191 protein-coding genes, 2 tRNA genes and 2 pseudogenes (1 of these 195 cut by a window edge) are annotated in these 230,686 nt (G+C 59.5%); 92 read left to right on the top strand and 103 right to left on the bottom strand.

The annotated features are described in order from the left end of the window. Positions 1 to 311 carry the final stretch of a quinone oxidoreductase family protein gene (locus D0Y96_RS00975; RefSeq protein WP_117297361.1) on the top strand. The gene continues 652 nt to the left of window position 1, outside the view, so 311 of the gene's 963 nt are visible here — the last part of the coding sequence; its start codon lies beyond the left edge, outside the window; it ends in the stop codon at positions 309 to 311. 13 nt (positions 312 to 324) lie between these two features. Here the strand turns inward: D0Y96_RS00975 and D0Y96_RS00970 are convergent, their stop codons facing one another. Further along, positions 325 to 1,632, bottom strand: a complete 1,308-nt coding sequence (locus D0Y96_RS00970; RefSeq protein WP_117297359.1) for a M48 family metallopeptidase — start codon at positions 1,630 to 1,632, stop codon at positions 325 to 327. Positions 1,633 to 1,765: 133 nt separating this feature from the next. After that, on the bottom strand, positions 1,766 to 2,389 hold the full coding sequence (locus D0Y96_RS00965) for a hypothetical protein (RefSeq protein ID WP_117297983.1): 624 nt from the start codon (positions 2,387 to 2,389) through the stop codon (positions 1,766 to 1,768). Between the two features lie 209 nt (positions 2,390 to 2,598). Between D0Y96_RS00965 and D0Y96_RS00960 the strand changes: the two genes are divergently transcribed. Both D0Y96_RS00960 and D0Y96_RS00955 read left to right on the top strand, forming a co-directional pair. Then, positions 2,599 to 4,251: a S10 family peptidase gene (locus D0Y96_RS00960; protein ID WP_117297357.1), complete on the top strand. Its 1,653-nt coding sequence runs from the start codon at positions 2,599 to 2,601 to the stop codon at positions 4,249 to 4,251. 54 nt (positions 4,252 to 4,305) lie between these two features. After that, positions 4,306 to 4,653 (top strand): DUF488 domain-containing protein, encoded by a 348-nt coding sequence (locus tag D0Y96_RS00955; RefSeq protein WP_199480144.1) that lies wholly within the window; start codon positions 4,306 to 4,308, stop codon positions 4,651 to 4,653. Between the two features lie 75 nt (positions 4,654 to 4,728). Here D0Y96_RS00955 and D0Y96_RS00950 read toward each other — a convergent pair whose 3' ends face one another. Next, positions 4,729 to 6,627 (bottom strand): Ig-like domain-containing protein, encoded by a 1,899-nt coding sequence (locus D0Y96_RS00950; RefSeq protein ID WP_117297353.1) that lies wholly within the window; start codon positions 6,625 to 6,627, stop codon positions 4,729 to 4,731. Positions 6,628 to 6,985: 358 nt separating this feature from the next. On the opposite strand from D0Y96_RS00950, the gene D0Y96_RS00945 reads away from it, so the two are divergent. After that, a complete protein-coding gene (locus D0Y96_RS00945) occupies positions 6,986 to 8,281 on the top strand; it encodes a choice-of-anchor Z repeating domain-containing protein (RefSeq protein WP_117297351.1) in 1,296 nt (431 codons plus the stop codon). Positions 8,282 to 8,291: 10 nt separating this feature from the next. On the opposite strand, the gene D0Y96_RS00940 is transcribed toward D0Y96_RS00945, so the two are convergent. Further along, on the bottom strand, positions 8,292 to 8,612 hold the full coding sequence (locus tag D0Y96_RS00940; protein WP_117297349.1) for a PilZ domain-containing protein: 321 nt from the start codon (positions 8,610 to 8,612) through the stop codon (positions 8,292 to 8,294). An 80-nt stretch (positions 8,613 to 8,692) separates the two neighbouring features. After that, on the bottom strand, positions 8,693 to 9,220 hold the full coding sequence (locus D0Y96_RS00935; protein WP_117297347.1) for a helix-turn-helix transcriptional regulator: 528 nt from the start codon (positions 9,218 to 9,220) through the stop codon (positions 8,693 to 8,695). 912 nt (positions 9,221 to 10,132) lie between these two features. On the opposite strand from D0Y96_RS00935, the gene D0Y96_RS00930 reads away from it, so the two are divergent. The 7 genes from D0Y96_RS00930 (at position 10,133) to D0Y96_RS00900 (ending at position 24,280) form a co-directional block, all read left to right on the top strand. After that, positions 10,133 to 10,687 (top strand): hypothetical protein, encoded by a 555-nt coding sequence (locus D0Y96_RS00930; protein ID WP_147324880.1) that lies wholly within the window; start codon positions 10,133 to 10,135, stop codon positions 10,685 to 10,687. A gap of 321 nt (positions 10,688 to 11,008) precedes the next feature. Further along, on the top strand, positions 11,009 to 11,590 hold the full coding sequence (locus D0Y96_RS00925; RefSeq protein ID WP_147324879.1) for a hypothetical protein: 582 nt from the start codon (positions 11,009 to 11,011) through the stop codon (positions 11,588 to 11,590). Positions 11,591 to 11,732: 142 nt separating this feature from the next. Beyond that, entirely contained in the window at positions 11,733 to 12,773 is a 1,041-nt protein-coding gene (locus tag D0Y96_RS00920) for a thioredoxin domain-containing protein (protein ID WP_117297339.1), read from the top strand. Between the two features lie 76 nt (positions 12,774 to 12,849). Then, positions 12,850 to 16,233 carry a beta strand repeat-containing protein gene (locus D0Y96_RS00915; RefSeq protein WP_147324878.1) on the top strand — a complete coding sequence of 1,128 codons (3,384 nt, stop codon included), beginning with the start codon at positions 12,850 to 12,852 and terminating at the stop codon, positions 16,231 to 16,233. A gap of 77 nt (positions 16,234 to 16,310) precedes the next feature. After that, positions 16,311 to 16,994, top strand: a complete 684-nt coding sequence (locus tag D0Y96_RS00910; protein WP_158562116.1) for a tetratricopeptide repeat protein — start codon at positions 16,311 to 16,313, stop codon at positions 16,992 to 16,994. Positions 16,995 to 17,151: 157 nt separating this feature from the next. Next, positions 17,152 to 21,591, top strand: a complete 4,440-nt coding sequence (locus tag D0Y96_RS00905) for a beta strand repeat-containing protein (RefSeq protein ID WP_147324877.1) — start codon at positions 17,152 to 17,154, stop codon at positions 21,589 to 21,591. 226 nt (positions 21,592 to 21,817) lie between these two features. Then, positions 21,818 to 24,280, top strand: coding sequence for an ADOP family duplicated permease (locus tag D0Y96_RS00900; protein WP_117297330.1), 2,463 nt, complete (start codon positions 21,818 to 21,820; stop codon positions 24,278 to 24,280). 60 nt (positions 24,281 to 24,340) lie between these two features. Here D0Y96_RS00900 and D0Y96_RS00895 read toward each other — a convergent pair whose 3' ends face one another. Next, positions 24,341 to 28,144 (bottom strand): beta-sandwich domain-containing protein, encoded by a 3,804-nt coding sequence (locus D0Y96_RS00895; protein ID WP_252263365.1) that lies wholly within the window; start codon positions 28,142 to 28,144, stop codon positions 24,341 to 24,343. Between the two features lie 71 nt (positions 28,145 to 28,215). Next, positions 28,216 to 28,512 carry a hypothetical protein gene (locus tag D0Y96_RS00890; RefSeq protein ID WP_147324876.1) on the bottom strand — a complete coding sequence of 99 codons (297 nt, stop codon included), beginning with the start codon at positions 28,510 to 28,512 and terminating at the stop codon, positions 28,216 to 28,218. Between D0Y96_RS00890 and fumC the strand changes: the two genes are divergently transcribed. Beyond that, positions 28,495 to 29,928: a class II fumarate hydratase gene (fumC, locus tag D0Y96_RS00885; RefSeq protein ID WP_117297328.1), complete on the top strand. Its 1,434-nt coding sequence runs from the start codon at positions 28,495 to 28,497 to the stop codon at positions 29,926 to 29,928. The two genes, D0Y96_RS00890 and fumC, sit on opposite strands and share 18 nt — an antisense overlap. A gap of 14 nt (positions 29,929 to 29,942) precedes the next feature. Here fumC and D0Y96_RS00880 read toward each other — a convergent pair whose 3' ends face one another. Together D0Y96_RS00880 and D0Y96_RS00875 are read right to left on the bottom strand one after the other, a co-directional pair. Next, the gene (locus D0Y96_RS00880) at positions 29,943 to 31,244 is read right to left on the bottom strand and encodes a histidine-type phosphatase (protein ID WP_158562115.1); all 1,302 of its coding nucleotides are present in this window, start codon (positions 31,242 to 31,244) and stop codon (positions 29,943 to 29,945) included. Between the two features lie 126 nt (positions 31,245 to 31,370). Beyond that, a complete protein-coding gene (locus tag D0Y96_RS00875) occupies positions 31,371 to 34,310 on the bottom strand; it encodes a TonB-dependent receptor (protein WP_117297324.1) in 2,940 nt (979 codons plus the stop codon). 162 nt (positions 34,311 to 34,472) lie between these two features. Here D0Y96_RS00875 and D0Y96_RS00870 point away from each other — a divergent pair, with 162 nt between their 5' ends. Then, positions 34,473 to 35,153, top strand: a complete 681-nt coding sequence (locus D0Y96_RS00870) for a response regulator transcription factor (RefSeq protein ID WP_158562114.1) — start codon at positions 34,473 to 34,475, stop codon at positions 35,151 to 35,153. Next, positions 35,144 to 36,553: a sensor histidine kinase gene (locus D0Y96_RS00865; RefSeq protein ID WP_117297320.1), complete on the top strand. Its 1,410-nt coding sequence runs from the start codon at positions 35,144 to 35,146 to the stop codon at positions 36,551 to 36,553. Before D0Y96_RS00870 ends, D0Y96_RS00865 begins: the two co-directional genes overlap by 10 nt. A gap of 27 nt (positions 36,554 to 36,580) precedes the next feature. Here D0Y96_RS00865 and D0Y96_RS00860 read toward each other — a convergent pair whose 3' ends face one another. The 6 genes from D0Y96_RS00860 to D0Y96_RS20640 are packed head-to-tail and all read right to left on the bottom strand — an operon-like array spanning position 36,581 to position 42,490. Then, on the bottom strand, positions 36,581 to 38,065 hold the full coding sequence (locus D0Y96_RS00860) for a hybrid sensor histidine kinase/response regulator (protein WP_117297318.1): 1,485 nt from the start codon (positions 38,063 to 38,065) through the stop codon (positions 36,581 to 36,583). Further along, a complete protein-coding gene (locus D0Y96_RS00855) occupies positions 38,062 to 39,843 on the bottom strand; it encodes an ATP-binding response regulator (RefSeq protein WP_117297317.1) in 1,782 nt (593 codons plus the stop codon). The genes D0Y96_RS00860 and D0Y96_RS00855 overlap by 4 nt, the downstream gene beginning before the upstream one ends. After that, positions 39,836 to 40,816 (bottom strand): ATP-binding SpoIIE family protein phosphatase, encoded by a 981-nt coding sequence (locus tag D0Y96_RS00850; RefSeq protein ID WP_117297314.1) that lies wholly within the window; start codon positions 40,814 to 40,816, stop codon positions 39,836 to 39,838. Before D0Y96_RS00850 ends, D0Y96_RS00855 begins: the two co-directional genes overlap by 8 nt. Continuing rightward, on the bottom strand, positions 40,804 to 41,211 hold the full coding sequence (locus D0Y96_RS00845; protein ID WP_117297312.1) for an anti-sigma regulatory factor: 408 nt from the start codon (positions 41,209 to 41,211) through the stop codon (positions 40,804 to 40,806). The genes D0Y96_RS00850 and D0Y96_RS00845 overlap by 13 nt, the downstream gene beginning before the upstream one ends. Next, on the bottom strand, positions 41,192 to 41,611 hold the full coding sequence (locus tag D0Y96_RS00840; RefSeq protein ID WP_117297306.1) for an STAS domain-containing protein: 420 nt from the start codon (positions 41,609 to 41,611) through the stop codon (positions 41,192 to 41,194). Before D0Y96_RS00840 ends, D0Y96_RS00845 begins: the two co-directional genes overlap by 20 nt. An 18-nt stretch (positions 41,612 to 41,629) precedes the next feature. Further along, complete coding sequence (locus tag D0Y96_RS20640) at positions 41,630 to 42,490, bottom strand: STAS domain-containing protein (RefSeq protein ID WP_117297304.1); 861 nt, start codon at positions 42,488 to 42,490, stop codon at positions 41,630 to 41,632. A gap of 183 nt (positions 42,491 to 42,673) precedes the next feature. Between D0Y96_RS20640 and D0Y96_RS00830 the strand changes: the two genes are divergently transcribed. Beyond that, a complete protein-coding gene (locus tag D0Y96_RS00830) occupies positions 42,674 to 43,108 on the top strand; it encodes a response regulator (RefSeq protein ID WP_117297302.1) in 435 nt (144 codons plus the stop codon). A gap of 272 nt (positions 43,109 to 43,380) precedes the next feature. On the opposite strand, the gene D0Y96_RS00825 is transcribed toward D0Y96_RS00830, so the two are convergent. Beyond that, positions 43,381 to 45,582, bottom strand: a complete 2,202-nt coding sequence (locus tag D0Y96_RS00825) for an outer membrane protein assembly factor BamB family protein (protein WP_158562113.1) — start codon at positions 45,580 to 45,582, stop codon at positions 43,381 to 43,383. A 245-nt stretch (positions 45,583 to 45,827) separates the two neighbouring features. Between D0Y96_RS00825 and D0Y96_RS00820 the strand changes: the two genes are divergently transcribed. Beyond that, on the top strand, positions 45,828 to 46,073 hold the full coding sequence (locus D0Y96_RS00820) for a CHY zinc finger protein (protein ID WP_252263420.1): 246 nt from the start codon (positions 45,828 to 45,830) through the stop codon (positions 46,071 to 46,073). Here D0Y96_RS00820 and D0Y96_RS00815 read toward each other — a convergent pair. The 3 genes from D0Y96_RS00815 to D0Y96_RS00805 all read right to left on the bottom strand — a co-directional run bounded on the left by D0Y96_RS00815 (position 46,046) and on the right by D0Y96_RS00805 (position 48,085). After that, positions 46,046 to 46,507: a GAF domain-containing protein gene (locus tag D0Y96_RS00815; RefSeq protein ID WP_350448935.1), complete on the bottom strand. Its 462-nt coding sequence runs from the start codon at positions 46,505 to 46,507 to the stop codon at positions 46,046 to 46,048. The two genes, D0Y96_RS00820 and D0Y96_RS00815, sit on opposite strands and share 28 nt — an antisense overlap. 62 nt (positions 46,508 to 46,569) lie before the next feature. Beyond that, positions 46,570 to 47,187, bottom strand: coding sequence for a peptide-methionine (R)-S-oxide reductase MsrB (msrB, locus tag D0Y96_RS00810; RefSeq protein ID WP_252263364.1), 618 nt, complete (start codon positions 47,185 to 47,187; stop codon positions 46,570 to 46,572). Continuing rightward, on the bottom strand, positions 47,180 to 48,085 hold the full coding sequence (locus tag D0Y96_RS00805; RefSeq protein ID WP_252263363.1) for a redoxin family protein: 906 nt from the start codon (positions 48,083 to 48,085) through the stop codon (positions 47,180 to 47,182). The genes msrB and D0Y96_RS00805 overlap by 8 nt, the downstream gene beginning before the upstream one ends. 231 nt (positions 48,086 to 48,316) lie before the next feature. Between D0Y96_RS00805 and D0Y96_RS00800 the strand changes: the two genes are divergently transcribed. Beyond that, positions 48,317 to 49,030 carry a M24 family metallopeptidase gene (locus D0Y96_RS00800; protein WP_117297291.1) on the top strand — a complete coding sequence of 238 codons (714 nt, stop codon included), beginning with the start codon at positions 48,317 to 48,319 and terminating at the stop codon, positions 49,028 to 49,030. 360 nt (positions 49,031 to 49,390) lie between these two features. On the opposite strand, the gene D0Y96_RS00795 is transcribed toward D0Y96_RS00800, so the two are convergent. Next, positions 49,391 to 49,467: transfer RNA gene (locus D0Y96_RS00795), tRNA-Asp, on the bottom strand. A gap of 450 nt (positions 49,468 to 49,917) precedes the next feature. Between D0Y96_RS00795 and D0Y96_RS00790 the strand changes: the two genes are divergently transcribed. Beyond that, entirely contained in the window at positions 49,918 to 50,166 is a 249-nt protein-coding gene (locus D0Y96_RS00790; protein ID WP_252263362.1) for a hypothetical protein, read from the top strand. A gap of 6 nt (positions 50,167 to 50,172) precedes the next feature. Here D0Y96_RS00790 and D0Y96_RS00785 read toward each other — a convergent pair whose 3' ends face one another. The 5 genes from D0Y96_RS00785 to D0Y96_RS00765 form a co-directional block, all read right to left on the bottom strand. Then, complete coding sequence (locus D0Y96_RS00785) at positions 50,173 to 50,451, bottom strand: LysR family transcriptional regulator (RefSeq protein ID WP_117297289.1); 279 nt, start codon at positions 50,449 to 50,451, stop codon at positions 50,173 to 50,175. 188 nt (positions 50,452 to 50,639) lie between these two features. Next, positions 50,640 to 52,514 (bottom strand): TolC family protein, encoded by a 1,875-nt coding sequence (locus tag D0Y96_RS00780; RefSeq protein WP_252263361.1) that lies wholly within the window; start codon positions 52,512 to 52,514, stop codon positions 50,640 to 50,642. 67 nt (positions 52,515 to 52,581) lie between these two features. Beyond that, the gene (locus tag D0Y96_RS00775) at positions 52,582 to 53,304 is read right to left on the bottom strand and encodes an ABC transporter ATP-binding protein (protein ID WP_117297979.1); all 723 of its coding nucleotides are present in this window, start codon (positions 53,302 to 53,304) and stop codon (positions 52,582 to 52,584) included. A 14-nt stretch (positions 53,305 to 53,318) separates the two neighbouring features. Further along, complete coding sequence (locus tag D0Y96_RS00770; protein ID WP_117297285.1) at positions 53,319 to 54,578, bottom strand: efflux RND transporter periplasmic adaptor subunit; 1,260 nt, start codon at positions 54,576 to 54,578, stop codon at positions 53,319 to 53,321. A gap of 54 nt (positions 54,579 to 54,632) precedes the next feature. Next, the gene (locus D0Y96_RS00765; RefSeq protein WP_117297283.1) at positions 54,633 to 55,610 is read right to left on the bottom strand and encodes a tetratricopeptide repeat protein; all 978 of its coding nucleotides are present in this window, start codon (positions 55,608 to 55,610) and stop codon (positions 54,633 to 54,635) included. A gap of 185 nt (positions 55,611 to 55,795) precedes the next feature. On the opposite strand from D0Y96_RS00765, the gene D0Y96_RS00760 reads away from it, so the two are divergent. From D0Y96_RS00760 to D0Y96_RS00740, 5 genes are read left to right on the top strand one after another with little or no spacing between them, the layout of a single operon-like run. After that, the gene (locus tag D0Y96_RS00760) at positions 55,796 to 56,122 is read left to right on the top strand and encodes a PadR family transcriptional regulator (protein WP_117297281.1); all 327 of its coding nucleotides are present in this window, start codon (positions 55,796 to 55,798) and stop codon (positions 56,120 to 56,122) included. A gap of 9 nt (positions 56,123 to 56,131) precedes the next feature. Next, the gene (locus tag D0Y96_RS00755; RefSeq protein ID WP_117297279.1) at positions 56,132 to 58,831 is read left to right on the top strand and encodes an ABC transporter permease; all 2,700 of its coding nucleotides are present in this window, start codon (positions 56,132 to 56,134) and stop codon (positions 58,829 to 58,831) included. Positions 58,832 to 58,842: 11 nt separating this feature from the next. Further along, positions 58,843 to 61,479 (top strand): ABC transporter permease, encoded by a 2,637-nt coding sequence (locus D0Y96_RS00750; protein ID WP_252263360.1) that lies wholly within the window; start codon positions 58,843 to 58,845, stop codon positions 61,477 to 61,479. 22 nt (positions 61,480 to 61,501) lie between these two features. Next, complete coding sequence (locus tag D0Y96_RS00745) at positions 61,502 to 64,186, top strand: ABC transporter permease (RefSeq protein ID WP_117297277.1); 2,685 nt, start codon at positions 61,502 to 61,504, stop codon at positions 64,184 to 64,186. Positions 64,187 to 64,206: 20 nt separating this feature from the next. Further along, positions 64,207 to 65,346: a S41 family peptidase gene (locus tag D0Y96_RS00740; RefSeq protein ID WP_117297275.1), complete on the top strand. Its 1,140-nt coding sequence runs from the start codon at positions 64,207 to 64,209 to the stop codon at positions 65,344 to 65,346. 203 nt (positions 65,347 to 65,549) lie between these two features. On the opposite strand, the gene D0Y96_RS00735 is transcribed toward D0Y96_RS00740, so the two are convergent. The 3 genes from D0Y96_RS00735 to D0Y96_RS00725 form a co-directional block, all read right to left on the bottom strand. Beyond that, entirely contained in the window at positions 65,550 to 67,145 is a 1,596-nt protein-coding gene (locus D0Y96_RS00735; RefSeq protein WP_117297273.1) for a ParB/RepB/Spo0J family partition protein, read from the bottom strand. Positions 67,146 to 67,225: 80 nt separating this feature from the next. Beyond that, complete coding sequence (locus D0Y96_RS00730) at positions 67,226 to 67,639, bottom strand: DUF6908 domain-containing protein (RefSeq protein ID WP_117297271.1); 414 nt, start codon at positions 67,637 to 67,639, stop codon at positions 67,226 to 67,228. Then, complete coding sequence (locus D0Y96_RS00725; RefSeq protein ID WP_117297269.1) at positions 67,636 to 68,544, bottom strand: ArdC family protein; 909 nt, start codon at positions 68,542 to 68,544, stop codon at positions 67,636 to 67,638. Before D0Y96_RS00725 ends, D0Y96_RS00730 begins: the two co-directional genes overlap by 4 nt. A gap of 1,063 nt (positions 68,545 to 69,607) precedes the next feature. On the opposite strand from D0Y96_RS00725, the gene D0Y96_RS00720 reads away from it, so the two are divergent. The 5 genes from D0Y96_RS00720 to D0Y96_RS00700 all read left to right on the top strand — a co-directional run bounded on the left by D0Y96_RS00720 (position 69,608) and on the right by D0Y96_RS00700 (position 73,110). Continuing rightward, positions 69,608 to 70,252 carry an HD-GYP domain-containing protein gene (locus tag D0Y96_RS00720; protein ID WP_350448934.1) on the top strand — a complete coding sequence of 215 codons (645 nt, stop codon included), beginning with the start codon at positions 69,608 to 69,610 and terminating at the stop codon, positions 70,250 to 70,252. A 3-nt stretch (positions 70,253 to 70,255) separates the two neighbouring features. Then, on the top strand, positions 70,256 to 70,546 hold the full coding sequence (locus tag D0Y96_RS00715) for a KH domain-containing protein (protein ID WP_199480143.1): 291 nt from the start codon (positions 70,256 to 70,258) through the stop codon (positions 70,544 to 70,546). Between the two features lie 296 nt (positions 70,547 to 70,842). Then, positions 70,843 to 71,910 carry a hypothetical protein gene (locus tag D0Y96_RS00710; RefSeq protein ID WP_147324875.1) on the top strand — a complete coding sequence of 356 codons (1,068 nt, stop codon included), beginning with the start codon at positions 70,843 to 70,845 and terminating at the stop codon, positions 71,908 to 71,910. Positions 71,911 to 71,920: 10 nt separating this feature from the next. Next, positions 71,921 to 72,577, top strand: coding sequence for a hypothetical protein (locus D0Y96_RS00705; RefSeq protein ID WP_117297262.1), 657 nt, complete (start codon positions 71,921 to 71,923; stop codon positions 72,575 to 72,577). A 35-nt stretch (positions 72,578 to 72,612) separates the two neighbouring features. Beyond that, positions 72,613 to 73,110, top strand: a complete 498-nt coding sequence (locus D0Y96_RS00700; RefSeq protein WP_117297260.1) for a DinB family protein — start codon at positions 72,613 to 72,615, stop codon at positions 73,108 to 73,110. Between the two features lie 46 nt (positions 73,111 to 73,156). Here D0Y96_RS00700 and D0Y96_RS00695 read toward each other — a convergent pair whose 3' ends face one another. Together D0Y96_RS00695 and D0Y96_RS00690 are read right to left on the bottom strand one after the other, a co-directional pair. Beyond that, the gene (locus tag D0Y96_RS00695) at positions 73,157 to 73,900 is read right to left on the bottom strand and encodes an AAA family ATPase (RefSeq protein ID WP_117297258.1); all 744 of its coding nucleotides are present in this window, start codon (positions 73,898 to 73,900) and stop codon (positions 73,157 to 73,159) included. A gap of 728 nt (positions 73,901 to 74,628) precedes the next feature. Then, on the bottom strand, positions 74,629 to 75,012 hold the full coding sequence (locus D0Y96_RS00690; RefSeq protein ID WP_117297254.1) for a hypothetical protein: 384 nt from the start codon (positions 75,010 to 75,012) through the stop codon (positions 74,629 to 74,631). A 261-nt stretch (positions 75,013 to 75,273) separates the two neighbouring features. Here D0Y96_RS00690 and D0Y96_RS00685 point away from each other — a divergent pair, with 261 nt between their 5' ends. Next, positions 75,274 to 75,864: a DUF5710 domain-containing protein gene (locus tag D0Y96_RS00685; protein ID WP_147324874.1), complete on the top strand. Its 591-nt coding sequence runs from the start codon at positions 75,274 to 75,276 to the stop codon at positions 75,862 to 75,864. 39 nt (positions 75,865 to 75,903) lie between these two features. Here the strand turns inward: D0Y96_RS00685 and mobF are convergent, their stop codons facing one another. The 7 genes from mobF to D0Y96_RS00650 all read right to left on the bottom strand — a co-directional run bounded on the left by mobF (position 75,904) and on the right by D0Y96_RS00650 (position 84,442). Beyond that, on the bottom strand, positions 75,904 to 78,651 hold the full coding sequence (gene mobF / locus D0Y96_RS00680) for a MobF family relaxase (protein WP_117297252.1): 2,748 nt from the start codon (positions 78,649 to 78,651) through the stop codon (positions 75,904 to 75,906). Between the two features lie 9 nt (positions 78,652 to 78,660). After that, positions 78,661 to 80,664, bottom strand: coding sequence for a type IV secretion system DNA-binding domain-containing protein (locus D0Y96_RS00675; protein WP_117297250.1), 2,004 nt, complete (start codon positions 80,662 to 80,664; stop codon positions 78,661 to 78,663). A 4-nt stretch (positions 80,665 to 80,668) separates the two neighbouring features. After that, positions 80,669 to 81,046 (bottom strand): hypothetical protein, encoded by a 378-nt coding sequence (locus D0Y96_RS00670; RefSeq protein ID WP_117297248.1) that lies wholly within the window; start codon positions 81,044 to 81,046, stop codon positions 80,669 to 80,671. A gap of 200 nt (positions 81,047 to 81,246) precedes the next feature. Then, entirely contained in the window at positions 81,247 to 81,573 is a 327-nt protein-coding gene (locus D0Y96_RS00665; RefSeq protein ID WP_117297246.1) for a hypothetical protein, read from the bottom strand. A gap of 23 nt (positions 81,574 to 81,596) precedes the next feature. Further along, positions 81,597 to 82,547 carry a RepB family DNA primase gene (locus tag D0Y96_RS00660; RefSeq protein ID WP_117297244.1) on the bottom strand — a complete coding sequence of 317 codons (951 nt, stop codon included), beginning with the start codon at positions 82,545 to 82,547 and terminating at the stop codon, positions 81,597 to 81,599. 86 nt (positions 82,548 to 82,633) lie between these two features. After that, a complete protein-coding gene (locus tag D0Y96_RS00655) occupies positions 82,634 to 83,008 on the bottom strand; it encodes a single-stranded DNA-binding protein (protein ID WP_117297242.1) in 375 nt (124 codons plus the stop codon). Between the two features lie 453 nt (positions 83,009 to 83,461). Then, the gene (locus D0Y96_RS00650; protein WP_117297240.1) at positions 83,462 to 84,442 is read right to left on the bottom strand and encodes a TadA family conjugal transfer-associated ATPase; all 981 of its coding nucleotides are present in this window, start codon (positions 84,440 to 84,442) and stop codon (positions 83,462 to 83,464) included. A gap of 26 nt (positions 84,443 to 84,468) precedes the next feature. Between D0Y96_RS00650 and D0Y96_RS00645 the strand changes: the two genes are divergently transcribed. Beyond that, positions 84,469 to 84,636: a hypothetical protein gene (locus D0Y96_RS00645; protein WP_158562111.1), complete on the top strand. Its 168-nt coding sequence runs from the start codon at positions 84,469 to 84,471 to the stop codon at positions 84,634 to 84,636. 71 nt (positions 84,637 to 84,707) lie between these two features. Here D0Y96_RS00645 and D0Y96_RS00640 read toward each other — a convergent pair whose 3' ends face one another. Then, positions 84,708 to 85,487 carry a VirB8/TrbF family protein gene (locus D0Y96_RS00640; RefSeq protein WP_117297238.1) on the bottom strand — a complete coding sequence of 260 codons (780 nt, stop codon included), beginning with the start codon at positions 85,485 to 85,487 and terminating at the stop codon, positions 84,708 to 84,710. On the opposite strand from D0Y96_RS00640, the gene D0Y96_RS00635 reads away from it, so the two are divergent. Next, positions 85,486 to 86,670, top strand: a complete 1,185-nt coding sequence (locus D0Y96_RS00635) for a PDDEXK nuclease domain-containing protein (RefSeq protein ID WP_117297236.1) — start codon at positions 85,486 to 85,488, stop codon at positions 86,668 to 86,670. The genes D0Y96_RS00640 and D0Y96_RS00635 overlap by 2 nt on opposite strands. A gap of 240 nt (positions 86,671 to 86,910) precedes the next feature. Here the strand turns inward: D0Y96_RS00635 and D0Y96_RS00630 are convergent, their stop codons facing one another. From D0Y96_RS00630 to D0Y96_RS00585, 10 genes are all read right to left on the bottom strand, one after another. Next, entirely contained in the window at positions 86,911 to 87,837 is a 927-nt protein-coding gene (locus D0Y96_RS00630) for a hypothetical protein (protein ID WP_117297234.1), read from the bottom strand. A gap of 24 nt (positions 87,838 to 87,861) precedes the next feature. Further along, complete coding sequence (locus D0Y96_RS00625; protein WP_117297232.1) at positions 87,862 to 88,131, bottom strand: hypothetical protein; 270 nt, start codon at positions 88,129 to 88,131, stop codon at positions 87,862 to 87,864. 12 nt (positions 88,132 to 88,143) lie between these two features. Then, a complete protein-coding gene (locus D0Y96_RS00620; RefSeq protein ID WP_117297230.1) occupies positions 88,144 to 88,932 on the bottom strand; it encodes a hypothetical protein in 789 nt (262 codons plus the stop codon). Positions 88,933 to 89,170: 238 nt separating this feature from the next. Beyond that, on the bottom strand, positions 89,171 to 89,404 hold the full coding sequence (locus D0Y96_RS00615; RefSeq protein WP_117297226.1) for a hypothetical protein: 234 nt from the start codon (positions 89,402 to 89,404) through the stop codon (positions 89,171 to 89,173). Between the two features lie 13 nt (positions 89,405 to 89,417). Continuing rightward, positions 89,418 to 90,683, bottom strand: a complete 1,266-nt coding sequence (locus D0Y96_RS00610; protein WP_117297224.1) for a TrbI/VirB10 family protein — start codon at positions 90,681 to 90,683, stop codon at positions 89,418 to 89,420. Between the two features lie 2 nt (positions 90,684 to 90,685). Beyond that, a complete protein-coding gene (locus D0Y96_RS00605; RefSeq protein WP_117297222.1) occupies positions 90,686 to 91,534 on the bottom strand; it encodes a TrbG/VirB9 family P-type conjugative transfer protein in 849 nt (282 codons plus the stop codon). Between the two features lie 22 nt (positions 91,535 to 91,556). Further along, positions 91,557 to 93,926 (bottom strand): VirB4 family type IV secretion system protein, encoded by a 2,370-nt coding sequence (locus tag D0Y96_RS00600; protein ID WP_117297220.1) that lies wholly within the window; start codon positions 93,924 to 93,926, stop codon positions 91,557 to 91,559. Then, complete coding sequence (locus D0Y96_RS00595) at positions 93,907 to 94,170, bottom strand: VirB3 family type IV secretion system protein (protein WP_117297218.1); 264 nt, start codon at positions 94,168 to 94,170, stop codon at positions 93,907 to 93,909. Before D0Y96_RS00595 ends, D0Y96_RS00600 begins: the two co-directional genes overlap by 20 nt. Before the next feature lie 12 nt (positions 94,171 to 94,182). Beyond that, complete coding sequence (locus D0Y96_RS00590) at positions 94,183 to 94,584, bottom strand: hypothetical protein (protein ID WP_117297977.1); 402 nt, start codon at positions 94,582 to 94,584, stop codon at positions 94,183 to 94,185. Positions 94,585 to 94,702: 118 nt separating this feature from the next. Further along, positions 94,703 to 95,719 (bottom strand): LysR family transcriptional regulator, encoded by a 1,017-nt coding sequence (locus D0Y96_RS00585; protein WP_117297216.1) that lies wholly within the window; start codon positions 95,717 to 95,719, stop codon positions 94,703 to 94,705. A gap of 249 nt (positions 95,720 to 95,968) precedes the next feature. Here D0Y96_RS00585 and D0Y96_RS00580 point away from each other — a divergent pair, with 249 nt between their 5' ends. Next, positions 95,969 to 96,232 (top strand): helix-turn-helix domain-containing protein, encoded by a 264-nt coding sequence (locus D0Y96_RS00580; protein ID WP_199480142.1) that lies wholly within the window; start codon positions 95,969 to 95,971, stop codon positions 96,230 to 96,232. Between the two features lie 39 nt (positions 96,233 to 96,271). Here D0Y96_RS00580 and D0Y96_RS00575 read toward each other — a convergent pair whose 3' ends face one another. From D0Y96_RS00575 to D0Y96_RS20635, 4 genes are all read right to left on the bottom strand, one after another. Beyond that, positions 96,272 to 96,526, bottom strand: a complete 255-nt coding sequence (locus D0Y96_RS00575) for a hypothetical protein (RefSeq protein WP_199480141.1) — start codon at positions 96,524 to 96,526, stop codon at positions 96,272 to 96,274. Between the two features lies 1 nt (position 96,527). After that, a complete protein-coding gene (locus D0Y96_RS00570) occupies positions 96,528 to 96,842 on the bottom strand; it encodes a helix-turn-helix domain-containing protein (protein WP_117297214.1) in 315 nt (104 codons plus the stop codon). Next, on the bottom strand, positions 96,839 to 97,165 hold the full coding sequence (locus tag D0Y96_RS00565) for a type II toxin-antitoxin system RelE/ParE family toxin (RefSeq protein ID WP_117297975.1): 327 nt from the start codon (positions 97,163 to 97,165) through the stop codon (positions 96,839 to 96,841). Before D0Y96_RS00565 ends, D0Y96_RS00570 begins: the two co-directional genes overlap by 4 nt. Before the next feature lie 84 nt (positions 97,166 to 97,249). Then, positions 97,250 to 98,518, bottom strand: a complete 1,269-nt coding sequence (locus tag D0Y96_RS20635; RefSeq protein ID WP_117297212.1) for a tyrosine-type recombinase/integrase — start codon at positions 98,516 to 98,518, stop codon at positions 97,250 to 97,252. A 593-nt stretch (positions 98,519 to 99,111) separates the two neighbouring features. Here D0Y96_RS20635 and D0Y96_RS00555 point away from each other — a divergent pair. Beyond that, entirely contained in the window at positions 99,112 to 100,203 is a 1,092-nt protein-coding gene (locus D0Y96_RS00555) for a LacI family DNA-binding transcriptional regulator (protein ID WP_117297208.1), read from the top strand. 35 nt (positions 100,204 to 100,238) lie between these two features. On the opposite strand, the gene D0Y96_RS00550 is transcribed toward D0Y96_RS00555, so the two are convergent. From D0Y96_RS00550 to D0Y96_RS00525, 6 genes are all read right to left on the bottom strand, one after another. Continuing rightward, positions 100,239 to 100,460, bottom strand: a complete 222-nt coding sequence (locus D0Y96_RS00550; RefSeq protein WP_252263417.1) for a glycoside hydrolase family 97 C-terminal domain-containing protein — start codon at positions 100,458 to 100,460, stop codon at positions 100,239 to 100,241. Positions 100,461 to 100,464: 4 nt separating this feature from the next. Next, a complete protein-coding gene (locus D0Y96_RS00545; protein ID WP_117297204.1) occupies positions 100,465 to 101,898 on the bottom strand; it encodes a sugar porter family MFS transporter in 1,434 nt (477 codons plus the stop codon). A gap of 3 nt (positions 101,899 to 101,901) precedes the next feature. Continuing rightward, positions 101,902 to 105,303: a DUF5107 domain-containing protein gene (locus tag D0Y96_RS00540; protein WP_117297202.1), complete on the bottom strand. Its 3,402-nt coding sequence runs from the start codon at positions 105,301 to 105,303 to the stop codon at positions 101,902 to 101,904. Positions 105,304 to 105,831: 528 nt separating this feature from the next. Further along, entirely contained in the window at positions 105,832 to 107,283 is a 1,452-nt protein-coding gene (locus D0Y96_RS00535) for an efflux transporter outer membrane subunit (RefSeq protein WP_117297200.1), read from the bottom strand. Next, entirely contained in the window at positions 107,280 to 108,578 is a 1,299-nt protein-coding gene (locus D0Y96_RS00530; RefSeq protein ID WP_252263358.1) for an efflux RND transporter periplasmic adaptor subunit, read from the bottom strand. The genes D0Y96_RS00535 and D0Y96_RS00530 overlap by 4 nt, the downstream gene beginning before the upstream one ends. Further along, complete coding sequence (locus D0Y96_RS00525; RefSeq protein WP_117297196.1) at positions 108,575 to 111,757, bottom strand: efflux RND transporter permease subunit; 3,183 nt, start codon at positions 111,755 to 111,757, stop codon at positions 108,575 to 108,577. The genes D0Y96_RS00530 and D0Y96_RS00525 overlap by 4 nt, the downstream gene beginning before the upstream one ends. A gap of 279 nt (positions 111,758 to 112,036) precedes the next feature. Here D0Y96_RS00525 and D0Y96_RS00520 point away from each other — a divergent pair, with 279 nt between their 5' ends. Further along, positions 112,037 to 112,981, top strand: a complete 945-nt coding sequence (locus D0Y96_RS00520) for a LysR substrate-binding domain-containing protein (protein WP_117297194.1) — start codon at positions 112,037 to 112,039, stop codon at positions 112,979 to 112,981. Between the two features lie 24 nt (positions 112,982 to 113,005). On the opposite strand, the gene D0Y96_RS00515 is transcribed toward D0Y96_RS00520, so the two are convergent. After that, a complete protein-coding gene (locus tag D0Y96_RS00515) occupies positions 113,006 to 114,241 on the bottom strand; it encodes an FAD-dependent oxidoreductase (RefSeq protein WP_117297192.1) in 1,236 nt (411 codons plus the stop codon). 154 nt (positions 114,242 to 114,395) lie between these two features. Between D0Y96_RS00515 and D0Y96_RS00510 the strand changes: the two genes are divergently transcribed. From D0Y96_RS00510 to D0Y96_RS00470, 9 genes are all read left to right on the top strand, one after another. After that, complete coding sequence (locus tag D0Y96_RS00510) at positions 114,396 to 115,355, top strand: aldo/keto reductase (protein ID WP_117297190.1); 960 nt, start codon at positions 114,396 to 114,398, stop codon at positions 115,353 to 115,355. Between the two features lie 104 nt (positions 115,356 to 115,459). After that, positions 115,460 to 116,659 (top strand): radical SAM family heme chaperone HemW, encoded by a 1,200-nt coding sequence (gene hemW / locus D0Y96_RS00505; protein WP_117297188.1) that lies wholly within the window; start codon positions 115,460 to 115,462, stop codon positions 116,657 to 116,659. 60 nt (positions 116,660 to 116,719) lie between these two features. Next, complete coding sequence (locus tag D0Y96_RS00500; protein ID WP_117297974.1) at positions 116,720 to 117,802, top strand: threonine aldolase family protein; 1,083 nt, start codon at positions 116,720 to 116,722, stop codon at positions 117,800 to 117,802. A 94-nt stretch (positions 117,803 to 117,896) separates the two neighbouring features. Continuing rightward, positions 117,897 to 118,883: a glycosyltransferase family 2 protein gene (locus D0Y96_RS00495; protein WP_117297186.1), complete on the top strand. Its 987-nt coding sequence runs from the start codon at positions 117,897 to 117,899 to the stop codon at positions 118,881 to 118,883. A gap of 132 nt (positions 118,884 to 119,015) precedes the next feature. Beyond that, on the top strand, positions 119,016 to 119,984 hold the full coding sequence (locus D0Y96_RS00490; protein WP_117297184.1) for a quinone oxidoreductase family protein: 969 nt from the start codon (positions 119,016 to 119,018) through the stop codon (positions 119,982 to 119,984). Between the two features lie 131 nt (positions 119,985 to 120,115). Then, entirely contained in the window at positions 120,116 to 122,113 is a 1,998-nt protein-coding gene (locus tag D0Y96_RS00485; protein ID WP_350448933.1) for an alpha-1,4-glucan--maltose-1-phosphate maltosyltransferase, read from the top strand. Between the two features lie 29 nt (positions 122,114 to 122,142). Further along, entirely contained in the window at positions 122,143 to 125,457 is a 3,315-nt protein-coding gene (gene treS, locus D0Y96_RS00480; RefSeq protein ID WP_117297182.1) for a maltose alpha-D-glucosyltransferase, read from the top strand. A gap of 18 nt (positions 125,458 to 125,475) precedes the next feature. After that, entirely contained in the window at positions 125,476 to 126,714 is a 1,239-nt protein-coding gene (locus tag D0Y96_RS00475) for a hypothetical protein (protein WP_117297180.1), read from the top strand. A gap of 21 nt (positions 126,715 to 126,735) precedes the next feature. Then, positions 126,736 to 127,440 (top strand): mechanosensitive ion channel family protein, encoded by a 705-nt coding sequence (locus tag D0Y96_RS00470; RefSeq protein ID WP_117297178.1) that lies wholly within the window; start codon positions 126,736 to 126,738, stop codon positions 127,438 to 127,440. A gap of 11 nt (positions 127,441 to 127,451) precedes the next feature. On the opposite strand, the gene D0Y96_RS00465 is transcribed toward D0Y96_RS00470, so the two are convergent. The 5 genes from D0Y96_RS00465 to D0Y96_RS00445 all read right to left on the bottom strand — a co-directional run bounded on the left by D0Y96_RS00465 (position 127,452) and on the right by D0Y96_RS00445 (position 134,467). Beyond that, positions 127,452 to 128,180 (bottom strand): MIP/aquaporin family protein, encoded by a 729-nt coding sequence (locus D0Y96_RS00465; protein WP_117297176.1) that lies wholly within the window; start codon positions 128,178 to 128,180, stop codon positions 127,452 to 127,454. 67 nt (positions 128,181 to 128,247) lie between these two features. Then, positions 128,248 to 129,810 carry a glycerol-3-phosphate dehydrogenase/oxidase gene (locus D0Y96_RS00460; RefSeq protein ID WP_117297174.1) on the bottom strand — a complete coding sequence of 521 codons (1,563 nt, stop codon included), beginning with the start codon at positions 129,808 to 129,810 and terminating at the stop codon, positions 128,248 to 128,250. Beyond that, positions 129,810 to 131,297 (bottom strand): glycerol kinase GlpK, encoded by a 1,488-nt coding sequence (gene glpK, locus D0Y96_RS00455; protein ID WP_117297172.1) that lies wholly within the window; start codon positions 131,295 to 131,297, stop codon positions 129,810 to 129,812. The genes D0Y96_RS00460 and glpK overlap by 1 nt, the downstream gene beginning before the upstream one ends. An 83-nt stretch (positions 131,298 to 131,380) precedes the next feature. Further along, positions 131,381 to 132,793 carry a phytoene desaturase family protein gene (locus tag D0Y96_RS00450; protein ID WP_117297170.1) on the bottom strand — a complete coding sequence of 471 codons (1,413 nt, stop codon included), beginning with the start codon at positions 132,791 to 132,793 and terminating at the stop codon, positions 131,381 to 131,383. Positions 132,794 to 132,796: 3 nt separating this feature from the next. Beyond that, positions 132,797 to 134,467, bottom strand: coding sequence for a lipase maturation factor family protein (locus tag D0Y96_RS00445; protein WP_117297168.1), 1,671 nt, complete (start codon positions 134,465 to 134,467; stop codon positions 132,797 to 132,799). A gap of 166 nt (positions 134,468 to 134,633) precedes the next feature. Here D0Y96_RS00445 and D0Y96_RS00440 point away from each other — a divergent pair, with 166 nt between their 5' ends. The 3 genes from D0Y96_RS00440 to D0Y96_RS00430 are packed head-to-tail and all read left to right on the top strand — an operon-like array spanning position 134,634 to position 136,905. Next, a complete protein-coding gene (locus D0Y96_RS00440) occupies positions 134,634 to 135,680 on the top strand; it encodes a glycosyltransferase family 2 protein (protein WP_158562110.1) in 1,047 nt (348 codons plus the stop codon). Beyond that, the gene (locus D0Y96_RS00435) at positions 135,677 to 136,279 is read left to right on the top strand and encodes a phosphoheptose isomerase family protein (RefSeq protein ID WP_117297164.1); all 603 of its coding nucleotides are present in this window, start codon (positions 135,677 to 135,679) and stop codon (positions 136,277 to 136,279) included. The genes D0Y96_RS00440 and D0Y96_RS00435 overlap by 4 nt, the downstream gene beginning before the upstream one ends. Beyond that, complete coding sequence (locus D0Y96_RS00430) at positions 136,261 to 136,905, top strand: D-glycero-alpha-D-manno-heptose-1,7-bisphosphate 7-phosphatase (RefSeq protein WP_117297162.1); 645 nt, start codon at positions 136,261 to 136,263, stop codon at positions 136,903 to 136,905. The genes D0Y96_RS00435 and D0Y96_RS00430 overlap by 19 nt, the downstream gene beginning before the upstream one ends. Here the strand turns inward: D0Y96_RS00430 and D0Y96_RS00425 are convergent. Genes D0Y96_RS00425 through D0Y96_RS00415 form a run of 3 tightly spaced genes read right to left on the bottom strand, consistent with a single transcriptional unit; the run spans position 136,882 to position 139,524 of the window. Then, positions 136,882 to 137,622 (bottom strand): transaldolase, encoded by a 741-nt coding sequence (locus tag D0Y96_RS00425; protein ID WP_117297160.1) that lies wholly within the window; start codon positions 137,620 to 137,622, stop codon positions 136,882 to 136,884. The two genes, D0Y96_RS00430 and D0Y96_RS00425, sit on opposite strands and share 24 nt — an antisense overlap. 52 nt (positions 137,623 to 137,674) lie before the next feature. After that, a complete protein-coding gene (locus tag D0Y96_RS00420; protein ID WP_158562109.1) occupies positions 137,675 to 138,523 on the bottom strand; it encodes a WecB/TagA/CpsF family glycosyltransferase in 849 nt (282 codons plus the stop codon). Between the two features lie 23 nt (positions 138,524 to 138,546). Next, positions 138,547 to 139,524 carry a glycosyltransferase family 2 protein gene (locus D0Y96_RS00415; protein WP_117297156.1) on the bottom strand — a complete coding sequence of 326 codons (978 nt, stop codon included), beginning with the start codon at positions 139,522 to 139,524 and terminating at the stop codon, positions 138,547 to 138,549. 291 nt (positions 139,525 to 139,815) lie between these two features. On the opposite strand from D0Y96_RS00415, the gene D0Y96_RS00410 reads away from it, so the two are divergent. From D0Y96_RS00410 to D0Y96_RS00375, 8 genes are all read left to right on the top strand, one after another. After that, positions 139,816 to 140,811 (top strand): NAD-dependent epimerase/dehydratase family protein, encoded by a 996-nt coding sequence (locus D0Y96_RS00410; protein WP_117297154.1) that lies wholly within the window; start codon positions 139,816 to 139,818, stop codon positions 140,809 to 140,811. Beyond that, positions 140,789 to 141,574 carry a nucleotidyltransferase family protein gene (locus tag D0Y96_RS00405; protein ID WP_117297152.1) on the top strand — a complete coding sequence of 262 codons (786 nt, stop codon included), beginning with the start codon at positions 140,789 to 140,791 and terminating at the stop codon, positions 141,572 to 141,574. Before D0Y96_RS00410 ends, D0Y96_RS00405 begins: the two co-directional genes overlap by 23 nt. 2 nt (positions 141,575 to 141,576) lie before the next feature. Beyond that, positions 141,577 to 142,557, top strand: a complete 981-nt coding sequence (locus tag D0Y96_RS00400) for a GHMP family kinase ATP-binding protein (RefSeq protein ID WP_252263357.1) — start codon at positions 141,577 to 141,579, stop codon at positions 142,555 to 142,557. A 72-nt stretch (positions 142,558 to 142,629) separates the two neighbouring features. Beyond that, complete coding sequence (locus D0Y96_RS00395) at positions 142,630 to 144,927, top strand: GumC family protein (RefSeq protein ID WP_117297148.1); 2,298 nt, start codon at positions 142,630 to 142,632, stop codon at positions 144,925 to 144,927. Continuing rightward, positions 144,908 to 145,813, top strand: coding sequence for a polysaccharide biosynthesis/export family protein (locus tag D0Y96_RS00390; RefSeq protein WP_117297146.1), 906 nt, complete (start codon positions 144,908 to 144,910; stop codon positions 145,811 to 145,813). Before D0Y96_RS00395 ends, D0Y96_RS00390 begins: the two co-directional genes overlap by 20 nt. After that, positions 145,800 to 147,164, top strand: a complete 1,365-nt coding sequence (locus D0Y96_RS00385) for an O-antigen ligase family protein (protein WP_117297144.1) — start codon at positions 145,800 to 145,802, stop codon at positions 147,162 to 147,164. Before D0Y96_RS00390 ends, D0Y96_RS00385 begins: the two co-directional genes overlap by 14 nt. After that, positions 147,136 to 148,278, top strand: a complete 1,143-nt coding sequence (locus D0Y96_RS00380) for a glycosyltransferase (RefSeq protein WP_158562108.1) — start codon at positions 147,136 to 147,138, stop codon at positions 148,276 to 148,278. Before D0Y96_RS00385 ends, D0Y96_RS00380 begins: the two co-directional genes overlap by 29 nt. Beyond that, positions 148,275 to 149,555, top strand: a complete 1,281-nt coding sequence (locus tag D0Y96_RS00375; RefSeq protein WP_117297140.1) for a lipopolysaccharide biosynthesis protein — start codon at positions 148,275 to 148,277, stop codon at positions 149,553 to 149,555. The genes D0Y96_RS00380 and D0Y96_RS00375 overlap by 4 nt, the downstream gene beginning before the upstream one ends. A 72-nt stretch (positions 149,556 to 149,627) precedes the next feature. On the opposite strand, the gene D0Y96_RS00370 is transcribed toward D0Y96_RS00375, so the two are convergent. The 5 genes from D0Y96_RS00370 to D0Y96_RS00350 all read right to left on the bottom strand — a co-directional run bounded on the left by D0Y96_RS00370 (position 149,628) and on the right by D0Y96_RS00350 (position 156,734). Further along, entirely contained in the window at positions 149,628 to 150,164 is a 537-nt protein-coding gene (locus D0Y96_RS00370) for a hypothetical protein (protein ID WP_117297138.1), read from the bottom strand. Positions 150,165 to 150,308: 144 nt separating this feature from the next. Continuing rightward, the gene (locus tag D0Y96_RS00365) at positions 150,309 to 151,364 is read right to left on the bottom strand and encodes a Gfo/Idh/MocA family oxidoreductase (RefSeq protein WP_117297136.1); all 1,056 of its coding nucleotides are present in this window, start codon (positions 151,362 to 151,364) and stop codon (positions 150,309 to 150,311) included. Between the two features lie 57 nt (positions 151,365 to 151,421). Beyond that, entirely contained in the window at positions 151,422 to 153,563 is a 2,142-nt protein-coding gene (gene glgX / locus D0Y96_RS00360; RefSeq protein WP_117297134.1) for a glycogen debranching protein GlgX, read from the bottom strand. Positions 153,564 to 153,648: 85 nt separating this feature from the next. After that, the gene (locus D0Y96_RS00355; RefSeq protein WP_117297132.1) at positions 153,649 to 155,394 is read right to left on the bottom strand and encodes an ABC transporter permease; all 1,746 of its coding nucleotides are present in this window, start codon (positions 155,392 to 155,394) and stop codon (positions 153,649 to 153,651) included. Beyond that, complete coding sequence (locus D0Y96_RS00350; RefSeq protein ID WP_117297130.1) at positions 155,391 to 156,734, bottom strand: ABC transporter ATP-binding protein; 1,344 nt, start codon at positions 156,732 to 156,734, stop codon at positions 155,391 to 155,393. Before D0Y96_RS00350 ends, D0Y96_RS00355 begins: the two co-directional genes overlap by 4 nt. 255 nt (positions 156,735 to 156,989) lie before the next feature. On the opposite strand from D0Y96_RS00350, the gene D0Y96_RS00345 reads away from it, so the two are divergent. Together D0Y96_RS00345 and D0Y96_RS00340 are read left to right on the top strand one after the other, a co-directional pair. Then, complete coding sequence (locus D0Y96_RS00345) at positions 156,990 to 157,361, top strand: response regulator transcription factor (protein WP_117297128.1); 372 nt, start codon at positions 156,990 to 156,992, stop codon at positions 157,359 to 157,361. A 185-nt stretch (positions 157,362 to 157,546) separates the two neighbouring features. Beyond that, positions 157,547 to 159,043, top strand: a complete 1,497-nt coding sequence (locus tag D0Y96_RS00340; RefSeq protein ID WP_117297126.1) for a multicopper oxidase domain-containing protein — start codon at positions 157,547 to 157,549, stop codon at positions 159,041 to 159,043. A gap of 15 nt (positions 159,044 to 159,058) precedes the next feature. Here D0Y96_RS00340 and D0Y96_RS00335 read toward each other — a convergent pair whose 3' ends face one another. From D0Y96_RS00335 to D0Y96_RS00320, 4 genes are all read right to left on the bottom strand, one after another. Beyond that, positions 159,059 to 160,036: an MBL fold metallo-hydrolase gene (locus tag D0Y96_RS00335; RefSeq protein ID WP_117297972.1), complete on the bottom strand. Its 978-nt coding sequence runs from the start codon at positions 160,034 to 160,036 to the stop codon at positions 159,059 to 159,061. A gap of 77 nt (positions 160,037 to 160,113) precedes the next feature. Then, positions 160,114 to 160,440 carry a YbaB/EbfC family nucleoid-associated protein gene (locus D0Y96_RS00330; protein WP_117297971.1) on the bottom strand — a complete coding sequence of 109 codons (327 nt, stop codon included), beginning with the start codon at positions 160,438 to 160,440 and terminating at the stop codon, positions 160,114 to 160,116. 33 nt (positions 160,441 to 160,473) lie between these two features. Continuing rightward, positions 160,474 to 162,492, bottom strand: a complete 2,019-nt coding sequence (gene dnaX / locus D0Y96_RS00325; protein ID WP_117297124.1) for a DNA polymerase III subunit gamma/tau — start codon at positions 162,490 to 162,492, stop codon at positions 160,474 to 160,476. A gap of 134 nt (positions 162,493 to 162,626) precedes the next feature. After that, entirely contained in the window at positions 162,627 to 163,109 is a 483-nt protein-coding gene (locus D0Y96_RS00320) for an SET domain-containing protein (protein WP_117297122.1), read from the bottom strand. A 99-nt stretch (positions 163,110 to 163,208) separates the two neighbouring features. Between D0Y96_RS00320 and D0Y96_RS00315 the strand changes: the two genes are divergently transcribed. Continuing rightward, on the top strand, positions 163,209 to 163,880 hold the full coding sequence (locus D0Y96_RS00315) for a tetratricopeptide repeat protein (protein ID WP_147324873.1): 672 nt from the start codon (positions 163,209 to 163,211) through the stop codon (positions 163,878 to 163,880). A gap of 21 nt (positions 163,881 to 163,901) precedes the next feature. Here the strand turns inward: D0Y96_RS00315 and D0Y96_RS00310 are convergent, their stop codons facing one another. Then, positions 163,902 to 164,471 carry a hypothetical protein gene (locus tag D0Y96_RS00310; protein ID WP_117297118.1) on the bottom strand — a complete coding sequence of 190 codons (570 nt, stop codon included), beginning with the start codon at positions 164,469 to 164,471 and terminating at the stop codon, positions 163,902 to 163,904. 164 nt (positions 164,472 to 164,635) lie between these two features. Between D0Y96_RS00310 and D0Y96_RS00305 the strand changes: the two genes are divergently transcribed. Beyond that, on the top strand, positions 164,636 to 165,193 hold the full coding sequence (locus D0Y96_RS00305; protein ID WP_158562107.1) for a DinB family protein: 558 nt from the start codon (positions 164,636 to 164,638) through the stop codon (positions 165,191 to 165,193). Positions 165,194 to 165,200: 7 nt separating this feature from the next. On the opposite strand, the gene D0Y96_RS00300 is transcribed toward D0Y96_RS00305, so the two are convergent. Continuing rightward, entirely contained in the window at positions 165,201 to 166,010 is an 810-nt protein-coding gene (locus D0Y96_RS00300) for a prepilin peptidase (RefSeq protein ID WP_117297115.1), read from the bottom strand. 101 nt (positions 166,011 to 166,111) lie between these two features. On the opposite strand from D0Y96_RS00300, the gene mazG reads away from it, so the two are divergent. From mazG to menC, 3 genes are read left to right on the top strand one after another with little or no spacing between them, the layout of a single operon-like run. After that, positions 166,112 to 166,957 carry a nucleoside triphosphate pyrophosphohydrolase gene (mazG, locus tag D0Y96_RS00295; protein WP_117297113.1) on the top strand — a complete coding sequence of 282 codons (846 nt, stop codon included), beginning with the start codon at positions 166,112 to 166,114 and terminating at the stop codon, positions 166,955 to 166,957. Further along, positions 166,954 to 167,790 carry a GNAT family N-acetyltransferase gene (locus tag D0Y96_RS00290; RefSeq protein WP_117297111.1) on the top strand — a complete coding sequence of 279 codons (837 nt, stop codon included), beginning with the start codon at positions 166,954 to 166,956 and terminating at the stop codon, positions 167,788 to 167,790. Before mazG ends, D0Y96_RS00290 begins: the two co-directional genes overlap by 4 nt. A gap of 13 nt (positions 167,791 to 167,803) precedes the next feature. Beyond that, positions 167,804 to 168,925 (top strand): o-succinylbenzoate synthase, encoded by a 1,122-nt coding sequence (gene menC / locus D0Y96_RS00285; protein WP_117297109.1) that lies wholly within the window; start codon positions 167,804 to 167,806, stop codon positions 168,923 to 168,925. Positions 168,926 to 169,045: 120 nt separating this feature from the next. Here the strand turns inward: menC and D0Y96_RS00280 are convergent, their stop codons facing one another. Further along, on the bottom strand, positions 169,046 to 171,667 hold the full coding sequence (locus tag D0Y96_RS00280) for a PBP1A family penicillin-binding protein (RefSeq protein ID WP_117297107.1): 2,622 nt from the start codon (positions 171,665 to 171,667) through the stop codon (positions 169,046 to 169,048). Positions 171,668 to 171,802: 135 nt separating this feature from the next. Beyond that, positions 171,803 to 173,566 (bottom strand): proline--tRNA ligase, encoded by a 1,764-nt coding sequence (locus D0Y96_RS00275; protein ID WP_117297104.1) that lies wholly within the window; start codon positions 173,564 to 173,566, stop codon positions 171,803 to 171,805. A 167-nt stretch (positions 173,567 to 173,733) separates the two neighbouring features. Here D0Y96_RS00275 and D0Y96_RS00270 point away from each other — a divergent pair, with 167 nt between their 5' ends. Both D0Y96_RS00270 and D0Y96_RS00265 read left to right on the top strand, forming a co-directional pair. Further along, complete coding sequence (locus D0Y96_RS00270) at positions 173,734 to 173,982, top strand: hypothetical protein (RefSeq protein WP_117297102.1); 249 nt, start codon at positions 173,734 to 173,736, stop codon at positions 173,980 to 173,982. Next, a complete protein-coding gene (locus tag D0Y96_RS00265) occupies positions 173,963 to 174,577 on the top strand; it encodes a hypothetical protein (RefSeq protein WP_147324872.1) in 615 nt (204 codons plus the stop codon). Before D0Y96_RS00270 ends, D0Y96_RS00265 begins: the two co-directional genes overlap by 20 nt. Before the next feature lie 5 nt (positions 174,578 to 174,582). Here D0Y96_RS00265 and D0Y96_RS00260 read toward each other — a convergent pair whose 3' ends face one another. Continuing rightward, positions 174,583 to 175,149, bottom strand: coding sequence for a P-loop nucleotide/nucleoside kinase family protein (locus D0Y96_RS00260; RefSeq protein WP_117297970.1), 567 nt, complete (start codon positions 175,147 to 175,149; stop codon positions 174,583 to 174,585). A gap of 49 nt (positions 175,150 to 175,198) precedes the next feature. Between D0Y96_RS00260 and D0Y96_RS00255 the strand changes: the two genes are divergently transcribed. Next, positions 175,199 to 175,687 (top strand): acyl-CoA thioesterase, encoded by a 489-nt coding sequence (locus D0Y96_RS00255; protein WP_117297098.1) that lies wholly within the window; start codon positions 175,199 to 175,201, stop codon positions 175,685 to 175,687. Between the two features lie 125 nt (positions 175,688 to 175,812). Next, positions 175,813 to 176,133 carry a hypothetical protein gene (locus D0Y96_RS00250; protein WP_117297096.1) on the top strand — a complete coding sequence of 107 codons (321 nt, stop codon included), beginning with the start codon at positions 175,813 to 175,815 and terminating at the stop codon, positions 176,131 to 176,133. A gap of 88 nt (positions 176,134 to 176,221) precedes the next feature. Here the strand turns inward: D0Y96_RS00250 and D0Y96_RS00245 are convergent, their stop codons facing one another. The 6 genes from D0Y96_RS00245 to D0Y96_RS00220 all read right to left on the bottom strand — a co-directional run bounded on the left by D0Y96_RS00245 (position 176,222) and on the right by D0Y96_RS00220 (position 182,310). Continuing rightward, positions 176,222 to 176,653, bottom strand: coding sequence for a cobalamin B12-binding domain-containing protein (locus D0Y96_RS00245; RefSeq protein WP_117297094.1), 432 nt, complete (start codon positions 176,651 to 176,653; stop codon positions 176,222 to 176,224). A 150-nt stretch (positions 176,654 to 176,803) separates the two neighbouring features. Continuing rightward, positions 176,804 to 177,796, bottom strand: a complete 993-nt coding sequence (locus D0Y96_RS00240) for a polyprenyl synthetase family protein (RefSeq protein ID WP_117297092.1) — start codon at positions 177,794 to 177,796, stop codon at positions 176,804 to 176,806. Between the two features lie 28 nt (positions 177,797 to 177,824). Further along, positions 177,825 to 178,325 carry a YajQ family cyclic di-GMP-binding protein gene (locus D0Y96_RS00235; RefSeq protein WP_117297090.1) on the bottom strand — a complete coding sequence of 167 codons (501 nt, stop codon included), beginning with the start codon at positions 178,323 to 178,325 and terminating at the stop codon, positions 177,825 to 177,827. 60 nt (positions 178,326 to 178,385) lie between these two features. Continuing rightward, entirely contained in the window at positions 178,386 to 179,204 is an 819-nt protein-coding gene (locus tag D0Y96_RS00230; protein WP_117297088.1) for a TatD family hydrolase, read from the bottom strand. Between the two features lie 217 nt (positions 179,205 to 179,421). Next, positions 179,422 to 181,626, bottom strand: a complete 2,205-nt coding sequence (gene metG / locus D0Y96_RS00225) for a methionine--tRNA ligase (protein WP_117297086.1) — start codon at positions 181,624 to 181,626, stop codon at positions 179,422 to 179,424. A gap of 168 nt (positions 181,627 to 181,794) precedes the next feature. Continuing rightward, the gene (locus D0Y96_RS00220; protein ID WP_117297084.1) at positions 181,795 to 182,310 is read right to left on the bottom strand and encodes a Uma2 family endonuclease; all 516 of its coding nucleotides are present in this window, start codon (positions 182,308 to 182,310) and stop codon (positions 181,795 to 181,797) included. A 119-nt stretch (positions 182,311 to 182,429) separates the two neighbouring features. Here D0Y96_RS00220 and D0Y96_RS00215 point away from each other — a divergent pair, with 119 nt between their 5' ends. After that, a complete protein-coding gene (locus tag D0Y96_RS00215; RefSeq protein WP_117297082.1) occupies positions 182,430 to 184,466 on the top strand; it encodes an arginine--tRNA ligase in 2,037 nt (678 codons plus the stop codon). A 104-nt stretch (positions 184,467 to 184,570) separates the two neighbouring features. Here D0Y96_RS00215 and D0Y96_RS00210 read toward each other — a convergent pair whose 3' ends face one another. Beyond that, positions 184,571 to 185,335: a Bax inhibitor-1/YccA family protein gene (locus D0Y96_RS00210; RefSeq protein WP_350448931.1), complete on the bottom strand. Its 765-nt coding sequence runs from the start codon at positions 185,333 to 185,335 to the stop codon at positions 184,571 to 184,573. Between the two features lie 194 nt (positions 185,336 to 185,529). Here D0Y96_RS00210 and D0Y96_RS00205 point away from each other — a divergent pair, with 194 nt between their 5' ends. Continuing rightward, positions 185,530 to 186,093 (top strand): type 1 glutamine amidotransferase domain-containing protein, encoded by a 564-nt coding sequence (locus tag D0Y96_RS00205; RefSeq protein ID WP_117297078.1) that lies wholly within the window; start codon positions 185,530 to 185,532, stop codon positions 186,091 to 186,093. A 173-nt stretch (positions 186,094 to 186,266) separates the two neighbouring features. Here the strand turns inward: D0Y96_RS00205 and D0Y96_RS00200 are convergent, their stop codons facing one another. Genes D0Y96_RS00200 through smpB form a run of 4 tightly spaced genes read right to left on the bottom strand, consistent with a single transcriptional unit; the run spans position 186,267 to position 189,043 of the window. Further along, the gene (locus D0Y96_RS00200) at positions 186,267 to 187,778 is read right to left on the bottom strand and encodes a leucyl aminopeptidase (protein WP_117297076.1); all 1,512 of its coding nucleotides are present in this window, start codon (positions 187,776 to 187,778) and stop codon (positions 186,267 to 186,269) included. Positions 187,779 to 187,820: 42 nt separating this feature from the next. Next, positions 187,821 to 188,207 carry a type II toxin-antitoxin system VapC family toxin gene (locus D0Y96_RS00195; RefSeq protein WP_117297074.1) on the bottom strand — a complete coding sequence of 129 codons (387 nt, stop codon included), beginning with the start codon at positions 188,205 to 188,207 and terminating at the stop codon, positions 187,821 to 187,823. Continuing rightward, complete coding sequence (locus tag D0Y96_RS00190; RefSeq protein WP_117297073.1) at positions 188,207 to 188,464, bottom strand: type II toxin-antitoxin system Phd/YefM family antitoxin; 258 nt, start codon at positions 188,462 to 188,464, stop codon at positions 188,207 to 188,209. Before D0Y96_RS00190 ends, D0Y96_RS00195 begins: the two co-directional genes overlap by 1 nt. A 51-nt stretch (positions 188,465 to 188,515) precedes the next feature. Continuing rightward, positions 188,516 to 189,043: an SsrA-binding protein SmpB gene (smpB, locus tag D0Y96_RS00185; protein WP_117297071.1), complete on the bottom strand. Its 528-nt coding sequence runs from the start codon at positions 189,041 to 189,043 to the stop codon at positions 188,516 to 188,518. 288 nt (positions 189,044 to 189,331) lie between these two features. Between smpB and D0Y96_RS00180 the strand changes: the two genes are divergently transcribed. Genes D0Y96_RS00180 through D0Y96_RS00170 form a run of 3 tightly spaced genes read left to right on the top strand, consistent with a single transcriptional unit; the run spans position 189,332 to position 192,629 of the window. Further along, positions 189,332 to 191,659 carry a secretin GspD/PilQ domain-containing protein gene (locus D0Y96_RS00180; protein WP_117297069.1) on the top strand — a complete coding sequence of 776 codons (2,328 nt, stop codon included), beginning with the start codon at positions 189,332 to 189,334 and terminating at the stop codon, positions 191,657 to 191,659. A gap of 20 nt (positions 191,660 to 191,679) precedes the next feature. Then, complete coding sequence (locus D0Y96_RS00175; RefSeq protein WP_117297067.1) at positions 191,680 to 192,186, top strand: type II secretion system protein; 507 nt, start codon at positions 191,680 to 191,682, stop codon at positions 192,184 to 192,186. Continuing rightward, positions 192,186 to 192,629, top strand: coding sequence for a type II secretion system protein (locus tag D0Y96_RS00170; RefSeq protein WP_117297065.1), 444 nt, complete (start codon positions 192,186 to 192,188; stop codon positions 192,627 to 192,629). Before D0Y96_RS00175 ends, D0Y96_RS00170 begins: the two co-directional genes overlap by 1 nt. Positions 192,630 to 192,655: 26 nt before the next feature. Here D0Y96_RS00170 and yihA read toward each other — a convergent pair whose 3' ends face one another. Further along, positions 192,656 to 193,267, bottom strand: coding sequence for a ribosome biogenesis GTP-binding protein YihA/YsxC (yihA, locus tag D0Y96_RS00165; protein WP_117297063.1), 612 nt, complete (start codon positions 193,265 to 193,267; stop codon positions 192,656 to 192,658). A 189-nt stretch (positions 193,268 to 193,456) separates the two neighbouring features. On the opposite strand from yihA, the gene D0Y96_RS00160 reads away from it, so the two are divergent. Both D0Y96_RS00160 and D0Y96_RS00155 read left to right on the top strand, forming a co-directional pair. Next, positions 193,457 to 194,080, top strand: a complete 624-nt coding sequence (locus tag D0Y96_RS00160) for a YdeI/OmpD-associated family protein (RefSeq protein ID WP_117297061.1) — start codon at positions 193,457 to 193,459, stop codon at positions 194,078 to 194,080. A 218-nt stretch (positions 194,081 to 194,298) separates the two neighbouring features. Next, positions 194,299 to 195,504, top strand: a complete 1,206-nt coding sequence (locus D0Y96_RS00155; RefSeq protein ID WP_117297059.1) for an acyl-CoA dehydrogenase — start codon at positions 194,299 to 194,301, stop codon at positions 195,502 to 195,504. Between the two features lie 112 nt (positions 195,505 to 195,616). Here the strand turns inward: D0Y96_RS00155 and D0Y96_RS00150 are convergent, their stop codons facing one another. After that, positions 195,617 to 196,171, bottom strand: a complete 555-nt coding sequence (locus D0Y96_RS00150) for a hypothetical protein (protein ID WP_117297057.1) — start codon at positions 196,169 to 196,171, stop codon at positions 195,617 to 195,619. 489 nt (positions 196,172 to 196,660) lie between these two features. Here D0Y96_RS00150 and meaB point away from each other — a divergent pair, with 489 nt between their 5' ends. From meaB to D0Y96_RS00110, 7 genes are all read left to right on the top strand, one after another. Further along, the gene (gene meaB, locus D0Y96_RS00145; RefSeq protein WP_252263354.1) at positions 196,661 to 198,094 is read left to right on the top strand and encodes a methylmalonyl Co-A mutase-associated GTPase MeaB; all 1,434 of its coding nucleotides are present in this window, start codon (positions 196,661 to 196,663) and stop codon (positions 198,092 to 198,094) included. Next, the gene (tsaB, locus tag D0Y96_RS00135) at positions 198,095 to 198,739 is read left to right on the top strand and encodes a tRNA (adenosine(37)-N6)-threonylcarbamoyltransferase complex dimerization subunit type 1 TsaB (RefSeq protein WP_117297055.1); all 645 of its coding nucleotides are present in this window, start codon (positions 198,095 to 198,097) and stop codon (positions 198,737 to 198,739) included. Between the two features lie 8 nt (positions 198,740 to 198,747). After that, positions 198,748 to 199,317 (top strand): GNAT family N-acetyltransferase, encoded by a 570-nt coding sequence (locus D0Y96_RS00130; RefSeq protein WP_117297053.1) that lies wholly within the window; start codon positions 198,748 to 198,750, stop codon positions 199,315 to 199,317. A 40-nt stretch (positions 199,318 to 199,357) separates the two neighbouring features. Further along, entirely contained in the window at positions 199,358 to 199,573 is a 216-nt protein-coding gene (locus D0Y96_RS00125; RefSeq protein WP_117297051.1) for a DUF465 domain-containing protein, read from the top strand. A 242-nt stretch (positions 199,574 to 199,815) separates the two neighbouring features. After that, complete coding sequence (locus D0Y96_RS00120) at positions 199,816 to 200,484, top strand: phosphatidylserine decarboxylase family protein (protein ID WP_117297049.1); 669 nt, start codon at positions 199,816 to 199,818, stop codon at positions 200,482 to 200,484. A gap of 68 nt (positions 200,485 to 200,552) precedes the next feature. Further along, on the top strand, positions 200,553 to 201,368 hold the full coding sequence (locus D0Y96_RS00115) for a CDP-alcohol phosphatidyltransferase family protein (RefSeq protein ID WP_117297047.1): 816 nt from the start codon (positions 200,553 to 200,555) through the stop codon (positions 201,366 to 201,368). Next, positions 201,368 to 202,414, top strand: a complete 1,047-nt coding sequence (locus tag D0Y96_RS00110; RefSeq protein ID WP_117297045.1) for an Asd/ArgC dimerization domain-containing protein — start codon at positions 201,368 to 201,370, stop codon at positions 202,412 to 202,414. The genes D0Y96_RS00115 and D0Y96_RS00110 overlap by 1 nt, the downstream gene beginning before the upstream one ends. 76 nt (positions 202,415 to 202,490) lie before the next feature. On the opposite strand, the gene manD is transcribed toward D0Y96_RS00110, so the two are convergent. After that, on the bottom strand, positions 202,491 to 203,699 hold the full coding sequence (gene manD / locus D0Y96_RS00105; protein WP_117297969.1) for a D-mannonate dehydratase ManD: 1,209 nt from the start codon (positions 203,697 to 203,699) through the stop codon (positions 202,491 to 202,493). Between the two features lie 247 nt (positions 203,700 to 203,946). Here manD and D0Y96_RS00100 point away from each other — a divergent pair, with 247 nt between their 5' ends. After that, positions 203,947 to 205,134, top strand: coding sequence for a Gfo/Idh/MocA family protein (locus D0Y96_RS00100; RefSeq protein WP_117297043.1), 1,188 nt, complete (start codon positions 203,947 to 203,949; stop codon positions 205,132 to 205,134). Positions 205,135 to 205,204: 70 nt separating this feature from the next. Here the strand turns inward: D0Y96_RS00100 and D0Y96_RS00095 are convergent, their stop codons facing one another. From D0Y96_RS00095 to D0Y96_RS00075, 5 genes are all read right to left on the bottom strand, one after another. After that, positions 205,205 to 206,542, bottom strand: coding sequence for an MFS transporter (locus D0Y96_RS00095; RefSeq protein ID WP_147324871.1), 1,338 nt, complete (start codon positions 206,540 to 206,542; stop codon positions 205,205 to 205,207). Between the two features lie 25 nt (positions 206,543 to 206,567). Further along, the gene (locus D0Y96_RS00090) at positions 206,568 to 207,560 is read right to left on the bottom strand and encodes a ThuA domain-containing protein (protein WP_252263353.1); all 993 of its coding nucleotides are present in this window, start codon (positions 207,558 to 207,560) and stop codon (positions 206,568 to 206,570) included. Between the two features lie 26 nt (positions 207,561 to 207,586). Next, complete coding sequence (locus D0Y96_RS00085) at positions 207,587 to 208,522, bottom strand: VOC family protein (protein ID WP_252263352.1); 936 nt, start codon at positions 208,520 to 208,522, stop codon at positions 207,587 to 207,589. A gap of 77 nt (positions 208,523 to 208,599) precedes the next feature. Further along, positions 208,600 to 210,129: a TolB family protein gene (locus tag D0Y96_RS00080; protein ID WP_158562106.1), complete on the bottom strand. Its 1,530-nt coding sequence runs from the start codon at positions 210,127 to 210,129 to the stop codon at positions 208,600 to 208,602. Between the two features lie 182 nt (positions 210,130 to 210,311). Then, on the bottom strand, positions 210,312 to 211,571 hold the full coding sequence (locus D0Y96_RS00075; protein WP_117297034.1) for an ROK family transcriptional regulator: 1,260 nt from the start codon (positions 211,569 to 211,571) through the stop codon (positions 210,312 to 210,314). Positions 211,572 to 212,228: 657 nt separating this feature from the next. On the opposite strand from D0Y96_RS00075, the gene D0Y96_RS00070 reads away from it, so the two are divergent. Continuing rightward, the gene (locus D0Y96_RS00070; RefSeq protein WP_117297030.1) at positions 212,229 to 213,035 is read left to right on the top strand and encodes an SDR family NAD(P)-dependent oxidoreductase; all 807 of its coding nucleotides are present in this window, start codon (positions 212,229 to 212,231) and stop codon (positions 213,033 to 213,035) included. Between the two features lie 55 nt (positions 213,036 to 213,090). On the opposite strand, the gene D0Y96_RS00065 is transcribed toward D0Y96_RS00070, so the two are convergent. Next, positions 213,091 to 214,314 (bottom strand): multidrug effflux MFS transporter, encoded by a 1,224-nt coding sequence (locus D0Y96_RS00065; protein ID WP_117297967.1) that lies wholly within the window; start codon positions 214,312 to 214,314, stop codon positions 213,091 to 213,093. Between the two features lie 300 nt (positions 214,315 to 214,614). On the opposite strand from D0Y96_RS00065, the gene D0Y96_RS00060 reads away from it, so the two are divergent. The 5 genes from D0Y96_RS00060 to D0Y96_RS00040 all read left to right on the top strand — a co-directional run bounded on the left by D0Y96_RS00060 (position 214,615) and on the right by D0Y96_RS00040 (position 220,147). Next, complete coding sequence (locus tag D0Y96_RS00060; RefSeq protein WP_117297028.1) at positions 214,615 to 215,778, top strand: acetate/propionate family kinase; 1,164 nt, start codon at positions 214,615 to 214,617, stop codon at positions 215,776 to 215,778. A gap of 87 nt (positions 215,779 to 215,865) precedes the next feature. Further along, the gene (locus tag D0Y96_RS00055) at positions 215,866 to 218,367 is read left to right on the top strand and encodes a phosphoketolase family protein (protein ID WP_117297026.1); all 2,502 of its coding nucleotides are present in this window, start codon (positions 215,866 to 215,868) and stop codon (positions 218,365 to 218,367) included. 200 nt (positions 218,368 to 218,567) lie between these two features. Next, positions 218,568 to 218,999, top strand: a complete 432-nt coding sequence (locus D0Y96_RS00050) for a BrxA/BrxB family bacilliredoxin (RefSeq protein WP_117297024.1) — start codon at positions 218,568 to 218,570, stop codon at positions 218,997 to 218,999. A 152-nt stretch (positions 219,000 to 219,151) separates the two neighbouring features. Further along, positions 219,152 to 219,925, top strand: a complete 774-nt coding sequence (locus D0Y96_RS00045) for a CAP domain-containing protein (protein WP_117297022.1) — start codon at positions 219,152 to 219,154, stop codon at positions 219,923 to 219,925. A gap of 147 nt (positions 219,926 to 220,072) precedes the next feature. After that, a tRNA-Asn gene (locus D0Y96_RS00040) sits at positions 220,073 to 220,147 on the top strand. Positions 220,148 to 220,524: 377 nt separating this feature from the next. Here the strand turns inward: D0Y96_RS00040 and D0Y96_RS20630 are convergent. Further along, a pseudogene (locus D0Y96_RS20630) lies at positions 220,525 to 220,962 on the bottom strand (tyrosine-type recombinase/integrase); the annotation flags it as partial. Positions 220,963 to 221,505: 543 nt separating this feature from the next. On the opposite strand from D0Y96_RS20630, the gene D0Y96_RS20625 reads away from it, so the two are divergent. Beyond that, entirely contained in the window at positions 221,506 to 222,195 is a 690-nt protein-coding gene (locus D0Y96_RS20625; RefSeq protein WP_117297020.1) for a LysR family transcriptional regulator substrate-binding protein, read from the top strand. Between the two features lie 164 nt (positions 222,196 to 222,359). Here the strand turns inward: D0Y96_RS20625 and D0Y96_RS00025 are convergent. Then, a pseudogene (locus tag D0Y96_RS00025) lies at positions 222,360 to 222,977 on the bottom strand (FRG domain-containing protein); the annotation flags it as partial. Between the two features lie 312 nt (positions 222,978 to 223,289). Here D0Y96_RS00025 and D0Y96_RS00020 point away from each other — a divergent pair. The 5 genes from D0Y96_RS00020 to D0Y96_RS00005 form a co-directional block, all read left to right on the top strand. After that, the gene (locus D0Y96_RS00020) at positions 223,290 to 224,108 is read left to right on the top strand and encodes a DUF4238 domain-containing protein (RefSeq protein WP_117297016.1); all 819 of its coding nucleotides are present in this window, start codon (positions 223,290 to 223,292) and stop codon (positions 224,106 to 224,108) included. Positions 224,109 to 224,462: 354 nt separating this feature from the next. Further along, positions 224,463 to 224,882, top strand: coding sequence for a hypothetical protein (locus D0Y96_RS20310; protein WP_252263350.1), 420 nt, complete (start codon positions 224,463 to 224,465; stop codon positions 224,880 to 224,882). Beyond that, complete coding sequence (locus D0Y96_RS00015; RefSeq protein WP_252263349.1) at positions 224,794 to 226,086, top strand: ParB/RepB/Spo0J family partition protein; 1,293 nt, start codon at positions 224,794 to 224,796, stop codon at positions 226,084 to 226,086. The genes D0Y96_RS20310 and D0Y96_RS00015 overlap by 89 nt, the downstream gene beginning before the upstream one ends. 463 nt (positions 226,087 to 226,549) lie before the next feature. Beyond that, positions 226,550 to 229,645, top strand: coding sequence for a BPTD_3080 family restriction endonuclease (locus tag D0Y96_RS00010; protein ID WP_252263348.1), 3,096 nt, complete (start codon positions 226,550 to 226,552; stop codon positions 229,643 to 229,645). Positions 229,646 to 229,654: 9 nt separating this feature from the next. Then, on the top strand, positions 229,655 to 230,686 hold a 1,032-nt coding region (locus tag D0Y96_RS00005; RefSeq protein WP_147324869.1), incomplete at its 3' end, for a DNA methyltransferase.

Here is a 230,686-nt window from a genome sequence, read left to right as displayed (position 1 = left end):
CGTTTATCCGGGCGATCTCACAGCGCGGGCTCGACCATAAGGCGGGACGGGTGCGGCTGGTGGAGGTAGGGCAGAGCGCGGGTGCCACGATTACGCTTCCTGCCGATGTGCTGCGCAGCTCCGGGCTGGAGATTAACGGGAGCGGCTTTGGGAGCGCGTCGATCGAGCAGATCGTGAAGGCGATTCCGGAGTTCTTTGCGCTGGCCGCGCAGGGCAAACTGCATATCGAGCTGGAGACGCTGCCTCTGGCGCAGATTGAGCAGGCATGGACGCGGAAGGGCGACGGCAAACGAGTCGTCGTCACCTTGTGACAGGAAGCAAAGGCTAATTGCTGTTGGTGTCGTCGCGGCGGTGCAGCGTCGGGCGGTCGTCTCCGCCGCTCGAATCCGTGGATGAAGTGCTGGCCCGCCGCAGCGTGGGCTTGCTGCCGTTCTTCAGATCCTTGAGCTTGCGCTTGTTCTCGATCCGCGCCAGACGCGCCTTCACATCGCTGAACTCCGAGGTGGTGACGAGGTACTCGTCGCGCGGCGGCAGGATGCGGGCGATCTCCTCCTGCGAGTGGCCGATGCGGTCGGGCGTCTGCGGATGGTCAGCGAAGGCGCGAGCCACAGCGCCGGGCTTCTGCTTCTCGAGGTTCTCGATCTTTTCGAAGAAGCTGATCATGGCATCGGGATCGTAGCCGGCCTTGTACATGTACTGCACGCCGAGGTAGTCGGCCTGCGCTTCGAATTCGCGCGAAAACTGCAGGAAGGTCAGCGGAATGCCGATGTTGGCCGCTTCGTAGATGCCGTAGCCGGTCCAGCCGCCGATGAAGATGAGCGGAATGGTTCCGAGCTGCGCGTAGTTGGCGCGGGTCATCTCGCGCGCCGCGTGGTGGGCGCAGACGTGCGCCGTCTCATGCGCCATGACGCCGGCCAGCTCGGCCTCTTCGTCCGCGGCAAGAATCAGCCCGGAGTTGACGAAGAAGAAGCCGCCGGGGAGGGCGAAGGCGTTGATCTCGTCCGAGTCGATGACCTTGATGGTGAAGGGCACCTTGCAGTCGGAGTTCTTCACGATGTTCTGGCCGATGCGGTTGACGTACTCGGTGATCATGGGATCGGTGATGAACTTCGTGCTGCGCTCCACTTCCATGGCGTACTGCTTGCCCATCTTGATCTCGGAGTCGGTGGAGTACCAGTTGCCCATGCCGCGGGCGCCGATATCGCGGGTGCCGATGGAGCTGACGTCATCGATGCTGCCGGGTTTAACGCCAGGCATCATGCCGTTCTGGTCCGGCTGCGCCTGCGGGAAGGCCGACTGTGGAACCTCGGCGCTCTGCTGATCCTTCTTTTTGTCCTTCTTATCTTTGTCCTGGTCTTTATTGGCGCTGTCCTGCGCGGGGGCCTTGCTGTCCTTCGCGGAGGCGTCAGACGGCGCCGAGGTGGTCTGCGCGGTGCCGCCGGCGGAGGCCGGAGACGAAGCTGGGGTACTGGTTCCGGACTGGCCGGACGATGAGGATGGCGAACTCTGCGATCCACCGGACTGGTCCGGTGCAGCCGCAGGCGCTGCCGATGCAACGGCGGGCGCAAGGGCCAGAGTTGCTGCGATCAGCAGATGCAGCGAGACCCGGGAAGAAAGTTTTTCGATCGCCATAGGAACTCCGGCAGAGGGCAGATACACTCTGCCCCTGTTAGACGTAGTATGCACCCTTTAGGGAGGCACTTTCGCCCTTATTTTCAGCGCATAACAACCGGTTTGCCCGGGAGCGGAAGAGTGGCTGAACGCCTCAGTTGACGTGCTGCAGCCGGGCGATCAGCTTTTGTGCGAGGCTTTCTCCGGATTCGGACCAGAGCAGCCGCGTCGCGATGCCGCCGTGCTTCTGTACCGCGTTGGTGAAGTCGACCAGAAGCTGCACATTCTGCTTCACATGCAGGGCGCTATCAGGATCGAGATGAACCTCTTCGTACAGAAACGGGGTATCGGTGCCGAAATCCACGCGGATCTGGCCGTTCTGCTCAAAGGAGCCTTCGTCGAACTCGGGCCCGAAGCCGACGACGCGCACCACGCGGGGTTCCCGCTTCCAGATGGGGTCCATGCCGCTGGCCTCTTCAGGAACCCACAGCTCCCAGGTGAGCTCGAACTCGTAGGCGAAGTCTTCGTGCAGCATCTCGGTCGCTGCCTGGATGGCCTGGCGCGGGCTGGCCGCCTCATCGTCTTCTTCGCGGGCATCGTCGTAGACGCGCTGGTAGACCGGCGACTCATTCCAGGAGATGGGATACGCCGCCGCCGCCCGGACCCGGGCCGAGCCGCCCACGGCAGTAAACTGCTCCATTACTTTTTCCAGCGCAGCAGGCAGGGCAATCAGCCGGAAGTTGGGGTACCACAGGCTGAGATAAATTTGATCGGCCATCTTCATATCTTAAATTGACCGCCTGCCCATGGCGCGATGCATGTGCGGGAGCCGGATATTGCCGCGATTTTTGCCCGCACCGGGGCCATCCGTCCCATAAACTGCGCCATTGGTCCCGAAGATACAATTCATGCTGCGCGGCGGCTTATACTGCAGGTCGTTTCGACAACATGTACTGCAGGTCGCTTATTCGCTCGAGGAGAATTCGAATGCGCCGATCGTTTCTGCCGGGAGCTGTTCTGCCGGGGGCCGTTTTGCTGGCCGCCGCCCTGAGTGTTGCTCCTTTGTCTGCCCTGGCTGCTCAGAATGCGGCCCCCGCCAATGCTGCAAAACCGGCTCCTGCGGAGAAGACTCCGCCCCAGGAGGTGACCACGCAGGGATCGGTCGACGTGGGCGGGCAGCACATTGTGTATGACGCGGTCGCGGGAACCCTGACCGTTGGATCGACGGACGAGCAGGATGCCCAGCTTGGAGACGACGGCAAGCCCCTGCCGGATACCGATCTGGCGGCGGAGACGGAGAAAGACCCGAAGAATGCGCCGGCGGTGGCGCGCATCTTCTACGTTGCTTACTTCAAAAAGGATGCGAACCCCGGCGAGCGTCCTGTTACGTTTCTCTATAACGGAGGGCCCGGCAGCTCGACGGTATGGCTGCACATGGGCTGCTTCGGTCCCAAACATGTGGCAACGGCCGGCGACGCGCATCTGCCGGCAGCGCCGTACCGGCTGGTGAATAACGACTACAGCCTGCTCGATACCAGCGACCTGGTCTTCATCGACATGCCGGGCACGGGCTATGGCCGTATGGTGGGCAAGGATAAGGAAAAGGCCTTCTGGGGAGTGGATGAAGATGCCCACGCCTTTGCGCGCTTTATCGTGCGCTTTCTGACGAAGTACAACCGCTGGAATTCGCCGAAGTATCTTTTCGGCGAAAGCTACGGCACGACTCGCTCCGCCGTTCTCTCGAATATTCTGACCAACGAGAAGAGCATCGATCTGAACGGAGTGATTCTGCTTTCGCAGATATTCAACTTCAACTCCGATATCGATCAGGCGCGCGCCAATCCTGGAATCGACCTGCCCTTCGAGCTGGCTCTGCCCACCTATGCCGCGACCGCCTGGTATCATCACAGGCTGCCGCAGCAGCCTCCGGCGCTGGAGCCCTTTTTAAAAGAGGTTGAGAACTTTGCGATGAGCGATTATGCGCATGCGCTCGCCGAGGGCACCGATCTCTCCGACGCCGACAAGCGAGCCATTGCCGAAAAGCTGCACGACTATACCGGCCTTTCCACCGACTATCTGATTCGGGCGGATCTGCGCGTGAGCGGCGGCGGCTTTGAGAAGAACCTGCAAAGCGCGGACGACCTGACGACCGGACGGCTGGATACGCGCTTCTCCGGTCCGTCGGTGAACCCGCTGAGCGAAGAGGCGCAGTATGATCCGCAGAGCTCGGCGATCTCGTCGGCCTATGTCGCGCTGTTTAACGACTATGCTCACAACATATTGAAGTACGGAGAAGGGCAGACCTATCTGCCGGAGGCGCAGTTTGGCGGCTTTCAGTGGGACCTGAAGCATGACGGCAACCCGATCGAGCTGAATGTCGGTCCGGACCTTGCCACCGCGATGAAGACCGATCCTAAGCTGAAGGTGATGGTCAATGGCGGCTACTATGATCTGGCTACGCCGTTCTATGCCGCGGAGTATGAAGAGAAGCATCTGCCAATACCGTCGAGCCTCGCATCCAATATTCAGTACAACTGGTATTCTTCGGGGCACATGGTCTACGTCAACGATGCAAGCCTGAAGCAGCTGCATGAAAATGTGGCGGCGTTTATTCGCGGCACAGAGGCCGGCAATCGATAGCACGATTGCGGGATGCGGCATGGCGAAGAGCATGGCGCGGAAAGGAGCAGGGCGGTGATTCAGCTGAAGCGTGTTTACGACCCTGAGAGCTCCGATGACGGCACACGCTTTCTGGTAGAGCGGTTGTGGCCGCGCGGGATCAAAAAAGAAGCGCTGCACTTTGAAGCGTGGCTTAAAGACGTGGCTCCCAGCACAGAATTACGGCAGTGGTTCAGCCATGATCCGGCGAAGTGGGTGGAGTTTCAGCGGAAGTATTACGCGGAGCTGGATAAAGAGCATGACGCGCTTGAGCCGATTCGAAAGGCGATGCACCATGGGCGCGTGACGCTTCTTTACAGCTCGCATGATAGGGAGCATAACAATGCCGTCGCGCTCAAATCCTATCTGATGAAACATACATGACAGGAACAGCCCGGCGAAGACATACGGGCTAATCCTTCGATCAATCGATCCCTTCTGCGATGGAGCACGATCGGGTTAGTCTCCTGTTCCGCAGCTGCAGATGCCGTGCCCGGAGCCGAGCTGCTGGATAAAGCTGCACTGAGCCTGCAAAGCGGATGTCAGCGCCGGGTCGAGGGGCGTGAGCGAAAGCGGAGTCTCGGTCGCGGTGGCCGGACTCGCCGGAGTAGTCTGCAGATGAGTAGCCCATGCAACTGTTAGTCCGGAGGGAGTAAGCGTCGCGGCGTTGCAGGACGTATTAGTGGCGTAGTCGGAAGGGACGAGCATCACTGAGCCCGCGACCGGAGATACTCCGGTAAGTGGATTGCTGAGAAGGTCATTCTTCAGAGACAGCGTGCGCAGGCCATCGGGCGAGATGACGCAGCCGCAGCATTCCGCCATCTGCTGATCCTGATCGAAGACGTACACCATAGAACACAGATTTGCACCGGTCGTGCCGGGGTTTGTCATGCGCACGTTTGCATCCGGATCGGATGCGGCGTGCGTGAAGTATCCGACCGCAGAGAGCGGCTGCACTGTCAGCGTGATCGATCCGGTCGCTCCTCCGGAGCTTGATTCCACATTGGTGGCGCCGACCTTCAGTGCGGTTGCGGTTCCGGTTGAATCGATGCCGGCGACGGTGGGATCGTCCACGGTCCAGGTAACGGACTGTGTGATGTCATGACTGCTGCCGTCGGTATAAATCCCGGTTGCGGAGAGCTGATGACTGCCTGCAAGCGGCATCGTCAGACTGGCGGGCGTGATGCTGATGGAAGAGAGCGTCGCCTGCGAAACCGTCAGATCGATATTGCCGCTGATGGCCGCAGATACAGCGGAGATGGTTGCGCTGCCGAGTGAGTTTGCGGAGACCAGCCCGCCACCGCTGCTGGTCACGACGTCGGCGGATGTACTGGACCATGCGGCCGATGTCGTAAGGTCGTGCGTGCTGCCGTCGGTATATGTGCCGGTAGCGGTGAGCTGCTGCCGGGTGCCGAGCGGCATCGCAGGATTCGATGAGACTACGCTGATGGATGTAAGCGCCGCCGCAGTTACAGTCAGCGCGCCGCTGCCGCTGATGGGTCCGGAGGCGGCAGTGATGGTGGCGGCTCCGGTCGTCTTTGTTGTCGCGAGACCGGTGGAAGCCATATTGAGAACCCCTGCAGGCAGGCTGCTCCAGCGAACAGAGCTGGTAAGGTCCTGTGTGCTGCCGTCGGTATAGGTGCCCTTCGCGGTGAACTGTGCCGTGGTTCCGAGCGGAATCGCCGTATGATTCTGAGCGACTGCGATGGACACCAGTCCTGCCGCGGAAACGGTGAGCGGCGTGGAGGCGTCGATCGATCCGAGAGCTGCTGCGACCGTGGATGTGCCGATGGAGCGCGAGACGGCGAGACCGGAAGAACTCATCACGGCAACATCGGGTTGTGAGCTTGTCCAGGTCACAAGACTGCTCAGGTCCTGCGTGGTTTTATCGGTATAGGTTCCGGTTGCTGTCAGCTGGATGGTGTTGCCGAGAGCGACGGATGAGGCTTCAGGACTGAGCGCGATCGATACCAGCGCAGCTTTGGAGATGGAGAGAACCGCGCTGCTGCGAAAGTCCTCTATCGCCGCGGTTACGTTCGCAGCGCCAGGAGAAAGCGATGTGACGAGTCCCGATGCATCGACGCCTGCAAGCGCGGGTGTACTGCTTGTCCATGCGGCAGACTGCGTCAGATCTTTGATGGTGCCATCGCTGAAGACTCCGGTGGCTTTGAGCTGCTGGACCTGTCCCAGTGCAATGCTCGAAGCCGATGGAGTAACGACCAGAGAAATCAGGTGCATGGTTGTGGTGGTCGTCATGGGCGGGGCTCCGCATGCGAGTAAGAACAGCATCAGAAAGGCAGCGGCGGTGGCGACGGCTGTTTGCGACGCCGCAGAGAACGCCTCGGCAGGATTCTTCATGATGGCAGTGATCCCCCTTGCTTTGACTAATTCCGATGGGCTAACCGCGTTCTTCAGCAGACTTCATTGGCCGGGGGAATGGCAATTCTCTATCATGCCTAGGCGAATGTCAGTAAGGGAGATGTATTAGTTTAAAAGATATAGCCATTACGAACTAACCCATTCGGACTAATCACAAAGAATCATCAAAGCCAGTTGGTAGACTGATCGAGTACACGGAAACAAGCCATACACAGTGGGAATGAAGTAGTCTTCGATCCTGCTGATTTTCAGCTCTTCTATTCTTCCTGATTCTTGTTTCAGCAGTACAATCTGCGCACTTCTGTCTGAAGTGTTCCAAGGATCGAGGGTAGTATTCATGTCGCATCCCCCGCGCATCGTTCTGCTGGCGTGTCTTTTCGCCAGCCTGCTTTTCTCCGGCATTGCAGCCGGCCAGACAATCACAGGTCTTATGCCATCGAGTGTGCAGGCCGGCAGTGGAGGCTTTGTGCTGACGATTGCCGGCTCCGGCTTTAACTCCGGATCGGTTGTGCGGCTCCATACCGCGAATGGCATTCAGCCGCTTCAGACTTACTTCATCAATACAGGCATGCTTATGGCCGGCGTGTATGCCGATGATGTGGCTCAGTCCGGTTCGGTAGAAGTGGATGTCGCCGACTACGCGGCGGAGACGGCATCTCAGCCCCTCGTGCTCACTGTTTCGGGTACGAGCGCCGGCAGCGGCTCCGGATCATCCGGGTCTGCGGGCTCATCGGGCGATACAGGCTCCGGCTCCGCTTCAGGTTCAGGCGCGGGCAGCAGTTCAGGCACCGGCTCCGGATCGGGCTCGTCGAGCGCTGGTTCCGGCTCAGGAAGCTCTTCTTCGGGAGGCAGCTCTGCGGGCTGCTATGGGTGTTATTCGCCTTCATCGGGCAGCACTTCATCCTCCGGCAGCGGCTCGTCCGGCTCGAGCTCCGGTTCGGGATCGACGGGCGACGGCGCAGGGACAGGAGCCGGTTCAGGAACCGGCAGCAGCGCGGGTACAGGCTCTTCCGGTGCATCGCCGACCAGTCCTGCGGGCTCCAGTCTGCTCGTGACCGTTTCGTCTCCATCGCCGCATCAATCGGTGAACGGCTCGGTGACCATTACGGCGACAGCGGCGCAGACGAGTCATACAGACGGGAGCGTTGCTTTCTGGGGCATCTTCGATGCGGGGAAGCTGTTGTGGACCGATGTCAATCCCGATCCTTCCATCGGCGTGAATCTCGCCTTGTCTGCCGGCCTGCACACTCTTCAGGTAGTAGCGTATGACGATTCCTACACTGCATCGACCGCTGCTGTGCCGGTCGTCTCTGCTTCATCGGGTATCACGGTGACATGGAATGCCTGCATCTACACGAGCCAGGGGCAACAGTACCAGGCGATGAGAGTCTCACCCAGTCAGCCGATCACGGGCGTGATTCAGTCGGAGATGTTCTGGAATGAGAACTGCGATCCTGTGCAGTGGACCGATCAGCTGAACGACGTAGGCACACCGGTGACGCTCGGCTCCGCGTTCAGCGAGATCTACTACTTCATTCACCGCGCGAACAACCCATACGTATCTGCTGTCTGGACGATCGGCAACCAGACTTCAGGATGCGTGAACTACAACACAGCTCCTGCCTGTAACTGAGGCGCGAAGCTTAAAGAAGAAACTCAAGGCCGGAGAGGTAACTCTCCGGCTGCATGTTCTGTTTTCGTGTCCAGCGAACCTGCATCAGCGTGGAGATGTGCAACGGTACGTCGCCGATGGCGATTTCGCAGCGCAGCAGGGAGAACTTTTCAATGGGGCGCGAGGTAATAAGGCAGATGCCACCTTCACTGACGTTTTGAATCCGGCCGGTGATGGCGCCTGCTCGCAGGGTGCGGCTGGAGCCGAGCTGGGGAAGCGGCTGAATCTTTATCTCCAGACTCTGCGGGAAGCGCGCGGCCTGCCGGCGGTCGGTTTGGATTGCATGTTTCACGTACCGCGATGATTACGCAACTGTCAACGGCACGTAAATTCTTCAGATGGATTAGTCCGGCGTTAGAGCCGTTGTGTGTTTCAGGGCAGAGGGCCGACAATCTTTCCTACGATTCCGGAGCGGGTGGAGACATCCATCTTCACCATCACGAGACGCAGAAAAGCCTTCACCGTATTGGGGCTGATGTTCATCCGGTTGGCGATCTCTTTGCTGGTGAGTCCTTCGAGCAGCAATGAGACGGTCTCGCTCTCGCGGCCGGTAAGGTCGAACTGCTGCGCCAGCTCTTCGAGAGATTCAGAGCCGGACATGTGCCGCTCAAGCAGCACCGCTATGGCCAGTCCTGTGCGCGCGGACAGATTGCAGTTGAGGCGGAAGGCGCGGCAAAGATATCGTCTGCTGCCGGAACGGTATTCGCGCACAAATTCCGGATCGCTTTTCCCGTGATGATTCAGAAGACTGGAGCGAATTTTGTCTGAAAGGAAGACATTTACAGGCTTAATTCGTTCGGGCTTGTTCGGAAAAGCAAGGATCTGTATTGCAGCTGGGTTAAATGCGATGGGATGAAGGGTCTCATCCAGAAGAATAAACCCCGGCTCGCCCATGACCATAGACACGGTTGTTCTCCTCTCCACATAAACAATTTCCTGCCTCGGTCTTCTGAGGGGAAATTCGGATATAGATAGAGCGAAGTGGTGTGCCGTAAGCCTGAACTATCACTTCCTGCTCGCGGGGGGATAACCAAGGAACAAGAATAAGAACTTCAATAGCACATGGCAGTCTTTCCCTGAATACCCCGAACTGTCAAGGGGAATGGATGTATCTTTTTGGGTATATCCATCTGAACTAGTCACTCGTTAGCTATGCAGACTAGTCAACCCCTCAGACTAAGCCAAATGTACGATTGCGGTTCCTATAACAGAGTGATGGAATTGGCGGGTTGGAGGGTGCTTATGCTGTGCCGCCACACACCATCGTCTCTTCATAGTGCATTTGCAACCGTTCCTGTAACAATCAGATTTGCCTGCCGTCATCCTTTTCTGTTTTCAGAACGATTTCTGCTGCTTGCTGCTCTGGGAGCACTGCTTGCACCGGCCGCCGGAGCATATGGACAGCAGGAAAAACAGCAAAGCGCAGCTCCTGCTGCGACGTCGCATGAAGAAGTGTGCGATCTGAGCGCAGGAGGGAAGAGCCTGAGCACCAAATCCGGGGATTCGTCCGCCGACGGTGAAGGACAAAGCAGCTCTGCTTCCGATTCCGCATCGGCGAAGCGATCGCTTCATCTTTCGAATGCGGATGATCCGGCCGATGTATCCGCCCTGGAAGGCGCGGCATGCCGAAGGAAACGCGATGAACCAGCTCAGCATACGCAGCCTGCGCAGCCGAAGAGTACAGCCGGAACAGATGCCCCACCGGTGCTTCCGCAGGAGTCTCCTGCAGATACTGCGCAGGAGAAGAGCACGCCGGCGGCAGCAGCCGATGCTGCGCCCGTTATGCCGCAGCCAGATCCGGCGTCCCCGGTCGTGTCTTATATCGGCGGCGAGCTGACCGTATCCGGACATGGAGCCAGGCTCGGGCAGATTCTTGATTCAATCAAAGGACTTACAGGGATCGCGATCGACGCGCCGCCGCAGAGTGCGGATAACCGAATATTCGATGACATAGGGCCGGCTTCGGCGCGCAGAGTACTCGAGATCCTGCTTGATGGGTCCAATGTGAACTATGTGTTAGTGAGTTCGCCGCAGGATTCGCAACATGTACAGCAGCTTATTCTTACCGCCCGCACGAACGAGCCGCCTCCGGTTCCGGCGGGAGCTGCAGCAGGAGCGATGGCTGAACAGGCCGGCGGCCCGACGCTTTATGGCGCGGGCTTTGGCGGCGGCGAAGTTCCCGTGGTGCAGCCAGCGGCAGTAGAAGCTGTGGCCGATCCTGGTGGGAACGGTATACCCACCAACGTCAATATTCAGCAGGCAGCCACAGCTTCGGGAAAGACGCCTGGGCAGATTCTGGACGAGCTGCAGAAGAAGCAGCTGCAGGAACTGGATGCTCAGGAGGCAGCGCAGGCGGCCCAGCAATAAGCACACAGAACGAATCGGGTTTTTATGGCGAAGAACTTTCGAGGGAGCTGCAGCCAGGCAGGAAGGCATGCGCAGAAAAGCAGGAGCAGGGCCCTCGGCAGGATTAACTAAAAAGGGTTAGCGGGAAGTAACTGATACAGCGCAGAAAGAGCAGTAAAAGCAGGCGTAACTAATCCGTAAGCAGTAGATTCAGCGGTATAACGCAGCGGATTAGGTCAACTGGGTAATTGTAATGTCGATATGAACGGCTAGAGTGGGGCACGAGCGCTGGGAAGCTGTTTCCACCCTACAGCAGAGAAGGCGCCCAGGAGGAGCATTACAATGAGACTTACACTCTGTAAGACCCTGAACCTGGCTTTGGTAATCGTTGGCCTGATTACATTAGGCGCCAGCGTTGCCTCTGCTCAGGACGTTTTCAAAGTCAACTATTTCTCCAACAACGCGGGCGCGGCTCCCGATGCGACAGTCCGGATCGACAATCCCGGCCTGACGTATGGGAACCTTTGCGCCATGGTCTACGTCTTTGACGCAGATCAGCAGCTCACCGAATGCTGCGGCTGCGTGGAGACTCACAATGGCCTGCGTACTCTTTCAGTCCGTCGCGACCTTACGTCGAATCCACTGACCGGTGTGATTTCGAGCAATGGCGTGATCAAGATCGTTTCGGCCGCGGTCAATAACTCTCCGTGTGATCCGACTTCGAATGTCAAGCCGACCGCGAATCTGCGGGCATGGGTGACACATATTCAGAATCCGGTAGGCACTGCCTATCCTATTACCGAAACCGAATCTTCAGACTCGACCCTCGGCGCCTCCGAGCTGGCGAATCTGCAGGCGCAGTGCAGTTTCGTGAATATTCTGGGCAGCGGGCATGGTATCTGCTCGTGCGGTACCGGTGACTGATGCAGTATTTGCCATGGCATAGCCGATAAAGAGTCGGCGATGCCTGGGCACGCAAGGCAAGTGAAGTGCCAGGGACGGCAGTCCCCACCTACCCTGGCACTCTTTATCCAGATCAAATCTGACGGTAGAGAAGGAACAGGCAATGAATACTGTGCGAATCGCGAGCTCGCTCCTCCTGGCGGCGTCTCTGACTGCAACCATTACCTGCCATGGACAGACGAGGCCGGAGGCCTCACAAGTGGTTGCCAGAGTTGGCGGCAGCAACCTTACCGTTGCGGATCTGCAGCAGCAGGAAGGCGGAAAGCTTCTGCAGGCCGGATATCAGTACTACCTGAACGAGAGGAAGGCCCTCGAAGAGCTCATCGATAACAGGCTGCTGGAGGATGAAGCGCGCAAAAGAAACATCTCGCTGGACGAGCTTATGAATACGGTTGTGTACAAGGATGTGAAGGACCCCACAGAAGACCAGCTTGAGGTGTACTACGAAGGCCTGGAGACGCAGGACCCCTATCAGGCGGTACGCGAGGAGGTGCTGCAGCATCTTCGCGAGCTGCGCCGCACCAAAGCCCGCGCCGCCTTTATCGAGAACCTCCGCAAAGAAGCGAAGATCAACGTTCTGCTGATGCCCCCTTCCGCCGATGTGGATACGGCGAAGGCATACGCGCGCGGCGCGCAGAATGCTCCGGTGGTTCTGGTGGAGTTCGCGGATTATGAGTGCCCATACTGCCAGAAGGTGAATCCGCAGATTCAGCAGCTGAAGAAGGAGTATGGCGACAACCTGACGCTGATCTTCAAGGATTTTCCGCTGCCGATGCATCACAGCGCCGAAAAGGCAGCCGAGGCTTCGCGCTGCGCCGGTGAGCAGGGCAAGTTCTGGGAGTATCATGACGTTCTTTTCTACAGCCACCTGCTGGACGTGGATGCGCTGAAGGAACATGCTCGGGTGCTGAAGCTGGATGGAGACCGCTTTGACACCTGTCTGGACAGTGGAAAAGAAGCGCCCGAGATAAAGAAGGATCTGGATGAGGCAAAGAGCCTCGGGCTGACCGGCACGCCCAGCTTCTTCGTCAACGGACATTTCTTCAGTGGCGTGATTGACTATGCGGCGCTGAAGGACATTGTGAATCAGCAGATGAATGCGGCCGCCGTCATGCACCGGGAGCCGCAGATCTCACAGAAATAAAAACAGCGCTGTCTGCCCTGCGTTCGCGGACAGAGGAGAACGGGAACGCAGGGAGAGCGATCTCAAGAGGTGACCTATGACGCGTATTCAAAGAATGGCATGGATGGTGTTTCTGGTCACCCTGCTTGAGAGCACACTCCTGGCTTCGGCCGCTGTGGTGGTGTCGCCCGCCGCTGTGCAGGTGAAGCCCGGCGCGCAGGTGCAGTTCAGCGCAACCGGTTCTGCAGACAACATTGTTATCTGGAGCCTGTCGGGCGCGGGCTGCGTCGGCATTACCTGTGGAGAGATTACCGCCGATGGACTTTACACGGCACCGGCTGCTGCGCCGAATCCGTCTGCGGTCACGGTTGTTGCCACGTCGCTTGCAGACGTGACGCAGAGCGGGACCGCAATGGTTACAGTCGGAGCTGCGGCCAGTGTCGGCGTCACGCTCTCGCCAACGTCGGTCACGATTGGTCAGAACGGGCAGCAGCAGTTTTCAGCCGGCGTTACAGGAACATCGAATACCGCGGTGAGCTGGAGCGTCTCCGGCGTGGGATGCGTTGCCGGGTCGTGCGGCACAATCACGGCCGCGGGGCTTTACACGGCGCCCGCTGTCGTTCCAAACCCGTCGCTGGCCACGGTGACGGCGACTTCAGCAGCCGACACATCGAAGTCTGCATCGGCGACGGTCGTCATTGAGCTGGCGACCACTGTTTCTGTTTCCGTATCTCCGCTGACGGCTCAGGTCGGCGCTGGGAAGCAGCAGCAGTTTTCCGCCACGGTAAAGGGAAGCACGAATGCGGCGGTCCGATGGAGCCTTGCCGGAGCGGGGTGCAGCGGGTCAGCCTGCGGCACGATCTCGTCATCGGGCCTGTATACGGCGCCGGCAGCGATTCCCGCTTCGCCTGCGGTGAGTATCATTGCGACGGCTGTTGCTGCGCCTTCTCAATCCGGCAAAGCAACGGTGACGATTGTCGCAGCTTCATCAGGGCTGGTGATCTCGCCTCTGTCTCCGCAGGTAAAGCCGGGGGGCCAGGTACAGTTTGCAGCGAGCGGTTCAGGCAGCGGCGTTGTGATCTGGAGCGACTCCGGGAGCGGCTGCACGGGAATTGCCTGCGGCTCGATCAATGCGAGCGGCCTCTACACGGCACCGGCTACTGCGCCGAATCCGGCAACGATTGTGGTCACTGCGACCTCCTTGTCGAATCCGGCGATGTCGGCTTCCACCACAGTGACGATTCTTACTTCGTCGACGCAGGTGAGCGTGTCGGTTACGCCGGGAAGCATTCAACTGAATACAGGAGCGCAGCAGCTGTTCAAAGCGGCAGTCACCGGAAACAGCAACACAAGTGTGACGTGGAGCGTCTCCGGCTTTGGGTGTGTGGGATCGGCCTGCGGCACGATCACGACGGGCGGTCTTTACACCGCGCCTTCGACTTTGCCGAATCCGTCGCTGGTGAATGTGACCGCGACCTCGGTTGCCGATCCGACAAAGTCGAGCACAGCAACCGTGGTCCTGGAGCAGCAGGTTGCCGTGACGATTTCGCCGACTTCAGCACAGCTCGGTATTGGAGCTGCGCAGCAGTTCAGTGCAAAGGTGACCGGCACATCGGTTTCCGGTGTGACGTGGAGTGTTTCCGGTTCCGGCTGCGCGGGAGCAGCCTGCGGCACGATCAACCCGGGTGGTCTCTATACCGCTCCGGATACGGTACCGAATCCGGCGCAGGTGACGGTGACGGCGACTGCCATTGCGGATGGCGTGACTTCGGCCTCCGCGCTGGTGACGATCATCGTGCCTATTCAGGTAACGATCTCGCCCGCCGATGCGATTGTTACGGTGAGCACCCAGCAGCAGTTCCGCGCGACGGTTTCAGGAACAAAGAATACGGCTGTGACCTGGAGCGTCAGCGGGCCGGGATGCTCGGGAGCCGCCTGCGGCACGGTCACCGCTGCCGGTCTGTACACGGCACCGGCCAGTGTTCCGAACCCGGCGAGCGTAACGGTGAAGGCGGCATCGCAGGCGAATACGTCGTCGTTTGCTGCTGCTGCCGTTACCATTACGCCTACGAACAACTCGAAGCTGAACGGCCAGTATGCGTTCCTGTTCACCGGCTTCGACAGCAACGGCGTCTATCAGTCCGCGGGTTCGTTCACGGCCGACGGTCAGGGAAAGATCACATCGGGTCTTGAAGACGTAAACAACTCCGCCGGTTCCAGCACAGACCTGTCGATTGCGGGTACCTATCAGTTAGGTGGCGATAACCGCGGCATGATGACGATCAGCAGTCCGGCGGGCACGCATACGTACCGGTTCTCGCTGAATCTGCTGGGTACGAAGGGGCGCTTTATCTCTTTCGACAGTACCGGTGTTCGCGGCTCAGGTGTGATCGAGCTGCAGACGCCTGCGGCCTTCGATGCTTCGGTGCTTTCCGGAGGCTATGCGTTCAGCCTTACCGGCATGGACGTGAGCGGATCGAGGATCGGCGCTCTGGGGCTGATCTTCCCGAGCGGAAGCGGCTTTATTTCAGGGAGCAGTCTGGATGTAAACGATGGAGGCATTGTCTCTCCCACCTTCGCGACCTTCGATGGAATCTACGATGTCGATGACGCGACGGGGCGCGGCACCGCAACGCTGAGCATTCCAGGATTCGACGGAGGCACGTTTAACTTCGCCTTCTATATCGTCTCCGCGAATGAATTTCTGATGATCTCCACCGATCCGCTCAGCTTTGATAATCCGATCTTCAGCGGGCCGGCAGAGTTCCAGAACGGAGCTCCATTTACCTCCGCATCGCTGAATGGCGGATCTGTCTTCAACCTGAGCGGTACGAATGGCAGCGCTCCGCAGGATACGGTGGGACGTCTCCAGTTTGACGGCAGCCAGGGTGTGACGATGATCTTCGATCAGAACAGCGGAGGCAATGTCACCGTGGCCGGCGTGCTGAACGGCGCGTATGACATGGAGCTCAATGGACGCGGCACGATCAATCTCGCAGATCCGTCTACAGGAACGACCACAATCTGGTACCTGTATGCCTTCGGGCAGAACAGTGCATTCCTGATGGATGCCTCGACGGGCGCTGTGGCGATTGGCGAGATGAAGCAGCAGCAGATCATTCCGCCGTTCTCCAACGCCGATATTCTCGGCACGTACATCTTCGGATCGGGAGAGCCGATTGAGGCAGCGACACCGCTCTTTTCAGGAATCGCCAATTTTGATGGCGGAAACAGCATTCAGGGACAGGGAAGCGTGACCGGTACGGAGGATCTCAGCCAGAGCTCGTCGCTGACGTTGAATCTTGGGCTGGGAGGAACGTACTCCGTATCGAGCGTTTCGAATAATGGGCGGGGCGCGATTTTGCTGACCTCACCCAGCGGCAGGACGATCGCGGTCTGGGTAGCCAGCACCTCGGAGTGTTTCGGACTGGATGTGGATGCGGCGGTGACTGAGCCAACCATTCTGCACTTCGAGCAATAAAGGAGCGCGAAGTTTTTCTGCGGGATAACTTCAGTCCGGCTGACGGCGCCGGTTGGCCGGCGGGAATGAGGATGAGTATGAAGCGACTTGTATTACTGTTTGCCGTGATCGTGGCGGTGATGCCGCTTGTTTCCGCCCGCGCGCAGGACGACCACGCCGCGCTGAAAGCGAAGGCAGCTTCCGGTGATGCGGCGGCTCAGGTGAAGCTTGGCATGACCTACGCTCTGGGGGTGCCACGCGATTCGCGCGAGGCGATGAAGTGGTTCAAAATGGCCGCCGAGCAGGGTTACGCGGACGGACAGTACAAGCTGGGCGGCATGTACGATGCAGGGATTCGCCCGCCTGATCCGGCCGAGGCTGCGAAGTGGTACACGCTCGCGGCAAAACAGGGATACAAAGACGCGCAGTACCGGCTGGCCGTGCTTTATGACCAGGGACGGGGAGTAAGCCGCGACTACGCCGAAGCGGCGAAGTGGTATGAGAAGGCGGCTGAACAGGGGCGCCCTGAAGCGCAGTACCGTCTGGGCGAGATGTATGAAAAAGGACAGGGGCCGCAGCAGAGTTATACAGACGCGATGAAGTGGTATCTGATGGCGGCGCAGCAGGGGCGCCCGGAAGCGCAGTACAAGGTCGGCTATCTGTATGAGCGCGGACTCGGCGTGCAGAAGAGCAAAACCGCGGCGATTGCCTGGTATCAGAAGTCAAGCCAGCAGGGCTTTCCCGATGCGCAGGATGCGCTGAAGGCACTTGAAGAGGAGTAATGCAAAAGCGCTGCTGCGCGGATGCAGGACTAAGCCAATTGCACAATTGCGGCCATTGCACCTCCGTGGTGGAATGAACTTCCGAACAGACGGGATAGCTTACATCCAGTGCGCTGATAAGCCGTGGTAAGCGGGAAGTAAGTGGAAGCAGGAAACCATGAATCGTCTGGTGAAGATCGCGCGGCTTTTACTCCTTCTTCTCGTTTGTCAAAGTGCTTTTGCTGTTTCCGTGTCGCTGTCGCCGAATCCTGGAGGCGTGCTGCCCGGAGGCCAGCTGCAGTTTACAGCCACAGTCAGCGGCACCAGCAACAGCGTCGTGATCTGGAGCCTCTCAGGAGCGGGTTGCAGTGGAATCGCCTGCGGACAGATCAATGGGCTGGGCGTGTATACGGCGCCTTCTGTAGCTCCCAATCCTCCTGTTGTGAACGTGACGGCAACATCGCTTCAGGACCTCTCGCAGTCCGCGACCGCCAGCGTGTTTGTGGGAACCGCGCTGAATGCCGCTGTTTCCGTGTCGCCGGCCAGTGTGGGTGTAGTGGTGAGCCACCAGCAGTTGTTTACCGCGCTGGTTACGGGAGCATCGAATACAGCCGTTACATGGAGTGTTGCCGGCAGCGGCTGCTCGGAAGCAGGGTGCGGGGCGATCTCATCGACCGGAGTGTATTCGGCGCCGGCAACGGTACCCAGTCCGGCCACGGTCACCATTACCGCAACATCGGTGGCGAATCCGCTGAAGTCAGACACGGCTGTAGTGACCATTCTTCCTCCTGTTGCGGTGAGTATTGCTCCGACTACGGCGCAGGTGGTTGCCGGGAAGTCGCAGCAGTTTACCGCGACGGTCATCAATACGACGAATACGACGGTGATCTGGAGCCTTGCCGGCAGCGGCTGTTCGGGCAGCGCCTGCGGCACACTTTCCTCCAGCGGACTTTATACAGCGCCGGCTACTTTGCCGAGTCCGGCACAGGTTACGGTGAAGGCGACCTCGGTGGCCGACAGCACAAAGTCGGCGTCCGCGACGGTCACCCTGCTGCCGCCTGTAGCCATTAGCCTCGCGCCCACCACGGCGCAGGTCGTTGCCACCAGGACGCAGCAGTTCACCGCAACCGTGACGAATACGACGAACACCGCGGTGAGCTGGAGCGTGAGCGGCAGCGGTTGTTCCGGCAGCAGCTGCGGCATCATCTCGTCGAGCGGTTTATATACCGCTCCTGCGGCTGTGCCCAGCCCGGCCCAGGTTATGGTGACCGCGACCTCCACAGCAGACAATACAAAATCGGCTGCCGCGACAGTCACGGTTCTTCCGCTGGTGACGATTTCGATTGCTCCCGCGACGGCGCAGGTCGTTACCGGAAAGACGCAGCAGTTCACGGTAACAGTGGGCGGTACATCCAATACCGCGGTTACCTGGAGCGTGAGCGGCGCAGGATGCTCCGGCGCGGCGTGCGGCACTGTTTCCACAACAGGTCTTTATACCGCTCCAGCAGATGTGCCCAGCCCGGCGCAGGTTTCTGTTAGTGCAACTTCTGTTGCCGATACGACGAAGTCGGCGACCGCCATCGTAACGGTTCTGCATTCTATTGTTGTAAGCGTTGCGCCAGGCAGCGCTCAGGTCGCTGTCGGGAGCTCACAGCAGTTCACCGCGACGGTCGGTGGAAGCTCCAATACCGCGGTGACGTGGAGCGTGAGCGGCAGCGGCTGCACGGGCGCCGCATGTGGAACGATCTCGACGGCCGGTTTGTATTCCGCGCCGGCCGCGGTGCCGAGCCCGGCGCAGTTGACGGTCACTGCAACCTCTGTTGCCGATACATCGAAGTCAGGCACGGCCATCGTGACCATTACGCTTCCGATACAGGTCACTCTTTCTCCGCAAAATACCCAGGTGGTTGCCGGGAAGACCCAACAGTTCACCGCGACGGTTACAAATACGCCGAATACCGTGGTGACGTGGAGCGTGAGCGGCAGCGGCTGCACGGGCGCCGCGTGTGGAACGATTTCAGCAGCGGGACTGTATACGGCGCCGCTGACTGTGCCTGCTCCGGCTTTGGTCACGGTGACGGCGGCGTCGTCGGCAGACAGCACGAAGAAGGCAACGGCATCGGTGACCATCCTGAAGCCGGTGGCGATTACCATTTCGCCCACGGCAGCGCAGGTGATGGCGGGAAAGACGCAGTCGTTTACGGCAGCTGTGACCGGAACCACGAATACGGCAGTGACATGGAGCCTGAGCGGAGCCGGTTGCACGGGCGCCACCTGTGGAACCATCTCGTCGAGTGGTCTCTATACGGCGCCGCCGGCGGTGCCGAGCCCAGCGCAGGTGACCGTGACGGCTACTTCAAATGCCGATATTACGAAGTCAGCTTCCGTCACGGTAACGATTCTGCCGCCGGTGGTGGTGCACATCTCTCCGGCGACGGCGCAGATTGTTACGGGGAACACGCAGCAGTTTACTGCGACGGTGACCGGTGCGACGAACACGGCGGTGACGTGGAGTGTGAGCGGCAGCGGATGTTCCGGTGCGGCCTGCGGCACGGTGACATCCGGCGGTCTTTACACCGCGCCTGCCGCGGTGCCGAACCCTGCTCAGGTCACGGTAACGGCGACCTCCGTGGCCGATACCACGAAGACGAGCAGCGCGGTGGTAAGCATTCTGCCGGAGATCATGGTCAGCATCTCGCCCAGCGCGACACAGGTGGCGACAGAGACGCAGCGGCAGTTCACGGCCTCAGTAAACGGCACGCTGAATACCGCTGTGACGTGGAGTGTGACGGGCGCGGGATGCTCGGGCAGCGCCTGCGGCACTATCTCGTCGAGTGGCGTGTTCACCGCGCCGGCGACTGTTCCGAAGCCTGCGCTGGTGACCGTGACGGCAACCTCGAATGCGGACAGAACCAGATCTGCTTCGGCATCCGTCACGATCACGCTGCCGCTTATTATCCGGGTTGCACCGGCAAGCACTCTGGTTGCCGTGGGCGGAAGCCAGCAGTTCCAGTCCGCGGTCTTCGGCACGGCGAATACAGCCGTTACGTGGCATGCGGCGGGAGCCGGCTGTTCCGGTGCGGAGTGCGGGACCATCAGCACCAGCGGTTTGTACACAGCGCCCGCAACGCTGCCCAGTCCGGCAACGATTACGATTACGGCTGCATCCCAGGGTGATCCATCGCAGACAGGGACGGCCATTCTTACTCTTGTTGCCGGCAATAACAGGAAGCTGATGGGGCAGTATGCCTTTTTGTTCAAAGGCATGAACGGCAGCGGCATTTATCAGGCGGCAGGAACAATGACTGCAGATGGCAACGGCAATCTGATGTCGGGCCTGGAGGATGTGAACAGCGCGTCCGGTCCGGCGACCAGCGTTGCATTTACCGGAAGCTATCAGACAGGCAACGATGGCCGCGGAACGATGACCCTCTCCGGCCCGTTCGGCTCGCGGACCTTCGCATTTGTTCTGGATGCGCTCGGGACAAGAGGACAGTTTATTGAGTTCGATGCATCCGGAACGCAGGGATCGGGCACGCTGATGCGCCAGGACCCGACTGCGTTTAACGCTGCAGCATTGTCCGGCGCGTATGTGATGAACCTGACGGGAAGCGATGCGAGCGGCAACCGTATCGGCGCACTGGGAGAGATCTACTGCAAAGCGGGCGTGATCTCGATTGGAAGCCTTGACGTGAATGACGGGGGCGTCGCGCTGCCGACCTTTGCGCCGTTCAATGGAGATATCAGAGTGCAGAGCAGCGGCCGCGGCACTGTGGATCTGAGCATCCCCGGCTTTGAGGGCGGCTCGTTCCGGTTCGCAATCTATGTCATCTCGGCGAATGAGTACTATATGGTGTCGATCGACGCGCTCAGCTCGAAAAATCCGGTATTCAGCGGACCTGCGGAACTGCAGACGGGCGGAGCCTTCTCGAGCGCATCCTTTAATGGGCCGGCGATATTCAGCCTGAGCGGTAACAACGGCAACACCACACAGGACACGGTCGGTCAGATCGTCTTCGACGGCAATTCAGGGGTTGTCGTCACCTTCGATCAGAACAGCGGCGGCGCCGTTACGACAGGAGCGGTGTTTACCGGAGCCTATGATATGCAGATCAACGGCCGCGGCACGCTGAACCTGGACAATAATAATGGTTCGAGCTCCACGTGGTACCTCTACGCCATCGCGCCGAACCGTGCTTTTGTGCTGGATGCTTCGACAGCTTTTGTCGGAGACGGAGAACTGAACGGGCAATCCGTGAAGCAGCCTTTCGTGAACTCCGATGCCTTTGGCACATATTTCTTTGCATCGGGTGAGTCGTTTTCCGATGCGGCCTCTCTTCTGTCGGGGACGCTCAGCTTTGATGGAAAGAATGTGCAGGGACAGGGAAGCGTTACCGGCGCAGCGAATATCGCTCAGGGAGCAAGTCTGAATGCCAATCAGGCTCTTACAGGGAGCTACAGCATCTCTTCTTCTCTGAACGATGGGAGGGGAACGCTGCTGCTTCGATCGCCAAATGCATCCACGTATGCGCTGTGGGTGGTCAGCCCGTCGGAGATGGTGGGGATGAGCATCACGCCGCAGGATGCGCAGCCGGCCATCCTGCACATGGAGCAGTAGCTCGTGTTGACGGAGGTTCTCTGCAGACGCGATGTTTCAGCCATCCGTCATGATTGCGGCGCTGAAACTCGCCGATTCGGAGCGCCAAAGGTAAAGAGCGAATATCTTGACACCAGTCCTTGTATGTTGATATCAACATATATCGCCGAGCGCTCCTTAGCAGACCCGAGGTAAATGCGGCTGAAGTCTGAAGAGGCAAAGTGTGCGGCGATACGTGAGGCCCACCATGCTGTTCTTTCATGATCTGAGAATCGCAATGCGGTCGCTGTGGCGCGTTCGTGCGTTATGGATCACCGTTGCTCTGACACTGGCTCTGGGCATCGGCGCCAACGCGGCCATTTTCAGTGTGGTGCGCGCGGTGCTGCTGCGCCCGCTTGTGAATCGTGATGAGAACCGTCTGCTCTACCTTCGGCAAAGCGCGCCGGGGCTGGGGGAGGAAAACGCGACCTTCTCGATTCCTGAGATCGACGACCTCGGTCAGGGCCTGAAGACAATTCAGCAGCTTGGAACCTTTTCGGCGATTGATTTCACCCTTGTGGGACTTGGCACGCCGCGTGAGATTCCTGCCGGCGTGGTCGATGGTCATTACTTCGAGGTGATGGGGCTGCGTCCGGTGCTGGGGCGGCTGCTGACCCCGGCAGACGATGGGCCCAATGCAACGGGAGCCGTTGTGCTGACATATCGGTTCTGGAACGCGTCCCTGCACGCCGATCCGAGTGTTATCGGCAGGAGGGTGCGGCTGGAGAGCTTCAGTGGAGCGCGTTCCGCCACGATCGTGGGTGTTCTGGAGCCGTCGATGCCGTATCCGGTGGCTACTGAAATTATTGCCAATGTTGTGACGAGCCCGCACCACCTCTCGGCCACTATGGTTACCGGCCGGGAGCATCGTATGACCGAGGTCTTCGCGCGGCTTGCTCCGGGAGCGACCCTCGAGCAGGCGCGATCTGAGCTGCGGACGCGCTATGCGGCGATCATGGCTGCTCATCCTGAGATCTATAAATCCGAAGACCACTACAGAATTGATGTGACGCGTATGCACGATCAGATCAACTCGCGCGCCAACACCATTCTGTGGGTTCTATTCGCAGCTTCAGGGCTGTTGTTTGTGATTGCGTGCTCCAATGTCGCGAACCTCGTGCTGGCCCGTACGGTGCGCCGCGAATCGGAGCTGGCCGTGCGCTCTGCGCTGGGAGCGAGCACCGCTGCTCTGCGCCGCGCGCTGCTGGCGGAAAGCCTGGTGCTTTGCGGCAGCGGAGTGATTGCTGCGCTGCTGCTTGCATGGCCCATGGTCGTCGTACTGGGACACTATGCGGCGCGCTTTTCTGTGCGTGCGGATGGGCTGACGCTGGATTTTACGCTGGTGTGGTTTGGCGTGGCGCTGGCTCTGGTGGCGGCGGTGTTTCTGGCGCTTGTACCGCGGCTTCCTTCGGCCAGCGCAGGGCAGGGAGTCAGCCTTGCGAGTGGCGGAACCCGGGTTACGGGAAGCAGCAATGGGCGGCTGCGTATGTTTGCCGTGATGCAGATTACGGCCTCGTTCTTACTGCTTACCGGCGCGGCCGTACTGATGCGGACACTCTATACGCTTGAGATGACGCGGCCGCCATTCGATACCTCGCGTGTACTGGCCGTGAATCTGCCGGTCATGTCTTATGGACGCACGCCGGAGCAGGTGCGGGAGTTTTACCGCGAGGTGCAGCGCCGGGTGAGCGCACTGCCCGGGGTGGCTCATGTCGCAAACGGCTTCAGCGTTCCGTGGCGTGACGACCAGGCGCTCGATATCAGCTTTGCCTTTGCCGCGCAGGGAGCTGTGCCGAAGAACGGGCTCGAAGACTGGCGCGCAAAGTTCCGGTCGGTCTCATCGGGCTACTTCGACACGCTTGGCGTGCCGCTTACGGAAGGGCGCGACTTCAGAGATTCAGACAGGAGCGGCTCCGAGCGCGTCGTTATCGTGAGTCAAAGCCTTGCACAAAAGCTGTTCCCGGGGCAGGATGCGCTCAATCATGAGCTGCGGTGGACCGATGGCGTGATGAAGTTTATCGGCATCAGCATGGAGCCGCGGCGGATTGTGGGAGTGGTGCCCGATCTGGATGATGAAAACATCATCCCCTCACCGGAGATGATGGTCTATCAGCCTGCGGATCAGGAGGGATGGGAGGGGCGTCTGTTTGTGCGCACGAAGCAGGACCCGTATACCGTGGCTCCGCTGATTACGCGCACCATTCATGAGATCTCGTCGGAGCAGCCGGTTGAGCATGCAAGCACGCTCCAGGATATTCGCGCTGAAGTGATGACGCCCGACAAGCTGAATGCGCTGGTGTTTGGCGGATTTGCCGCGGTAGCGCTGCTGATCTCCGTGGTAGGCGTGGCAGGAGTGCTTGCGTTTTCCGTAAGCGGACGTATCCGTGAGTTTGGCATTCGCATGGCGCTGGGAGCGCAGCCGAGAAATATTCTGACGGATGTGCTGTTGCAGGGGCTGACGATTGCTGCGATTGGAGTCTGCGCCGGCGCGGTGTTCGGCATTGTCTTCGCACGCGGAGTCGACAGGTTTGTGGCAGGAGTACATCGGCCCGGAATGCTGTCTTTCCTTGTGTCGGCGCTGGTTATCCTGGCTGCTGCGGTGATTGCATCGGCAGTGCCGGCGGCGCGGGCAGCCCGCGTGAACGCAGCCGAAGCACTGCGCTCCGAATAACTTTCTGATCAGAGGACAGGCCGCAGAGGGGACGCAGGATGCGTCCCCTTATTCTGAGGTCTAGAAGAGTACGTGCAGCGACATGGAGATCAGCCGCGGGCTTCCGATCGTCTGCTGTACGACGCCAAGGCCCTGTCCGCTGGCCAGGGTGTTGTCATTATTGATCGAAAAAATACTCTGTCTGTTTGCAGCAAAGGAGAGAGTCGGGTCATAGGCGGGCGTGTTGTTGTAATTGGAATTGGCAGTGACCGAATTATTCGGGATGTCGAAGCTGGCTGTGTTCGTAACGTTGAAGACGTCGAAGGTGTATTTAAAGGACACTCGTTCGGTTGCCGCGAAGAGCTTGACGAGTGAGATGTCGGCTCGCTTCTGTGCAGACTCGCGGAAGATATTACGCTGTCCGGGGCCTGCGAAGGTGGTTTCGAAGACATCGCAGACCGGATTGCCTGCTGTCGAGACTCCGCACGGCGGCGCACCATTCTGTCCTGGGGCGACGAAAGGAACCTGGAACGCGCCCGAATTCAGGGCAGGAATGGCATTGCCGCTGGAGTCTTTGAAGGCGCCTGCATGTCCGGTGAGCGCCTGATGAGGAGACACGCCTGGAGCCAGCGGAACGATGGGGTTGGTGATGCCGTCATTCGTGCTGTAGTACTGCCCGGCGATTGTGCCTGAATAGTCTTCCACGCTGTAAGGCTGGCCGCTCTGCAGTACGGTAATGCCTTCGAGCCCCCAGCCGTTTGCCACCTTCGCCAGCCAGTTGTGGCCTTTGATCACATTCGGCAGCTGGTAGACATAGCTGAACGTCACATTGTTCGTCAGATCGAAATCCGAAGAGCCGTATCCGCTGTGGAGATCGAGCGGATTGCTGCCGTTGTAGAACAGACCCAGGCCGCTCTGCTCGTCGAGCGAGTGAGACCAGGTGTAGGAGGCGCTGAACTGAAGGCCGTGCAGCATACGCTTCGTCCACTGCACCTGAAGAGCGTCATACGCTGATACGCCAACCGCCTTGTAGGTAACGGAGTTCACGCTGTAACCGATGAAGGGCACGCGAAGATCGGTATTGCCGCCGTCATACGTGTAATAAGGCTCTGTCGTAAGAGGGTTTCCCTCCGTATCCGTCGCCTGATAACCGTAAGAGTACGTCTGTCCGTGGATGGGGCCTGACGGTGTGGCGATGCCGGGCTGATTGAACGGCACAGGAACAACACCGTGCCGGCCGCGGTTGCCGACATACGCGATATCGAGGGACATGTCGTTGCGGAGCTGCCACTGCATGTCAAGGGTGTAATTCATCGTGTACGGCAGCTTGTTGTTCATGTCATACGAGCCGAATGGATAGGTGGCCGCGCCTGTTTCCAGCGATGCCATGTTCGGCAGGTACTGATAAAAGGTCTGCGGATCTCCCGTTGGCGGCGCAGGCAGAGTTGAGCCGAAGGGGTTCGACAACGTCGCTCCTGAAGGAGAGGGGAACGGCACCACGAAGGGAGGCTCCTGCGTGACGCCGAAGGGGCCGCTGATGCCGCTGCCCGCGCCCGGTGAGAGGTAGGTGAAGTACTCTCCGCGATTGAAGTACATGCCGAAGCCGCTGCGAAATACGACCCTTCCATTGTTCCAGCCCGGAGACCACGCAAGGCCAAGACGCGGGGAGATGCCCCACTGCGCGTTTCTCAGCGTGGAATTGCTCACGCCCGGCGTATGGAACTGCTTGTTGTTGCCCGCAACGACGAATCCATCGTTGGTGATGGTGTCTGTCGAAGAGTCGTAGCTGTAGAGGTTCGGATCGAAGTTGAAGAAGTTTCCGTATTTCTCAGTCATGGCGCCGTCATTGTCATAGCGAATGCCGGCAGTAAGACTGAGGCGCGGATTGATCTGATACTTATCCTGAACGAAGGCGCCGATGTAATTTGCGCGGTAGTAGCGGCTCGATGCGCCCTGCAGAAAGCTGGACCGGTTGGTATCGACGTTGCCCTCTGCCAGATCGGCAAAGGAGTCAAATGTGATCTGGCCGGTGTTCTGCCGCCGGTTGACGATGTTCAGCTGGGTGTAGCTGTAGCGTGCTCCGTAGGTGAGGGTGTGTTTGCCCAGAGTGGAGATCACCGTTGTTGAAGGGGCCCACAGGTTCTGGAACATGCCGTCACGGAAGAAGTCGCTGGTTGGGCCGATGTTCAGGCTGGAGCGATAGGTGGGGTTCGTGGAGCGAAGTGTGATTCCCGGGAAGGTATCGAAGCCAAAGAGATTGATGCCGAGGCTTTGTGGCGTAAAGGGCTGGTCGTTGGTGCTGTAGGCCTTTTCGCGTGAGAAGCCGAAGACCTGTTGCCAGCTCAGGTGCGACGACGGCGTATACGAGTTGCTGATGGCGGCTACCTGGCTGCCCGCGTCGAGGCGCTGCGTAAAGCCTTCTACCTGGCTGTCGGTAAATGGATTGGTTGAGGGATCGTGCTGATAGTAGTACTTCAGCGAGAGCACATCGGATTTCGAAGCGTTGTAATCGAGGTTTGCCGTGGCCTGGTCGGCTGTGAAGATCGGGCTGCCGATGAGAACCGCATCCGGCGTGCCAGCCGTCAGCAGATTGGCCGCATTCGAGCCAACGGATGGGATGAGAAATTGCCCGCCGGGAAGTTTGGCCTGCAGCAATGCGACAGCGGCCTTGTCGAAGTTGCCGCTGAAAGGCGTGCCCGGCTTCTCACTGGATTGCACGGCCGTTGTAAGTCCGGCGATGCTACGATCGTCAGAGAGGCCTGCGGGCAGATACAGATCCGAAGTTCCGTTGAACTGATCGGTGACGCGGATGTGATTGTAGCCAAGAAAAAAGAAGAGCTTATCGCGCAGGATCGGACCGCCGAAGGTGCCTCCACCGTTATAACGGTGCAGCTCGGGGTTCACCTCATTTTCGGGGATCGGTCCGCCGTACTGTGCGCTCTGCTGTCTGAAGAAGAAGGGCGCTGCATTCAGCCAGTTGGTCTGATGTGAAAAGAAGCCCTGCCCGTGCCAGGCGTTTGATCCGCCCATGGTGCTGAGCTCGATCTGTGCACCGCTTGTCTGGCCCTGTTGCGAGTCGTACATCGAGGTGTTGACGCTCAACTCCTGAATCATTTCAGGGACAGGGGTCGGCATGGCATTGCCGATCGCGTCGTAGACCGAAGTATTGGTCTGGATCTGGCCGCCGCTGACAAAGTTCTCGCCGGTGTTGGGAACCACTCGCCCCGAAGGCTCCTGGCTGTTGCTGTTGCCATTGAAGAGATTGCTGACATCGATTCCATTTACGGTAAAAGTATTGTCTGTCGCACGCTGTCCGTTGACCCACAGCGACTGATTGCCAAGCCCCTCATTCGTGCCGGTGCCGTTGATAAACTGCGAATTCGCGCCAGGGGCAAGAATCGCAAGCTGCGTGAAGCTTCCGGTCGCCAGTGGAATCTGCTGCATCTGCGCGTTATCGAGAACATATCCATTGGTCGTGTCGACAGAGTTCAGCAGCGGCGAGCCCTGCACGATGACCGACTCCGATACCTGGCCAGGCTGAAGCTGCACATTCAGCGTCGTCGTGCGGTTTTCCTGCACGCGAATGTTCGGATAAGCGGCCTTCTCGAAGCCCGAGTGCTCTACAGAAAGAAGATAGGTTCCGATGGGAAGATTCTGAAAAGCGTATGATCCGTCTTTTGCTGTTGTCGCGGTGCGCGTAAGAGAGGTTGCGTTGTTTACTGCAATAACGACGGCATCGTTCAGAACAGCGCCGGAAGGGTCGCTGACAGAGCCGTGAATGGTTCCCAGTGTTTGCTGTGCCTGCAGATGCGGAAGCAGAACAAGCGCGAAGACAACAAGCATGCATACCTGCACCATGCGCAGGCGAAGGAACGTATTCATCATGTCGGCCTCAAAAGATACAGATCAGGGATGTTCTGACTGCGGCTCGCGTTCGTGCTGTCGAACGGTCAGAATCAACTACTGGCAGAATAGTCGCGGCCCGGCGGAACGTTATTAAGCACCAGTAAATTCGGTATCGTATGCCACATGCTGTTGATGAGAGTGAATGGAATGCCGAATAAAATTGCAGGAAACACATGCCGGCTTAAGGCTGTCTTAAGGATCGGGAAGTACTGAGAGCGGCGTTTATATACGAATGTGTTCAGCCGCATCTTAAATTGAGTAAGCAGGTCTGCTGCTTCTGCAATGGAGCGAACAGCGTTCTGTTTTGCGGGAGCAAACGGGGAGCATTGATGAATGACAATCGCCATCGGGCAGGAGATGTTATCGAGGGAGGGCGTCGCGTCGAGTCTGATTCCATGGGGCAGATCGAGGTCCCGTCGGACCGGCTGTGGGGCGCGCAGACGCAGCGTTCGCTGATCCACTTCTCCATCGGTAAAGATCGCATGCCGGCAGAGCTGTATCACGCATACGGCGTTGTGAAGAAGGCTGCGGCGATCGCTAATGCCGAGTCTGGTCACCTGCCGCGGGAAAAAGCAGACCTTATTATCCAGGCCGCGGAAGAAGTGATTGCAGGCACACTCGACGATCACTTCCCATTGTTTGTCTGGCAGACGGGCAGCGGGACGCAGAGCAATATGAATGTGAACGAGGTGATCTCGAATCGTGCGATTCAGATCGCCAATGGTGTGCTCGGCACGCAAAGCCCGATCCATCCCAATGATGACGTGAATATGTCACAGTCATCGAACGATACTTTTCCCACTGCGATGCATATTGCCGCAGTGAAGTATCTTCGTGAGATTCTTCTGCCGAGAGTCGATGCGCTGGCCGCCACGATTGAACGCAAAGCGGATGAGTGGGGGCAGATCGTCAAGATCGGGCGCACCCATCTGCAGGATGCGGTTCCTCTGACTGTGGGCCAGGAGTGGTCCGGTTATGCGGCGCAGCTGCGTTATGCTATGGCACGCATCGATGCGTCTTTCGATGGCTTATATGAGCTTGCGGCTGGAGGCACGGCTGTCGGGACGGGTCTCAACGCGCCTCCGGGCTTCGACGTCCGCATTGCGAAGAAGATCGCGGAGCTTACCGGCTATCCATTCCGTACCGCAGCCAACAAGTTTGAGGCGCAGGCATCGCTCGATTCGATGGTCGCGGCGCATGCGGCTCTGCGCGGCCTTGCGGTCGCTCTGATGAAGATAGCCAATGACATGCGCTGGCTTGCTTCAGGGCCGCGCTGCGGCATCGGCGAGCTGATTCTGCCGGACAACGAACCTGGATCGTCGATCATGCCGGGCAAGGTGAATCCGACGCAGTGCGAGGCGATCGTGATGATCTGCATTCAGGTCATCGGCAACGATACGGCCGTCGCCTTTGCCGGTTCACAGGGGAATTTCGAGCTGAATGCTATGCGGCCGGTGATCATCAACAACTTTCTTCACTCGGCGCGTATTCTCGCTGACGGCTGCAACAGCTTTCTGCATTACTCGGTTGAAGGAACCGAAGTTCAGAGAAAACGAATCGAAGGATATGTGCGAAATTCTCTGATGCTGGTCACGGCTTTGAGCCCGGTCATCGGTTACGACAAAGCTTCGGAGATCGCACATATCGCGCAGCGCGATGACCTGACTCTCAAAGAGGCTGCCCTGAAGAGCGGATACATAGACGAGAAGACCTTTGACAGGGTTGTCGATCCGAAAAAGATGATCGGGAACCAGACAGCCTGATTCCCGGGCAGGGCTCACTTTACAAAATGCGGGTCGATGGCTGCTTTCAGCGCCTCTTCGAATCCGCTCCAGGTGCAGCTTCCGTCGGCCTGGCCGCATGCGGGCAGGAAGACAGGCGCTCGCTCGGGCGGGGAGCTGAGTGTGAGCGGGGTGCTGTTGCGCATCTGATCGAGAGTCTGCGCCGTGTACCAGGTGCGCACGGCATATTGTCCGGTGCGGTTGCTCTTCCATAGCTCGAAGACCAGCGCGCCGCCCGGCGGCGTGTCATCGCGACGGCCATCGATCAGCCAGTTGATGTTCAGATTGCCGGCGATGTTGGCGAGATTGTTGTCATGGCCCACCAGAATCAGAAGACGGTCGTCCGTCCTGCTGAGCGCGCCTGCGACCGGTTGTCCGTTTGCCGCCTGCTGCATGGAGCGAAGCAGATGATCGAGCAGATTCGATGACTGCGCACGCGCGATATAAGTGGTCCGCTGCGCGATGTCTTCGCTGGCGACGTGCAGCTGGAGCAGCTCGCGCAGTTTATCGAGATCGATGCGTCCCCATCCGACGTTTTCTTTGTCCATGCCCTCGGTGTATTCGAGCAGAAAGTTTTCGGTCATGGTGGAGGCGAGGGAGAGTGGGGAATTCAGATCGGCGGCGTGGTCTCCTCTGCCGGGCGCGACAGAGGAGGGGGTAGAGAGCAGAGAACGAGGCTCGGTTGTGCTTTTGCCGCTGCCGCTAAGCAGCACCTCTTCCAACGCGCTGAATTGTGCCCGGTAAGCCTCGGTCAGGTCCTGCGGATTACCGCCGATGCGTCCTGAAATGGCAGCGGCTGCGGTCGCTTTGTCGGTATCTCCGACCCCGGCCGCGAGCGGATGAAAGAGCGGATCTTCGGTTCCTTCGGGCAGTGCGGTCACGTCGATGGTGCATCCTGGAGCGAGTCCGGCGGCGAGTGCCCTGCCGGTTTCGCGCGTCCGCTGGTCGGAGTCGGCGATGATGCGGATATGCGTGGCATCAGCACAACCGGCGGGTGCAAGCAGTCCCTGTGAGGCAAGAAGTTCGCGGTCGTACTTACCGAAGAGAGTCATCAGCTGCGCGCCGTGCGGGGTGAGATAGCCCGCAGGCACGCTCCACTGCGGCCAGCTCTGCCGCGAATATTTATTCAGCTGATCGATTTTTCCGGTGGGCGAGCGCACTCCGTGGCGAGTGACGATCACGACAAACTTCAGAGATGTCTTTGCATCCACGGTGCTTTCGGCTGGAGCTGCACTTTGCGCCTGCGCTGCAGCAGTTGCCAAGGCGGCCAGAAGAAGGGCCGCAATTGTCGTTCTCATCGGATTTTGTACCCGCATACGGTTTTTATGGGAATCGAGGCTGGAAATTAACTTATTTTCAACTTCAGAAAGTGAGAGTGGCGGCGGAAGGTGGATAGATACAAGTCCACACTCCGCCGCTGCGCGTTATTTTTCGTGGTTCGAATCCCAGCGCAGGCTGAAGCTGTATGTCGGCTTGTAGTATTCGCGCTGGGTTAGATATTGCGGTTGCCCATTGTAGTAGCCAAAGACCTCATTATTGAGGTTCAGGCCATTGACGATCACGTGCAGTCCGCGCCACACGCGTGCTCCTGCCTGGGCGTCCACCTGCAGGTGCGGATAGGCGAAGTTGTCGCCTAGTGGGCCGTTGGCGGGGCCGGCGGTGTTGTTGGAGGGATTGGGTTGGTCGTTGAACCACTGGTAGGCATAGTTGTAAGCGCCGTTGTAGCTGATGCCCATGTGAACGTCATAGCGTCCCAGCGTGTAGGCGGGCTCAATGTTGAAGGAGTGGTGCGCGGTGCCGATCAGAGACGGCGAATCCGTGCGCCCCGGAATGCCGTTGGTATGCGAATTGGTATAAGCGTAGTTGGCCATCATGGTAAGGCCGCGCAGGGCGCCGGGCAGTGTGCTCAACCGCTGCTTCCATGAAAACTCAAGCCCCGAGACGCTGGCGTTGTTGGCGTTGATATCCTGCTGTGCCTCGTCCCCAGGATCGCTACCTGGGATGTTGCAGAGAGATCCCGTGATTGAGCAGGAAGTGTAAGTCTGGACGATGGGGTCGTAGAGCTGCTTATAGAAGTACCCGGCCTGGATCACGCCGAAGGGGCGAAGCTCCTGCTCCACCAGCAGGTCGTAGTTGTTGGCGTGGGTGGGCTGCTCGCTGGGGTTGCCGATGCTGTAGCGGGGTTGGCTGGTGCCCGCTCCGTTGTCCAGGATGTACGGCACCAGATCATAAGGATTCGGCCGCGAGATTCCGCGCGAGTAGACGGCGCGGATGGCAGTCATCGAAGAGACCATCCAGCGCGCCTGCACACTGGGTAAAGGAACGACATAAGACTGGGTGGTGGTCTCCGGGGTGGTTCCAACCCAATTGCCCCAACTGCCATTGTCGATGGGGGTGGGAGCATCAGTGCCGTTGCCGTAGGGTCCAGCCGAGGGGTTCACGTAATAGCCGTGCACATGCACTTGTGTGGCTTCAAAGCGCAGGCCCGTCTGCAGGCTGAACCTGGGCCAGTTGATGGTGTTCATTACGTAGCCCGCGGTGGTGCGGTTAATCAGGTCGAAGTTGGCGGAATCCGAGCCTTCCCGTGTGGTTGGCACATCCAGTTGGAAGTCTCCCGGATTCGCCTTCCAGTAAGCGGTCAGCTTGTTCCAGTCGGTGACAGGCCCCATGTAATAGGTGCCGCCGTAATAGTGATCGTAGGTAAATCCGGTCTGGAACGGCACGAGGCTCGCGGCGCCGCTGCCTGTGGTCGGTCCGAAGTAGTTGTACTGCGGGGTCTCCGCGTACTCGAAGGAGTGGTTGTTGCGGAATTGGCCGCCGAATTCGAAGGTCGCCGAGTGCGAGCCGAGGTGGTAATTCATGCCCATACCCGCCCACTCCTGCAGGTTCAGCGAGACCGCCTGCCCGGAGGTGGTGCGATAGGTGCTCAGGATGTAGTTCTCCGGGTTGAAATTATCATGATCCGAGTCGGAATTGGGGAACGAGCATCCCGCCGACCACGTGGGCCGGTAGATGCTCGTGGGCGTCCCGGTGTAAACGCAGTTGGCCGCATCGTAGGCCTTCAGGAGTTTTGACGGACTCCACTCCGCCCTCGGGTCGCCGCCAGCGTTCTCGAAGCGGGAGCGGGAGACGGCCGAACCCCAGTGAATCCAGGAGTTCCTGAGAATGTGGCTGCCATCGAGAATCAGAGTGCCGATTGCCGGGTTTCTCGTTTGATTCGACTGGTAGTACTGCGCCTTGGGGCCGATTTCGTAGTAATACTTGTCGAGAAAGTCCTTGAAATCGGAGAGCAGGAAGTGCGCCGCAAAGGTGGTTTGAGGACTCATCTTGTAATCCACGGTGCTGGTGAGACCCCAGCGATCCTCATTCATGCGATACACGCGCTGCGTGTTCTTGTCGTAATAGGGAGTTGTCGAGCCATCGGGGTTGAGATCCGGACTGGGCTGGATGTTATCAATGCCGCCGCCGTTGTAATCGGCCTCGAAGCCGCCGATCAGGCCCCAGCGCTGACTCGCGCCGAAGCGCATCCCCGCGGTCGTGTCCACCTTGCCGATGTAGCGGGTATTCTGGATCGGCGTAAAGCCCATCGTGGACTCGGCGCTGAAATAGGGCCGCGCTCCCGCCGTTTTGGTCACCAGATCCACGGAGCCGGCGATGCCGTCGGCATCCTGATTGGCGGAGAGGGTCTTGTTGACCACGATAGACTCGACCATGTTGTCGGGAATCGTCGTCAGGTCGACCTGGTTGATGGTGACCTCCGGCGAGGCCAGAGTCACGCCATCGACCGTGACATTGGTCAGCCGCGGATCCAGCCCGCGCACCTGGACGTACTCGCCCTGGCCTTCGTTGCGTTGCAGCGTCACGCCGGGCAACCGCCCGGTCGCGTCCGCAATGTTCTCATTTGGCAGCGCAACGATTTCCGAGGAAGGCATAACATTCACGATATTCGCCGACGAGATTTCCTGATCGGCCGCCTGCATAAGATCCTGCGCGCCGCCGCCGAAAACAAGTACCTGCTCGCTGCCTGGATTCACGCGCAGCGTCACATCGAGCGTCGCGGTCTGCCCTGCGGACACATCCATTTCCTTGCGGAATGGTTGAAAGCCGGCAAACTCAACAGTGAACGCATAATGCCCGGGCGCTACACCAGTCAGCGAATATTCGCCCCGCTCGTTGGTAAGGGTTGACTTGCCCAGAGGCTCGAGGTTGATGCGAGCGCCTTTGAGCACCGCGCCTGAGGCATCGGTGATGGTACCGGTCACCATGCCTTTACTGGTCTGCGCAAAGACCGTGGAAGCAAATAAAGTCAGACAGAACAATATGCCCGCGGTGCAGGCGGCCCACTTTCTTCGAATGGTTGGCATCGTCCTCTTTCTCTCCTGAATGGTTCCTGCAAAGCGCAGGCGGGGATAGCGAGGAGTATGTCGGGGCTGTCTAAGCTCAATCTGAGGAAGGCCCCTGGCTCGATCTGTTTTCACTGATAATTCACAATGTACGGTTACGATCCCTCTCACAGGATCAGGCAAATGCAGGTTTTGATTGTGGAGGACAAGCGCAGCCTAGCAGGCCATCTGGGCCGTGCGCTTGAAGGCGAAGGTTATTCTGTCACGCTGGCGTATGACGGCGAAGAAGCGCTGCGGCTGGGCCGAACCAATGAGTTTGATGTGATGCTTCTCGACGTGATGCTGCCGCGTATGGATGGCGTTACGGTCATTCGCAAGCTGCGTGAGGCGCGGCTGCGCACGCAGGCCATCATTGTTTCCGCGCGCGATTCGATGGACGATATTGTATGCGGCCTCGATGCGGGAGCCGATGATTATCTGACCAAGCCCTTCGCGCTCGATGTGCTGCTGGCCAGAATTCGCGCCGCTGCGCGCCGTGTTCCCGCTCCTGAGCCCAGAGCCCTGGAATTCGAGGATCTGATTCTTCGTCCGCGGGAGCATGAGCTGCAGCGGGGTCAGCGCGTCGCCTCGCTTACCCGCACGGAGTGCGCATTGCTGGCTGTGCTGATGCGCCGCGCCAACTCCATCGTGCCGCATGGAGTGCTTATTGACGAAGGCTGGAGCAGCGATGCCGATGTAAGCTTCGATTCGCTGTATGTCTTCATTCGCGCTCTGCGGTCGAAGATCACGCACCCTGGCGAGCCTGAGCTGCTGCATACAGTGCGCGGCATAGGCTACTCGCTGCGGAGTGCCGCATGCGCGTGAACCGCGCCTCCATTTCACTCCGTCTTACCTTCTGGTTCGGGTGCATTTTTTTCTCCGGGTGGGTGCTCTTCGGAGCGGCCATGTGGTTCAACCTGAAGAGCACGCTGACCGGAGAGCGCTACACGACACTGAGCCGCCGCCTTGACCGTCTGCAGAATCTTCTGCAGGCCACGCAGAAGGAAGTGCCGGCGGACAAGGTGCAGGACTACACAGATTTTGCTCACGCAACGGGCAATGGTCTTGCCGAGGTCTTTCGCGCAGACGGCTCGCGCGCCTATCCTTCACCCTCTCCTGCCGCAGCCGATTTTCCCTGGCCGGCAGTGCCGGCAAAGCCCGGTGAGCAGTTTGTTCATGCACAGGCGGAGGATCAGCCTTACTGGGTGCTGGTGCGCCCGTTTACTCTCGGCACCGAACAGCTCTATCTCTTTGTCGCCGCGCCCGAGGCAGGGAACCTGATCGTGCTTGAGCAGTTCTGGAAAGGGCTGCTTGCTTCGGCACCTTTGCTGCTGCTGATCTCTTCCGTAGGCGGCTACTGGCTGAGCCGCCGCGCGCTCAAGCCGGTGGACCGGATCACGGCCACGGCGCGTTCCATCAGCATTCGCAATCTCTCTGAGCGAGTGCCCGAAGTGAAAACGGGGGATGAGCTGCAGCGGCTGGTCGAGACCTGTAATGCCATGCTGGCGCGTCTGGAATCGGCGGTAAATCAGATCAGGCAATTCACGGCCGATGCCTCGCATGAGCTGCGCGGCCCTCTCTCCTTTGTTCGCACTGTGGCGGAGGTAGCGCTGCGCAACCCTCACGCGGATCAGCAAAGCCGGCAGTCGTTTGAAGAGATTGTGGCAGAGATGGCCAAGGCCGCTGTGCTGCTTGAAGAGATGCTGACGCTGGCGCGCGCCGATGCGGGCAGCAGCGATGCGGTGCTCGAGCAGCAAAATCTTGCAGAAGTGATTCAGGCGGCGTGCGAGATTGCGCGTCCCATTGCCATCGAGCGCAGTCTGACTCTTTCGGTGGCGGTGGAAGAAGAGAAGCCGGTCATCGTGCTGGGAGATTTCTCGGCGCTGCGCCGCCTTCTCTGGATTCTGCTCGACAATGCGCTCAAATTTACGCAGCCGCATGGAGAGATCGAAGTGGCGCTGCACACTACGGGAGAGCGAGCGACAGTCGTGGTGCGCGACAATGGCGCAGGCATTCCCGAAGAGGCGCTGCCGCATATCTTCGATCGCTTCTATCGCGCCGATCCGTCACGCAGCCAGGTGGAGGGAACCGGACTGGGCCTGGCCATCGCGCGCTGGATCGCCGATCTGCACCATGCCGACCTCACTATAGCAAGCCAGGTGCAGAAGGGGACTGTGGTACGGCTGGCGCTTCCTGTTTACGCAGGGAAGAGCACGGTTGCGTGACTCCGCGCTAAGAATTCAGACATCAGCTTATCGTTGTTCGACGGCAGGGAAGTCAATCTCGAATTTGCTGCCGTGATTGCGGTCATTGCGCGAGGTGAGAAGTATTTTCCCGTCGTGCTTTTCGACGATCGACTTCGTAATCCATAACCCAAGCCCTGTTCCTGTGCCCTGCTTGGTGGTGAAAAACGGCTCGAAGACGCGGGACTGAATTTCTCTTCCGATGCCGGGGCCGTTGTCGCTGATAGAGAGCATTGCCCGGTCGTTACGCCTGAACGTGGCGATGGCAATTTCTCCGCCGTTCTCCATCGACTCCAGTGCATTGACCAGCAGGTTTGAGATGACCTGCCGAATCTCTCCCCGGATACCCTGGATCAGAACCGATTCCCCGAGGTTCAGTGTGACTTCGATCCCTCTGGCGGACAAGCGCTTGTTATAAAACTCAAGGGCATCCAGGACGCTTTGCGAAAGATCCAGCGTGGAAGGAGTCCGCAGCTCGCGATAGAAGCCGAGAGACTGGCGGGCAATGTGGGCCAAACGCGTCACCTCCGTCAGTGCAGAGCCGGCGGTCTCGCGAATCAGAGGAGTCGCTTCCTGCGATTGCTCAATGATAAAGAGCAGATTCGTCACAGCTTCAAGAGGGTTATTGATCTCATGCGCGATAGCGGCAGACATGCGGCCCGCGGTTGCCAGCTTCTCAGCCTGAATCAGCGCGGATCGAATGGATTGCTCCGAAGAAAGAAGGATACAGTTCTGCAGCGACAGGCCGGCGCGGCTGGCCAGGTCGGCTGCCAGAACCAGATCTGCTGCCGAGTATTCGCGGTCCTTGTTTAATTCGAAGGCGATGGCTCCGAACCCGGGATTTGTAACCGATAGCGGACTGATCAGCAGTCTGCTGCTGATCATATGAACCGGTTTCGCCTCCGGATCGTCCTTCATCGCCTCGCGATACTCCGCATCGAGCTCCACCGTCCAGCCGGAAGAAGAGTGCTCGGGCGTGCTGTTCAGATGGATGGCACAGCGATCTGCAAAATAGGGAGTGACTGCGCTGCAGATACTCTTTGCCGTGTCTTCGAGAGACGTGCTGAAGGTTATCTTTGAGCCGATGGTCGCAAGAAAGCGGAGCAGATCCTCCGTTTCCGAAGTGCGCAGTATTCTGCGCACAAGTGCGATCAGCTCTGCCGGGTGGACCGGCTGAGCGATGTAGGCGTCGGCGCCTCCTGAAAATCCGGAAGCTCTAAGGTCCGGATCACTGAAGCTGGCGGAGACCTGGAGGATAGGCAGATGAGGCTCTTTCGCCTTGATTCTGCGCGAGAGATCATAGCCGCTCATATCGGGGAGCTTTACATCGACGACCGCGAGAGCGAGTGGCTGCTGCATCAGAGCGAGCGCCTCTTTTCCGCTTCCCGCCTCCAGAACCGCGAAGCCTTCCGTTTCGAGGATGCGCCGCATGGCGTAGCGCTGTTCTATGGTGTCGTCGACGTAAAGAACAGGACGCTTCCTGTGGTGAATCAATGCGCGCCTCCTCTCTCATGCAGGTCGCTTAGCCCCAGATTGAGCAGCACGCGCTCCAGCGCCGCATGCTGATCCTGTGCGTCACCTCGATCTTTATTGATGTAGGTCAGATTATGACGCTCGACGAGGGCCTGTTCTTCGGCGGAGAGGATTTTCGAGCTCAAAAGCACAATGGGGAGATCTGCCATATCAGGCAGCATGCGGAGCTGTTCGGCAAAGGCCAGGCCGTTCTCTTCCGGCATGACGATATCAAGGAAGATAAGCGATGGTGTGCATGTTGCGAGAAGACGTCTCGCTTCCACAAGAGAAGGAGCCTCAAGAAGACGGGCCGAGGTGAGAGTGACCAGGTTGCGGCGCAGAATATAGCGAGCCACCTCGTCATCGTCGACCATCAGAATCGTCTGCTCGCTTTCTGACAGCGGCGCCGGCTCTGAAGAAGCCGCGACCGCGGTGGGGATCTCCACATAGAAGGTCGAGCCTTCTCCCAGTGTGGACTCGAGCCAGGTGGAGCCTCCCAGAAGGGTTGCGAGCTGTCTCGCAAGAGGAAGACCAAGGCCGCTGCCCTTATGCCGGGAGCGCTGATCGGCCTCAATCTGACCCCACTCCTGCCACACCAGCTCTTTGTTCTCATCGGCGATGCCGATCCCGGTATCGCGAACCGAAAAACGAACGCCGCCATTGGGGACCAGCGCGGCGCTGACGTGCACCTTGCCCCGCTCGGTAAACTTCAGCGCATTCGAAATGAAGTTGCGCAGGATTTGCGCCAGCTTGCCCTCGTCGGTATAGAGGCGTGTGCCGACCACCGGACTCTCTTCGATGATGAGCTGCACATTCTCGTTCGTAGCCAGCGGACGGAACATACCGCGCAGCGCGGCGAAAAACTCTGCAATGGTGAACTCGCTCAGCCGGGTGGTCACTTTGCCGGCTTCGATTTTTGCGAGGTCCAGAAGATCGTTCACCATGTCGGTAAGGTTCTGCGCGGAGCGCTGAATAAAGAGAACCTGCTTCTCCTGCTCGGCGGTCAGCTCTCCATCGATACGGCGAATCAAAAGACCAGCAAGGGAAACGATCGAATTCAGCGGCGTGCGCAGCTCGTGCGTGACTCCTGAAATGAAGCGGGTCTTCATCTCCGAGGCCTGCTGCAGCTCCTGCGCGCGGTCTTCCAGCTCGGAGTAGAGAACCATGACGCCGCGGTTGGTCTCCTTCAGCTCCTGATTCAGCTGCGAAAGCTCGCGCTCCTTCTCGCGAAGGTCGTTCAGAAGCCGGACCATCTCGCGGTTCTGGGTGTGAGCCGCCGTACCGAGATCCTGCGGAGCAATCGAGCCGAGACGCTCCCCGACCGCCTTCAGCGTGGGAACTGCGACGCCCCGCGGAAGAAATTTGCGCAGAATCACTGTCGTGCCGCTTGCGGAGCTGGCAATGTGCATGTCGTCCATAAGACGACGGGAACCGCCAATGCCGATGCCCATGCCCGAAGCGGAGATATAGTTCCCGTCCAGAATCTCATCGAGCCGGGGAATGCCCTTTCCCTTGTCTTTGACGACGATTCTGAATGCGGCCTGATCCTCACGCTCCAGATAAAATTCGACCACGCCGCTGGTTGCGTATTCATACGCGTTGCGGGCTATCTCAGAGACGGCAGTGGCGATGCGTGTCTGATCCTGCGTTTCAAAGCCAAGAACCTCGGCGATTTGCTTGGCGCGCTGCCGCGCGAGCAGGAAATCCGTTTCCGTGGAGAGGTTCACGGAGAGCAGGCGGGATGGAGTGGATTTAGGCAAGGCGGGTCACCAGAATCGTTGCATCGTCGCGCCCGCGCACCTGCTCGGAGAACAGCAGCGGAGCAACGACAGAGGGAGACTGCAACAGAAGAGAAGGCGGAATGCCGAGCCGCGACTGCGTGGTGAGCCCGTCGGACTGCATGAGCAGCAGATCGGAAGGCTGACAGGGATACTGGAACTGCTGTACACGGCGCATCTGGTGCCCCAGGGTGCCGTTGTGAGAGACCAGGCTTTGACTGCGCTCCGGCCCCATCAGGACGCAGCTGATGTTTCCAATTCCGGCAAAGTCGAGGGTCGAGGTCCCGGGGTTCACTCGGGCGACAGCGGCTGCGGCACCTCGCGTGGATCGCAGAGCCGCATGCGCCATTTCGAGAATGACCTGTGGAGAAGAGTTCTGGTACTTCTGAAAGATGCTGATCGCGGCTTTGGCGGCATCGGCGGCGAACATACCGTGTCCAAGGCCATCCACTACAAGGAAGGCTCGTCCATCTTCTGAAACGGACCATCCATCTCCGCTCAGCGTTTCGCCCTGAATCGCGGTGCTGATCACCGAGAAATCGGGTGCAGCCTTCCGCTCCGCCAGGCGGGCTGCGATTACAGTGGAGCGCCCAGGAAGCGAATATCCGGAAAACCGAAGCGCAAATCGGCGAACGGCGCCCAGCCCAAGGCCGGGAGTAGAGGCCGTGCTGAAGCCGTCTTCGAGGCAGCGCTCGATATTGTGCATGCCTTTGCCGTGATCGACCGAGGCGATCTCCAGCGCGCCGACCGGCTCCAGGTAACGCAGGTAGAGATTGCCGCCGCCGGCATGCTGCAGAAGATTGTTCGCCAGCTCAACAACAACAATGTTTACAGCGGATATGCGCTGCTCATCCAGCCCGGCGATCTTCGCAAACTCGGTGGCGGCGCGCCGCGCCACGGCAACCTGGGAGGAATCCTGGACGGCGACGATCGAGGTTTGGCTTAGCGGCTCCATTTGGTGATGGTTACGGTTGTCCCTTCGTTCACTTTGGATGCAATCTCAAACTCATCCATCAGACGGCGCGTGCCGCCCAGGCCAAGCCCCATACCATTCCCGCTTGTGAATCCATCGGTCAGTGCCCGTTCGATATCGCGGATTCCCGGCCCGCGATCGGTGAAGATAAGCCGCAGCCCTCTCTTCGTTCCGTTGCTGAGAGCTTCCATGCGGAGATCTCCGCCGCGGCCATAGTCGAGGGTATTGCGGGCAATTTCGCTGGCAGCGGTGACGATCTTGGTCTGATCGACGATGCCGAAGCGGAGCTCGGTTGCGAACTTTCGCACGGAGGTGCGCACGCTCACCATATCCTCCGAGGTTCGGATGGGCAAAGAGTCAGACTTCAGAACTTCCATCTGCGGCCCTCTCCGGCTCTTCCGCCTCCAGCTCCTGCATGGAATTCTCCACGTCTCCACGAAGGATTTCCATACCGCGCTCCACCGTCAGGGCAGTGCGAATTCCGGGCAGAGACATGCCCAGCTCCACAAGCGTGATGGCCACGGCCGGACGCATGCCGACCACTACAGTCTGTGCATCGAGCACGCGCGACATGGAGGCGATATTGCCCAGCATGCGGCCGATAAACGAGTCGACAACTTCAAGCGCCGAGATGTCGATCAGCACGCCGTGAGAACCGTGCTGCACGATCCTCTCGGTGAGATCGTCCTGCAGCTGCAGCGCCAGACGATCATGCATATCGACCTGCACCGTGATCAGGAGAAAACTACCCATGCGCAGAATAGGAATATGTTCCACGTTTCGTTCTCCTCCTGATTAAAGCCTGCTCGTAGCGGCTTTGCGGACCACGACATGTCCCGTGCGCTGCATGGCGATGCGGAAGGCATCGGCAAGACTTGCTTTCGTAATGATGTCGCCGAGCTCCACTCCAAGGTGAACGATGGTCTGCGCAATCTGCGGCCGGATGCCGCTGATGATGCACTCCGCACCCATAAGCCGCGCCGCCGTCACCGTCTTCAGCAGATGCTGCGCCGTCAGAGTGTCGACGGTGGGAACGCCCGTGATATCGATGATGGCCAGCTCCGAGCCGGTCTCGACGATCTTCTCCAGCAGGTTTTCCATGATGGTCTGCGTGCGGCTCGAATCCAGAGTTCCGATGATGGGCAGAGCCAGTACCCCGTCCCAGAGTTTTACGACCGGCGTCGAAAGCTCCAGCATCTCCTCCTGCTGCCGGGCGATGATCGACTCGCGCGTCTTTTGATAGGTTTCCATCGTGTAGAGGCCGAGCTTGTCGAGCAGCAGGGTCGCGGTCCAGATTTCAGCAAGCTGGTCCTCAGCACTGGGCAGGGAAGCGCGGATCTGGTTGAAGAGCGGCTGCTTGAAGGAAAAAACAAAGGTTGCGGTCTCGCTGGGGCTGAATCCGAGCGCTGCCCGGCTGGCGGAAACCTCTTCCAGAAACCTGCGAACCTCCCGGAAAGCCTCTGTGTCGGTATCGGCAGCGTCCCCTCTCGTTGCTGCCTCCTGAAGAAGCTGCAGAAAACGCCGGGACTGCGCGCGGAGATCCGCCTCTGACAGGCGGTGGCTGATGTCGCCGAGCTGATTTTGTTCGCGGGTCCAGTCATCTAACAGAGCCGCTTCATGCTTTCGGAGAATTTCGGGAATCCTGGATGTGCTCACCGGGACCTCTCAGTGGGAATGATTTGACGCTTCAGTATAGCGGACCGGTTTCCTCGCGGAGAGTTCTCCGAGGAAATATCTTTTGTTGAATCAGGGGATTAGAGAATGGCGCTTTTTGGTGCTTTCTAAAGATTGACCCGGCTGGAGTCTACCCCTACAATAAAGCGAATTTACTCTGAAGTTATGAATACCAGAACTATGGAGACTCCAGGTTTGCAGTCTTTGCATCGAAGCCTTGTTCTTCTCGTGGATGACAATCACACCCATCAGTACTCGCTGGGCAGGCATCTTCACGAATCGGGTTTCGACGTGATTCATGCCCATACCGGCGCGGAAACGCTGAGCCTGGTATCGGTTCGCCAGCCCGACGTTATTCTTCTGGACATTCATCTCCCCGACACTACGGGATTCGATATATGTCAGCGTCTCAAGGAAAATCCCGAGACGGAATCGATCCCTGTCGTCTTCCATTCGGCCACGTACGATACGCAGGCGGCTAAATCACAGGCTACCGATCTTGGCGCGGTCTCATTTCTGAGTTATCCGATCGATATCGAACACCTCGTCAGCGTTCTGCGAGGCGCCACCGTCCGGGCGCAGGCAAACCGCAAGGCTTAATAGCCGGTTCCGGTGTCTCGCGAGTTAATTATCCGCAGAGCCTTCACTGCTCAGATTCGCGTAAAGCCTGCCCGGTTGCAGGGAAGAGCCATACTTTTGAGCGCAGGCTCTCGGGGATTGTGCCACTGAAAGTATCAGCAGCGCTGTTCCTCTGCGAAGGAACAGGCCGGGAGCCAAGCTGACGCAGCCAGCCAGTGCGACAGAAGATGGTGGCAGGCAACGAGCAGCAGAAGAAAGCGTGTCAGGCTCCTTCTGCGCTCAAGGTGGACGGGTTACTTCTTTTCAGGAAGAGCGAAGACAACAAACTGGTTGTGGACCTCAGGCGCTGTCCCACCCTTTGCGGTTCTGGGAGTAACTCCGCTGGCTGCGGGAACTGCGATGTATTCGCGGCCATCGACGGAATACGCCGCCGGAATACCAACAGCCTTCTCTGGCAGATTCCCCTCCCAGACAGTTTTACCGGTATCGGGATCGACTGCCATCAGCTTCTGCAGGCGAGGTTCAGGAACGAAGAGCAGATTGCCGCCGGTAATGACGATGCCGAACTTGGTGAGATCGCCGGTTCCGGTCTTGATGCTCTTGTCCGGATAATTGGGGTCACTATCGACAGGCACCTGCCAGATTTGCCGGCCGGTATTCATGTCGTAGGCAGTGAGCACGGTCCACGGTGGGCGCATGACGCCATCACCGGTGGATTTGGAGTACCAGTAGCCGTAATCAGTACGCCAGCGAGGCTCGCCTTCTGCAAGGCCTTTCATGACTTTGCGCGGTGGCGCGTCGCTTGGCATGAAACCATTGTTCACATAGGTGAGCAGGTCGGTCATGGACTGGCCGGTGATGTTGGGGAAGCCCGGCATGGGCGCCCTGCCATTGTGGATAAAGTCGGTCAGCTCTTCCTGGTTCATGCGGGCGCCAACGCCGACGAGTGACGGGTAGTTGGGCGAGTGTCCCATCCGGTCAGGTCCGTGACACATGGAGCAGTTCTGCTGATAGAGCGAGCGGCCGCGCTCCATAGGGTTGTTGCCTGCGCCGAACTTCGGTACGGATTTTTTGAGCTCGATGACGTCGGGGATGTTGAAGCCGATGACGTAGACGCGGCCTCGGACAGGATCGGCCGCAGTCATGCCGAAATTGGCTCCTCCGTTGGAGCTGGCGGTCTGAAGTGTAGGTCTTGTGGACGGTGGCGTGAACATGCCATCCCAACGGACGGTGTTGAAGCGCCTGATGATCTCCGACCGTTCAGGCTCGGGAATAGCAGGGTCGATATCAGCCGCGGTGTAGTTCTGGCGGATGAAGGGCTTGAGTACGGCAGGAAACGGCTGAGTGGGCGAAAGCTTTTCGCCCTCCATGTGCTCGCCCTGTGGAACGGGACGTTCCTCGATCGGAAAGAGTGGTTTGCCGGTCACGCGATCGAAGGCGAAGAGAAAGCCGGTCTTGCCGGCGATCGCGACTGCATCCACTGCCTTGCCATGACTCTTCGCGGTAAAAAGAACGGGCGTGGAGGCAAGGTCATAATCCCAGAGGTCGTGATGAACATCCTGGAAGGTCCAGAGGAGTTTGCCTGTCGGAATGTCGATGGCAAGGAGGCTGTCGGCATAGCGGTTATCTCCGGGGCGATCGACTCCCCAGAAATCATAGGTAGGTGCTCCGGTGCCGGCATATAAAATGCCTCGCTTTTCGTCGACAGAAGCCTCAGACCAGTTGTTGGTTCCTCCATGGAAAGCTCGCGGGTTGGGACCCCATTCATCAGCATGCGGCTCGCCCGGCATGGGAATTGTGTGAAACTGCCAGATGAGGCTGCCCGTGTTGAGGTCATAGGCGCGGATATCCCCAACAGGTGAGCCGTACTCTTCACCCGGGCTGGAGCCGACGAGCAGCGTATCGTGCCAGACACGCGGCGGAGAAGAGTTCTGCACGTTGAAGATGGTTTCGGGATCGCGCTCGAGTCCCTGCTTCAGGTCGACGTTATAGCCGGGGTCAAGTTTGCCGGTGTTGGCGTCGATCTGGCGAATGCGATTGGCAAGAAAGAAAACGATGCGCTTTTTGGTGTGGTCCGTGCTCTCCCAATAGGCAAGACCGCGCTGACGGGGGCTCACCATTTTGGGCTCGGAAACCCAGATCTCCCTGCCGCTGGCGGCATCGAGCGCGGCGATAGAACCGTTTCTGCCGATGACATACATGACGTCCTTGACGACGAGCGGATTGCCGGTGGAGATAGAAGCTCCGATGTCATAGGTCCATGCCACTTTTAACTGGTCAACATTGGACTGATTGATCTGCGAGAGCGGAGTGTAGTGATTACCGTCCGCATTGCCTTCATAGGCAGCCCAGTCGGCATTCGCAGTATCAGAGGACTTTTTGGGAGCGGCGGCATGCACGGCAAGGACGCATCCGGCTGCGATGGCTATGCCGGGGATAGCTATATGCAGAAAACTGCGGCGTGACGCAGAAGTAAAAGAGAAAAATGCTTTCATCCAGGGCTGCCTCGTGTCGCTGCTTTGGGATAGGTGGAAAGGCCCGCGAGCGAAGCATACATGATGCAAGGTGTAATGCACCATACGCAACATAAGGAATCAGCAATTTCTTTAAAACTGGTCTTCTCGTACTGTGTTCTGATAGGCGTGTGACGCTGAGGAGGCCGGAGGTCCGGGGAGTTGCTGTGGATGCGGAGACGAGGTGTGTCCACTACCACTCACCGCTGGACATCATCGCAATCAGGATGGCCTGCTGCGGCGTTTACTATGCCTGCAAAGAATGTCATGAATTGCTCGCTGGTCATGACATCAAAGTCTGGCCGCGTGCAGAATGGGATGCTCTGGCAATTCTTTGCGGAGCCTGCGGGAATGAACTGACGATTCGCGAATACATGAACAGCAGCCACCTGTGCCCGCACTGCGGAGCCGGCTTCAACCCAGGCTGCAGAAATCATTACCGCTTTTATTTTGAATCTGACGAGACGGTCTGAGTCCGTTCTATAAAGCCGCCCACAATCACGGCGCATAGTTCGAGGAACTCTTTATCCTGCGGCGTGAAGGCCGCAGGGTTATGGCTGTCGATGTCGATTTCACCCACTACCGCACCACCGGCTCGAATGGGCACGACAATCTCAGACTTCGTTTCCAGAGAGCAGGCGAGATAACGCGGATCGGAATTGACGTCGTCCACGATCACGGTGTCATTCTGCGCGACAGCGGCTCCGCAGATTCCCTGGCTTACGGGAATGCGTACGTGCTCGGTCGGCGCGCCGTGAAATGGTCCGAGGATCAGCATCTCCGGATTCTCGGGATCGAGCATGTAAAAGCCTGTCCAGTGATACCAGGAAAGGCGCTGTGAAATGATCCTGACGATGAAGTTCTGCAGCGCCGCGAGATCGGATGCGGATTCTGCAAACGCACTCACTTCGGCAAGGATCTGCGTATAGGCATTCCCGGGCACGCTTCTGTTTTGCACCCCATAAAGCATCAGGCAAACTTCACGAATTTAAGTGCCACCGAGTTCATGCAGTAGCGAAGGCCGGTCGGCCTTGGTCCATCATTGAAGACATGCCCAAGATGGGCGTCGCACCGCCGGCACGACACTGCCGTACGCTCTATCCCCAGAGACAGATCGAGGATTTCACGAATATTTTCTTTGGCGATCGGCTGCCAGAAGCTTGGCCATCCTGTACCTGACTCAAACTTTGTATCGGAGCTGAAGAGCGTGGTATCGCAGCAGATGCAGTGATAAAGACCCTTGTCATGCAGATCCCAGTACTCTCCGGAGTAAGGTCTTTCCGTGCCGTCCTGCCGTGTTATGTAAAACGCAGCGGATGACAGCTGTTGCTTCCACTCCGCATCGGTCCTGGTGATGACCGGTAAAGATACGGTATCTCCCCGTTGTCCGGCGGCGGAAAATTCAACGATCCTGACCTCTTTCAGCGCACCTGTCTTCGCTTCGACGCGCTCAGTCCCATATCGAAGATTGAGGAACATCGCGGTCACGGCAGAGCTTCCGGCGATCACAAAGAACCGACGAGTCATTTGCTTCGCAGCATTATTTGCTTTCTGTTTCATGAGCACCTCCACAGGTTTGTCATCCAAAGGTGAAAGAAAACGCCTGCACGCCCGGGTCCTGAAATTCAATGGTGAAGACATGGTCTCTGATGGCGTCTTTTTGTCTCACCAGCTGATAGAGGCGGTGATCTGTTACGACTCCGTTGCCCTGTGCGTCCGTGTCCACTCCATGATTCTCTCCGGGAGCCTGCCCGTCAATCGTCACCCGAAAGCGAATCGGTGTGCCATCGGCGGATGAACCAAGTACGAGATGCAGATCGCGGGCGTGAAAACGGAAGATAATCTTCCCGCCGGCCGACCTCAGAACGGCGACCTGCGCGTAGTCAACCCATTTGCCGGCAAGCCCCCATTCATTCAGCCTCAGGTTTTCCGGAGCTGCGTAAAGCTGCTCCTGACCCTGTCTGATCCCACCCGGCGACCCAAAGTGATCAGCGCGCGCATAACCGATATAGGTTTCAGGGGAGAGAATCTGGCCCATGTCGGCGGCAGCCTGAACCCCCTGCCCATTCACATGAACGATGCTGGGCGGCATTCGTTTTGCATTCGCCTCTTTCAGCAGATCCTGTATCCATCGTTCGGACTGGTCGTAATCTCCTTCACCGAAGTGCTCATAGCGTACCTTGCCATTCGCGTCGATAAAGTAATGGGCCGGCCAGAATTCATTGTGGAAGGCATTCCAGATGGCATGATTGCTGTCCAGGGCAATCGGATAGGTAATGCCGAACTTTTGAACTGCTTTCTGTACATTGGGCAGTTGTTTCTCAAAGTCGAACTCCGGCGTGTGTACTCCGATCACGACCAGACCGCTGTCTTTATATTTGTCCGCCCACGCGCGAATATAAGGCAGAGCACGCAGGCAGTTGATACAGGAATAGGTCCAGAAGTCGACGAGAACAACCTTCCCCCTGAGCTGTTTTGCTGTCAAAGGTTTGGAATTGATCCACCCCGTTGCCCCTGAAAGTCCATACAGCGGCGAACTTCCGACGATGCTTGGCGGATCCTGCGCGGCTGCGGGCTGACAGGCAGATGAGCATACGACGATGATCGCCGCTATGATGGACAGTTTTACTTTTCGGCAACAGGAAACCACGGACATCGGATTCAACCCCTTCTGTCGGGCACTATACGGGCACTATAAAGGTTAGCGAGGTACAGCATGTCAGATGAGACCACTTCGGTAGACGCTCTGGAAGAGAAAAAGGTTACAGAACTCCGCGAGGCGCAGAGTAAGGCAGAACAACTCTTTCATGAGGTCGAAGCTCGCGGATTGATCCGTCCCGGCATCACGGAGAGCCGGCTCAATCAGGAGATCTACGATCTGGCAAAGGAGATGTTCGGCATTTCTACCTACTGGCATAAACGGATCGTCCGTGCCGGAGCCAATACACTGCTGCCGTATGCCGAAAATCCACCGGATCATATCATTGGCGAAGACGACATTCTGTTTCTCGATCTTGGACCTGTATTTGAAGACTACGAAGCTGATTTCGGCCGCACGTTCGTCATCGGGCCGGATCCGGCAAAACTGAAGATGCGCGATGACGTGGCGAAAGCATTCGCTGAAGGGAAGCGTCACTTTAAGGAAAATCAGGATATTACGGCGAACCAGCTTTTCGCCTATGCTGTTTCTCTTGCCGAGAGATATGGCTGGGAGTTCGGCGGTCCGATCGCCGGACATCTGATCGGCCACTTTCCGCACGAGCGAATTGCAGACGACAAAGTGACGCTTTATGTCCACCCGGGTAGCAATTTGCGGATGCGCTCTGCCGATGAGAAGGGTCAGAAACGCCACTGGATTTTGGAAATTCACTTCGTGGACCGTAAACGTCAGATCGGCGGCTTTTTTGAAGAATTACTGACTACAGACTGACCACGGGCGAGCATTCATTTCATCAGTCTGCCGCAGAATCAGTCTGCCCTCGATCTGTGCTGGCTTCAAAAGCAGAACGCCGGATCAGCCATTGCCGGATTTGCGGTGCGCGGTGGCCATCGCTGGAGCGGCCTGGGAAAGTGTTCGCGATGCTTCGGCGGAATGAAGAGAATCGCGGCTGATCTCGCTCGTGGGTAGACGAGAGTGTGATCTCCGCGACGAAGCGCGAGGCCAACAATCGAGTGATGGAGATGGTGTTCGAGACAGGAAGAAAGAAGCTTACGGCACCCTCGTCAGCACCCTCAGAGGAGGTTCTTGATTTTGCCACTTGCCATAAAACCTTCGTTTTCTTAGGTTTTATGGCGGGGACGACGGGGCTCGAACCCGCGACCTCTGCCGTGACAGGGCAGCGCTCTGACCAACTGAGCTACGTCCCCAGATTGTTTTTCAACAACTTGGCTATATGTCACATAGAATCAAGCGTTTCGCAGATTTCGCTATTTTCGCTCTCTTCTACCTTATCGCTGCTGTGGACTCGGTTTTTAGGCTTCGGTGGACACCACGTGGACACCAAATAGGACTCCAAACCGCAACGGCAACTACAAGATTAAGTCTACCAGATGAATCCGTTTTTTGGTGTCCGCATCGCCCTCTAACCGGAGGAAAAAATCGTTCGTCCAACCAGGCCAATTGGTCGGAGAGTTGTCGCCCTGACGAAACGCAGTGCCATCGAACTGATTTGACCCAATAGCAAAGAGAGAATGACATCCCTTGGAATCATTGTCTATGCTGGCCTAGTACGAGGGAGGGTGGCTGAGGACGAATCAGACGATGCACAGCCAATCTCCACATCGACCTTGGGAGGCCGGTACTACATGCAGGTGAGGATGGTTATCTTCCCCGGCGAAGATGGGCTCGATGTGGTTGTCTGGGGCAAGTGGTCCAAAGGGACAATGCGCCATCGCCATTTCGAGTGCCGCACCAGCATGATTGCCGTGCTCCAAGAGTTGCGCTTGCTCAACTCTGAAGATGCGCAAAAGCTGGAAGAGTTTGTTTTCTTGGACTACTGTCCACTTTACTCAGCCGAAATCGAGGAAGACGTGCTCGCGGCGCATGGCTTCCAGCCTGCCGGATAGGCAGGGTTATGAGTCCGGCCTTCTCGAATTGTCGTGCTGGATCTTGTCGTGTTTCGCAACGGCCTCTCGGAAAACCCTGACGAGGAACCGTCCTTCCTCGGTCAGCTCGACTTTGTTCTGTCTAGGCTTGAAGATATGCAAGTAAAGCTGCGATTCGAGCGCAGAGATTTTCTCTTTCAAGACGCCAGTTGGAATATTCAGCTTCTCTGCGGCCTGTAAGTAGTCCAGCTCGTCCGCAAGGACAACTGCAACCCGCTTCAACGTTATGTCAATCGATTCAGGCACTCTTGATACTCCTCGACTTGAGTGGTTGACCTGGGGAAAGTAGTCTTTCAGTCGGCCCGACTGTTCTCCTGCGACAGTCTTTGCCCATATGTGTCTTGCTCGCCACGCAACCGATGCGGGAAGTTCATGAGACCTTTCTCGAAGAAATCAAAATAGTGACTTCACTTTCGCAAGAGGCTTCGCGTGGTTCAACGAGTTTTCGCTACTGCACCTTGTTTTGCATCATCAATTGCAATTCCGTGGTTTTCGAGTGTCGATCCGACTGCACGCTCAAGCTCAATACGACTCTTTTCATAGAGCGTTTCCGCTTCCGCCAGTGATGATTCCGCAACGGCGAGATCACGCTGTGCAAGAAGAGTCTGGGCGTTTGAGCCTGCTCCCAACTGCTGCTCCTGCTTTGAAATATCGAAGGTCTTCTGAGCCAAGTCGCATCCCCTACGAGCAGAGGCAACGCGGGCTTGACTCTGTTGCAAGGCATATAGAGCGTTGCGGACTTCGATCCGAATCTGTTTCTTTTGCTGCTGAATGAGCAGCTCCGACTGGCGATATTCCAGCTCCGACCGATATTGGTCGGATTTCAGGACGCGATTCCTCAGAGGGATTCGCACGGACAGACCTACGAGATAATCAGGTGAGCTATTGTTGAAGGCTCTGCGTATAGCAGCGGAATTCTCAGTTGGCACCGACGAATCGTAGCCGGATGCCGGGTTATCAACTCCGGCAAGGCCGGAGCCTCCGTAGTAGCCTTGCAGGCTCACAGTCGGAAGCAAAGCATTGCGCGCCGCAGATCTGCTGATGTTTCGGCTCTCTAGGTCGATGGTTGATTCTTGCAGTTCCGGTCGATCACGCAGAGCCTCGTTTGTGAGGCTCTCTAGCGTCGAACCTGCCGCCGCGTCCGTATCTAAATTCATTCTTTCGGTTGGCACGACGGGAATCTCTTCTAGTGTGAGATCGTCAAGGTTCTTCGTCAAAGCATTCTTTATCAATGACTCCTGAAGCACCAAAGTTGTCTTGGCAGAAGTTAGGTCTTGCTCCCTGTTCTCCATCTCCGCGCCAGCTTTGGTGACATCCATTGCAGGAATTGCGCGCAGTTCCAATTGTCTTTGATCCCTGTCCAGAGTCTCCTTGGCGAACTGGAAGGAGCGCTCCTTGACCTGCACGTCCTGATAAGCGTCCGCCAAATCCCAATACATATTGGCGATCTGCGTTACCGTCGCAATCACCTGGTCTTTGAAGGCGATATCTGAAATCTTGCGATTGTTCTTTGCGATCCGCAGATATCGAAGGTTCGGCCCTAAGCCGAACCCCGCCAGGAGTTGTTGCTGAAAGGTGATCCGGTAGTAGACGTTGAGCGCTGGATTCAAGTAGTTGTAAATACTGTTGCCAGTCTGCCGAGTGTCCTCAAAGTTGAAACTGAACGCCGTCCCCGTTGGGAAAGCCTGACTATATGTGAGGTTCGCGCCAGTGGTATTCAACTGTAAAGAAGGAACACCGTATATCTGAAGATTGGATAGCGGTTGAGTGTAATGTTCGATGCTTGCTGTTCCTGTGATCGTGGGATCGTAGGAGGAAACCGCGGTGCCTGCGCCCAATGTGGACTGAACGATACCAGAGGCTCCACTTCCGGCACCTCCCGCTCCACCTGTCGTTCCTCCTGCGCCAGCGCCAGGAGCGCCAGACCCCAATCCGCCAACGCCGCCTCCCGGCGTGTTCTGAACGATGCCAGCGTTGACACCACGAAAGGCACCACCCGCCCGTGTCCGTTCGATGTCGGCTTCAGCGATGGGAAGGTTATAGCGAGAGATGGCGATGTCGAGATTATTTTCGAGGGCGAGGCGGATGGCATCATCGAGCGATAGATACAACTTCCCATCACGGATGAGCTGGTCGATCCGAGGTGAATTTGCGAGACTCGCTGCGGGAACGAGACTCGGGATGTAAGGTCCAAACGGATTCTTCGACCTCGGAAGATTCAAGTTCAAGGCCGGTGTCTGTGCCACAGTCCGCTGCCAGGAGCCGATCACTGAACAAATCACGAGAGTCGAAGTAAAAAGTCTCTTCATAAGCATCCATCTTCACCAGCTAGGGTCTAGGCACGTCGGTATCAAGCACACCGAGATTGAAGCGTCCCTACGCCTCAATCTCGGTCAGCTTCCGCTTTAGCTCTTCTTCGGAGACAACCTGTCCGTCAAAGAGGTGTACTTGACGGTCTGCATGGGCCGCGAACCGAGGATCGTGGGTCACCATGCAGATCGTTGCTCCTTCCTTATGTAGCTCTGCCATGAGCTGCATCACGGCCTCGCCATTCCTAGAGTCAAGGTTTCCGGTCGGCTCATCGGCAAGAAGGATGGAAGGAGAACCAGCAAGTGCCCTCGCCACAGCTACACGCTGTTGTTGACCACCGGAAAGCTGCGACGGATAGTGCTTCATGCGGTGGGCCATCGCAACTCTTTCCAACGACTCCTGAACCCGACGCTTGCGTTCGGCTGCGGGCATTCCGGCACGATATGTCAAAGGCAACTCGACGTTCTCAGCTACAGTCAGATCCCCAATCAGATTGAAGCTCTGAAAGATGAAGCCAATCTCCTGATTTCGTATCCGCGACCGCTCCGAGAAGCTCAGATTGTCTACAGCTCGTCCATTAAGCTGATAGCGTCCGCTGGTTGGAGTATCCAGCAATCCCAGAATCGAAAGCAGAGTAGACTTCCCACAACCTGACGGGCCGGACATGGCAATGTATTCGCCGCGCTTGATAGAGAGTGCAACGCCTGAGAGTGCGTGCGTCTCAACCTCGTCCGTGTAGAAGACCTTTGTGAGTTGGTCTATCTGAATCAATGGCTCGTTCGCTTCCATCATTTGCATCACCTCTATTGGAGCTGTACCCGATCTGCTTTATCCCACCGCGACATATCTGAAAGGATGACTGTATCTCCCTCCTTCAAGCCGGACACGATCTGAATAGTGTTCACTGAAGCCCGGCCTACCTTCACCGGCACGCGAGTAGCGGTGTCGCCCTTACCGTCGATCCTGAAGAGACTGATTGTGCTGTCTTCGTTTCCGAAGGCTGGCCTGCCCACATACAGCGCGTTCTGCAAACGATCCAGGTCGATGGTCCCATCGACGCTCAAATCCGGTCGGGCACCCTGGGGCAACGAGCCTGTGAGAGCTACATCCACGGTTACTGTTCCGTTTTGGACGGCAGGGTCGATGCGTGAAACGTTCCCCGAGATGAGGCCATTGTGTGTGTCGATTTCGGCAGGTTGGCCGATTTGAATATCGCGGGCCTGGGTCTCAGCAATTTTGAGCGATGCTTTTAGTTGATCGGGCTGAACGACCTTAGCGAGCGTTGTCCCCGGCGTCACATGCTCACCTACCTGATGCGGAAGGTCTACCAAGACACCGTGTATCCCGGCGCGCACCTGTAAAGCATCGATCTGCTTCTGTTTCAGAGCCAGCAGCGTTTTCGCCTGCTCGACCTTGGTCTGTTGCACTTCAAGTTGAGTGGCAATGGCGTTCTTGTTGACATCCAGACGTTCTTTTTCGATGCTTGTCCGCGTTGTATATTCATCAGCCTTGCCCTGCGAGGCGTCATACGTCAATCCGCTGATGACTCCTAGCTGGTAAAGAGCCTTATCCGTTTGCGCCTGTTTCTGTGCTTGCTGATTGTCCGCATTTACGGTGGCCTGCGCTGACCGCTCGGTCATGAGATCGCTCTGAAGCTTCGCTTGCAGATTGCGATACTCAACGGAAGCCGCCTTCAGCTCCAGTTGTGCATCAACAAGCTCCTGCTGCAACTGCGGGTCGGTCAATTCCATCAACACAGAGTCGGGCTCGACCTTCGCACCGGGCAAAATATCGATACGGACAACCGTCCCGTCCGTTTCGGCTGGTATCAGCCGAAGCCGGTCCTCGCGTGGTACTAATGTGCCGATGCCCCGCACTTGGCGGACCATCGGGCCACGCTTCACCGTATCTGTCCAGACAGAGCTTCGCTCGACGGTCGGGAGAGCAGGCCGCAACCGGGACACTCCGTACACCGACGCAGCCAACAACACTACTAGCGAAAGACCAATGAGCAGGACTTTCTTCCGTTGCTTTCGTTTGAGGTCTGGACGCTGAATATCCATATCGTTGTAAATCTCTTTCGCGGACGAGAAATCCGAAATATAGAAGTTGGCTGCCTAGAGACGCGGATACGGTTCGTACGATCCACAGCGTGTACAGGAACCGATCCCAAACTTACCGTGAAGTGACTGTTCGACTGTTGCCTGCATTTGAGCGGCTTGGTCATGTTGCCCTTCCATATCGAGCAATCGGGAATAGGGCACCAGTGCGGAGAGTGTTATTGGGTCGTTATCACCGAGAGCTTGCTTCAGAATCCCCATTCCTCTGCGGATATTCGAGTCGGCATCAACAACGTCGTTGCGTTGCAGATAGACCTTCCCGATCTGGATATAGGTCTCACCGACTTTGTAGTCATGTGGGCCATATGCACTAGTCCACGACTGCAATGCCTTCTTGTATGCCTCAAAGGCCGCGTCTGATTTGCTTTCCGTGTAGGCCAGCCAACCGACGTTGCTGTAAAAAGTGGCCATGTCGCCTGTGGCGAATTTGCTAGCGAAAGGCATTTGCTCGAATGCTTTGTCCATCAGCTCATGAGCCTGCCGAAGCTTCATTGTTTTGATCGCCAAATTGGCCTGGCTATTTCTCTCTTCGAAGATGCCTTCGTGATCTCCCAACTGTTCGTACAGATTGAGAGCCTGATCGCGCGCCTTGGATTCACGACTGCTGTCGTCAAGTTTCATGTAGACCAATCCAAGTTGATCGAGAACAGCAGCTTCCTCTTTCAGATTTTCCGGGTTGGTAGCTTTGACAAGCCGGAGGGCTTTTTCACTGCACTTCCTGGCTTCGGAATAATTGCCAGCACCCAGATATGCTGATCCGAGCGCACTCAACGCTTCCTCCGTCTCAGCCGGAGACATGGAAGCGGATGGAGTATTTACGATCCGTTTGAGTACCGTGACGGCTTCCTTGAAAGCACCTTGATTGCGCAGGGCGATGGCATGATTCAGGTCATCTCGGACGGTCGCTTGCGATTGGCAAGTCAAGAATGCGAAGCCTAGAAAGATAACGCCTAGTCGTGCAAATCGGTTTGTCATGATGATCCTCCGCTATGGCCGATACCCAAGCCTACCCCTAGACGGCTAGGGCTACGATTAAGAGCTATAAGCCGTTGCACACCTAGATGTCAAGGCATCCAGGCGACGAAAGAGCGCGAATACCATGCTCATTTGACACCCCTAGCGCTCTATGGATAGCATCTGCTCCAACGAGGTTTGCGCGAATGGCTAAGACCGACCTTCAAGGTACTGTGGATCTTCTTGTCCTCAAGACACTTGCCCAGACCGGGGAGCTGCACGGCTACGGAATTGTGCTGCACATTCAGACTGCTTCCGATGAATTGTTGCGGGTCGAGGAAGGCTCCTTGTATCCAGCCCTGCATCGCATGGAACAAAACGGCTGGATCAGCGCGTCATGGGCACTCACGGAAACAAATAGGCGGGCGAAGTATTACAAGCTCACCGCTGCCGGACGCAAGCACTTACAGGAAGTCGAGAAGAACTTCGAACAGCTTGTGAAGGGTGTACGTGCCATGCTGCGTTATGCATGAAGGTGGTCAATGTCTTTTCTCCGTCGCATGGTCAATTTAGCTTCGCGTTTGCAGTTGGACCGAGAGATCAGAGATGAGCTTCGGTCGCACATTGAAATGCGGACAGACGACAACATCGCAGCCGGAATGTCTCCCGAAGTTGCAAGGCGAGATGCGCTGCTGCGATTCGGTAATCCCACGGCCATCAGAGAAAGGATTGTGGCCGTCGATGCTGGATTGGGGGTTGAGATGTTCTTACGTGATCTTCGATATGCGCTTCGACAGTTCCAGAAAAATCCCACCTTCGCTCTAACGGTCATCGGAACCATCGCTCTTGGCATCGGCGCGACCGTTGCGGTATTTAGCGTCGTCCATTCGGTCTTGTTACGCCCGCTCCCTTATCGACAGCCGGACAGGCTCGTTGTTGCAACCGGGGAAATGCGTAATCGAAATACCTCCGATCTTCCTTTCTCTAGCCCTGATTTCGTTGATCTTGAGAATGGGGCCAAGCGAATGTTTGACGGATTCGCCGGTGTGAGGACGGGCAAGATGCTCTTAGCGCATCGGGACGGCACGATGGAGCAAGTTCGTACCGCGTCGATCACGACGAACTTTTTCAGCGTACTAGGCGGAAAGGTGCTGCTGGGACGCGATTTCAACCAGGCGGATGCACCCTCGCAAGGTGGAACGCTCGACGCAGCAACGCCAACACAAGCCGGGCAGAACGCCGCACCACCGGCCATTCTGAGCTATGAGTATTGGCAGCGGCGCTACGGAGGCAATCCCGCTGTAATCGGGCAGCGCTTGTCGAGCGATGCTAATAACGGCTCCGAAATTGTTGGCGTTCTTGCGCCTGGGTTTGAGCTGCTGTTTCCACCGAAGGCGGATGTCGAGCGCCTGCCGGACGTCTGGATTGCCACGCGCCTGACCTACAACAACGCGGATAGGAAGACTTTGATATACCGCGTCATTGGGAGATTGAAAGACAGCGTTAGCGTAGCCAATGCGCAATCGGAAGTGGACGGCGTTGCCTCCCAGCTAAGAAGAGATTTTTCTCTTTGGCAAACATCGGATTGCCACATCCAGTTGCACCCGATGCATCAGTATCTAGTGGCAGAGTTGACGCCTTCCGTTATCGCCTTGATGGGGGCTGCCGCGTTCCTGCTGCTCATTGCCTGCGCCAATGTGGCAAATCTTCTGTTAGTACGGATGTCACTCAGGGAGCGCGAGCTTGCAGTTCGCAATGCTTTGGGAGGCGGACGGTGGGATCTGATTCGCCAAGTGCTAGCAGAGGCGATGCTGCTTGCCGGGGCCGGTACGCTCTTTGGTTTAGGGATCGCTTGGACAGCCGTTCACGAACTAGCGAACTTCGCGCTGCCCAATCAACCTCTCCTGGCATCGGTGCATTTAGATGCGACCGTCATTACATTTGCCGCGCTCTTCGGCATTGGAGCAGCGGCCCTCTTCGGAGTTGGTCCTGCACTGCATGTGTCACGCCCAGCTTTGATGACTGTTCTGCGGTCGGGCGGTCAGAACTCGTTGCTTGCTGGTGGACGCCTTTTGCGCAACGGAGTTGTGGTTGCGGAGATCGCTCTATCCTTTGCACTACTGGTCGGAGCCGGGCTAATGCTTCGTAGTTTCCTGAAGCTACAGAATGTCGATCCTGGATTCGATGCTCGGAATCTTTTGACTTTCCAAATCATTGCTCCTCAAGCATCCAGCCCTGAGCAACGCAGCGCTGTCACGCGCGAGATTCATGATTCCCTGACAAGCATTTCCGGTGTGACGGGCGTAACTGCCGCGTCACCTTTCCCGCTGGCGGATCAGTTCTTTCCCATCCGCTGGGGGACAGAACAGGCACTCGGCGATTCAAGCAAGTTCCAGTCCGCTAACTATCAGGTGGTCTTGCCGGGATACTTTGAAACGCTCAAAACACCTCTGCTTGCAGGTCGTAGCTTTACAGAGGCAGATAGCGCGCCTGAACGCAATCTCGTCATCATCGATCAGCTTCTCGCTGCGAAAGCCTTCCCCCATGAATCTGCCATTGGGAAACGCATCCTGATCCGTTTGCGCACACCCGAACCGGAGTGGGTCGAGGTCATAGGAGTTGTGGCGCATCAGCGGGATACATCCTTGACCGAGACTGGCCGGGAACAAATCTATTTGACAGACGGCTTCATGGGACACGGTTTCGCCACGCGATGGGCGATTCGAACATCCGGCGACCCATCCGCATACGGGCCAATCGTTCGTAGTCATATCACTCAATGGAATGGCCAAGCGGTTCTGACTGAGGTTGAGCCTATGGACGACTTGGTAGCACAGGCACAAGCCACGACTCGCTTAGCTTTCCTCTTGATTGGCGCGTTCTCCGTTGTGGCCTTGCTGCTTGCTGCGCTAGGTGTCTACGGTGTTCTTTCGACCTCGGTTCGCCAGCGCACCTCGGAAATCGGCGTGCGGATGGCTCTTGGGGCTACAAAGGCCAAGGTGTTCAGCCTAATCGTGGGGCAAGGTTTAAGGCTTGGTGCGGCTGGTATTCTCATCGGCTGCGTCGTAGCACTATGCCTGTCTCGATGGATTCGCAGCCTTCTAGTAGACACAAAGGTCGTCGATCCGCTTACGTATGTTGGGATCACGGGGGCGTTCTGTCTGGTCGTAGCTCTTGCTTCCTGGCTACCTGCACTTCGGGCGGCCTCGGTCGATCCAATGCGTGCGTTGCGAAGTGAATGAGAGGCCATTGAATGTCGTTGTTAAACCGCGTCTCGAATCTTTTCCGTCGCGCAAGACTTGCGCAGGAAATCGACGATGAACTGCAATCGCATATTGAGATGCGGATGTCGGATAACCTCGCGTCGGGGATGCCGCCGGATCAGGCGCGCCGGGACGCATTGCTCCGTTTCGGAAACCCCACGCTGACCAAGGAACGAGTGGCGGCTTCGGATGCCGCGCTCACATTGGAGTCTTTCTGGATGGATTTACGGTACGCTTTTCGCCGATTGGCAAAAGCGCCCGGATTCTCCATCACTGCGGTTCTGACACTCGCCCTTGGCATCGGCGCAACGACTGCCATATTTAGCTGTGCATATGCGCTGCTGCTCAGATCGCTGCCCTTCCGGCAGGCAGATCGCATCGTCACAATCAACGAGACACATCCACAGGTCGCGGGTGGGGGAGAGGTTACCTTTCCGGATTACACGGATTGGCGCTCGCAGCAGTCCAGCTTTGAGCAGATGGCCGGATACTCCATAGTCAGTCCTGAAACCGTGTCGCTGGTTTGGGACGGGCACGCCGAACAGGTCCATAGGGTTCTCGCATCCAGTAATTTCTTTTCGCTTCTTGGCATCACCCCATCTCTGGGACGGACCTTTGTGGAGCAGGACGATACACCGAGAGCGAACCATGTTGCCGTTATCAGCGCTGAAGCCTGGCAACGCTATTTCGGCGCGGACAAAAGCATCATTGGCCGCACAGTCGATCTGAATGACGTGAGCTACATCATCGTTGGAGTGCTCCCCGCTGGAAGTGCCTACCCGGCGACAGGCGATTTCTGGATGCCTCTTTCTCTGATGGATAAGGAATCGCAGGCATCTCGGGTTTGGCACACGGTCAATGTTCTAGGCCGTCTGAAACCCGGAGTTGACTTAGGACAGGCCCGTGCCGATATGGCAACCATCTCAGCACGGTTGTCACAGAGCTATCCGGCGACGAACCGAAATGTCGGCGTACTTCTCACTCCACTGCGAGAGCAGCTCGTAGGCTCGCTGCGCCCGGCGCTATTGAGCCTGATGGGATGCGTCGTGCTGGTTCTGCTCATCGCCTGTGTCAACGTGGCGAATCTCCTTTTAGTCAGGGCTTCCGCGCATCGGAGAGAGACCGCCGTTAGGCAGGCGCTCGGAGCAAGCCGTCTCCGGCTGCTCACACAATACCTTGCTGAAACCCTTCTTCTTTGCTTGTTTGGAGGTCTTCTCGGGACAATGTTTGCCGAGTTGATTCTCCCACTGCTGCGAACCGCCTTCGCCCATGTCACAGGCGCAGACCCATCGTTGGTCCAATCAATCCGTCTCGATCTGCCGGTTTTACTCGTAGCGCTCAGTGTTTGCCTCTTCACTGCGATCTTTTTCGGATTGCTGCCGATGTTTCATTCGCCCCGGAGATTGTCCGAGGCATTGCGCTCCGGCGACCGTGGCAGCAGCGGCACACAGAGTTGGAGAAGAGGCGCTTTGGTGTCGGCGGAGGTAGCAATCGCCATTGTCGTGCTGTTCTTAGGGTCGCTGTTGGTTCGCAGCTTCCAGAAGCTCATTCAAATCGATCCCGGTTTCCGCACCGACCATCTGCTCAGCCTTGAAATCACCTTACCCCAGCCGCGTTATCAGGACCAGACGACGGCGACCAATCATTTTTATGAGGCGCTTATTGATAAGCTGCAAAGGTCGCCCGGCATCACCTCGGTTGGAACTACGAATGCCGTGCCCCTCAACGCTTCTCATTCCATGACCCGCTTTCTCATAGCGGGCGCAGCACCCTTAGCTCCTGGGGCATTCCCATTCGCGCAAATCCGTTTTGTCAGCCCTGATTTCTTCCGCACGATGGGACTTGGCCTTGTACAGGGCAGGACGTTTGAGCAGAAAGACATTGAGAACAATGCCAGCTTGTTCGTGGTCAACCAAGCGTTTGATGAACGCTACCTTTCTGGCAGAGACCCGTTGACATCAAGCATCCTGCTCGGCGTTCTCAGTCCTCACCCTGATAAGGTTCCGGTGATTGGCGTCGTCTCGAATGCACGAGATTTGGGTGTGGAAACAGATGCAGAGCCCGAACTGTATCTTCCGGGCTTCGGGACTCACGCCGTGATCCTCCTTCGCACCAATATCGATCCAGACAGCATTGCGGGCGACGTTCGCAATGCCGTTCGTCAGCTCGATCCGAATCAGCCCATCTACCACGTCCAGACTATCGACGAGGTACTCTCCGACTCCTTGGCAAGGCAAAAGGTGACCGCTGTGTTATTGGGCATCTTTGCGCTGCTCGCTTTGACGCTCGCCTCTATCGGTATTTATGGAGTGATCGCGTATTCGGTCGAACAGCGGACACGGGAAATCGGAGTACGGATGGCCGTAGGAGCGAATCGGACAAATATTGTGCTGCTCGTGTTGCGCGAGGTAACGACCTTGACGGCCATCGGAATTCTCGCCGGACTCGCCGGTGCTCTCGTGTGCGCACATTTTCTAAGCACGCTGCTGTACCACGTTAGCAATGTCGATCCTCTATCGATCGGTGCTTCGGTCGTGACTTTATTGATTGTCGGGATGTTGGCTGCTGTCGTGCCTGCTGCCCAAGCATCCACGATAAATCCCACTGAAGCTCTGCGATCTGAGTAACGCTACCCATGTGAGGTAACCAATGTCGATCTTTCGCCGTATCTCGAATCTCTTCTCTCGCGGGAACCTGGAGCGGGAGATACAGGACGAATTGCGCTCCCACCTCGACATGCGCACAGAGGAAAATATCTCGGCGGGGATGACTCTTGAACAGGCTCGCCGCGATGCACTTCTACGGTTTGGCAACCCGGCAGTAATGCAGGAGAAGATTGTTGCCGAAGATGCTGCTCTGACCTTGGAGAGCTTCTTCGCGGACGTCCGCTATGCACTTCGTCAACTTCTGCGAAATCGAGGATTCGCTGCCGTTGCCATCTTGACGCTTTCCCTCGGCATCGGAGCGACAACCGGTATCTTCTCGATCCTGAATGCCTGGATCATTCAACCGCTGCCGCTGAAGAACCCGCAACAGCTCGTCATTTTCTGGCGTGCAGCGGCGGATGTCCCAAATGAACCGGCGTACTACTTCAGTTGGCGCGACTACCTGTACTTCCGTGAACGCAGCCATTCCTTCCAGTCTTTAGGCGCTTCGTTCGAGCGAGGATATACATTGACCGGAAGCGGTGAACCCGCGAGCCTGCATGGAGGAATCGCCAGCAATAGTCTCTTCAACACGCTTGGAGTTACGGCCTTTCGGGGGCGGCTCTTTCTGGACGATGACAATACTGGTCCGCCTGTCGCGGTGATTAGCTACGCTCTGTGGACGCAACGATTCCATCAGTCCATGTCCGTGTTGGGCGAGTCGTTGACGCTCAATGAGAAGCCATTCAAAGTCGTCGGCATCCTCCCGCCCGGCTTCTCCTACCGCGTTCTCGACCAGCCGCATGATATTGATGTGTGGACGTTGATCCAAGCGGGAGACCCACAGTACAAACAGGATTCGGTGACCGCCGTTGCCATCATCGGACGGCTCAATCAAGGTGTCACTATCGCGCAGGCCAAACCGGAAATCGCTCTGCTACAGGCCGAAAATGATCGGCACTATCCAGACATTCCGAAATCGACTGCCTATCTCTCAAGCCTGCAACAAGACAATACCCGCGAAGTTCGAGCATCACTTCTCGTCCTTGGCGGAGCTGTGGGATTGCTACTTCTGATCGCTTGCACCAACACCGCCAGTCTCATCGTTGGCAGAAATATACAACGAGAAAAAGAGTTCGCCATTCGTGCGGCTCTTGGATCGAGCGCCCGTCGTCTTCTCATCCAGTTACTCGTGGAAAACCTGGTCCTCTACGGAATCAGCGGCGCTCTGGGACTATTGATCGCCTTTGCTTCGGTGCGGGGCTTTGTCGCCTGGAATCCGTTTGGATCGCTTCCAGCGCAGCCAATCACCGTCAGCCTGCCGGTTCTGGCTGTAGCCGCGCTCCTCACAGTGGCGTCCGGCCTGATCTTCGGAGCCTACCCGGCGTTTCGGGCGTCACGGCTCAATGTCAATCAGGCGTTACGGTCGAGCAGCTCTGGAGCATCTGCCGCCACCGGAAAATTGCGCTCGCGGAACATCATTGTGCTGACGCAGATTGCCCTCTCCGTAATCCTCTTGATCGGCGCTTCATTGTTGCTGACGACCTTCCTTCGGCTAAATTCTCAGCCTCTTGGGTTCAATCCCGCCGATACCCACGTCATCAACCTTGCCTTGCCGCACAAGCGGTACAGTTCAGACACGCAGCTCACCCAATTTGCGGATCGCTTATCCGAGCGCCTTAGAGCCCTGCCCGGCGTGGATTCTGTGGGGATGAGCTACTTCCTTCGCCTGTCGGACGCCGGAACCGACCCATTTCAAATCGAGAGCCGCGCCGATCTCACGGCAGAGCATCTGCCACAAGCAACTCCAATCACCGTAGGACCGGGATATTTCCAAGCGATGGGAATTGCGACGGTCGCAGGCCGGGATTTTGCGGACTCCGACGTGCAGGCGACGCGCCCGGTCGCCGTTATCAACGAAGAAGCCGTGCAGCGATATTTCGCGGGCAAGAACCCGATTGGCGAGCACATCCGCATCGGAGACCCGAAAGACCCCGAAACGCAGAAAAACCCGTGGCTCGAAGTGGTTGGCATCGTGGCCAGCACAAAGTCCACTCGTTACAACCAGATTGCGTGGGAGTCCCGCCCGGAGGTTTACACGGACTACCAACAGCAACAGATTCACCAGTATTTTGCGAATTCCGACTACACCACCATGTTCTTTGTTGTACGCACACAACCGGGCGTAGCACTCGGGGATGCCGCCATACAGAAAACGATCTGGAGCCAAGATCCCAATTTGCCGGTAGGCGCGGTCAAATCTCTTGGAGAGATGGTCGCGGGACTCCAGACACAACCGCGAATCCGCGCGCGGCTCCTAACCGTGTTCGCAGGGCTGACGTTGCTGCTTGCTGCTATCGGTATCTACGGCGTCATGGCTCAGTCTGTAGCGCAAAGGTATCGGGAAATCGGGATTCGCATGGCATTGGGAGCTGACCGTCAGAGCGTCCTCGCGCTGGTACTCAAGCAAGGCATCACGTTGACCCTCGCGGGCGTAGTTCTCGGGACGGTACTCGGCTTAATCGCCGTTCGATTCATGAAGACCCTTCTTTACGGAGTCACGTCCACCAATCCAGCAACCTATGTCGGAGTCGCCGCTGTCGTTTGTCTCGTCGCCTTGGTAGCCAGCTTCCTTCCGGCGCGACGAGCAGCTTCCATCAATCCAGTGCGTTCGCTACGCACAGAGTAGTGCCGCTGAAAGGAACGTGTATGTGGATCAATTTGGTTTTGGCATCGGCCTTGATGCAGCCTCCTTCGACCGGAACGGCCAACCTATCGACAAAGGTTGTCGATGCTATCGACCAGAATTATCTCTTTGCCGATACCGCTTCCTGGCAGCGCCTTCGCGCCGATCTTGTGCGTGATCCCAATCCCACGGTTTCTTCGATGGATCAACAATTAGCGAGACTCGGTGATGGAGACCTCCGCATCGTCACATCAGAACAAATGAACGCAATGCAAGCGGAGACTGCGGGCAGCGAACGCGGAATCGGATTAGTGGATTTCGCAGTCACCATTGATCCGGCGACCGGCGAAGCTAAGATTGTCACCCCTCTCGTGACCTCCCCAGCGTTCAAGGCCGGATTACGGCCAGGAGATGTGATTGTAAGCATCAACGGAAGAGCCACACGCGGATTGATCCATGAGGACGTGATGGCGATGCTTCGGGGAAATTCCGGCAAGGTCGATCTAACGATTCGGCGCGATAAGAGAGAGATTAGCGTGCAAGTAGCGAAACAGACTTGGACCGAAAAAGCCGTCGAGTCGCGCACCTTTGTAGCAGACAAGCAACCGTTGGGATATATCGGTGTGCTGCTCTTTACATCGGATTCAGGAAAACAGGTACGTCAGGCCGTCAATGCTCTGGAGGCCCATGGAATCGAAAAGTGCATCGTTGATTTGCGCAACAATCCTGGGGGCTATCTGGACGCGATGGCGGTGGCTGGAAGCGCCTTCACGAATCACACGCTCGGATGGAAGGTGAGACGCGATGGTACGAAAGAGCCGATACATGCGTCAGACACGCCGTTCAAAGCCATGCAACTCGTCGTTCTCATCAACGAGGGCACGGCCAGCGCTGCCGAGATACTCGCCGCTGGCCTGCACGATACGACCGGCGCTCGCCTCATCGGGGCAAAAACCTATGGGCGAGGACAAATTCAAACCTATGTCGCTTTGAACGAGAACGCGGGCATTGTGATTCCAGCAGCGAGCGCGGAGAGCGCAAAATCGGTTCGTTTCAACAAAGGGAGTGGACTCACACCGGACTTCGCCGTTTCCTCCCGCGTAGAAGATGAGGCCAAAGGCTCGGCTTACCAAAGGGCGATTGCATTGCTGACACATCCTTAGTGCTTGCTTCGATGACCAGTCGTTCTCAAATGTCCGAGAAGGGACAGAATGCAAAGAGGAGGAACTTGACTCTTTGCCGCGCAGCCGGCGAGCGGAGGCCGGTAGCGGGAAATGGGTCCAGGGAGAAACCGAAGCGGGTTCTTCCTGGCGGCCAAAAAGGACGAAGGACGGCGCCAGCGCCGCCCCTCGATACCCCGAGTCGTTCAGGCCGCTTTCTTGGCCTTTGGTGTGGGCTTCGTTTCGGGCTTGGATTCTTTCTTCGCCTTGGCCTTGGCTGCAAACTCCTGCTTCACCTTCTGGCCGATGGCTTCGGTGTCTACCTTGTACAGCGTAGCGGCGTCCTTGAGGACACTCGTTCCGTTATGACGGGATGCAACTAGAAGGATCGTCGCCTCGACCATAAGCCGGGACAACGTACCTTCATCGGCGCGGCGCATGAAGGCCAGCAGCGTTTTCGTAATGCCTCCCTCATCGCGCTTTTGCCGGATGCCATGCTGCCGTGCCAGTGTCTCGATGCGCGGCTCATCCAAGATGCTGACCAACTTTTCCAGCACGAAGAAAAGATCGCGTTTGAGCAACCGAACCGGAACGGCGGCACCGATGGCAGAGAGGACACGCAACCCTGTCGCATTGGCTATGGCTTGGTCGCGGCGCTGCTTCTCCTGCTCGGCCTTCCACTTCGCCTCATCCCGTCCGCTGGTTTGCTTGGGATGATGCACAGGGCAGTTCATGTTCGCGCACACCTTATGGATGGTGCCAACATCGCTGCCCTCGGTGATGATGGCCTCTGTGGTGTACTTGCACTGTTTGAACTCGGGACGCTTCGCCTCGTCGTTGGACTTGGGGCGGTCGTCTCGAATGGCGATGTACTTGTTGCGCGGCAGGACGGGATTCCCTTCCTGTTGCACACCATACGCGGTGCTGATCTGTACAAGCTCCGGTTTCGCAGCGATGGTCTTGGCGACGTGCGCCTCTACCTTGGCCTGATAGCAGATCGGGTCGGTGCATTGGTCGCCCTGTTTGCCGAGGTCATCGCCAAACAACAGCTTGTTATGGCCGGTACGCTTGGGGCAATCGGCACAACTGCCAGCAGCAGGCACAAGCTGCGCATCGCGCTTGTTGAAGGGCGCATCCTTGAGGATGAGGAGAACGTTCGTCGCAATCCAAAACTGAAGATTGCGGACAGGCAGGAGGACGCGGGTAGGCTTCTCGCCTCCGTTGTAGACCTCTTTGAAGCAAGCCCTGAGAGCGTGTTCCTGCTGGTCGGCTGGCAGTTTCGCCAGCAAGATCGCATGTCCTACGCCGATGGCATCCGCATAGAAGGCTTCCACGGCAACGGGAGCAAGGTCAGACAGCTTGAGTCGCTGCGCCACGAATGCGGGAGTTTTGCCAACTTTCGCGGCGATCTGCTCAATGCTGTACTTGGGGTCTTCCAAGTCCAGCAAGGCGCGGAAGCCCTGCGCTTCCTCCATTGGGTGAATCTCGGAGCGAATTAAATTCTCAACCAATTGAGCCTCTAACGCAGCGGCGTCCGAAAGGTTGACGATTCGGACAGGTACTGTGGACTGTTCCGCGATCTGCGCGGCGCGGTAACGCCTCGCTCCTGCAATGATCTCGAAGCCGTTCTCGGTGACAGGCCGGACGAGCAAGGGCGAGAGAACGCCTTGGCTGCGGATGGACTCTGCCAACTCCTTCAAGGCAATTTCCTCAAAGGTGCGGCGCGGGTTAGTCTTCGACTCATTCAAGAGAGACAGCGAGACATTGCGGTATTCGGTGGCGTTGATAACTTGCGTTTCCATGATGGTGTGCTCCTTTCGAGCGGTTGAGGGATGATGGTCGGGGAGCGGCACAGGTGGGGCATCCGCTCCAAGAGAGCGGACTAGCCACGAATGCACTTGTCCGTGAAGGCATCTAGGAATCGCTGCGCGTTCAGGTTCTTGTCCCACAGCGCCGCGAAACGTTCGTGTTCGCGGTGAAGCTCGGTGTGAAAGGCGTACATGCCCTCGTGAATGAAGCGGCTCCACTGCTCGACTCCGGCGTAATCGTTGCGGTAGTAGAAAGCCGTCAGGTGCGGTCCTCCCGCCAAGCCAAGCTCGAAGCACATCTCCGGGTCGCGCATGGCATCGCCGTTCTGTTCGCCGTAGTGAGCGACAGAGACAGCCGGAAGTCCGCAGGGTCCGGACTCGTCCATCGCCTCGATGACAAGCTCCATGTACGGCGGGTTGTCGATCTTGAGGTACAGGCCGGGATGCCATCCCCCGGCCTTCCTGATAAGCTCCAGAACGGTTTTCATGCGGCCACCTCCGCAAGCTCGTCGGTGGTGGCGGTCGTCTCTTCCTCGTCGCTGGACTGCAACGCGGCAAGGATGACAGCGGAGGTCTGCTGGATGACTTCCAAGGATTCGGCCAGCAAGGATGCGTTGCCGTGGTACAGGTGGATGTAGTCAGCGGATGCGCTGCCTGTCTCCAGACCTACAGTTCTACCAATCACGAATGCGACGGCCTCGGCCTCGGTCTCACGCACTACCTTGGTCGTTGCCGTGCGCCGCTCGGCCTTGTGCAACATCTCGTGCGCCAGTTCATGCACTAAGGTGCTGAACTCTTCGGCCTCGGACTGACCGGGCAGGATGGCGATGCGTCCGCCGTAGCTCATGCCAAGTGCGGGCGCGATACGTTCGGTAAAGACAAGCTCAATGCCTTGCCGTTCGATGAATGAAACAAGACGGTCGCGGTTGTCGCCAACATCGCCGGAAATCTGGCGCATCGCTGGAAGCTCCGCGCCTTCGGTCTGCGACACATCGAAGACGTAGGCAGAACGAAAGCCAACCAATACGGGCTTGTTGATAGCGGCAAGGTCGCTGCTGGCTTTGGCTTCTTCGTCCTTCTTGCGGCGAATGCCGACGATGGGAGCAAGGATGCGGATACCTTTCTCGCCTTTCTTGACGGAGCGGCCAAGCTCTTTCCACTTCCAGAACCCGGCTACCTGTGTGGCGTCGGGCTTCTGTCGTGCGATTTCGAGGATGTTTCCAAAGCTGTAGTTATGAAAGCGGCTCATCGCGTTCAGATAAGCCGTGAGTGCGTCACTGTGTCCGGCCTCTAGCTGCTTGATGAGGGCTTGCACGTTGGCGGCGATTACTTCTTTCGCCGTCTTGGGCTGCTGCTGTTCGGTGTTGTGGCTGGTGCTGGCTGCGCTGTTCATGGTGGGTCTCTCCTTTGCGGTTGCTTTTGCTTTTCATGCCGTCGCGGCATGTACCTACATGCCGAACGCCTCCTGGCGAAGGCGGGGCGGCAAGGCGCAAGGGGAGCGGGTATCTCCCACCCGAGGCTTTTGCGAGGGCGCGGCTTTATCGCGTGATTTTTCGGAACGAAAAATTATGGGGAAACCCCTTGCGCCGCGCCAGGGCAGAGCCCTCAGCCAAGGTCTGGTTTCCTTATTCGTGCGCGTCAGCGCACATGATTTGCAGGGTCGCGTTGCGGCAGGAACAGGCCGCCGAGGTGGGAAGCGGAGAACGCGCCAGCGGTCGCAGCGCGGGCAGGAGACCTCCTCCCGCAAGAAAGCAGTTGGGGTCAGTTTTGAAGTCGACGAACTGTGGATTTGTAACTGGAGTATCTTTTAAGCACGAATCGCGATGCTCTTGCGCATATTCAATACGTTGGTCTTTGTCGTTGGAACATGCTGGGCAATGGTCTGGATTGCACGTCCTCCCGCTACGCATTTCACGCTGGGGGCGACAACGATCTGCCTATTCCAACTTGCGGTGTCGATCTTTTGTATGCAGTACCTTTGGCCTCATAAGGAAGCAGGGGAATTCGCAGTCCGTTTCCGTGAACGCCGACGCCAACGTTCGACTCGGAACGCTTCCTAGCTAATTCATTCTCTGAATTCAACAAGCCACCGAATAGCGAGTAAATCTCGCCGTGGATCGGCACGCACACCTGTTCTGTCTTCGCTACCGTCACCCGTTTCACCTGCGTTCAGGCATTGCCATACGGCGGCTTTTCAAGGGATGATGGAAGATGGGACGGGCACGCACCGTCCTGGGGTGTCGAAACCCCTTACCACAGACGCACGCTGCCGAGCGTGCTGAAGGAACTCCCTACGACCTTTTGCGGTCGGGGAGCCTGTGACGTATGTCCAGGCCCCTAAAGCTAAAGGTTACAGGAGCCGTGTGGTAACGGCTTTCGAACTCCCCGACCACGGGTTTTAGGGCAGATTTGCGGGGGCGCACCGCAAGATTTCTTCCCGCCCGCTCACAGAGGAGTTGAGATTGATCCCTCGTCACCACACTTCCGGTATACAAGCTCGTGTCCCTACTCTCGCTGAGCGCCTGAAGCTGCATGATCCACACTTGTACGCGCACAGTGTACGGGTGAGCGGCTTGACGGTGGCTTTCGCCGCTCATCTGGGGTTTTCGCCGCGTGACCAGAGGCTACTCGCACAGGCGGCCATGCTGCACGACGTTGGCAAGCTGCGGATTGCCGCATCGTTGCTGCAAAAGCCCACAGCACTCGACGAACAGGAATGGAAACTCATCCACGCGCATCCGGCGCTTGGCCGCTCTCTTCTCGAAGACGAAGGCATCACGGAATCCGTCGTACTCGACGTGGTGCAGAACCACCATGAACGGTTGGATGGTACAGGGTATCCCGCTGGTATCAGTGGAACACAGGTCTCCGAGGCCACGCGCGTCATTACGCTCTGCGATGTCTTCGCTGCCATGACCGAGACGCGCCATTATGGAAAGCCTTATACGTGGCAGGATGCGTTAGCACGCATGGCGACGAAACGAACTCGATTGGATCTGCAATTTCTGCATTACTTCGCTGGCATGGTTGCCGCGATGCACGCTCCAGGCTTGGGCCAGCGTTCCTCCGTTGTTGCCGGTCCATTGCATCACAAGAGGTGAACTATGACGGAAACAATACTGAAGCCGCAAGATGAAAGGATGTGCGCTCTCGTCATCGAAATTGCGAAGGCGCTTGTTGATGAAGATGAGGACGTGCGCGTGGACGTTTTGGTGGAACCAGAGACGACCACGCTCCAGCTTCACGTCGCTGAAGGCGACGTAGCGAAACTGATTGGAAGACACGGCCACACGGCACGTTCTCTGCGCACGATCATTTCCGCTGCCAGCATGAAATTGAAGCGCCGCTACGCGCTGGATATTGCCGGAGCGAAACCCTGGCACGAGGCGCAGTGAGCAGTCTGCCATGATGGTTTCCAATCAGTGTGAAGCCGCCGAACGCAGAGGATGCCGCACGCCTTTCTCGAGCACTGCATCGCGGAAATCCTGTTTTGGCCGTGCGAGGTGATAGACCTTAGCCGCCGTAAGGATTGCCTCTAGGCGAGTCGGATCTGGCGTCAAGTCGTCCTCACATCAACCATTACGTGGAACAAAGCCCTCATCCCTTTCGTACCTTCCACATGCGCTTCATGACTAGCCTCGCTTACGTGCTACTTATTCCGTGTTTCGACAACTGCCTCGCAGCTCAAGGAGTGACAGAATCTTCGATCAGACAGGACATCATTGCCCATGCCGTGCCTTTGAAGTCGAGTGGCGAGAATGTTCTTGTCAAAGAAGCGGAAGAGCATCAGTACGTCCTTCTTGGAGAGCTTCACGGTGAGACAGAGATTCCGCAACTATTGTCTGATTTGTGGCCGAGGCTTTGGAAAGCGAACTACCGTCACATTGCGGCGGAGGTGAGTCCGTGGGCAGCGACACATTTGGAGCGGCCAGCAACAGAGGACACAACTCCTGTTCCCGGCCTGTGGACCCGTCAGCAAGCCGCGGATATGCATCGCGTGGAAACCTCACAAGAGCCTGTTCTTTGGGGATGTGACATTGAAGAGATGCAGCCGGGCCAGCTCATCAGACAGATGGCCCTGCTGAATCCCGCAGATGCTGGCCTCCGTAACATGCAGGGGATCATCGCTCACGGCTACACTCGCAAACTTGCTCCGGAACTCTTACGAATAGCGAAATCAGACCATCCAGAACAAGACGCTCTGATAGGCGGGGCCTCCCTTTGGGAAAGCACTTTGAACACACTGGAGGTTGAAAGCCTTCGTTCCGACCCCCACACGCGATACGAAGCGTCGAACGAACGTGAGCGAGTCATGAAAGAGCTTTTCTTGCGGCATCGTGAACACGATCCACAGGGTAAAATTCTGCTTCGCTTTGGACGGAATCATCTGCATCGCGGTTTGGACGCACGCGGCATATCGACCCTTGGCAATTTTGTGGGCGAATGGGCACTTGCTCAAGGCCAGTCGGTGGTCAACGTAGGCGTGTTTGCTGCGGGTGGCAAGGAACATCTGGCCGGGCAGACATTCGAGGCCGACGAACGCCAGGATGAGTTGGCCTTCGCACTTCTTGCAAGCCTCTCAGGAAGTGAAGCCACGCTTTACGACCTCAAGCAGCTACGACCAACGCTGCATGCAATTGCAGAAGACAAACGAACACCCCTAGAGAAAAACCTGATTTATTGGGCTGATAGTTATGATTATTTGCTCTGCTATCCGAGCGTTTCACCGTTGCTGGATTCTTCTGCCGACCCACGCTAGAGGTCGTGCGATGAAGATGACACTCAAGATCAAGCAGTATGACCGCATTTCATTTGTTGAGTGCCCCCTCTTCATGGCACGCGCGACAGGTGAGGAGCGTAGCTTCTCCCTTGGAACCACGTGTGCAATTGTGATTTCGGGCGTCACGTCCGAAGGACACAAGAATGCCAGTGTTCTGTTGTCAAGAGCGCTGGGATGTTCTTACAATCGAAGAGGAAAGGTACACACAATGCCTATCTCCGCATGGAAACGCGCCGGTCTTTCTTTCGGATGTTGTCTCTTGCTGGTCGTCCTGATGAGCGGGCTCTTAGGGCCTCGCGGCAGTATTGATGTGGTGTACCGTGTCGCGCTGCTGTTCGTGCTTCCGCTCTGGCTCGTATTGCTCCCCGTTGCTATCAAGGTGAGAGATGCGAAAGGAATTCGTTTCCTGGGCATCATGGGATGGGGCACATTGGCAGGGCCGGTGGCGCTTCTGATTTTATTGCTTTTACAAATCCTGCATGATGGCAATTTCAGCAGGGTTTGGCAGGGAGACCCAACCGTACCCAGCACGGCGGTGTGGATAGGAATCGCGGCGGTGTGTAGCCTGTTCGTGAGTGTGATCTACGGAGTATCGCTGAAAGCCTGGGGCCATCTGGCTCGACAGGCGACGGCGGAAGTCGAATAGACCTTAAGAAGACTCCGGGGGCAGCGCGGGAGCGCATGATTACGATCAGCGGTAATGAGCTACAAGCATGGGTTGATGTCGTTTCCCAGCGATGGAAAGACTTCATCCGAGCACACCCACAAGTTCTGACGCTCCCCTGCGATATTCGCGAGACCCAGACTGTTGCTCAGTTGCTACAGCATATCGTGGCCGTGGAGCTTCGATATGCTCAACGCCTTGCAGGTGTCGAAGAAACTCCTTACGATTCCATCCCTTTCGATTCAGCCGAGTCGATCTACCACACGCACGATCAGGCAATGTCCGTTCTATCGGTCGTTGCAGATCGTGATGACAGTTTTTGGGACGAGTGGATACAGTTTGCGACGAGAAGCGCCGGAACGATGGAGCTTCCACGTCACACTGTCTTCGTGCATCTGTTCATGCATTCCGTCAGACACTATGCACAACTGGCAACGCTCGTGCGCCAGCACGGCTATCCCGTGGACTTCGCAATGGACTACATCATTATGCGGCCTAAGAACAGACCAGCATGATGTGCTCCTGGCGGCTCAAATTTGGAATCCTCGACATGGGTGCCCATCATTCACGCTCAGGGCGCTCATTGAACAACTCATTTAGAAACACCTCGGGGCGCGCAAGAAACCTGCTGACGACCTGATAGGGAGATGTCTCCTTATACCCAATCTCATGAATGGTTCCGTCGTCGAAGCTGAAAATTTGTGCGCCGGGATAAGCAAGCAGGATTGGAGAGTGCGACGCTATCAGGAATTGAATATCGTCATTTGCTTCCAAGCGGCTATGCAGGAGCGCCAGCATCGACAACTGTCTTTGTGGGGAAAGAGCTGCCTCCGGCTCGTCCAGGACGTAAAAGCCTTTTCGGCGAAACCGGTTCTCAAGGAGAGAAAGAAACGATTCTCCATGCGACTGCTCGTGCAGGCTGCGACCGCCGTATCCATCTTGGATGCCGAGCTGGTCTACCAATGTCGCTACGTTGAAGAAACTCTCAGCACGCAGATAAAACCCCTGTCCTGTTCGTGTCGTAAAGGAAATCCGCAATGCCTTCGAGAGCGGAGCTGTACTCTCAGAACTGCTGGATGTTGTCTGGTAAAAGTTGCGGCTTCCTCCCTCGCGACCAAACCCATAGTTGTCGGCAATGGCTTCGAGGAGCGTTGATTTTCCGGAGCCATTTTCTCCCACAAAGAAACAGATTCGTGAACGTATCTCTAACGTTTCGAGGGTACGGATCGTTGGAACCGTAAATGGATACGTGTTCCAGTCATTAATTCGCTCATGCAAGAGCCTGACAGAACGCAGCCGCATCATGTATTCACTGTGCCTCTTTGTCCCCTAAGAAGCAAATTTGAAAGCCGCTTGCCCCCTAAAAGCAATGATTAGCTGCTTCGGGTCTCGGAGGAGCGGCGGTTGAAGGCTCGTGCCAGTGTAGTTAGCGGAGCTGACTGGAACGAGACGAAATATTGCGATTCTGGATCGTATATCCGATGATGGAAATGGACACCATACCTGATGGCTATGGGAAGAAAGCCAGTAGGCGGTGCTTGGGAAGGGGCACTTGATGGCTTACTTGTTGATAATCGTCCTAGCGGCTGCCGCGCTCGGTCTATTCGTCACGGCATGGGTCATTGGAACTCCGCGGAATACTCCTGGCGACAATCCGTCCTTTGGAAGAGGTACAGCCGTTATTCTGCTGAGGATTCAAACCCTTCTAACCTTTCCTCTCATCCTTTTAGGCTCTCGGCTACCAGTCGATCCGACACAGTGGCATTCTCGACTAGATTTTTGGTCCCCCAGGATCGTATCCTACGCAGCCTTCCTCGGAGTGGTGCTGACAATTCCCGTTATTTTGATGTGGATCTGGTACGCGCAAGGCCGAAAGCGTGTGATTGGAATTACGGTCAGTGTTTTATGCGCCTTTCTCATACTGGGATTGGCTGTAATCAGCACTGCTACGGCATAACATGCTTTTGAAATCGGATGTACAGACCAACGGTGTTGCTTCTCCAAACCAAGACTCGATCAACGCTAGATCAGCATCATTGCACTAAACCATCCGACTTCAGGGCGAAGCCCATCGAAGCAAGAGCCTCTTCGGTAGTTTCACCCTTCGCAAGAAGCGCATAGCCTTGTTGCGCTTCCAGACTTATGGGTTCAGCGTCGGGATACACCAGCTCGGTCAGAGCGACCAAATCTGTCATCGGAACAGTGTCGATGCCAAGCTGAGGTGTGATGGTCGTGCTGGCTTCTGTCAATCGGACGGCTGCCTCGGAGTCCAAGAAGCCCAAGGAAACGAGAATATCCGCGACTTGTTCAATCGTCATGACAAACAGTTCCCAGGATTGCGGAGGACGGCTGTGTGGGACGATGGCCACTAAGCGGAATCTGACGAAGGCATCCGTGACCATAATCGTCGCTTTCATGTTCTTCCTTTCCGCACGGAGACTTACTCTGCCGCCAATCGACCAGATCGAAGGGCGCGCATGTTAAGCATGAGGTATAAGAACAACTCAACGCAATGCTTGCGCTGTCCTTGCCCGTCGAAGGACACTCTAAACTCAGGGTGGCGCGGGTCTCGGTGAAAGGCATCGGGGCACGTGTCTTCGATGCTGGTGCAGTTAATATGTCTTCGCATGATTGCCACTGCTATAGAGGAATAAACTGAACATACGAAGGAGATGTCTATGGCAACGTCTCAGGAGCGAATAAACCTGATTGTTCCTTTTGCGCAGAAGGACAAAGCAAAGGCTTTAGGAGCCAAATGGGACGGGAATAGCAAGTGCTGGTGGATACCCGCCAATGTTGATACAGCTCCATTCGCACGATGGCGTCCGGCACAAAACAATGAGCAGCCCCTATATCAAGATCTCGTGCCTATAAATCGAGAAGAGCTGCTTGAACACCGAACTAGTGATTTGCTTGAGGTCGTGTTTGTTCCGTGGACGTGTTGGAAGTGCCAACAAACAACTCTCGCATTTCATGGATCGATAGAGCGGGCCATTTGTGCTACGCATCTCTTTTACCAGCCGCGAGTGCTTGAAGAACTGGAGAGAATTCGGAAAGAATTGGAACTCGCACGGTTCGGCTGTATCAAGCCACGCTTTTCTCGCACGGTCGGCTCAGCCTACGTTTCGCAGGGATGCAGACATTGCGATGCACTAATTGGAGAGTTTCCACTTTCCGAAGACTTCAGTGAAGTTCTTAGCACATTGGATTTGTCAACATATCGTTGTTGCAGAGTGCTGGATTGGTCGCTCCTCCTCGGGCAACAGTGAACTGATCGCCTGGGGATTAGCATCAAGGACAAGGACGGATTAGCCCAATGCTTGTGCTAGTCCCTGTCCCATTGCATTGCTCTGTGCATTGCCGAAGCTGATCGCCGCGCTCTTGCTTACGTCCTGGCTGAGTTTGCTCGCAAGCGAAGCGGCATCGTTGGTGTAAATCTGCGCATCGTGCGAGGCACGAGAGACTGACACATAGGCGAATCTGCTGGAAATCAGCTCGGGATGAACTTCGGTGTCCATGTTGACGATCACTCGTTCAGAAGTGAGTCCCTGTGAGCTATGCGAGGTGACGGCGTACCCATGATCCAGGTGTCTCATGCTATTCGCGTCGAAGCGCACCATCCTATCCTTTCCGCCGTCCATACGAACGCTGAACTTTCCGTCCTCGCCGATGTGCTGGATGGTGCCAAGGTCACGATTGGCAACCTGCAATTCTCTCGACGGGGCCGTGAATTGGATCTTGTCTCCAATCGCAAATTCGCGTTCGATCTCGCGGTAGGCAGCAACGCCGCGTAACCGTGACGGGTCATAGGTGACTTGCTGGCCGTCCGCCTTTCGCACGGTTACGAGGTTTTCAGACGCATTCGTCGTCACTACCTGAGCGTAGCTTCTAGGTTCGATGCCGTGCTCTTTGCTGCCGCGCACGTAATGGAGAACATCTCCGGTTTGATAGCGAGCGGCCCATTCGCGGTCAGCTCCCGTCATGTCGTTGCGCGGTGCAAGAACACGCATGGAATGATCTTTGCTGTCTACGACGCCAAGCGCCTGCAACTCCTGCCGAACGGCCTGATTGATGGAGCGGCGCGAAGCGTTATCGGGCGAAACAATAAGCGTATTTTCAGGATGGGCGGCGTACTCTTTGGCAATGGCCGCAATGCGCTGCTCTGGGTCAACGATTTCTGTAATTCGCCCCTGTTGGGCAAGCATCTCCACTCCAATTGCGGTTTCGTTATTGGACAGATGCTCAACAGCTCTCAGCAATTCGGGGTCTTTCTGGCGCATGATCTGGTCAAGCTGCGCCGTCCTCATTCCAGCTTCCTGCAACTGTTCGAAGGGCTTTCCGGCGTCCACTCCCTGATGCTGGCGCGTATCACCGATCAACAGCACCTTATCCTGCGGGCCAATCTTATTCAGGAAGTCGCGCATCTGCTGTGTCGATGCCAGGGAGGATTCATCGACCATATAGAGATGCTTTCTCGCGGGATCGCCGGCGGCCTGCAGGCCGCCGCCCGCGAGGAAGCGTTGCAACGTGTCCGCCTGGATACCAGCATCGCGGAGTTGCTTCGCGGCACGCGATGTTGGCGCGAATCCTACTACGGCGAAGCCGTTTTTCTCTGCTCCCTCACGAATGGTGGCCAGTACCGAAGTTTTGCCGCTGCCTGCCCGTCCCTGCAATCCCTGTACGCGGTCATAGGAAGTAAGCACCTCTTCGACAACCCGCTTCTGTGCGGCGTTGAAATGAGGACGTGAATCTACCAGCGGGACCGCGCTTTCAATCCCCGTGATCTGCGGTGCTTGGTTCTGTCCGTCCCGCACCTTCTGCACGATTTCATTTTCGGCCTTGATGGTGGCCGCGGTGGTGAACCTGCGCCCGGCTTTGGAGCCATCGTCGGTGATTTGCTTGAACTCGCCCGAGGCGATGCGAGACTCGAAGCTGGCGCGGACCTCCGGGTATGTCATCTCCCCCATGCCACGGCGTAGGGCGTCCACATAGAGGGCGCGCTCGTCTACGACGGCCTCACGCTCGAAGCCCTTATCGCGGGCGAAGGTCACAGCTTCGCGCACCTGCTGTTGACGTTCTTTGGCAGGTGCCTCTTGCATCTGTTCCTGTTTGCGCGCCCGCGCCTCGGCCACAACTCTATCGGCCTGGTTGCCGAACTCATCGGCAATCTGTTTGTGCGCTGCGAGGATCTGGTCGGGAGACAGGATGACTTTCTTGTCGCGGGTGTTGTGGGCGGCAATCTGCGCGGCTTCCGGCCCAGCAAACCCGCTGCGGGAGAGAGCTTCTTCAATCTGCTGGCGGCGCGGGCTGGATGCCTCAAGATACCCCGCTGTGTACCCACGGATATCGGGTGCTCCGCTCTTGCCAGGTTCAATCTCGTAGCCAAGTTCGCGCAACTTGTAGGTCAGATGAGATTGGTAGACGGCGGTGGCGAACTGCTGGCTCTCAAAGAGCGAGTGGGGTTGCAATGCTCGCATCTTTCCGTTGTCACGTTCGGTCATGTTGAAGATGACGACATGCGTGTGGAGCTGCGGCGCAGCGTAGCCATCGACCGGACGTGCTGTGTCATGCTCGAACTTCGCTGCCGCGAACTTTCCGGTCGTCTCGGCGGGATTGTTGCCTCCGATCCGGGCTTGCGTGTACTTCTCCAATTCATTCAAGGCAACGTTGACGGCTTCGCGGTGCGCTTCGCGCACGCGGTCATCACCACCGACAAGGGCGGTCAGGGAGATGGACTTGGGCGCGGAAAAAGTAGCATCCCACCCGGCGCGGTGTTCGACGGGAGAGAGCATCTCTCCCTGAGCATTACGGTACTCGTGGACGACGCGATGGGAGACCAACTGCTTGCCGGTCTCAGGATGTTGTCCCTCCGACAAGCGGGCAAACTCTTCCGCGCTTACGGCTCCCGATAAACCGAACTCAGAGGCCAGCTTTCCATGCCACTCACCCTGAATGGTGTCGCCTTGCTTCCAATAGTTCTGCTCGGCGGCGGTGAACTCCTTAGCGTGGTAAGTCTGCGCCTGTCCTGCCGAGAGCGGTTTCGAGATGTTGAGCATGGCGTCACCTCAACCGTGCGTAATCACGTTTTGTTCTTCATGGTCAGTAGGAACTGCTGAAAGCTCCGGCTGGATAGCTTCCGAAGCAACAGGCTCGTTCGGCTCAGGTGCCGGAGCCGGGGCCTCCGGCTCTTGCTTCAGTTCCGTCTCTGGCCTGCTGGAGCGTAGCGTTATGGGGTCGTAGGGCAGCTTGTCATCCTTACGCTCGCGCAGCTCGAAAGGCTTAGCGACCTCGGGCATGTCGAAGTATGGGAATGAGAAGTAGGTCACATAGTTTTGGTACTTCATGAAGGCGTGCAGGTCGGGCAGGCCGGAGATTTCCGACTCCAAGACAAGCGGCTCAACCTGCCGCTCGATGGTGAAGTTGTGACCTGCGCGGGTGCCGTCGAAGTGTGTCTCGCGCAGACGCTCGATCTCGACCTTGCCAATAAATTTCGAGACCCACTCGCCCGCGTTCGGCTCTTTTGTCGTGAGCCAAACACTGGTTGCGGGCTGCGACAACATGACCTCCGCCAGATGACCGTAGAGGTATTCCAGTTGGGCTTTGCCCTGGAAGCCAAGTACGACCGGATTCTGTCCCTTTCGTCCTTCGGTGATGGCTGTATGAAGCTGCGGTAATTTCTGCAAGCTGGCCAGCTCGTCAATCACGAACCAGACGCGCTTTTGGTCTTTAGTCGGCTCATTCAGGAGTCGCAGAACCAGCCAGTCAATCCACAGACTCTGCAATGGCCGGAGGGCTTCACGCTCAGCGGGAAGCGATGTAATGAAGACCCAGCCCTGTCGCTTCTCAGCCCATTCCGTGGCAGTCCACGCACCATTGCCTTCCTCTCTCTTGGGAAGCAGACGCAGGCTGTCCGCAACCAGGCCAAGAGAACCAAGTACACCGGCCCGCTGCTGGTGAGCACGCGGATCAATCAGGTGCGCGTGCTCCGTTCCTTTGAGCCTGCGGTCGATCTCATCAGGGTTCGACATCCACTGCACCAGCTCATCCGGCGTAGGCCCATAGGCCATGAGGAAGGCAAATATCTTCTGCGGCGACTCAATGAAGAACTCGCCCTTTCGGTCCTGCGGCGGCTGGAAGAGAGAGGCGGCCAGGGCCTTCGCCTCCGACCGGCTACGCAGTTCCTCGGCTGGTCCCCAATACGGGCAGCGTTTGTCTAAAGGATTGAGGATCACGTCGCCACGTGAGGGATCGTAGAACCGCTTCACGAACTCACGTGCCGGATCGTAAACGATGGCGGAATCACCCCGGCCTCGTACCTGCCGGAGTACCTGAAATAGCATCGCGGACTTGCCCGCGCCAGTGTCGCCGATGATCTGCATGTGCTGGGCCTCGGCTCTGGCCGGGATGCGCAGCATGTCCTTCATGTCATCGGTCTTGAAGCCGATTCCTTTACCCTTGACGAGGCGATTGAATGCCTGGGGAGTGAGGCGTTGCGGGCCTTTCAAACGGCGTCCGTACTTCAATGCTTTTTGCCGCTTCACGTCCAGCGTGACGGCAAACGGCAGCAGTACCAGGAACAGTCCTGCTCCGCAGAGCAGAGGCGGTTTCAGGATGGCGGACACATCGCGGCCTTCAAAGACGGCGGCCTTCAGGTACTCATGGAGCCGGGCATCTACATAGCTCCGTACCGGCCCGCGAAAGAGCAGGTCGTTGCCGCGCTGAAGTGCCGTCGTCGAGAGCGCCAGAGGGATGATGATGCGGCTACCCGGCTCCGGCGTCTTTCCATGTACGACATCCCCGTTCATCACCGGCCCCGGCTTCAGGCCGTGGCCGGTCAGAAAGAGCATCCTGTATTCGCTTCGATGCGTCCGGCTGAAGCTGCCAAAGACGGACGTGCGGGCATAGACCGGAGCATAGAACCATTGCAACGGTCTCGTGAACAACCGAACCCATCCGAACACAAACACCACCGTCAAAGTCAGTGCTAGGAAAATCGCGGCATAGGTATAGATGGGCCGATTCTGCGGCCAGATGATGGTTTCTTTGCGACCCCATGTTGTCTTTGGCATGGCCTTAGCCCCTTCCTTCGGCCAGGACTTTTCCGGCCATCTCGTGTTTTAGGTTGCTGATCTGGTCGAGCAATTTGTCGAAGGCTTCGAGCGACATACTCTGTCCTGCGGCCAGCGGTCGCAGGACATTCACGAGCAAGAGGCGCACGCCCAAAACTTCCGTCAGCGTGGGATTGCTGACGCCATTCTTAGCCTGCGTCCGGCTCAGCTCAGTCAGAATGAGATCCCGGATGAACTCGCCGGGCGTTTTGCCGATGTCCCTGCAATGCTTCTCAAGCGTTGCAAGCTCCTCTGCATTGAGCTTGGTTCCGGCAGTTTTGAGGCGATAGCCGGTGCGCTTGATGGCCTTTTCTGCGAGCTTCGTTTCATCCAGTAGAGCCATAGGAAATTCCTCAAGAAGTCAGAGCGCCCTGAAGCGCCCCAAGGCGCTCCAAAGCGCTCTGACCGTTGTAAGTTCTTTGTTTGCCGTAGGGCTTTCAGAGCGCCTTATAGCGCTCCAGCACGAACCTGTAAGGGGTGGAGTGTCGAAATACACCCGGTGCGCAGCACCGCTTTGGTACTGCCACGGATGTAGGTGGAGGATCATGCCTTCGATCCAGCCACAGATGCAGGTGTTTGGGACGCCGATGACGCAGCGGATACCGGCTTCTTCGGCGATACTTCCGCGCCATCATTGGCATTGCCACGGCGCACGCGAAGAGTCGGCGTAATCCGCTGTGCCTCGGGCGACTTCAGGTAGTCCTGAAAATCGCGGTCTTTGGCGAAGACATGCTTCAAGGCTTCCTCGACAACACTGTTCGCTTGGGCCTTGATGAACGCGGCATATTGATCGACCAACAAAGCCGTCGAATCGGTAAGCCGAATCGAGGCGCTGACGTGGCGGGTTTGGGTGACTTCTAGCAGTGGCATTGGGTTCTCCTTTGGGGTTGAAATCAGGCGGACTTTGTGTGGCGAATCATGCGTTGCGCCGTGGTCGCAATCTCCCGCGCACGAGCGGAGCAAAGTGCAGCAGGCAGCTCGAAGCGGCGTCGCGTTTCGAGCATGGTGATTACGTCATCGAAACGGATGCCTTCGATGAACCACAGGCGGGCGGAGGCAACATCGACGGTGCGCTGCGCGTAGTACAGCGGATTGGGTTTATCGGAGCGACGCGAAGCCAGCTCCCGTGTCAGCTTCACGGCGTCTTTGCCGTGAGCAAGCTGATCGGAAACCCATGCCCAATCGCTCTCCGAATTGCTGTGCTTCGACGGCGGCTTTCTGCTGCCGGAAGCGCCAGCGAGAAGCATGGCATCGACTACGCCAACATCAAGCTGGAAATCGTCTGGAGTCCAGATGGAATCGTCGGGATATTCGACCGTGACTTTGTACGGCGGATCGTACTTCCGATTGAGGAAACCGGGGACGCGAAGGACACGGTTGCAGTCGGTGCAAGCCGGATCGCCACCGAAGGCAATGGCGAGCAGCTTGAGGGTCTGTTCCTGCTGCGGAAACTCGAAGCCTTCGACCCGCCAAAGCACCTGACACTTGCCGGACGAAGTAGAAAGAATCGAGGTCGGGGGCGGCACCAACTGCGATGCCCGGAGCGCAGCGAGGCGGGCGTCTCCATCCTCATCGATGTCGAGGTACAGATGCCGGGCGGAAGCGATGCACTCTTTGGTGCGTTTCCGGCTGCCAGGGCGAAGCGGATTCGCAGCGACATAGATGTTGCTGCGATCATGCTGGTTCTCGTAGGAGAGCCATGCCATGTAGCGGCTCTCCAACACCTGTTCGAGTCGCACGACACGTTGCTTCGGAGCTGCTTCATCCATCCTGCGAAGCAGGATCGCGATGGTTTCATCCGGGGCGAAGCATCGACGGAGAAAGGTAGCGGCAATCTGACTCATAGGGGACCCTCTTGAGAGTGCAATCGTGCGGGCCTTAGCAGCAAAAGAAGCCCGGTGATACCGGGCTTCCATGCGGATGGAGTGACCTATGCGGCCACTTCCTCGTCGGGGATCTCATCGAACTCTTCTTCGGGCGCGGCGGCTTTCTCGGCACGGTCGAGTTTGAGGATGGACCTGACGCGAATCTGATCTTTCTTAGCTCCCTTGTAGACGGTGTGCTCGATCTTGCCTTCGATCTCGATGTGAGCGCCCTTCTTGAGCTTGGCTGCGAAGTCTCCCAGCTTGCCGGAGACGATAAGGTTGTGCCATTCGGTGAAGTCCGTGTACTTGCCGGTCTCCCGGTCTTTCAACGACTCCTTCGTAGCGAGGGAGAGAGTGGTGAACGGCTTGTTGTTTTTGCCGGTGCGAACGACGGCATCGCCGCCGAGGAAGCCCATGAGGATTGCTTTGTTCTTGTACATGTTGTGTCTCCGTTTTGAAATTCCCGATCTGCTCGGGTCACACATGGCGAAGCCCAGCGAGTGGGTCCGACTCCCAAGGCCGAAGTTCTGCATTTACGGTGGGTCCATCGCAGATGGAAACCGTAACCGGAGGCGGCGATAGCCGAAGCAGAAGAACGAGCCTGCCGCCGGGCGTCGGTAAGACCCCGAAGCCGTGACCGTGCAGAAAGCGGGATACATGCGGGAGACACACGCAAGAACAATCCTCTTCATCCGCTTCCTGGCGATACCATGTACCGGCAATCGCCGTTCGCTCTCTCCGCGCACCGAGTCGAACAGGAGCCGCAAGTCATAGCCGAAGGCACCTACCTTCCGGCAACTGCTACCAAGCTCTGGCGCATAGACCGAAGGCCAATGAATCGATACCGAATTGAGGGTGCGGATTAGCATCACGATTCCGGTCCCATTCGTGTCTCATGCAGCCGCAACGGTAGAGGGGACACGATAGATGTCCTCGGTCTCGAAGGACTGGTCTGCATGGCTATATCCCTTCACCCGAATCAACTCGCGTACCCGGCGTTGGCCCGCATGATCGCGCTCGCAGTACAGAACAAAATCAATGGCCTCCGCCGTCTCCGAACGAATAAAGGAATGGTTGAGATTTGCCCTCGCACTTAAGGCAAGATCGGAGAGACGATTGAGGGCGTCCCACGCACTTTTTGCGTGGATGGTGGAGAGCGTTCCACCATGCCCTGTATTCATGGCTTGCAACAGGTCGTAACCGCACTCATCGCGTATCTCTCCCATGATGATGCGGTCGGGACGATGCCGAAGAGCAGCAGCTACAAGCTGGCTGGGCGTGACGGCAACCTGGCCGGGGATCGCTTCGACCGCCTCCCATCGAACTGCGTTGGGATGCGTTATCTTCAGCTCGGCTGGTTGCTCAATGACAATCAGGCGTTCGTGCAGCGGCACATGGTCAAGTAGCGCCTTCATCAGAGTGGTCTTACCTGAGCCGGTTCCACCGCTGATGATGCCGTTCTTGCGCTCCGCAATAAGGCCGACAACAGTATCCCGAATCTCGACCGGTAAGCTGCCAGATGAAATCAGCTCATCCGACGTAAACCAGCGGTTGAATTTACGAACGGTGAAGGTCGGGCCATTGATGGAGGAGGGCGAGCCCACAACGGCGACGCGGGAGCCGTCCGGCAGGCGTGTATTCAGAATGGGATTCTGGCTGGTAAGGTCTTGTCCGAGGATGCGTGCGACGCGCTCTATTGCCGCTTGCAGGCGGTCATTGGTGTACGGCGCGGAGAGCACAATTCGCTCGACCACACCGCCACGATCCGCGAATACGCCGGTCGTCCCGTTGATCATCAAATCCGAGATGGACGGGTCGAGCAGGAGCGTCCGCAGTTCGTCAGGAAAGAACGGTAAAATGAGATCGAAGCTCATTGGATCACCACGCGAGACAGGACACTATGGCAAGCAGAACGATCCCCTACGACACCATCGCGAACAAGCTGATGAGCAAGGCCAGCCGTGCTCGTGCAAAGGAACGCGGCAGTGCCATCCTCAAGCGTATGGCGCTCGATGAACTGCGCAAGTCTCGCAAGGTGACGCACGAAAAGCTCGCGCCCTCCGAATAGCGCGGCTTCCGGCTCTGACGCGCGGAGGCGCAGGTAGAGGGCTTTGCGCATCCCGGTTATAACTGGACGCCTCATCGAACGGCTCCGTCAGTAGCAGTGGTGCCGGGGGCAATGGGGTCAACGGATACACGGTTTTCGTGGAACTCTGTGATGGTCAATCCAAGAGGATTGATGAACTCATACTGCGGGTAAATCTTGGCCTGATCGCTGACCTCTTTGGGATTCAGGTAGTAGGTCAGACTGAGCATCCAATGCTCTGTACGCGGCTCCCGTGAGTGGCTTGGGGAGTACAGCTTGTCGAGAGCCAGCAGCGCCGTCCCACGGGCTAGAACTGCGCCTTGTATGGTCTCCTGTGACATGGATGTGATGGTGACGTTCTTTACCTCCACATCGCTCTGCTCGATCTGGCCGCCCACCACCTGCGAAACAAGATGGTTTTGGTTGTCTTCGGTCATTAACTGCGAGGCCAGATTGCCGGAGAGGAAGTAGTAGTTGAGCGGATACTTCTTGGCGATGGTGTCGCGGCTGATCGTGTAGCGGTAGTTCGCCCAATCGGTAAGGTATGTCCGAATCTCGCCCTCACGCGGGCTGTAGTTCAAATCGCTGTATTGGATCGCCTGGGCACGGCCCATCTCATCAATGCGGATGTAGCGATTTACGAGTGGGCGACGGGCCAGAGAGAAGTTGAGCCACATCGAACCACACAGGAGTACCGTCCCACAGGCGAGGATGAGCCGGTAGGCTTTTCGTTCGGCATAGTGAGAGGCGTAGACCTCATTACCGATCTCGTCGGCAAGTATGGCGTGGCTGGGCGTGAGGGATCGTTCAATGGGTGATGTATGGGTGGACATGAGACACCTGAATCCTTTCTGGATACCTAAGGAGGAGGCTGATGCGGAGGTCTGTCCCGACTGGAGCTTTCGTTATGATGGGAGTACGAAAGGAACGACTTTGCCCTCCCGATCCAAACCTGCTGCTCTCCGGCGGACGGTAAACAACGAGGACGCTTTCGCCGAAGTGCTTCGGCTCATCACCTCTGCCCGCGAACAGACCTTCCAAGCAGTTAACACAGCGTTGATTGATCTCTACTGGAAGGTCGGCGAATACATCAGCGGTAAGATCGCTGCGGCAGAGTGGGGTGATGGCGTGGTGCCGCGGCTCGCCGAGTATATTGCCCGAACCCAGCCAGGAATGCGCGGTTTCACTACGAGTAATCTCTTCAGAATGAAGAAGTTCTACGAGACCTACAAAGACGAGCCAATTAGTGCGCCGCTGGCGCACCAATTGCCCTGGAGCCATAACCTCATCATCCTCGGACAGAGCAAACGTCCTGAACAGCGCGAATTCTACCTGCGCATGGCGGTAAAGGAGCACTGGACCAAACGGGAACTGGAACGCCAGTTCGACACGGCATTGTTTGAACGGGTAGTGCTCTCCCCGACAAAAGTGGCACCACTGGTGCACCAAACGCATCCGGGTGCGGACACGATCTTCAGGGATTCCTACGCTGTTGAATTCTTGGGACTGCCGCAGAAACATAGTGAGCGTGATCTGCATCGTGGGCTGCTCAACCGAATGCGAGAATTTTTGCTGGAGCTTGGTCGGGATTTTTGCTTTGTCGGCTCTGAGTTCCCGGTGCAGGTAGGAACGAGCGACTTTGCTCTCGATCTGCTCTTCTTTCATCGTGGTCTCAACTGCCTGGTCGCCTTTGAGCTGAAGGTGACTCGGTTTGAGCCGGAGTATCTCGGCAAGATGAATTTTTATCTGGAAGCTCTCGACCGAGACGTACGCAAAGAGCACGAGCGTCCTTCTATAGGCGTCCTGCTTTGCGCCAGTAAGAACGATCAGGTCGTGGAGTATGCTCTGAGTCGCACACTCTCCCCGGCGCTCGTAGCCGAATACAACACGCAACTTCCCGACAAGAAGCTGCTCCAAGCCGCACTCCATGAGTTCTACGAGCAGGATGACCCAGAGGAACCGGCTCCATCCGTTTCCACCAAAGGAAAACGAAGCATTCCAAGGAAGGCCAAGTAGTTGAGTTGCATGTGGACGTTGCCTCGGTGCTAGTAGCGTCTCAATGAGAACTATGTGCGTGGACATGGGGAGAATGGCTCCTTGCGGTGGCGGCCTTGAATACCACGCAGGCATAAACCAAACCTGCGATCAGGACGCCGAGGATGAAGAGGATGAATAGCGGTCTCATAAGCCGCTGAACAGTACGACTACTTGAAACCGCACTACCAAAGAAAAACGCCAATAAGACATTCCACATAGTTATCCTCCAGCTCCACCCTTCATCAGAAACATTCCGGCAACACTACCCGCCGCGCCAGCAGCGGCTGATGTTAGCCCCGCCGCCCCACCGAAGATTGCTTGCGTCATGCTCGGAATGAAGAGCATATTCAGGATGAAGGCGACGAATACCATGATGCACGGAATGAGATTGGCAAGCCACATCTCCATTGAGTAATTTCCATTGAACGTCTGTTGGATAAAAGCGTTCATGAATCCGCCCCACACAAAGATGAACGCGGCGGCGACGGCGCGAATCATGGCAAAGCTGATAAGTACATCGAGGAAGTGAAAGAACTTGGCCCGAAAGGTCTTTGTCATGAGCAGTGGCACAAAGATGGGGCCGAATAGCGCAGTCACTCCATAGAGGATGAAGGCGCTGCAATTGATGACAAATAGTATGGCGGACGCGATGCCGAGAAGAGCCTGCACGATGAAGTAGCAAAGGATCTGCACCGGAGCCATGAGCGACGGCATCGTTGTACCGTCACCAGCGGTTTTGAAAAGCTGAAGCAAGTTATCGAGCGAGTTCTGATCGAAGGCAGCAACCATCGCCTGCGCGATGTAGGAAAAGAAGTGATTGATGCCAAAGCTCGCTCCGGGGAACGGATTCACCCAATAGCTTTCGAGCAGACAGCAAACGATGAGTCGTACCAGGAAGTTCACTAAATCACCTGCATGGACAGGCTGAGCGTGAAAGCGGAGCGTCATGCTCTGCGTGTTCCAATTCACAACCATGCTGATGAGTACGAAGAGAGAGATGCAGGCCAGCTCCGTAAGTCCAAGCTGAGTAAGCGCACCGCCGTTCTGAGTCGTTAGATTGGTTAAGTTGTTGGTGAACTGATAGAGCCAATCGACGCCGGAACTTGCGCTCGGTAGTGCTTGTGCCAACACTGCTACGGAAACCATATTGCTCTCTCCCACAGATAACGTTTAGGGAATGTACGTCTTCCAGGTTTTGCCTTCGTGGGCGGCGGCGGAGTTGTGTTTCTTCTTGTCCGCTTCCACGCGACGCCGGAATGCCTCATCTTCGGCCTTGCGTTCTTCGGCTTCCTTCTGCTGTTGCTGAAGGATGGAGGCCGCCTTGGCGGCGGCAGCGGCGGCTTTCGCCGCCTCATGCCGCTGGTAGGTGAGCGCGCCACCGATCGCGGTAAGAGCCGCGAGGATGGCGAGCAGGATTTTGGTATTGATCGCTTTCAGCATCGCGGTCTCCGATCAGGGAAGATACGTGTCCCATGTGCTGCCTTCATTGGCGGCACTGGTATCGTTGGCGGCACGCTGTTGCTGAACGAAGACGACAGTGTTGAGGTCTTCGGCCTGTGCGTTCCGACGTTCCATATTGGCGACGGTCATTTGCGAAGCAAGACAGGCGTGCAACGTGCCTTGCGATTGCATCTCGCTCAATCGCTGCGCCTCGGCCGCATTGAGAAGATTGAGCTGCTGGACTTCGCTGTTGGTGGCATCGCCGCCATCGAACTGCTGCGACAGAAGCGAAGTGTTCGCAGTAGCGTTTTCGCTTCTGGCGGCACGATACTGACCCACTGCGGTAAGGCAGTCGGGAGACACGGAATCGGCGGTTTCGATCATGGCAAGCTGCGACGTGCGTGAACTGCCAAGTGACTGACTGGCAAGGTAGGTTGGTGCGGTGCCGTTCATCGTGACTGTTGCGGCTTTCCATGCAGTGCTCGACGCGCCGGGTGAATTGGTATTGAGCGCGATACTCATGCCCGCTGTCTCGCCGAACATATTGGCGACGTTCACGTTCTCAAGGGCGTGCAGCGTGGTCTGCCACTGCTGCTTTGCTGAGAAATGCGTGATGTTGTTCTTCAGCATGTTGTACTGCGTCTGAAGCGTGGTCAGTTGCGATACGAGGCTGGCGTAGCTCGTCGGATCGAAAACAATATCTCCGATGCCAAAGAGGGCAAAGCTGGGCGTTGCCGTAAGCAGCAATGCCGCGCCTGCGCCAATGAGCCACTTGCGGCGGTTGGTCAGTGTGACTTTCATAAAGCCTCCTGCGGTTTGCGGTTGAACTACATGCACTGCGGGCAGGTCGGGTCCAACCTGTCCAAGGGGAACGTGTGGCTGTGTGTTGCGTTTGTAACGGCCTCGGTGGACTGGAGGTATATCCACGCGAGTGTGTTTCTGCCCGTCGCCGTTCCGACGAGCAGAAGAGCGAGCAAGAGTGCGGCAATGATTCCCGAAACCTGATAGAAGCGATGGAGCGGGATCGTCTGCATGGTTGTCACTCCTCCTCTATGAGCTGGCGAGCTACCTGCGGAATGATCGTTGTCCACTCCGCGCCGCTGCGCTCGATGGCCTCGGGGATCGTGTAGTCGATCTCCGCCAGCCAATCGGCACGATTGAGAACGAGAGCAACGGCGACTTTCTCTCCAGTGGACTGAACGGCCCAAGCGTCATGCCCCCCGCGGTTGGCGTCACGGGACTTGCGGAGCAGATGTTCGTAGCGGTCATTCATTGCAAGCTCCTCACTACAACGTGGGGTCAACGCGATGCGCCGCGTAGGACGGAATCAGAAGGTCGGTGCCGATGTATACGCGAGCACGTGAGCCTTCCTTGAGCGTGATGATAGGAAGCCTATTGAGGAAGTGATTCAAGACTTGTTCGCCCTCGACCGCGGACTGTTCGGAGATCCCATTCCGAATCTGTACAGAAGGGTCGAGGACGCTGCCGCCGTTTCCGATCTGTGCCAAGCCGCCAAGCCCGCCGATGGCAGCGGCTGCGGCGAATGCCTGCAAGTATCCGTGGTCAACCTTGGTAGCAAGACCGGTCGTGCCGATCTGGTCTAGCCCGATGTACTTGGCAAACTCAAGCGAGAAACCATCGGGGCAGATGGCGCGATGGAAGGTGACGAACATCTTGCGCTGTTGTGCATTGCCTACGCTCTGCACGTCGCCAAGCAGCCGAGTACCTTGCGGCAAGAGAAGCTGCTGATGGTCGTGGGAGTACAGGTCAGTGGTAAGCGAGACCATAATCGGGCCGCTGAAACCGCCGTCGATGTGGTTGGTCACGACACCTTCCAGGACCGTGCCCTCGAAGATGCGATACAGACGGCCATCGTAGGTATCGAAGTCGTATGCGGCCATAGGGTTCTTCTGGCTATCAGTCTTCACCGCCGTATTGACTGGTTTGGATTGAGCCGCGCCGCCGGCTGCGGCAGCAGCCGTCTCTTGCGCGGCCTCTGTCGCGACTGTGGCAGGGACGGGAGCGGTACGCTCAAAGTCAATCGCAACCGTATCGCTGTTGATGGCGTCCTGCTGCTGTTTCTCTTTCGCGAGCTGCTTCTGCTTTGCCTCGGCTTGGGCCTGAGACATATTGGAAGTACGCTGCGGAGCATTCGGACTGTCGCCATAGATGGCTGCTCGCTGAGCGGCGGTCATCGGTGGAGCGCCTGCGCCCTCCGGGCCGGGCGCACCTTCCGTCTGCTGCAACTGTTGGAGCGCTGTATTAAGTTCCTGCTGATGCTGCCTCGCTTCAGCGTCGCGTTGCGCCTGCAACTGCTGCTGCGACTCAAAGCTGTTTACCTGCTGTGCATTGGGCGCTGCCGGTCGCATGGGCATGGCGCTGGTCGGCGCACTTTTCTTATTGCCACTCAGCAGGCTGGAGAGGTTGGCGATGCCGATGATTCCGATAATGACCACCAGGGCAATCACCACCGGCATAGTTTTCTTGAGCGGCGGCTTCGATTCCGGCTGTTCCGGCACAGTAGCGGGCACGTTTTGATTCGGCTCCGGCATGACTACCTCGCTTCCTGGGTGCGATGAAACTCGACCTTCTGTTTGCCAATGGCGAGATAGCCGTTGTCCAACTCCTTCGGAACGGTGTAAAGGCCATTCGAGAAATCGAAGTTGATGAGCGAGGGCTTCTTGTCCTTCACTTCATAGAGAGCGGGCGTTTCCTGAAATTGTCCGCGTAGATAGGTGAACCTGTCGTCGCGCCATATCGCCTGCAAACCAAGCTCTTTGCCCTTCGACTTGTCCCAGGTGTAGTCAAAGTGCAACGAGCCGGGATACTGGCTGCGATACGCTTCCTCTTTCGTCTGCTCGGCTTTCAATGTGGCGGCCTGAGCAGCCTTGGCTGCTGCCGCTTCCTGCTTCACCTTGTCCAACTCGGCAGCGGGCACGAAGACTGGCAGTTCGGCCAGCCGGTCTTTCGCGGCCTTGTCGCCGGGGGCGATGAAGATTTTGGAATCGAAGTGGGGATCGTCGTCACCTGAAACCTCACGCAACTGCAAGGTGTACTCGTTGCCATGGTCAGAGACGATATGAACGTCCGTGGTGCTTCCTGCAACCTTCGGCTTGATGCTGATGAAGCGGCTGGCGACGTGACCGCCATCGAAGACCCAATCCACTGTGTCCCCCGCAAAGACGTTCGCAACCTTCTCCTGATCGGGGAGCAGGATCAACGTCGATTGCAGTAACCCGGCGCGAACCACAGGCGGCGTGTCCGCCTCGGACACGGTGATGGTGCGCGGCGCATTCGGCTGAAGGTGCTTCGTTGCGTCGGGACTACCGGGGCCAGAGGCGACGGCGGTGGTGGCAGTCAATGCAAGTCCACAGGTGACGACGACGATGATGGGTGGTCTCATTTCTCTCTGGTCCTTTCGGCGGTTAGGCAGACTCGCCCTGGGCGAACCGTGTAATGCCCTCGGTGAGTCCATACTTGGCAATGAGCTTCGACCGGCGCACGCGATCTTTTGGTTTGGTCGAGAACGTCGCATAGCTGCGACTATCAAGATTCATCTTGATAACTTTGGTGAGGCCGTCGCGGCGCATGTAAAGGGCCTCGCGGTCCTGCAAGCTCTCGAAGAGAGCAAGCTGCTGCTCGGTCATCTTGAACAGTTCCGCGTACCGCTTGCGGTTGAACGTCGCGTCCTTCAGGAAGAGGAAGGATGTGCAGGAATTCACGATGCTGTCGGCGTTCTCTCCAAGGTCTTCCGCCGATTGACCAATCATGGTGACGCCCCCAAGGTTCTTGCGAACGGTCTTGATGGAAGCGAGAGCACCTTCGAGCAACTGGCGATTTTTCATCGAACTGAAGATTTCTTCGATGAGGATGTGCTTGGGGACGCCGAGATTCGTGGGGTCATAGAGAACGTCATTGATGCGGCGTAGCAGCCACACCATCAGCGGCTCAATGAGATCTGCGTTCTGTGCGTTGTTGACGCCCTGAAAGTCGAAGCACTGCACGCGGGACAACGAGAGATTGTCTTCTACGTTGTCGAAGATGGCGCTGTACACGCCTCTCCCAACCCACTTCGAGAGGTAGCGGTCGAGCTTCTTCGGCAGAAAGAGATTGGAGAGGCGACGATTTTCCGGGTCGAGCAGGTAGATGTCCTGTACGGCTTTGTGGATCACATCGTCGTCTTCGGGCTCCAGCTCCGCGCCGCCGTTCGTCAACAGCAGCTTGATGAAGCTGTACAGGAACTTGATGTTGCTTTCCGTTGGCTCCAGAGCAAACAATGCAACTCGGGGGCCGTCTTTGCCTATACGGTCAACGCGACCACCGTACAACTCGACCACGCTCTCATAGCTGCCGCCGATATCGAAGATATAAGTAAAGCCGCCGTACTTCTGTTCCAATGCGACGGTCGCATTTCCCATCACGCTCTTACCCGCGCCAGGAGGCCCGATGATGAGCATGACGCGCACACCATCCACGTACACATCCTGAAAGAAGGGAGTGCGTGTGCGTGTCTCGAAGACGTTCAGATACTCAGAGTCCAAGTCTTCTGATAGCGGATGGCCAATGTGCGGTGCGAATACAGAGGAGAGCCGCGCATGGTGTTCCTCGGACAGCCACATCGGAAAGACGTTGAACTTTCCATTGCCGGGAAACATGGCGTAGAACGCACAGAGATTGCCAAGCGTTTCCTCGATCACCTGAGCGCGTGCATCGACGAAGATCCGATGCACGGTGGGCGCGGTATCGCGTAGTAGCTCCACGCTGTCTGCGGCAAGCAACAAGCGCAACGAATATTCGCCCTGCGCCTTCTTATCCAGCTCACGGATGACTACGCTCAAATCATCGACGCTGCTGTTGGCGGCCTTCGCGCCCGCACCCGTCTCAAGTGAGGCCGTGTCACGTCCACTCATCACGCGAGTCAACACGCCCACTTTGAAAAACGAGATGAACTTCTCTTGAGCGTCGATCTCGCTCCGCGCCGCCGCGGTGGACTTGGGCCGCCATGTCGAGCACAACACGCTATCGCAATCGAGCGTCAGCAGGCCGGAGAAGAGGCATGGCCTCGATGCCTCCGGCGTTGTCTTGAGCGAGAACATCTGCACGTAGCGTCTACCGACGCGGAGATGATCGCTGTGCCATGCAATCGGATTGCTGACGATCTGCCGGTCTACTCCGGTATCCTCACGGAGCTGCGACTGCGTGGCCCATTCTTCAAGATTGAACAAGTGGGAAAAGAACTGGAACGTAGCCGGTTTGTCGAGCAATCGAAGTCCCAACAGACCGCCCAGATGATTCTCCAGAATCGTTGCCGACTTCTGTAGCTCCGCCAGCATCCGCGACGTATCGGCGGAGTGTTCCTGCGGCTTGCGCTCGAATGCTTTCAGCTTGGGCGGCTCCAGCGTGAGGCACCAGTGAAGATCAATCCGGCGGAACCCTGCTGTCTTCTCAAGGAAGGTCAACCGGTCATCCACGAAGACCTGCGTGACGGGATTGCTGTAGGTCTTCTGACGAGGAAGGTCATAGCCGGACATGATGCGGGTGTACTGGTAGAGGCACGAGCCTTCGGGAAGTCCACGCAATGCTCCTTCAATCGACCGCATCCGCGATTCCAGCTCCTGGTCCGTCAAGCCTTCTTCGTCGATGCCGGTCAGAGCAAAGAGACATCCGTAGCCGCCACCTTTAAGCGCAAAGATGCTGGGGCCGATGAAGCGCGAGATTGGCACAATCGAGCACGCGGCTCCGGCCTTTGCGAACCACGGAACGAATTTGGCTTGCTCAATATTTGCGCGGGTCATAGTAGGACTTCTGGTTGAGGCTCAGGCCCCATAGTTGGAACATCTTTGGGTGTTTGCGAACGATGAGCCATGCGCAGACTGCAAGCGTTGGAAACGCGAGCATGGCCAGCAGGCGAAACCCAACGAGGAAAACCGCTACGCAGACGAAGACAATCGCCATCCATGCTGTAAGATCGAGACCTAGCTTGGCTCTCGGTCGATTCAGCGCTTGATTGATCGGTAACGGCTCTCCCCGCTTGGTCATGGGTGCAGCACCTCACATGGATTGACCTGTTAAACTGCCTATCCAGCCCGCACCCCATCCCAGAACTCCCGCCCCAAAAAGCGCTCCGAAGAGGCCGGGGATGGCGTCCTGAAATCTTCCTGACATCATGCGAATACCCGCAAAAATCAGCCCTCCGAGGCAGATGACAGCCCCGGCGTACATGGCAAAAGTTTTGAAGGTTGTCATCAATGTTTGCGCCCCGGAGAAGTCCATCGTTCCCTGGGCATGAGCAACGTTGGCAGCGCCCGCAATAGAGAGCGCGACAAGCGTCGGTCCCATCACGTGCGCTGCACGGAGAAGTTTTCGAGAAATGATTTGCACTCGCCGTCTGCGAGACGAGCAATGAGAGTGGGCTTTGTTAGGGGGATTGACGACACTGCATACGGAAGACATCGGCACCTCCATCGACTGGTCTCAGTCGGGAATATGCCGGAGCTTAGTGCTGATAATTTCTAGTCGTCCAATACTTCTTTGTTATGGGGCCATCTCTTTGCGAGATGAGGACGAATGACTACGGTCGGTGATGTATGTTGAAGAGCCCCATTTGGTCGTCAGTCTTCTCGCCAGATTTTGATTTTCGCTGAACCGTGGCTGCTACCGAGGCCACGGGCTTTTTCACCGGAGTATCTGATGCATGACGGAGCGGATTGACTAGCTCCTCGACAAAGAATGCAAGAGCGGGATTCTCATGACCTTCACGCAGAACCAATCCGCTATCGACCGTCCAGTCGACCCCAACGATGGGCCTCACAACGAGACCGTTCTGCAACGTGCGTCCTGCACGAATCAGGGAGTAGCAATGTCCCTCTTTTACCATCCATTGCACGTGTTCAATGTTTTGCGTTGGCTGGCATGGCCGAGGCGTGATGCCAACCTCTTTGAACATCTCCAACAGCCGTTCGTAAGCTGCCGGGTGATACTTCTGGTAGGTGAAAATACTGATCTTTCCGGATAGGGCCGAAGCGGGAACAGCCTCATAGCTTGCGAGCGGATCATCGTTTCTCATACACACAAGCAAACGCTCACGCTCAAGAACATGCACTTCAAGGTCGTCGCCTGCGACCGGCAACGTCAGCAGTGCGGCGTCCAGGTCTCCGGCACGAAGTCTCTCCAGGATATCCACGGTATCGCCGCTCTCCGGTAGCATCTCGCAGCCGGGCAATAGCTCTTTATAGGTGTCGGATACAAAGTGAAGTAGCCCCTTCAGAACGAAGGACGAGAAGCCCAATCGCAGCGGTTGTAAGGATGCTGAGTGGATGGCGAGAAGGGTTTGTATGAAGAGCGTGCGCCTCTTCAGGCTGGATTCCGCATAGACCTTCATCATCAAGCCTTCCGCCGTCAGTTTGTAGCCATGCTCGCGGTCGAAAAGCTGCACATTCAGCATGTCTTCGAGCTTGCCGATCTGCGTGCTGATTGCGGACTGTGCGACGTGAAGTTTCGCGGCGGCGGCGGTGAATGTGCCTGCCTCTACGACTGCGAGAAAGTATTTGAGGAGACGGAATTCCAGATGATCGTCAATGTTGTTCATGCGGACCTCGTGGCTCGGCTAGGCGGGCGACCGCGATTACCGGCAACGAAGCGAAGAGGGCACGCAAACATGCCGGAATAAAATTGTCAACCAAGGGGAATCAAAACGTCAACCATCGCTCTGGCGGATGCCTCATCACCAAAACAGATGGGGCCATCTCGAAACAGATGACCCCATCTCTTAGAAGTATTGGACAGTCCCGCTGGATCAATAGGAATGTATGGAAAGGTCGTACTTCGGGGGCGATGCTTGAACCTCATTGAAAAGCTCGAAGCGAGAAGCGGTGCCATGAAGGTTGCTGAACTTTGCGAGCTGCTTGGCGTGGACGACAAACACATCTATCGCATGGCTGCCCGTGGTTCCTTGCCAAGTTTCCACGTGGGGGGAGCGGTTCGGTTTGACCCGCAGGAAGTAGCGAAATGGTTACGGCTGAGATACGGCCTCGATGACGCCGCGAGGAAGCCCCCTACGCGGGTGAGTGCTTCCCGCAATGCAGGCCAGCGCATCGCGTAGGGCGGAAATCAGAGTGCATCGTAAACATCATCTTCCGGGTCACTTCAAACTGCCGCGAAGCGGCTGAGACTCGCTGGCATTGGCACGTTCTTGCGACGAGGGATCGACGAGACATGATTCGTCGAAACTCCGCATTGTCGCCTCATCAATGGTTCCAATCCTGTACATTGCGGCGACGTTCGTGTGTATCGCCTCAAAAGCATCACTCTTGTATTTCTTTCGGTCTGCCATCGCTTCGCTCCTTGCTTCAATACGGGCAATCTGAAGAACTGCCGTCTTTGCAGCATCGTTCACATCAGCGTTTAACTGCCGCAGGCTCGTTTTGGGATTCAAAGGTGATACGGAGCCGAGAGCGCGTTGCACGCGCGAAGCGCTCCAGCGTGCGAGTTGACGGTAACACTTTACCGCTCTCCAGCCGGGCGACTACAGCCTGCGTGGTCCCCATAGCAGCAGCAACCTCTTCTTGCGTCATATCGGCTTTGCTTCGCGCTTCGATCAAAGCAGAGGCAAGGGCAAACTCGTTCTCCAGTGCATCGTAAGCGGCAACGAACGATGGATCTTTCTTCCACTCACGGAACGATTCTTCCGCCGGAATCATCTTGCGCTTCATTCAACCTCCTTCGCTCGTTTCAAGGCCAGTGCCAACTCTCGCCTTGGCGTCTTCTGTGTCTTCTTCACGAAGACATGCACCACCACGATTCGCTTTCCAACCGCAGTGACATAGCAGGCGCGTGCGATGCCACTCTTGCCCTTCATCCGCATCTCCCACAACGAGCCTTCAAGATGCTTCACGTAAGGCTCACGAACCCGCTCTAGTCCGTGCGCCTGGATCAACTCGACTATCCGCTGGAAACTTGCCCGGATGTCCAAGGGAAGCGCATCGAGAGAAGCCTTCACCCCTTCATCCAAAAACTGCACCGACCAACCCGCCATAACCATTATACCTTTTTTGCAATACTTCGCCTGCTGACCTAAAACAAGAAAAGAGCCACCCGTAAGGGTGGCTCTTTTCGATGACTAGGCTACCAGCCCGGCCAGTTCGCCGTTGTTGACCTTGTGCGCCGCGTCCTTCGACCGTATGCCCTTGAGGTACACCATCGTGGACTTGATATCGCGATGTCCCATCCATGCCTGCACGGTTCGGATGTCTACGCCGTCGCGAAGATGGTTGGTCGCAAAGGTGTGCCGGAACTTATGCAGGAAGAAGTTCATGCAGTAGGGGCCTTCGGCGCACTTGTTGCCATGCTCGGTAACGCAGTGACCGCAGTTGAGACCGGCGCGTTCGGCAAGCCGCTTGACCACCATGTCCATCTCGCTATCGGGATTGCCTCTGGTGTTGCCGAAGACGAGATCATGAGGCCGCGCATTCTTGCGCTCCTTGCGCTTCTGCAAGCGCTGCATGAGCGCATGGGGAAGGGGCACGACACGCTCCTCCCAGTTCTTCGGCGTGAAGTCCCACTTCGGCTTCGCCGTGACACGGGCGAGGTCATGACGGAAGTCGAGATCGACGTACTCGATGTACCGTATCTCCTGGTCGCGGTAGCCGGAACCAAGGATGAACTTGAGCAGGTCGGCTTCGTCCACGGTCGCAATCTCGAACATGGGCGTCATCTCTTCCGGTTCGTAGATCGGCCGGATGGTCTCGACGTACTTGGGCCAGTCGCCCTTTTCCATCAGACCGCTGCGACCGTGCTTCTTGAAGAGCTGCAACACGGTCACGACCTTGTCGTAGACCGTGCGAGCGCCCAGACCCTTCTCATAGCAGTAGGTCATGAAGTCGAGGACATCATCGCGCGTTGCGTCTTCGACGAACTTGCGCTTGTAGGAGGCACGGAGCAGGGTGTCGAGGGTGTAGCGGTAGGTGAGCCAGGTGCGCGCCTTGCGCTGCATCTTGACGTACTTCAGATAGTCATCGATGGCATCCCCGATAAGGGTCTTGTCGGAGGCCGCAGGCGGCGGCTCGGGAGCGGCGATGAGACCATCCCGGATTGCGGCTAATTCGAGAGCCTTATGACGTGCGGCGTCGATGGCCTCTTCTCTGGCCACGGGAGTGCGATAGCGGTGACCTTTGCGACCGCCGACGCGCCACTCGATGTAGTACGCGCCTTCCGGGTGCGTCTCGATCTGGCCGTTGACGCGCACACGGTCCTTGAGTCTGCCGTTCGCTTCAGGGACGACAGGAGCGAAACGCCATCCCGCAGCGGTTTTGATTTTCTTGATGAGGTTGACGCGCTCTGCGTAATCGGGAGCGTTGAGAAGTGTGCCGAGGGGCTTGGGAGCAGGCATCCATTGATCCTCCTCTGAGGCTTCATAGCCTAGCAGAATTGGGTCAGCGTGGACACCATCGTGGACACCAAGGAACTAAGTTGTTTATTTTCTTAGTCTCGGTTAGAAGGCAGCGCTCTAACCAACTGAGCTACGTCCCCGGAAACTTCAACATTCCGGATTTCTGTCGTGCAGATACAGGCACTTTGCTGTTTCTGCCCGACTCTTTGGAAGTGCCGTTGTCGACTCAGATCGGGCGATGAGCGCCAAATCTTCCGTCGCAATTACAGGATTAAGTCTATCAGATGAATACAGGTTTTGGGGTTCCGGGCCTCATGGTTTCAGACCAGAAATCTGTGAATAAGGCTACGGAGAGCAGGTGCGCCGGCTGTGAAATGTGTCGGCGGCGCATCTGCAATATCAGAGCCAGAAAAGAGATCGCTCCATCGAAGATCTTTCCCGCAATCTGTTCGAAGCTGGCGACGGCCACCCCTGAAGTGGCGGTCAGCCGGAGTCGAGTCTGAACGCGCCGCCACAGCGTCAGCGGATGAAATTGACCCGTCGGGCGTGAAGCCGTTACGCTCGGGTACAAATCCGGATTCAGTGGATAAGAGATGACAAATCCTGAAAGGCCGGTCGGCGTGAAAGATATTGCGAATGCGCTGAAGGTTTCGATCGGCACAGTTGATCGCGCTCTGCACAACCGGCCCGGCGTGAATGAAAAGACCAAAGCACTGGTTCAGAAGAAGGCAAAGGAGCTTGGGTATCAGCCGAATCTTGCAGCGCAGGCGCTGAAGCTGAACCGCAGGCTCGCCGTTGCGGCGGTTCTGCCCAAACACATCGCGCATTTCTTCGATCCGCTTCGCGATGGAATCCGCGCGGCTGCCGCGTCGGCGGTGGGTGTGAACCTGACCCTCGAATTCTTCGAGTATCCGCGTCTCGGCGGAGGCGACATCGAGGCGTTTCAGCGCGCGATGCAGAAGCAGTTCGACGGCATGATCTTTTTGCCGGGCGACGTGCGCAAGTATGATCCGCTGATCCGCAAAGTTGCGGAAAACGGCACGGCGGTGATGTGTGTGGGCAGCGATGCTCCCGGCACCGACCGGGTCGGGGCTGTGTCTGCGCATGCTTCGGTGAGCGGCGCCGTGGCAGCGGAGCTGCTCTCGCATACGCTTACTTCCAAAGCCGAAGTTGCGATCTTTTCCGGCGAGCTTTCGACGCTCGATCACGTGGAGAAGCTGCGAGGCTTTGCCGCAGCGCTGGCTGTGATTGCGCCACACCTTACTCTGCTTCCAGCGCTTGAAAGCCATGACCGGCCGCGAGAGGCATACGGGCAGGCGATTGAGCTGATGCAGCGGAAGCCCCATCCTGCGGGTATCTACATCAGCACAGCCAACAGCATGCCGGTGCTGCAGGCACTCGAAGAGCTCGGTCTGCTGGGCAAAGTGAAGGTCGTTACCACGGATCTCTTCCGCGAGCTGGTGCCGCTCATCGAAACCGGGAAGGTGCTTGCGACTCTACATCAGCGGCCGTTTACGCAGGGAAAGCTCGCGCTCGAAAACCTGCTCATCTATCTGTTGCGAGACCGCAGGCCGCAGCCAGTGGTTCAGCTTGCGCCTCATGTCATCTTTCGCATGAACCTCGCTCTGTTTGCGAACCAGATCGGGAGCCGCACCGATGAGGAAGTGGAGTTTGCCGAGCGCTGAAGTTAAATCATCAGAAGATCGCAGCATGGCAGGCCTTATCGCTTTTTCGCGGGAATGAAGCGAATTGCGCAGCCTCCTCCGGGTGCGAGCTGAATGTGAAGCGTCTGCGATGCAGTCACGGTTCTGGATCGGATCGTCACGTGCGTCGGCTCTGTTGCCGCGTCTTTTGCGTCTTCGTAGATTTGCGCCAGATACGATCCTGAGCCAAGAAAGCCGAGCGGTACGTCGAAGCTGCGCGCGGTCCAGTCAGTAGTCAGAGCATTAATGACGCACGGTCATGTCAGCTTCGATCTGTTCGAGTGTTTTTCCTTTTGTTTCCCGAACAAAGCCCATAACAAAGAGCAGTCCGAGCAGACAAATGATGCCGTAGAGAGAGAATGTTCCTGTGATTCCCAGCAGGCTGTCGAGTGCGGGGAAGATGTACGTCAGCAGGAAGCAGGCGATCCACAGGGCACTCACGGCGATCGAGATGCCGTGGGAGCGGATGCGGTTCGGGAAGATCTCCGCGATCAGCACCCATGTCACAGGAGCCAGCGTAAGCGCGTAGCAGGCAATGGCGCACAGGGTCAGCGTCAGCACCGCAGCCGGAGGCCATGCCGCTTTGTATGCATAAGCGCAGAGCAGATAGGAGATGCCGATGCCGGCACAGCCGAGGATCATCATCCATCTCCTGCCGATGCGATCCACGAGAAACATCGACAGCACGGTGAAGATAAGATTGATCGCTCCGGTAATGACAATATTTAGGAAGATATCGTTGGCGGCATAACCGGCGCTGCGATAGACCTCTTCCGCATAGTTGAACAGGGTATTGATTCCGGTCCACTGCTGCAGTACGGCCAGTGCGATGCCGATAAGAACGACGCGAAGGAACCGCGGGCGCAGCAGATCAGCCCATAAAGAGTTTTCCTGGGAGCTCTCGACAAGCGATCGCTCGATGCTGGAGATCTCTGATGCTGCATAGAAGAGCCCGCCGACCCGCTCCAGAATGCTTTTCGCTTCATCGCGGCGATGGTTCGTAAGCAGCCAGCGCGGGCTCTCCGGAAGAAAAATGGAAGTGCAGATAAAGACCGCTGCAGGAGCCACAACCGCGAAGAACATCCAGCGCCAGCCCCACTGCACATTCCAGGAAAGAAGAAGGGCATGGTGGCTGAGATCGGCTGGAACCGGACGCGCAATGCGCCAGTTCACGACCTGCGCAAGCAGGATGCCGACGACGATGGCAAGCTGATTCAGGCTGACTAGCTTTCCGCGAATCTCTGCCGGGCTGATCTCTGCGATGTAGAGTGGAGCAATATTTGAGCTGAGTCCGATGGCGACTCCGCCCGTGATGCGCCAGACAATAAAGCTCGCAAACAAATGCGCCCAACCCGTTAGTGCAGAGGACACGGCGAACAGGATTGCGGAGACCAGCAGGACGCGCCTGCGTCCGAACCGATCGGCCAGGGTGCCTGCGGCCAGAGAGCCAATAAGGCAGCCCACCAGAGCGCAGCTGTTCGCCCATCCGATAAGAGCAGTGGACGTCAGGCCGAAATAAACTTCGTAGAACTGCCGGGCTCCTCCGATAACGACCCAGTCATATCCGAAGAGCAGTCCTCCCAGCGTGACGGATATTGCAATCGCCCAGACGTAAGCTCCGCGCTCCGCCGGAACGGAACCGGCCGCGAACGATCCTGAGTCTGCCGCTCCCTGCATCTCTTACCCTTCAAGCGACCGCAGCAGATCGAGAGCGCCGGTGTGGCTGTGATCGAGCTCCAGTATCTGCAGGAGCAGGCATCGGCTTTCATCGGCGCTGCCGAGCCCGAGCAGGGCCTGTGCCTTCAGAAAGAGAACAGTGATGTCCTGACGCGCCTGGAGGTCTTCTTCGAAGAGGAGCATAGCCGGCAGCGAAGTAGCAAAGTAGTCGATTTTGGGCGTCTGCAGCGAAAGCTCCACGGCAAAGTCGTGAATCTTCCGGAAGAGCGCGCGCGATTCTTCGATCCGACCCAGCTTCGCAAGCGCCACGGCGCTCCAGCAGGTCATCTCAGAGATCGGCTGCACCTGCATCTGCTGGAAATCGGCCTTCTGCCGCGCAGCGCGCTCAAGATGTGCGACCGACTGGCACTCCATCCCGCTTTCAGAGTATGCGATACCGAGCCAGTAATCGATCATGCTGAGATTCATCAGCAGATGCCGCGCCTCGCTGATGCTCTGCGGCGGGTTCCAGGCGCGCTCAAGAAAGAGCAGCGCCTGCTTTGCGTTTCCCTGTTTCAGAGCCTGCTGTGCCTGCAGAATATTGGCTCGAACAAACTGAGACAGTACCTGTCCTTCTCCACCTTCCCAGGGCTGAAAGTGACGGGAGAGCAATATCTCGAGAGCGAACTCAGGCTGGCCGGTGCTGTTGTAGAGCGAGGCCATCTCGACCGAAAGGTCATCTCGCTTCTCCACAAGCTCGCGATGCTTTTCGAGCATTGTCAGACGCTGCTGCAATGGCTCACCGGCGCGTTTGAGAAGCTGATCCTGTTCAAAGAGGATTCGTGCATCTTCAGGAGCTGTGGCACGCGCGTGAGCAAATGCATTGAGTGCGCGACGGGTGTCATGCAGCTCGTTGTAATATCCAAAGCCCAGATTGCGCCACGCAATCGGAAATTCCGGATCGAGCTCAGCAGCGCGCTCCCACAGCGTGATGGCCTCACGATGGCGGAGACGGTCATAAAGAAGATTTCCAAGATAGTAGGGCGCCCGCGCGTCCATCGGGTTCAGGTGAATCGCTTCTTCAAGAAGGAGCAACTCTTCGAGGCGTCCTGGAAATACGTAGTCGCTGGTCGTTTCGGCAGCTTCGCGATATGCCTGCATGCTCTCCGCGTCCTGACGAAGCAGGCGCAGAATATGAGCTTTGGCATAGGACAGCATCGCCGTGGAGCCATCGGTCTCTTTCACAGGAGAGGCCGATGCAACAAGCAGGGCTTCTTCGGAAAGACCCGCGCGGAGCAGATCGAATACCAGGTCCAGACGCTGTTGCCCGCTTGCCGGAAGGCTCCTGTTTGCGAGAAACCGGCTGAAGGTGTCGAGCGGATCGAGACGGCTTGTTTCGCGAAGAAGATCAGCAGCATCTGCGCCTCGGCCCAGTTTGCCGAGAATGATGGTTTTGAGATTGCGGGCGTTCAGATTATCGGCATCAACGCGCAGTGAGCGCTCGATGTGATCCAGAGCCTTGTTCCACTCATGATTTCTGCAGTCGATTTCGGCAAGACGATGATACGCAGGGCCGCGCCATGCAGCATTCCACGTGGATTTGTAGAAAGCTGCATATGCCTCTTCCATGCGATTCAGGTAAGAGAGCGTCTGCCCAAGATGGTAGTGCGGTTCGCCGTCACAGGGGTTGGGGTTGCGCTCGGTCAGGCGCGCAATTGCAGTGCGCAGGTGTTGCTCTGCGAGAGCGGATTCACCGCGCCGCAGATGCCAGCGTCCAAGAGCGTGATTGGCGCGGCTGTCTTTCGCATCACGGCGGAGAGCTTCCTGCCAGTACACTTCAGGGCTGCGAGTGGGATGCCGGTACTGTTCAAGATGCAGACCGATCAGGAAGAGCTCGTCTGCCGTGGCCACGTCTTCGGGAAGAGGCGGCTCCGTTGCCACCTCGGGCTTATCTGCCGGAAGAATCTCGTTCGGCGCATAGCGAAGAAGCGTCTTTCCGGATTGCTCGACAAGAACCTCGAGATCGCCGCTGGCTGAAGTTGTGATCGTGTGATGGAGCGGAGATGCAACGCACAGATCGCCCTTCCAGCAGCCCGCGCTTTTTCCGTCGATCCACACCGTCACCTGGCATGCTGGCCGCTCGCTGGTTACCTGCAGATGCAGCCGGATCTCCGTGCCTGTGTGCTCGACACGAATGGCCGCATCGAGATTCGCAAGGTCAGGAACACCGATTTCGCGGATCGGATACCAGAACTGGCTGAAGGTCTTCGTCTCGCCGGGAGCGAGGAACGAGAAGTCGGGCTGATTGTCCGTGTACACGCCGGCCATCAGCTCGATGTACGGACCATCTGCATCCGTCAGGCTTCTGTCCCAGGCGTATCCAAACTCGTGATTGCCCCAGGTCCACTGCTTCTTTCCCGGGGAAATATGGTGGTTTGCATAATGCACGAGACCGGCATTGTATTTGTGATCGTAGCCGCCGGTGAAGTCTCCCTTCGATCCGGCGATCATGTAGCTGGTCGGCACCGGGATATTCGCATACCAGCTCAGATCGTTCGGAGGGTAAGAACCATCGGGCTCAAAATGAGCGGGTCGCTCTTCCTCGGGAACTCCGTGCAGCGCACGCTCGCCATAATCGACGCCATAATACTTTCCCTGGCTGAGAGGGAACTCGGTGATGGCGCGTTTCGCGTGATCGGCTACATAGTGAACGTCCTTCGGGAAGAAGGACTGGTACTGCTCATGAACGCGCGTGGCCACATTGGCCCACCAGAGGAACGTCTGCGTCTCAGCCGTACGGTTGTAGAGCCGCACACGAAGCTCGAGATAAGCTTTTCCCGAACGAAGGCAGAGACCATGCATGCCCTTCATGTGCGACATGGGGTCATGATCGCTGCACCACACGGTCACGCTTCCATCTTCATCGCGCTCGATGACTGTTTCGACCGGCATGAACGTCGCAGGGCGATGATGCTGAGGCCAGTTCAGCTCCACGCCGCCGGAGATCCATGGACCGGCAAGACCCACCAGCGCGGGCTTGATCACGTTCTGCCGGTAAAAGAAGTCGTAATTATTCAGCTTGTCCAGGCCAACGTGAATCCGTCCGCCGATTTCAGGCAGAACCATGAACCGCACGAACTCATTCTCGAGATGGATCGCCCGCCAGCTAACGTCCTGTGGCTCGGTGTCGACACGATCGATCACCGGAAGCGGATACACACGGCCGCTGCTGCCCTGATAGACGCGCTTTTCAAGAAACAGAGGATTGCGATCCGGAGGGCCGGGAGCATAAGTGCGCATGACCACCGGCTCTTCCCAGGCCTTCACTGGTCCTGACTCGGAAGCCGGCGCCTGAGGCAGCTGCAGCTTCGCGGCAGAGTCCTGGAGGATGTCATCTCTTTCCGGCGATATCGCTTTTTGCAGCATCGTCGTCTTTCTCTCCGATCGGGCCCAGCGGAACCAGAATACTGCAGCCTCCGCATGATGCTCGTCGCTGAAAAGTGGCTTATTCCGGTTACGGATTGTTATCGTTACCGGAAAACAATAAGTTTTTATCGACTGGAATGTCAAGGGCTTATATGTTGCTATGGAAAAGCAGGAAACTCTGAATACTGCGCCGCATTCTTCTCTGTCAGAGGGAGAGCGAACGAAAGTGCGTTCGACTGATGAGGAAGGCCCCCGCAGCAGGAGGCATCATGTAATTTGGAACAGGCGGAATTACATTCATCCGAAATTTTGTTTGACAGTGGTAACGATAACGGAATATGTTGATCGGCGTTGCAATGCATCTGTCTTCGGGTGTATTGCGCTCATTCCCGCCGGCAGCCGCAGGGAAATAACAGATCAGTACAGAACGGTTTTATAGCGACCGGGGTTTGGGATCATGGAAGCCCCGGTCGTCTTTGTCGCGAAGAGGATTTCAGCATTGATACGGATGCCTGTGCAGGCTCACGCTTACAGCTTCGGCAGCTGCGAGGTATCCCATCCACCACCGAGAGCCTTGATCAGCAGCACACTCGAATCCATGCGGCGGCGCATGATGTCGATGCTGTTCCGCTCGTTGGCAAGGTAGGTGGTCTGCGCGGTAATCACCTGCAGGTAGTTGTCCACACCGCCTTCGTACCGGTTGTCGAACAGCTGCAGCGATTCCTGCGCGGAGGCAGTCGCCTGATTCTGCTGCTGCGCTTCCTGCTCCAGTACACGCAGCGCCGCCAGATTGTCTTCGACTTCCATGAATGCAGTTAAAGAGGTCTGCCGATAGGTAGCGACCGCGGCATCATAGCCGGCGAGGGCGGATTCCGAAGTGGCTCTGCGTCTGCCTCCATCGAAGATCGTCTGGGCGAGTGTGGGGCCGACGGCCCAGAAGCGGCTTGGCCAGTTCATCCAGTTGGCGATGGTGGTCCCTTCAAAGCCGCCCTCAGCACTGAGCGTAAGGTCGGGGAAGTAAGCGCTGCGTGCGATGCCGATCTGCTCGTTCGCTTCGCCCATGCGCCGTTCGCTGGCGGCAATGTCGGGCCGTCGCTGCAGCAGCTCAGAAGGCACGCCCGCGGGAATGACCGGCGGCTCGGCATGCAGCGGTGTCAGTGCGAGCGAGAACTGCGCAGGAGGCTTGCCGATCAGGATGGCGACGGCGTGTTCAAACTGCGCGCGCTGCACGCCGATGTCCGTATCCTGCACCTGCGCCGCGTCGAGCTGTGTCTGCGCCTGGGCCACATCGGACTTTGGTGAGGCGCCGCCCTCGAAGCGGTTGGTCGTCAGCCGCAGAGCGTCTTCGTAATCTTTTACCGTCTGATCAAGCAACTGCTTCTGCGCGTCAGCACTGCGCAATTCAAAGTAGTCGATGGCCAGCTCGGCATGCAGGCTCAGGCTCGCCGTCTGCAGATCGGCCGCGGAGGCCTGTGCCTCCTCCCGGGAGGCGGTAACTTCACGGCGGATCTTTCCCCAGAGATCGATCTCCCAGGAGAGATCGACCGGCAACACGAAGTCGCCGGTGCCGTTGTTTGCTGCGGTCTGCGAAAAGTAAGGGCGGTTCGGTGACAGGCGCTCGTTCGTGATGGAAGGCGCAGTGCCGATCGTCGGCGCCTCTCCTGCGCGGCTGAAGCGGACCATGGCGCGCGCCTCGCGATAGTGCGCTTCGGCAACTTTCAGATCCTGGTTAGAAGCGGTCACCTGCTCTTCGAGAGTGTTCAGCTGTGGGTCGCCAAAGATCTCCCACCATTTGCCGCGCAGCGACTGATCCTGCGGCTGCGCGTTCTTCCAGCCATCCGTGCCCTGCCATGAGGCCGGAGCCGGTTCCTTATATGCGGGAGCCGTTGCCACATCGGGCCGATGATACCTGGGGCCAACCATGCAGCCAGCGAGCAATAAAAGGGCAGCCGATCCGGCAGCCGGTCCGAGCCTCTTCATTGCGCGTTGCCTTCCTGCGGATCGGACGCAATCTGCACGCGCATGCCGCTCTCGATCGAATCAGCAGGATTTACGATCACTTCGTCTGCCGGCTGTAGTCCGGCAATCACTTCAACGCTGCTGCCGTAATCGCGCCCAATCTGTATCGGAACCAGCTCCGCTTTTCCGTTCCGCACCACCGCCACGCGCAGACCCTCCGCGCGGAACAGCAGAGTATTGGCGGGAATGACGAGCGATTCGGACGCGAGAGCGCTCTTCGTCGCTTCCTTTTCTGAAGAAAGACGGAAGTGGACGAAGGCATAGGCGCCGGGCATGATTTTGCCGGATGCATTATCGATATCGACTTCGACATTCAGGGTACGGGTCGCAGAGTTAATCGCGCTGGAGTTGCGTACGATCGTGCCCTGAAATACCTGTCCTGGATATTCGTCAAAGGTTACCGGCTCTGTTGCGCCGTCACGCGCGGCCGAGGCATCGATCTCAGGCACGGCGACAAAGACGCGGAGCTTACGAATTGCGGCAAGGTGGAAGAGCTCCTGCGGCGTTGTGTTGGCGCCGGCTGCAATCAGCGCGCCGATATCGGTATTGCGCGCGGTGATCACGCCGTCGAAGGGAGCGTAGATCTTTTCAAAGGACTGCAGCTGCTCCAGCCGGTGCACATTCGCAAGCTGGGCATCGACGGTGGCCTGCTTCGCGGCAGCGTCGCTCACGGCCTGATCGGTCTCCTGCTTCGAGACAGAATTCGTCTTCAGAAGGTTCTGCCAGCGGACGGCCGTCGTCTTCGCCAGCTGCGCGTTGGCCTCAGCCGTCTTCAGATCGGCGCGTGCCTGATCGAGCTGCTGATCCACTTCCGGTGTCTCGATGGTCGCCAGAAGCTGTCCCTGCCGGACGTGGGCGCCGATGTCCGCATACCACTGCTTCAGGTAGCCGCTGGTGCGGGCGTAGATCGGCGTATCGATGAAGGCCTGCACATTGCCGGGCAGCGCAATCTCCTGTGTCTTCGAATCGCCTGCCGGATGCACCACCAGCACGGAGGGAATCGCCGCCCTCTCCGTCACCGTGGTCAGTCTGGTCTCTTCCGCCGCGCGCGCGCGGATGCCGAAATAGATGGCCGCGCCAAGCGCCACCACGCCCAGAACTGCGACGATCAGGAGCCACTTTGTGCCGCCTCCCGATGAGGCGTTCTCTCCGTTCGCGTCATCACTCCCATCGTGATTCGCGTTCAGGCCTTCGTTCCGGCTCTCCAGCTCCTCCACCGGCGTCTCCACTCTGTTCATCCCCCTTTCGGTTCTCATGCGTGCAGCGGCTCCTGTCGGTCGTCCGCGATTGGCTGCGCTTCCGCTGCCCCGCCTCTTCCATGCAGAAGACTGAAGACAGCAGGTACAAAAATCAGCGTTGCCACGGTTGCGCAGAACAGGCCGCCGATGACGGCCCGGCCCAGCGGCGCATTCTGCTCGCCGCCGTCGCCCAGTCCCAGAGCCATCGGCACCATGCCGATAATCATGGCGAGCGCGGTCATCAGCACCGGGCGAAAGCGCGTCGCGCCGGCTTCCACCGCGGCCCGCACCGCATCACCGTGCAGCTGCAGTCGCTCCCGCGCAAACGAGACCACCAGAATGCTGTTGGCCGTGGCCACGCCCATGCACATAATGGCTCCCATCAGCGCCGGCACGCTCAGCGTGGTGCGCGTAAGAAACAGAAAGACCACAATGCCGGCCAGCGCCGCGGGCAGCGCCGTGATGATGATGAACGGATCGAGCCACGACTGAAAGTTCACCACGATCAGCATGTAGACAAGAACGATGGCGAAGCCAAGACCGGCCAGCAGTCCTTCATAAGAGCTGCGCATGGTCTGCACCTGGCCGCGAACGGTGATGAACGTGCCGCGCGGCAGCGCCTTTTCATTTTCCCGCACGATGCGCGTTACATCGCGGCTCACCGCGCCCAGATCGCGGTCCTGCACGGAGCCGTAGATATCCACCACGCGCCGGATGTTGTAGTGCGAAATGACCGCCATCTCATGCGAGCGATGAATCGTGGCCAGATCGCCCAGAATCTCCGGCGTTGTCTGCTGCCGTCCTGCGGCGCTCATCGGGATATTTTCGAGGGCTCCCAGCGACTGCATGCGGTATTGCGGTGTCTGCGCCACCAGCGGGTAATTCACGCCGTTCTTCCAGTTCAGGAAGAACAGCGGATTGATCTGGAAGCTGCCGCTCAGCGTATTGAGCACGCTCTGCGTCACATCCCGTGCGGTGTAGCCGGCTTCGAGGGCTTTGGTGCGGTCCACGTCGATATCGAGCGTGGGATAGTTCATCGGCTGCTGCACGCGCAGATCGGTCAGGCCCGGCACCTGGCGAAGCTGGCTCATCATTTTGTCCGCAATCTGATGGCTGATGTCCACATCGTTTCCTTCGACCTGCACGTCGATCGGAGCCGGCAGGCCGAAGTTCAGAATCTGCGTCACGATATCGGCCGGCAGGAAGTAGAAGGTCACATCGGGGAACTCGCGCGGCAGCTCGCGGCGAAGATCGCGGACATAATCGGCCGTGGGATGATGATGCTCGCGCAGCGAGACGAGGATGTCCGCATCGCCTGCGCCGATGGTGCCCGAGGTCATGTGCATCGTGTTCATGCCGCTGTAGGGCATGCCAATGTTATCGAGGATGTTGTCCATCTCCCGTTCGGGAATCTCTTTGCGGATGGAGTTCTCAATCAGGTCGCAGAGGCGGGCTGTCTCCTCGATGCGCAGGCCGGTGCGGCCGCGAATGTGAAGGATGAACTCACCGCTGTCGGTGCTGGGGAAGAAGTCCTGGCCGAGCCACGGAGCCAGCAGAAAAGCGCACAGACAGATGCCAAGAAACGAAGGCACAAAGATTCGGCGGTGCCCGACCAGTTTCTCCAGCAGTCCGCGATAGCTGAGCCGCGCCCGCTCGAAGATGCGCTCGAAGCCTCTCTGGAAACGGGCGAAGATGTTCCTTGAGGTATAGCCGTGCTCCTTTGCCTTCAGAAGATAAAGGGCCAGTGTCGGCACCAGCGTTCTTGAAAGCACATACGAGGCCAGCATGGCGAAGACCACCGCTTCGGCCAGCGGAACAAACAGATAACGAGCCACGCCCTCGAGCAGAAACATGGGCAGAAAGACGATGCAGATGCACAGCGTGGAGACCAGCGCCGGAGTTGCGATCTGCGCCGCGCCTTCGAGGATGGCGTCATACAGCAGATGGCCCTCTTCGAGATAGCGCTCGATATTCTCGATCGTTACCGTGGCGTCGTCGACGAGAATGCCGACGGCCAGCGCGAGGCCGCCCAGCGTCATGATGTTGATCGTTTCGTGCAGCAGACCCAGGACAGTGATCGAGCTGAGGATCGACAGCGGGATCGATACTGCGATGATCAGCGTGCTGCGCCAGCTTCCCAGAAAGAGCAGAATCATCAGCCCCGTCAGCGCCGCGGCAATCACCGCTTCACGGATCACTCCACTCACCGCGCTGCGCACAAAGATCGACTGATCGGCGATCGGAACGATGTTCAGCTGTGGCGGAACGATGGTGCGGAGACGCGGAAGCGTGGCGCGGATGCCCTTCACCACATCCAGCGTGGACGCATTACCGGCCTTCAGAACCGTGATCAGTACGCCGCGATGCCCGTTCTGCCGCACGGCATTCGTCTGCACCTGGAAGCCATCGCTGACGGTGGCGACATCTCTCAGGTAGATGGTGGTGCTGTCCACCTGCTTTACGGGAATATCGTTCAGTTCGGCAACGGTGCTGATGTAGCTGTTCAGCCGGACGTCGTATTCGTTCTCGCCCATCTTCATGGTGCCGGCCGGCAGCACCACGTTCTGCGCATTGATCGCGTTCAGGATGTCGATGGGGGAAACGCCCTTGGCCTGCATCAGGTTCGGGTCCATGTTGATCATCACCTGACGCTGTTTGCCGCCGTAGGGCAGCGGAAGCACAGCTCCCGGAACCGTTACCAGCTGCGGACGCACGAAGTTCTGGCCCATATCGTTGAGCTGCTGTTCCGACAGGCCGCTGCCGGAGAGGCCGAGCTGCAGAATCGGCACACTCGATGCGCTGAAGTTGATGATCTCCGGAGGCTGAATGCCTGGAGGCAGCTCCTTGAGCAGATACTGCGACGCTGCGGTGACCTGGGCATTTGCCGTGTCAAGGCTGGCGCCCGGCTGCAGGAAGACCTTGATGACCGCTTCGCCGTTGTACGTGGTCGACTCGGTGTGCTGAATGTTGTCGACCAGCGTGGTCAGAGCTTTTTCATAAGCCGTGGTCAGACGCCCTTCCACGTTCTCCGCATCGAGACCGGTGTAGGTCCACGCCACCGAGATCACCGGAATATTGATGTTGGGGAAGATGTCCGTCGGTGTGCGCAGAATGACGACCGGGCTGACGATAAGAATCAGCAGCGCCAGAACAATAAATGTATACGGTCGATTGAGCGCTACCTTAACGATCCACATGTCGTATGTTCACTCCCGCTTCCATGACCGATGCCGCCTGAAAGTGCATGGCAGGCGAATGCAGCCGAAAGCACGGCCGGCGCCGTATTGGCCATCCCGCAATGGCCGTTGCGTTGCTGAAATGAGGCAGTCAAAGCTCGCGGAAAGCCATACCGGGGACTCCTGTCCGGAGCATGCAAAGGCCGAAAGAACTCTGTAATGATTTGACCAGCTTACGACGGGATGGCTTCAAAGTTTGTGCCGACGCGTCCCATCGGTATTTCCGATAGGATAGCAGACATGGAACTGCGGCATCTCCGCTACTTCTGTGCCGTGGCCGAGCGCAAAGGGTTCAGCCATGCGGCTCGCCATCTGTATGTCTCGCAGTCGGCCATCAGCGAACAGATCGGCGACCTTGAAAGCGAGATCGGCGTAACGCTGCTCGACCGCTCGCAGCGACAGGTGCGTCTCACCCGCCATGGAGAGATATTTCTTGCCGAAGCGCGCAGGATTCTCGCTTCCGCCGATCGTGCCGTGGAGATGGCGCAGCGCTCCATGCGCGATGAAGTGGGGCGTCTTGCGATTGGCTTCTTTGCCTGGGGAACCGGCGCCTTTTTCCCGCAGATCATTCGCGAGTTTCGCAGGCGCTACCCGGGTGTGCAGCTCTCGCTGCATGAAATGCACGCCGCCGAACAATCGGAGGCGCTCGTCGAGCGAAAGATCGATATCGGTTTTACCCGGCCGCTGGAGCCGCCCTTCGATCTGACCCTGCGCTCCGAGCCGCTCTACCGCGATCCGATCGTTGCCGCGCTGCCCAGGGAGCACCCGCTCGTGCCGGGGCCCATTCCGCTGGACAGTCTGGCGGGAGAGGATTTCGTTCTCTGCAATCGTGAGACCTCGCCCACACTCTTCGACACCATCATCTCGATCTGCCGCCGCGCCGGATTTTCGCCGCGCATTGCGCATACGGCCTCTCGCTGGTCGGCTGTGCTGACGCTGGTCGAGGCGGGAGAAGGAGTGGGCCTGGTTCCGGCCGGTCTTTGGTCGCTGATGTCGAGCCAGGTGGTCAGCTGCCGTATTCGTCCCAATACCGCGCATCTTGGAGTGGTGATGGCGTGGTCTCCTGAGAATGAAACCGGCATGCAGCGTGCGTTTCTTCGCCTGGTCCGCGAGATGAAGCCCACCATCAAACAGCTGCTGCGGCAACGCCACACGCTGTACTGCGATGAGGACGCCATCGGCTGAACAGACGGACGCGATCCGATGCTTTCAGCTTTTGCGAAGAAACGGTGCAGCGTGCTCGGGGCGAAAGCCCATGCCAAAGACTCTGGCGGGAATGCGGCGAAGAAATGGAAGGCGCTGCACCGCTTTCAGCGCGAAGGGAACCTCGTTCTTTGGCGAAGCATCCGACAATGCATGCGCCAGAATATTGTTCTGGATGAAGATCTGCAGGCTCTGCGTCATCTTCGTCGGCCATTCGCGCCGGCGCTGAACCGATGCGAGCGCATCGGGCGATGGAGCTCCGCCGCGCAGCGGTTGCGCCAGCAGATTCGCAGCCGCGACCGCATCCTGAATGGCAAGATTGATGCCCACTCCGCCCACGGGCGACATGGCATGAGCCGCATCGCCGATGCACAAAAAGCCCGGCTTTGACCACTGCTTCAGCCGGTTCACCGTTACCGTCAGCAGCTTGATTTTGTCCCAGTCATTCAGCTCCGCGATGCGATCTGCGGCGAAGGGAGCCAGAGACAGAATCTCCCTGCGAAAAGCATCGAGGCCGGCGCTGCGAATGGCTTCATACCCATTTTTCGGCACGACGAAGGCGCACTGCCAGTAATCGCCGCGGTTGATCATCACCAGGATATGGCCCGTGGCAAACCGCCCGCCGGTGGCTTCCGGATCGTCAGGGTGACGCGGCAGGCGCATCCACAGCACGTCAATCGGCGCGCCGCGATCGATCACCTCCAGCCCGGCGGCGCGGCGCAGGTCGGAGTGGCGGCCATCGGCGGCAACAACCAGATTGGCCGAAATCTCCTGCGGCCCATCGTTGCTTTCCGCGCGCAGACCCGTCACTTTCCCATCTTTTTCCACCAGCTCCACGGCGCGCGTTTCCATGCACAGCGCAAAGTGGGGAAACTGCTTTGCCTGTTCGGCGATGAAGTTCAGAAAATCCCACTGCGGCATCAGCGCGATGAATTTGCAGTGCAGGGGCAGGTGGGAAAAGTCGGCGACCGCGATCTCTTTCCCTCCGATCACTGCGTTCAGCTCCTGAATCTTCTGGTGAGGCCGCATGAGAAACGCATCGAGCAGGCCCAGCTCGTGCATGATTTCGAGCGTCGACGGATGCACGGTATCTCCGCGAAAGTCGCGCAGAAAGTCTGCGTGCTTCTCCAGCACGACAACCGGAACGCCCGCGCGCGCCAGCAGATAACCGAGCACCATACCCGCAGGACCGCCTCCGGCAATGCAGCAGCGCGTACGTGTCGAAGCCGAAGCAGAAATCATGAAGCACGCCTCCTTACAGGGGATGCAGATACGGTCTCGTGCGATGTGCTGGCGCGGCAGCCGCTTGTCCGCTCCGTTGTTCCATCGTCTATGCTGGGCTGTAGTCTGTAAACGTCATTTTTCCTGGCACATCATCTTTAAGGAGTACTTCGCGATGCAGAAGAGAACACTCGGTTCATCGGGTCCGGCAGTCCCTCCCATCGTTCTCGGCGGCAATGTTTATGGCTGGACGCTCTCTGAAGCCGACACCTTCCATCAGCTCGATCGCGCGCTCGACGCCGGTCTCAACTTTGTGGATACCGCCGACGTGTACTCCCGATGGGTTCCCGGCCATCAGGGAGGCGAGTCGGAGACGATTCTTGGCCGCTGGTTTGCAAAGAGCGGACATCGCAGCCAGGTCATTCTCGCGACCAAAGTCGGCATGGATATGGGCGATGGCCGCAAGGGTCTGAAGGCGGCCTACATCGAACAGGCCGTCGAAGACTCTCTGCGCCGCCTGCAGACCGACTACATCGATCTTTATCAGGCGCACAGCGATGATAAGGAGACGCCGCTCGAAGAGACGCTTGGCGCTTTTGACAAGCTGGTGAAGGCGGGCAAGGTTCGTTATCTCGGCGCGTCGAACTACTCCGGCCTGCGGCTCGCCGAAGCTCTGGAGACGAGCAAAAAGCACGGCTTCGCCAGCTACATCTCGCTGCAGCCGCATTACAACCTGATGGAGCGGCACGACTTTGAGACGGATCTGCTGCCGGTGGTGCAGCAGTACGGCATCGGAGTGATTCCGTACTTCTCGCTTGCGGCCGGTTTCCTTACCGGCAAGTACCGCGGTGCGGGAGACGCGGCGAAGGCGGCGCGCGGAGCGATGGTGCAGAAGTATCTCAACGATCGCGGCTTCGCCGTGGTGGATGCGCTGACGGAGATTGCCGAAGGACTGCAGTCGACGCCGGCGCGGGTTGCGCTTGCGTGGCTGCTGGCCCAGCCCGGTATCACCGCTCCCATTGCCAGCGCCACCAATGATCGCCAGCTCGATGATCTGGCCGCTGCGGCGGACCTGAAACTGGACGCCGGTGCGCTTCGCCGGCTGGACGAAGTCAGCACTCCTGTGTCGGCGTAATTTTTATTGTTTGTGCCCGCGCTCTGAAGGGAACAGCTTCAGGGCGCGGCCTGCCTTTGCCCGGCATAACAGCCGATTCCCGCGCAGTGCAACAATAGAGGCAGATGGAAACGCTCGGCCTCTACATTTCGGTGCCGTTCTGCCGCTCGAAGTGCACCTACTGCAACTTCGCTTCAGGCGTCTTTCCGTCGAGCTACTTCGAACAATACACCGCGCGGCTGGAAGCGGATCTTCATACGGCGCGTGCGCAGGCTGCGGCGTGGGGCGCTGTTCTGCCTGCGGCTGCGGATACGATCTACTTCGGCGGTGGCACTCCGTCTATTCTGCCCGCGGAGCTGGTGCGCCGGATCTTCTCTGCGATCCGTGGCGAGCTGACGGTCATGCCGGATGCGGAGATAACCGTCGAATGTGCGCCCGGCCAGCTTGAGGAGGCCACGCTTGCCGCCTTCGCTGCGGCGGGCGTGAATCGCATCAGCTTCGGCGTCCAGTCCTTCATCGACCGCGAGGCCGCGCTTACCGGACGCCTGCATAACCGCGCCATCGCTCTTGAAGACATTCGCCGCGTGCGCACCGCGGGAATCAGCAATATCAGCCTCGACCTGATCGCAGGTCTTCCTGGACAGACGGCCGCTTCCTGGCGCGAGTCGCTGGCTGTTCTTGCGGACACCGGCGTAGACCATGCCAGTATCTACATGCTCGAAGTGGATGACGATTCGCGTCTGGGCCGTGAGATTGGTATCGGCGGCCTGCGCTATCACGCAGTCGAGATTCCCTCCGACGATGCGATCGCCGATTTTTATATAGAGGGTGTTGCCTTTCTGGCCGGGCAGGGAATGATGCAGTACGAGATCTCCAACTTTGTCCGGACGGGTGCACAAGCCGATCACTCATCCCGTCACAACCTGAAGTACTGGCAGCGTGCGCCGTATCTGGGCATCGGTGTCGATGCGCACTCCATGCTGCGAACCGGCGCGGGGCAGGCGCTGCGCTTTGCCACGACAGATGAACTGGAGCCGTTTCTTGCTGCTGCGGGATGGAACGAGCCGCACTGGCTTACGCGCAGGGAAGAGCTGGAAGAGGCGTGGTTTCTCGGGCTGCGTCTGAATCAGGGTGTCAGCCTGACCGCTCTGTGTGAGGAGTTTGGCGCGGAGAATGTCGGCGAATATGTCGGAAGACTGCGCGAGCTGGAATCTGAGGGCCTTGTCGTGCGCTCCCGGGACCATGTGGCGCTGACCGCGCAGGGGCGTCTGCTGTCGAACGAGGTCTTCGGAAGGTTTCTGGAAGAGCGGGCCGCCGCAGTCTGAGAAAGTGCCTGCCCAGGAAGGCTTCTCCTGTGCTGAAATGTTCGTATGTCTTCTCCTGCGATGAGTTCTGCTGAAGAGGCCTCCGCAAAGGTGTCGTCGTCCGCCCCTGTTGCGGCGATTGACCTGCGCAGCGACACCGTCACGAAGCCAACCCCGGCGATGCGCGCCGCAATGGCCGCAGCCGAAGTGGGCGACGACGTATATGGTGAAGACCCGACCATCAATCTGCTGGAAGCCAGGGCTGCCGCGGTCTTCGGACGCGAGGCAGCAATCTTTGTTCCGTCGGGCACGATGGGCAATCAGATCGCAATGCGTCTGCACACGCGTCCGGGGCAGGAGATTGTCTGCGAGGCGCGCGCCCATGTCGTCGACTGGGAGATGGCCATGGCCGCGACCTTTTCGGGCTGCCAGCTCCGCACCATCGCCGCGCCGCGCGGCATACTTACCTGGAAGCTGATCGAGCCGTTTCTCTATGGCAAAAGCTATCATCGCGCGCCCACGGGCCTGATTACGCTCGAAAACACGCACAACATGGCCGGCGGCGTGGCTCTTCCGCCTGAGGTGCTGGAAGAGATCTGGCTGGGCGCGAGCGAGCGGAATCTGCCTGTCCATCTCGATGGAGCCCGCATCTTCAACGCGTCCGTGGCGCTCGGCATCGGCGTGCGCGAGCTGACGCGCGGCTTTGCGACGGTGATGTTCTGCCTGTCGAAGGGGCTGGCCGCTCCGGTAGGCTCTTTGCTCGTGGGTTCGGCGGAGGCGATCGATCGCGCGAGGAATATTCGCAAGGCGCTGGGCGGCGGTATGCGGCAGGCAGGTGTGCTGGCCGCGGCCGGCCTGATCGCCCTGGAAGAGATGCCGCAACGGCTGCAGGAAGACCATGCCAACGCGCGGCTGCTGGCGGAGCACCTGGCGGAGCTGAAGCAGGTGGAGATCGATCTCGAAACAGTGCAGACCAATATCGTGATCTTCCGCCTGCGCGGTGAATCCTCTCCGGAAGAGCTGGTGGCGCGGCTGAAGCGCAGCGGCGTGCTGGCCAGCGTCGTGGGACCGCAGGCCGTCCGCTTTGTGACCCATAAGGACGTGGACCGCACGGCCTGCGCGGAAGCTGCCCGCATTGCTGTCGAAGAAATTGCGAAACTGTAAGAATGAGCAGGATTCCGCCGGAAAGGCGGCCAGGAAAGGGAACCAGTAAAAGAAACGGCTGCCTCGGTATCGCGTCTATATAATGAGGTAAGTCATGCCGAAATATTCCATCGTCGTCCCCTTCCACAACGAAGAAGAAAATGTCACCGCCATGTACGACCGGCTGAAGGCCGTGATGGAACAGGTGGGAGACAGCTTTGAGCTCATCTTCGTGGACGACGGCTCCAGTGATCGCACCTACAAGCTGCTGGAGGAGATCGCCGCGGTCGACAGCCGTGTGCTGGTTGTGAAGCTGCGCCGCAACTTCGGGCAGACCTCGGCGCTGGCTGCCGGCTTCGATCACTCGCAGGGCGAGTTTGTGCTGGCCATGGATGGCGATCTGCAGCACGATCCGAAGGAGATCCCTAACTTCCTCGAAAAGCTGGAGGAAGGCTACGACGTCGTCAGCGGCTGGCGGAAAGAGCGCATCGACAACTTCGTGATGCGGCGTTTTCCCTCGCGCTGCGCCAACTGGCTGATGGCAAAGCTCTCCGGCGTCAACATTCATGACTTCGGCACCACGTATAAGGCGTACCGGCGCGAGGTCATTCAGAACATCCCGCTGTATGGCGAGATGCACCGCTTCATCCCGGCTCTGGCCTCGTGGTATGGCGCCAGTATCTGTGAGATCCCGATTAAGAACGTCAACCGCGAGCGCGGCAAATCGCACTATGGTATCGGCCGCACCTTCCGCGTCTTCTTCGACCTGCTGACGATCCGTTTTCTGCTGAAGTACATGACGCGTCCGCTGCACTTCTTCGGTGCCTTCGGCGCACTGAGCATTCTGCTGGGTGGAGTGCTTTCGGTCTTTCTGGCGGTGCTGAAGCTGGTGACGCATCAGCATGTCATGGATCAGCATGGTCCGCTCTTCGTTATCGCCGGTATCCTGATCCTGGCGGGAACGCAGATGCTGGCCATCGGCCTGCTGGGTGAGCTGCAGGTGCGCCACTATCACACGGCCTCGCATCGCGCTCCCTATACGATTGACCGGCTGGTGCGGCTGCGCGCTCCTGAGGAGCCGAGCATTCTTTCAGAAAACTAATTGCTCCCGGCTCTTTACCCAAAATAATCAGAGGATGCCTCCCGTTGGGAGGCATTTTTTGCTGCTGTGCGATGACAGCATCCTGCTCCCGGCGTTGCATGAAAGCCCACTTCTGTGGCATGGTCATGCCGTATGAAAGCCATTCAGATTCTGCAGACCGGCGGCCCGGAAGCCCTTACTCTCAGTGATATTCCTGTTCCCGTGCCGAAGGCCGGTGAGGCGCTGGTTCGCATTCAAGCCTGTGGCGTGAATTTCATCGATATCTACTATCGCGAAGGCCGTTATAAGACCGCCCTCCCGTTCGTGGATGGCCAGGAGGCCGCAGGCATGGTAGAAGCCGTCGGCGAGGGCGTGGACGAGGTGAAGCCTGGTGACCGCGTTGCCTGGTGCAATATTCTGGGCGCTTACGCCGAATATGCCGCGGTGCCCGCGGCGAAGCTGGTGAAGGTGCCGGATGATGTGGACCTGAAGCTGGCTGCTGCGGCCATTCTGCAGGGCATGACGGCCCATTATCTCGCGCACTCCACCTGGCCCCTGAAGGCCGGTGAAACCGCTCTGGTACATGCGGCCGCCGGAGGAGTCGGGCTGCTGCTCACGCAGATGGCGTCGGCGATCGGGGCGCGTGTGATCGCGACCGTTTCGACGGAAGAAAAGGCGAAGTTGGCGCGTGAGGCCGGCGCGGCGGAGGTCATTCTCTACACCCAGGCGGACTTTGAAGCGGAGACGAAGCGGCTTACGGAAGGCCGCGGTGTCGACGTGGTGTACGATTCGGTCGGCAAGACCACCTTCGACAAATCGCTCAACTGCCTGCGCCCGCGCGGCATGATGGTGCTGTTTGGAGGCTCGAGCGGCGCGGTGCCGCCCTTTGATCCCATTCAGCTCTCGGTGAAGGGATCGCTCTTTCTTACGCGGCCGACCCTCGGCCACTACACGCTCACACGGGAAGACCTTGCATGGCGCGCCGGCGATGTCTTTCGCGCTATTGCGAAGGGCCGGCTGAAGGTGCGTATGGAGCACACCTATCCGCTGGCCGATGCGCAGCGCGCGCATCGCGATCTGGAAGCCCGCAAAACCACCGGCAAGCTCCTGCTCATTCCATAAGCGGCCTTTACCGGAAAGAAAGTGGATCGGCGCACAAGTTTTCCCGTTCACACAAAACATATTTTTGGAATCCGGCATCTTCTTTCTGAGGGCTGCATGCCGGAATACCTGCCGGGGAGAAAGTTGTTCGCGTGAAACTGACACAATTCGACGGACGAAAGCGTGTCGTCATAGAAGCGGTAACCCCTCAGATCGACTCGGGGTTGTTCCCGATCAAACGAACAGTGGGAGAAACAGTATCGGTTGAAGCAGACGTATTTGCCGATGGGCACGACCACGTTGCGGCTCAACTGCTCTGGCGGCCCGCCCAGGAAACCGTATGGCAGCGTCTGGAGATGGTCTCGCTGGGAAATGACCGCTGGCGCGGCGAGTTTCCGGTAACGCAGATGGGGCAGTATGCCTATACCATCGCGGGCCATATCGATCACTTCGATACATGGCGCGCCGACCTGCTGAAGCGCATGGAGGCCGGGCAGGATATCCGCGTGGACCTGCTCAACGGAGCCGTGCTGATCGAAGAGGCCGAGCGCCGTGCTGCGGGCGATGACCTGAAAGAACTGCGCCTCTGGAAGAATCTGCTTCGCGAGCACGTGGGCGACGAAGGAGTGAAGGAGACCGCGCTGCATCCCGGGCTCGCGGCGCTGATGCAGCGCTGTTATGACGAAACGCTGGAGACGCAATACGAGCCCGCTCTTTCCGTAACGGTGGATCGGAAGCGTGCCGGCTTTTCCGCGTGGTATGAGATCTTCCCCCGCTCGGCATCATTCGAGCCGGGCAGGCACGGGACCTTCAGAGACTGTGAGGAGCGGCTCGACTACGTTGCCGGTCTGGGCTTCGACGTTCTGTATCTGCCGCCGATTCATCCCATCGGCCGGAGCTTCCGCAAGGGAAAGAACAATGCCGTCGATGCCGCGCCAGGCGATGTCGGCAGCCCCTGGGCGATCGGAGCATCCGACGGCGGTCACACGGCGATCCACACGCAGCTCGGCACACTCGCGGAATTCCGCAGCCTGGTACGAAAGTCGAATCAGCTCGGCCTCGAGATCGCTCTGGACATCGCCTTCCAGTGCTCTCCGGATCATCCCTGGGTGCGCGAGCATCCGGAGTGGTTTAAGAAACGGGCCGACGGAACGATTCAGTACGCGGAGAATCCGCCCAAGAAGTATCAGGATATTTATCCGCTGAACTTTGAAAGCAGTGACTGGCGGGGCTTATGGAACGCGCTCAGAGATGTGTTTCTCTTCTGGCTCGACAAGGGAGTGAGCATCTTTCGCGTCGATAATCCGCATACCAAGGCCTTTCCTTTCTGGGAGTGGGCGATTGCGGAGATCAAACGCGACCATCCGGAGGCGCTGTTTCTGGCCGAGGCCTTTACGCGTCCGCGTGTGATGCAGCGGCTGGCGAAGCTCGGCTTTTCGCAGTCCTATACCTATTTCACGTGGCGTAATACAAAACAGGAGCTGACAGAGTATCTCGAAGAGCTGACGCAGAGCGAGCTGAAAGAGTACTTCCGCCCCAGCTTCTGGCCGAACACTCCCGATATTCTTCACGAGAGCCTGCAGACCGGCGGTCGGCCGGCCTTTATCAGCCGGCTGGTGCTGGCTGCGACGCTGAGCTCGAACTACGGCATCTATGGTCCTGCCTATGAGCTGTGCGTGAACCAGCCCGTGCGGCAGGGAAGCGAAGAGTATCTGGATTCGGAAAAGTATGAGCTGAAGCACTGGAATACAGACGCGCCGGAGAGCATTCAGGGAGTGATCACCGCGCTGAACCGCGCGCGCCGCGATAATGCGGCGCTGCACACGAATCACGATCTGTACTTCCACGCCACGGATAACCCGCAGCTGATCGCGTACAGCAAGTCGAATCCGGAGCGATCGAATATGATCGTTACCGTTGTGAATCTCGATCCTTTCCATACGCAGTCGGGCTGGGTCAGTCTTGATCTGGATCATCTGCAGCTTGGCGAGGAGGAGAGCTTTCAGGTGCGCGATCTGCTTACCGGGCAGACCTATCTGTGGCAGGGCCGGAGCAACTATGTGGAGCTGGCTCCGGAGAAATTACCGGCGCATGTCTTCCGCATTCTGCGGCGCGTGCGATCGGAAAATGATTTCGATTACTACCAGTAAGGATCGTCAGCAGAATGCAGGCACGTCAGATGACAATCGGAAAGCCAGGGAGCAATCCCGACCCCCTGTGGTACAAGGACGCAGTTATCTATGAGCTGCACGTCAAGGCCTTTGCCGACAGCAACAATGATGGTATCGGCGACTTTCAGGGGCTGATTCAGAAGCTGGACTATCTGCAGGACCTGGGCGTCACCTGCCTGTGGGTGCTTCCGTTCTTTCCTTCGCCTCTGCGCGACGACGGCTACGACATCTCCGACTACATGAACGTCAATCCCAGTTATGGAACGATTGACGACTTCCGCCAGTTTCTTGATGCCGCGCACGAACGCGGCCTGCAGGTGCTCATCGAGCTGGTCATCAATCACACCTCCGATCAGCACCCCTGGTTTCAGCGGGCGCGCCATGCTCCGCCAGGATCGCCGGAGCGCGATTTTTATGTGTGGAGCGGCACCGACCAGAAGTATCAGGATGCGCGCATCATCTTCACGGACACGGAGAAATCGAACTGGACGTGGGACCCGGTGGCGCAGGCCTACTTCTGGCACCGCTTCTTCTCGCATCAGCCGGATCTGAACTACGACAATCCGCTGGTCATGGAAGAGATTCTGAAGATTCTGCGCTACTGGCTCGATATGGGCGCGGACGGGCTTCGCATCGACGCGATTCCATATCTGGTGGAGCGCGACGGCACCAACTGCGAAAACCTTGCGGAGACGCATGCGGTGATCCGGGCGATTCGCTCCGCCATTGATGAAGGCTATGCCAACCGCATGGTGCTGGCCGAGGCCAATCAGTGGCCGACCGATGTGCGTCCGTACTTCGGCGATGGCGATGAATGCCACATGGCCTTTCACTTTCCGCTGATGCCGCGCATCTACATGGCGCTGCGTCAGGAGGACCGTTTGCCGATCACCGACATCATGGCGCAGACGCCGGATATCCCCGATAACTGCCAGTGGGGGCTCTTTCTGCGTAACCACGATGAGCTGACGCTGGAGATGGTGACCGATGACGAGCGCGACTACATGTATCTGGCCTACAGCGCCGATCCGCGCATGCGTATCAACATCGGCATCCGGCGCAGGCTGGCTCCGCTGCTCGACAACAATCGACGCCGTATCGAGCTGCTCAACAGCCTGCTCTTTTCCTTTCCCGGCACGCCGATTCTCTACTACGGCGACGAGATCGGCATGGGCGATAACATTTATCTCGGCGACCGCAACGGCGTGCGCACTCCCATGCAGTGGACGGCGGACCGGAACGGCGGCTTTTCGCGCTCGAATCCGGCGCGTTTGTACAGCCCGCTCATCATGGACCCGGTCTGGGGCTATGAGGCGATCAATGTCGAAGCGCAGCAGAGTGATCCGTCCTCGCTGCTGAACTGGATGCGCAATATGATTGCGCTGCGCAAGCTCTTCCAGGTCTTTGGACGTGGCAGCCTGCGCTTTCTCAATCCATCCAATCGCAAGATTCTTGCTTACGCGCGCCAGCTGGATGGAGAACAGGTGCTGTGCGTGGCGAATCTCTCGCGCTTCGCGCAGCCGGTGCAGCTGGATCTGGCGGAATTCGACGGCATGGTGCCCGTCGAGATGCTGGGATATGTTGAGTTTCCTGCCATTACAAAGCAGCCGTATCCGCTTACGCTGGCGCCATACGGCTTTCTCTGGCTGGAGCTGCAGCCCTCGCGGGAGGCCCCCGATCTTCCCGCGAAAACTCAGGATGATCACACCTTCCAGGTTGCCGGTGAAACGGACTGGGAGAGCATTCTGACCGGAGATGGTGTTCGCAGGCTGGAGAATGTGCTGCCGGAATTTCTGCTGCGGCAGCGCTGGTTCGGCGGGAAGTCGCGGACGATTCGAAGAACAGCGGTGAATGACTGGGCGCCCTTCGATGAGCAGCGCTCGGCTCTGATCTGTATCAGTGTCGATTACGATACAGGGGAGGCCGACAATTATCTGATGCTGCTGAGCATGTCGTTTGGTCCCGATGCGGAAAGCATTCGCTCTTCGCCCAATCAGGTACTGGCGTCGGTGGAGACGATGCGCGATACCGGCGTGCTGCACGATGCGCTGCAGCGCCGCAGCTCCTGCACGGCGCTGCTGGAGCTGCTGAAGAGCGGCGGCCGCATCGTCACCCATGCCGGCGTCATCGAGGGAAGTCCGGACAAAAAACTTGCTGAGCTGTGCCGCGATGCGGGCGAGCTGCCTCCGCGAATTGCCGGAGCCGAGCAGAGCAATTCGTCGGTGCTCTTTGACGACCGGCTGATCATGAAGCTCTTTCGCAGACAGCAGCCCGGGCCCAACCCGGATACGGAGATCGGCCGTTTTCTGGCGGAGCGCAGCACCTTCACGAACATCGCGCCCTTCTGCGGCTCCATTGAATATCAGCCCAAGGGCAGCGAGGCATCGACGCTTGCCATGCTGCAGGGGCTTGTGGCCAACGAGGGCGACGGATGGCAGTGGACGCTCGAAGAGCTGGAGCGGTATTACGAGGGCTGCGCTTCCAGTGTCTTTCAAGCCGGCGCACGCTCCGGCCCCGCCATACGGCTGGGCGAGCTGACCGGCTGGACGGTTCCGCCGGAAGTACACGAGCACGCCGGGCTCTATCTCGAAGCAGCGGGAACGCTGGGAAGAAGAACCGCGGAGCTGCATCAGGCGCTGGCCGGCTCAACAGACGATCCTGCGTTTGCTCCGGAGCCCCTCACGCCCGAAGATCTTTTCCGGCTGCGCGAAACGGCTGCGGCGCGAGCCGTGCAGGCGCTCGATGCGCTCAAGGCGAACCTGGCCACTCTTCCTGACGATGTTGTCGAAACCGCGGGTCTTGCCCTGGGCCGCCGCAAATTGCTGCTCGGACACTTCCGCAAAAATCTGCAGGTCGCCGATGGAGGCAAACGGACACGGGTGCACGGCGATTATCATCTGGGGCAGGTGCTTCGCGTGAAAAGCGATTTCGTTATCCTGGATTTTGAAGGCGAGCCGGCACGCTCGCTTGCCGAGCGGCGCGCGAAGCATTCGCCGCTGAAGGATGTTGCGGGTATGCTGCGCTCCTTCAGCTATGCTGCCTATGCGGCGCTCATCAAATACACCACGCGGCGGCCCGAGGACTTCCACCAGCTTGAGCCGTGGGCACGGTTGTGGGAGATATCCATCAGCGCCGAGTTTCTGCGCGGCTACCGGCAGGTGCCGGATCATGCCGCGGTCTGCCCGCAGTCCGCAGAGGATTTCGATGTCCTGCTCGAGACGTACCTGATGGATAAGGCGCTGTACGAACTCGAATACGAACTCAACAACCGGCCGGCCTGGATACATATTCCTCTGGCGGGAATTCTGTCTCTGCCTTTGTAAGCAGGGGGATAGCACGCGATGGCAAGAGTGGAACTTCCGGAAGAGACAAAACGCAGGATTGAAGCGATCGGTTCTGTCGACGTCCTGATCGGTGTCTGGGGCACAGTCGGCCGCGATGGTTTTTATGAACGCGCGGCGCAGGTGATTGCGGAGCTGGGCGAGACGGCGCAGAAGATCGTCTTTGCGTTTCCCGGAGACACGCCGCCGGAGCAGCCTCCCTCCGCTCCGGATTCGACCGTTGTGTGCCTGCAATATCCGTCGCCGTCTTCCGGACCAGCCGGCGAGCTGTGGATCGAAGCCGCATCGGCGCAGCGCTCCATTCTGGAGATAGCGGCGCTGCTGAACGCGGGAAGCTGTCTCGTCCTCAATGCAGATCTGGTTGCGCTCCATGTGCAGAGCATTCAGATGCTGCTCTACGCTTCGGTCGAAAAGCAGTGCGATCTGGTGACGCCGATTTATCCCGTCGGGAAGTACGACGGACTGATCAACAGCGGCATCCTCTCACCGCTGACGCGGGCGCTTTACGGGCGGCGCGTACGCTATCCTCTGCCATTTGAATTCGGCGTGTCGGCGCGGCTGAGCACGCGGCTTGCTCTGTCTGCGCGCTCGGGCAATCAGGCGGATCGCTCTCTTCTGTGGCCTGCGACCGTCGCCGCCATCGATGCTGCTCCGATCGGCCAGGTATATCTCGATGTGCATCACCACGTTCCCACCGAGGGTCTGGAACTAAGCGTCGTGCTTGCGCAGCTTGTCGGCTCCGCTTTTCTCGAAATGGAGCAGTATGCGGCGCAGTGGCAGCGCGTGCGCGCCTCGCAGCAGACGCCCACGTGGGGAACGCCCACGCCGCCCCCGGTGAGCGAGGAGCCAATCGATGCGAAGCCGATGATCGACTCATTTCTTCTGGGATCGAAGAACCTGGATGAGGTGTGGCGTCTGGTGCTGCCTCCCGTCACTCTGCTTGAGCTGAAGCATCTCGCTCGCCAGTCGCCGGAGCAGTTTCGCATGCCCGACACGCTGTGGGTGAAAATTGTGTACGACTTCGCTCTCGCACACCGGCTGCGCACCATCAGCCGGACACATCTGCTGGGCGCGCTGACGCCGCTCTACCTGGGATGGGTAGCGTCCTACGTCAGAGAAGTATCAAATATGACCCATGCGGCGGCCGAACAGCGGCTGGAGCAGCTGGCTCGCGCTTACGAAGACAACAAGCCATATCTGGTTTCGCGCTGGAGATGGCCGGACCGGTTCAATCCGTAGCTCCGTCGAAGGAGAAACATCATGTGGAATCAGGTCGAACAATCGCTTCACCAGTCGATGGTGCGGGTGATTAACAAGATCGCCATACTGCTGCCCGGCATTCTGGCATTCATCGTGGCGCTGTTGATCTTTCTTGTGATCGCCTGGGCGCTGGCCATGCTGGCGCGCCGCATTCTCATTGCGGTGAAGTTCGATGAGCGCATGGGTAAGGGAACAGGCACGATCGCCGAGTGGACGCCGCGCTACACGCCCACACTGCTGATTACGCGGGTGATCTTCTGGGGCTTCATCATCATCGGTCTGCTCGTGGGTGTCTCCGCATTTGAAGCGGGATCGTCGGAGGCCGGAATCTCCGCGTACATCTTCTCCTATATTCCGCGCATCATCGGCGCGGCGATTCTGCTTCTGGCCGGCACGGTTCTGGGGCGCTTCCTTTCGCGCAGCGTTCTTATCGCGTCCGTCAATCTCAACCTGAGCTACGCGCGCATTCTGAGCATGGGCGTGCGCTGGCTTATCTTCGTTCTGACTGCGGCCATGGTTCTCGATCATCTGGCGCTTGGTGGTGAGATCGTCGAGCTGGCCTTCGGAATCCTCTTCGGCGGCATTGTGCTGGCGCTGGCGCTGGCCGTCGGGCTTGGCTCGCGCGATCTTGTCAGCCGGTCGCTTGAGCGCGAAGCGGCGCGTCCGGTTGAGGTGCCTGCGCCGGAGCGCCTGCACCACTTCTGATTATGTTTTGATCAAGCGCCGATCCAGCGCAGCACCAGCCCTGCCAATATGCCTCCGGTGGCAGGGCCGAGAATTGGAATCAGGGCATAGCCCCAGTCGCTCGATCCTTTGCCTGCAATCGGCATCAGAGCGTGCGCCACACGCGGTCCCAGATCGCGCGCGGGATTGATCGCATAGCCGGTCGTTCCGCCGAGCGAAAGGCCGATTCCCCAGACCACGCAGCTCACCAGCCACGGCGACAGCCCGGCCGCCGCGCCCGAGGTGAGCACCAGCTTCGAGCTCATCGCGCCCGCCACCAGCACAAGAACCGCGGTCCCGATCACTTCGCTCAGAAAGTTTGTCAGCGGATTACGGATCGCCGGACCGGTGCAGAAGACGGCGCGCTTCAGCTCCGGATCATCAGTGATCTTCCAGTGCGGATAGTAGTGAAGCCACACCAGCACCGCCCCCGTGAATGCGCCAAGCATCTGCGCCAGCGCGAAGCCTGCGACATGGCCGAAGCTGCCGGACTGCGCCGCCGATGCCAGGGTGATCGCCGGATTCAGATGAGCATCGGCGCTGCCGAAGAGCTGCGCGGTGAAGATGCCGCACAGCACGGCGAGCATCCAGCCCGTCGTAATGACCATCCAGCCGCTGCCCTCCGCCTTCGAGCGCTTCAGCAGCACGGCCGCGTTGACACCATCACCCAGCAAAACCAGCATGAGAGTTCCCATGAACTCTCCGAGAAAAGGACATCTCATTTGCCGTACTCACACTTTCCTGATGCCGTCACCATAGTTGTTCGATATCCATCGCTGTTTGCCGGCATCACATCACCAGATACTGCTGCGCCAGCTGCCGGAAGGATTCGACCTCACGGGCGATCCACGCATCGTCGAGTCCCAGTTCCTTCGCCATAAGACGCGCCGCCGGCTCAGCCATCGCGATTGCCGCGCGCGCATGAAGAAACAACGCCCGGTTCCGCCGGGCCAGCACATCTTCCACCGTGCGCGCCATCTCTGCGCGGGCGGCCCACACCACTTCAGCGCCGGTGCAGGGCAGCTCGGGATGAAGCGGCGCGCGCAGCGCCGGATCGGCATTGCCAATGGCGCGAATCTCATCGGCATCCGATCCATAGACCCACAGACTGCCCAGATCCTCGATCTCTTCGCGATAGCCGTGAATATGCAGGGTTTTGGTGACGCAGGGCTCTTCCCGCAGCCGGCCCAGCGTGATGGCATGATCCACGCAGTCTTCCGCCATGTGCCGGTAGGTGGTCCACTTGCCGCCGGTCAGCGTCAGCAGGCCCGAGTTATCGACGTGAATGACATGATCGCGGGAAAGTGCCGATGTTTTGCTGTCGCTGTCGGCTTTGACCAGGGGCCGGATGCCCGCATAGACGCTCAGCACATCGCTTCGCTGCGGCGGACGGCTCAGGTAGAGCCCCGCCGTCTCCAGGATAAAGCGGATCTCTTCCTCAAGCGGTTTCGGATCGTAAACGGCTTCCTCCAGCGGAGTGTCCGTCGTGCCGACGACAGTGTGATCGTGCCAGGGAATGGCAAAGAGCACGCGTCCGTCACTGGTGCGCGGCACCATCAATGCGGTGTCTCCGCGCAGAAACGAGCGGTCGAAGACGAGATGAATGCCCTGGCTCGGAGTCATCATCTCCGCCGCGTCAGGATCGGCAAGCCTGCGAATGCGGTCGGTAAAAATGCCGGTGGCGTTGATGACGACCCGCGCGGCAATGGTGAAGGATTCGCCGGTCTCTTCGTCTCTGGCGATGGCCCCGTTCAGGTAGCCCTCCTCGTCTTTGGTCAGCTCGATCGCGGGCATGTAATTGATCAGCACCGCTCCATGATCGGCGGCCGTCATCGCGAGGTGAATGAGCAGGCGGGAGTCATCAAACTGGCCGTCGTAATAGATCACGCCGCCGCGCAGCCCATTGGTCTCGAGCGTGGGCAGCAGCTCCAGCGTATCTTCCGGCGAGAGCAGGCGCGATTTGCCGAAGCCATATTTGCCGGCCAGCATGTCGTAAAGCTTCAGTCCGATGCCGTAGAACGGCGCCTCCCACCAGGAATAATTCGGAACGACGAAAGCCAGGTCATGCACCAGGTGCGGAGCGTTCTGCCGCAGCAGCCCGCGCTCCTTCAGCGCCGACATCACCAGCGAGACGTTGCCCTGTTCGAGGTAGCGCACGCCGCCATGCACCAGCTTGGTGCTGCGGCTTGAAGTGGCCTTGCCGAAGTCCTGCGCCTCCAGCAGCAGCACGTCGAAGCCGCGCGAGGCCGCATCGACGGCAACGCCGACACCGCTGGCTCCGCCGCCGATAATCAGCATGTCCCACGGCGTGCTGCGCTCGCGCAGCCTCTGCAGCATCTGCTCGCGCCGCATCAGCGAGACCAGCCCCTGGCGCGCTCCACCGCATGATTCCAGCGCTCGCGCCGTGCCTGCACTTCAGCGGGATGCATCTTCGGCTCAAACCGCGTATCGCTCTTCCGGTGCGACCAGATCTCCTTTGGATCTTTCCAGAAGCCGACCGCGAGTCCTGCCAGATAGGCCGCGCCCAGCGCCGTCGTCTCCGTGACCTGGGGACGAACCACAGGAACGCCCAGCAGATCGGCCTGAAACTGCATCAGCATATCGTTGACGGCTGCGCCGCCATCGACGCGAAGCTCGGGAATGGCCTGGCCGGTCTCCGAGCGCATCGCGTCCAGCACATCCGCCACCTGAAAGGCGATGCTCTCCAGCGCCGCTCGCGCAATGTGTCCCGGCTGTGTGCCGCGCTGCAGGCCGATCAGCATGCCGGAGGCATACGGGTCCCAGTGCGGCGCGCCAAGGCCGACAAAGGCCGGAACGAAGACGACGCCATCGCTGTCCGGCACAGACATAGCCAGCTCTTCCACTTCAGAAGAAGTGCGGATCATGCGCAGATTATCGCGCAGCCACTGCACCACGGCTCCGCCGATAAAGATGCTGCCTTCGAGCGCATACTCCAGCCTGCGCTCAACGCTCGCCGCCAGCGTCGTAATCAGCCGGTGCTTCGACTGCACAAACTGGTTGCCGATATGCTCCAGCAGAAAGCAGCCGGTTCCATACGTGTTCTTCGCGTCGCCAGGGTGCAGGCAAAGCTGTCCGAAGAGTGCCGCCTGCTGATCGCCCGCTATGCCGGCGATGCGAATCCCGCTGAGCGCCAGCGTGGTGGTCACGTCGCCCACCGGCTCGCTCGACCACACCACCTCCGGCATCATGCTGCGCGGAATGCCGAAGAGCTTCAGCAGATCGTCATCCCACTGCCCGGTCACGATATTGAAGAGCAGCGTGCGCGATGCGTTGGTCGTGTCGGTGACATGCTTTGTGCCGCTGGTCAGGTTCCAGATCAGCCAGCTGTCGACGGTGCCGAAGGCGAGCTTTCCATCCTCTGCGCGCTGCCGCGCGCCGTCCACATTCTCCAGAATCCAGGCGATCTTCGTGGCCGAGAAATAGGGGTCGATCACCAGCCCGGTCCGCTCGCGGATCATGGTCTCCGCGCCCGAGCCGGTCAGCTCTTTGCAGCGCGACGCCGTACGCCGGTCCTGCCAGACGATCGCGTTATACACAGGCCGGCCCGTCTCACGATCCCACACAATGACCGTTTCGCGCTGATTCGTAATGCCCGTGGCGGCGACATCGCGCGGACGCACACCTGCCTTGCCCAGCGCTTCAACGGCCGAGCTGATCTGTGACGTCAGGATTTCAAACGAGTCGTGCTCGACCCATCCGGGCTTCGGATAAATCTGCTGAAATTCATGCTGCGCCTGGGCGGCAATTTCGCCGGAGTGGCTGAAAAGAATGGCCCGCGAGCTGGTCGTTCCCTGATCGAGCGACAGGATGTAGGGCATCGAATCGGTTTCCTCGCGGAGACCAGTAGACACGGTTTGCTCTGCCGGAGCAAGCCCTCGCTGCCGCTCGAATATGCGGCCTTTCAGCGGCGCAGTCGGCGCAGCGCCAGCTTCGCCGCATGGTACCCGCACATGCCGTGTACGCCGCCGCCGGGAGGCGTGGAGGACGAGCAAAGATACAGGTTCGGCACGCCGGTGGCGTATTCGCCGAGGGCGGGGCGAAGGAAGAACTGCCGCAGCGTGAAGGCTCCTCCGTTGATGTCGCCGCCGATCAGGTTCGCGTCCATGGACTCAAGCACAGCGGGCGATGATACGCGCCGCGCCACCACGCAATCGCGGAATCCCGGCGCGAAGCGCTCAATCTGTGCCTCGATGCGGCTGGTCATATCGATCGTCGAGCCGTTCGGCACGTGACAGTAAGCCCAGGCAATGTGTTTTCCTTCCGGTGCGCGGCTCGCATCGAAGAGCGTCGGCTGAGCGAGCAGCACAAAGGGCTCGTCGATGTGCTGTCCGTGGCTGGCGGCATGTTCCGATCGCGCGATCTCCTCGAAGGTGCCGCCCAGATGCACGGTGATGGCGCGCCGGCACTCCTGCGCCTTCCACGGAATCGGCTCAGACAGGGCATAGTCGATCTTGAAGGCTCCGGGACCATACTGAAAGCCCTCCAGCGCCCGCCGGTAAGACTGGGCCAGGCGGCCTCCGGCGATGGAGAGCAGCTGCTGCGGCGTGACATCGCAAAGAATCAGCGAGTCCTCGTGATCCAGCTCGTGCAGCGCCGTGATGCGGCGTCCGGTATGAACGGTTCCGCCGCGCGATTCCAGGCAGCGAATCAGCGCATCGGGAATCGCCTGCGCGCCGCCCCGCGGAATGGGCCAGCCAAGCGCATGCACGGTCGCGGCGAACATGATGCCGACGGCTGCGGTCAGCGGCTGATCGAGCGCGAGAATCGAGTGCGCCGCGAGGCCGGCAAAGAGGCCGCGCGTCCGCGGGCTCTGAAAGCTATTGCTGCTGAAGGTTTGGGCAGAGGTCAGCGCTCTGAGGCCGAACTGCGCCATCAGAAACGGATGCCGTGGGATGCGAAGCGCCGGTCCCAGAGCGTCTTCGGCAAATGCGGTCCAGTGATCGACGATGGGCTGCGCCATGCGCCGCCACGGTTTGCCGTCCGCGCCCAGCGTGCGCTCAGCCTCTTTCAGATCGCGTTCGAGAACGGCCGCCGTACCATCATCGAACGGATGCGCCAGGGGCGCTGACCCGTGAATCCAGACCAGGCCGTTCTGTTCGAGCGGCAGCGAGCGGAAAAACGGCGAGCCCACGGCCATGGGATAGACCGCCGAGCCGAAGTCATGGCGAAAGCCGGTCAGCGTCAAAGGAAGCGTTCGCGCGGCGCCTCCGGGCTGCGTTTCCGCCTCGAAGACATCCACCGGCAATCCGGCCTGAGCCAGGACAATCGCCGCCGCCAGCCCATTCGGTCCCGATCCGATCACAGAGGCGCGCATATCTTAATTATGCTGCGGCAGAGGCTCCGGCCATTGCACCACTCCGAACTTTCCTGCCACCGTACGGGTCAGCACCGGAGCGTACAGGCCGATCGGCTCGCGCCGCCACCAGTTTCCCGTGCTCTTCTTTTCCGCCATGGACGTAAACCAGTACTGCCACAGCACGGCGCGAACGTAGCGCGGCGGCGCCTGGGCAAAGGGGTTGCTGCGAAAGAGAGCCAGAACATCCGGACTGGCTTCGAGCAGACGCTCCTCGGTCATGGGAACGATCTGATACTGCTGCCAGTCGCCGAGCGAGGCGAACCAGAGATTCCAGTCGAAGCGCGGCTGGTACGGCGCGTAAATGCGCGGCGCCTCATTCAGCGCCTGCGGTTTGTTGCGGAAGGGATACGGCGTCCAGTTCTGCCCGTCATTCGAGCCCTGAAATTCAATCTCATACCGGCCGCGCGTCATCACGGCGAAAAGGCCGTACCGGTTAGCGATGCGAAGCGGCTCGAGCGCGATGACAGGCCCCGATGGCAGCGGCAGATCGGGGAAGGGCATCCGCAGCAGCTCTGCCGTCGTGTCATAGGCAATCCACGTCAGCAGCACGGCGACCACCGCCAGACGCAGTGCCCGCAGATGATCGGCAGTGCCGCGGCGGGGCGCAGCCGGCTTCTTCTCTTCCTTTGCCGCACCCTCGGGTGCAGAGAGAATCGACAGGACCGGCTCGGTTTGATCTGCGTTGTCGCTCGATTGTACGGACACCTCGCGGGGCAATCTGCTGCGCCAGCGCGTGGGCACCAGCCAGCGAATGCTGCGGTCGTCGAGCAGCAGAAAGCCGAGGCAGAGGACGAGGTAATTCAGAAAGGTGTAATTGGCCGTGAGAATCACGCCGATCTCCCACGGCGTGACGATGAAGAAGCAGATCAGCCGCAGCCGCCGCGGCAGAAACAACATCCAGACGATGCCCAGCTCCATGACCAGCGTGCCGGCGGCCGTGGCTACATGAAACCAGTGCGGCAGGTGCTGCACATACCAACCGATCCACGTCGGGAGCGGTCCGTTCTGGTAGTACTCATCCATCGCGGTCAGGCTGCGCCACTCCGGATCGCCGCTCAGCAGCTTGACGATGCCCGATTCGAAGTAGATGCGGAACCACTCCCATAACAGGAGGAACAGGGCAGCGCGCCGGACGGGGCTGCGCTCACCCCATCCGGGCAGCAGACCGCCTGGCGTGAAGAAGAGCGCGATGAATCCTGCTTCCAGCAGCATGCCGTCCGACTGATAACCGGAGAAGTCTCCGGCGGCGCTGACGAAGGAGAGGAAGCAGACAAAGCAGAGGGCAAAGCACAGCCGCGGCCAGAGATTGAAGAGCGCCACCACCGAGGCAGCCAGGCCGATCCAGGTGACGGCCATCAGCATGTGCGATCCGGAGGAGAGCCAGAAGAGCGTCGGCGCATACCAGAAGCGCTGCGATCCGAGATGCTCGGCAACGGCCGCGAGATACTGCTGCGCCGGAAGAATGCCCTGCGGCCCGATCAGTCCTTTGATCTGAAACAGCAGCGAGAAGAACGCGGAAAAATAAATCGCCGCCAGCGTGCGCAGAAAAATCCATCGCGGAATCTGCCGGTCGGTCAGACCGCTCTGCGAGCCGAAAAGCCAGCGGAGAATAGTTGCGGGGCTTCGATCCATAGAATCTGCGCGTGATACGGAGCGGCATGCGCCGTAACAGCGCGTCCCGAGTACATTACCAAAGTCTCGACACGGGCAAAAGAACGCCGCTCCGCTCCGAGGCTCCGGGATATGCTGAAAAAACCTTACCCCAATTCTGAAGATGAGCGAGAGTGCGGAGATGCCTGTGCCTTCTGCCGCTGTGGATACCCCTCTGGTCAGTGCCGTCATTCCCACACGAAACCGGCCTGCGCTGCTGATGCAGGCGGTGGGCAGCGTGCTGCGCCAGAGCTGGCCGAACCTCGAGGTCATCGTCGTCGTCGACGGCTGCGATCCGGAGACAAGCGGCCATCTTCGTGCGATTGACGATCCACGCGTGCGCATCATCGATCTGCCGGTCCCGGCGGGCGGGTCGGAGGCGCGCAACATCGGCGTTCGCGCGGCTCGGGGCGTATGGATCGCCTTTCTCGACGACGACGATGAATGGCTTCCCGCGAAGCTCAGCCGCCAGATGCACCGCGCTCTGTACCTGCAGGAGGATTATCCGGTTCTCTCTTCGCGCTTCATCGCCAGCTCTCCTCGCGTCAGCTTCCCCGTGCCGCGTGTGCTTTACCGGGAAAACCAGGCCGTGGGTGACTATCTTTATAGCCGCGACGGGCTTACAGGGGGCGGAGGCATCCTGCAGACTTCGACCCTGCTCATGCCGCGCGAGCTGCTGCTTGCCGTGCCGTTTCGCGCCGGCCTGCGCATGCATCAGGACTGGGACTGGGTCCTGCGCGCGGCGGCCCGCAAAGGCGTTCGCATTCACATGCTCTCCGAGCCGCTCGCGCTCTGCCGCATTGAAGACGGCCGTGACAGCGTGGGCCGCACACCCGACTGGAGATTCTCTCTGCAGTGGGCGAGAGAAGTGCGCCAGTATCTTTCGCCCCGGGCATTCTCCTGGTTCATTGCGATCCAGTGCGTGTGGCGCGCGGCGCAAAGCGGAGCCACGCTCAGAGAAAAGCTTCTCCTGCTGCGCGCCTTTCTGCTGGAGGGGCGCCCCACCTGGAATGCTGCGCTGCACTTCCTCATCTTTGCCTGGGTGCCGGTCACACTCCGGCAATCGCTCAGAGACCGCATCCGAACGTCCAGCCGCGGCGCAGCCGGGCAGAGCTCTCGGGGGATGATCCGCGCGCGCAGAAGTTCAGGCCGGATGCAGAACCGCGCCAGCCTGCAGGAGAGCAGCCTTCGATGACCAGTGGGTATACAGCAAGCTATCTTGCCGAAGTGCAGACCATCGCGCGTTCCATGGACGGATCGTGCGTGGATCGCATGGTTCATCTTCTCGTCGAAACGCGCCGTCAGGGTGGACGCGTCTTCTTTCTGGGGGTCGGCGGAGGCGCAGGGCACGCCGGCCACGCGGTCAACGACTTCCGCAAGATTGCGGGCATCGAATGCTACGCACCCACCGATAACGTCTCAGAGCTGACCGCGCGCATCAACGATGACGGGTGGGAGTCCAGCTACGCGAACTGGCTGCGTACCAGCCGGCTCGGCGCGAAAGATATGCTCTTCGTCTTTTCCGTCGGCGGCGGCAATATCGAGAGAAATATCAGCGTGAACCTGGTCGCCAGCCTTCGCCTTGCGCAGCAGGTGGGGGCCCGTGTGCTGGGAGTCGTAGGCCGCGATGGCGGATACACGGCACAGGTTGCCGACGCCTGCATCGTGATTCCAACGCTTTCTCCGGAGACTGTGACCCCGCATACGGAAGAGTTTCAGGCCGTCGTCTGGCATCTGATCGTCTCTCATCCCGGCCTGAAACAGAACGAGATGAAATGGGAATCGACCGCATAACAGCACGGCGCGGAATCTTTCTCGACCGCGATGGCGTGATCAACCGGAATATTCTCTATCCGGATACGGGAAGATTCGAGTCGCCACGAACCATAGCCGACTTTCATCTCGTGGAAAATGCAGTCGAAGCGATGCAGAGACTACAAAGGGCCGGATATCTTCTGTTTCTTGTCTCGAATCAGCCAAACTATGCTCTGGGTAAGTCAGACCTGCATACCCTGCAGAAGATTCACCTTCGTCTGAAGCTGGAGTTAGACGCGGGAAAGATCGCTTTCTCCGCCTTCTATTACTGCCTGCACCATCCCCGCGGAATTGTACCTGGCTACAGCGGAAACTGCGCGTGCCGAAAGCCTTCTCCGGCATCGATTCTTCGCGCGCAGCGGGAGTTTCATCTCGATCTCGCAAACTCCTGGATGATTGGCGACCGTTCCACCGATACAGAGTGCGGCCGGGCGGCTGGTGTCGGCACCATTCGCATCGCCGATGAGCTTACACAGCAGCCGGTGACCGATCCAAATGCCGGCTTCATCGCATCCGGTCTCGCCGAGGCCGCCATGTATCTTCTCGCCGGCATGGAGCCGGTCATGCCGCAGCGTGCGCCGTCAGACAGGCTGCATGACCGCTGACCTGATCCGGTACTCCGCCGCCCGCGCATCCTGATAGAACATGTCTACGGTCTCCAGCGAATAAGCGGTCAGATCTTTTCCGATCAGCGAGAGCTTCTGCAGCATCTCCGACGGGACCGTGATGATGTGGCAGCCCGCGTCATTGGCCTGAAAGACGTTCAGCAGCTCGCGCGGGCTGGCCCAGAGCAGCTCCGCTCCAGGGTGCAGGCTGAGAAGCTCGCGCGCGGCGCGCATCACCGGGACGGGATCGATGCCCGTATCGGCGATGCGGCCCGCGAAGACCGACACGATGGCCGGAGATGAAGGAGCGAGTGCGTCCACTGTTCGCTTTACCTGATCGAGCGTGAGAATCGCGGTGATATTCAGCGTGACGCCCGCGGAAGACAGACGCCGGATGAGCCGCTCCGGAAAGATGCCCTGCCGGTTGGTGATCGGAATCTTTATATTGACGTTCGGCCCCCAGCCTGCGATGGTCAGCGCCTGATCCTCCATCTCGTCTTCATCGTCGGCAAAGACTTCGAGCGAGACCGGCCGGTCGGGAATAGCGCGCAGAAGGGCACGGCCGAAGTTTTCGTAGTCGGCCACGCCGGCCTTTCGCATCAGCGTGGGATTTGTCGTGAACCCGCGAATCCATGGGTTTGCGCTCAGGCGAAGGATGCTCTGCATATCTGCGCCGTCGCTGAAGAGTTTCACAGTAAGATCTTCGATTCGTGGCATCGCTGCTCCTCAAAGCACTTCTGTGCTGCCGTTTGCCCTGCCGATCCTGCGGTTAATCCGGCCCTGCGGCTCCGGGAGAGGGAAGAGGCTCGACCGGCATCTGCTGCCGTATCCACAGGCGGAAAACGAGCCAGATGAAATGGGTGTTGCCGATCAGATATCTGCGCCACAGGCGCCGTGGCTCGCGCAGCAGGCGGTAGAGCCACTCCACCCCAAGGCGATGGGTCCACGCCGGGGCGCGATGCCGCAGCCCGGCCTGTGTGTCGAGTGCCGCGCCGACGGCAATGGCTGCGCGGATCGGCAGAGAGGGGCAGTGCTCGTGCATCCATATCTCCTGCCGGGGAGCGCCGAAGGCGACGCACAACAGATCGGGCGCTGCCTGCGTAATCTGCTCGCGTATCTTTGCGACCTCTTCCGGATCGGCCTCGAATCCGAGAGGAGGGCAGTACGTTCCGGCAATCTTCAGGCCGGGATAACGCCGGGTGAGCGTTGCCGCGGCTTTTTCCGCCGCCTCCGGAAGGCCGCCCAGGAAGAAGACCGTGAAGCCATGTGCGGCTGCTTCCGCGCACAGGCGCTCCATCAGATCGCCGCCCGTCACGCGCTCCGGAACCGGCTTGCCCAGCAGCCGCGATGCCCATACGACCGAGACCCCGTCGGCAACCGATAAATCGGCTGCCTGCAGAGCCGACGCAAAGCGCCTGTTCTGCTCCGCCAGCGTGACGATCTGCGCATTCGGTCCAACGATGAGCAGAGGCTGCTCTGCGCGTTGCCGGATGCCTGCCACCACCCAGCCGGCTGCGTCGTTCATCGGCATCCGGTCCACATAGACGTGATCCATCCGAAATTCCACCGGCTTGGCCGCGCGGTGCATTGCCGGCTTCGACCCGGTGTTTTGTGCCACATCCGTGCGGCGTTCTCCTGCGATCAATCGGCCCATAAAATGTCCTTTCGCTGAAGGAATAGCTCGGGGGAGATTCCATTCACGATCGTTCCGGGGAAGATTTCGTCGCGCACCCTTCCGGCAACATAGGAAGGCGAGGCGGCAAGGGCTTTCAGAAATGCTGCGGCGGCCCGCAGCGGCTGCCGCTCCGACAGCCGCAGATTCATCGAGCGCAGCAGATACTTCGCGCTGCGCTGTGCCGGGTCAGCCAGCTTTTCCAGCTCTTTTTCAACGATGCAGAAGGATTGCGGAACCAGATTCCATAAGTGAGAGAGAAGAAGGTACTGCACATACAGTCCTGCTGTTTCCTGCATATGGAAGCGGCGCGTGCTGACGCTGGCTCCGTTGTGGCGAAACCCTACCAGCGGCTCGGGAATGCAGTGAATATCCCAGGCGAGCGCCATGCGCCACCAGAGATCGGCATCCTCCGCCGGCAGGTCGAGCCGGTATCCGCCGATGCGCAGCGTCTTTTCGATATGCAGCGCGGCCGATGGATGGCAGATCGAGGGCACATAGCCGCGCTCCGCCATGCTGCGCAAAGACGCTGCCGGGCCTCGCGAGCAGCGGAATCTTCCGGCGCTCGCGTGAACCGGATAGTAGTCGGCGAAAGAGTAAAACATACCGGCATCGGGATGCTGCTCAATAGCTTCGGCGATCCGTGCAAGACGCAGCGGGTACGATACATCGTCGGCATCGTGGCGAACCAGCCAGGGCGTGCGGGCTTCGTGCAGCATCCGGTTCAGTGTTTGCGCCACGCCGGAGTTTTCCTGAGTGAGTATGCGCAGACGGGAGTCATCGATGGATTCGAGATAGTCCAGGCTGTCATCGGTGGCGCCGTCAACAATAACCAGAAGGTCAAAGTCGTGGAAGGTCTGAGAGAGGATGCTGTCCAGCGATTCGGGCAGCCACGGCATTGCGTTATAGACTGGTACGCCAACTGTAATCAGTCTGTCCTGAGTCATATACAGAGCATCCGGATAAACCTGTAGCTGCGCATAAATAATCTGAAAGATGGTTTTGCAACTTATATCAAATGCGGATCGTGAATCCGTGAAGAGGAATAGTTCCGGTCTATAACTTAGGTAATTTGCTCTGCTACAGGCCGTTTGATAAGGTCACTCAAAATAACAAATTCAGTAATTAGAAAAATCATCGTTCCGGGTTACCGGACCAGATGAGGGGAAGCCGCGAGAAACCTGCATCAGGAGGGGATCGGGGTGACCGGCGAGCCGTGCCTGCAGGACTTACTGCCAATGTCAAATCAGACGGAAGAGACAATCCGGGCGAAAAAGTGGTTTCTCGCAGGTGGAGCCGGATTTATCGGCAGTCATTTTACCGATCATCTTCTCGGTACTTACCTGGCCCGGTCGGTAACTCTCTACGATAACTTTTCTTCCGGCCGCGAGTGGCACTATGAGGCGCACGCAGGCGACCTGCGCCTGAGCGTGGTTCGCGGCGGCGTCGATGATCTGGAGACGCTGACCGAGGCCATGCGCGGGCATGATGTGGTCCTTCATCTGGCCTCGAACCCGGATATCGCGCGCGCCGCGCTTGAGCCGCAGATCGATTTCCAACAGGGCACGCAGCTTACCAGCAACATCGTCGAGGCGATGCGGCGCAGCAGTGTGCGGCGTCTGCTCTATGCATCGGGCAGCGGCGTTTACGGCGATCTGGGCAGCAACGCTGCGTACGAGGATCATGGTCCGCTCGTTCCGGTATCCACATACGGAGCCAGCAAGCTTGGAGGCGAAGCGCTGATCGCGGGCTACTGCGCCATGTTTGGACTCACTGCCTGCGCTTTTCGCTTTGCCAACGTGATCGGCGCGCGTCAGACGCATGGCGTGGGTCTCGATTTCATCCGCCGTCTGGGGAGGAACCCGCAGTCGCTGACGATTCTTGGCGACGGGCAGCAGAGCAAGCACTACATTCACGCCTCAGATGTCGTGAAAGCCGTACTCTGTGCCGCCGAGCGCAGCCATGAAGGTTTTTCGGTATTTAACATCGCCACCGACGATGCCATCACCGTCAACGAAATTGCGGCGCTGGCCGCGCAGTGCCTCGCGTTACCGTCTATGCCCGCGCTGCACTATACCGGCGGCTCGCAGGGATGGAAGGGTGATGTTCCGATCGTTCGGCTCAATGCGGACCGTATCCGGTCCCTTGGCTGGATTCCACACATGAACAGCCATCAGGCTATGCGCCGCTCACTGGAGGAGCTGATCTCGGATGATCGCACGCGTTTCCACTAAAACTGACGTGTTGCCCACGCTCGCTCTGCTGGCCGGCGGCCTGGCAACACGGCTGCTGCCGCTGACCGAATCCGTGCCGAAATCGATGCTGATGGTGGCCGGCGAACCCTTCATCGCCCATCAGCTTCGCCTGCTGGGAAATCAGGGACTGCGCAATGTCGTGATCTGCTGCGGTCATCTCGGCGAGCAGATCGAGGCCTTCGTCGGAGACGGGCGGCAGTTCGGGCTTCGCGTCCGCTACAGCTACGACGGAGATGAACTGCTCGGCACCGGTGGCGCGCTGATGAAGGCGAAAGCGATGCTGGGGAGGCGCTTCTTCGTGATGTATGGCGACAGCTATCTTCCGGTGTGGCTTGCGCCCGTCTGGGATGCCTTTCGTATCTGCTCGAAGCCGGCGCTGATGACTCTTTACCGCAATAATCACCGCTGGGACAAGAGCAATGTCGAGTTCAGCTCGGGAAGAATCCTTCGCTATGCGAAGAAGTACTGCACGCCTTCCATGCAGCACATCGATTACGGCCTGAGCGCGATGAGCAACGAGGTCTTCGATCCGTGGCCGGAGTGTGAACCCTTCGATCTCGCGGATGTGTATTCCGAGCTGGTGAACCGCAGGGAACTGGCCGGTTATGAAGTGCAGGAGCGGTTCTATGAGATCGGCTCTCCTCGCGGGCTGAGCGAAACCGAGAGTCTGTTATCCGGCACGCTGGTGGCTGAGCCGGCGCACCAGCCGGAGCCGCGGCCCCTCAGTGAGGTCCTCCCGTGATCATGACCCGTACGCCGCTGCGCATCTCCATCGGAGGGGGCGGCACGGACCTTCCATCGTATTACCGGGAGTTCGGCGGCTTCGTCATCTCCGCGGCGATCAATAAGTATGTCTATATCTCGGTCAACCGCAGCTTCTTTCCCGGCTATTTTCTGAAGTATTCCGAAACCGAGCACGCCGAAACCTGCGAGGAGATTCGCCACCCGCTGCTGCGCTCGGCGCTGGAGATGCATCAGGCGCCGCGTCCGCTCGAGATCGTCAGCGTTGCCGATGTTCCCGCCGGTACCGGACTCGGCTCCTCCGGCGCATTTCTCGTGGGCGTGGTGCATGCGCTGTGCGCCTATCAGCGGCAGCCCGTGACGGCGGAAAAGCTGGCCCGCGATGCCGTCGAGATCGAGATGAATCGTCTGGCCGAGCCCGTCGGTAAACAGGACCAGTACATTGCCGCCTACGGCGGTCTTCTCTGCCAGCAGTATCATCCCGACGACCAGGTGACCGTTTCTCCGCTGCAGATGAGCGAGGAGGCGATTCGCGAGCTGCGCGATTCGCTGATGCTCTATTTTGTCGGCTACACGCGCAGCGCCTCCACGCTGCTCGATGAGCAGAAGCGGCGCTCGGAGGCGGGCGATCCCGCGATGATCGAAAGCCTGCACTTTGTGCGCGCTCTGGGCGAAGAGACGCGCAATGTACTCGAATCGGGAAACATCGCCGAGTTTGGCCGTCTGATGCATCAGCACTGGCTGCGCAAGCGCAAACGATCTTCGGGAATGAGCAGCGACCGCATCGATGAGCTGTACGAGCTTGCTTTGTCGAAGGGCGGCGCGACCGGAGGCAAGCTCGTCGGCGCCGGCGGCAGTGGGTTTCTTCTCTTCCACACCCAGGATCGCAAGCGTCTGCGGCGGACGATGACCGATGCCGGCCTGAGCGAAATGGACTTCCGCTTTGATTTCGACGGATCGGTGGTGCTGCTCCGCAATGCCTGACCATCGGCTGCGGAGACTCGGCCTGCGCTTTCACGCGCAGACGCCGCACCGCGTTCCCCCGCGAGGCCGCCGATGACCTCGCCGACGCACATCCTCGAAAGAGACGCCATGGCTGTCTATGATGAGTGGACGGTCGCCGATCTGCTGTCGATCCTGCGCCGGCGGCGGCGCATCGTGCTCGGCATGGTTTTTGCGCTTCTCCTGCTTGTCACTCTGTACTGTCTGCTGATAACGCCGCTCTACCAGGCAACCGGAGAGATCGAGATTCAGCGCGAGCCCTCCGGGGCCTTCGGTCTGGACAATGGTGTGCTCGGAGACACGAGTCATGAGGCTTCCGATGCGCTTGAGAACAGCATGTCGATCGAGACGCAGGCGGGAATTCTCGAATCCGACACGCTGGCCCTGCATGTCATTCGCGCCCTCGATCTTGAATCCACGCAGAATTTCTTTCCGGCGAAGAAGCGCGGTCTGACCATCCCCGGCTGGATCTTCTTCTGGCGAAGCCCGCTCGAGCCGCGCAGCGTGCCTCTGGAAGAAGCGCCCAACCGCCGTTATGTTGCGCTCCGCATCTTTGCCCGCCACCTGACCGTGCAGCCCGTCACCGGCACACGGCTGATCGAGATTCGTTACTCCGACCCCGACCCTGCGCTGGCCGCCCGAGTCGTCAATCGTCTGGTGCAGGCGCTCGCCGATTACACCTTTCAGTCGCGCCTGGCGCAGACCTCGGAATCCTCGTCCTGGCTTGCCGGCCAGATGTCCGGCCTGAAAAAGCAGGCCGAAGCGCTGCAGACGAAGGCCATCGGGCTGCAGAGCGAGGCCGGAATGTATGGGGACAATGGCTCTCACGATGTCGTTCTCGCGCAGCTGGAGAATCTGAATCAGGCGCTCTCGCAGGCGGAGCTGAATCGCATTCTGAAAGAAGCCATCGACCATACCGCGCAGAGCGGAGATCCGGAGCTGATCTCCGGACTGACCGCCAGCGCAGGCGCTGAAGAGACAGGCGGCCTGCAGCATTCCCTCGAGCTGATCGAAACGCTTCGCTCCCGCGAGTCGACGGCGAAGGCCGAGCTCGCGCAGGACGAGACCCGCTACGGAGCCGCATGGCCCGGTATGCAGGAGCGCCAGGCACAGCTTACGGAGATACAGAAGTCGATTCATGACGAGGTGCGGCGCGTCGGTGAGCGTGCCCACGCCGACTATGAGATCGCGCAGCGCGCCGAAGACACGGCTCGCGAGGAGTTTGAAAAGCAGAAGACGCTGGCCGCTCAGATGAACGACAGGCGGATCGCATGGACGCTCGCCCGTCAGGAGGCCGACGAAAGCCGCAGGCTGTACGATCAGCTCTTTGGAAAGCTGAAGCAGGCCGGCGTTCTCGAAGGCCTGCACACCAGCAGCTTCAGCATCGTCAACCCTGCGCGCATTCCTCCGGGGAATCATCCGAAAAGCCCGAACCTGCCGCTGTATTATGCGGCGGCTCTGGGCGCCGGGCTTTTTCTGGGGTGCGCCGGAGCCATTACCTGCGAGTTCACCGACCGGTCGATCACTTCGCTCACCGAAGTGGAGAGGCTGACCGGGGCTCCCTTGTTCAGCGTGATTCCACTGCTCGAGCCCTCCTTCCATCTTCCGCGTCTGCTGCGTGGCGGAGGCTCATCCGGTGTGACGGCCGCTGCTTCGTGGGAGCTGCAGGGAACCGGCAGCGCATCCGGCTCTCCGTTCTCGGAATCGCTTCGCACGCTGCGCGCCTCTTTGATGCTCTCGCGCAGCAGCGCTCCGCCGCAGGTGCTGCTGGTGACCGGCACGCGGGACGCCGAAGGCAAGAGCACGATTGCGCTGAACCTGGCCGCGATCCTGGCGCATCAGGGCGCGCAGGTTCTTCTGGTCGACGGCGATCTGCGCCGGCCCGCGCTGCACCGCTATCTCAATATGCCGGAGTCGCCCGGCCTCAGCGAGGCTCTGGCGGGCAGCGCGGCTCCGCCCGAGCCGCAGCCGCTGACGGCGCTGCCTTCTCTCGCGCTGCTGCATGCGGGGCGAAAGCCGCCCTTTCCCTCTGAGCTGATCGCATCGCGCCGCATGGAGGAGCTGCTCGGCGGATGGCGCCATCAATACGACTTCATCGTGCTGGACAGCCCGCCGGTGCTGCCCTTTGCGGATGCTCTGGTGCTTTCGCAGATGTCCGATGCCACGCTGCTGGTCGCGCGCCCTGGCGTGACTGCGAAGCCGGCCATTGCGCGCAGTTATCGAGCGCTCTCGCTGCAGATGGCGCAGAACGCGGTTCTGGGAGTGGTGCTTAACGGCGTTCGCGAAACATCGGCAGAGTACTACGAATACTACGGATACAAAGGATCGCGCTATGGCGGGACTCGCACTTAAAATCGTGTGCTGCTGCGTGGCGGCATGGCTGGCTCTTGCTCCGGCAGGCGCGCAGCAGAGCGCGCCGACCGAGAGCCTGCTGATCGGCCCCGGCGATCTGCTGCACGTCTCGGTGCTGAGCGAATCCGAGCTGGAGCGCAGAGCCCGCGTGCGCGACTCCGGCGATGTCGCCCTTCCGCTCATCGGCAACGTATCTGTGAAAGGACTGACGCCGGCCGATGCCGCCGCCGCTATTGCGGAGCAGTATCGGAAGGGCAACTTTCTGAAGCATCCCGAGGTCTCCGTCCTTATCGAGGAGTACGCCACGCAGTCCGTTGCGGTGCTCGGTCAGATCGCCAGGCCCGGAGCCATCCAGCTGGCCACGCCGCGCAGCCTGATCGATGTGTTGTCCATGGCCGGCGGCCTGACCGAAACCGCTGATCGCCACATCACCCTGCATCGCGCCGGTAAAGACGGCGATACCGTGCAGGTGTATCTGCCGAACAACGCCGCTCAGGACCTGCATGCGGACGTGATGGTCTATCCCGGAGACACGGTGATTGTGCCGAAGGCCGGAATTATCTATGTTCTCGGCGATGTGGGACGCCCCGGCGGCTACGTCATGCAGAACGACTCGAAGATGACGGTGCTGGAGGCGATTGCCATGGCCGCCGGTGCCGGAAAGACTGCCTCCGATCGCAAAATCCGCCTCATTCACAATGCGGACGGCCAGTATGTCGAGCTGGACCTGCCGCTGCGCGCGATGGAAAACGGCAAGCAGCCGGATGTGGCGCTCCATCCGAGTGATGTCCTCTACGTGCCTTTCAGTTTTGCGAAGAACGTTGCGATGGGCAGCACCAGCATTCTTGCCGCGGCCTCGACAGCCCTGATTTATGCGGATCGCTGAGAGCGGCCTCGCTGCCGGTCCGGTGAGAATGCGCCAGCCGCCGCTGCGTCTGCCGCTGGCCGATATTCTCTGCGCGCTGATCTTTGCCTTCTTTGCCGTGCAGGGAGCCATTCCCGGCATCGCTCCCGGTCAGGCGCTCGAAGCCACCAATGCCGCTCCCACGCCGCTGATGCGCATCGGCGGCATCGCCTCGCAGGTCGTTATCGATGGAACGATCCTGCTCTTTTTGCTGAAAGACGCGCGCCTTCTGGCACGCCGCATTCTGTCTCTGGGGTATGCGGCGCTCTTCGCGGCGCTTGTGATCTTCTCCACGCTCTGGTCAATCGATCCGCTGCTGACGCTTCGGCGCTCTCTGGCCTTCACTCTGGCAGGATTCTTCGGCCTGTGGTTCGCCTCGCGCTTTCCGCTGCGCCGGCAGATTTCCATATTGATGCTGTCGATGGTTTTGCTGGCTCTGGGCGCGGCCTTCGTCGCAGTCTGCTTTCCGCAGATCGGGCTGGATCACTCGCCGGGCCACCACAGCGACTGGCAGGGTGTCTTTACGCAGAAGAACGCCTGCGGGCGCATCATGGTGCTGGCCACTGCTGTGGTGCTCTGTCAGCGACGGCTTACCATTCCGCGCCTGGCCGCTTTGTCGCTGTTTGTCTTCGTTCTCGTCATGAGCGGCTCGCGCGGCGCCTGGCTGATTGAAGCCGCCGTCTTCGTCCTGTCTCTTTTGCTGCGCCTCATGCGGCGTATGGAGCAGCGCGGCCGCGTTCTCCTCGGCCTTGCAGCCGCGGTTCTGACGGCAGCCATGGCGGCAGCCGCGGTGCTCTTTCTGTCGCAGCTTACCGGCCTGCTCGGGCGCGATGCCACTCTCTCCGGCCGCACCGCTATCTGGACGCAGGTCTGGTCGTTCATCCGGAAGCAGCCCTGGCTGGGGTATGGATACGGCGCGTTCTGGCAGGGAATCCACGGGCCGTCGTTTCGCGTGGCCGCCACGGTGCACTTTATCGTGTTCCACGCTCACAATGGCTTCCTCGAAATCTGGCTGGACCTCGGCGCGGCCGGACTGCTCCTCTTCCTGCTCACTTACCTTCGTGCCTGGCGAAGGCTCTGGCCCGCTCTGCGCCGCGGACAGATCGATCAGGCTGCCTGGCCGCTGTTTCTGCTGGTTCTGATTGCGCTCTACGACCTCGACGAAAATACTCTGCTGATCTACAACGGCCTCTTCTGGGTGCTTTACGTCTCGGCTCTGGCCCATATCGAGGGACTGGCCGCCGGGCGGCGGGCAGAGATGCCTCCGCCGTCATTCCGGGATGAAATTCCTTCCGAGACCGTCGATGCCCCGCATCCTCTGCTTTCGTATTGAGCTTCTGCCGCTGTCGGAGACCTTCATCGCCTCGCAGGCGGGCGCTCTGCGCCGCTTCGAGCCGGTTTTCGCTGGTCTTCGCCGCGTTCCCTCCGGCCTGCCTCTGGATGCGTTCCGCGTGACGGCTCTGACGGAAGGCAACACGCTGATGGATCGTCTGAAGCGCCGCGCCTGGCTGCACTCCGGGTTCTCTCCCGCCTTCGAGCGAACACTTCGGGGCAGCCGTCCGGTGCTGCTTCATGCTCATTTCGCCGTCGATGCGGCGATCGCGCTTCCGTTGTGCAGACGGCTCGGCCTGCCTCTCGTTGTCACCCTGCATGGCTACGACGTCACCCGCTCCGACGAGGCGCTGCGCTGCTCCGCGCCTGGCCGCATTTTTCTGCACCGGCGACAGCGGCTCTTCGAGCAGGCCAGCCTCTTTCTCTGCGTCTCCGATCACATCCGGCAGAGAGCCATCGAGCGTGGCTTCCCGGCGGAAAGGCTTTTAACCCATCGCATCGGCGTCGATCTCAGCCTCTTTTCTCCGGGGCCTTCGGCGGATCGTGAGCCGGTGGTCCTCTTTGTCGGCCGCCTGGTGGAGAAAAAGGGCTGCGCACATCTGATCGAGGCGATGGCTCAGGTGCAGTGCGCCAGGCCCGAGGCGCGGCTGGTCCTTATCGGTGATGGGCCGCTGCGGGTGCCGCTCGAGGCGCAGGCTCGGCAAAGTCTCCGTAATGTTGTCTTCCTCGGGTCGCAGCCGGCAGAGGAGGTGCGTGCGTGGATGCGCCGCGCCCGCCTGCTCGCTGCGCCCAGCATCGTCGCCGCCGATGGGGACTCCGAAGGTCTGCCGGTCGTGCTTTGCGAGGCGCAGGCTATGGGCCTGCCGGTGGTGGGCTATCGCGGCCCTGGCGTCTCCGAAGCCGTGGAAAATGACGAAACCGGTCTGCTGGTCGAGCCGGGCAATCCCCAGGCGCTGGCCGCAGCCATCGGAACCTTTCTTCGCGATGCGGCCCTGGCGTCGATGATCGGTCATGCCGGTCGTCGCCGTGCCGAACGCTTCTTCGACCTGCAAGCGCAAACCGCTATTCTCGAAGAGACGTATGCCGCGCTGTCAGAAGGAGGGGCGCCGCAATGAAAGAGGATTCGTTACGGCGCGGCTCGCTCTGGATGTTCTCCGGCCAGGCCGTCTCGATCCTTTTTCAGGGGATTTACTTTGTGCTGATGGGCCGCACCCTGGGCAGCCGCGAGTACGGCGTCTTCATCGGTGTCGTCTCCCTGGTGGGCACGCTGGCCAACTTCAGCGCCCTGGGCATGGAGATGATTCTGGTCCGCAATGTCAGCCGCGACCGCGAATCCTTCGCCGTCACCTGGGGCCAGTCGCTGATCATCACCTTCGCCGGCTTTCTGGTTCTGCTGGCAACCTCGCTGCTCATCGGCCACTACACGCTGCGTCCCGATCTCCGCGTGCTTATTCCATACGCTGCCTTCGCCGACGGCCTTCTCGGGAAGCTGGTGCTGCTTGCCGCGCGGGCCTTCCAGGGCGCCGGGCATCTGGACTGGACCGCGAAGCTGACCGCCGTCACCAATATCGGCCGCGCTCTTACCGCGGCGGGGCTCTTCTGGTACGCGCATGCGCTTGGCGTGCATCCCACCGCGCTGACCTGGGCGAAGATCTACTGGTTTTCGACGCTCATCGTGGCCGTCGGCGCACTGATCGTGGTTACTACCAGGCTGGGACGGCCGCGTATCTCCCGCATCCGCGGACGCGACCTCAGCGAAGGCTTCAGCTTTTCGCTCTCCAGCTCCTCCATCTCGATCTATAACGACATCGACAAAACCTTTCTGGCTGGACTCAACCAGCTCTCCGCCGCCGGATTCTACTCCGCGGCTTACCGCGTCATCGACGTGGTTACGGCTCCGCTTTACGGCCTGTATGCAGCGGCCATGCCGCGGTTTTTTCGCGAGGGGGGACGCGGCGGTATCGCCGGAGCTACGCCGCTGGTTCGCAAGCTGCTGCTGCGTACCGTTCCTTACGGAATCGTGGCCGCCATCGGGCTCTATCTGGGCGCAGGAGTGCTGCCGCTGCTCTTTGGCCCGTCCTTTCGCGGATCGGTCACCGTGCTGCGCTGGCTGTGTCTGCTGCCGCTGCTGCGCGTGCTCCACTATGCGTGGGGAACGGCGATTACTGCCTCTGCCTCGCAGTGGAACCGGACGGCAACCCAGCTCAGCGCCGCGCTGCTCAATCTCTCTCTCGATGCGGTGCTGATTCCGCGCTGGTCGTGGAAGGGTGCGGCCATTGCCAGCCTGGCTACCGACGGAACCCTGGCGCTGCTGAGCTGGATCGTGCTGCAGATGCTGGCGCGCCGTGAGCGCTCGCGTCTGGCCGCCAGCCTCGATGAGCTTCCGGGCTAAGACTCGCCGAAAAATATCTTCCCGCAGCGCGGAGAAAATCCCGGCTGCGCCGAACGGCAATCCAGCTTTCGACTAATTGGGGCCGGAGCCGTTTTTGCCGCGCTCGTCCTTGTGATCGGCGAAGTATTTGTCCTGTTCGGCGAGCAGCTGTTTTACCTCATCGTTCACGCTCTGGGAGGCGGCCAGCGCGGTCTTGCGGGAAAAGTCGTAGGTCGCATCGGTTCCCACGCGATTCAGCACATCCGGCCATTTGCCGCTGTCCGGAGCCAGATCCTTCAGCGCCTTGCGCAGGTCGGCATGCGCCGCATCGTAGGTATCGAGATTGTCCTGGAGTTCATCGCACAGCCGGGTAAACTCTTCGAGCTTCGACCGCAGCTGTGCTTTCTGGTGGGTCAGCGCCGGATCGGCCGCCAGCTTCTTAATGTCATCGACGCGCTGATCGATGAACTTCATATACAGCTTGATACGATCTACGGGATGAACGGCATTCTCCCGGATCTGCTCGATCTCGGACTCGGTGAGCGTGTCCTGATCCTGCTGGGCCAGCAGACGCGGAGCCGAACCGGCCAGTAAAAGCAGCAGAAGACACCAGTGAATCCACCGGCGCATGGAACACCTCCGGAGCGAGTACCGTCTTCCATGTTGGATGCGGCGAACCGATTCCGCAAGAGGGAGATTCACCCCATCGAACTCCCTCAGCGCCGGGTCTTTGCCTGTCCGTGTCTTACTCCGCGCAGATCACGGTTGCCGGCGTTACGGCTGATCGCTGAAGTCCACCGGCAGCCGCCGTCCTTCGGCGCTGCTCTGCCGCGCCAGCTCGATCATCCGTGTGGTGCGCCAGGCCTGCTCCGGCTTCACCTCCAGCTCGCCTTTGCCCAGCAGGGCATCGCGCACATTGCCGTAAAGGTCGCGGTAGTCGCCCCGCCGGGTCACCAGGCGGCGCGAATCGCCGTCGGCCAGCCGCAGCTCGCCCCAGTCGCTCTCCGGATCTTCGCCGAATCCGGGCGATGCGAAGGTGAGCCCGGCCTTGAGCTGATTTTCCTGCGGATCGATGCCGAATTTTACGAAGCTGCCCTTCGTCCCGTGCAGCGCAAAACGCGGACCGGGCGTGAAGGTGGAAAGCGTCGAGCGCAGAAAGACCGTGAGAGCCGGATACTGCAGCAGAATGTCGAAGGCATCGTCGATGACGGCGCTTTCGCGCTCCGTCCGCACCTCGGCCAGAATGCTCTCGGGCGCTCCAAAGAGCTTCAGTGCCTGATCGATGAGGTGAGGTCCGATGTCGAAGAGAATGCCTCCGCCGGCCTCGCCGTTTTCACGCCATGCTTCGAGCCGAGGCGCCGCGCGAAAGCGGTCCATGTGCGACTCGAAGCGAACCAGCCGCTCCAGCTCGCCGCTTTCCAGCACCTCACGGACGGTCAGAAAATCGCCGTCCCAGCGGCGGCTCTGGTAGGCCGTCAGCAGCAGGCTGCGCTCGCGCGCCAGCCGGATCAGCTCCGCCGCCTCGTCTGAGGTCAGCGTGAACGGCTTGTCGATGAGCACGTGACGGCCGGCCAGCAGGCACTGCCGCGCATGCTCGAAGTGCGCGCCGCTCGGCGTCGCCACAACGATGAAGGGAATCGAAGCGTCTTCCAGCAGCTCGTCGATCGAGCGGAAGATGCGGGCATCGGGATACGTACTGGCCGCTTCATCGCCCGTGCGCTGCACAATGGCGGCCAGCTCCAGTCCTGGCGTTTCTGCGATTACTGCGGTGTGAAAGATGCGGCCCGCCATGCCGAAGCCGATGACGCCAACGCGAACAGGTTCATGCATACGTTGCCATCATACGGCAAAGGCATGCGCATTCCTTTGCGCGTGCCCGCGCATCGCTCAGAGCGCCGCGGCCTTCTGCGCCTCGTGTTCGCACAGCAGCATCAGGGAGCGTCCCTCGAGGCGCAGCTTTTTACGCGTCGGACCGGATTTGAACGGTGTGTCGATGTGATCGGTATTCAGCGTGACGACCCACGCTCCGCCGCCGGGAGCGGACGGCAGATGGAAGTCGACCGGCTCATAGTGAGCATTGAGCAGCAGCAGAAATGAGTTATCTGCAACCGGATTGCCCTGATCGTCACAGATATTCAGCGTTTTGCCGTTCAGCATCATGCCGACGCTGCGCATCCATCCCGCATTCCAGGCGTCTGCGCCCAGCTCTTTGCCGCTGGTGCTGTACCACGCGATATCCGAGCCTTCGACGTTGTGAATGCCGCGGTCCTGAAAGAATTTTCGGCGGCGCAGGTTGGGGTGGTCGCGCCGCAGACGGATCAGCTCCGCCGTGAAGTCGATCAGCGCCTCTTTTTCGTCCGTCCGCGTCCAGTCGTACCAGCTTGTTTCATTGTCCTGGCTGTAAGCGTTGTTGTTGCCGTTCTGCGTGCGGCCCATCTCGTCGCCGCCGGAGATCATGGGTACGCCCTGGGAGAGCAGCAGCGTCGCCAGAAAATTGCGGATCTGCCGCTCGCGCGCGTGAAGAATGTCCGAGTTGTCGGTCGGACCTTCGGCGCCCATGTTCCAGGAGTAGTTATCGTTCGTGCCGTCCTGATTGTCTTCGCCGTTGGCTTCGTTGTGCTTGTTGTCGTAGCTGACCAGGTCGCGCAGCGTAAAGCCGTCATGCGCCGTGACGAAATTGATGCTGGCATACGGCCGCCTGCCGTCGTGCTGGTAGAGGTCGCTCGATCCGGTCAGGCGATAGCCGAGGTCGGAGAGCTGTCCATCGTCGCCCTTCCAGTAGCGGCGCACCGTATCGCGGTACTTGCCGTTCCATTCCGCCCACAGGATAGGAAAGTTGCCGACCTGGTAGCCGCCCTCTCCCACATCCCACGGCTCGGCGATGAGCTTTACATCGGCCAGCGTCGGGTCCTGGTGAATGATGTCGAAGAAGCCGCTCAGCCGGTCCACGTCGTGCAGCTCGCGCGCCAGCGTCGCCGCCAGATCGAAGCGGAAGCCGTCGACGTGCATCTCGAGTACCCAGTAGCGCAGGCTGTCCATGATCAGCTTCAGCACCTGCGGATGCCGAACGTTCAGGCTGTTGCCGGTGCCGGTGTAATCCATGTAATAGCGGGGATTGTCCGGCAGCGTCCGGTAGTAGGTGAGGTTGTCGATGCCCTTGAAGGAGAGCATCGGGCCGAGATGATTGCCTTCGGCGGTATGGTTGTACACCACGTCCAGAATCACTTCGATCCCTTCACGGTGCAGCGTCTTCACCATCGCCTTGAACTCGGAGACCTGGTGCCCGCCGTCGCCGGAAGAGCAATAGCGGCCCTCCGGCGCGAAATAGCCGAGCGTGTTATAGCCCCAGTAGTTGCTCAGCCCCTTTTCGACCAGGTGCGAGTCCTGGATGTACTGGTGAACCGGCATCAGCTCGACCGCGGTAATCCCGAGCCGCTTGAAGTGGCGAATGCTGGCCGGCGAAGCGATTGCGGCATAGGTGCCGCGAAGCGCCTCCGGAATCTCCGGATTCGCAATGCTGAAGCCGCGCACATGCGTCTCATAGATTATGGAGTCGACCAGAGGGGTGCGCAGCGGGCGGTCCTGGTCCCAGTCGAAGTATGGATTGACGACCACGCTCTTCGGCGCTCCCGGAGCACTGTCGCCATCATCCTTCTGCAGGTCGGCGTCTTCACCACCGAACCGGTAGGGAAAGATCGACTGCTGCCAGTCGACCTTGTCGCAGATGGCCTGAGCGTAGGGATCGACGAGCAGCTTCGCGGGATTGAAGCGCAGGCCCTTTTCCGGCTCCCACGGACCATAGACGCGATAGCCATAGCGGCGGCCCGGTTGAATGCCCGGCAGATAGCCGTGCCACACAAACGCCGTCCGCTCTTCCAGACGATATTTTTCCGCCTCCGCGCCCGACTCGTCGAACAGGCACAGCTCCACTGCCGTGGCGTATTCGGAATAAATGGCAAAGTTGACGCCGGTGCCATCCCATTTGGCGCCCAAAGGCGTAGGTTTCCCGGGAAGAAGCGCGCTGGCCATTCGTCCACTCTCAGGTCTGAAGTATCAGAGATTCACTGATCAGAGGCCAGGAGCGGACGAAACGTTGCCTGGCATAGGCGGTCGTTCATCCATCCAGCCGGTAACGCGTCTCCGCGAGCTTATAAAGCGGCCGCCATACCAGCCGGTTGATGGTAACCACCATGAGCGCCATGATGATGGTGGCCAGCAGCAGCAGCGGATAATTGCCCTGATCGCTGGCCGCGCTGATCTGCGCGCCGAGCCCGACCGTCTGCAGCGTTCTGTCCTGCAGCTTGAAGTACTCGGCCACAATCGAGGCATTCCATGCGCCGCCGGAGGCCGTTACCAGGCCGGTGATCAGAAAGGGAAAGATGCCGGGGAGAATCACCGTCGTCCAGCGCTGCACACCGGAGAAGTGAAAGAGCGTCGAGACTTCCATCAGATCCGATGGGATGGCCATCGCTCCGGCGATCACGTTGAACAGGATGTACCACTGCGCCGCCAGCAGCATCAGCGCAAGCGAGCCGATGCCGAGACCCAGCCCGGCGTGAAGCAGCGCCAGCAGAAGAAGAGGAAACAGCGCCGTCGCCGGAAAGGACGCGGTAATTTGTGCCAGCGGCTGAGCTATATTCGCGAGCTTTGGATGTGAGCCGATCGCGACGCCTACCGGAATCGTCCACAGCGCGGCAATCAGCAGGGAAGCGTTCACCCGCAGAAAGGTCGCCGCCGCGCCCTTCAGCAGCAGGATCAGGCCGCTCACGTGAACATCGTGCAGCAGCATGACGGCATGGAACGCCGCAATACAGATGGCGATAAGGACAAACCCCATCACCATGAAAAATATGATTCCCTGGGTACGCTGCGGTCTGCTGTGCTTTGCGGCGCGCGCCAGATTGCGTTCGCGGCGCTCCGCGAGCTGCGCATAAAGGCGCTCCGCGGCCGGCCGGAAGGTATGGCGATTGATGATGCCGAGCACATTCGAGTTGCGCAGCGCGTACAGGATCGGCGAGGTGATGCGATTCGAGCTCTCGACGTTCTCGAACTTGAATTTGTCGGACCACGCAATCAGCGGCCGCCACAGCAGCTGATCGGTCAGCACGATAATCAGGATCATGGTTATGATGCCGTAGACCATGGCCTGCGTGTCGCCGTGCGAAGCGGCCGTCTGCAGATACGATCCCAGTCCCGGCAGGCGGAAGTTCCTGCTGCCGACGGGGAACATCTCGCAGATCATGAGAAAGAACCAGCCGTTCGCCACCGAAACCATCGAGTTCCAGATGAGGCCGATGGCGGCAAAGGGCAGCTCCAGCTGAAAGAGCCGCTGCCATGCGGAAAAACGGTTGATGGTGCAGGCCTCCTGCAGCTCGCGGGGAATGCTCTTGAGCGAGGTATAGAAGCTGAAGGCCATGTTCCATACTTCGCCGGTGAAGATCAGCAGGATCGCGCCGAACTCGATGCCGAGCTGCCGCGAGGGGAAGAGCGACATCATCGCCAGCATCACGCCGGGAAGAAAGCTCAGCACCGGAATCGACTGCAGAATGTCCAGTGTGGCGATCATCAGCGTTTCAAACCGCTTGTTGTACGCCGCAACATAGCCATAGCCCACCGCAAAGAGCAGGCTGAGCGCGTACGCGACGAAAATACGTATCAGTGAATAGAACGCATAGAGCGGCAGGTGCGAAGGCGAGCGGTAGATCTCGACCTCGGGAATCGCCGTGCTGAACCAGAACTTCGCCACCCACAGAACGGCATAGAAGCCGGCCAGCAGCGCGGCGGCTACGCCCAGATCGATGAAGAACGGCCAGGTGCGCTCCAGAACCAGCTCGCGCGAGAGCGTATGGCGCGTCTTCATTCTTCCGTTTCTCCGGCGGCAGCCATAGACTCTTCGGTTTCGGGCAGCACAAACCTGCGGCGCGAGGCGTCGAAGTCGAACAGCTCCGCATAACGGCCCCAGTTGATAGCCGTGTCGAGCTGGCGCTGTGTCTCTTCTTCGCTGAACTGCTCGTCGAGCATGTCGAGGAAGAAGTCTTCCGGCACGGTATGGTCCGTCTTGTTATTCAGCGCGCGCGTGATCTGTCGCAGCAGCAGCACGTGGTCCAGCGCCGCCTTGCGGAAGAGCTCCTTTTGCCGCAGAATCTCCGATTCGGCATACTCTCGTCCTTCCGGAGTAATCGCCACATCGCCTTCTTCGACGCGCAGAAAGCTGAGCAGCTGCGCGGCATCCACGATAGGCAGCAGGTCGTCGATCTCGAAGGCCAGCTCATCGGCCAGCCGGTAGATATCCGTGCGGCCGTTCAGGTCGATGATCAGCTCCAGCAGACCGGCGATGCCGCCGGGCCGCGCGTGGGGCAGCATCTCGTAATGCATCTGCCGCTGGTCGCGCACGCGCCGTCCGCCCTCGATCACCGGCATCTCTGCCGGAGCCACATCGGGCCGGGTCAGCACTTTGTAGATGTAATCGACCAGCGCAGTAAACGGAGCGCTCTTGCGGTCGCGCGGATGCTGCAGGTTCACTTTAAAGTCGGTGCGCACATGGCCGGGATTGCGGCCCAGCACGATGATGCGGTCGGCCAGCAGAACGGCCTCTTCGATATTGTGCGTGACGAGGAAGATGGCCTGCGTGGGGATCGTCTTCTTTTGCCACAGCTCGAGCAGCTCGCTGCGCAGGTTCTCGGCGGTCAGCACGTCGAGCGCGGAAAACGGCTCGTCCATGAACAGCACTTCCGGCTCCACGACCAGGGCGCGCGCGAAGCCCACGCGCTGCCGCATGCCGCCGGAGAGCTCCTTCGGATAGGCCGATGCGAAACCGTCGAGACCGACCGTGTCCAGAATCTTCAGACTGCTCTTGTGTCTTGTGGTGGACGCGATGCCGCGTGCCTTCAGCGGCGCCTCCACATTTTCCAGTACCGTCAGCCAGGGAAAGAGAGCAAAGCTCTGAAAGACGATCGAGACATTAATCTGCGAGGCCGAGACCGGCTTGCCGTGCCACAGCACCTCTCCCGCCGAGGGCTTCGAGAGCCCCGCGAGCATGCGCAGCAGCGTCGATTTCCCCGAACCGGAGGGCCCGAGCAGTGCAACGATCTCGCCGGGGAAGATCTCCAGGCTGGTCGGCGCGATCACCTGGATACGGTTCTCGCTGGGTTGAGCGTAGAACTTCTCCACCTGCTGTGCGCGGATAATCGGTTCGGTCATAACAGTCCATAAAGATCAGAATTTGAGTCCGGCGCAGATTTTTCCTGCCGGTCCCCGCGGAACCTTTTGGCACATGGCCGGGTTTACAGATTACATGTAGTTTAAGCCGGAAGTTTAAGAGAAGGATGAAGCATCCTTCGATCGAAAGCGTATCATCATATTGATCAATCCGTTGTAAACCTCTCCACATGCTCCATAGTCGGGAGCAGTCTGCGACTGACGGTGGGGTATTCTGCTTTACAGCAAGGAAAACGAATGTCCGATACTCAGGTCAAGCCGAAGGTTCTGGTGGCCGACGATGAACGCGTGATCGCGGATACCCTGGCGATTATTCTGAATCAAAGTGGATTTGAAGCCACCGCTGTGTACAGCGGTGAAAAAGCCGTTGAAACCGCGAAAACGCTGCAGCCGGACATGCTGATCAGCGACGTCATCATGACGGATCTGAATGGTATCGATGCGGCCATCAAGATTCGCACGCTCGTGCCCGCATGCAAGATTCTCCTCTTTTCCGGACAGGCCGCTACCGCCGACCTGCTCGACCGGGCCCGCGTTCAGGGGCATGAATTCGAGATTCTCGCCAAGCCTGTGCATCCTCAGGATCTTCTCGCCCGTCTTCGCAGTTAGCCCAGTCCTTTTTTGCTGAATCTTTCCTTCCGCCGGGAATCGATCTTCCGGCGGGAGCGCAGTCTGCCCGCCGGTAAGCAAAAACACTTCGCATTATTCCGGAGCCCGCTGCCGCTCTCTGTCTCCACATGACGGCGCTGTCATGGATCTGTGCTACAACCGGTCGAGCAGGGCAGGCGATCCTCATGCAGCTCTTACCGGCATCCCGGCGCAGTTTTCTCAAATCTCTCGCAATGACCGGCGCCGCAGGACTTCTTCCATCCTCCGCGCGCTCTCTGCTTCTTCAGGAAAATCTCTCCGGCCCCGTCACCACCGGGCAGCACGAGTCGCTCCGGATCGCCGTTACTCCTCTTGAAATCGCTCCGAACCGCATCGTCTCCGTGGCGACGTACAACGGCGGCTTTCCCGGCCCGCTGCTGCGCTTCAAAGAAGGCCGGCCTGTGACCGTCGATGTTGTGAACGACACCGAAGCGCCTGAGCTGCTCCACTGGCACGGCCAGGCCGTTCCGGTCGAAGTGGATGGAGCCGCCGAAGAAGGCTCGCCCTTCATCGCTCCGCACAGCTCGCGCCGCATCGTGTTTACGCCGCGTCCGGCAGGCTTCCGCTTTTATCACACACATGTTCGCGCCGGAGCAGACCTCAGCGCCGGGCAATACAGCGGGCTGGTCGGGCCGGTGTATATCGAGCCCGCGCACGATCAGGGCAGCTACGACCGCGAGGTCTTTCTCACGCTCAAGGAGTTCGAGCCCTCCTTCAGCCGCGGCGGCGATATGGATATGGACTTTCTCTCTCCCGCTACCGTCGTGCCGGAGCTGAAGCAGCGCGGCGAAGCGGCCATGAACGCCTCGCTCGCAAAGGGTATGCCGCACGGCTTCGAGGTGGGCTACGCCTCCTTCACCATCAATGGACGCATGCTCGGCCATGGTGAGCCGGTGCGCGTGAAGCGCGGCGAGCGCGTGCTCTTCCACATCCTCAACGGCAGCGCCACCGAGATTCGCAGCCTCGCTCTGCCCGGCCATCTCTTCCGCGTCGTCGCTCTCGACGGCAATCCGGTGCCTGTGCCCGCATCCGTTCCCGTGCTCTGGCTGGGCACCGCCGAGCGCATCTCCGCCATCGTCGAGATGAATCATCCCGGCGTCTGGATCATGGGCGATCTTGCCGATGATGACCGCCATCACGGTATGGGGATCGTGGTCGAATACGCCGGGCAATCCGGAAGACCGCAGTGGATCGCACCGCCCAAAGCGCGCTGGAGCTACGCACGCTTCGCGAATCCGGAAGCTGCCGCCGCCGCTCCTGACGAAACCATCGAGATGACCTTCGTCAAAGAGAACGCCGCCGATGCCGGCTTCAATCGCTGGACCATCAATGGCGTCGCTTATCCCGATGCGCAGATGATGGCCGCGCCCTCGCATCGCCTGAAGCAGGGAAGCCGTTACCGCATCCGCATGCACAACCAGAGCGATGACATTCACCCTGTCCATCTGCATCGGCACAGCTTCGAGCTGACCCGCTATGGCGGACAATCCATGTCAGGACTGATGAAGGATGTCGTGATGCTGGGCGGCTATCAGGAGGCGGAGATCGACTTCGTGGCCGACAATCCCGGCATGACGCTCTTCCACTGTCATCAGCAGCTGCACATGGACTTCGGCTTTATGACGCTCTTCGACTACGCCTGAAAGAGCCGCAGAGATCTAAAGCGAGTTGTAGACGACCGTCACGAACATCTCCGGCTTCATCATGCCTTTGTTCCACGTCGCATCCAGGTCTGAAGTGGGTTTAGCGGCCAGCACCTGATCGAGCGTATTTCCGGCGATCTTCAGCTTCTCCACGCGGTTGCCCACGGTCGCCAGCATGTCGCGGTACTGCTGCAGCGCAGTTTTGTTGCCCGGCTGCCCATGTCCGGGCACGATCTTCGTCCTGTCATCGGCCAGTCCCAGGCATTCATCCACCGCGCGGATCATTCCGTTGATCGTGCCTCCCGTGCCGGTGTCAATGAGCGGATACATTCCGTTGAACCACAGATCGCCGGTATGCAGCACGTTGGCCTTCACGAAATAGATGTAGGCGTCGGAGTCCGTATGCGCATTCGGCGCGTACTTCAGATCGATCTCGTCGTTGTTGTAATAGAGCTTCTCGCTCTCGGCGAAGGTCTGCTGCGGCAGCGCGCTGTTCGGCGCCGCGGAGATCTGCATATTCAGAATCTCAACCTTCTGCGGCGTGGAAAGCCGCTCCCGCGTCTTCTCCTGCGCAATGATGAAGGCGCCTGCATCGTGCAGCACGGCGTTGCCGTCGGTGTGGTCGAAGTGCCAGTGCGTATTGATCAGCAGCCGTATCGGGTGCGGATCGAGCTGGCCGATCGCGTCCAGCAGATGATGCGCCCCGGTGGAAATCCCTGAATCGATCACCAGCTTTCCATCCGGACCAATCTGGCAAACGACATTGCCGCCCACGCCCTGCAGCAGAGAAATCGTATCTGTGATCTTCGTGGTTTTAACGGTTTCCGTTGCAGCCGCAGCCCGCATTGTCTGCACCGGGTCCGGCTGCGCGGGCGCAGACGCGGGAGCGGCAGGAGGCTGCTGTGCCTGGCTGAAGGCCGATGCTGCATTGCCCGCAAGCAGCGCGGCGGCGGCCATGCCCGTCTGCGTAAGAAAACTGCGTCGCGTGGTCATCGTCTTTCGCTCCCCTGGTGAGCTGCATCGATCGAAAAACGTTCGTCCACAATCGCCGAAGCCCGGAAACTACTGCTTCAGAGGATGCCCGGCGGCAGATTCAGGCCGCCCAGAAGGCCCTGCAGGCTCGACTTCAGAATCTCCTCAGCGCGCCGTCCCGCTTCGTTGAAAGCGGCTGCAATCAGGTCTTCCAGCATCTCCACGTCGGGGTGAGGACCGCTGAGGCTCGCGACCGCGGCGGGATCGATGGTGATCTTCAGGATCTCCTTTTTGCCGTTCATCTTCACGGTGACTGCGCCGCCGCCCGACGAGGCCTCCACCACGGTGGCGGCCAGCTTCTGCTGTACCTCGTCCTGCATCTGCTTCGCCTGACCCAGCATCTCCTGAATTTTGAACGGATTCACCATGACAGCCTCGAAATTGGTTTCATCTTTTCCTTAATTCTTATCCCGCAGGTCGAGCACGCTTCGCACCTCTGCGCTGAACAGTTCCTGCGCCTGCTTCACCAGCGGGTTATCGAGCGCCGCGGCCTGCACGCTGCCGCTGACGGCGGCTCGCGGCTTCGACGCTTTGCCCGATCCATTCTCGCCCGGCACAACCACCAGCTTCTGCGATGCCCCGATCTCCCGCATGGCGCTGCGGCAGATCTTCTCCGCTTCGGCGTTCATGGTCAGCCCCAGCATCGTTTTGCGGATTGCTACTTCGACCTGAATCGTCTCGCCCTGCTGCGTCCATGTGCCATCGCCCAGCAGCACCGCCGCCGTGTTGTGGCCCTCGCGCTCCAGCGCGGCGCAGACGGCCTCCGTAATGCGGGCGAGATCCGGATTCTCCGCCGCCGCACCAGGCTCAATAGCCAGCGCCAGCGCGCCGTCCGTTATCTCGGCCATACCTGCAGGAACCGGAGGCCGGGCCGGAACGGACGCAACCGCTCGCGCCGTTGCTTCCATCGGCGTCAGCGCCCGCGGTTCAGGAGCAGCTCGTAATTCTGAAACAACCGCTGGTTCGGCAACGGTCTGAAATGCAGTAACGGCATGCGGCTCCGGAGCGATTATCCGTGTTTCCGGCGGCGCGGTCTCTTCCATGGCCGGTACTGTGCTTTCCCCGGTGATTTTGCGGCTTCTGTCTGCCTCAAAGGGCGAGAAGGCCGGTTTCGCCGGTTCCGGAGCACGTTCGGGGGCACGAACCGGAGCAGCCGTCGCCGTCCGCACCGGCGGAGGAATCGCACGCTGCGTTGCCGGTCTGGCCGAAGAAGCGGCACTGAGTTGTCCTCCTCCAGCCTTGCCCGTGTCCGAAGAAACCGGCAGCATGCTCAGAAACTCTTCGACCGGAAGCAGCCGCTGCAGATGCACCAGCCGCACCAGCCCCAGCTCCAGATGGAAGCGCTGCTCCTGCCGGTAATTCAGATCATCGAAGGTGCGCAGCATGACCTGCAGAAAGCGCGTCAGGTCCTCTTCGGAGAAGAGCGCTGCCGAACGGCCAGCCCGCGCCCGCTCATCCGCCGACACCTGCAGCAGATCGGAGTTTTCCCCCGCGATGCGCGCCATCAGCACATTGCGCAGGTAGCGCACGAACTGCCGCGCCAGCGCCGAAGGGCTGTTGCCGGCATTCAGCAGCCGGTTCATCTCCTCGATCACCGTCGGGCTCTGGCCCTCGCCGATGGCTTCGAGCAGCCGCTCGAAGATCGCGTTGGGCACGGCGCCCATCAGCTCGCGAATCTGTTCCGCGTCCAGATGCGGCCTGCCGTCTTCGAGCGGAGCCGAAGCGATCGCCTGGTCCATGATCGACAGCGCATCGCGCATCGATCCGTCACCGGCCTCGGCCAGCAGAGCCAGCGCTCCGTCTTCGGCTTCTATATTTTCCTGCGAAGCGATGCCGCGAAGCTGCGCGAGAATATCGTCGAACTTCACTGCATGAAAGCTGAAGTGCTGGCAGCGTGAGCGGATCGTCTGCGGAAAATCCTCGGGCTGCGTCGTCGCCATCATGAAGACGACATGATCGGGCGGCTCCTCGAGCGTCTTCAGCAGAGCATTGAAGGCCGCATCGGTGATCTGGTGCGCTTCGTCCAGAATGTAGATCTTGTACTTGTCCCGCGCCGGCCGGTACCGTGCCGCATCGCGCAGCTCGCGAATCTCGTCGATGCCGCGGTTGGTCGCCGCGTCGATCTCGATCACATCGACCGCGTTGCCGGCGCGAATCTCCGTGCAGGAGTCGCAGACGCCGCAGGGCTCGGGCGTCGGCCTCTGCGCGGAGCCGATCTCCGTGCGGCAGTTCAGCGCCTGCGCCAGAATGCGGGCGATGGTCGTCTTGCCGATGCCGCGATGTCCGGAAAAGATGTAGCCGTGGGCGATGCGCCCCTGCGCCAGGGCATTCAGCAGCGTGCGCGTAACGTGCTCCTGCCCGGCAACATCGGAGAAGCGCTGAGGACGATATTTACGGGCGAGGACCTGATACGTCATGAGGAATCCGAAACATGATTGTATCGGGATCGGCAGGCCAGTGACAGGCGAGGGAAGCGGTGTTTCAGTGCAAAAGCTGCTTCGAAACGTCGATCACCAGATGTTCGCTTCCTCTTCCGGGAAGCAGGGAGCAGCTATCTTCCTGCAGCGGCCGTTCGCCCCTGCTGCTTCTTCCTGGTCGCGCGATTCGCAACCCGCTCACGCCGCTGCACCTCGTCGGGGGAATACATGGTCTTCCGGCAGTCCTCGGCGCCGCAGTTGCAGTATGCCGGGTCGGTCTCGTCGCCGTCGTAGAGAAAATAATCGTAGGTCAGCTCTTCGCCCGGCGCGATATCGCGAATCGCCTTCACCCATACGCGCCCGCGCACTTCGCCGGTCTCGCAGTTCGGGTCGCACGAATGGTTGATGAACATCGCCGTGCCGTGTCCGTCGATCACGAAGTCGCCGTCGCCCAGGCCGAACAGATACGTCGTCGGCGAGCTCTGATACTTTTCATCGGCGAGCTCTTTGGTGATGCGAGGCCCCGTGTACTCCACCACGCGCGAGCCTTTTGTGATCGCAGTTGTGGTGTAGCAGCCGGCGGCATGAATGGAAGAAGAGCGAATAATCAGACCCATGGAATTGGGGTCAGTATAGCAAGGCCGCAGGCCGTTCGATCATCCTGCAGGAGCCGATTTTTCATTCGCTGCGTCTACACTTAAGGAGAAGTGATTTTCGTGCGGCGATCCATCCTCCACATCGTTCTGCTTCTGTTGCTGTGCTCAGCCTGCGGCTATGCGCAGCAAAGCCGGCAATCGGACTCTTCGCAGAGCTCCTCAAATGCGAATGGGGATACCAACGCGCCGCAGAAGCAGACCCAGCCCGCGAACCAGACGCAGGATCAGCACAAAAAGCACAGCGCCGCCGAGGACAATCCTTTTCCGGAAGCGCAGTCGACCAAAGCAGCGCACGAGGCCGGAAACGATACGCCCGCTCCCGATTCTTCGTCTCCTGCCACTCCGCCTTCGAGCAGCGATAAGAATTACAGCTCCAGCCAGGACGGGCTGAAGGGTCTCGATCTTCCCGGCGACAAGGATTCCCGCATCAGCGACGGCGCCGGAGGGACGGTGCTGAATCCGAAGCTTGCCGCGGACGATGCCCGCGTCGGCGGCTACTATCTGCGCACGGGAGATTACAAGGGCGCCTATTCGCGCTATCTCGAGGCGACGAAGGTCGACCCAGGCAACGCCGATGCGGTCTTTGGGCTGGCCGAAGCAGAGCGCGGTCTGAACCACCGCGACGAAGCCGTCTCCGGCTACAGGCTGTATCTGGAAGCGCTGCCGGACGGACCCCATGCAAAGGATGCCCGCAAGGCTCTGAAAGCGCTTGGCGCGAAGCCGCCGGAATAAGCAGCCTCCGCCGCAGCGCTCCTACTGAAACATCGGGCGAAGCGTCTCCACCAGATAAATCACAGCCAGCGGCACGAGAATCAGATTGCGCAGCACCGAAATCGCCGCCCGGCGATGCTCCGGTGTCTGCAGACGGCTTTTGCCGGCTGCTCCCAGGGCCCGGACCAGGGCGGTGATCGCAAAATTCAGAAGGGCGAATCCGGCGATGAAGAGCACATACTCCCACAGCACCACACGCAGATGATTGCCGATATGCTTTCCCAGATGCTGCAGGGCAAGCTGCCATGATTCCGCGACGCCGACGCGCTGCCGCAGACGCAGCCATTCGCTCCCGGAGAGCGCGGCCCATATCGCCACCACGCAGAGCAGAACCCGCCACAGCGTCACCAGCGCTTCCAGCAGCGTGAGCCGCAGCCGGGGCAGCGTCCGGGACTGCATCAGCACATAACCGCGTTCCGCGGCAGGCACGGCGGCGGCCACCAGAACCGCCAGAGGGTGACGGGCCACCGCGGCCGCAGTCCGCAGACAGAACTCTCCGCTCTGGTGCCAGGCCAAGGCAAGGCTCGATGGTGCATCGGCGAGATAGAGCATCAGATTCCCTGTTCCTCCTAGTTCGCAGCAGAGCAGCGGAAGGAGCATACTGTCAGTTCCGTACTTTACTCGAAGTCGCGTCTTATCTATATACTTCGGCGCTGTCCGAAGAGCCATATTCCGGTGTTACCGGAAGCATCCGGTGCCGCCGGTATGAGTTGTGTATGCATCCGGTACTCCAACACGTCTCTGATGCCTGGGCGCAGGAGCTTTCCGGCAGGGACGCCGCGTGGTGCCAGCTTCACCCCTTCGGCAACGTACGCCAGTGGAGCGCCCAGGAGCTTATCGAGCATCTGGTGCTTACGTACAAGAGTACCTCTCTGCTGCTCGAGGAGCGTCTGGAGAAGAGGCGCCCAACGCGCTCTCACAGCACCTTCACCCAGTGGGTGCTGCAGATCTGTGTGCTCTCCCTCGGCCGTATGCCCAGCGGCGTTCCTGCGCCCGGAAATACCCGGCCTGGACGGCTGAACTGGCCGCCGATGACCGGCGAAGAGCTGGCCGCGAAGCTCAGCGAGGGGCTCCAGCAGATGGACACCCTGCTCGATCAGTGCCGCCATCGCTTCGGTATTCAGCGAGTCACCTCACATTTCTTCTTCGGACCCCTGCGCGTCGATCAGTGGCGGCGCTTTCACGTCGTTCACGGTCACCATCACCTCCGTCAGTTTCGCCGCCTGAAGCGAACGGCAGCGCCGCTTCCTGATACCAGCCATCCGGCGACATAAGAATTGCTTAACGGAAAAACTGAAGGTACCAGTTGAGGATTTTTTGTCCTTCAAAAAGGGTGCAGATCGCGGCTGCCGAGAGAAACACGCCCAGCGGCAGCCTGGCCTGACCCGGCCGTCTGCGCCCGGACGCAGGCAGGTGCCGAACCGCGCTCCCAACCATCCCCCCAGCTATCCCCCCTACCGCTCCATAGATCGCTGCGCTGAGCACCCCGAGAAACAGCGCCACCCCGCCCAGCTCCGGTCCCATCCAGGCAGCAATCAGAGCCAGCAGTTTCACGTCGCCCGCGCCCATCCCCTCCTGCCTCCGGACCAGAAAATAGAGTTCGCGAATAGCCAGCAGCAGCGCGGCGGCGGCCAGCGCCCACAGGGCAGCTTCTCCGGCATGCCGCAGGCGAATCATTGCTGAATCGGCCGGGAGAATCGCGGCATACAGAATGCCCAGCGCAATACCGGGCAGGGTAAAGGCATCCGGCAGCAGCATGGTCTCAGCGTCCATTACGGCCAGGCCCAGCAGCAGAAAGCAGAGCACCGCGGCTCCGGCTCCCTCTGTATTCAGCCCGAAGGTGAGAAAGCACAGCAGAAACAGGCACGCCGTCGCCGCCTCCACCAGCGGATATCGCCACGCGATGGGTTTGCCGCAGCTCCGGCAGCGGCCGCGCAGCAGCAGCCAGCTCAGCACCGGAATATTGTCCACGGAGCGAATTGCCGTACCGCACCGGGGGCAGCGCGAGCCCGGCTGCACAATCGACTGGTGCCGCGGCAGCCGCGAGATGCAGACGTTCAGAAAGCTCCCGAAGGCCAGCCCGAAAAGCACTGCGAAGATGGAAATCAGCAGGGTCAGCTTGCTCCTTTTGATTCTTTGTCCCGGTCCGGCATACGCCGTCTCCGTTCCGGATCATACGTTAGAGTAAAGTTATGCCCTCCGGTCAGGACACGGGAAAGCTCTTTGCGGAAGCCGTCTCCATTATGGCGCGGCTGCGTGCGCCCGGCGGTTGTCCCTGGGACCGGGAGCAGAGCTTTGACTCGATCCGAAAGTACACGCTTGAAGAGACGTACGAGGTCTTCGATGCGATCGAGCGCCGGAGCTGGCCCGATCTGCAGGAAGAGCTCGGCGACCTGCTGCTGCAGGTCCTTTTTTATGCGGAGATGGCTGCCGAGGCCGGGCATTTCACCATCGCCGACGTGGTAAATGGCCTGAGCCGCAAGCTCATCCGCCGCCACCCGCATGTCTTTGGAGACGCCGCTGCCGCGGCTGCCGGAAACTCCGCCGCTGGCCTTGCGACCGACGGCATCGACGCAAAGCAGGTGCTCCGTAACTGGGAAGAGATTAAAAAGTCTGAGAAGGCCGATCATTTCACATCGGAAGGCCGGCTTGATGGCATCCCGCGCTCGATGCCCGCTCTGCACGAAGCCTCGAAGCTCGGATCGAAGGCAGGGAAGGCCGGCTTTGACTGGCCCGATGCCGGCGGCCTCATCGACAAGCTGCGCGAAGAGACGGCAGAGCTCGAACAGGAGCTGCCGCACGGTCGCACAGAAGCGATCTCGGAAGAGCTGGGAGATCTGCTGTTTACCGCGGTGAACCTCGCCCGTCACATGAAGATTGATCCGGAGATGGTGCTCCGCGACACCAATGCCAAATTCCGCCGCCGCTTCGCTGCCATGGAAGCGTCGTCTCCGCGTCCGCTCGAGGATCTTTCGCCGCAGGAGCTTGAAGAGCTGTGGAGTGCTGCGAAGCTGGCCGGGAAGGAAGCCACTCGATGAGCACGCAGACAGCTCTGCCGGATACGGACGGGCGCATCGAGATCCGAAGCTGCCGGGGCTTTGACGAGCTGGAAGGCTGCGTCCGCCTGCAGATGGAGACCTGGGGTTATTCCGATGGCGATGTCATTCCGCGCCGCGCCTTCATCGTCGCGCAGCATATTGGCGGACAGGTGATTGGCGCCTTCGCTGCCGGACGCCCGGCTGTGGTGGAAAGCGTTCGAGCCGCCAATCTGATCGGCTTTGCCATGTCCCTGCCGGGAATAAAATCGGTCCCGGGCGGAAAAACGCTGCCGTATCTCCATTCCCACATGCTGGCCGTCACTCCGGAGTATCGGAACGGCGGGATTGGCCGTAAACTGAAGCTGGCTCAGCGAGATGAGGCGCTTGGGAGGGGAATTTCCCTGATGGAATGGACCTTCGATCCGCTCGAGATCAAAAATTCCTTCCTCAATATCCACAGGCTCGGAGTCGTTGTTCGTTCTTATACATCGAATTTTTATGGTGTATCCTCATCACGTCTGCAGGGAGGATTACCGACCGACCGCCTTCACGCCGAATGGTGGATGAATTCGGACCGGGTCAATGCTGTCCTCCACGGAATCCCATACACGCCGCCGCCAGTTCAGGAGACAATCGTGGTCCCGAAAGAAGTGAGCGAGTGGAAAACATCGGAGACCGGCCTGCCCCGCGCGCTTGCCGTGCAGACGGAAAACCGTGAGCGCTTTTTGCATGCTTTCGCACGTGGACTCTCTGTCGTTGGCTTCCGTACCGACCAGAACGGAAACGGTTTCTTTGAGCTGGCTCCGTATCCTCCACCGACTACAGGCAACTGAGCACTGATTATTTATGAGAATTGATTCGATTTTTCTCCGCGAGATCCGTCTCCCCCTCGTTCAGCCTTTTGAAACCAGTTTTGGACGTACCACCGAGCGCCGCATCCTTCTCGTCGAGATCCGCGCCGAAGGCCTCAGCGGCTGGGGCGAATGCGTTGCCGGCGAGCATCCGTATTTCTCCGAAGAGACGGTGGATACGGCCTGGCTGATGGCGCAGCAGGAGCTGGCTCCGGCCCTGGCCGCCGCCGACCCGGAGCACGGCGGCAAATGTCCTGAGATCTTCCGTCCGGTGCGCGGCCATCGCATGGCCAAAGCGGCCCTTGAAAACGCGGTGTGGGACCTCGAGGCGCAGATGAAGGGTGTCTCGCTGGCTGAGCTGCTTGGCGGCACGCGCGAAGTCATCGACTGCGGCGTCTCCATCGGCATTCAGCCCTCTCTTGAAAAGCAGCTCGCCCAGGTGGAGCGGGAGATCGCCGCCGGATACCAGCGCATCAAGCTGAAGTGCAAACCCGGCTGGGATGTGCAGGTCTTCGAGGCCGTCCGCACCCGCTGGCCGGATATCCGTCTGAGCTGCGACGCCAATTCTTCCTACCGTCTGAAAGACGTCGATCACATCGCATCCTTCGATAACTTCGACCTGCTGATGATCGAGCAACCGCTCTGGGCCGACGATTTCTACTTCCACTCCATGCTGCAGAAGCAGATTGCCACCGCCATCTGCCTCGATGAGTCGATCCGCAACCGCCGTGACGCCCTTGCCGCCATCGAGATGGAATCCTGCCGGATCATCAATATCAAGTGCGGCCGCGTCGGCGGCTTCAGCGAAGCGATCGCCGTGCACAATGCCGCGCAGGAGCGGGGCATTCCCGTCTGGTGCGGCGGCATGCTTGAGACCGGAATCGGGCGCGCCCACAACATTGCGCTCTCGTCGCTTGAAAACTTCACCCTGCCCGGCGATGTCTCCGCTTCGAAGCGCTACTGGTCTGAGGACATCATCGAGCCCGAGGTCGAGGTTTCTCCTGCGGGACAGATTCAGGTGCCGGATTCACCCGGCCGCGGCTTCGAGGTTCGCGCCGACCTCGTCGATCGGCTGACCGTCCGCCGCGAAGAGATTCGCGCCCTGGCGCTGGCATAGAGCTTCTGCCTCCCGGCCTGAGACGGATATCCCATCTCGGCCTGATCGGACGAGCCGCTGCGGGCGCCCGCAGATAAGCCCGCGCCTTCGTCAGCCTTATCCGGATCTCAGCTCCGGAGTTTAGTTCTGCGGCGGCTGTTGCTGCTGCTGATTGTCGTTATTGTCGCCGTTGTCGTGTTTGCCGAACAGTTTGGACCAGAAGCCGCGCTTCTTCTTCGCGGGCGGCTGAGGCTGCTGCAGGCCATTGTTCTGCGCCTGGGTGGGATTGTTCGTAACCGGTGCAGCCGGCACGGCAGGCTGAGGCTGTCCTGCCTGTTGCTGCACCGGAGCCGGGCCCACCGGCTTCTGTCCGATCCCGAAGATCTTCTGGAAGAGGTTGCGCTGATCGCCGGTTGAGTGGTCGCAGGTGTCCGTCGGCTGCGTGCCGTCCAGAAACGCCGCCTCATAGTCCTGCGGGCATGCGCCGTCGGCCAGCAGATTGGTCTGCTTGTCGAGGTTCACCTCGATTACGCCCGGCGGAGGAATGAAATCCTTCGTATCGGAGTACTGCGGCAGGGCAACCGCACGCTTCATGAACTCGGCCCAGATCGGCGCCGCCGCCTTCGATCCCTCGATCTTGATGTCCGTATAGTCGTCGTTGCCCACCCAGACCACGCAGATCAGGTTGCTGGTAAAGCCCGCAAACCATGCATCGTGCGAGGTCCCGGTCTTGCCCGCTGCCGGAGCCGTAAAGCCCATCGCGCGCACCGTAAAGCCGGTGCCGTGATTGATCACGCTCTCCATCAGGCTCAGCGTCAGGTAGGAGGCGCGGGGGTCCAGCACCGGCTTGCCGGTGGCGGAATAGTCGGCGACCACATCGCCGTTCGGGCTGCGCACCGAGGCCAGCATCCAGGGTTCGATCTTCACGCCTTCATTCGCGAAGACCGTATACGCGCCAGCCATCTCGAGCGGCGTGGCGTCGTATGCGCCGATTGCCATGGCCGGTGTGCCGCGGGCGGAGACGATGCCGGCGTCACGCGCCAGGGCAGCGACGTTGTTGAACCCGACCATCTGCGCGAGCGAGATGGTCGCATTGTTCAGCGAGCGCATCAGCGCCTCGCGGGCCGTGATCTCGCCATAGTACTTGTTGTCGAAGTCGCGCGGCGTGTACTCTTGGTTATTGAAGGTGAAGGTCGTCTGCTCGTCGTTCAGCAGCGTGACCGGAGTAAAGATCGCGCTGGCGCCGTCGGAGTTGGTCAGCGGAGTTCCCGCCAGAGCCGTGTTGAAGGCCGCGGCATAAACGAAGGGCTTGAAGATCGATCCGGTCGGACGATGCGATACCGCATGGTTGAACTGGCTGTTGCCGTAATTGCGTCCGCCCACCAGCGCCAGCACCTGTCCGGTATGCGGATTGAGCGCCACCAGCGCCACCTGAGGATACGTGACGGGAGGGATGGTCTCTCCGCGTTTGGCGGCGGCCCGCGCCAGCCGTTCATGGCGGGCAATCACCAGCTCGTCCACGCCCTTCATGCCCGCGGTAATGGCCTCGGTCGCAGCTTCCTCGAGCTGCGGGTCAAGAGAGGTATAAATGCGCAGGCCCTCGCGGTTGTAGTCCGCATCGCCCAGCTTCTGCGCAAGCTGCTCCCGCACCAGATCGACAAAGTAGGGCGCTTCGCCCGCGTCCACAGCGCCGGGAACCACATGCAGCGGGCTGGCCTTGGCCGCCTCCCCCTGTTCTTTGGTGATCGCGCCGGTTTCGACCATCGAATCGAGCACCAGGTTGCGGCGCTCCAGCGCGCGCTGCGGATGCCGGTAGGGATTGAGCCGGTTCGGGCTTTGAATCATTCCCGCCAGCAACGCGCACTCCGGCAGATCGAGCTGGCGCACATCCTTGCCGAAATATGCCTGGGACGCCTCGCCGAATCCGTCGATTGAAAAACTGCCCCGCTGCCCGAGATTGATCTCGTTGGCATACATCTGAAAGATTTGCTTTTTGTTAAAGCGGTGCTCAAGCTGGAAGGCGATGACAATCTGGATCAGCTTGCGCTTGAACTTCTTCTCCGGAGACAGGAAGAAGTCCTTGGCCAGCTGCATGGTCAGGGTCGATCCGCCCTGGCTGTACCGGTGCCGCCGCAGATCGTTGAAGAAGGCGCCCATCAGGCGCACATAATCCACGCCGCCGTGATCAAAATAGCGCCGGTCCTCGATCGAGGTCACCGCGGGCACCAGATACTTCGGCAGCTCGTCGTAGGTCACCAGACGGCGCTTGCTGCGGTTTTCGCCGGAGAGGCCGGTGACCAGCAGCGGCTCCAGCTCATAGGCGGCAAGCTGCTGCCCGTTGTCGCCCTTGATCTGGCTGACCACGCCGGAAGAAAACGTGATGGTCGCGCCGTCCTGGGAGTGATACGACTGCGGGCCGGGGTGAATCACCACCGCATCGGGGCCGTCCGAGTAGGTCCCCATCGCCGAGGCTTTGCCTTCGCCGTCTACCGAATAGCCCGCATCGCGCAGCTCCGCGGCGACTTCCGGCGACGTCAGCTTCTGACCGGGGCGCACCTCGCGCGGCGCGGCGTAGATCTTCGCCGTATCCTCGAACAGCGGATGCTGCAGACGCGCATCGACGATGGATTTGTATTTGAACCAGTAGAAGCCGAAGATGACGAGGCAGATCGCAAACCCTGCTGCGAGAACGATCCCCGCTCCCAGCAGGAGCTTTTTATTTGTGACCGTTGCCGGCCGGGCTACTTTAATCTTTACTGCCAAGCTGAACTTCCACCTTCCATGCTACTCGCCAGGGGAGAGGAACGGGTGCGGGAGCGAATCCTGTCCGTCAGACGATCGGATGCAGAATCCGCTCCTCGCGTCGGAACCTCTTTTTTGCCAGCATTTTCCCGTGCTTTACCGGGGAACCTGTTTCAGCAGCGCCGCCACCTCGGAGATCGGCGTGTCGATGCTCGATGCCGTTGCGCGCGTCACGACTTCCACCTTGCCTTCGGCGGCTTTTTTGCCGACGTTGACGCGGAAGGGAACACCGATCAGATCGGCATCCTTGAACTTGACCCCGGCGCGCTCCTCGCGGTCGTCGAGCAGCACATCGAGCCCTGCCGCTTCCAGATCGGCGGCGATGCGTTCTCCTGTCTCCCGCAGCGAGCTGTCGGCCATGTTGGTCACCGTCACCACCACATCGAACGGCGCAATCGAGCGCGGCAGCCAGAAGCCGTTCGCGTCATTGTTCTGCTCGATCGCCGCCGTCAGAATGCGCTCGATGCCGATGCCGTAGCTGCCCATGATCGGCATCACTTCCTTGCCGTTCGGGTCCAGCACCTTCGCGCCCATCTTCTCCGTATAGCGGTACCCGAGCTTGAAGATGTGTCCGACTTCGACCGCTTTGGCCACCTTCAACGGCTCATCGCACTGCGGGCAGCCTTCGCCCTCGACGACATTGCGAACATCGGCAGCCACCGTCCAGGTGAAATCCCTTCCTGGTGTGACATTACGGAAGTGATAGTCGAGTTTGTTCGCTCCGCCGACCAGATTTTTCCGATTTTCAAGACCCCGGTCCAGAACGACATTGAGTTTTCCATCGTGCAGGGCCTTTGCCGGGTCGAGTCCCACCGGTCCCAGATAACCCGCCGGTCCGTGGAACCATGCCTCCAGCTCGTCGCCGTTCATCGTGCGCAGCTCGGCCGCTCCCAGCAGCCCGAGCAGTTTGGTCTCGTTCACGAAGTGGTCGCCGCGCAGAAATACGGCAACCGGCTCCCAGGTGGATTTGGATTTCTTCCCCTCAAGGGTGCGCACCTCAGCCATATAAGCCACGCACTTGATGTCCGAGCTGGCTTCGATCCCGAAGAACTTCGTCACGTCCACAATCGCCGCCATGCCCGGCGTGTGTACCAGCTCCGGCGTGCCGTCGCCTGTCGGCTCCATCTCCGTGACCGGAGCAAGTTGCGAAACCGCCTTTTCGAGGTTCGCCGCATAGCCGCACTTCGCACAGCTTGCGATCAGATCCTCACCGGCATCGGTGTAGACCATGAACTCCTGCGACTGCGTGCCGCCCATAGCGCCGGAGTCGGCTTCGACAGAGACAAACTGCAGACCGCAGCGCGTGAAGATCTTCCGGTAAACGGCATCGTGCAGATCGAAGCTCTTATCCAGTCCTGCGGCGTCGATGTCGAAGCTGTAGCTGTCCTTCATGATGAACTGCCGCACCCGCAGCAGACCGCCTTTGGGGCGCGGCTCATCGCGGAACTTCGTCTGAATCTGATACCAGATCTGCGGCAGCTGCCGGTAGCTGCGCAGCTCATGCCGCGCCAGATCGGTCATCACCTCTTCATGCGTCATGCCCAGACACAGGTCCGCGCCCTTGCGGTCCTTCAGCCGGAACATGTTCTGTCCCATCGTCGTCCAGCGGCCGCTTTCCTGCCAGATATCGGCGGGATGGATCGTCGGCAGCAGAAACTCCTGCCCGATGGTATCCATCTCCTCGCGCACGATGCCGGTAATCTTCTGAATCGAGCGGTTTCCGAGAAACAGATACGAGTAAATGCCTGCGCCCAGCTGGCGGATATAGCCGGAGCGGACGAGAAATTTATGACTGGCCACTTCGGCATCCGCCGGGGCCTCGCGCAGAGTGGGAATGAAGAGCTTCGACCAGCGTTGCATTCTGTTGGAACACGCCTTTGCCCGCCCGCAAACCGGCAGGCGAAATGGAATTCAGATGAGATTCTTATTTTAAATGCATGAGAGGGATGACAGCATAAGGACAGGCCCCCCATCCCGTTCAAAACGGAATCACGGGAAAGAGCCGCCGCGCATCTATAATTTCAGGTATGAGCCAGTCGGTTGAAATCACGACTCCGATTCTCTCCGCCGAGCAGGTGGCGAAACGGCTTGGTGTCAGCAGAAAGCGTCAGAAGGCACTCTTCCGCCTTGTGGACGAATCGTTGACCAGTGGCCGTTTGCAGAGCCGAACTGGAAAGAAGCGTATGTCGGCCGCTCATCCCGCAACGCCAGGGCTGGTGCATGGAAAGACCTCTTCAGAGAGCAAGACGCCAAAAGGTGCCAAAGCCGCGCGTTGAACCCGACTCGGTTTTCCTGAATATCCCTTACGACAGACGATTTGAGCGTCTTTATCTCGCCTATATCGTGGGTTTAACCGAGCTTAGCCTCACTCCAAAGGCTACGCTCGCCATTCCCGGCGGCACGGCGAGGCTGGACAGGATCTTCGAGTTAATTCAGACCTGTCGTTACTCCATCCACGATCTTTCACGTGTGCAGCTGGACAGGGTCCCTCCACCGACGCCTCGCTTTAACATGCCATTCGAGCTCGGCCTGGCCCTGGGATGGGCAAAGCTCAATCCCGGGCAGCACACATGGTTCGTTTTTGAGACAGCAAATCGCCGCGCACAGAAGTCCATCAGTGATCTCAACGGAACGGATTGCAATATTCATGACGGCCAGGTGCAGGGGGTTATGCGCGAATTGCGAAACGCGTTTGTGCGCAGAAGGAACCAGCCGGATGTGCCGCAAATGATGGAGAATTATGAGGCGCTCCGAAAGCTGCTTCCGGGTTTGCGCAGACAGACCGGAGCAGAGACTCTCTTTGAAGCCGGAGTCTTCAACGATCTCATTACAGTTGCTGCGCGCCTCAGAGATAAACGCTCCGGCGGCTGATGGCTTTAAAGTGCTGTCTGCTCTTTCAGAGCCTCCCGCACCCGCTCCACAAGAGCCTCCACATCCAGCGCCCGGCTCGTATCCACTTCGATCACCTTTCCCAGCCCGACCGGTGCGTCGTACTCGGCCATGCGTTCCAGAGGCATCGTCTTCAGCGCATGCGCGGGATGATGCCTCTCCCGCTCGGCGCGTTCCGCAAAGCGCCTGACCGCTTCTTCGAGCGGCAGCCGGCAATACACCTCGACGATTCGGCCCGGCAGCGCCGCCAGCCTGCCGCGCTCCTGCTCGCTGCGCGGGCGGAAATTCGCTTCGAGCACCACATCGGGGCAGTGGGGAGCCAGCGCCAGCAGCGTCTCCATCGCTGCCACGCTCAATCGCCGCGAGAAATCGAGATCGTCCGCCGCCTCGCGTGCCGGATCGTGCATCGCCGCAAACAGCGCTTCCTTGATGTCGTCTTTGCTCAGCAGCGCAAAGCCCAGCGCCTCGGCCAGCGGCCGCCCCACCGTGGTCTTGCCCGCTCCCGGCGGCCCGGAGACGATCACGATGCGATGCTGACGGAGTGCGTTTGCCATCTCCCATCCATTCTCTCTGAAATTCATACTCCGATTTAGACTCGAAGCCATGTCTGTTTCCACCGTCACGCTCCGCGTCCGCTATGCCGAAACCGATCAGATGGGCGTCGTCTATCACGCCAACTATTTCGTCTGGTGCGAGATCGGGCGTGTCGAGCTCCTCCGCAGCCTCGGCTTCGACTACAAACAGATGGAGATCGACGATGACTGCCATCTGCCCGTTGCCGAAGCGACCTGCCGCTATAAGTCTCCGGCACGGTATGACGATCAGATCGTGATTGAGACTCGCATCTCCGGCCTGCGCGGCTCGGTCGTCAAATTCGGTTATCGCCTGTTCTGCGCCGCCGGTGGCGGAGAGCCGCGTCTGCTGGCCGAAGCGGAAACCGTTCACGTCGTCGTCGACCGGGAGATGAGGAAGCGCCCGCTGCCGGAAAAATATCTCGCCGCGCTGCGTGCGGCGATGGAGCAGGGAATCGCCAATGGAGAAAAGCCCGCGGAGGCGCGGGAAATCTGCTCTTCTGCGAGCGAACGCCCCTGACCACAGGCAACAGCGCCGCGCTTCGGTTACCACTCTGCCACCCCTGTTTCCTGGCCGGCTATTCCCTAATTCGCGTTTACGAACGTATAGTGGTGGGCAGCATTGGATAGGTCTTCGGAGGAGAGATGAAAGGTCGTTCGGTCGTTCTGTCGGGTTCGTTGCTGGCGCTGGCTGTTTTGGTGATGACTGGATGCGAGACTGGCCGGACCATCAAGCTGCATTCGCCGCACCTGCTTATCTCCGACGTCACCACCGTTCCGGCGCCGCGCCAGCCCAATGCGCAGGACTCCGTTCGTATTCCTCTGGTTCCCGGATCGCCGACCGCGTCTCTCGAAAGCGGTATTCAGCCGATTCAGGACAGGAATGCCCGCCACAGCCTCGGCACCGAGGGCGGGAAATCAGCAGTGCCTCACACCAACTGGTCCAACGGCTTTATCCGCCAGTAAGACGGGATGCAGAGCCTGGAAAGGCTCTGCATCTTCCCGGAAGCCATGCCGTCTGCGGCTAATGGCTAATGGCTAATGGCTGTGTCACTCACAGTCTCACTCCGCGCGGCCTTACATGCTCGCGGATGAACCGGATCGTTGTTTCGAGCGGTGTGCCCGGCCCAAAGATCGCCGCCACGCCGTGTGAGCGCAGAAACTCCGCGTCCTGTACCGGAATCGTTCCTCCCAGCACCACCAGGATATCTTCGGCGCCCTGTTCCTTCAGCATGGCCGTAATGCGCGGAACGATGGTGTTGTGCGCGCCCGACAGGATGCTCAGCCCCACGCAGTCCACATCTTCCTGAATCGCCGCGCTTACAATCCTCTCCGGCGTCTGCCGCAGCCCCGTATAGATCACTTCCATGCCGGCATCGCGCAGCGCGCGGGCGATCACCTTTGCGCCGCGGTCATGGCCATCGAGACCTGGCTTGGCGACCAGTACGCGGATGGGAGCATTTCGAAGTGGATTCTGAGCGGTCATGCGCTTCCGGACGGATGAGAATAGCACAGCACCCGCAGCATCAGGAGTACTCCGGGATATGCACTACAACCCTGTCCATCCGGGAGCCGGTATACATCGCAGAGCTTCACGTCTGTGGCGATCTCGATGATGTTTTCGGACGGGGTCCGCTTACTTCTCGCGTGCCACCACAAAATCGGGCACCCACAGCAACGCCCGCTTGTAATCGGAGTCAGGCAGGTCGGCGATGGCCGACCGCGCCGCATCGGCACAGGCAAAGGCCTCGTTCATTGCAAACTCGACGGAGTGGTTGCGCCGCAGAATCGCCAGAATTTCGTCATGGGTCACGCGGCTGAAGTCCTGATCGGTGAGGACAGTGTGGATGGCGGCGCGCTCCGCTGCGGTGCTGCCGTTTTCGAGCGCGTGAATCACCGCCAGCGTGGCTTTGCCTTCGCGCAGATCGCTGGCCACCGGCTTGCCCAGTACTTCCTCTGAAGCCGTGAGGTCGAGCACGTCATCGACAATCTGGAACGCCATCCCGAGGTTGCGGCCATACTCACCCATCGCCTGCTCGCGGTCCTCGCTCGCGCCCGCCAGCACCGCGCCGATGCGCATCGAGACCTCAAACAGGCATGCCGTCTTGCGATAGATCAGATCGTTGTACTCGTCGGCCGAGATGGCCCGTCCCAGCCGCTCCATCTGCAGCAGCTCGCCCTCGACCATCTGCTGGGTCAGGCCGATCAGCAGATCGAGAATGCGGAAGTTGCGCGCCTCCAGCGCCACGCGAAAGGCCTGCATATAAAGCCAGTCGCCGGCCAGCACGCATTTGCTGTTGCCCCAGGTGGTATTGGCCGAGGGCCGTCCGCGCCGCGTGTCCGCCGCGTCGATAATATCGTCGTGCACCAGCGTGGCCGTGTGCACCATCTCGACCACCGCGCCCAGCCGGACCATGTCGTGTCCGCTGAATCCCAGACTGCGCGCCGAAAGCAGCAGCAGCAGCGGGCGAATGCGTTTGCCGCCGCCCTGGCGCAGATAGCAGGAGATCTCTGTGATGGCCTCGACAGAAGAGACGGCGTCGGCCCCGAACTCCCGCTCGATGGCCTCAAGGTCGTCGTGCAGCAGATCGAAGACTTCCTTCGCCGATGCTATTGCCAGTGTGCTCACTCTCGTCCGACTGCCCCCGCCTCTTCGTTCAATTCGACCGGTAATTCGTGAACTGCATGTCGATCCCGAGCTCCTGCTTCTTCAGCAGCGCGATGATCTCCTGTAGAGTATCGCGATCCTTGCTCGAAACACGAACCGTATCCCCCTGGATCGATCCCTGCGCCTTCTTCTTCGAGTCCTTGATGAGGCGGACAATCTCCTTCGCCTTCTCGCTCGGGATACCCTGCTGCAGCTCGATCTTCTGCCGCACGCTTGATCCCGATGCCGGCTCGATCTTCCCGTAGGTCAGCGCTTTGAGTGAGATGCCCCGCTTCACCAGCTTCTGCTGCAGGATTTCAGTCACCGCCTTCAGCTTGTACTCATCGGCCGACGCGAGCTGGATCTCCTTGTCGCCTTCGAGCTTGATCTCCGACTTCGAATCCTTGAGGTCGAAGCGCGCATGAACCTCCTTCAGCGCCTGATCGATCGCGTTCCGCGCCTCCTGCACATCCACTTTGCTGACAATATCAAAGGAACTGTCGCCTGCCATAAGAACGCCCTCTCTCTAGATTATCCGCTTCCGCCGCCCGCATCGCGCTTCTGTGAACTTTCAGGAGCCTTTCGGGATGCCGAAAAGGGAATAAAAATTTTCCGTGGTGCGCAAATCCACCTCTTCCGGAGCAACGCCCTTTACCTCGCCCACCTTCACCGCAACCTCTTTTACCCAGGCCGGCTCATTCCTTTTGCCGCGGTTGGGCACCGGAGCCAGAAACGGCGCATCGGTCTCGATCAGCATCCGCTCCAGCGGCAGCACCGCAGCCACATCGCGCAGCGGCTGCGCCTTCGGAAAGGTGATATTCCCGGCAAATGAGATCAGAAAGTCCATCTCCATCGCCTGCCGCGCATGCTCCACCGAGCCGCTGAAGCAGTGCAGAATGCCGCCGAGGCCGGTTCTGCGCCATTCGCCTTCGAGCATCAGCAAAGTATCGTCCCAGGCCTGCATGTTGCCTTCCTTTTGCCGGCAGTGAATGACGATCGGCTTTTTGTGCGCCGCGGCAATCTCCATCTGCTGCGAAAACACTGTCTTCTGCGTTTCCGGCGCAGGCTCTGCGTAGTAATAATCGATGCCGATCTCCCCGCAGGCGATCACCTCTGGCGCGGCCAGCAGCTCATCCAGCCTGGCGTATGCCGTCTCGTCGGCGCGATGCGCCTCATTGGGATGAATGCCGGCGCTCGCATACAGGCAGGGCATCCCGGGCCTGCCGGCGTATTGCCGCGCCAGATCGAGAGCCAGGTGCATCGTCTCCGGCCCTTCGCCGATGCCGATCGACAGCACCGCCTGCACACCGGCCTCATACGCGCGGGCAAGCAGGGCATCGCGATCCTCGTTGTAGCGGTCGCTGTCGAGATGTGCATGCGAATCGATCATCGGAGGAAAGAAAATCCAGTCTGCCGCAAAGACCGCTTTGTATCAGGGCACGACTTCAGTCGTGCCGCGAGTGCTGAACGTTCGTCCGGGCTTTAGCCCCTGACTATGCGAGGGTTGGAGCCGCCATCTTCTGTCCTCGCGCAGCGAGAGAATCCTGGTTCCACGACCAGCGGGAGTGATCACGCGAAGACCTTGCCCGGACGGCCAGTCCTACTTCCTACTTCAGTCTTGCCCCGATCTCGATATCTTCGAGGAACCCGGCCAGCACAGCCTTGCCACCTTCGACCGAGGCGGCGACCACCATGCCGTTCGACTCGTACCCGCGCAGCTTTCGCGGGGCGAGGTTGGCGACGATCACCACCTTGCGTCCGATCAGCGACTCCGGCGTGTACGCCTCTGCAATCCCGGCCAGAATCTGGCGCTGCTCATAGCCCAGATCCACTTCGAGGCGCAGCAGCTTATCCGCCTTCGGCACGCGCTCGGCCACCTTCACCTGCGCCACACGCAGCTCGACCTTTGCGAAGTCGTCGATGGTGATCCTGCCCTCCGCAGCAGGGACCGACGCTACGGGGGGTACAGCTCCGGCAGGCGCGGGCGTCGCCGGCGCAGTCAAGGGAGCTCTCTTTGGCGCACCTCCGAACGTATCCCGAATCGCATTTTCGAGCGCCGCCACCGCTGCGCCTTCGCTGGTCGATTCGGCCATCGCTACGGCAAGCCCGTCGATCATCGAATGCAGCCGCGAGATATGCTCCTGCGTGGGATTGACCACTTTGCCCGTCACCGGAGCGGAAGGCACGGCCGGAGCTCCGGCCACGGGCTGTGTCTCTTCTTCTGCCGGCTTCACTTCTGCCGGTACGTTGTTCTTCTGTTCCATCTCCTGCATACGTGCCACCGCATCCTTTTCTGCGCGGGGAAAGACCGGTCCCAGCTCACCGAGTTTCGTTCCCGGCTGCAGACCGCCCCACTGAATGTTTTTCAAATCCGCCGTGCGAACATCGCCCAGACCAAGCTGCGCCCACACTTTCGCCGCCGCGTCGGGAATCACCGGATAGACCAGTGCCGTAATCACACGGATGGCCTCCGCCGCCGTGTAAAGTACCGTTCCACGAAAGGCCTTTTGTTCCTCTTCTGAGATGCCTTCGGGCTGCTTCCACGGCGCGCTCGCCGTCAGATATCCATCGACAGCCCCAACCAGCGCCCAGGCGGTTTCAAGCGCCCGCGCAAAGTCCAGCGCTTCGAAGTGCTTCGCGAAGGCCGCGATCGCCTGCGGCGCCTCCGTCGCAATCGAATCGGCCTGCCCGGTGATCGCCTCCGGCACCACTCCGTCGAAGTAGCGCTGAATCATCGCCAGCGTGCGGCTCACCAGGTTGCCGTAGCCGTTGGCCAGATCGGCGTTGTACCGCTTTACCAGCGCATCGAAGGAGAAGTTGCCGTCCTGCCCGAAGACGATCTCGCGCAGCAGAAAATAGCGCAGCGCGTCGGCTCCGAGCACATCGAGAATCGTCTCCGCGCGCACAATATTGCCGCGCGACTTCGACATCTTGCCCTCTTCAAAGAGCAGCCATCCATGCCCGACGATGGTCTTCGGCAGCGCCAGTCCGGCCGCCATCAGAAATGCAGGCCAGTAGACACAGTGGAAGCGCGTGATCTCCTTGCCCACAATGTGCAGATCGGCCGGCCAGAACTTCTGAAACTTCGTATCGTCGTCGCTGCCCCAGCCGAGCGCCGAGATGTAATTCACCAGCGCATCCATCCACACGTAGATCACGTGCTTTTCATCGCCCGGAACGGGGATGCCCCACTTAAAGCTCGACCGGCTGATCGACAGATCCTTCAGTCCGCTCTTCACGAAGGAGATGACTTCGTTGCGCCGCCGCTCCGGCTGAATGAACTCCGGATGCTCCTCATAGAACGAGAGCAGAGTGCGCTCGAAGGCCGACAGCTTGAAGAAATAATTCTCCTCGCTCACCGTCTCGGTGATGCGCCCGCACTCCGGACACGGCGCGCCCGGTGGCACATCCACAAATGCCTCGTCCGAGACGCAGTACTGGCCGGTATAGGTGTCCCTGTAGATGAAGCCGCGCTCTTTCAGCAGCGTGAAGAACTTCTGCACGGCACGCGTGTGACGAGGCTCCGTCGTGCGGATGAAGTCGTCATAGGTCAGCCCCATCCGGTCCCACAGTGCCCGGAACTGCGCCGCGACCTGATCGGTGAACTCCTGCGGCGAGCATCCGGCCTTCTGCGCCGAGCGCTCGATCTTCTGTCCATGCTCGTCCGTGCCGGTCAGAAAATATGTGTCCACGCCCATCGAGCGTTTGCGCCGCGCAATGGCGTCGGCCACGATCGTGGTGTACGTGGTCCCGATATGCGGACGCGCATTGACGTAATAAATCGGCGTGGTGAGATAAAACTTGTCAGACATGAGATGGAAGGAACGCGTTGAATCCGCTCAGTTTCTGTTTTCGATTTTAACAGGCGGAAGAAACCTGGTTTGCGGGCAGAAGCCCCGGCCTTCAGCATGAGGGAGTATGAATCGGAAGGTGAAGGGGGACTTCAGCCCCGGGCCTTTTTACGGGATGTATCAATTACTTCAGTCGAGGTCTGCGATCAGCGCGCTCATCTCGATCTGCACCGGCGTGCCGGGAATGGTCAGAATTGCGGCGGCCTTCCACTCCTGAAAATGTGGCCCTTCACACTGATAGCCGGTCTGCGTCCGCGGATCGATCACCCACACCGCGCGCACGCCCATCTGGAAGTACTCCTCGATCTTGTCTTCCATCCTGCCGATCCTGTCTTCGGGAGAAAGAATCTCCACGCACAGCAGCGGCGCATGCGTGATGATCTGTTCCTCCGGGGCATCACGGTCAGTGGCCATCACGTCAGGAATGCGGAAGCGGGCCGATCGGGTCCGCATCCGCAGCGCGGGAAAAACGCGGATATTTGCGCTCTGCCGCCACTTGCTGAGCCAGACCATGAAAGCAACCTGCCATGTGACATAATTCCTCTCAGCCCAGCTCCATTCCACTACCTCGCCATCCACAAACTCGCGATCCGGGCTCCAGGTTTCGTGGAGATAGTAGTCGAGAGAAATCAGAGTGGTGCCCATCGGCTCGCCCCTTCCGGATGATTGATGATAGCCGCACCAGCCAGGCGGCCACAACAGAAACCTGCGCCATGCGCGCCTGCTAAAATCAGCTTTTCCATATATTTTACGGTGATTCCCGCGTGTATTCAGAACTACAGAAAAAGCTCGAAGAGCGTCTGCGCGCCGTGCTGCGCAGCCAGTATCAGATCGAACCTGAAAAGATTGTGATCGAGCAGCCGCCCGAGGTTGCCTTCGGCGAGTATGCGTTGCCTCTGGCCTTCGAGCTGGCCCGCAAACTGCGCAAAGCTCCGCGCAAAATTGCCGAAGAGATCGTCGCCGCGCTCGGTTCCGTCGAGGGGTTTATCGCCTTCGAGGTCGCCGGCGCCGGCTATATCAATGCCCGCCTCGACCGTGGGCTGGCCGCGCACACCGTCGCTGCCGGAGGCGAAGTCCCCGCGCCTGAGCAGCCCATCCACTCGCTCGTCGAGCACACCAGCATCAACCCCAACAAAGCTGCGCACGTCGGCCATCTACGCAACGCCATCCTGGGAGACACCTTCGTCCGCCTGCTGCGCGCCGCCGGGCAGAAGGTCGACGTGCAGAACTACATCGACAACACCGGCGTTCAGGTTGCCGATGTCGTCGTCGGTCTCATGCATCTCGAAGGCCTCACCCTCAGCAGCATCGAAGCCCTGATGCAGCGCCTCGCTGCCGAAGGCCGGCGCATCGACTACTACTGCTGGGACCTCTACGCGAAGACCTCGCAGTGGTACGAAGCCGATCCCGCGCAGAAAGAGGCGCGCCGCAAACTCCGCCTCGACACGCTGCACGCCATCGAGCATGGCGGCAACGAAACAGCAGAGATAGCCGAGATCATCTCGACAGCGGTGCTGCGCCGCCATGTTGAAACCATGTTGCGGCTCGGCATCGAGTACGATCTGCTGCCACGCGAGAGCGAGATTCTTCATCTGCACTTTTGGGACATGGCCTTCGAGCAGCTGAAAGACAAGGGCGTCCTCTACTTCGAGACCGAAGGCAAAAACAAGGGCTGCTGGGTCATGACGCGCCCCGGCGCTGTCCGCAACAGCGGTACTGACCGTACGGGCGAACCGCTCCGCGAGGAAAATGCCGAGAGCAGCGACGCGTCAGACGGCCCCGACGAAGACGCGAAGGTCATCGTCCGCTCCAACGGCACCGTCACCTACGTCGGCAAAGACATCGCCTACCATCTCTGGAAGTTTGGCCTCCTCGGCCGCGACTTCGCCTACCGCCGCTTCTTCGATTATCCGAACCACACCTGCTGGATCTCCGCTGCAACCGGCGAGCCCGGCCATCCCCACTTCGGCGGCGCTCAGGCCATCTACAACGTCATCGACTCACGCCAGTCCGATCCGCAGGCCAACGTCATCGAAGCCCTTCGCGGACTCGGCTATACCGATCAGGCCGCGCACTATACGCACTTCTCCTACGAGATGGTCGCGCTCACCCCGCGCTGCGCCCTCGAACTCGGCTACGAAGTCTCTGAAGAAGACCGCGCCCGCCCGTATATCGAGGTCTCCGGCCGCAAAGGCTTCGGCGTCAAGGCCGACGATCTCATCGACAAGCTCATCGCCGCCACCCGGTCCGAAGTCGACAGCCGCCATCCCGAGCTGGCCACAGCGGAGCGCGAAGCCATCGCCAAAGCCATCGCCGTGGGAGCTCTGCGCTACTTCATGCTCAGGTACACGCGCAACACAGTGATCGCCTTCGACTTCAAAGACGCGCTCAGCTTCGAGGGCGAGACCGGACCCTACCTCCAGTACGCGGTCGTCCGCACCCGCAGCATCTTCCGCAAGGCCGGCATCACGCCCGATGAGGCTCTGGCCGATGCCGCCTCCATCGATGCCGCGCCGTATCTCTCAGGGGAGGGAAGCGAAGGCATCTGGGAAGTCTGGCTGCGCGCCGCGAAGACCACGCTGCTGCTCGACCAGTGCATCCAGACCGCCGAGCCCGCGTATCTGGCGAAACACGCCTTCCAGCTTGCGCAGGACTTCAGCAACTTCTACCGCCGCCACCATATCCTTACCGAGGAAGACCCGGCGCGGAAGAAGCTGCTGTTGGCCACTGCCGCCGTCACCCAGCGCGAGCTGATCCGCTCGCTCTCCTGGCTCGGCATCGACGCTCCGGAAGCGATGTAAAAAAACCGCAGACAAAAGGGGAAGGGCCCACAAGCGGTGTGGACCCTTTCATCGTTATAAGTGCTTTTGCGGCGAAGCCGCGTCCGCCCGTGCGGCCAGCACGCCTAGTCTCTGCTTTTGAACTTCGACAGCAGGCGCAGCAGCTCGAGATACAGCCACACCAGCGTGACCATCAGGCCGAAGGCGCCGTACCACTCCATGTACTTCGGAGCGCCCATGCGCGCGCCCGTCTCGATAAAGTCGAAGTCCAGCACCAGGTTCAGCGCGGCGATGCCGACGATCACCAGGCTGATGCCGATTCCGATCGGCCCCGAGCCGTTGATCGTGGCGAACTGGATGTGGAAGAAGCTCAGCACCATTTCCAGAACGTAGAACAGCATAATGGCGCCCGTGGCCGCGATCACGCCGAGGCGAAACTTCTGCGTCACGCGGATCATGCCCGACTTGTACGCCATCAGCAGCACCAGCATCGTGCCGAAGGTCAGGCTCACCGCCTCAATCGCGATCCCTGGAAAGCGCACCTCGAAGACCGCTGAGATGCCGCCCAGCGCCAGTCCTTCCAGCAGCGCATAAATCGGAGCCGTAACCGGCGACCACTCTTTTTTGAACGTCGTCACCAGCGCGAAGACCAGACCGCCGATCGTGCCGATCCACAGCATCGGCACCACAACGGCAGCCGAATGCGACTGCATGAACAGGTGCCACGTCCACGCCGCCGTGGCCATGGCGCACAGCAGCAGAATGCCCGTCTTGTTCACCGTGCCCTGCAGCGTCATCGTCTCGCCCATCGAGCCGTATGTGGAGCCAGGCAACCCGCGAAACACCTTCTCGTTCAGCGCCGGGTTCGACGTTCTCATCAGTTGTGCCACTTCGTTCTCCTCAGGTGCCGCCGCTTATCTCTGTGCGCGGCAAATCCTTTGCTTCAGTGTACGACGGTGCCGGACATCCGTTCGGAAGCGGCACCTCCGCTCAAAAAAACCTCGCTGGCAACGCCATTCGCATTCGGCTCTTCTTACTAAACAGGCTCGACGTATCCGAGTTGAGCAGTAAACAAGGAGCCTGCATGAAGGAAAATCTCAAAGGAAAAAAGATCGCCATTCTTGCAACCGATGGATTTGAACAGGTAGAGCTCACCGAGCCAAAGAAAGCGCTCGAACACGCAGGAACCACGACTCACGTCATCTCTCCCAAAGAAGGGAAGATCAAAGGCTGGAAGTCCACCGACTGGGGCGACACCGTCAAAGTGGACAAAACACTCGATCAGGCCGGCGCGGAAGATTACGACATGCTCGTTCTGCCCGGCGGCGTCATGAATCCGGACCACCTTCGCATGGACCGAAAAGCCGTCGACTTCGTGAAGCGCTTCGCACAGTCCGGCAAACCGGTGGCCGCCATCTGTCACGGTCCATGGACGCTCATCGAGGCGGGCGTCGTGCGCGGCAAAACGATGACCTCATGGCCCTCTGTCCAGACCGATCTGAAAAATGCAGGAGCCCACTGGGTCGACAAAGCAGTAGCGGTCGACGGCCAGTTCATCACCAGCCGCAAGCCGGATGACATTCCTGCTTTCTGCGGCGCCATGATCGAGTTCCTCAGTCCTCCGGGCCAGCTTCGCGAGGCCTCGTAGCAACTTTCCCCCTCAACCCGTGTCTGTTTTCAATGTTCCGCATCAGCGGCTTGTTTGCTGATGCCAAAAGCAAAAGGCGCTTCCCCGGCGGGACGCGCCTTTCCGCTTTTTCGGAGCAGACTGCCGCAGAGGCCGTTGCTCTCGCCCCTCGTCTCATCACTGGCCGGGAACGGCTAATGGCTGTACTGCCGCACCCACTCCACAATGCTGCGCACGGCAATGCCGGTCGGTCCAGACGCCAGCCAGGGCTTTGCCTCATCCTGCCAGGCCACTCCGGCAATATCCAGATGTATCCAGGGCGTATCTTCGGCAAACTCCTTCAGAAACATCGCTGCCGTGATCGCGCCGCCCCAGCGTCCGCCGGTGTTTTTGATATCGGCAATCTGCGACCGGATCAGCTCGCGATACTCGTCCTCTACCGGAAGCCGCCAGAACCGCTCGCCGGAGACCTTCAGCCCCTCGGCAAATTTTTCGTAGGTCGCGTCGTCGTTCGAAAAGACGCCCGCATTGATCATCCCCAGCGCCACCACGCAGGCGCCGGTCAGCGTCGCTGCGTCAATCAGATGCGTCGCGCCCAGCTGCTTTGCATAGGCCAGGCCATCGGCCAGTACCATCCGCCCTTCGGCATCGGTGTTGATCACCTCGATCGACTTGCCCGACATGGCGATCTCCACATCGCCCGGCTTGTATGCCTTGCCTGACGGCATATTCTCCGCCGAGCAGACCACGCCGATCACCTTCACTGCCGGTCTGAGCTGCGCAATCGCCTGCATGGCGCCGATCATCGCCGCCGCGCCGGCCATGTCGTACTTCATCTTCTCCATGCTGTCGGCCGGCTTGATGGAGATGCCGCCGGTATCGAAGGTAATGCCTTTGCCCACCAGTCCCAGTACCGGACCATCCTTCGCCGCACCACCCGCCGGCTCCCAGGTCATCACGATCAGCGCCGGCGGCTCATCCGAGCCCTGAGCTACTGCCTGGAAAGCTCCCATCTTCAGCTCGATCAGCTTTTCCGTGCTGTAGACCTCGCACTTCAGCCCCTGCTCGCCGCACATCGCGGCGGCGCGCCGGCCCAGAATCGTCGGCGTCAGGCGGTTGCCGGGCTCGTTCACCAGCGAACGCGTAAAGTTCTGCGCCCCGCCGAGAATCAGCCCTTCGCTGAAGCCGGATTCGGAAGCCGCACGGTCAAAGCCCTCCGGCGCAATCACTTTCACCGTCTGCACGCCGCGGTCTTTGCGATCGGAGCGGTAAGTATCCGTGTCCACGTCGGCCAGCGTGATGCCTTCCGTCAGCGCGCGCAGCGTCCACTGCGACGGCAGCTTATCCGACTCCGGCGCAGCGATGGCCAGCTCACGAATACCGCGCGGCTTTACGAAGCGCACCGCCGTTCCGGCGCCTTTACGCGCCTCCTGCGGGCTCAGTTTCGCTACCTTTCCCAGCCCCACCAGCAGCAGCCGCTTCGCCTTCAGCCCCGCGGGAGCATGCAGCAGCAGCGTCTCATTCGCCTCGGCCCGGAACTCACCGCCGGCCAGAACGCTCTGCGCCGCGGCGGAGATGGCAACATCGCCGGTCAGCAGCCGAATCTCCGGCTTCGCGTCTTTGCCGGACGCGGTGTCGGCCGCGAAGACCGCCAGCAGCTCGGTTTCCACGGAGGAAGAGGAGGTAAAAAGGAGTTCGGTATTCATCCCTGTCAGCTTACAACGTCTGCTTTGGATGAAACATGCCATCTACCAGATCACACGCACGCTTTCATACTGGCGAAATATCCGGTCTCCGCTGATGACCGGCAGGTCCTCGGCCAGCGCCGTCGCCAGAATTGCCCGGTCAAAGGGGTCGCGGTGATGCAGCGGAAGAGAAAAAAATCTGATGGCATGGCGAAGATCAAAGGGCAGGGCACGCAATCGCAGGTCGCGGATCGCTTCCTGTACTCGATCCTCATTCATATCGACCTTGCCGGTCGCATGCTTCACTGCGATCTCCATCACTGAAACCGAGCTGATGAGCCGGATCGTATCCGGGTCTTCGAGTATTCTGAGCGTTTTTCCTGGAATGGCATCGATCCTGCCCATGTAAGTCAGAAACAGAACCTGCGTATCCAGCAGCACGCGCTGCATCAATAACGGCCTTCGAGCAGGGCGTCCACTTCCTCATCCGTCATGGGATCAAAGGCATGAGGGTCGATGAGCTTCACCTTGCCCTTTCCGGTGCCGAACTTTGGCCGCGGCTTCTTTGGCTCTTCCACCGGTGAGATCACCGCGACCGGCTTTTTATAGCGCGAGATCACGATGGTTTCCCCCTTCTCGACTTCGTTCAGAAGCTCCGGAAGATGAGCTTTTGCCCAGGCGGCTGTGACGGTAACTTTGTCCGGCATGCAAAAAGTGTACAACAAAGTTGTACGTTTTCTGGGAAATGCAGATCGAGATCAGGCCTTCCGGCTTCGGGCGATGGCGGCGCGCGCCTCGCGGTCGGCCTCGCGGCGGCGCTCGGTCTCGCGCTTGTCCCAGTCCTGCTTGCCTTTAGCTACCGCCAGCTCGCACTTCACCCGGCCGTTGCGGAAATAAATTCGCGTCGGGATGAGCGTCAGGCCCTTCTGCTGCGTCTTTCCCCAGAGCTTGCGAATTTCTTCCTCGTGCAAAAGCAGCTTCCTGGTTCGCAAAGACTCGTGATTCAGAGTATTGCCGTGGGAATAGGGCCCGATATGGGCATTAAGCAGGAACGCCTCCCCGTCTTTGATTAAACCGTAGGAGTCCTTGAGGTTGGCTTTGCCCTCGCGAATCGATTTCACCTCAGTGCCCCGCAGTGCGATGCCCGCTTCATATTTTTCGAGGAGGAAGTAATTATGCCCGGCCGAACGATTCACCGCGGCATCGCGCTCCCCGCCGGCAACGGGATCGCGCGGTTTGCTCTTCTTCGGAGCCTGTTCGAGAGAATAAGTGGTCTGGCGAGGCATAAGACGGCGTTCGAACCTTCATCCTATAGCATTTCGCCATGGCAGACAGAGCGGAACGCCCGCATTCCGTCGTTCCTGAAATGGCACAGTCTCATTGAAAATCCGTGGTTGCGCGGTCATGCAGCCGTGCCCGGATGCGATAATAACCTCGGCGCCAAACGGGTCGGAATCAATAACTTGTTACGGTGCAGTCCTTCCACGGCTGCGCCGGTTTTACAGGAGTTCCTGCGGCAGATCTGTTTCCGCATCTGTGCGACGCCGATTCCCCGGAAATCCCTGCGGAGTTTCATGAAGCGTTTTGTAACCTGGGTCCCTCTTGCGGCAATGCTGATTGCGCTGGCCGTCATTTCTCCTCAGGCGCACGCGCAGTCCGCCGGTCACTGGTACAAGAGCGGACAGTCCGCCGAAGCGAAGAATGACATCGAGGGCGCCTGGGAAGACTACAATGCGGCCTATCAGAAGAACCCCAAAAACGAGAGTTACCGGGTGGCGATGGAGCGGACCCGCGATCTCGCCGCTGCGGCACACGTTACCAACGGCGTGAAGCTGCGCAACCAGGGGCAGACCACCCAGGCGCTGACCGAATTCCTTCGCGCCCTTGAAATCGACCCCTCTAATGAGCGCGCCACCCAGAGCATCGAGGAAGTCCGCCGGCAGATGAATCAGGAGGAGACGAGCCGGGATGCGGAGCACCCGCGCAGCACCGACGACATCTTTGCCAATCTTGCCGGCCCCATCACGCTTCGTCCTATCTCGAACGAGCCGCTGACCCTGCACATGGTCGAGGACAGCAAGGTCATCTACCAGACCGTCGGCAAGGCTGCCGGCATCAACGTGCTCTTCGATCCCGACTACACCTCGCGGCGCATCCAGGTCGATCTCGCGAACGTTACGCTCTACGACGCGCTGCGCATCATCGCGACCGTCTCCAACACCTTCTGGAAGCCCATTACCTCCAACACCGTCTTTGTCGCGCAGAACTCCCGCGCCAAGCGCACCGAGCTGGATCAGGAGGCGGTGCAGACCTTCTACCTGAAGAACGTCGCCCAGCAGAATGACTTCACCGATGTTCAGACGGCGCTCCGCAACGTCTTTCAGACGGCGAAGCTCTACGGCGTGGCCAGCCAGAACGCCATCGTGATGCGCGGCACGCCCGACGAGCTGATCCTGGCGCAGAAGCTGATCGACGATCTCGACCGGCCCAAGCCGGAGGTCGTCGTCGATGTCGCCGTGCTCGAAGTCAGTAAGGATAAGACGCGCGCCATCGGCATCCAGTGGCCGCAGACGGCGACCATCAACTTCCAGGCGTCGACGTCGACCTCATCCGCTGCCAACAATTCCAGCGGCACCACGCCCACCACCACCAGCGGCCTGACGCTCAACAACCTGGCGCATGCCAACTCCAACGACTTCGCGGTAACCATCGGCCAGGCGCAGGTGGAAGCGCTGATGTCCGACACGAACACGAAGATTCTGCAGGACCCGCAGGTCCGCGCCTCCGACGGCCAGGAATCGACGCTCAAGATCGGCGAAAAGCTGCCGGTGGCCACCGGCTCGTATCAGACCGGCGCAGCGACCGCGATCGTCAGCTCTCTGGTCAACACGCAGTTCCAGTATCTGGATATCGGCGTGAACGTCACCATGAAGCCGACCGTCCACTATGACGGCGACGTGACCCTGAAGGTGAAAGTCGAGCTCTCGTCGCAGAACGGCAACAACAACCTGGGCGGCGTCGAAGAGCCGGTCATCACCCAGCGCACCGTCGATCAGACCGTCCGGCTGAAGGAAGGCGAGGCCAGCATTCTCGGCGGCATCTTCCAGCACCAGATCACCAACACCGTCAGCGGATGGCCCGGCCTCGGCGAGCTGCCGATCCTGAAGTATCTCTTCAGTACGCAGAGCCATGAGGTCACCGACGACGAGATCGTCTTCGTGCTCATTCCGCATCTCGTGCGCGGCCGCTCGCTCTCGCCTGAGAATCTGCGCGAAATCGATACCGGATCGGGGAACTCCATCGAGCTGCGCCGCGTCAATCCGTCGGCTCCGTGGGAGGCGGCCGCTCCTGCCGCGCTTCCGGCAACCGGCCAGGCGGTTCCTGCTGTTTCGCAGGCTTCCGGCAGTGCCTCTGCCGCTGCGGTAACCGCCGCCGCCGATATGCGTCAGCAGGGGCTGAGCGCCGCAAGCTCGGTGCTGCTGCAGGTCAACCCCATCCGCTCGGTGCAGAAGGTGGGCAGCACCTTCCAGCTTGCCGTCAATCTTGCCGGCGGAACAGACGTCTACTCGGTGCCCATGCAGCTGCAGTACGACACCTCGAAGCTCAGCCTGACGAATATCGATCTGGGCGACGCTCCGGCCAGAAGCATCAACTTCCTGGGCAAGGACGGCCAGCCCGTCTCGCTTGTCCATCACGACGAGGGCAACGGTCTGATCACCATCACCGAGGCCCGTCCTCCGGGAGCGAAGGGCGTCTCCGGGTCGGGACAGCTCTGCATCCTCACCTTCCAGGCGAAGGCATCCGGAGATGCTTCGGTTGCGATCACGCGCCCGGTGGTGCGTAACAGTCAGCAGCAGCCCGTTCCGGCCATGGGATCGCAGGCTGTCGTTCATATCCAGTGACCCGGTGAGTGGACAGGATCATGCGGTTAAGGCAGTATCGGCGGCGCACGACCCCTGCCGCACCAGCGGCCGGCGGGAACCTCAGCCGCGAGGCCGGGCTTACTCTGGTCGAGCTCATCGTGACCGTGGCGATTCTGGCCGTGCTGGCCTCGGCGGCCGTGCCCGTCGCCCGCTTTCAGGTCAAGCGCGTGAAGGAGCGCGAGCTTCGCGATGACCTGTGGCAGATGCGCAAGGCCATCGACAATTACAAGGATGCCGCCGACCGCGGCGCCTTTCAGACCAAGGTGGACAGCTACAACTACCCGCCCGATCTGCAGACGCTGGTGGACGGAGTCGACGTGCAGGGCAAGAAGGTGCGCTTCCTGCGAAGAATTCCGGTCGATCCGATGACCGGTAAAAACGAATGGGGCATGCACTCCATGCAGGATGATCCGACCGCCGACTCCTGGGGCGGACAAAACGTCTTCGACGTCTATTCCAAATCCGACGGAACGGCGCTCGACGGCACAAAATATTCGGACTGGTAATGGTGACGCTTCTTAACCTAATTCGAAAACACACGCTGCGCCGGCGAAGCACCTCCGCAGCGCAGGCCGGCTTCACGCTGGTCGAGCTGATGATCGTCATGCTCATCATCGGCGTGCTCGCGGCCATCGCCATTCCCAGCTATATCGCCTCCATCCGCAGCGCCCGTGAGGCGGTCCTCAAAGAGGATCTGCACGTGATGCGCAACGCCATCGACTCTTACACCATGGACAAAGGCAAGGCTCCGCAGTCGCTTGACGACCTGGTGCAGGCCGGCTATCTCAAGTCCATCCCCGTCGATCCGATGACGCACTCGAGCGATACGTGGGTCACCGCGACCGACGACAGCCTCGAAAGCGTGGACCAGAGCGAGCCCGGCGTCAATGACGTGCACAGCGGCTCGGAGCAGACCGGCTCCGACGGCCAGCCCTACTCGGGCTGGTAAACGCGCCCTGTTCCATCGCGCGAAAGTTATCCCGCGCTGGCTTCCGCCTCGCCCGCACGCTGAAAAATGGCCTGCCACAGCTCCTTCAGGCCCGCTCCGGTCTTCGCCGAGCAGAACAGCAGATCTTCGGTCTCCAGCCCGCGCCGAAGCGCGATCAGCGACTTCGCCCGCCCGTTGCTGGACAGCCGATCGGCTTTGGTTCCCACCACCAGAAACGGTCTGTCCACGCTCTTCAGAAAGTTGATCAGCTGCAGGTCGCTGCCCTGGGGAGGAATGTTGCTGTCCACCAGGCACAGGCACAGCGCCAGCGTCTTCCGCTTCTCGAGATACGGCTCGATAAACTTCGGCCACTCCGCCGAGACGGACTTCGAGATCTTCGCATAGCCATAGCCCGGCAGATCGGTGAAGTACATCTGCGGCTGCTGCCGTACCGGCGAATCGGTAATGGAGAAGAAGTTGATCGCCCTCGTCCGCCCCGGCGTGGAGGAGACGTGTGCCTGCTTCGAGCCGAGAAGCGCATTCAGAAGGCTGGATTTGCCCACATTCGACCGCCCCAGAAAGGCGATCTCCGGCACCGAAGGCGGAGGAAAGTGCGTGGCCGCGGTGGCCGAAAGAAGAAAGGTTGGATACACGCGCATTGTTCTGGAGTATATGCGTGATCCATCTCCGTGTGGCGGCCGCCGGCCTTACCGTTCAGAATGCACACCCCGGCAGCCCGCGTCACAGGCCTCGCTGCGGCACGCAGAAGCCGCGTCATCGTCCGATTCCGCTTGCAGATACCCGCCTCTGCCCGCCACAATGGCCGCACACGCCGGAAGGAAGTCGTTATGGGAAACAAAGACGCACGCGTTGACGCCTACATCGCCGCATCCGCAGCCTTCGCCCAGCCTGTCCTCAATGAGCTGCGCGACATCGTCCACCAGGGCTGTCCCGAGGTCGAGGAGACCATCAAGTGGAGCATGCCGTTCTTCACCTGTAAAGGCATTCTGTGTTACATGGCGGCCTTTAAGGAGCATTGCGCCTTCGGCTTCTGGAAGGGCCGCGCCGTACTCGGCGAGGCCATGCAAAGCTCTGAGGCAGAGCGGCAGAAAGACGGCATGGGCCACATCGGCCGTCTGACTTCTCTCGAAGATCTGCCGCCGCGCCGTGTGCTGCTCGGCTACGTGAAGAAGGCTGTAAAGCTCAAAGAAGAAAATGAAACGTCTCCGTCCACGCCCAAACCGCGTGCGCCGAAAAAAGCGCTGCCCGTTCCCGGCTACCTGGCTGCGGCTCTGAAGAAGAACCAAAAAGCCTCTGCCGCCTTTGAAGGCTTTCCTCCCGGCAGGCGCCGCGAGTACATCGAGTGGCTCACCGAGGCCAAAACTGAGACCACTCGCCAGAAGCGCCTCGACACCGCCATCGAATGGATCGCCGAAGGCAAATCGCGCAACTGGAAGTACGAGAAGTGCTGAACCGGCGCTCTGGAACAGGGCAGGAGTCATCGCGCGATGCCTGAGTTAGCGGCCCGGCCGCGAAAGGTCCTCCAGATCGCGTCTTCGTGGGCTGTGAAAGGCGGTTTATTTCAGAAGATGCAAAACGGACCCGCCTCTTTGAATCTCTGCCTCTCGCCAATCACCCCTCCTTCCTGCTACGATCACGGGTTTTCGCATCTTCCTTATCGGGAGAACTCATGAGCACCCCATCGACCGGGCAGAGCACTCAGGCCACGCCCAGCACATATCCCTTTACCCTCACCGACGAGCAGGAGCAGCTCCGCAAAGAGATTCGTGACTTTGCCGCCCGCGAGATCGCGCCCAACGTCTCGCGCTGGGACGAAGCCAGCGAGTTCCCCGCGGATGTCGTAAAGCAGCTCGGCCGGATGGGCCTGCTCGGCATCATCTTTCCAGTCGAATACGGTGGCGCCGGTCTCGGTTATGTCGATTATGTGCTCGCCATCGAAGAGCTCTCAGCTGTTGACGGATCGATCGGCATCATCGTGGCCGCGCACAACTCGCTGTGCTCGAATCACATCTTTCTCGCCGGCAATGAGGACCAGCGCCGCCGCTACATTCCAAAGCTGGCCGGCGGCGAATGGCTCGGCGCATGGGGGCTTACCGAGCCCGGCTCCGGCTCCGATGCCTCGGCGGCGCGCACCACGGCTGTGCGCACGGACAACGGCTGGCTGCTCAATGGCAACAAGACCTTCATCACCAATGGCCACTATGCGGATGTGGCCGTAGTCATCGCCGTGACCGATCGCAGCCAGGGCACGCACGGACTCTCGGCCTTCGTCGTCGAAAAGGGTACGCCGGGCTTCCGTCCCGGCAAAAAAGAAAACAAGCTCGGCCTCCGCGCCAGCGATACCTCGGAGCTGATCTTCGAGGACTGCGAGATCCCCGCCGAAAACCTTCTCGGCAACCTGGGCGAGGGCTTCGTCGACTCCATGCGCATCCTCGACGGAGGCCGCATCTCCATCGCCGCTCTCTCGCTCGGCATCGGCCGCGGCGCGCTCGACTGCTCGGTGAAGTACGTCAAGGAGCGCCGCCAGTTCGGCAAAGCCATCGCCGAATTCCAGGGCATCCAGTGGAAGCTCGCCGACATGGCCACCGAGCTCGATGCCGCGCGCCTGCTCACCCAGCGCGCCGCCGTGCTCAAGGATGCGGGCCAGCGTGTCACCCGCGAATCCTCGATGGCCAAGCTCTACGCCAGCGAAGTCGCCGTGCGCATCTGCGACGAGGCCGTGCAGCTTCACGGCGGCTACGGCTTCATCAAGGACTATCCGGCGGAGAAATTCTACCGCGACGTCAAGCTCTGCACCATCGGCGAAGGCACCAGCGAGATTCAGCGCATGGTCATCGGCCGCGAGATTCTCAAGGTGCATCCCTCGCGCGGGTGAGCGGCCGGCCGTCAAAGGCAACCGCCTCGCGCCAGTCGCCGGTGCGTGTGCCGTTACCCTTTCGCCATTTTCAGAATGGCGAAGGGTTGCCGCGGTCCTGTTCTCCGCCCCCTCACCGAATACTGATGAGCAAACCGCCGCTCATGCCGATGGATTGCTCGTGCCCACCCGCAAAGCTGTAGTCATACGCCGGTTCGAGGAACCATCCGAAGTGGTGTTTCCTCGCAGGCCAGAACATGAAATCCGCAGCCAGCTCTCCGGCAATGGAATTCGTTACTCTTCCATTCTGCCGAAGGTGAACCCACTCCGGACCCATGCCCGCCATGAACTCCGTTTTGGGTGACAGCGTCCACGGCTTTTTGAAGAGCAGGTCGGTATCCCATTCCGTGGAATTCCGCGTGCAATAGGGGGCTACGCCCGCCTCAAGCTCCAGCCAGTTCTCGACCGGAGTAACCTCGGCTGCGAGGTTCGGCGCGAACGTTGCGGCGCCTCCGCGGAAATTCCAGCTCGTCGATGCGCCCAGCTCAAGAATGGCGATCGGCTCTTTGTCTTCACTGATTTTTCGAATGGGGTCCGGCTGCATGCCCGAGGAGACCTGGCCCTGGGCAGGCTGATACAAAAACAGAGACAGGCACGCTCCTGTGAGCGCGAATACAAATGCACGCATAGAAATCTCCGAAAGGAAATGATCGTGTGGCTTTTGCCCGTGCCGGAGCACGGAGCGGACACGTTAAACAGAGAGAGCTGCGCGAGGCGGACGGAAAAGGGACGGACGCGGCAGCCCATGAAATCCGCAGCACCAGCAGATTCCGTTGCAGGCGTCCGGCGCGGCGGGCTGTGGATGGCTCGCAAGGGACTGCCGGGAAAACAGGAGAGAGTATGGCCCGTCGCAAAAGTCGCAATGGGGCGAATGAACCGCGAGGCAGACCATCACCGCACATAGAAGCCATGTGACAACCCATGCGCATGTGATGACGGAGCGGCCCATACCGCTGACGATAAATCCTCGACGCTCCGAACCACCAGAAGTTTTCTGCAGAGGGCGCAAAGGAAAGAAGCAGTCCCGCAGCAAAGTCTGCGGCAGCAGGTTCCGGGGATGGCCGGAAGAGAGCACTCGTGGCCGCCTCGTTATTTATCATCAGAAATGAGAAACGGGATGGCCGAGGCTAACCACACTGCCGTGCGCGAACTGACCAGCCGTCTTGTCTCCGGCGACACCCGCGCTCTCGCCCGCGCCGTCTCCCTGGTTGAGAATGCCGCACCGGAAGCCGCGGCCATCCTGTCCGCATGCTTTCCGCACGCGGGCCGCGCTCTGCGCATCGGCATCACCGGCGCTCCCGGAGCCGGCAAAAGCACGCTGGTCGATCGTCTCGTACAGCGCTTTCGCGAGGCCGGACGCACCGTCGGCGTCGTCGCCGTCGATCCCTCCAGTCCCTTTACCGGCGGAGCTATTCTCGGGGACCGCATCCGCCTGCAGCACGCGGCAGAGATCAAAACAGCGGACCCCGGCCTCTATATCCGCAGCATGGCGACACGCGGCGCGCTCGGCGGTCTTGCCTCCACCACCGCAGATGTGGTGCAGGTCATCGAGGCCAGCGGCAAAGATATCGTCCTGATCGAAACCGTCGGCGTCGGTCAGGATGAAATCGACATCGTGCGTCTCGCAGACATCACGGTTGTCGTCCTCGTGCCCGGCATGGGCGACGACGTGCAGAGCCTCAAGGCCGGCATCCTCGAGATTGCAGACCTCTTCGTCATCAACAAGTCCGACCGCGAGGGAGCCGACCGCGTCGAGCGTGAGCTTCGCGCGCTGCAGTCACTGGCCGGTGCGCACGGAGACTGGATTCCGCCCATCCTCCATACCGTCGCCACCACCGGTGAAGGCCTTGAAGCGCTCGATGCCGCTATTGCGCAGCGCAGCGCATGGCTTCAGGAAACCGATGGCCTGACCAGTGAGTCGCACGAATCGCCAAAAGGGAATCGCCTCTTCACGCGGCGTCAGGCCTTCTGGCGCGAGCACATCACCGCTATGCTGCAGCGTGCGCTGCTGCGCGAGGTGCGTCGCCACGGGTTACATGCAGAATCGCTCGATGCGGCCGCGGAGCGCGCCGCCAGCGGCGAGAAGAATCCGTATCAGTTTGTGCCTCAACTCGTGGAGCAGACCTTCGCATCCTCCTCCGCTCCTGTCACATCTCTCGATCACCTCGGCATTGCCGTTACCAGCATCGCCGCGGCGAGAGAGCTTTACGAAGCGCTTGGCCTCACCGTTGCGCACGAAGAAATCATCGAGCACGAGCAGGTGCGCGTAGCTATGATCTCCGCCGGCGGCAGCCGCCTGGAGCTGCTGGAGCCGCTCGTGCCCGAGTCGCCGGTTGGAAGATTTCTCGCGCACCGTGGCCCGGGCCTGCATCACATCGCGCTGCAGGTGCATGACATCGCCGCCGCGCTGTCTGCGCTCAAGGCCCGCGGCGTGCGTCTCATCTCGGAAGAGGTGCAGACCGGCGCCGGCGGCCATCTTTATTTCTTTGTGCATCCATCCAGCGCCGGTGGCGTGCTGCTTGAAATCTGTCAGGATCAGGGGAAGAAGTAGATGCTGCTGGCTATCGACACATGCGGAACCACAGGAACGCTGGCTCTCGGACGGCTTGCAGAGACCGATTTGAAGATCCTCGGCAGCGCCGAGCTGCCCGCGAAGCAGAATTCCTCCGAGCTTATCCCGCAGCTTCGCCACATGCTTGCCGCCGGCGGCGCAAGCCTCGCGGAAGTCACCGCCATTGTCGTTGTCTCGGGCCCAGGCAGCTTTACGGGGGGCCGCATCGGCATCAGCACGGCGAAGGGCCTCGCGGCGGCTCTCGATAAACCGATCGTCGCCGTCTCCCGGCTTGCGGTTCTGGCTGCGAAGGCCGGCACCCGCTCCGCCGTCCTCGATGCCGGCCGTGGTGAATTCTATCGCGGAGAATACAGTGACGGAACCGCCAGTGAGATGCTGCTGACAGCGGAGCAGGCCGTCGAGCGGGCAGCAATGTATGGAGATCCGCCCGCTGTTTGCGAGCCCTCTGTCTATGCGGCTTTTCCGCGTGCCGTAATGGTTTCGTCTCCCGCCGCCGCCGACGCGCTCCACTTCGCGCTGCCTCGCATTCTCGCCGTGAATTATGACGACGCGGATATGCTCGACGCCAACTATCTGCGCCGCTCCGATGCCGAGTTGTTCTTAAAAACACCGCAGGCAGGCTGAGCGTTCGTATGACTGCCATGCCGGCCGGTGAGTCTTCACAGAGCCCCGTTCGTATCCGCACCCTGATCGCTGCCGATCTCGATGCGGTGATCGCCATCGAGCGTCAGATACCGGAAGCGCCGCACTGGAAGACCGCCGATTACGAGGCGCTGCTCCAGCCTGCGGACGCTGCGCCTCTGTGCTACATCACTTTCGCCGCGGAGGCCGGTGGACAGCTCATCGGTTTCGCCGCAGCCCGGTTGCTGCTCGACGGCGAACAGAATATCTGCGAGCTGGAGTCGATCGCCGTGCTGGCATCGGCCCGCCGCACCGGCGCCGGCAGCAGCCTCCTGCAGGCCGTGACGGAGCGGGCACAGGCCCTGGGAGGCCGTCGCCTGCAGCTTGAAGTCCGCGCCGGCAACACCACCGCCATCGCCTTTTATGAGCATGCCGGTCTGCTTCGCGAAGGAGTGCGCCCGCGCTATTATGCTGCTCCCGAAGAGGATGCGCTGCTGATGGGAAGAGAGATCCGGCCATTGCCGGGAGCGGTGGAAAAATCGCCGAAAATCGGGTTGAAGGAGAAGCCTCCCCGGTGCTAGGTTTGTACGTCTCATAGAAAGAAGCCTGGAGGTGTCTTCTATGGATATAGAAGCAAACGGACAGCCGGATAGTGAAGAAATTCGACGCCTGGAAGCAGAGCATCGGCACTATTCGGATCAGCTCGAAAACCTGCTTCAGAAGCCCTGGCTGTCGGCAGAAGAACAGCTTGAAGAAGTCCGCCTGAAAAAACTCAAACTCCACGCCAAAGATCAGCTGGCAGTGCGACGAAGCCACGGGGCATATCACTTAGCCTGACGCCCACTGTCCACTCCAATCGAACGCTCACGTCACGAAAGAGAAAGAACTGTCCCGTCAGCCCGCGCTCACGGGTGGAGCGGCATTGTTCCGCTCCGCCCCGGCGCCTCTTCTGATTCCGGAACAGCAGCACAGAAGTGTCACCGGGGACGCTTGTTCCGCTTCGATGGTACGCACGTCACAGTACCTTCGGAAAATGCCGCTGCGTCGAGGAGAACTATAATAGATTCAGTTTCCTGGCTATGGTTAGAGACGGATATTTCTATGCGCTCGCTCTTCTCGCAGTCGCCGTTCTCATCCACATCCTGACGGGTGGATGGGTATGGACGGCTCTGCCGCTGCTCTTTGCGGCCTTCTTTCTGTGGTTCTTCCGCGATCCGCAGCGTGCCATCCCCGAGGGGGAGGGTCTGGTCGTCTCACCCGCCGACGGCAAAGTAACGGAGGTGGCCCGCATCCGCACGCCGGACGGCGAAAAGATTCGCATCAGCATCTTTCTCAATGTGTTTAACGTCCACGTCAACCGTGCTCCGGTAGCCGGAGCCATCCGCGAGGTGCGCTACTCGAAGGGGAAGTTCCTGAATGCCATGAACCCGGCCTCGGCCATCGAGAACGAGCAGAATCTTGCCGTGATCGCCTCCGACGAGGGCTACGAGATATCGCTGAAGCAGATTGCGGGATTACTGGCGCGGCGTATCGTGTTCAGTAAGCGGGTGGGCGAGCGTCTGGAGCGCGGAGAGCGCCTCGGTATGATGAAGTTCGGTTCCAGAACCGACGTGGTTCTGCCCGGCTTTGCGGAGGTGCTGGTGCAGGTCGGCCATCACGTCAAAGGGGGATCGGATCTCCTGGCGCGCATCCCCGCGGCCGAGTTGCCCACCGTAACCGACGAGGCCGATGCCGGAATTCTTGTCTGAAAGGTTCGCAGTGAGGATGCAGATTGAGAGATAACGGTCAGCAGCGGGATCGCAGGAGCAGGCGCGGAATGTACATTCTGCCCTCCATGTTTACTGCGGCAAACATCGCTGCGGGGTACTATGCCATTACGCAGAGCCTGCAGGGCTCGGCGCTGGAGCCGCATCACTTCGACTACGCCGCTCTGGCCATCGGATTTGCCATCCCCTTTGACGCGCTCGACGGCCGCATCGCCCGCATGACCAACACCACCAGCGAATTCGGCAGAGAGCTGGATTCGCTCGCCGACGTCATCACCTTCGGCGTCGCGCCCAGCATTCTCGCCTTTACCTGGGGCTTTCGCATGCTGCCCGCGGGTATGGACCCGACGCTGCGCGAAAAGCTCGTTCAGTTCGGCGCCTTCGTCTGCTTCCTCTTTCTGCTCTGCGGGGCCAGCCGCCTGGCGCGCTTCAATATCAGCCACGATCCGGTGCCGAAGAATCCCGGCCGACCAGGCAGAAAATACTTTGTCGGCATGCCCATTCCCGCAGCGGCGGGCGTGGTGGCCGCCATCATTCACGGCTTCGGAGGCATTCCTGTCTTCAACTGGTGGCTCGCCGTCACCTGGATCATTCTCGTCGGCCTCATCGGTTTTCTGATGATCAGCACCTGGCGCTTCTGGAGCGGCAAGGAGATCAACCTCTCCGCGCGGCAGCCCTTTCGATGGATCATCCTGCTCGGCCTGCTCATCTACGCACTCGTCTTCTTCTCGCGCGAGCTGCTGCTGCTCATGGCGCTGGCCTACATGTTTTCCGGAATTATCGCCCGTCTGGCTTATTCCTGGCAGCGTCATCGCCGCTCCGCTCATACTCAGCCCCTTACGACTTCCTCCGGTACTTCAAACTGATGCCAGAACAATACAAAATCGCAATCGTCGGCGCGGCCTCTCTGCGCGGCAAGGAACTGAACGAAGCTCTCGCCGAATCTCCGTTTTCCGGTGCCGACTTCTTACTCATGGACGATGAAGAACAGCTCGGTCAGCTGGAAAGCGTCGGCGATGAGGTCGCCTTCATCCAGACAATCGAGCCCGGCTCCTTTCAGGGTGTTGATTTCGTCTTCTTCGCCGGCAGCGAAGAGATCACGCGCCGCCACTGGAAGAACGCGCAGCGCGCCGGCGCCAGCATCATCGATCTCACTTCGTCGCTCGAAGGCGAGCCCGGCGTTCTGGTCTGCGGCCCCTGGGTGCAGACTGAGATGGATTCAGCTCCGGGCCAGGCTCTGCCTGGTCTCGAAACCCCCGCCGTCGTCTCCGCGCATCCGGCGTCCGTGATTCTGGCGCTGCTGCTGCTGCGCATGCAGGAGCTGGGAAAAATTCGCGCCGCCTCCGCCACCATTCTTGAGCCGGCCTCGCAGTATGGCCGCGCCGCGATGGACGAGCTGCACCAGCAGACCATAAGCCTGCTCAACTTTCAGAGTCTGCCGAAGGCCGTCTACGATGCGCAGGTCGCCTTCAATCTGCTGCCTGTCTTTGGAGAAGCCGCAAAGATCAGCCTGGCAGGCAGCGAAGCACGCATTCGCCGCCACTATGAGCTGCTCTCCTCAGGCCAGTTGCCGGAGGTCGCCGTGCAGCTCATTCAGGCTCCTGTCTTTCACGGCTACGGCATCTCTCTCGCCGTCAGGCTCGACCAGCCGGTCATTCCGGAGCATGTGGAGGCCGCGCTCGGGGGCGAGCATGTCGATGTGCTTCCCGGCGACAGCGATCCGCCCACAAATCTCAGCACCGCAGGGCAGCCCGATATTCTCGTCCGCATCCGTACCCAGGACGGAGCCGAGACCGAAAGCGACAGCTTCTGGATCTGGGCCGCCGCCGACAATCTCAAGCTCACTGCGCTCAATGCGCTGGCCTGCGCGCTCGAGCTGCGCAAGCTGCGCCCCCAGGGCAAAGTACAGTAAACAACAGCGCGGCCGGGACACATCGCAGTCATTGCGACAGAGTCCCGGCCGTTTTCTGCTGTTGATGCAGAGCTGCCTACCAGTCTGTGATCGACCCATCCAGCCTGCGCGCCACCGGCAGATACGCCCGCTGATAGGGATACCGCGCCGCCAGCGTCTCGTCGATCTCCACACCCAGCCCCGGTGCCGTGCCCGGATGCATATAGCCCGCATCGAAGGTGTACTGATGCGGAAAGACCTCGTCCGTCAGCGCGGTGTGGCGCATGTGCTCCTGAACGCCGAAGTTGTGAATCGCCAGCCCGAAGTGCAGCGCCGCCGCCAGCGTCACCGGTGACAGGTCGGTCGCGCCGTGGCAGCCGGTCCGCACGTGATACATCGCGGCAAAGTCCGCCGCCTTCTTCATCGCGGTGATGCCGCCGCCATGCACAATCGTCATCCGCAGATAGTCGATGAGCTGATGCCGGATCAGATCGTGCGCGTCCCACACCGAGTTGAAGACCTCGCCCACGGCGATCGGCGTCGTCGTGTGCTTGCGGATCAGCTCGAAGCCTTCCTGCAGCTCCGCCGGAACCGGGTCTTCCATCCAGAAGAGGTGATACGGCTCCAGCGCCTTGCCCAGACGCGCCGCCTCAATCGGCGTCAGCCGGTGATGCACATCGTGCAGCAGGTGAATCTCCGGACCGATCTCCACACGCAGCTTCTCGAACAGGTTCGGCGCAAAACGCAGGTACTTCTCCGTCGACCACAGGCTCTCCGCAGGAAGCCCGCGCTCCGCCGGCTCGTATGCCTTGCCGCCTTTGGGCACGCCGTAGGTTCCGCTCATCCCCGGAACCCCGCTCTGCGCGCGTATCGCAAAATATCCCTCTTCGATGCTCTTCTGCACCGACTCCACGGTCTCGGAGAGATCGCGCCCGTTGGCGTGCGAGTAGACCATCACGCCCTGGCGGCTTTGTCCGCCCAGCAGGTTGTAGACCGGCGTGTTCAGCGCCTTGCCCTTGATGTCCCACAGCGCCACGTCCACAGCGCCGATCGCGGCCATGGTCACCGGTCCGCGCCGCCAGTAGGCTCCACGGTACAGATATTGCCAGATGTCCTCGGTCTGAAACGGATCGCGCCCGATCAGGCAGGGCAGCAGATGATCGGAGAGGTAGCTGGCGACGGCCAGTTCGCGGCCGTTCAGCGTGGCGTCTCCCAGACCGTAAATGCCCTCATCGGTGTCGATGCGAAGCGTGACGAAATTGCGGTCGGGCGAGCAGATAATCAGGCGGGCGTCGGTAATCTTCATCGGCATCCATCTTCAGACAGGCCACTTGTTTTGTCGATGATCGCAGCGGGTGCGCAAAATATTTTGCGATCCGGCTCTCTCATCTTCGACCTGCAAACCCATCCTACCGTGAAAACCGGATTTAATTTGTATCGGAAATAAAATGTCAGGATTTTCCCGGACGGCGAAACAACACATCGCCCGCATACAATGAAGATCGACGCCCGCGCCCACCCGGCGCCGGTGAGCAGCGCAGAAAAAATCAGAAATGGAGCGACAGATGACGCAGCCGGTTCGTGTAGGGCTTGTGGGAGCCCGCTTTGCAGCCAGTTTTCACTGGGAGGGCCTCCGCCGCGTCTTCGGAGTGCCCGTCGAGATCGTCGGCGTTGTATCGAAGACCGCCGACGCGCGCAATTCCTTCGCGCAGCAGAAGGGAATTCGCGCCTTCGAGAGTTTTGAGGATCTCTGCGCCGCCGTCGATGTCGTCGATCTCTGCACGCCCCCGTATTCGCACGAAAATCTCGCCGTCAAAGCGCTGCAGCTTGGAAGGCACGTCATCATCGAGAAGCCGCTCACCGGCTACTATGGCGACGGAGAGGACTCCTTTCGCGGCGATACCTTCCCCAAAGAGCAGATGCTGCGCGAGGCCGTCGCCAGCTGCGAGCACATCGTTGCCGCCGCAAAAAATAGCGGGAAAAAGGTCTGCTATGCCGAGAACTGGGTCTACGCGCCGACGATCCAGAAAGAGCGCGAGATTCTCGTAAAGAGCGGCGGACAGATTCTGTGGATGCTCGGCGAGCAGTCGCACAGCGGCTCGCATTCTCCCTACTACGGCTCCTGGAAGTTCTCCGGCGGCGGCTCGCTCATCGGCAAAGGCTGCCATCCGGTCAGCACCGCGCTCTACCTCAAGCGTGTTGAAGGAGAAGCGCGCACCGGCACGGCCATTCGTCCCGCCACCGTCAGCGCCCGCACCCACGAGATCACCCGTCTGCCCGCCTATCGCGACGAAGGCTTCCTGCGCACCTCCTATGAAGACATCGAGGACTATGCGCAAATTCACATCACCTTCTCCGACGGCACTGTCGCCGATATCTTTTCCTCGGAGATCGTGATGGGCGGCGTGAACAACTGGCTCGAGCTCATCTGCAACAACCACCGCACCCGCTGCAATATGAATCCGGTCAATGCTCTCGAGACCTTCAACCCGCGCGAAGATATCCTGCGCGACGTTTACCTCATCGAGAAGCTCAGCACGAAGCAGGGCTGGAGCAATCCCGCTCCCGACGAGGCGTGGCAGCACGGATACCCGCAGGAGTTTCAGGACTTCATGGAGAGCATCTTTTACGACCGCGAGCCGCTCGCCGGAATTGAGCTGGCTCGCGATACCATCGCCACGCTCTACACCGGCTATCTCTCCGCCGAGCGCGGCGGTGCAGAAGTCACCATCCCGGCCTGAGCGGACGATCCGTGAACTGATAGAGAAGGAGCTGGCAGAGAAGGGAACTGATAGAGAATGCGCGGGCTGTTCAGGCGCTCACTGCTGCTGCCCGCGCCTCTTCATCGGTCATCGGCACCGGCGGCCGCCACTGGAAGGCCATCAGAGTGATCAGATAGGCAAAGCCGCCGGCCACAAAGACCAGCAGCGAATACTTCCTCCATACAATGCCCACCAGCGTGGTGAAGAGCGTGCTGCCCACCGCTCCCACCGCACCGCCAATGCCCACCACCGTGCCCACGGCGCTCGTCGGAAACAGATCGGACGGCGTCGAAAGCAGGTTCGACGAGAAGCCCTGATGCGCGGCCGTCGCCAGGCACAGCAGCCCGATCGCATGCCACAGCGAATGCACCACCGGGATAAGCACCACAGGCGTGGCGCAGAAAGCGCAGATCATCATCGCCAGCCTGCGGCTCGTCTGCAGGGAATAGCCGCGCTTCATCAGGAAGCCCGCCAGCCATCCGCCCACGATGCTGCCGACCGTCGATCCGATATAGACAACGATCAGCGGCAGTCCCATCCCCAGCATGTTTACGTGAAAGCGCTCGTTGAAAAACTTCGGCAGCCAGAACAGATATAGCCACCACACCGGATCGGTCATGAACTTCGAAAACGCGAAGTTCCAGGTGCCGCGCTTCTTCAGCAGAAACTTCATCGACAGCCGTGGAGCGCTCTCCGGCGGCTTCTCTTTCTTCTGCGACTCAACGGCGGCAACGCCGTACTTTTTGCGCAGCCGGTTATAGGGAAAGATCAGCCAGCCCGCCAGCCAGATCATGCTCAGGCTGCCCGTCGTAAGAAAAGCGGACTGCCAGCCGTAATGCACCGCCATCCACGGAATCAGCAGTGGAGCGACCAGTGATGCAGCGCTTGTCCCCGAGTTGAAGAGGCCCGTCGCCAGCGCGCGCTCTTCGGCAGGAAACCAGTCGGCCGTTGCCTTCAGCGCCGCGGGAAAGTTGCCTGCCTCGCCCAGTCCCAGCGCGAAACGCGCTGCGCCAAAGGCGACGACCGACCGCGCAAAGATGTGGCTGATCGACGCCAGCCCCCACAGGGTAATCGAGAGCGCATAACCGACCTTCGCGCCCACGCGATCGATAATGCGGCCCGTGATCAGCAGCCCGATACCATAGGCCGCGATAAAGCAGATGACAATATCGCTGTACTGGCGGTTGTAAAGGTCCGGGTGGAGATCGCCGCCCAGCACATGCCGCAGAATCGGCTCGACCAGGCCGAGAGCCGAGCGGTCCATGTAGTTGATGGTGGTGGCCAGAAACAGCAGCCCGCACACCACCCATCGCAGATTCGACCGGCCGCTGCGGCCCGATGCGTTGTTTGCGCCGGACACGGATGCGGCTGCCCTCTGCCCGTTCACGCTCTCCCCATCCGGCACAGTGATCTCAGTTCTGATGTGCCGCGGCCGGCGGATGATGAGCACGCAGCACGGCCGCCATTGGACCGATGTAGTAAGCCGGATCCATCGCCGCAAGGTCGGAACGGTAGCTGATCGTGTTGGCGGTGGGGAAGGTCGACGGCACCTTCTGCGTTACCTTGCCGGTCGCTGCCCACTCCGTGCCGCGCTGAAAGGTCGTCATGAAGCCCACACAGCTCAGCGCTGCCGCGTTGTGTCCCATCGCGGTGTGAAAGATGCGGCCCTTTCCGAATCGCAGAACCATCAGCATTGGCTCGTCGTGCCCGGTACCGTAGTTCTTCGGGTCGGAGTAAGCCGTTGCCAGCACCGTCATATTTTTTCCCGGTCCGCGCAGCTTCGAATACAGCTCGTCGCTGTTGTGCATCCACGCCTGGGGAAGCCCCTTCATGATCGGATGCTCCGCATCACGCGTCACCACCTGAAAGGGAAGCCGGTCGCCATGCTCGCCAGCCGCTCCCGGCGTGTCGTCTGAGACCAGCTTGCCGTCTTTGTAGTACCACATCGGCCCGGCCGCTTCGTTGCGATGCCGCCATCCGCCCATGCCGATCATCTCGTTGTACGCCGGCCAGTTCGGGAAGGCGTTGTCGGCCGCATGCACTGTCACCAGACCTCCGCCGTTGCGCATATACGTCTCGAACTTCTCGCGCAGCGGAGCCGGCCAGTCCGGCGCATCGTAATTCGATACCACCACCTGATACTGGCTGAAGTCAGGATTGAAGCTGGCGAAGTCGCTGCTCGTCGTAAGCGGCGCCGTCACCACGGTCACCTCGAACAGCCCCGTTTCTTCCAGCTCCTTCTTCAGTACCGGAGTCGTGAGCTTCCAGTTGTGATAGGCCCCCGCGCTCTCTCCATCGAGCAGCATCACGCGGATCGGTTTCTTCGCGCCGGCCGCAAAGGCCGGAAAAGTGATCGCCAGCAGCATTACGCTGCACAGAACGGTAAAGACAGATTTTTTCATCATTCGATTCCAGCCAGTAAGGTGGTCGTTCACTTCGTTGGACTCGCCGCCGTAAACTCCGAGCAGCAGGGCTTGACCGACGGTTGAAACTCCATGATCTCCGCGCGCGTGCCGTCGGGATCATACATATTGAGCTGCCACTTCCCGTCGCGACCTATCTGCGGCGGGCTGTGCCGCGGCGTCAGGCGGTCGCCCGCATACAGCAGATTGACCGTCTTTTCCATATTGAAGACTCCGAGCGAAAAGTGATCCATCACGCCGAGGCGGTTCTGCGTCATGTCCGCCGGTATGCCGGTGCTGTCCGGCGGTCCCACCACCATGTACTCCAGCCAGTCCGGACCATCCGGCACCTGCTGCGAGATCCATTGCGTGACAGTGTCGTTCATGCCGCCGTGCCAGTAGGGACGAAAGCCCAGCAGTGTGCGGAAGAACGCATCTTCCTTCGCCGGATTGTGCACCATGTATCCCACGTGAATGATGTGCGTGCTCAGCGGATTCACCGGAACCGCCTCGGGCTTCGCCGGCGGCTGCACAAACTCAACCTTGTTGCCCTCCGGGTCCTTCACGCTGAACCAGCGGCTGCCGTCGCTGCCGCTCTCCACTTTCTCCGGCACGGCAACGTCGTGCGCGCCCAGATACTTCCTGAGCTGTTCGGCACTCTTCGTGCGAAAGGCCACATGATCCAGACGGCTGACGGAGGTCCATCCCTCCGGCAGCGGCAGCACCTCCACAAACTGCACCGGGCTGAAGTAATACCGGCTTCCGGCCGAATTCTCCGGATCGCTCCGCTTCACCGCGCCGAGAATATGGACGTAAAAGTCCTCACTCTTCGCCGCATCGGCGGTGTATACGCTCAGGTGCGAGATGCCCGTAATCAGCGGGCGCGGCGTTGCCGCCTGCGCGTGACTGTATGCCGCAGGAGCCAGTGCGAAAAGGGTGAGAGCAGCCATCAGCGATACTTTCATGCAGTCATTTCTCCTTTGCCGCCGGTTCCGAATCTGTTTCCGGCCCGGCGTGCCGTTCCTTATTCCGTGGCCCGTTGTTACTCCGACGATCCCCGATCGTCCTCCGGCAGCATCTGATAGCTGACGAAGGCCATCCGGCTGCTGTCCGGGGACCATGACGGCACGTTCATTGTGCCCGAGCCGCCGATCAGATTCACCAGCAGCCGCACCGCTTTGCTCTCCGGCGAAAGAATGCGCAGCGCGATATTTTTATTCACCGGATGCCCCGCCACGCCCTTCTCATAGCTGAAGAAGATCACCGACTTCCCATCCGGTGAAGGATGCGCCGTCCAGTTCGGCAGGTCGTTGAAGACCATCTGCTCCGGATGGCTGCCATCGGCGCGCATGCGCCATATCTGCATGCCGCCGCTGCGGTCTGAATTGAAATAGATGTACTTCCCGTCGGGAGAAAAGTCCGGATCGTCGCTTATCCCTGAGCCCGAGGTCAGCGCGTGCTCCTCGCCGCCCTCCGCGGGAATCGCATAGATGTTTCCGCCGCCGCCCGGAGCCGGTCTCGTAAACAGAATGGTTTTGCCGTCCGGCGACCAGCTGTGAAAATACGAGTTCGGATTCTCCGTGACCACGCGTGGCGTGCCTCCCGCTGCGGGAATCACGTACACACGCGACTTCGGCTGATCCGGCATGCTGCAGCTGATCGCCAGCCATTTGCCATCCGGCGAAAAACCGTGGCTGCCGTTGCACCGCGTCGCCGCTCCTGTGTCGATCTGCGTTGGCGCTCCACCCTTTGCGTCGATCCGCATCAGATGTCCGTCTTCGTCGAAGACCAGATAGCTGCCGTCGCGCGACCAGTTCGGAGCTTCAATGCGCCCGCGCGTCGTGTAAACCACCGATGCGCTGCGGAATCTCTCCGCTACCCGGATCGTCTGCAGCGTGCTGTACAGCGCCATCTTTGCCGGAGCCGCCGGCGATGTCAGCGGCGTCAGCTCCACATGCGAAAAGATGACCCTGTCCGAAGCCTTCGTATTATGCGAGCACACGCCGATGCCGGCGTAAAACGTTCCGTCGAGGTGCAGCTGGATCGACGTGCCCACCTGATGCAGCGGCTCGCCGTGCAGGCTCAGAAACATCGTGAAGGTGTCGCCGCGCTTTTCAATGCGCACCCGCTTCGGCGACGCAATATCCAGCTCGATATCCTGCGTATCGGCACCCTCGGCGCGGCGGTACTGCAGCGCCGTCATGCCCGATCCATGCTGTGCCGCATCGACGTAAATGCCGCCCGCATCCAGCGTCTGCCGGAACATCAGCACGGCCTTGCGGTGTGGATTGGGGCTGCCGGTGCTGTCGGGGAACTCCATATCCGCCGTCAGCGATACGTCGCCCGAGACCTTCTTCCACACAAAGTGGAAGTCGTCGACCGACGACCAGATATCGTCGCCTGCAGCGGTTACGGTGTATGTCTGCTGCGCGGGGTCAAACGCCGTCGTACCCGGAGGCGTCACGCTTCCCAGATCGTTCTGCCCCTCAAAAATGCCTGCCGGGCCCGATCCGCTGTTCTGCGAAGCAAAGAGCAGTGCCGGTGCACACAGCAGCAGCGTGCAGCAGAGCATTGCCGACAACCGGGCTCTCCGGACATCCATGAAACGGCCTTCACTCATCTGCGGCGTCGCCTGAATTGCCCCTGAAGCGGGGAAATGTGATTTTGTGCGGCTGCACAAATATATTTTTGACCGCAGCCACTGTCAACCGTTCAGCCGGAGCACTCCGCACCGGCCATCTTTATTCAGCAAACCTATTTCGTCGCGTTCACCACACGCCGCGACCGGCGCGCGCTCGAAGCAGCCGAGCGGTGATAGCCCGAGTGGCGCTGCAGCACCACGGCTGCCGCGCCCCGCAGGCGCGAAAGCTCGCCGTCGCTTGTAATCGCCAGCCGGGGCGCGCGACCCGCGAGCATGTTCTTCTCCAGCTCCGCCTGCACGACAGGGCCAAAGCGAACCCACGAGGTGGTGAGATCGCCTGTAATCAAAATGACCTCCGGAGCCAGGGACGCTGTGATCAGCCGCAGTCCTCGCCCCAGCGCCGTCGCCTGGCGCGACACCGCGGCCACGGCCATCTCATCGCCCTCTTCGGCCATCCGCAGCAGGTCGTGGATATTCAAAGCCCGTCCTTTGGGCGCCAGCTCTGCGTAATAGCGCAGCGCGGCATTCGACGAGGCAAAGACCTCCCAGCAGCCGTGCTGGCCGCAGCCGCACCGCGGCCCGGTTGGATCGATGGGGCTGTGCCCAAACTCGCCCGCCAGTCCGCTCCTGCTGGTGATGATCTGACCGTTGGCCAGGATCGCTGCGCCAATCCCCTCTGAAACAGTGACCAGCACCGCGTCGCGAACCCCGTCCAGCCTGCCCGACCACAGTTCCGAGAGCAGGGAAGCATTCGCCGCGTTGGCCAGCTCTACCTGCAGGTCCATCCGCTTCTCGACCGCGCCCTTTACGTCAAAGTCGCCCCACTTCAGGTTGGGAGCCATAATCAGGCGCTGCGTCTCCGGATCGACGCGCCCCGGCATGCTGATGCCGACACCCTCGAACGACCGGTCGCCGTGCTGCGCCCGCATCGTCTCCATCGACTCCATGATCTTCTGCATCGCGCGCTCCGGCTCCGAGACCAGAGGAACCACCTCGCGTGTCAAAAACCTTCCATTCAGATCCACCAGCGCCACAATCGCCTGATGCGGCCGCACGTCCGCCGCCAGAATCACCAGCTCGTCGTTGAGCGAGAGCAGCGTCGGCCGTCTTCCCCGTGGACGGCGCGCAATCGCGCCCTCTTTCACCCACTTTTCATCGAGCAGCTGCTCCACAATCGCCGAGATCGTGCTCGGCTGCAGCCCGGAAGCCCGCGCCAGATCGGCCCGCGCCACCGGCTGCCGTGAGCGAATAATCTCAAGAACGATGTCGCGGTTAATGTCGCGTGCGTTCTCGCTCGAGGCCAGTTCGACATAAGCGAGGTCGATGCGTTTAAAACCATGAGCGGCAGGGCGTGGGTGGGAAACAGATTTCATGCGGTTTTCATGTGCTCCGCGGAGTTGAATTGGGCCCGCCGGGGGTGCGGGTTGCATCTGTAATCGCGTTCACAGGCAGATTTGAAATGTTTCTTCGCTTTCTCTCCCATTCGGTTAAAAGCTGCAAAACATTCTCTCTGCCCGCCATCGCTGAAGACGACCCAGTCTATTACGATTTGCTCCAGAAGAAAATCCAAAATTTGACCTGTTTCGGCGGCGCCGTCCTCTCTTCTGAAAGCTAACCGCCTTCCGTACAGCATTTACGGTATGGGCGAGCCGGCAAGTGGCCGCGGCGCCGTGGCCCGGAAACCGCCGGATCGAAGCGCTGGAAACGTTTTTATTCAAATCTAAAAATAAGATTGATTGCCGTTTTGCCCGCATGTGTCTTTCATCCAATTCATGCAGCCGCAGCATCGCCGGATAGCCGGTGCGGATTCAGCGATTTCCGTCGAAGTGTGGCGCATTCACAGAGATACCATTCTGTCGCCGCATTGCTGACGGCGAGCGAGGCTTCCGTACCATCCTTTGGTAAATGGATTGAGGACAATCGCCGTTTCATCCTGCAGCCCGAAACAGAAGGCCGCCGAGGCCATATCTGTCGCGGCGGCTGAGAACTTCGTATGGTAGTCTGGTCGCTCACGCGAGTTCGTTTGAGACATGGAATATTTATTGAACGCCAAATCGAGTCCCCGGTCTGATCTCTTTAACCTGAGCGGCAGGTGTGCCGTCGTGATCGGGGGTACCTCCGGACTGGGCCATGCCATCACACTCGCCCTCGCCGAAGCCGGCGCCGACGTTGTCGCCTCCTCACGCCGCGAAGAGGAAACCTGTCAGACCGCCTGCGCCATCGAGGCTCTGGGCCGTCAGACGCTGCGTCGCACCATCGACGTCCGCGACCGCTCCTCAGTCGAATCGCTTCATGCCGCGGTGCTGGACCGCTTCGGCAAGGTCGACATTCTGGTGAACGCCGCGGGCATCACGCTGAAGGTGCCCACCCTCGACTGCTCCGAAGAGGACTGGCAGCGTGTTCTCGACATCAACCTCAACGGCACGCTGCGCGCCTGCCAGATCTTCGGCCGGACGATGGTGAGCCAGCGCCGCGGAAAGATTCTCAACATCGCTTCGCTCTCCACCTTCGTCTCTTTCCGTGATGTCGCCGCCTACGGAGTCAGCAAGGCCGGTGTCGGAGCTTTGACCAAATCCCTGGCCATCGAGCTTGCGCCTCACAATATATGTGTCAACGCCATTGCGCCCGGCATCTTCCCCACCGCGCTCAACGCCGAGCTCGTGCTGAACACCGACCGGGGCAGGGAGCTCAGAATGCGCACGCCCATGAACCGCTTCGGCGACCTCAGCGAGATCGCAGGCGGCGCCATCTATCTCGTCTCTGACGCGGCCTCTTTCGTGACCGGAGAGATCCTCGTCATCGACGGCGGCTATATGGCCAGCGGCGTCAACCAGTAACAGCAGCGCAGGCCCGGACGGCGGCCTTCTGCGCCGCTGCCGGAATGCCCGCGGCTCAGTGCATCAGCACCGTCTCGGTCTCTTCGCTTCCGACGATCTCCTGCAGCCCGGCTCTGCCCGCCAACAGAATCGCCAGGCCGGCCACCGCGGTAGTCGCCAGCAGAAGGGCAATCGCACGCGCGCCCATCAGCCCGATGCACAGCGAGATCACAGCGCCGGTGCCCGTCTGCAGAAAGCCGAGCAACGCCGAAGCGCGCCCTGCATCCCGCGAGAATGGAGCCAGCCCCAGTGCCGCGCCATTGGGGTACGTCAGCCCGATGCACGAGAGAAAGATAAAGAACAGCACCAGCGTTCCGTTCAAACCGATCAGGTGGCCGCGCATCCCGGCGTAGAACAGCAGGCCCGTCACCACCTGCACCACCAGAGCGGCAAAGAAGATCTGCCGGCTCGAAAACCGGCGCAGCAAAAAGATATTCACCTGGTTGCCGCCGATGAAGCCCATCACCAGCACCGCGAAGACGATGCCGAAGGCTTTGGTGCCCATGTGGAAGCCGTCCATGAAGATCACCGGCGACCCGGCCACATAAGCAAACAGTCCGGCGAAGGAAAATGCGCCCGCCAGCGTATACGTCAGGAACTGCCGGTCGCGGAAGATCGTCTGAAAGCCCGCCAGCAGCGGTCCCGGACGCAGCGAAACCGAGTGGTCCGGCGTGTGTCCCTCCGGCAGCAGGAAAAATGTAACCATCAGAATGACAAATGCAATTGCCGCCAGCAGGGCGAAGATCCAACGCCAGCCCGGACCCGCCATAATCAGGCTTCCCACCGTCGGCGCAGCCAGGGGAGAGACCCCGATCATCAGAAACAGCAGTGAGAAAATCTTTGCGCTCTCCTTCACCGGAAAGAAATCGCGCACCATGGCAATGGCCGCAACCTGCGCCACGCATCCACCCAGCGCCTCCAGAAAGCGCAGCACGGTAAATGTCTGCAGGCTCGGCGATACCGCACAGCCGGCCGAGCAGAGAATATAGATCACCAGTCCCACATACAGCGGCCGCTTGCGTCCGAAGCGGTCAAGCAGCGGCCCGTAGATCACCTGTCCCAGTGCGAAGCCGACAAAATACGTCGAGAGCGAGATCGAAATCGCCGAGGTCGTCGTCCCGAACTCCGCAGCAATGGTGGCGAAGGCCGGCAGGTACATGTCGATGGCGAACGGCGTCACCACGCACAGCGAGCCGAGCAGCAGAATGATCCAGGTATGGTTATGTTTGTGCGAAGTCATGGGGCTCAGAAGCGGCTCCTCGGAACGAAAGGGAAAACAGAAATCACTGAAGTTGTCGTCTGGGAAATAGCAGAAGGGAAAAGAGAACCGGCAGTCAGCCGTCTCTCTTCGTATCATAACCGCTCACGCCTGTGCCGTCGAACGCATTGCAGGACCCTCCGGCCCGCAGTCCGGCGCACCGCAGTGCAGCCATATCCCCGCCCGCCATCGTGAATTTGCCGTGAAAGCGAAGAGAGCGAAACCCTTCCACCAAAGCGCATCATCATAAAATGGCAGAACAGACGACGCAGCCTGCCATCCATGCCTGACTTTGCCTCCAGTCCGGTGCTGGTTCTCAACAGCGGCTCCTCTTCGCTCAAGTTCGGCCTCTTCGCCGAACGTGACGGAGAAGAGACTGCGCTCCTTACCGGCGGAGCCGATGGCATTGGGCAGTCAGGCGGCACGCTCCACATCTCTGACGCTGCCGGCAGCACGCTTCTCAGCGAGAGCTATACGCTCTCTTCGCAGCAGCACGCATTCAGTCGAGCCGCTGAGGCGCTGCTGAAGTTCACCGGCGAAGCGCCGCACTCCATCGGTCATCGCGTCGTGCACGGCGGCCCGCATCTGCGCACCCATCAGCGCATCACCGATCAGGTCATCCGAACGCTCGGAGAATCGGTCCATTTCGCCCCGCTGCACATTCCCGTCTCGCTCGATCTCATCGCCGATGCGCAGACGCAGTTCCCCCAGGCGCAGCAGTTTGCCTGTTTCGACACGGCATTTCACCGCACGCTTCCCGAGATCGCTTCGCGCTTTCCCCTGCCGAAGCAGCTCTTTGAAAAGGGCGTGCTGCGCTATGGCTTTCACGGCCTGTCGTATGAGTCTGTCCTGCACCGGCTGGGCGGAGCCATTCCAGCGCGCGCCATCTGCGCTCATCTCGGCAGCGGAGCCAGCCTCGTGGCGCTGCGCGACGGACACTCCATCGATACGTCCATGGGGCTCACCCCCACCGGAGGCATTCCCATGGCGACGCGCACCGGCGATCTCGATCCCGGCGTGCTCCTGTTTCTGCTGCGCAACGAGCATCTCGATGCCGACGCGCTCGAAGATCTGCTGAACCGCCGCTCCGGTCTCACTGCCATCTCCGGCGGCCTGGCCGATATGCGTAAACTGCAGGAGTCCATGCAGCAGAACAACGCCGGCGCCGCGCTCGCGATTCAGATCTTTGTCGCCGGCGTCCGTAAAACCATCGGCGCATACGCGGCCGAGCTCGGCGGTCTCGATCTGCTGATCTTTACCGGCGGCATCGGTGAGCACAGTCCGTTCATCCGTCATCTCATCTGCGAAAACCTTGCTTTTCTGGGCATTGAACGCGACGGCGAAGACAGCTACACCAAAATCAGAGTCATGCCGAGCGAAGAAGAGGTGCAGATCGCGCGCCACTGCCGCCGTCTGCTTCGGGAACAAACACAGCCCCGCGCGTGATCCTCATCACTGCGATGAGGGGATCGCTTCGGATAGATAGATAAACAGAAGCGCTCACCGGAAACCATCGGGAAGAAGGAGAGATGCATGTTCACATTTGACGCAGCCCTTTCCACGGCTGTTCAGGCGAACGACCAGCCGCAGCCGGCTCCTCCGCAAAACGCCACCGGCCCGCTTTCGCCGGAGCTGCTCTCGCAGGTCGATCGCTTCTGGAAGGCGGCAAACTACCTCTCTGTCGGCCAGATTTATCTGCGCGATAACGCTCTGCTCCGCGAGCCGCTTACCGTCGAGCAGATCAAGCCGCGCCTGCTCGGCCACTGGGGCACCTCTGCCGGGCAGAACTTCATTTACGCCCATCTCAACCGTCTTATCCAGCAGACCCGCGCCAGCATAATTTATATCTCCGGCCCCGGGCACGGCGGCCCCACGCTCAACGCCTGCGCTTACCTTGAGGGCTGCTACACCGACGTTCATCCTGACATCACGCAGGACGAAGCAGGCATGCGTCTGCTCTTCCGCTCCTTTTCCACGCCCGGCGGCATTCCCAGCCACTGCGGGCCGCACACGCCCAACTCCATGCACGAGGGCGGAGAGCTCGGCTATGCGCTCGTTCACGCCTTCGGCGCGGCCTTCGATAATCCCAGCCTCATCGTGGCCTGCGTCATCGGCGACGGAGAAGCCGAGACCTGTCCGCTGGAGGGAAGCTGGAAGGGCATCGAGTTTCTGAACCCGGTGCGCGATGGCGCCGTGCTGCCCATCCTTCATCTCAACGGATACAAGATCTCCGGCCCCACGGTGCTCGCCCGCACGCCCGACGAAGAGCTGCGCGCTCTCTTTACCGGCCGCGGTTACGAGCCATACTTCGTCGAAGGCGACGATCCGGCGCTCGTACATCAAAGCATGGCCGACGCGCTGAACCACTGCTGCGCCGGTATCCGCGCCATCCAGCAGGCCGCCCGCTCCGGTCATCCGGGGCAGCAGAAGCCGTGGCCCATGCTCATTCTGCGCACGCCCAAAGGATGGTCCGGCCCGAAGGAGATCGACGGCGTTCCCGTCGAAGGCACCTTCCGCGCGCATCAGGTTCCGCTCGCCGGCGTCCGAGAAAACCCCGAGCATCTGAAGATGCTCGAAGCGTGGATGCACAGCTATCATCCCGAGACTCTCTTCGACAGCGATGGCCATCCCGCTGCCGATATCACCGCGCTCGTTCCCGAAGGCGATCTGCGCATGAGCGCCAGCCCCCACGTCAACGGAGGCCGCCTGCTCAAAACCCTCGACCTGCCCGACTTCGCGCACTATGCCCTCGCCGTTCCCGCTCCCGGGGAGGTCATTGCTGAAGCGCCGCGCAAGCTCGGCGAATATCTCCGCGACGTCCTCCGGCAAAATACGCAGAACTTTCGCGTCTTCTGTCCCGATGAGACGAATTCCAACCGCCTCAATGCCGTCTTCGAAGCCACAGACCGCTGCAGCATGCGCCCCACCGTCTCCATCGACGACCACATCAGCCCCGATGGCCGCGTTATGGAGGTTCTCAGCGAGCACCTCTGTGAGGGCTGGCTCGAGGGCTATATCCTCACCGGCCGGCACGGCATGTGGACTTCCTATGAGGCCTTCGCGCAGGTCGTCGACTCCATGATCACGCAGCATGCCAAGTGGCTTGAGCAGTGCCGCGAGTTTCCCTGGCGCCGTCCCATCGCCTCACTCAATGTGCTGCTCAGCAGCCACGCATGGCGCAACGATCACAATGGCTTCAGCCATCAGGCGCCCGGCTTTGTCGACAATGTGCTGCAGCGCCGCAGCGAGATTGTTCGCATTTACTATCCGCCCGACTCTAACTGCCTGCTCAACGTCTTCGACCACTGCCTGCGCAGCCGCAACTACATTAATGTGGTCACCTGCGGCAAGCAGCCCGAGTTCGAGTGGCTCACCTTCGAGCAGGCCCTGGCGCACTGCTCCCAGGGCGCGTCCGTCTGGGACTTTGCCACCAACGACGGCGGCACCGAGCCGGACGTCGTTCTTGCCTGCGTCGGCGACGTGCCCACGCTCGAGGTCTGCGCCACCTCCTGGCTGTTGCAGAAGCACGTGCCCGGCATCAAACTCCGCGTCGTCAATATCGTCGATCTCAACGCCCTCATGAGTCCCGACGCCCATCCGCACGGCATGGACAACATCACCTTCAATCAGCTCTTCACCCGCGAGCGCCCCGTTATCTTCGCCTTCCACGGCTATCCGCACATCATTCACAGCATGGTGCATGGCCGCTCCAGTGAGGCCCGCTTCCACGTCCGCGGTTTTCAGGACTACGGCACCACCACCACTCCCTTCGACATGGTGGTGCTCAATAAGATGAGCAGATTCCATCTGGCCATCGACGCGCTGAAGTACGTGCCCCGGCTCCGCTCGCAGGTCTCGGATGTCATCGACTTCTTCCAGGCAAAGCTGCACGAGCATTACGTCTACATCCGTCAGAACTTTGAAGACATGCCCGAAATACGCAACTGGCACTGGACCGCCGACTTTATCCAGCCCGATGCGCCGCCTCAGCTGGCGAAGGGCCAGCCCCGCGCCGCTGCCTTTACCGACGCATAGCCTGGAAACCGAGTACAGGAGAAATTGCCGGAATAAGCAGGGAAAAGGTTGCTGGAATAAAGGTGTCGGAGCAGGGTGCCCATGTCCGGACTTCCGGGCATGGGTACGCGGCAGGCTGCCGTTTTCCATTTTTCTGGGTTCGCCTGTCCCTCTTCAGTACAATGGAAGAGGTCAGGTTTCTACCCGAGGAGCGGAAACGTATGTATCCCGAGATTATGGTCATTCCCATGCGCGAGGAGCTGGTTCGCGCAGGCATCAGCGAAACGCGCACCGCCGAAGAGGTCGATGCGGCGCTGGCAAAGCCCGGCACCACGATGCTCGTCGTCAACTCCATCTGCGGATGTGCTGCCGGCAAAATGCGCCCCGGCGTCCGTCTTGCTCTGCAGAATCCCGTCACGCCTGACCAGTCCATCACCGTCTTTGCCGGGCAGGACCGCGAAGCCACCGAGCGCGCCCGCTCCTACTTCGACGGCAATCCGCCGACTTCGCCCGCCGTGGCCATTCTGCGCGACGGCAAGCTGGTGTATCTCATGCAGCGCTTCATCATCGAGAACAATCCGCCGCAGGCCATCGCGCAGGAGCTTGCCCGCGCCTTCAACGAGCTCTGCGTCCCTGCTTCCGCCGCGCAGTAATCGCGACTGATCTATCCATCGGGGCTGCCTTCACCGGCAGCCCTTTGTCTTTCCGCTGCTTATTTCACCTCCGGATGAAGCAGCCTCCGGCAACCCCCTTCATCGCTCTCCTGCATCTGAAATACTCGTAACCGCAGGAGAACCATTCCGTGATGAACATCTTCCAGCGCCTGGCCCTTGCCGCTCTGCTTCCACTGCTCGCCGCCCCGCTCTGGGCGCAGGCTGACAATCAGCCCGACGACGCCCGCACGCAGCAGATCTTTCAGCTCACCAATCAGGACCGTCAGCAGCACGGCCTGCCCCCTCTGCAGTGGAACGCCGCTCTCGCTTCAGCCGCCGTCGCGCACTGCCGGCAGATGGCTGAGAAGGCTGCGCTCTCGCATCAGTTTCCCGGCGAGCCCGACCTCATGACCCGCGCCGCTGCTGCCGGAGCCCACTTTCAGGCCATCGCCGAAAACGTCGCCTCCGGCCCCGGCCCGTCTGCCGTCGAGCATGAGTGGATGAACTCCACTGCGCACCGCACCAATATCCTTGACCCGAAGATGGACCAGATCGGCGTCGCGGTCGTCGTTCTCCACGGCGGCCTCTATGCCGTCGAGGACTTCTCCAGCGGCGTGCAGCAGATGGATAAAGCCCAGGTCGAGCAGAAGGTCGGCGCGCTGCTCGAGGCGCAGAACGTCACCGTCGTCGATCACGCCGACCCGGCAACCGGCCAGGCCGAACAGGCCTGTTCGGCAAACCAGGGCATTCCCGCCGGAGCCCGCTTCGTCGTCCGCTTCCAGACCTCGGATCTGAGCCAGCTTCCCGGCCAGGTCGCGCAGCAGGTGGCCTCCGGCAGGTACACAAAGGCCGCCGTCGGAGCCTGCGCGCCCTCCGGCGTTCCCGGCAGCTTCACCATGTTCCGGGTCGCCGTGCTGTTCTACTAAAGGAAGTGTTGATTGCAGGAGCAGGGAAGCGGCCAGGGAAGCGAGTTCTTTCAGCTTTCATCCACAACTCGCGCCCCACTGCAGCTTTGACGCAGCAACCTCCATTTGATATAACCGGATAGGGCAATTTGCCCTCCCGCCATACACTCCTCAGTAGCTCAATGGCAGAGCATTCGGCTGTTAACCGAAGGGTTGTAGGTTCGAGTCCTACCTGAGGAGCCAATTAGAATCTTAGATTTAGCTCTCCTATTCACTCCCCGATGAACCTCAGAAACGACCGATTGTGGGGACTTTTGTGGGGACACCCCTTCAAAACGCTGCGAATCCGTGCACACTGCTGAGTAATCACCGTTCGAATTCGACGCAGTGATCGAACTTCGAACCGATGCAGTCACGGGATTACGGCGAGCCGCCTTTCGCTTCTCTACAACCACTGTGGTGGATTTTGTGGGGACCCCCTCAGCTCCTTCTCTTTCTCTCGATGTTCCGGCTCCGCCCTGCTTCTTGACGATCGCTTCCAGAGCGTTTCGCTTCGCCTGCATGCGAATGTGACTATAGTGCTTCAGCATCTGTTTTGAGACATGACCGGCGATGTCCATGATGGTCTGGTCGCCGGCACCGCTTTCGGCCAGGTCCGTGATGAGGGTGTGCCGGTTGTCGTGCCACCGCCCTTCCACCTTGGCATTTTTTCGGACGTTGTTCCAGGGCGTCTTCAAGGTGGTCACAGGCCGAGTCGGATCGCTTGGGACGGGCTTGCCAAAGGGGAAGATGTACCACTGGGGTTGGGGCTTGCCGAACTTTTGTCGGTACCATTCGGCGTAGTCACCCATGCATTCCGAGAGAGCAGTGTTCAGAGGGATGGTCCGACCTTCGCCAGCTTCCGTCTTGCTCTTGCCAACCGTCAGATATCCCTTGGCCAAATCCATCTGCGCCCAGGTCAGGTTCTTCATCTCGGCGTCGCGCATGCCCGCGTTCAGGGCAAGCATGATGGCTGGAAAGATGTGAGGAGAGCGCGCCTTCTTCGCTTCGGCGAGCATCCGCTCCTTTTCTTCTGCTGTATACGCCTTGGCGATTGAGCGGCCTACCTTGAGCTTGAGCATCTTACGTTTGCGGAGCCTCACGCGCAGGAGGTCGCTTGGGTCTCCCAACAGACGGAGCAGGAATTCCACCTCTTCATTGATGCTTTTCGGGGCCGCGCCTTCCTGGAGCCGATGATTCTGGTACGTTGTGACCGCGGCTTCGTTGCAATCGACAAACATGCGACCACCGAGGATCCAACACACGTGATTCATGGCATATTCAGCGAAGACAGCCGATTGGGGATTTCGCAATTTGTATGAAGTCAGGTACTCGTCCGCAAGGTCCTCGATGGTTCTGACCCGCTCGCGCCGATTGTCCGCGAAGTTATTGAATCCCTCTTCGAGTTCGCGCTTGCGCTTCTGCTCAGCGGACTTGGCTACGGTCTTTGAAGTGCTCTCGCTCGATTCTCGAACCCGCCTGCCCGCGAAGATGAACTCGTACCACCTTATGCGCAGGAGGCGCTGGAACTTCGAGATGAGGTTGTAAGCGCAGCTCGCGCGATGGATCGAGGCGAAATACCCGTCCTGCGCGTAGGTCTTTCAAGCTTTATCAACCCGGATTCCGTGCAATCATTGCGCCAAGCGTATACCCGTCTTTTCCCTGATAGTCCGATTCAAATGACAGGCGGTCATCCAGTGCAGCTGCTCGACAGGATGGAAGAAAGGTCCCTCGATGCGGCGATCCTGCCACTGCCCGTGTCCGGAGCGAATTGGGTTGTATCGCATGTCGCATCCGATCCTCTCGTAGTCTGCATGAGGGCGGACGATCCCTTGGCGTCAAGCCGGGAGGTGCAACCATCGGAACTGGCCGGTCGGCTGAAAGTGTTTCGCGACCCGGAGACTCATCCTGCTGCACACCATCGCCTAATGGAAATGTTATTGGAAATCGGGATTCGGCCAGAAGCTTCGTGCCTGGCAGCGACGCCGGCAGACATTCAGATGATGGTGCAAAGCAGGTGTGGTCTTGCGCTCATCGATGAGAGAATCGCACTCGCATCAGACCTCACATCCAGGCCAATTGCGGGAGCACGGTGGACGTCCGACACTGCATTCGTACATCACAGGAGCGCAAATCACATCGCGCTCTCCATTCTCCTTCGCCATCTTCCCAAAGCTAAGCGGACGACCGCGCGCAAGATGCCCACGCACCAGCGCCCATTGAAACCTATTCAGCTGGAACTGATGGTATAGCGAACTGACAGGCTGGTTTGATGGCTGCCGATCCAGAACACGCGAAGTGATCGTCTCAAAAAGTGATTTGGGCTGTTATCGCCGGTTGAAAAACTCCCACTAGGTGAGCCAACGAAGACAAGCCGATTTCAGAGCACCTATCCCATCGCATGAGAATCTTGGCATCACCGGCGAGTTCGCCAAATCTGTTTCAATTCCCGTCCTAGACCATCGAGGTCAGGAAAAACCACGGATTCGGTGACGCCGGCATCACGAAGCTGCTGTCGGATTCGGCTTATCGAGGTCGAAGGAATACTGATCGAAACGAGATGGGAATCTTTCATACCAAGGCGACTGCTCAGCCATAGTGGATCAGTCCCGAAGATCATGAATCGGCTCCGCTGGGCGGCAATTCGCCGGGTCACGTGAGGTGAGTCGAACAGGATTGGGATAGCCGGGGTATCCAGCAGCTTTTCTTCGAAATCTTCGTCATAGGCGGGGAGGTAGAGCCGGTCCCAGTCTCTCGCTTCAACGCTACTGTCTTTTTCTGCGTATTCCTCCCACCTCTTCTTGGCGCGCTTCAGCTCGTCATCGCCATTGATTTGATCGAGCAGCCAGTATGGATCAAGCACGTAAATAATCGCACCCCCCGTAGGGGGGACCTGCTTATCCCTAATGGCAAAGTGAAGGGCGATGAGAGCGCTGTCGGTCCAGTCCAGAAGGCGTGTGGGAGCCCCGTGATGCTGCATCAAAAAGTAGGAATCCCATTCCCAATCGGTGCTCGTGAGCCTTGCGTCCGAAAGCTGAGAAGCGCACCGCTGGAACTCCTCATATTTTCCACCTCAAGTAGCGTGTTCACCGATCTGCGGAGTCCGCTTTCCCTGGGGCGATAGAGCCCAGGCTGGAGCCGGGTCTTGCGATGTCCGGCGTCCTCTGCTCTGAACCAGAGTTCGTCTCGCCTGGGCACCTTCCAGCGTTTTCGTATCTTGGCTACTGCGGCCAGATACGTACTCAGCGAGTTAGCGGTCAGTTGATTCATGAGCCAGCATCCGAAAGACAAAGACAATGCTACATGTCTCTGCCAATCTCGGAGTTTTTTGACTTAGAATTCTTTCGTGCCCAATCCTCCTCGTGGCCGCAAGGACCACTACGTTCCGCAAGGATACCTTCGCGGCTTCATTGATCCGGCCCGCGCCAAGAATGATCGACCATTGTGGTGCCTGAATAAGTGGCGGAACCAATGGGAGCGAAAAGCACCCAAGCAGATTTGCCACGCCATCGGTATGTACGACTTCTCGAACGATGCAATCGAAGCAGAGCACGCGGATGTTACCTTCAAGACGATGGAGGACCAATTTCCGTCGGTTCTCGGGGCGATCAAGGCTACGGACTTTGCGGAGTGGAAGGAGCACCTCGATTTTCTTCTCACGTATATGCAGATGATTCGCGTGCGCTCGCCGCAGTTCTTCGTCGAACAGGGGCAAGAATTAGCGGAAGCAATGGTGGCAACTATCACGAGCGTCGATCATACGGAGAACAAGCTCACATACGACAACGTGCGGCGCCTGAGCGAGGCAGAAGTCCACGATTTCACGTTGGCCAAGATGCGAGAGGAATTCAAGAAGGGAGCCACCTGGATGGCGGAGTTCCACTGGCAAATTAGAACCACCTTCGATCCAAACGATCCGGTGACGACATCGGAGGCTCCACTCTTTGTGAAGGGAATAAAGACCAACCCACAGCAGGCAATGACTATGGAGATCCTTACCGACGCTGGTAGCGAAGTCTGGTTTCCCCTCTGCTGGCAAACGGCTCTGGTCGGTCGTACGCAGCCATTTGGATCGGGTGAGCTTCTCGCCGGAGGGCCTGAACGAATTTCGACACATCGTTGCAGAGATCGCTCCGCAATACCTCATTTCACCGCAGATCGTTGATGACGTGGTTTTGGACGGCCGACGTCCGCCGAAGCGGGAATCCCGAAGCCAACTGGGTTAAGCCAAGCGAGTTGCCGCATCGTCTGGCAGCATCACTCAAGTGGATACCGAGAGACACGTTTCTCGGGAGTGACTCCGTTCGATTGACGCCAAATCACCGAGTCGCTCATTGAGCGGAGGTCAATGGCGCAGCTTTGGTGTGAATCGATGAGACCTATGAGGGGGCAATCCTCCGAGCAAATCCGCTATTGACCAAAGCAATAGCGCTATAGATAAGAAGTCTTGGACGAAAAATTCTGACGGCATTACCTTCCGAAACATGACGGCCAAAAACAATGCCGTTCGGAGGAGCCAATGCCCCAAATATCCCACTCCGTTATCCCGCTTGCAAAGAAACGGGAACGATTCGTCTCTAAGCCCAACCCCTACCAACTCGCACGATTGTTTGCGCCTTACCTATTTGCGATGGCATTTGCTACCGCAGCTCACGCGCAGGGAACGATGGACTTCTCGGGCGCACAAACACTGATGTCAACCTTCAAAACTTTCGCCATGTACGCCGGGGCTGTCATCTGTCTTGGCGGTCTGATCTTCGCCGGTATTCGGATGATGAGCGGACGTTTTCAGGATGCAATTCCTGGACTCTTCGGCGCGCTTTTCGGCGCTGGGGTTCTCGGCTGGGGAGTTGGCTGGATCGGACCTGATTCGCGCCGAGATTCACCCGATGGAGGAGGCGCAGGGATTTCGCGCCCTGCTGGACTTGGAGGAACCTAAATACACCATTGAGCAGATCGCCGCGAAGGTAGGTAAAACTCCCTCGTTCGTGGCGCAGCGCCTCAAGCTGATTGATCTTGTTCCCACAGCCGTCGAACCGTTCTATGCCGACGCTATCGGCGTGGGTCATGCCTTGTTGCTGGCTCGGCTTCCTGTCGACCAACAGGAGATCGCGCTCAAAGCCTGCTTCAAGGAGATTTACAACGGCGGGGAGAAGCCCACGCGTGTCCTGCTGCCCGTCCGCAACCTTCAGTTCTGGATTGATAGCAACATCCTGCTGGTATTGAAGGACGCGCCGTTCAACAAACGCGATGCGCAGCTTGTGCCATCAGCGGGAAGCTGTGCTGATTGCCCGAAGCGTACCGGAGGCAACAAGCTACTCTTTACCGACTTCGGGAAGCAGGACGCTTGTACGGACCCAACCTGTTACGCGAACAAGGTACAGGCGCACATCGCCAGCACCGTCGCCGCACAACCGGGACTGGTACAGATCAGCACGTCTTACGGTGGACATCAGGAAGGCAGTCCGGTACTTCCACGCAACAAGTACACCGCAATCCGGGACGAGAAGCCGAAGACCAAGGACGATGCCAAGCGCCCGGAGTTCAAGGTGTGCAAGTTCACTGCGGACGCCATCATCACCGAGGGGAACGACGTAGGCACCATCCATAAGGTGTGCGCCAACCTCGCATGTCCGGTGCATCATCCGAAGCAGCAAACCAGCCGCGAGGATGGGGCGTGGAAGGCCGAGCAAGCCAAGCGCCGCCGCGAGGAAGCCGTTGCCAGCACCACCGGCCTTCGCGTTCTCTCCGCCATCGGTTCTGCTGTGCCTGTGCGTCTCCTCAAGCGCGACCTGCTTTTCCTTGTCGAGAAGCTGGTAAGCACAATGGACGAGCGGAACGTCGAGACACTGGCGCGGCAGCACGGCATCCGGCAGAAACGGGATGATGGAGGCATCAAGAATGCGTTCACCGCTATCCTTCGTCGCGCCGACGAAAGCACGCTTTCCCGTGTGCTGGTGGAGTCCACGGTCCTGATTGCGGCCTCACGCGGCAACGCCGCCGCTGTGCTGAAGGACGCGGCGGCAGCTTACAAGGTGGACACAGACGCCATCGGTCGCAAAGTGCGGCAGGAGTTCGCCGCCAAGGAGAAGGCGAAGAAGGCAGCGCCGCCTACAGCCAAACCTACCCCCAAGGCCGCATAGACCACGGTCACGATCAACCAATAAGAGGCGGCCCAGGCCGCCTCTTATTTTCGTGTCCGCGGAAAATCGGCAGGGGGAACACACGCTGTTTTCCCCCCTGCACCCTCATTCGCTCTGCTCCGGCCCCCGCTCGCCGGCTGCGCGCCAAGGAGTCAAGTTCCTCTTCCTTGGATTCTTCCCCTCTGGCGTAAAAGTGAGCGGTTTATGTAATGCGGCGAATCGGGATTACGCCACTTGAGAATTCTCGCTATTAGGCGGGGAAACTCTTCTTCGCGGCGAACTTCTGCGAAGCATCCGTGGGACGCGATTTCAATGGCGCGGTCGGTCACCGAGGCGCAGCCAGCCATTCTGACTCCTGATGAAAATGTGAAATCAGAGGGTGACAAAGTACACTTGTACGTGCTTTACAAGTGCAAAATTTGGCCCTCGCGAGCAGGCCGTAGCCTGCATATAACGACCAGGTATGCCCCACGATGAAGGTAAGCCGCTGACGATGGAAAATGGGTTCTTCGAGCATCCTATTCTCAACTCGCCGTATGACTATCCCGCTCACCATTGGGAGATGGATGAGCACGGCCAGCCGACGCAGCGCATTATAGAGTCCCGACGGACGGCGCAGTTTGTCACGCCGATCCCTAAGCCCCGCAAGCAGAAGCAATCTCCTATACAGGAAGACATCGAGTTCGATGACGAGACAGGTGTTTCCTCGCGCAGCCAGCGATACGAAACGATTCCCATCATCAATGAACTGCGCCAGCAGGTCGATGAGTGGCGGCGTCTTCCCAGTCCAAACGACTGGCTGGTCACGCCGGAGACGGCACGGCTGCTCCAGCACTGGAGGCATCATCCGTTCGAGGGCATTCGCCCATTCTTTTGTCAGGTAGAGGCGGTCGAAACTGCCATCTGGCTCACGGAAGTTGCGTCCAAGCGCCCAGCGTGGAAGAAGTTTGTCGAGCACCTGGCTGCGGCCAACGCAAATGCGAATTCAGGCTTAAATCGCCTTGCGCTCAAGCTGGCAACCGGAGCCGGCAAAACGACGGTGATGGCGATGCTCATTGCCTGGCAGACGGTCAACGCAGTTCGCCGTTCGGGCAGCACTCATTTCACCCGTGGTTTTCTTGTGGTGACACCGGGACTCACCATCAAGGACCGCTTGCGCGTCCTTCAGCCCAGCGACCTCGACAGTTATTACGCCAACCGCGAGTTGGTTCCCCCCGACATGCTCGACGATGTGAAGCGAGCCAAGATCGTCATTACCAACTACCACGCATTCAAGCTGCGTGAGCGCATGGAGCTTTCCAAGGGAAACCGTGCGCTGCTGGAAGGTCGCCACGGCGATGCCATCAACACCCTCGAAACCGAAGGGCAGATGCTCCAGCGCGTCATGCCGGACTTGATGGGTCTCAAGAACATCATGGTGCTCAACGACGAAGCGCACCACTGTTATAAGGAGAAGCCCGGCTCGCCAGACGAGGAAGACATCTCGCGCGAGGACAAGGAAGAGGCCGAGCGCAATAAGGAAGCCGCTCGCCTCTGGATCAACGGCTTGGAAGCCGTCAAACGCAAAATCGGCCTTAATCGCATCGTCGATCTCTCCGCCACGCCGTTCTTCCTGCGCGGCTCCGGCTATGCAGAAGGCACGCTCTTCCCGTGGGTGATGTCTGATTTCTCGCTGATGGATGCCATTGAGTGCGGCATCGTCAAGCTGCCGCGCGTACCCGTGGCCGACAATATCCCCGGTGCGGAGGTTCCTGTCTTCCGCAACCTGTGGGAGAACATCCGTAAGCTCATGCCGAAGAAGGGTCGTGGCAAGGCAGAGGGGCTCGACCCCCTGAGCCTGCCGACGCCACTCTACACAGCGCTTGACGCACTTTACGGGCATTACGAGAAGACATACAAGACATGGCAAGATGCGGGCATCAAGGTGCCTCCGTGCTTCATCATCGTTTGCAACAACACGTCCACCTCCAAGCTCGTCTACGACTACGTCTCCGGCTTCTTCCGCACCAACGAGAACGGAGTTGAAGAACTGGAGAATGGCCGTCTCGAACTCTTCCGTAACTTCGACGAACACAACACTCCCTATGCCCGCCCGCGCACGCTGCTGATTGACAGCGAACAGCTTGAGTCAGGCGAAGCGCTGGATGACACATTCCGCAAGGTCGCCGCGCCGGAGATCGAGCAGTTCCGCCGCGAGCGTGTCGAACGCAGCGGTCTTCAGGAGAGCGTGGAGGACATCGACGATGTTTCGATCCTACGCGAAGTGATGAACACCGTCGGCAAGGAAGGCCGTCTCGGCAGCGACATTCGCTGTGTCGTCTCCGTTTCCATGCTCACGGAAGGTTGGGACGCCAACACAGTTACTCATGTTCTCGGCGTCCGAGCCTTCGGCACGCAGTTGCTCTGTGAGCAGGTCATTGGGCGTGCTCTCCGCCGCCAGTCTTACGACTTGAATGAAGAGGGTCTCTTCAACGTGGAGTATGCCGACGTGCTCGGCATCCCGTTTGACTTCGCCGCCAAGCCAGTTGTTGTCGTGGCTGTCCCGCCTCGCCAGACCATCCAGGTGAAGGCCATGCGCCCAGAGCGCGACAAACTGGAGATCCGTTTCCCGCGTGTCATGGGCTATCGTGCCGAGTTGCCCAATGAACGCCTCACTGCGAAGTTCACCGAGGATTCCATACTACCCATTACGCCTGAGCTGACCGGCCCGTCGCAGACGCAGAACGCGGGCATCGTTGGCGAGAGCGTCAACCTCACCGTCTCGCACCTTCGCGACACCCGCCCATCGACCATCCTGTATAAGCTCACCACGCATCTGCTATACACCAAGTGGCGCAATCCCGGCGAAGAACCGCCGCTGCATCTCTTCGGCCAGCTCAAGCGCGTTGTGAAGGAATGGATGGACACCTGCCTCATTTGCCGAGGGGACACCTATCCTGCTCAGGTGCTTTATCGCCATTTGGCGGACATGGCCTGCGAACGGATTACTGCAGCCATTAACGCGGAATCGGTGGACCATGCCGCGATCAAGGCGCTGCTCGATCCCTTCAATCCCGAAGGCTCAACCGCTCACGTCAACTTTGCGACATCGAAGACCAGCCGCTGGCAGACGGACTCGCGCCGTTGCCACATCAACTGGATCATTCTTGATAGCGATTGGGAGGCAGAGTTCTGCCGCGTGGCCGAAAACCATCCGCGCGTCCGTGCCTATGTCAAGAATCACAATCTTGGTTTTGACGTTCCGTATCGCCACGGCTTCGACAGCCGTATCTATCGACCCGACTTCATCGTGCTGATTGAAGACGGCCACGGCGAGGAGGATTTGCTTCACCTGGTTGTCGAGGTGAAGGGATACCGTCGCGAAGACGCCAAGGACAAGAAGATCACAATGGATACCTACTGGATTCCAGGCGTGAACAACACGGGCAAGTTTGGGCGGTGGGCATTCGTCGAGTTTACGGAAGTCTTCGCTATGAACGCGGACTTCGCCAATCTCATCGAGACCGAGTTCCAGAAGATGGTCGATTCCGTTACCCAACCGCAGCCCGCACAGAACTAGAGACAAACGATGGCAAAGACAGCAAAGCCGAAACCGAAGAAGAGTGTCGAAACGCTGGTCCATGAGGAAGCCTCGCGCCGGAACATCCCCACCGCCGAATATCAGTCGGTGATGCGCGCCGAAGATCGTTCGCCCATTCGCGTTGCTTACGAGCGCCGCAACCGCGACCTTGACCCGCAACTCGTTTGGCGCGGCAAGGACGAGCAGGACTGGTCTGATCTCGTGGTGCCCGCGCCGCCGCTCTACATTCAGGAGAAGGTCCACCCCAAGGTGTTGATCGACGACCTGGAGCGGCAGACGAAGGCCGGGCAGACTGCTACCGAATCGCAGTTCAATCTCTTCGCGGATTTCAACGGACTGCCCAGCGAAGAGGCGCGCACAGAGTTCTATCAGCACGATGCTCACTGGTCGAACCGCATGATCCTCGGCGACAGTTTGCAAGTGATGGCTTCGCTGGCGGAACGGGAAAGCCTGCGCGGCAAGGTGCAGTGCATCTACTTTGACCCGCCCTATGGCATCAAGTTCAATTCCAACTTTCAGTGGTCTACAACAAGCCGCGATGTTAAGGATGGGAGTAAAGATCACATCACCCGCGAACCGGAGCAGGTAAAGGCATTCCGCGATACGTGGCGCGATGGGATTAACTCGTACCTGACATATCTGAGGGATCGTCTCACAGTAGCCCGTGACTTGTTGACGGACTCAGGTTCGATCTTTGTACAGATTGGCGATGAGAATGTGCATAGGGTTCGTGCTGTCATGGACGAGGTGTTTGGTGACGGCAATTTTGTTAGCACAATCGTTTATGCGAAAACTACGGGCTTTTCAGGCACCACTCTGTCCAATGTGACCGACCATCTGGTGTGGTATGCCAAAAATCGGGTGAGCATTAAATATCGAGACTTGTATTCTGAAAAATCGGCGGGTGAAGAGGGTGCCACTAAATATAGACCTGTAGGGACAATCGCTGCCTTAGCGACCTCATCATTTTTAACGGCGCGCCTTGCGACGTCAGATCAGCTGACGTCGCAAGGCGCGCCG

It is taken from the genome of Paracidobacterium acidisoli (assembly GCF_003428625.2).
In the GTDB taxonomy this organism is placed as follows: Bacteria; Acidobacteriota; Terriglobia; order Terriglobales; family Acidobacteriaceae; genus Paracidobacterium; species Paracidobacterium acidisoli.
The sequence above is the reverse complement of the archived record's forward strand: the minus strand, read 5'-3'. Positions and strand labels throughout refer to the sequence as shown.

What these genes read in the sequence shown, in the direction of transcription:
- D0Y96_RS00970 (WP_117297359.1), bottom strand. Translation starts at nt 1,632, where the DNA reads ATGGCGATCGAAAAACTTTCTTCCCGGGTCTCGCTGCATCTGCTGATC.
- D0Y96_RS00965 (WP_117297983.1), bottom strand. Translation starts at nt 2,389, where the DNA reads ATGGCCGATCAAATTTATCTCAGCCTGTGGTACCCCAACTTCCGGCTG.
- D0Y96_RS00960 (WP_117297357.1), top strand. Translation starts at nt 2,599, where the DNA reads ATGCGCCGATCGTTTCTGCCGGGAGCTGTTCTGCCGGGGGCCGTTTTG.
- D0Y96_RS00950 (WP_117297353.1), bottom strand. Translation starts at nt 6,627, where the DNA reads ATGAAGAATCCTGCCGAGGCGTTCTCTGCGGCGTCGCAAACAGCCGTC.
- D0Y96_RS00945 (WP_117297351.1), top strand. Translation starts at nt 6,986, where the DNA reads ATGTCGCATCCCCCGCGCATCGTTCTGCTGGCGTGTCTTTTCGCCAGC.
- D0Y96_RS00935 (WP_117297347.1), bottom strand. Translation starts at nt 9,220, where the DNA reads ATGGTCATGGGCGAGCCGGGGTTTATTCTTCTGGATGAGACCCTTCAT.
- D0Y96_RS00925 (WP_147324879.1), top strand. Translation starts at nt 11,009, where the DNA reads ATGAGACTTACACTCTGTAAGACCCTGAACCTGGCTTTGGTAATCGTT.
- D0Y96_RS00920 (WP_117297339.1), top strand. Translation starts at nt 11,733, where the DNA reads ATGAATACTGTGCGAATCGCGAGCTCGCTCCTCCTGGCGGCGTCTCTG.
- D0Y96_RS00915 (WP_147324878.1), top strand. Translation starts at nt 12,850, where the DNA reads ATGACGCGTATTCAAAGAATGGCATGGATGGTGTTTCTGGTCACCCTG.
- D0Y96_RS00910 (WP_158562116.1), top strand. Translation starts at nt 16,311, where the DNA reads ATGAAGCGACTTGTATTACTGTTTGCCGTGATCGTGGCGGTGATGCCG.
- D0Y96_RS00905 (WP_147324877.1), top strand. Translation starts at nt 17,152, where the DNA reads ATGAATCGTCTGGTGAAGATCGCGCGGCTTTTACTCCTTCTTCTCGTT.
- D0Y96_RS00900 (WP_117297330.1), top strand. Translation starts at nt 21,818, where the DNA reads ATGCTGTTCTTTCATGATCTGAGAATCGCAATGCGGTCGCTGTGGCGC.
- D0Y96_RS00895 (WP_252263365.1), bottom strand. Translation starts at nt 28,144, where the DNA reads ATGATGAATACGTTCCTTCGCCTGCGCATGGTGCAGGTATGCATGCTT.
- fumC (WP_117297328.1), top strand. Translation starts at nt 28,495, where the DNA reads ATGAATGACAATCGCCATCGGGCAGGAGATGTTATCGAGGGAGGGCGT.
- D0Y96_RS00890 (WP_147324876.1), bottom strand. Translation starts at nt 28,512, where the DNA reads ATGGCGATTGTCATTCATCAATGCTCCCCGTTTGCTCCCGCAAAACAG.
- D0Y96_RS00880 (WP_158562115.1), bottom strand. Translation starts at nt 31,244, where the DNA reads ATGAGAACGACAATTGCGGCCCTTCTTCTGGCCGCCTTGGCAACTGCT.
- D0Y96_RS00875 (WP_117297324.1), bottom strand. Translation starts at nt 34,310, where the DNA reads ATGCCAACCATTCGAAGAAAGTGGGCCGCCTGCACCGCGGGCATATTG.
- D0Y96_RS00870 (WP_158562114.1), top strand. Translation starts at nt 34,473, where the DNA reads ATGCAGGTTTTGATTGTGGAGGACAAGCGCAGCCTAGCAGGCCATCTG.
- D0Y96_RS00865 (WP_117297320.1), top strand. Translation starts at nt 35,144, where the DNA reads ATGCGCGTGAACCGCGCCTCCATTTCACTCCGTCTTACCTTCTGGTTC.
- D0Y96_RS00850 (WP_117297314.1), bottom strand. Translation starts at nt 40,816, where the DNA reads ATGGAGCCGCTAAGCCAAACCTCGATCGTCGCCGTCCAGGATTCCTCC.
- D0Y96_RS00845 (WP_117297312.1), bottom strand. Translation starts at nt 41,211, where the DNA reads ATGGAAGTTCTGAAGTCTGACTCTTTGCCCATCCGAACCTCGGAGGAT.
- D0Y96_RS00830 (WP_117297302.1), top strand. Translation starts at nt 42,674, where the DNA reads ATGAATACCAGAACTATGGAGACTCCAGGTTTGCAGTCTTTGCATCGA.
- D0Y96_RS00825 (WP_158562113.1), bottom strand. Translation starts at nt 45,582, where the DNA reads ATGAAAGCATTTTTCTCTTTTACTTCTGCGTCACGCCGCAGTTTTCTG.
- D0Y96_RS00820 (WP_252263420.1), top strand. Translation starts at nt 45,828, where the DNA reads ATGGCCTGCTGCGGCGTTTACTATGCCTGCAAAGAATGTCATGAATTG.
- D0Y96_RS00800 (WP_117297291.1), top strand. Translation starts at nt 48,317, where the DNA reads ATGTCAGATGAGACCACTTCGGTAGACGCTCTGGAAGAGAAAAAGGTT.
- D0Y96_RS00790 (WP_252263362.1), top strand. Translation starts at nt 49,918, where the DNA reads ATGGTTATCTTCCCCGGCGAAGATGGGCTCGATGTGGTTGTCTGGGGC.
- D0Y96_RS00780 (WP_252263361.1), bottom strand. Translation starts at nt 52,514, where the DNA reads ATGAAGAGACTTTTTACTTCGACTCTCGTGATTTGTTCAGTGATCGGC.
- D0Y96_RS00775 (WP_117297979.1), bottom strand. Translation starts at nt 53,304, where the DNA reads ATGGAAGCGAACGAGCCATTGATTCAGATAGACCAACTCACAAAGGTC.
- D0Y96_RS00770 (WP_117297285.1), bottom strand. Translation starts at nt 54,578, where the DNA reads ATGGATATTCAGCGTCCAGACCTCAAACGAAAGCAACGGAAGAAAGTC.
- D0Y96_RS00765 (WP_117297283.1), bottom strand. Translation starts at nt 55,610, where the DNA reads ATGACAAACCGATTTGCACGACTAGGCGTTATCTTTCTAGGCTTCGCA.
- D0Y96_RS00760 (WP_117297281.1), top strand. Translation starts at nt 55,796, where the DNA reads ATGGCTAAGACCGACCTTCAAGGTACTGTGGATCTTCTTGTCCTCAAG.
- D0Y96_RS00755 (WP_117297279.1), top strand. Translation starts at nt 56,132, where the DNA reads ATGTCTTTTCTCCGTCGCATGGTCAATTTAGCTTCGCGTTTGCAGTTG.
- D0Y96_RS00750 (WP_252263360.1), top strand. Translation starts at nt 58,843, where the DNA reads ATGTCGTTGTTAAACCGCGTCTCGAATCTTTTCCGTCGCGCAAGACTT.
- D0Y96_RS00745 (WP_117297277.1), top strand. Translation starts at nt 61,502, where the DNA reads ATGTCGATCTTTCGCCGTATCTCGAATCTCTTCTCTCGCGGGAACCTG.
- D0Y96_RS00740 (WP_117297275.1), top strand. Translation starts at nt 64,207, where the DNA reads ATGTGGATCAATTTGGTTTTGGCATCGGCCTTGATGCAGCCTCCTTCG.
- D0Y96_RS00735 (WP_117297273.1), bottom strand. Translation starts at nt 67,145, where the DNA reads ATGGAAACGCAAGTTATCAACGCCACCGAATACCGCAATGTCTCGCTG.
- D0Y96_RS00730 (WP_117297271.1), bottom strand. Translation starts at nt 67,639, where the DNA reads ATGAAAACCGTTCTGGAGCTTATCAGGAAGGCCGGGGGATGGCATCCC.
- D0Y96_RS00725 (WP_117297269.1), bottom strand. Translation starts at nt 68,544, where the DNA reads ATGAACAGCGCAGCCAGCACCAGCCACAACACCGAACAGCAGCAGCCC.
- D0Y96_RS00715 (WP_199480143.1), top strand. Translation starts at nt 70,256, where the DNA reads ATGACGGAAACAATACTGAAGCCGCAAGATGAAAGGATGTGCGCTCTC.
- D0Y96_RS00705 (WP_117297262.1), top strand. Translation starts at nt 71,921, where the DNA reads ATGAAGATGACACTCAAGATCAAGCAGTATGACCGCATTTCATTTGTT.
- D0Y96_RS00700 (WP_117297260.1), top strand. Translation starts at nt 72,613, where the DNA reads ATGATTACGATCAGCGGTAATGAGCTACAAGCATGGGTTGATGTCGTT.
- D0Y96_RS00695 (WP_117297258.1), bottom strand. Translation starts at nt 73,900, where the DNA reads ATGATGCGGCTGCGTTCTGTCAGGCTCTTGCATGAGCGAATTAATGAC.
- D0Y96_RS00690 (WP_117297254.1), bottom strand. Translation starts at nt 75,012, where the DNA reads ATGAAAGCGACGATTATGGTCACGGATGCCTTCGTCAGATTCCGCTTA.
- D0Y96_RS00685 (WP_147324874.1), top strand. Translation starts at nt 75,274, where the DNA reads ATGGCAACGTCTCAGGAGCGAATAAACCTGATTGTTCCTTTTGCGCAG.
- mobF (WP_117297252.1), bottom strand. Translation starts at nt 78,651, where the DNA reads ATGCTCAACATCTCGAAACCGCTCTCGGCAGGACAGGCGCAGACTTAC.
- D0Y96_RS00675 (WP_117297250.1), bottom strand. Translation starts at nt 80,664, where the DNA reads ATGCCAAAGACAACATGGGGTCGCAAAGAAACCATCATCTGGCCGCAG.
- D0Y96_RS00670 (WP_117297248.1), bottom strand. Translation starts at nt 81,046, where the DNA reads ATGGCTCTACTGGATGAAACGAAGCTCGCAGAAAAGGCCATCAAGCGC.
- D0Y96_RS00665 (WP_117297246.1), bottom strand. Translation starts at nt 81,573, where the DNA reads ATGCCACTGCTAGAAGTCACCCAAACCCGCCACGTCAGCGCCTCGATT.
- D0Y96_RS00660 (WP_117297244.1), bottom strand. Translation starts at nt 82,547, where the DNA reads ATGAGTCAGATTGCCGCTACCTTTCTCCGTCGATGCTTCGCCCCGGAT.
- D0Y96_RS00655 (WP_117297242.1), bottom strand. Translation starts at nt 83,008, where the DNA reads ATGTACAAGAACAAAGCAATCCTCATGGGCTTCCTCGGCGGCGATGCC.
- D0Y96_RS00650 (WP_117297240.1), bottom strand. Translation starts at nt 84,442, where the DNA reads ATGAGCTTCGATCTCATTTTACCGTTCTTTCCTGACGAACTGCGGACG.
- D0Y96_RS00645 (WP_158562111.1), top strand. Translation starts at nt 84,469, where the DNA reads ATGGCAAGCAGAACGATCCCCTACGACACCATCGCGAACAAGCTGATG.
- D0Y96_RS00635 (WP_117297236.1), top strand. Translation starts at nt 85,486, where the DNA reads ATGAGACACCTGAATCCTTTCTGGATACCTAAGGAGGAGGCTGATGCG.
- D0Y96_RS00640 (WP_117297238.1), bottom strand. Translation starts at nt 85,487, where the DNA reads ATGTCCACCCATACATCACCCATTGAACGATCCCTCACGCCCAGCCAC.
- D0Y96_RS00630 (WP_117297234.1), bottom strand. Translation starts at nt 87,837, where the DNA reads ATGGTTTCCGTAGCAGTGTTGGCACAAGCACTACCGAGCGCAAGTTCC.
- D0Y96_RS00625 (WP_117297232.1), bottom strand. Translation starts at nt 88,131, where the DNA reads ATGCTGAAAGCGATCAATACCAAAATCCTGCTCGCCATCCTCGCGGCT.
- D0Y96_RS00620 (WP_117297230.1), bottom strand. Translation starts at nt 88,932, where the DNA reads ATGAAAGTCACACTGACCAACCGCCGCAAGTGGCTCATTGGCGCAGGC.
- D0Y96_RS00615 (WP_117297226.1), bottom strand. Translation starts at nt 89,404, where the DNA reads ATGAATGACCGCTACGAACATCTGCTCCGCAAGTCCCGTGACGCCAAC.
- D0Y96_RS00610 (WP_117297224.1), bottom strand. Translation starts at nt 90,683, where the DNA reads ATGCCGGAGCCGAATCAAAACGTGCCCGCTACTGTGCCGGAACAGCCG.
- D0Y96_RS00605 (WP_117297222.1), bottom strand. Translation starts at nt 91,534, where the DNA reads ATGAGACCACCCATCATCGTCGTCGTCACCTGTGGACTTGCATTGACT.
- D0Y96_RS00600 (WP_117297220.1), bottom strand. Translation starts at nt 93,926, where the DNA reads ATGACCCGCGCAAATATTGAGCAAGCCAAATTCGTTCCGTGGTTCGCA.
- D0Y96_RS00595 (WP_117297218.1), bottom strand. Translation starts at nt 94,170, where the DNA reads ATGACCAAGCGGGGAGAGCCGTTACCGATCAATCAAGCGCTGAATCGA.
- D0Y96_RS00590 (WP_117297977.1), bottom strand. Translation starts at nt 94,584, where the DNA reads ATGTCTTCCGTATGCAGTGTCGTCAATCCCCCTAACAAAGCCCACTCT.
- D0Y96_RS00585 (WP_117297216.1), bottom strand. Translation starts at nt 95,719, where the DNA reads ATGAACAACATTGACGATCATCTGGAATTCCGTCTCCTCAAATACTTT.
- D0Y96_RS00570 (WP_117297214.1), bottom strand. Translation starts at nt 96,842, where the DNA reads ATGAAGCGCAAGATGATTCCGGCGGAAGAATCGTTCCGTGAGTGGAAG.
- D0Y96_RS00565 (WP_117297975.1), bottom strand. Translation starts at nt 97,165, where the DNA reads ATGGCGGGTTGGTCGGTGCAGTTTTTGGATGAAGGGGTGAAGGCTTCT.
- D0Y96_RS20635 (WP_117297212.1), bottom strand. Translation starts at nt 98,518, where the DNA reads ATGCCTGCTCCCAAGCCCCTCGGCACACTTCTCAACGCTCCCGATTAC.
- D0Y96_RS00555 (WP_117297208.1), top strand. Translation starts at nt 99,112, where the DNA reads ATGACAAATCCTGAAAGGCCGGTCGGCGTGAAAGATATTGCGAATGCG.
- D0Y96_RS00545 (WP_117297204.1), bottom strand. Translation starts at nt 101,898, where the DNA reads ATGCAGGGAGCGGCAGACTCAGGATCGTTCGCGGCCGGTTCCGTTCCG.
- D0Y96_RS00540 (WP_117297202.1), bottom strand. Translation starts at nt 105,303, where the DNA reads ATGCTGCAAAAAGCGATATCGCCGGAAAGAGATGACATCCTCCAGGAC.
- D0Y96_RS00535 (WP_117297200.1), bottom strand. Translation starts at nt 107,283, where the DNA reads ATGAAGAGGCTCGGACCGGCTGCCGGATCGGCTGCCCTTTTATTGCTC.
- D0Y96_RS00530 (WP_252263358.1), bottom strand. Translation starts at nt 108,578, where the DNA reads ATGAGAACCGAAAGGGGGATGAACAGAGTGGAGACGCCGGTGGAGGAG.
- D0Y96_RS00525 (WP_117297196.1), bottom strand. Translation starts at nt 111,757, where the DNA reads ATGTGGATCGTTAAGGTAGCGCTCAATCGACCGTATACATTTATTGTT.
- D0Y96_RS00520 (WP_117297194.1), top strand. Translation starts at nt 112,037, where the DNA reads ATGGAACTGCGGCATCTCCGCTACTTCTGTGCCGTGGCCGAGCGCAAA.
- D0Y96_RS00515 (WP_117297192.1), bottom strand. Translation starts at nt 114,241, where the DNA reads ATGATTTCTGCTTCGGCTTCGACACGTACGCGCTGCTGCATTGCCGGA.
- D0Y96_RS00510 (WP_117297190.1), top strand. Translation starts at nt 114,396, where the DNA reads ATGCAGAAGAGAACACTCGGTTCATCGGGTCCGGCAGTCCCTCCCATC.
- hemW (WP_117297188.1), top strand. Translation starts at nt 115,460, where the DNA reads ATGGAAACGCTCGGCCTCTACATTTCGGTGCCGTTCTGCCGCTCGAAG.
- D0Y96_RS00500 (WP_117297974.1), top strand. Translation starts at nt 116,720, where the DNA reads ATGAGTTCTGCTGAAGAGGCCTCCGCAAAGGTGTCGTCGTCCGCCCCT.
- D0Y96_RS00495 (WP_117297186.1), top strand. Translation starts at nt 117,897, where the DNA reads ATGCCGAAATATTCCATCGTCGTCCCCTTCCACAACGAAGAAGAAAAT.
- D0Y96_RS00490 (WP_117297184.1), top strand. Translation starts at nt 119,016, where the DNA reads ATGAAAGCCATTCAGATTCTGCAGACCGGCGGCCCGGAAGCCCTTACT.
- treS (WP_117297182.1), top strand. Translation starts at nt 122,143, where the DNA reads ATGACAATCGGAAAGCCAGGGAGCAATCCCGACCCCCTGTGGTACAAG.
- D0Y96_RS00475 (WP_117297180.1), top strand. Translation starts at nt 125,476, where the DNA reads ATGGCAAGAGTGGAACTTCCGGAAGAGACAAAACGCAGGATTGAAGCG.
- D0Y96_RS00470 (WP_117297178.1), top strand. Translation starts at nt 126,736, where the DNA reads ATGTGGAATCAGGTCGAACAATCGCTTCACCAGTCGATGGTGCGGGTG.
- D0Y96_RS00465 (WP_117297176.1), bottom strand. Translation starts at nt 128,180, where the DNA reads ATGAGATGTCCTTTTCTCGGAGAGTTCATGGGAACTCTCATGCTGGTT.
- D0Y96_RS00460 (WP_117297174.1), bottom strand. Translation starts at nt 129,810, where the DNA reads ATGCGGCGCGAGCAGATGCTGCAGAGGCTGCGCGAGCGCAGCACGCCG.
- glpK (WP_117297172.1), bottom strand. Translation starts at nt 131,297, where the DNA reads ATGCCCTACATCCTGTCGCTCGATCAGGGAACGACCAGCTCGCGGGCC.
- D0Y96_RS00450 (WP_117297170.1), bottom strand. Translation starts at nt 132,793, where the DNA reads ATGCGCGCCTCTGTGATCGGATCGGGACCGAATGGGCTGGCGGCGGCG.
- D0Y96_RS00445 (WP_117297168.1), bottom strand. Translation starts at nt 134,467, where the DNA reads ATGGATCGAAGCCCCGCAACTATTCTCCGCTGGCTTTTCGGCTCGCAG.
- D0Y96_RS00435 (WP_117297164.1), top strand. Translation starts at nt 135,677, where the DNA reads ATGACCAGTGGGTATACAGCAAGCTATCTTGCCGAAGTGCAGACCATC.
- D0Y96_RS00430 (WP_117297162.1), top strand. Translation starts at nt 136,261, where the DNA reads ATGGGAATCGACCGCATAACAGCACGGCGCGGAATCTTTCTCGACCGC.
- D0Y96_RS00425 (WP_117297160.1), bottom strand. Translation starts at nt 137,622, where the DNA reads ATGCCACGAATCGAAGATCTTACTGTGAAACTCTTCAGCGACGGCGCA.
- D0Y96_RS00415 (WP_117297156.1), bottom strand. Translation starts at nt 139,524, where the DNA reads ATGACTCAGGACAGACTGATTACAGTTGGCGTACCAGTCTATAACGCA.
- D0Y96_RS00410 (WP_117297154.1), top strand. Translation starts at nt 139,816, where the DNA reads ATGTCAAATCAGACGGAAGAGACAATCCGGGCGAAAAAGTGGTTTCTC.
- D0Y96_RS00405 (WP_117297152.1), top strand. Translation starts at nt 140,789, where the DNA reads ATGATCGCACGCGTTTCCACTAAAACTGACGTGTTGCCCACGCTCGCT.
- D0Y96_RS00400 (WP_252263357.1), top strand. Translation starts at nt 141,577, where the DNA reads ATGACCCGTACGCCGCTGCGCATCTCCATCGGAGGGGGCGGCACGGAC.
- D0Y96_RS00395 (WP_117297148.1), top strand. Translation starts at nt 142,630, where the DNA reads ATGACCTCGCCGACGCACATCCTCGAAAGAGACGCCATGGCTGTCTAT.
- D0Y96_RS00390 (WP_117297146.1), top strand. Translation starts at nt 144,908, where the DNA reads ATGGCGGGACTCGCACTTAAAATCGTGTGCTGCTGCGTGGCGGCATGG.
- D0Y96_RS00385 (WP_117297144.1), top strand. Translation starts at nt 145,800, where the DNA reads ATGCGGATCGCTGAGAGCGGCCTCGCTGCCGGTCCGGTGAGAATGCGC.
- D0Y96_RS00380 (WP_158562108.1), top strand. Translation starts at nt 147,136, where the DNA reads ATGCCCCGCATCCTCTGCTTTCGTATTGAGCTTCTGCCGCTGTCGGAG.
- D0Y96_RS00375 (WP_117297140.1), top strand. Translation starts at nt 148,275, where the DNA reads ATGAAAGAGGATTCGTTACGGCGCGGCTCGCTCTGGATGTTCTCCGGC.
- D0Y96_RS00370 (WP_117297138.1), bottom strand. Translation starts at nt 150,164, where the DNA reads ATGCGCCGGTGGATTCACTGGTGTCTTCTGCTGCTTTTACTGGCCGGT.
- D0Y96_RS00365 (WP_117297136.1), bottom strand. Translation starts at nt 151,364, where the DNA reads ATGCATGAACCTGTTCGCGTTGGCGTCATCGGCTTCGGCATGGCGGGC.
- glgX (WP_117297134.1), bottom strand. Translation starts at nt 153,563, where the DNA reads ATGGCCAGCGCGCTTCTTCCCGGGAAACCTACGCCTTTGGGCGCCAAA.
- D0Y96_RS00355 (WP_117297132.1), bottom strand. Translation starts at nt 155,394, where the DNA reads ATGAAGACGCGCCATACGCTCTCGCGCGAGCTGGTTCTGGAGCGCACC.
- D0Y96_RS00350 (WP_117297130.1), bottom strand. Translation starts at nt 156,734, where the DNA reads ATGACCGAACCGATTATCCGCGCACAGCAGGTGGAGAAGTTCTACGCT.
- D0Y96_RS00345 (WP_117297128.1), top strand. Translation starts at nt 156,990, where the DNA reads ATGTCCGATACTCAGGTCAAGCCGAAGGTTCTGGTGGCCGACGATGAA.
- D0Y96_RS00340 (WP_117297126.1), top strand. Translation starts at nt 157,547, where the DNA reads ATGCAGCTCTTACCGGCATCCCGGCGCAGTTTTCTCAAATCTCTCGCA.
- D0Y96_RS00335 (WP_117297972.1), bottom strand. Translation starts at nt 160,036, where the DNA reads ATGACCACGCGACGCAGTTTTCTTACGCAGACGGGCATGGCCGCCGCC.
- dnaX (WP_117297124.1), bottom strand. Translation starts at nt 162,492, where the DNA reads ATGACGTATCAGGTCCTCGCCCGTAAATATCGTCCTCAGCGCTTCTCC.
- D0Y96_RS00320 (WP_117297122.1), bottom strand. Translation starts at nt 163,109, where the DNA reads ATGGGTCTGATTATTCGCTCTTCTTCCATTCATGCCGCCGGCTGCTAC.
- D0Y96_RS00310 (WP_117297118.1), bottom strand. Translation starts at nt 164,471, where the DNA reads ATGCTCTATCTCGCCGATGCACCATCGAGCCTTGCCTTGGCCTGGCAC.
- D0Y96_RS00305 (WP_158562107.1), top strand. Translation starts at nt 164,636, where the DNA reads ATGCATCCGGTACTCCAACACGTCTCTGATGCCTGGGCGCAGGAGCTT.
- mazG (WP_117297113.1), top strand. Translation starts at nt 166,112, where the DNA reads ATGCCCTCCGGTCAGGACACGGGAAAGCTCTTTGCGGAAGCCGTCTCC.
- D0Y96_RS00290 (WP_117297111.1), top strand. Translation starts at nt 166,954, where the DNA reads ATGAGCACGCAGACAGCTCTGCCGGATACGGACGGGCGCATCGAGATC.
- menC (WP_117297109.1), top strand. Translation starts at nt 167,804, where the DNA reads ATGAGAATTGATTCGATTTTTCTCCGCGAGATCCGTCTCCCCCTCGTT.
- D0Y96_RS00275 (WP_117297104.1), bottom strand. Translation starts at nt 173,566, where the DNA reads ATGCAACGCTGGTCGAAGCTCTTCATTCCCACTCTGCGCGAGGCCCCG.
- D0Y96_RS00270 (WP_117297102.1), top strand. Translation starts at nt 173,734, where the DNA reads ATGAGCCAGTCGGTTGAAATCACGACTCCGATTCTCTCCGCCGAGCAG.
- D0Y96_RS00260 (WP_117297970.1), bottom strand. Translation starts at nt 175,149, where the DNA reads ATGGCAAACGCACTCCGTCAGCATCGCATCGTGATCGTCTCCGGGCCG.
- D0Y96_RS00255 (WP_117297098.1), top strand. Translation starts at nt 175,199, where the DNA reads ATGTCTGTTTCCACCGTCACGCTCCGCGTCCGCTATGCCGAAACCGAT.
- D0Y96_RS00250 (WP_117297096.1), top strand. Translation starts at nt 175,813, where the DNA reads ATGAAAGGTCGTTCGGTCGTTCTGTCGGGTTCGTTGCTGGCGCTGGCT.
- D0Y96_RS00245 (WP_117297094.1), bottom strand. Translation starts at nt 176,653, where the DNA reads ATGACCGCTCAGAATCCACTTCGAAATGCTCCCATCCGCGTACTGGTC.
- D0Y96_RS00235 (WP_117297090.1), bottom strand. Translation starts at nt 178,325, where the DNA reads ATGGCAGGCGACAGTTCCTTTGATATTGTCAGCAAAGTGGATGTGCAG.
- D0Y96_RS00230 (WP_117297088.1), bottom strand. Translation starts at nt 179,204, where the DNA reads ATGATCGATTCGCATGCACATCTCGACAGCGACCGCTACAACGAGGAT.
- metG (WP_117297086.1), bottom strand. Translation starts at nt 181,626, where the DNA reads ATGTCTGACAAGTTTTATCTCACCACGCCGATTTATTACGTCAATGCG.
- D0Y96_RS00220 (WP_117297084.1), bottom strand. Translation starts at nt 182,310, where the DNA reads ATGGGCACCACTCTGATTTCTCTCGACTACTATCTCCACGAAACCTGG.
- D0Y96_RS00205 (WP_117297078.1), top strand. Translation starts at nt 185,530, where the DNA reads ATGAAGGAAAATCTCAAAGGAAAAAAGATCGCCATTCTTGCAACCGAT.
- D0Y96_RS00200 (WP_117297076.1), bottom strand. Translation starts at nt 187,778, where the DNA reads ATGAATACCGAACTCCTTTTTACCTCCTCTTCCTCCGTGGAAACCGAG.
- D0Y96_RS00195 (WP_117297074.1), bottom strand. Translation starts at nt 188,207, where the DNA reads ATGCAGCGCGTGCTGCTGGATACGCAGGTTCTGTTTCTGACTTACATG.
- D0Y96_RS00190 (WP_117297073.1), bottom strand. Translation starts at nt 188,464, where the DNA reads ATGCCGGACAAAGTTACCGTCACAGCCGCCTGGGCAAAAGCTCATCTT.
- smpB (WP_117297071.1), bottom strand. Translation starts at nt 189,043, where the DNA reads ATGCCTCGCCAGACCACTTATTCTCTCGAACAGGCTCCGAAGAAGAGC.
- D0Y96_RS00180 (WP_117297069.1), top strand. Translation starts at nt 189,332, where the DNA reads ATGAAGCGTTTTGTAACCTGGGTCCCTCTTGCGGCAATGCTGATTGCG.
- D0Y96_RS00175 (WP_117297067.1), top strand. Translation starts at nt 191,680, where the DNA reads ATGCGGTTAAGGCAGTATCGGCGGCGCACGACCCCTGCCGCACCAGCG.
- D0Y96_RS00170 (WP_117297065.1), top strand. Translation starts at nt 192,186, where the DNA reads ATGGTGACGCTTCTTAACCTAATTCGAAAACACACGCTGCGCCGGCGA.
- yihA (WP_117297063.1), bottom strand. Translation starts at nt 193,267, where the DNA reads ATGCGCGTGTATCCAACCTTTCTTCTTTCGGCCACCGCGGCCACGCAC.
- D0Y96_RS00160 (WP_117297061.1), top strand. Translation starts at nt 193,457, where the DNA reads ATGGGAAACAAAGACGCACGCGTTGACGCCTACATCGCCGCATCCGCA.
- D0Y96_RS00155 (WP_117297059.1), top strand. Translation starts at nt 194,299, where the DNA reads ATGAGCACCCCATCGACCGGGCAGAGCACTCAGGCCACGCCCAGCACA.
- D0Y96_RS00150 (WP_117297057.1), bottom strand. Translation starts at nt 196,171, where the DNA reads ATGCGTGCATTTGTATTCGCGCTCACAGGAGCGTGCCTGTCTCTGTTT.
- meaB (WP_252263354.1), top strand. Translation starts at nt 196,661, where the DNA reads ATGGCCGAGGCTAACCACACTGCCGTGCGCGAACTGACCAGCCGTCTT.
- tsaB (WP_117297055.1), top strand. Translation starts at nt 198,095, where the DNA reads ATGCTGCTGGCTATCGACACATGCGGAACCACAGGAACGCTGGCTCTC.
- D0Y96_RS00130 (WP_117297053.1), top strand. Translation starts at nt 198,748, where the DNA reads ATGACTGCCATGCCGGCCGGTGAGTCTTCACAGAGCCCCGTTCGTATC.
- D0Y96_RS00125 (WP_117297051.1), top strand. Translation starts at nt 199,358, where the DNA reads ATGGATATAGAAGCAAACGGACAGCCGGATAGTGAAGAAATTCGACGC.
- D0Y96_RS00120 (WP_117297049.1), top strand. Translation starts at nt 199,816, where the DNA reads ATGGTTAGAGACGGATATTTCTATGCGCTCGCTCTTCTCGCAGTCGCC.
- D0Y96_RS00115 (WP_117297047.1), top strand. Translation starts at nt 200,553, where the DNA reads ATGTACATTCTGCCCTCCATGTTTACTGCGGCAAACATCGCTGCGGGG.
- D0Y96_RS00110 (WP_117297045.1), top strand. Translation starts at nt 201,368, where the DNA reads ATGCCAGAACAATACAAAATCGCAATCGTCGGCGCGGCCTCTCTGCGC.
- manD (WP_117297969.1), bottom strand. Translation starts at nt 203,699, where the DNA reads ATGAAGATTACCGACGCCCGCCTGATTATCTGCTCGCCCGACCGCAAT.
- D0Y96_RS00100 (WP_117297043.1), top strand. Translation starts at nt 203,947, where the DNA reads ATGGAGCGACAGATGACGCAGCCGGTTCGTGTAGGGCTTGTGGGAGCC.
- D0Y96_RS00090 (WP_252263353.1), bottom strand. Translation starts at nt 207,560, where the DNA reads ATGATGAAAAAATCTGTCTTTACCGTTCTGTGCAGCGTAATGCTGCTG.
- D0Y96_RS00085 (WP_252263352.1), bottom strand. Translation starts at nt 208,522, where the DNA reads ATGAAAGTATCGCTGATGGCTGCTCTCACCCTTTTCGCACTGGCTCCT.
- D0Y96_RS00080 (WP_158562106.1), bottom strand. Translation starts at nt 210,129, where the DNA reads ATGCTCTGCTGCACGCTGCTGCTGTGTGCACCGGCACTGCTCTTTGCT.
- D0Y96_RS00075 (WP_117297034.1), bottom strand. Translation starts at nt 211,571, where the DNA reads ATGAAATCTGTTTCCCACCCACGCCCTGCCGCTCATGGTTTTAAACGC.
- D0Y96_RS00070 (WP_117297030.1), top strand. Translation starts at nt 212,229, where the DNA reads ATGGAATATTTATTGAACGCCAAATCGAGTCCCCGGTCTGATCTCTTT.
- D0Y96_RS00065 (WP_117297967.1), bottom strand. Translation starts at nt 214,314, where the DNA reads ATGACTTCGCACAAACATAACCATACCTGGATCATTCTGCTGCTCGGC.
- D0Y96_RS00060 (WP_117297028.1), top strand. Translation starts at nt 214,615, where the DNA reads ATGCCTGACTTTGCCTCCAGTCCGGTGCTGGTTCTCAACAGCGGCTCC.
- D0Y96_RS00055 (WP_117297026.1), top strand. Translation starts at nt 215,866, where the DNA reads ATGTTCACATTTGACGCAGCCCTTTCCACGGCTGTTCAGGCGAACGAC.
- D0Y96_RS00050 (WP_117297024.1), top strand. Translation starts at nt 218,568, where the DNA reads ATGTATCCCGAGATTATGGTCATTCCCATGCGCGAGGAGCTGGTTCGC.
- D0Y96_RS00045 (WP_117297022.1), top strand. Translation starts at nt 219,152, where the DNA reads ATGAACATCTTCCAGCGCCTGGCCCTTGCCGCTCTGCTTCCACTGCTC.
- D0Y96_RS20625 (WP_117297020.1), top strand. Translation starts at nt 221,506, where the DNA reads ATGGATCGAGGCGAAATACCCGTCCTGCGCGTAGGTCTTTCAAGCTTT.
- D0Y96_RS20310 (WP_252263350.1), top strand. Translation starts at nt 224,463, where the DNA reads ATGCCCCAAATATCCCACTCCGTTATCCCGCTTGCAAAGAAACGGGAA.
- D0Y96_RS00010 (WP_252263348.1), top strand. Translation starts at nt 226,550, where the DNA reads ATGCCCCACGATGAAGGTAAGCCGCTGACGATGGAAAATGGGTTCTTC.